Below are 230,686 nucleotides of genomic sequence, written 5' to 3' on the forward strand. Positions count from 1 at the left end.
TATATCATAAGAAACAATAAAATTGAGAATATATGTAAAGACTTCATTTCTTTCTTATCTAAGAATAAATTAGAATTGATAATTGGAAAACCAAATCGTTTAATTGAAATTCATGAAGAATATAAAAAGAAACAATTTTCAAAACACCAAATTGAATTAATTAAGAGCTTTTTCATTCAAACAGGTTATGGTAGTTTTCCAAACAAAGAATTTTTAAATCTATTAAATATTGATACCTGTGTGTATTGTAATAGAAATTATACTTTATACTTTGGGGGTAATAATGCAAGAGCAGAATTAGATCATTGGTTTCCAAAAGCAGAATTTCCAATTTTGGCATTATCATTTTATAATTTAATTCCAAGTTGCCATTCTTGTAATCATATAAAAGGAGCTTCTAAAAATTATAATTGGCTAGAAGCTTTAGATAAAATGAATCATCCTTATTTTGACAAAAATGAATTTACATTTAGCTATGATTATCATTCATTAAATGATTTTAAAATGAAAATAAATGTTGTAAATATCAAAACGAAGGAAACATTAAAATTCAACAAAACAAAACAAATTTACGATGCGCATTCTGAAAGAGAGTTGAAAGACTTAATAGATCTTCGTTATAAATATTCAAACAATTATTTAGATATTTTATTAAACAAAACATTCACAGATCTTTCTATGTCTAAAGAAGAAGCTTATAGAATGATTTTTAGCATAGAAATCAAAGAAGAAGATTATCATAAAAGACCGTTTAGTAAATTCAAACACGATATAATTGGGGAATTATTAAAAATTAAATAAGTTTTTGTCATTTTGAGGAACTGTAAACCACATTAATGACTTTGATAATGAGATTCCTCGTTCCTCGGATGACCAATGGGATGAATAATTTTAGTGGTTAAAATCGATTATCACCATCTAGTAAATTACCTAATCCGCCTAGTAAACTGCCTTCTCCACGACTCTCTCCACCAGCTTTTGGTGCTGATGCGATGATTCTATCGGCAAGGCGGCTGAATGGTAACGATTGTACATAAACGGTTCCAGGACCACGAAGCGTGGCGTAGAACAATCCTTCGCCTCCAAAAATGGAGTTCTTGATTCCGCCAATGAACTCGATATCATAATCAACATCTTTGGTAAAACCGATGATGCAACCAGTGTCTACTTTTAGTATTTCACCTGCTTTTAGTTCTTTTTTGGCCATGGTTCCTCCAGAATGTACAAACGCCATTCCGTCGCCTTCTATCTTTTGCATGATGAATCCTTCACCACCAAAAAGACCACGGCCTAATTTTTTAGAAAATTCGATTCCAACAGCAACGCCTTTTGCGGCGCATAAAAAAGAGCTTTTTTGACAGATGAATTTTCCTTGGAATTGGGTTAAGTCAATAGGAAGGATTTTTCCAGGATAAGGAGAAGCAAATGAAACTTTTCCTTTACTGTGATGCTGATTGATAAAGGCAGTCATGAACATACTTTCGCCGGTTAAAACTCTTTTTCCTGCACTTAGTAGTTTGTCAAAAATTCCAGATTGTTGTTTTGATCCATCTCCAAAGATGGTTTCCATCTGGATGTTGTTATCCATCATCATGAAACTTCCTGCCTCAGCAATTACAATTTCTTGTGGATCTAATTCGATTTCGACGTATTGCATTTCTTCGCCAAAAATTTCGTAATCTATTTCGTGTGCTTGCATGATTTTTTGTTTTTTGATTGAACTAATTAGTTGATGTTTAAGGCTAAATGTTACATTAATTTTGGGCTTTAATATTTGATTTAACAATAAACTTATGAAAAACACTAGTTGTTTATAGCCCTGATGGGAGTGGCATCCTCTTGTAAAGCGCTAGCGGTACAAGAGATATAACGTACAGCAGGACGAGTTGTTATTTTAAAAATGAGTCGTTATGCTCCAAAAAAGAATACCCGGAAATCATAAATAGTTAAAAAGCTTTCTTATTTAAAATTAGTCTTAATTATAATTGATGTTTTGGTTTTATTTTTTTAAATTTGTTGCATTATAAAATTTTAATGTAATGTCAGAGTTTAATCAATTGAAGAATAACGTATTATTTGAAACGGCAAACGGTTATAGCTATCAGTGCGACCTAACAAATAGTATTGTAATTCACTTTGTAGGGACTACTTCTAGCTACAAGGTGCGTGATTTTTTAATTTTTCAGAGAAAGGTGAATAGTGTCTTAATTTTGGAGATGCTTTATGACCTGTCTGATCAATCAGATGCGCAATTGATTGAGACTACTAAAAGAAATTTTTCTCGAAACCTGACCATTTGCGAAATAGTTCAGCTTAGAGAATTATTGAATGGAACCAAATTTACCCTTAATTTGTATTCGATGCTTAATTCGGTTTTAAGCGTAGAAGTAGCCTAATCTATTAATTTAGAATAAATACAAAGAGAATTGTAGGTTCTCTTCTTGGATAATTTTTTTGTAATTTTACTTTTAAAGAAGGAAATTATGAAAGATTTATTGAGAACAAACTCGTCTTTGCAAGAAGGTATAGAAACGATATTAAATTTACAGTCTAAGATAGAAAGTGACGCTTCTAATAAATATTTGGCCATGGCTTCCTGGTTGGATAGAAATGGATTTGCGAACACAGCGGATTATATGTACAAACAATCTGAGGAAGAAAGAGCGCATTTTCTTAAAATTTTTAAATACATCACTGAAGCTGGTGGTATTGCGATTACACCTACTGTTGCTGAAGTGCAACAAGAATTTGCTTCATTTAAATCAGTATTTGAAATTGCTCTTGACAATGAAATTGCAGTTACAAATGCAATCAATAAGGTAATTGCAAAATGTAGATTGGAGAATGATTATGCTACAGAAGAGTTTATGATGTGGTATGTTGTTGAGCAACGTGAGGAAGAAAAACATGCAAGAAGAGCGCTAGAGCTTTTTGAATTAATTGACGAAGACAGTGCCACTGGAAAGTTTGAACTTGATGTTCAAATTGCAAAAATAGGTTCGGTTGAATAAATAAATTCAAGACGATAATAAAAATGCCCTTACTGTTTAGTAAGGGCATTTTTTTTGTAACATTATTTCTCAATTAGTTTTTTACACATTTCAACATCAGCTTTTTCTAACCAAACATTTTCTGGCTGATAATAGACTATTGGAGCACTTTTGCAACGATCAGAACATTCCATTTTAAAGATTTCAATCTTTTCTGTAGTGTCATTTTCTTTGTTAATTTGCTTGATGTATTTTTTAACTTCCTTGTGTTTGCCGCATTTGCTGCCATTACACATGAAAATGGCTCTGTTGGGAAATGTTATCTTACTCATAATGATACAATTTTATATTAAGACTGCATCAGGCTTTCAATCTCGTCCACTTCAATAGGAATATTGCGCATTAAGTTAAAAGGTTCTCCAGTTTCTTGGATCACAACATCGTCTTCAAGACGGATTCCAAAACCTTCCGCAGGAATGTAAATTCCAGGCTCAACGGTAAAAACCATATTGGCTTGCATTGGCTCTATTAGTAATCCGTAATCGTGTGTGTCTAGACCCATGTGGTGTGATGTACCGTGCATGAAGTATTTTTTGTACGCTGGCCATTCTGGATTTTCGTTTTGCACATCGGCTTTATCGATTAATCCAAGACCTAACAACTCGGATGTCATAAGTTTACCTACTTCAATATGGTATTGTTTCCATAAAGTTCCTGGAACAAGCATTTTTGTTGCTTCATTTTTAACTTTCAAAACCGCGTTGTAAACTGCTTTTTGTCGGTCAGAGAATTTACCAGATACTGGAATAGTACGCGTCATATCACTAGAATAATTAGCATATTCAGCACCTACATCCATTAAAATTAAATCACCCGCTTTGCATTGTTGGTTGTTTTCAATATAATGCAACACATTAGCGCTGTTTCCTGAACCAATAATAGGAGTGTAAGCGAAACCTTTAGAACGGTTACGAATGAATTCATGAATAAATTCAGCTTCGATTTCGTATTCCATTACATTAGGTTTCACGAAAGAAAGAATTCTTCTAAACCCTTTTTCGGTAATGTTACAAGCTTGCTGAATCAAGTCAATCTCTTCACTTTCTTTAATCGAGCGAATGCGTTGTAAGATAGGGTTGCTTTTTGCGACAGCGTGTGCTGGATATTTTTCTTTCCATTTTTTTACAAAACGAGCCTCACGAGTTTCTGTTTCCACAGCTGCACGATAATGTTCGTTGGTATTAATGTACATGGTGTCAGCATAGGTCATCATCTCGTTCAGAATTTTATCAAAATCCTGTAACCAATGCACATTTTTTATTCCAGTTACTGCCAGAGCACGTTCTTTAGTTAGTTTTTCGCCTTCCCAAACAGCAATGTGATCGTTCGTTTCTTTTAAAAACAAAATCTCTCTTTGCTCTTCATAAGGAGCATCAGGAAAAAGTAAAAGGATACTTTCTTCTTGATCAACGCCTGATAGATAAAAAATATCGCGGTGTTGTTCAAACGGCATGCTGCTATCAGCACTTATAGGATAAATATCATTAGAGTTGAAAATGGCAACGCTTTTAGGCTTCATTTCAGCCATGAATTTGGCGCGATTTTTTATAAATAAGTTACGCTCAATTTGATGGTATTTCATAGTAATGTAGTTTTTACTTTTGTTTACTCAAAAATACTAAGATTAAATTGTTTCTAATGATGAATTGCATAATTTTATATAAAAAACAACAAAAAGCGCATTGGCTTAAAAGAATCTTTCAAGCCAGTGCGCAATTGAATTAGTAAAGGTTGTATTGTTTTAATGGTGGTTTTTGAGTTTTTTATTCGATTATTCTCTTTAGAATTTAAAGGTATTTGTACCCTGGTATGGTTAAGAATTCAATAAATTTTGGATTTACAACCAGTACATCTAGCAATTGTTCGGCTAATTTGTATTCGCCATCTTGATGGTTGTCTTCTCCAACTAATTTTTTTATTTTTTCATATTCTTCCATTGCCAAACGGTTGTAGTAACTATTAGTTAATTTTTTATTATTGTCCAATGTAACTCCGTTTTGCAACCACTGCCATAATTGCGATCTCGAAATTTCTGCTGTAGCGGCATCTTCCATTAAATGATGAATTGCAGCAGCTCCTTGTCCATGAAGCCATGAGGCAATATATAAAATAGAAACGTTAATATTTTTACGAACGCCTTCTTCAGTAATGGTTCCTTTGGGTACTTCAAGCAAGTCGCTTTCGGAAATGTTTAGATCGGCTCTTTTAATATGAATCTGATTCTTGGTAGGCATTTCTCTATCGAAAACTTTCATGGCAAGCGGAATCAAGTCAGGATGTGCAACCCAAGTTCCATCATGGCCATTACGGACTTCTCGTTCCTTGTCAGCAATTACTTTATTAAAGGCAACTGTGTTAGCTTCAAGATTGTTTTTTATCGGAATTTGCGCTGCCATTCCGCCTATTGCGTGAATATTTCTTTTGTGGCAACGCTGAATAACCAATTGCGAATACGCATTCATAAAAGGGGATGTCATGCTTACTTGGTCTCTATTTGGAACTATAAAAGCGGGATTATTTCTGAATTTTTTGATATATGAAAAAATATAATCCCAGCGACCACAGTTCAATCCTACGATATGTTCTTTAAGTTCAAAAATAATTTCGTCTAATTGAAAACTAGCCGTTATCGTTTCGACTAAAACGGTCACTTTTATCGTGCCTCTTTGCATACCAAGATAATCCTCGGTATAGTCAATTACTTCATTCCACCAGCGTGCTTCTAGGTAATGTTCTAATTTTGGAATATAAAAATAAGGCGCAGATCCGTTTTTAAGTAATTCTTTAAAATTATGAAAAGCATACAATCCAAAATCAACTAGTGATCCTGAAGTTTCTTGATCTTCAACTAAAATATGTTTTTCTTGTAAATGCAAACCTCTTGGACGAACCAGTAAAACAGCAGTCTTATCATTGAGTTGGTATCTTTTGTTTTTTGCTTTATCCTCAAGAATAATGGTTTTGTTAACTGCATCCATTAAGTTTTGTTGGCCTTGCATTACATTGATCCAGGTAGGCGCAGTGCTGTCTTCAAAATCAGCCATAAAAGTTCTAGCGCCACTATTCAAGGCGTTTATCACCATTTTTCTATCAACGGGCCCTGTGATTTCTACTCTACGATCAAGCAAGTCATCAGGTGTGGGAGCGGCTAACCACTCATTGTCACGAATGTTTTTAGTTTCTGGAGGGAAAGTAGGTAAACTACCAGCATCAAATAATAGTTGCTGTTTTTTACGTTCTTCAAGTAATGCAATTCTTTTTTTATTAAAACGATCGTGCAAGGAGGTAAGAAACGCTATTGCGTCTTCGGTAAGTATTTCTGGGAATGTTTGATTGCAATCTGTTTTAATTTGCAGTGTTTTTTCGATTGTAGTTGTTGTTTGTATCATGGTTAAGGTGTTTTGCACGACAATGTTACGAAAAGTTTTTAATTTAACAAGCGAACGTACGCTAAAATTATAAAAAACTTTTTATTAGTCAGTTTAATTTTTAGCGTATCTTTGAAGTATGAATATGGAAAAGGATTATATCAAGTTAATTTTTGGGCTTAAGCTCAAGCAAGCGCGTACTAATAAGGCGTTGTCTTTATTTGGCTTAGCCAAAATCACAGAATTATCAAAGTCGTATTTGAACGAAATAGAAAAGGGAAAGAAATATCCTAAGACCGATAAGATTATTCTTTTGGCTGAAAAGTTAGAGGTTTCATACGATCATATGGTGTCTTTAAAATTAGATAATAATCTTGCACCTATTGGTGAAATTTTGAAATCGGGAATTTTAAAAGAGATTCCGCTTGATATTTTCGGGATTCAAGAAAATGATTTAATTGATATTATTGCCAATGCGCCGGCAAAAGTAAATGCGTTTATAAGTACGATTATTGAAATTGCGCAGCATTATAATTTAAGTAGAGAGAGCTTTTTCTTGGCGGCATTGCGATCGTATCAAGAAGCGCAAAATAATTACTTTGATGATTTAGAGCAAAAGGTTTTGGATTTCTCCAAAGCGTTCCATATTAATATGAATGAGAAAATTTCGTTAGACGAATTAACGGCAGTTTTGAAAGAAGAATATGGGTACACTATTCAAGAACTCATTTTCTCAGAGCAGGAAGAGTTAGGGGATTTACGTTCCATATTTGTACCTCAAAGTAAAACATTGTTGTTGTCATTAGAGATTGATCAGCAGCAAAAAGCGTTTATTTTGGCTAAAGAAATCGCTTATAATTATTTGAAGATAAAGGATCGTTTGTTTACATTTAGTTGGATAAAATTTGATAATTTTGATCAGGTTTTAAATAATTTCTATGCCTCTTATTTTGCTGGAGCTTTGTTGATTCCGAGGAAAAAATTGATTGGCGAGTTGAATGTTTTTCTTTCAAAAAGCCACCCAACTGCAGACGAGATGATAGCGTTGATGAATCAATTTAATGTGTCGCCAGAATCATTTTACCAACGATTAACCAACATTCTTCCAAAGGATTTTCAGTTAAAAAATTTATTTTTCTTGCGTTTATCACACAAGATAGGAACGGATACGTACCAGATAAAAAAAGAGCTTCATATTACCAATCAACAAGAGCCGCACGCTAATGAAATGAATGAGCACTATTGTCGCAGGTGGGTTTGTATACGAACAATTGAAGCTGCAATTGCGGAGAAAAAGGAGCATTATTTTAGTGCTCAAATGTCCCGTTATGATAATAGTAATAATGAGTATTTAGTGTTTTCATCAGCGACTCAAGATCCGTTTAGAAAAAATTATTTAAGAAGTATTTCTGTAGGTATTTTGATGAGTGCTGCAATGAAAAAGAAATTTAAATTTATTGGTAACGGAACCATTAAAAAAGTATTAGTTGGGGTTACTTGTGAAACCTGTGCAGTTAAAGATTGTCTTGAACGCGCATCACCGCCAATTCATTTAGAGAAAAAAAAGCGTAACGAAAATACAGATTTAATTGTGCAACAATACATGGCGAAATTTAGTTAATTAATTTACTGCTTTAAGTTTAAAACCTCGGTTGTGATAATTTACAACCGAGGTTTTTTTTGTTACATAATCGCCTATTTTGAGTCTTTATGTCTGGCTTTCGCCAAAGTTTAAAGGGGTCACTTTTGATAGTGCTCAAATAAGTTAGTGTTATTTCTCACTTTTATTACAAGAAACAGTTTTGAAAAAGTGAGGGCACTCGGTAATGATAAAAAACTTCAAAGCGAATGTGAATATTTGTTTTTGCCGAATTTTTAGAAAATGACAATAAAAATTAATAGATTGTTAATTAGAGGTATAATATTAAGACAATTATTTAGTGATTTAAAGTTGGGTGTTTTATGTTTTCTTAAGGTTTTGTTTAACTAACTTTAAGTAGTTTAGCGTTTTAAATGTTGGTATTTAAGAGATTGTTATTTTTTTGGCTAAAACACTTTAAAATCATTATAAATAACAGCGAAAAGGTTGTAGTTCAACTCTATTTGCTTTATTTTTGTAATATTTTTTAAAACAAATTATTCAAATCTTATGGCAAAATCTGCATTATTGAAGTCGTCAATAGCTAAAAAAGTTGCTATGGCGCTTTCAGGACTTTTTCTGATGTTGTTTCTAGCACAGCACTTTTTCATTAATATGACGTCGGTGTTTAGTCCGGACACGTTCAATTCAATTTCTCATTTTATGGGAAATAATCCTTTGGTTCAATTTGTAATTCAGCCAATTTTAATCGTAGGGGTGATCTTTCACTTTATTATGGGTTTTGCTTTAGATTTTAAAAATAGAAGCGCTAGACCTATTGCTTATGCGAAAAATAATGGTGCTGCAAATTCTTCTTGGGCATCTCGTAACATGATTATTACTGGATCAGTTATTTTGGCTTTTTTAGCATTACACTTTTATGACTTCTGGTTTCCGGAAATGGTTTATAAATATGTAGCTGGTAATCCATTGGATGAAACAAGATATTTTCATGAATTAGCAGAGAAGTTTGAAAGTCCAGTTCGTACAGCATTGTATTGTATTTCATTTGTATTGTTGTCTTTACACTTGAAACACGGATTTAGTTCTTCTTTCCAATCAGTTGGTTTTAATAATAAATATTCAAAAGGGTTGAAAAATTTCGGACTAGCGTTCGCTTTCATCATTCCTTTCGGATTTATTTTTATTGCATTATTTCATCATTTCAATCATTAATATTAAATTATAATGGCATTAGACTCAAAAATTCCAAGTGGTCCAATTTCGGATAAATGGACAGATTATAAAGATCATATTAATTTAGTGAACCCTGCTAACAAACGTAATTTAGATATTATCGTTGTTGGAACAGGATTAGCTGGAGGTTCAGCTGCTGCGACATTAGCAGAATTAGGATATAACGTAAAAGCTTTTTGTTTTCAAGATTCACCTCGTCGTGCGCACTCTATTGCAGCACAAGGAGGAATCAATGCAGCAAAAAATTATCAAGGAGATGGAGATTCTGTTTTTAGATTATTTTATGATACTGTAAAAGGAGGAGATTACCGCGCTCGTGAAGCAAACGTTCACCGTCTTGCAGAGGTTTCGAATAATATTATCGACCAGTGTGTATCTCAAGGAGTTCCATTGGCACGTGAATATGGTGGACTGTTAGACAACCGTTCTTTTGGTGGAGCATTAGTTTCTAGAACGTTTTATGCTAGAGGACAAACGGGGCAACAATTATTATTGGGAGCTTACTCTGCAATGAACCGTCAAATAGGTCGTGGAAAAATAAAAATGCACAACCGTCACGAGATGCTAGATATAGTAATCGTAAACGGAAAAGCAAGAGGAATTATCGCTCGTAACTTGATTACTGGTGAAATTGAAAGACATTCGGCTCACGCAGTAGTTATTGCTTCTGGTGGATACGGAAACGTTTTTTTCTTGTCAACAAATGCAATGGGTTCTAACGCTACTGCAGCTTGGAAAATCCATAAAAAAGGAGCGTATTTCGCAAATCCTTGTTACACACAAATTCACCCAACATGTATCCCAGTTTCTGGAGATCACCAATCAAAATTAACGTTGATGTCGGAGTCTTTACGTAATGATGGACGTATCTGGGTTCCTGCAAAAATCGAAGATGCTGTAGCAATTCGTGAAGGAAAGAAAAAAGCAATTGATTTATCAGAAGCGGAAAGAGATTATTACTTAGAAAGAAGATACCCTGCATTTGGTAACTTAGTTCCTAGAGATGTAGCTTCTCGTGCTGCTAAAGAAAGATGTGATGCTGGTTTTGGAGTAAACAAAACAGGTGAAGCAGTTTACCTTGATTTTGCTGCAGCAATACAACGTTACGGAAAAGAGCAAGCCTTTTTAAAAGGAATTGATGCTACTGATAAACAGGCAATTACTAAATTAGGTACTGAGGTTGTAAAAAACAAATACGGGAATTTATTCCAAATGTATTATAAAATTGTAGATGAAGATCCTTATACTTCTCCTATGATGATTTATCCAGCGGTTCACTACACAATGGGTGGAACATGGGTTGATTATAACTTGATGACGACAATTCCAGGATGTTTCTCTATTGGAGAATCAAACTTCTCTGATCACGGAGCAAATAGATTAGGAGCTTCTGCATTAATGCAAGGTTTAGCTGATGGTTATTTTGTATTGCCATACACAATTGGTGATTACTTATCTCCAGATATCAAAATGGGACCTATCTCTACTGATACACCAGAATTTGAAGCTGCAGAGAACGGAGTAAAAAGTCAAATCGATAAATTCATGAACAACAATGGAACACATTCTGTTGACTATTTCCACAGGAAATTAGGAAAAATTATGTGGGACAAAGTAGGTATGGCTCGTAATGCGCAAGGATTGAACGAAGCAATTACTGAAATTGCTGCTTTACGTGAAGAGTTTTACAAAGACGTAAAAGTACCAGGAACAGATAAAGGATTCAACCAAGAATTAGAAAAAGCGAATCGTGTTGCTGATTTCCTTGAACTAGGAGAGTTGTTCGCTAAAGATGCTTTGCACCGTAATGAATCTTGTGGTGGTCACTTCAGAGAAGAATATCAAACTCCAGATGGAGAAGCACAACGTGATGATGTTAACTTCGCTTATGTTGCTGCTTGGGAATACAAAGGAAAACCAAGTGACGCTGTTTTACATAAAGAAGAGTTGGTATTTGATGCCGTTAAACTAGTTCAAAGAAATTACAAGTAGCAATTAGTCAAAAGGCAAAAGTCTTCAAGTCAAATGGCACTGTGTCCAGAGGCTTCCAACTTTCAACTTTATGACTTTCAAACTAAAATACAATGAAACTTACATTAAAAATATGGCGTCAAAAAAACGCCCAAGATAAAGGAGCAATGGTTGATTATCAAATCGACGGAATTGAGCCAGACATGTCTTTCCTTGAAATGCTTGACGTTTTCAATGAAGATTTAATGAGCAAAGGTGGTGAGCCAGTTGCATTTGATCACGATTGTCGCGAAGGAATTTGCGGAATGTGTTCTTTGTACATCAACGGTGAAGCGCATGGACCAGATAGAGGTGTAACGACTTGTCAATTGCACATGCGTATGTTCAAGGATGGTGACACGATTACAATCGAGCCTTTCCGTGCAGCAGCGTTCCCTGTAGTAAAAGATTTAGTAGTAAACCGTAGTGCTTTTGATAGAATCCAACATGCAGGAGGATTTATATCAGTAAATACTTCAGGAAATACAATCGATGCAAATACAATTCCTATCAACAAGAAAGATGCTGATGAAGCATTTGATGCTGCAACCTGTATTGGTTGTGGAGCTTGTGTAGCAACTTGTAAAAACTCATCGGCAATGTTATTCGTAGCGGCCAAAGTTTCTCAATATGCTTTGTTACCTCAAGGTAAAATTGAAGCAACAGATCGTGTATTAAACATGGTACACCAGATGGATGCTGAAGGTTTTGGTAACTGTACGAACACTGGAGCATGTGAAGTAGAATGTCCTAAAGGAATTTCTTTAGAGAACATCGCTCGTATGAACAGAGAGTACATGTCAGCAAGCATGAAAGGATAATATCCCAGATATTCTTTGTCAGTTCGAGCGCAGTCGAGAACACGCATGGAATCCATATTATAAAAAACGCATTCATTAATTTGGATGCGTTTTTTGTTTTTGGGGTGCCCTCCGCAAAAGCTCCGGTCGGGCTATGCGTTTCAAGTCCTCGCACCTCCTTCGTCGGGCTGTGGGCTTTCCACTGCTATCCCTCACCCGAAGAAAATAGTTTAAACTTCGTATGTCAATTCGATCGGAGTCGAGAACTAATAAACTCTTGAAATTCACATTTTTATTCTGCTGTCAATTCGAGCGGAGTCGAGAATATTTATAGCACCAATCATTTTAACATAAAAGTACATGAAATCATTTGTAGCGCATTATTTGTTATATTTGAAAGTTCAAGAAACGAAAAATGAATACAATAAAAACCGAAATTCTAGACAAGCTTTGTTACACCGATCTCGTTTATCAAAGAATAAACAAAAAATTGAAAACTAATTTTTCAAACGATCATATAGAATCAATGTTGGCTACTGTTTTAAACGAAACCGAACTCAATTTTTTTAAAAAAACAGGTAAGAATTTCTATGTTTCAAACGAAATTAACAACATTAGAATTACCATCAATTCATATACCTTTCGAGTGATAACCGTTGATCGAATTGTTAAATAGAAAAGAAATTATTATTGTTCCTTGATAGTAGATTTTTAAAGTAATCAAAATTCAACCCTACTATTTATTTCAAAACAAAGGATGGAAGACGAAAAACGAAACGCAATTATGTCATTGAGCTTTTACGGTTTGGCTATTGTACCAATCTTATATGTAAATTTATCAGGACAATACAAGTCAGGGCCTTGTACGCCTAATTTAGATGTTATATCGGTTTTTTTGATTGGTCCCGTTAGTTTTATTCTGATGGTTCTTAATGGTCTTCTTTTATCTTTTTTGCACAAAGAAACCAAATATTCGTTCAGAATACATTTGGGTGTTTTATTGATTTGGATAATGTTCTTAATTTTAAATTAGTATTTTAGATCTAATAGTAATGTCGGTCTTGTCAAATCATACAATTCATGAAAAAAGTTTTAAAATATCTGTTTGTTCTCGTAGCATTTTTAATGCTGTTTTCAATGTATGTATTTTTCCCAATTTCATCTCAAGGCAAACCGTTAGAACGTCTAGCAGATACTACTAGAATAAGTCACGATCTTCAAGTAATTACACAAACACCAACAAGCAGAACGTATAAAAACGTCGCAACATTAGATAGCGTAGCGAGCTATATTTATGCGGAGTTCCATAAAAACACAAATAGAGTTAGCGAACAAAAATTTATTGTGGAAAATCAAGAATATAAAAATGTAATTGCCTCTTTTGGTCCCGAAAATGGAGAACGGATTATTGTTGGCGCGCATTACGATGTCTGCGAAGAACAACAAGGGGCTGATGACAATGCTAGTGGAACGGCTGGATTACTAGAGTTAGCGCGATTATTAAAAGCCGCTAAGTTGAAGTATAGAGTAGACTTAGTAGCGTACACACTTGAAGAACCTCCTTTTTTTAGAACGGATTATATGGGAAGTGCTGTACATGCAAAATCATTATATGACCATAAAATTCCCGTAAAAGGAATGATTTGCTTAGAAACGATTGGGTATTTCTCTGAAAAAGAGAATTCTCAATCCTATCCTATTGCTGCGTTAAAATGGATTTATGGCGACAAAGGCGATTATATCACCTTAGTGCAAAAGTTTAATAATGGTGGCTTTCCTTCAGACTTTAAAGACAGCATGTTTGATAGTAATTCTATTTTGACCAAATCATTCAAAAGTCCGTCATTTTTAACAGGAGTCGACTTTTCGGATCACTTAAATTATTGGAAATATGGCTTTAGTGCCGTTATGATTACGAATACCGCATTTTACAGAAACCCAAACTACCACACCGATAAAGATGTTCTGGAGACAATTAATATTCCAAAAATGGCGTTAGTTATCGATAGTGTTTTTAGAGCTATTGTAGGTTTGGAGTAATTGTATACAAGTCAAGGTTGGACTTCGCCACCAATACAAAATGAGTAAGTCTTCTAAACAAACGATACTATCTCATTCCAAGATAGTATATCCGTTTAAATCTGCTCGATCCGTATCATCCGTGTTCCAATGACAACATAAATTAATTCATAAAGGGATTCTAAATAACCATAATTCTAAAAAAAAAACGATCATCCATATCTCCTTTTTAGTAATTTTATAAAATGAAAGTAGCCATAATTCAATCACCGATTATTTGGGAAAATCCAGAAGTAAACCGAGTTTATTTCAAAGAAAAAATCAACGCAATTATAGATGAAGTACATTTAATTGTACTTCCTGAAATGTTTACAACAGGTTTTACAATGCTTCCTTCAAAAGTAGCTGAATCAATGCAAGGCAAAACGGTATTGTGGATGCAAGCTTTGGCAAAAGCCAAAAACTGCGCCATAACCGGAAGCGTAGTAATTGAAGAAAACGCCAGTTTTTATAATAGGATGTTGTTTGTTTTTCCATCTGGTGAAGTTCAGCATTACGATAAAAGACATTTGTTTACTCTTGCTGGTGAAGAAAAAGTGTATTCAAGAGGAACTCAAAAATTGATTGTAGACTACCTAGGTTGGAAAATTTGTCCGTTTGTGTGTTATGATTTGCGTTTTCCAGTTTACTCTCGTAACGTCGAGAATTACGACTTGTTAATTTATGCTGCCAGCTGGCCAAAAACCCGAATAAAAGCCTGGGATACTTTACTTGCAGCGCGTGCTATAGAAAATATGAGTTACGTAATAGGTGTAAATAGAGTAGGTATTGATGCCAATGGTTATGAATACATTGGACATTCACAAGTGTTGGATTGTTTAGGCGATTACTTGATGGCGCCGGAAGAATCAGAAGGAGTTTTTATAACGACTCTTGACCAATCAGATTTAATGAAAGTTCGTGAAAAGTTAAATTTTTTGAACGATAGAGATGTATTCAAAATAAAATAATTAATTACATGAACCCTTTATAGCTACAGAGTATTGAAACTAAAAAGGGTGTGCTATTTTTAATTATTGTCTGTTTTCAGGTTTTCCACCTTGAGATTTTTGTTTATCATCTCCCCCTTTGCCTTTTTCTTTTTTCTTTGGTTCAGGAGAGTAGGGTAGGCTAACATCAAATGTTTGATCTACATCCCAGTTAGCACGAACATCAATTTCTTTAGAAAAATAAACAACCTCTTCAGAATATGTTTTCTTTATAAAGCTTCCGGAATCATAGATTTTATTTTTGTTATCGTCATAAACAATACGAAGTGTATAAACTGCGGGATTTAATAAGTTAAAATCAATAGTAGTTTTTTCATCAGTGTATTCTGAAGCTAAAACATCACCTTTTGAATCAGTCAACTCTACAATTACCGGAAAGCGTTTTACGTTTTTAAGTTGAATGCGTAAATTACCATACTCGGCTTCGGTTTTTGTAGCTAATTTGTAGCTTAAGGTATCATTAGATTTGTCATAAAAATCAGTTAATGCTCCAGGTAATAATCTGAAATTGTATTTTTTATTGGGTTCTTTTTTAAAGTCAAAATAAAGCTTTTGATTAAAAACATCATATTCTCTTTTAAAAGGAACCTCGGTGCTGTCGTTATCCGTAAGTTTTATTTTAGCATCATCAAATTTCACTAACGGTGTAGCGGTTTCTAATGAAAAGCGATCTCTAAAATTTAAAACACCATTTTGATTAGCAGTGATGTTTAAAGAATCTTTCTTTTGGTCTTTAATTTTTATAACATAATCTTTTAAATAACTATCTCTAGAAACGCTAACGGCTAGTGAGTCGGCTTTTAAAGGTTTGAACCATATTTGTAGAGAGTCTTTCTTGGGCATTTGAGTAATGATTGTCTCAAGAACTTCGGTATTGTTTTTAACAACTACTTTAGGTTGTTTTTCTTTAAGGTTTTGTTTTCCGTCATAACCTAAAAATAATCTATTACCTGAAGCCTGAATTGGTTTTGATGTTTTTAAGTCTAATGTTTCTTTAAATAACTCTAATTCGTAAACAGTGTCATTTGGGATCGTAATAAATTCTTTTCTAAAACCTATTTTGTCTTCTTTAGGATTAAATTTATTATTGCTATTTTGATCTTTCATAGCAACTAATAGGTATTTTCCAGCTTTTAAATTTTCTAATCTAAAAGTTTTTAAACTGTCTAAAGTATTCGTGATATACCGAGGCGTTTTATTGTAAACAACCGAATCGTTGTACTTTTCATCCACATCATAAAGCATTATTGATACAAATGAATCGGCTTCTTTATTGTAAGCATCTTTGATCCTGCCGCCTATAGCAAGTGAATCAATATAAGTTCCCGTCGAAAATATGTATTTAAATTGATTGTAGGGATTGCCTTCATTGTTATCAGCAATACTTTGACCAAAATTAAAACTATAGGTGGTGTTGGGTTGTAAAGTGTCTTTGATTTGTATGGTCAAATATTTACTCGCTGTAGTTGGTAAAATTATTGGCTCCTGTTTCATGGGAGGTGAGATAATCAACTGCTTGTTTAAGTTTTTTAATTTAATGTATTCATCAAAAACTAATTTGATTTCATTGCCTTTAAAATTAGTGCTATAGTTTTTAGGGAAACTGGATTTTAATGTTGGCGCAAGAGTGTCTTTTAAACCACCAGTAATTGTTCCTCTTTTGGCACAATTAGTTAGTGATAAAACTAAAAAGATATAGATTATAAATGCGATATTTTTAGACATAAAGAATGTGAATTTATTGCTACAAAATAACAATTATATTTTCTGTAATCGAAATTTTTATAGCAATATTAGGATAGTTTGTATTTTGTAATAGATTAGACTTGGTGTTCAAAAAAATAAATGCAACTCAAAGCTGTTATTAGTATTTGTAAAATCTTAGATTTGTTTGATGCTAAATGGCCTGTAATCTTGAAGAATTTTTGTTTATATATCGTATTATTTGTGGTTTTTATTTCTTGCCAACGTACAGAAACTCCTATTGTATCGTTTTATTATTGGAAAACAAATTTTAATCTCTCTCCTTTAGAACTAGAAACGATTAAAGAAAATAATGTAGAAAAAATCTATATTCGGTATTTTGACCTTGATTTACATCCTAAGACAAAACAAGTTTACCCCGTAAGTCCAATACATTTTACAAAGCTCCCCAATATTAAATCAATTGTTCCGGTTGTTTATATTCAAAATAAAGTGATGCTTGATGAAAAATTTAATAGCCAGGATTTGGCTAATAAAACCAATGACTTTATTAATTTAGTCAATACTAAAAACGGACTTTCGTGCCAAGAAATCCAAATAGATTGCGACTGGACTTTAAGTAGTAAAACCAATTATTTGAAATTTATCGAAGACTTTAAACGTATCTCTGCTAAGAAATTATCGGCTACAATTAGATTACATCAAGTCAAGTATTTTGAGAAAACAAAAATTCCAAATGTTGATTCAGGGGTTTTAATGTATTACAATATGGGTACCATTGCAGTAAAATCTTTAAATTCGATATACGATCAAGGAATTGCGAAACGTTATATTAAAAGTTTGAAAAAATATCCCTTGCCATTAAGTTATGCTTTGCCTATTTATTCGTGGGGTATCCATATTAGTCAAGGCAAGGTAATTGGTTTGCGTAGTAAATTATTAGCTAGCGATTTAGATTCAAGTGCTAATTTTACCTTTATAGAAAAGAATATTTATAAGGTAAATCAATCGCATTACCGCAAAGGAGTGTTTTATAAAAAAGAAGATGTTATAAAAATAGAAGCCATATCTGCGGATGATTTAAAAGAAATGGCATCAGATTTAAAAGAGAATGGAGCATCAAGTCCCAAAGAAATTATCTTCTACGATTTAGACGAACTTAATTTAATAAATTATGAAAAAACTATTTTCAAGCAAGTTGTTACTTGTTTTTAGCACAGGATTACTTTTTACTTATGGCTTAATTTATGCCTGCGGAGGAGATGGTTGGTATGGCGACTGGTATTATGGTGGTAATTCTAATTTTGCACCCGAGGCTTTTGTAGATAATTCCTATTCTCCTTTATTTTTATCTGGGGATGTTTTTTATGGAATTCGTTTTGACGACCAGCATGATTCGAGATTTAATACTTTGATTACAGCGGACTGGGAGACGTTCTTAAAAGGAAGTATGAATGCTGAAACAGTGAAATTCTTCTTAATAGATAAAAGTGAAAAAGACATAAATGATTTAGAAAATTACTATTCATCAAAAAAAGAAAATGCGAGTTCTAGTAAGTGGAGTGCGGTATTTAATTTAAACGATAAAAAGGTAAAAGCATTTTTGCGTTTTCTATATCTAGCAAAAAAGGTAGAGGCGACTTCTGTTTCAAATAGGTATTGGAGTTATGATGTTGTAGAGGTAAAAGTTTTTTCGGACTGGGAAACAATTGCTGGAATAGAAAAAGCATACCAAAATAATTCAGATGATTTTTTGAAAAACAGGTATTGGTTTCAATTAATGAAAGCCTATTTTTATAGTGATGATAAACAAAAGGCTATTGATTTTTTTGATAAAACATCAGAGTCTGTGGTTAAAAACACCTTGTATTATCGCGCTTTAGGGTATTGTGCAGGGGTATATTATGGTAGAGAAGAATATGCTAAATCCAATTATTTGTATAGTAAAGTATTCGATAAATGCCCAGAAATGCGTGTTGTAACAGCATATAGTTTTCATCCACAGGAAGAGAAGGATTGGAATGAGTCTTTGGCTTTAGCCAAAAACAATCAAGAAAAAGCAGCCTTATGGGCAATTCACGGCTATTATAAAGAGGAATTCAAAGCTATTGCGGCTATTTTTGAATTAGACCCGTCAAGTGAGCACCTAAACTACCTCTTAACGAGATTAATCAATAATCAAGAAAATAAGATTAGTGATAATTATAAAGATTTGTCTGTGGCGGATAATAACAAAGCTAAACTAGCACAAATGGACAAGTCGGTACTTTCCTTGGTACAAAAAATTGCTGGCTCTAAGGAAACAAATAAACCGTATTTGTGGAATATTGCATTGGGTTATTTACAAAGTTTGAATGGAGAATATGCTAAAGCAGATAAAACGTATGACGGTGTAGCATCAAAATTACCTAAAACGCCATTAGCGGAAGGTCAGCTTAGAATATTGCGATTTGTGAATAATTTGAATAAAATAACCAAGATAAACTCCAGTAACGAAAAGACTATTCTGAAAGATTTAAACTGGATATATAAAGAATTACCTAGTCATACTATAGAAAATCTACGATTCAATAATGCATTAAACGGAAGTAAAACGTATTTAGCAGCGCTATATAAAGGTCAAAAAAATGATGTGATGTCGGAGTTGTTTTTACCAACGGATGATTTTTATGACAATGATGAAAATTTGCAAGCTATGAAAGACTTTCTTTCGAAAACAAAAAAATCAGCAATTGAGACATTAGCGGCTAGTATTTACACATTGAAATTGAGTGATATTAATAACTTTCAAGCGGTTAAAGCTGCTTTCGCAGATGATATTCCAGAGGCAATTGCATTTATGGAGAAATCAGACAGTACGCAATATGAAGTGTTTTTAGGAAATCCGTTTAATGGAAACATTAAAGATTGTCATGATTGCGAACATGCTGCTTACCAAAGAAGGAAATTTACGCAAATGGAGTTTTTGAAAATTATTAAAGAGATGGAAGACAATGTGGCCAATAATATTGATGTTTATAACAATAGTTTGTTGTTAGGAAATGCCTTTTATAATATTTCTCATTTTGGAAATGCACGTAGTTTTTACGAAAGACCAATTGTAGGTTATGGTTCTGATCCTAGTTATTTTAGAGAAGCTATTAAAGAGAAAATTCTTAGTAGTGTTTTGCCAAAAAAATATTATCAAAAAGCTTTTAAAGCAGCTACTACTAAAGAGCAAAAAGCAAAATGTGTTTACCTATTGAGTAAATGTGAACGCAATGAGTATTATGATCAAATGTTTTATTCTCAAAATATGAGTTTGTGGGATTACTATGATGTAGGAGTGAGTTCATCAGCAAGAAACGGTTTTAAAACTTTGCAAAAAGAGTATTCAGATACGGATTACTATCAAGAGGTTATTGCAGAATGTGGGAGCTTTAATAAATTTGTTTACCAACGATAGTAGTATCTTTGTTTTTTAAAACCCCATTAAAATTATGAGAAAAATTGAACATATAGGTATTGCTGTGAAAGATATGGAGGTATCCAATGCTTTATTCGAAAAATTATTTGGTGCTCCTGCCTACAAGTCAGAGGAAGTAGCGAGTGAAGGAGTAATGACTTCATTTTTTAAAAACGGCCCTAATAAAATTGAGCTTCTAGCGGCTACAAATCCTGACAGTCCTATCGCGAAGTTTCTGGAGAAAAAAGGGGAGGGAATTCATCACATTGCTTTTGATGTTGAAGACATCGAAGCGGAGATTGAAAGATTAAAAGCCGAAGGTTTTGTTGTTTTAAATGAAGTCCCTAAAAAAGGAGCCGATAATAAATTAGTAGCCTTCTTGCATCCTAAAAGTACTAATGGCGTCTTGATTGAGTTGTGTCAAGAGATAAAATAATGAATAAGAGTAGTTTTTATAAATCTAGTAATCAGGGTCTTTTAATTTATTTAAATATTTATGTAAAAACTAGCGTAATATTATTTGGAGTAAAGGAAAAATAGTAGTAATATTGCACTCTCATAACCGGTCCTATAGCTCAGCTGGTTAGAGCACCTGACTCATAATCAGGTGGTCCCTGGTTCGAGCCCAGGTGGGACCACATTTTAAGTTTAAAAAGAAGCCTTGTAAATTAATACTTTACGAGGTTTTTTATTTTTGCGAAACTGTTATTTATAATTTAATTTTGTTGTATATATAAAATAGCATACAAAATATTTTTTTTAAATCAATTGATTTGTTATTTTTGACCCATATGAAAATTATTCCAAAAAAGATTTTTCTAGCAATGGTGTTGGTAATGACTGTTACTTCAGTGTTTGCAGATCCTCCTACTCCTACTCCTACTCTTCCTCCTCCTCCAGGCTTGCCTGTAGATGGAGGTCTTGTTCTACTTTTGATAGCGGGAGTGTTATTAGGTAGTTATACGATTTATAAAAAGACAAGATATAAAAAAACCTCAGTGTAAAGCGAGGGCACTGAAAAAGTCATTTACAAAAAATCAGCATAAAAAAGGAGCAGTAAAATTTTATTTACTGCTCCTTTTTGATTATATTTAACTGTAATTATAAGGCTTTTTAGATGTTAGTTCAGCAACAACAAATGGATCATAACGAAAACCTGTGGGGAAGTAAAAATTAGGCATATATATTTGTTAGCCTAAAAAGGAAGAACTCGATGTTTCTTACTCCTCTAAATTGAGACCTAAAAGCTTTTATCTTTGCGTTAAAAGATTCTGCAGACGCATTTGTACTTCTGTTATCAAAGTAGTTTAGTATTGTTTGATAATGATTCTGTATCGTTCTAGATATTGTATTAAAGGATTTAAATTCTGCTTGATTTACTTTTTCATGCCATTTAGCTAATCTGGTTAGTGCGTATATTTTATCAGTTGTGTTTTCAAAAACATTTCGTAAATCTTGAGCTAATCCGTACGCTTTTTCAATATCGGGGTATAATTCGAATAGCAATTTGGCTCTTTCCGTTTGTTTTTCTGACCATTTTGATTTGTTTTTATACAAGATGTATCGACTTCGGGCTAGTAATTGCTTAATGGTATCTCCATTTGATAAAATTGTAGGTTCGAATTTTTTCTTGTTTTTCTTAGCTTTTTCTATAGCCTCGTTTTCGTGGTCTATTGCTTGCCAACGGTATTTTATTCTTATTTCTTGTAAAGCCTCTGTAGCTAGTTTTTGTACATGAAATCTATCAGTAACTCGTGTTGCATTTGGGAAGCATTTCTTGGCGATTAGACCCATATTTCCTGCCATATCTAAAGTGATTTCAGTGACTAAATTTCGTCGCTTAATTGGGATTTTTTCAATGATTGAAATTACTGTTTCAGCTTTAGTGCCAGCAATCATAGCTACTATAGCTCCTTTTCTTCCTTTTGCAGTTTTGTTTGTCAAAATAGTATAGAGTTCACCATTGGATAGTGAAGTTTCGTCTATAGACAAACGTTTGCCAATATTTTGGGCAAATAGAAGCCATTGTTTAGCATGTGGTTTTTGATCCCAAATTTTAAAATTACTTAAAAAATCCTTGTATTGATGTTGTAGATTTTTTCCTTTAACTCCATAAAAAGAGGCTATGGCATTACAGTCATTAGCCTTGGAATCTATTGATCTCTTTTAAAAAAGACGCAAACTCTTGTGTTACTCGAGTTCCGTCTGCTACTAAATTCCAATCTCTAAATACAACTTTACTAGTGTCTTCATTAAGCCATCTTCTGCGTGTGATATGAAGATAAACCTGATGTCCTCGAATGGGAAAATCTTGAACTGTTATTTCATCAAAGAATCCCTTGGAACTTAGTTTCTCATTACGATATTCTTTAGGGGGGGAATTAATCTCTTTTAAGTATAAATGCAAAACTTCATCTGCTTTCTTGTATGAGGTTAACTCAAAATAGTCAACAATAATTTCGGGTAGTAATAATTTGAGAAGTTCGGTAAAAGAATCTTGCATTTGTATCTTATTTTTAAAAACACAAATATCCCTTTTTTAATATTTCCCCACAACTTTTAGACTTGATCCCAACAAATTCAGTTCAGCGAGCATTCCTCGTTATATGATTTAATCATTCCTAAAGATAATCTTCTTCGAAAAATCAATGAATTAATTGATTTTTCATTTATCACCGATGAACTTATACATACCTATTGTGTAAATAATGGTCGTATGGCAGAAAGTCCTATTCGCATGTTCAAATATCTACTTTTGAAAACGATTTATACGGTCTCGGATGTTGATGTTGTTGATCGCTCTCGTTTTGACATGTCCTTTAAATATTTTTTGGATATGACACCCGAAGCCGATGTTATCAACCCAAGTTCATTGACAAAATTTAGAAAACTCCGCTTAAAAGACACCGATTTATTGAATTTATTGATTAACAAAACGGTAGCCTTAGCCATTGAAAAAGGTGTTATTCGTTCTAAATCTATAATAGTTGATGCCACACATACTTTATCAAGGTCAAATCCATTTTTAGCTATAGACGTACTGAGAGAACATTCTAAACAACTTCGTAAAGTGGTTTATTCATTTGATGAACAATGGAAAGAACGTATGCCAGAGAAGAACAACGAGAATGATTTAGAAAAGGAGTTGGCTTATAGCAAAGAGTTAGAGAAAAGACTAGAAGAAGATCCTTCGGTGAGTTTGATACCGGCCGTAAAAGAAAAACTCAACTTGCTAAAAGAAACCATCGAAGATACACAAGAAAATTTAATTTTATCAAAAGATACCGATGCCAAAACTGGGCATAAATCTGCCGAGAGTTCTTTCTTTGGCTACAAGACTCATTTAGCTATGACCGAAGAGCGCATCATAACAGCAGCCGTAGTAACATCGGGAGAAAAAGGAGATGGACCGGAATTGCCAAAACTCTTAGAAATTAGTCAAGAAAATGGAATTGAGGTAGATACTATTATTGGTGATGGTGCCTATTCGGGGAAAGAAAATCTTAAAATCACAAGTGAGCAAAATATTAAAGTAGTGGCCAGACTAAACCCATCCATAACACAAGGATTTAGAAAAGACGAGGATAAATTTGATTACAATAAAGATGCCGATAGGTTTGTATGTCCTGTGGGTCATATGGCAATACGAAAAGCACGAGGTGGAACCAAAGATATCGGGAAAAATCAAGTCGACACTTACTATTTTGATGTTGAAAAATGTAAATCATGTCCTTTAAAAGAAGGCTGTTATAAAGAGGGAGCAAAAACAAAAACATATTCGGTATCCATAAAATCAGATTTACATCAAGAGCAAATATCCTTTCAAGAAACAGACTATTACAAAGAAAAAGCAAAGCACCGATACAAAATAGAAGCGAAGAATAGTGAGTTAAAAAATGCACATAGTTTTGACAGAGCGATATCTTATGGCATAAACAATATGCAAATGCAAGGAGCAATGGCTGTTTTTACAGTAAATTTAAAAAGAATCATAAAACTAATGTAGGAAATGCGTTCTACTTGCGTATTGTCTAAAACACACTCATTTTAAGCCAAAAAATAGACTCCTAAAATCTAAAATAAAAACAGTTGTAAAATTTGAAACGCTTATAACGGATGTTTGAAATCCTGTTATAAGCGTTTTTTTAATCTTTGAAAAATAACACAAATCGAAATAAGCGAGGTTTTTCAGTGCCCTCGTGTAAAGCTGAGGTTTTTTTATTTTAATAAAAGTTATAGGTTGTTTTGATGAAGTTTGGATACGTATTTTCCTATTACGTCAAACTCTAAATTGATTTTTGTGCCCACTTTAAACGCATTGAAGTTTGTATGTTCGTGTGTGTATGGGATTATGGCAACGCTAAATTGATTTTTTTTAGAATTTACCACTGTTAAGCTTACTCCGTTTACGGTAATTGAACCTTTTTCTATGGTGAGGTTGTTTAGGTTGGGGTCGTATTCAAAGGTGTATGACCAGCTTCCGTTAGTTTCCTGGGTAGCTATGCATGTTCCTGTTTGATCAACGTGTCCCTGAACAATGTGGCCGTCTAGTCTATCTCCTAATTTCATGGCTCTCTCAAGATTAACGGTATCGCCTACTTTCCAGCTTCCTAAATTAGTTTTCTGAATTGTTTCGTCAATTGCTGTCACGGTGTAAGAGTTGTCTTTTATGGCTACTACGGTGAGACATATGCCGTTATGAGCAACGCTTTGATCAATTTTTAACTCATTTGTTATTGTTGCGTCCATCGTGATGTGGATGTTGTCTTTGTCTTTTTGAATTTCTTGGATTGTACCAAGGGTTTCTATTATTCCTGTAAACATTTCTTGTTTTATTTTACTAAATTTGTAGTTCAAAATTAGTAATAAATAATTAGTCGTCATTATGAAAAGAGCAGAAAATATAATTGTTGGAATTTCAATAGGAGATTTAAACGGTATTGGAAGCGAAGTTGTGCTTAAAACATTTGAAGATAATCGAATGTTGGAGTTGTGTACGCCAGTTATTTTTGCTAATGTGAAAATCATGACCTTTATAAAAAAGAATTTAGACGCTGCTACGCCTTTGCATGGAATAGATAGTTTAGACCAAATTCTTCCTGGAAAGATCAATGTTTTGAACGTTTGGAAAGAAGGGGTTGATTTAAATCTTGGTGTAAATGATGAAAAAGTAGGCGTTTATGCTATAAAGTCATTTGTTGCAGCTACTAAAGCCTTAAAAGAAGGCTTGGTTGATGTGCTGGTTACTGCGCCAATTAATAAATATAATATTCAGTCTGAGGAATTTAAATTCCCAGGACATACTGATTATTTGGATCAAGAATTAGAAGGGGATGCCTTGATGTTTATGATTCAAGATAATTTAAGAGTTGGTTTATTGACGGATCATATTCCAGTGAGTGAGGTTGCTTCGCATTTAACAGAGGAATTAATTACTCGAAAAATAGAAACAATAAGAAAATCTTTGATTCAAGATTTTAGTATCAATAAACCTAAAATTGCGGTTTTAGGACTTAATCCACATTGTGGTGATGGTGGAGTTATTGGTAAAGAAGATGACGCTATTTTAAAGCCTACTTTGAAGAAAATTTTTGATAAAGGAACGCTTGTTTTTGGTCCATTTGCCGCTGATGGTTTTTTTGGTAGTAGTCAATATGAAAAATATGACGCTGTAGTAGCAACTTATCATGACCAAGGATTGATTCCGTTTAAAACGTTATCGTTTGGAAATGGAGTTAATTATACGGCTGGTTTGAGTAAGGTTAGAACCTCGCCAGATCATGGCACAGCCTACGATATTGCTGGAAAAGGCCTGGCAGATTATAATTCGTTTAAGGAAGCCGTTTATTTGGCTTTGGATATTTATCGTTCTAGAATGGAGTATGCAGAAATAAGTGAAAAGCCACTAAAAGTAAAAGAAAAACAGTCCTAAATAAAAAAAGGTAAATAACATTATTAGTTTTATAATAATTTTATATCTTTGCACTCCCGAAGTTTGGGGCAAAATCATGTTGAAATGAAGAATACAAAAGAATATTTAATTCCTTTTGTGGGATTAAAGCAAGGAAAACATCATTTTGAATATCAATTAAGTAATGCGTTCTTTGAAATCTTTGATTATGACGAATTTGAAAATTCTGATATCAAAGTAAATGTAGTTTTAGAGAAAAATAGCAGCATGTTAGAGTTGGTTTTTCAACATAGTGGAACTGTAAATGTTCCCTGTGACCTTACAAGTGAAGATTTTGATTTGCCAATAAATGGTGAGATGAAATTAATTGTTCGTTTTGGTGAAGAATTTAATAATGACAATGAAGAGTTGCTTATTTTGCCATTTGGTGAGTTTGAAATAGATATCGCTCAGTATATGTACGAGATGATTGTGTTATCAATACCTCTAAGACGAGTTCATCCAGGAGTTGAAGACGGAAGTTTAAAAACTGAAGCACTTGATAAACTGAATGAATTGCAGGTAAAAGAGCAGCAACAAGAAGAAAAAGAAGAAGAAAACGAAGAAAATATTGACCCTAGATGGGACAAATTAAAGCAACTATTAACGGATAAATAATATAGTAAAATGGCACATCCTAAGAGAAAAATCTCCAAAACAAGAAGAGATAAGAGAAGAACACATTATAAAGCTACTGTAGCACAAATCGCTACTTGCCCTATTACAGGTGAGGCGCATTTATACCACAGAGCCTACTGGCATGAAGGGAAAATGTATTACAGAGGGCAAGTTGTTATAGATAAGTCTGTAGCTGTTGCTTAATGCATTTTTTTTATAAATGATATCTGAACTCTCACATCGTGAGAGTTTTTTTGTTGATTGTAATTTTGTTAAATAAAAAGTCTAAAACGGAACGTTTAGATTTTTTTTTGTAATTTTCAACTCTTTTAAACGTTTTATTGAATGGCAACATTTGATAAAAAATATTCAAATACAATGAATTCAATTACAGCCGCAATTACCGCTGTTGGCGCTTATGTTCCTGACTTTGTTCTTACAAACAAAGCTTTAGAGACTATGGTCGACACAAATGACGAGTGGATTACCTCTCGTACAGGAATTAAAGAAAGAAGAATTCTTAAGGACACTGATAAAGGAACTTCATTTTTAGCAATTAAAGCCGCTCAGGACTTAATTGCCAAAGCGAATATTGATCCTTTAGAAATTGACTTATTAATAATGGCAACAGCTACGGCTGATATGCCTGTAGCTTCTACTGGAGCATATGTAGCGACTGCAATTGGTGCTACTAATGCTTTTTCTTATGATTTACAAGCCGCATGTTCCAGCTTTTTATACGGGATGTCTACAGCAGCTGCTTACATTCAATCCAGAAGATATAAAAAAGTATTACTTATAGGTGCTGATAAAATGTCGTCTATTGTAGATTATACTGATCGTTCTACTTGTATCATTTTTGGTGATGGTGCCGGAGCGGTTTTGTTTGAACCTAATTTTGAAGGTTTAGGTTTACAAGATGAATATTTAAGAAGTGACGGTGTAGGTCGTGATTTTTTAAAGATTGATGCAGGTGGTTCTTTGAACCCAACTTCTATCGAAACATTCAAAGAAAAAAGACACAATATCATTCAAGATGGTAAAACAGTATTTAAATATGCTGTAACTAATATGGCTGACGCTTGTGATTTAATTCTGAAAAGAAATAATTTGACAAATGAAGACGTAGATTGGTTAGTGCCACATCAAGCTAATAAAAGAATTATTGATGCCACTGCAAGTAGAATGAACTTAGAAGACTCTAAAGTGTTAATGAATATCGAAAGATATGGTAATACTACATCAGCGACTTTACCTTTAGTACTTAGCGATTTTGAAAATAAATTCAAAAAAGGAGATACGGTAATTTTTGCCGCTTTTGGTGGGGGATTCACTTGGGGTTCTATTTACTTAAAATGGGCATACGACAAAAAATAAATTTAAACTAAAAACAAATAATTATGGATTTAAAAGAAATTCAGAACCTAATCAAATTTGTAGCAAATTCGGGAGTTGCAGAAGTTAAATTGGAAATGGATGATGTAAAAATCACCATTAGAACAACTTTAGAAGGTAGTACTACAGAAACTACATACGTACAACAAGTACCTGCTCAAAATACGTTGCAACAAGCTTTAGCGCCACAACCTGTTGCTCCAGTAGCTCCAGTTGCAGTAGCTCCAGCTGAGGATTCAAAATATATTGTTGTTAAATCTCCTATCATTGGAACTTTTTATAGAAAACCATCTCCAGACAAAGCTGTCTTTGTTGAAGTGGGTACTAAAATAGCTGTTGGTGATGTTTTATGTGTAATTGAAGCAATGAAATTATTCAACGAAATAGAATCTGAAATTTCAGGTAAAATTGTAAAAATTCTTGTTGACGATATGTCTCCTGTTGAATTTGACCAACCATTATTTTTAGTTGATCCATCTTAATTAATTTTAAATTATATGTTTCATCTGGTGTATTATGCCTTTTGAAATAATTTAAAATTTAAAATTCATAATTTAAATTTAAAGCAAGATGTTTAAAAAAATATTAATTGCCAATAGAGGAGAAATTGCACTTCGTGTGATTAGAACTTGTAAAGAAATGGGCATTAAGACCGTAGCGGTTTACTCTACTGCTGATGCAGAAAGTTTACACGTTAGGTTTGCAGATGAAGCGGTTTGTATAGGACCTCCTCCAAGTAACTTGTCATATTTAAAGATGTCAAATATTATTGCTGCTGCAGAAATTACAAATGCAGATGCTATACATCCAGGTTATGGATTCTTATCTGAGAATTCAAAATTTTCTAAAATTTGTCAAGAACACGGAATCAAATTTATTGGAGCCTCTCCAGAAATGATTGATAGAATGGGTGATAAAGCTTCTGCTAAATCAACTATGATTGAAGCTGGTGTGCCTTGTGTACCTGGTTCTGTTGGGATTTTAGAATCTTATGAACAAGCATTACAACTTTCTAAAGAGTTCGGTTTTCCAGTAATGCTTAAAGCAACTGCTGGTGGTGGTGGAAAAGGAATGCGTGCCGTTTGGAAAGAAGAGGATTTACTTAAAGCGTGGGAGAGTGCTCGTCAAGAGTCTGCTGCTGCTTTTGGTAATGACGGAATGTATCTTGAAAAATTAATCGAAGAACCGCGCCATATTGAAATTCAAGTGATTGGAGATTCCTACGGTAGAGCTTGTCATCTTTCTGAGAGAGACTGTTCTGTTCAAAGACGTCACCAAAAATTAACCGAAGAAACACCTTCACCATTCATGACAGACGAATTGCGTTTGAAAATGGGTGAAGCAGCAGTAAAAGCAGCTGAGTATATTAAATATGAAGGTGCTGGTACAGTTGAATTCTTAGTTGATAAACACCGTAATTTCTATTTCATGGAAATGAATACGCGTATTCAAGTGGAGCACCCAATCACAGAACAAGTAATTGATTATGATTTAATTCGTGAACAAATACTGGTTGCTGCTGGAGTGCCTATTTCAGGTAAGAACTATTTACCAGAATTACACGCTATTGAATGTCGTATTAATGCAGAAGATCCATATAATGACTTCCGCCCATCTCCAGGAAAAATTACTACACTTCATATGCCTGGTGGTCACGGTGTGCGTTTAGATACACATGTGTATTCAGGATATACTATCCCGCCTAATTATGATTCTATGATTGCTAAATTAATTACTACTGCTCAAACTAGAGAAGAAGCAATTAGCAAAATGAGAAGAGCGCTAGACGAATTTGTTATAGAAGGAATTAAAACAACTATTCCGTTTCACAGACAATTAATGGATGATCCTAAATATATTGAAGGCGATTATACAACTGCCTTCATGGATACCTTTAAAATGTTACCAAAAGAATAATTGATTACAATATTTTTTAAAAAGCCGTACAGCAATGTACGGCTTTTTTTATGTGCTATTTTTTGATATAGCTATCTATTTATAATAGCCCATTTGTTAGTTCGAATGGAGTCGAAAAGCACGATTGCATTTCGGCTGCTCCCGATGGGATAAAATTAGTTTGGAATAAATTATATGGTTTTTGGGTATTAAATGAGTAAAAACTACCCGATTTAATTTTTAATGTTACACTTTTTATTGGTTATAAAAACACATGATAACTTTTAAATATCTAATAGTCAAAGTATTGATGTTAATTTTCTCTTTGTGAATTTCGCGGCATAATAATTTCATTGTCTGAAGTGTAAAACAACGATACAATAACCATTAAAACACATGTCATGAAAAAATTAATATTATCAACAGCAGTTCTTTTAGGAAGTTTATCAACTTTTGCTGCTATCACATCGGTTCCAAATTCAGTTGAAAAAGTAATCACTATTGCAGATGAGTTTACCGAGATCAAAATTGAAGAAGTTCCAACAGCAGTTACTGATGCATTAAAAACAGCTTATCCAGATGCTGTGATTAGTAAAGCTTATGTAAATGAAAACAAAGAATATCAATTAGATATTAAATTAGGTGATAAACAAGGGTCTGTTTTTGCTGACGAAAACGGAAAATGGATTCAAAAACAATAATAAAATAGATTAAGTCAATATACAATAATTAAAACATACATATTATGAAAAAGTTAGTATTATCAGCAGCAGTTCTTTTAGGAAGTTTATCAACTTTCGCTGCTATCGCACCAGTTCAAAATTCAGTTGAAAAAGTAATCACAATTGCAAATGAATATATTGAAATTAAAGTAGAAGAATTACCTGTAGCAGTTACAGATGCACTTAAAGTTGCTTATCCAGATGCTGTTATTAGCAAAGCATATAAGAATGAAAATAACGAGTATCGAATCGATATTATTACAGGTGACCAACAGGGTTCATTGTTTTCAGACGCAAATGGAAAATGGCTTCCACAATAATAAAAAACCACTATTAAACAACATATAAAAAACAAATATTATGAAAAAGTTAATTTTATCAGCAGCAGTTCTTTTAGGGAGTTTATCAACTTTTGCTGCTATCGTACCAATACAAAATTCAGTTGAAAAAATAATTACTATCGCAGATGAATATACTGAAATTAAAATTGAAGAATTACCAGCAGCAGTTACTGATGCCCTTAAAGCGGCGTATTCTGATGCAGTAATCAATAAAGCTTATGTAAACGAAAATAAGGAATACAAACTTGATGTTACGATCGGAGATAAAGAAAGTTCTTTATTTGCTGATGTAAACGGAAATTGGATACAATAATTAATTGTAGAAATACGTAAAGCAATAAAAAGCAAAACACATGTAAATAAGTTAGTAATATTTGAATTAGTTATCAATATTTGATGCAAATTCAATAATTGAAAATATAGCCAAAAGTATTACTAACTTAGGAGATGTGTGATGTGATTAGTCTCAGTAAATCTCTGTTACAGTAAGGTCTAGTTGTTTTATTTAATAAGTTTATGTAGATGAAAGTAGTTAATAAATATTAGAAAAAAAGAACATAAATCAAAGGCTTGATAATTTTCTAATATAGAAGGATTGAGGTTATATACTTAATTAGTGTTTTTAATTATTTAAGTTTTTTGTTTTAAGATTAAAACAGGATAAGTTAGTGATGTGAATAATATTTAAAAAACATAAGTATATAATTACAAATAAAAATAAATATAAAACCCAACAATACGAATAGATGAAATGTTGAATTTATATATTTTAAAAATCTAAAACTTTTCAATGACATAAAAAATATATGATTAATCATATAATGTTAAAAAATTTTAAAAAAAAAATGAAAATAAAAATACCTAAAATTAATATTTTAAAAGTAATAAATAGTACAAACGGATTTAGATTAGTCTGCTTGTATTTTTGTTTACTATCAATCATCGGTAACGCACAAACAGGTCCAAATTTATTAAATAACCTTTATTACGGTTTTGAAGCGGGTGACAAAGGATGGAATACGATACAAACTTCAAGTTGGACTTTTGATACCAAAAATCCTAGTACAGGAAGTTATAGTTTAAAGTTTGGATCTCAACCCGATACTGTTAATGATAATGATGTAAATTATACTATTTCAAAAGTACGAACTGCTGTTAAAAATGGAAAATCCTTTATTGTTGGTTCAAGTTATGAAGGAACCATAGTTGCGTTACGTTATGACGGAAAGCTAATTTGGGAAAACAAATTATCAGGGTTTATGAATCATGATTTATGGTGTGAAGATATTACAGGTGATGGCATCGATGAGATCTTTGCGGCGAATGCTAATGGAGTTTTATATTGTTTGAACAATGATGGAACAATCAAATGGCAATTTAAACAAAATGATGCTCCTATGTATGCAGTTTGTGTTGTAAGTAAAAATGATATTCCGTATATAGTATGTGGTGGTTATGACAAAAACATTTATTACCTTAATGCTGATGGGACATTGAAACAAACTTTGACTTCTTCTTCTTATTCTGTAAATACTACTTTTGGTGAAACTACCGCGCCTACTCGAGTGCATATCTCTAATTTTTTACGAAAAGTAAAAAAAGCTGATGGTACTGATATGTTAGCTGTTTTAGGAACTAATAATAGTATGCAAGTTACTGGAAATATGTATTTGTTTGACGTTTTGGGAACATCGGTAATTACACCTTCGGTTAAGATAAATTCAGGAAGGCCCGTTGGTGAGATGAAAGTAGTTTCAATTAATGGAAGTTCAAAAATATTGTTAGGAAATAGTGCGCATATCAATGATTCTGGTTTTTTAGAATTTGACCCATTAAATGATGGAACTCCACAGCATTATTATGATATTTCAAGTATTAGTAATAAAGTAGGTGGTTTTGGATATCGTGTAGCACAACCAGAAATTATTCCAAATGGAGCTGGCTATCAGTATTTTGTATTATTTGGGAATCATATTATTTTGTTGTCACCAGGTCAGAAAATTGATAATGCTGAGATTTTAGAGTGTTCATATTCATTTAATGATATGTGGAAGGACCCGTTGACAGGTAATATTATTTTAGCAAGTAGTCAAAGTGGAGGAAGTGATATTCATATTATTGACCCATCTAAACCCGATTGGAAAGCGAATTATACATCTATTACCTCTCCAGGTAAAATTCAAAAAATTTTAGACAATACATCAGCATTGAATTCAAAAATGGCAAGCTTTGTTAAGCCCAGTTGGGAACGCAATCCAATTGAAATAAATTTATTGTATGAAAACACAATCGGTTTAAATACAGCGCTGTACAATACTCCTATTTTTGTACCTCAGCCCTCAACTTTTCATGCTCAAGATGGAGATAACTGGGGTAGATCTAGTCTAACTAATTTAAAATACAGAGATAAAAGAGATGGCCGTAGAACATATGATTGGACAGAAGAGCAAGCTTTAAGTTTTATTTATCCTAACATTGCAGAAACTGGAATAGCATATTGGGGTGGTCACGGTAATGATCCTTATATGTATAGTAAACAAACTAGTCAAAAAGTAATAGATGAGACAAATTCAATTTCAGGACGTAAAACGGTCTTAATTTATCCAGAATTAGAAGATAGCAGCGCTGACTTTCAATTTGTAATGAATAATTTAATTTATCCATTGGCAACTTATGGTAAAAACAAAAATTTGAAATTATTTATTCGTTCCAAAAATATTTTTTGGCAAAGTAGTGCTTATTTACCAATGTGGTCTCGATTACTTTCAGGTGAGTTTGCTAATGTTTTTGTACCTGCTATGGAAGAAACTACAGATAAAAGTATGGATTTAAGTCTGGCCTCTAGGATGGGGGTTTGGGCAAGTGGAGCTGTTGATAGTTGGGGTTCAAGAGCCGTGCCAGATAATGCAAGTTATGATCGAATGAGGCAATTTTCAGATCAAAACTTGGACAATCACTTTTTACGCCAGTTAGTTTATGCAGCAGCAAGCGGTGCGCAGTATTATGATAATTTTACTAAACCCGAACTATTTGCAAAATTATTAGCTAATGGAGCGTTATTTGTGCCATTACGCTCAGAAATAGTAAGTTTTTCACCTGTGCATTTAAGTATGTTTAAACCTGATGAACACTTTCATGAAGAGGGGTCTGAAAATAAATGGTTGACTAATTTTGATCAATCATTCGAAGATGCTAACCCATTTGTTTTTAGCCGAATGAACGGAAGCTGGCCAGGTGCTCCATTAACAGATTGGGATTTTTCAAAATTTGCTGCGGGTATGAAGGAAAGAAGATTGAATTTTTTGCCCAATTACCCGAATGGAATGGTTTTGATTACGCCTCCTCAAAATGGTCCCAAAGCTGATTTAATCGCTCCAAGAGGATTGATGAAAAATAATCTACATCCCTTATATAAAAACATTTTAAAAGAATACTATACAGATGGACGTTACTATTATTCCTCGGATGGAGTGATAAAATATAATGCCGATACTTATTATGAAACTGTTAAATCTGAAATTGAAGCAGGTGCTGCCAAAATTCCAATTACGGTTACAGGTGATGTAGCTTGGGTAGTGGCGCAAACTAGTCCTAAACATTTGCGATTAACGTTGATTGATAATGGTTATATAAATCCTAATGCTCGTGTTGCTCATGTTAAATTCAACACAGTAAATCCGGTTAAAATTCAAGACATTTTAGATGGAAAGCAATTTTTTAAGACAGGGTCAAGTGTAAATATTGATATACCATGTGGACTATTTAGATTTATTGATGTAGAATTAACTAATGAATTGTAAAATGAAGTATTTAAAAAAAATATATAGAGTAAAAACTTTTGTTTCATCTCGAAATCAGTATACAATTTTATTGTTATTATTTAAATGTTTCTTAACGCCTGTTTTTGCTCAAAAAAATCCTATTGAAATTACATGTGGTGAATCGGTGAATGAAGCTAAGATCTCGTTAAATCAAGGCGTCTATAAAATGTATGTTAAAGTTTTTATAGATCCTGGAACTTCTATATTAGGTTTTAAAACAAGTATAAGCTCATTGCCAAGCGAACTGAATTGGGAGTTTAAGGATGTAACCAAAGGACAATGGGTGACATTATCAAATGAATTTACAACTCTAAATCCAGTAATGGAGCAGAATTTTACTATTACAGTTTTGGAAGATGACTATTTTGGTGTAGGATATGGTAATTTTTACGTAGATGATTTTTATATTGAAAATATTTCTAATGTGGATACAATTGAACTTGAACATGTTTCTGTTTTTCCAAATCCGAGTTCAGATTTGGTTAATGTAACTTGTCCTGAAGGAAGTGAAATAACAGTTTATAATGGTTTAGGAGCTTCTGTAATAAATATTCAACGGGCAAAAAAGTTAAACCCCGTGTCTATATCAAGTTTGGCTTCTGGAATTTATTTTGTAAAAATTAAAAATTCTGGTAGTCAAGCAGTTAAGAAAATAATAGTGAAATAGAATTTTAGTTTCAAATAATAAAGCATATAGATTATGAAAAAGGCAGTTCTTTTAGGAAGTTTATGAACTTTCGCTGTTATGGCATTAGTTGAAATTTAGTTGAAAAAGTAATCAATATAGGAGGTGAACATACTAAAATTAAAGAATTACCAGTAACAGTAATTGGTGTGCTTAAACTAATATATCCAGGTGCAGTAATCAATAAGCTGCAAAATCAATAAATTATAAACAAACAAAAACAAATAATATGAAAAGTTAATTTTATTAACAGCAATCTTTTTAGGGAGTTTCATCATTCTCAAATACCACAATCGCACCAGCAGTAGTTTCTTATACTCCAATAATTTTACAAGAAGGATTTATTCAAGATGCAGTTATAGATGCAGTAAAAGCATTTATTGATGAAAATAATGAGTGTAAATTTGAAGTGTAAGCTATTGATTGAAAATGTGTTATCCTTAAAAAGTAAGCATACCGTTAAACGAAATCTTACTTGTAAGAATAATTAATATTTAGCCTTTTGAGTGTTTGGGGAAACTTTTAAAAGTGAAAATTAATAATTATATCGCAAGACCAGAAGGCTACTGTTTGAACAGATGTCGATGGTAACTGCTTGAAATAGTAGTATAAGATTAGTTTAGGTTTTTAAAAGAGAAGTTACTTGATGTAACTTCTCTTTTTTTTTGCAAAATTTTATGAAAAGACAATTTTATTAATGTTATTTTAGCCTAAAATGTAGCCAAATAATGCCAAAGATTTTATTAATTGAAGATGATATTTCATTCTGCAAACTATTAGAAAAATTTCTAACTAAAAATAATTATACCGTAACTACTTCATTTTCTGCTGCAGAAGCAAGAAGTGCTGTGAAAAAGGAAAGTTTTGATTTGGTTCTAACTGATTTGCGTTTGCCTGATGATGATGGGATAGGACTTATGACGGAAATAAAAGCCACATTTCCTGACGTTCCTGTAATTCTAATGACGGGATATTCTGATGTTAATACTGCTGTAAAAGCAATAAAAAACGGTGCTTCGGATTATATTTCAAAACCATTTAACCCAGATGAAGTGCTAATTGTTATTACAAATGCACTAAAATCTTCAAGTGTTGCTACTACAATAGAAAAGAAAATACCTAAACCCAAGTCAAACTCTGATGAGGAATATGTTAAAGGGATATCTAAAGCTTCAGTTAAATTAGCAGAATATATTAAATTAGTAAGTCCTACTGATATGTCTGTGCTAATTATTGGCGAAAGCGGAACCGGAAAAGAAATCATCGCTAAGAGTATTCACAAACAAAGCCTTCGTAAGGATAATAATTTCATCGCGGTAGATTGTGGTGCAATTCCAAAAGAATTGGCTGCAAGTGAGTTTTTCGGACATTTAAAAGGTTCGTTTACTGGAGCGATTTCTGATAAGATAGGTTATTTTGAAGCAGCAAATGGCGGGACAGTTTTTCTAGATGAGATAGGTAATTTATCCTACGAAAACCAAATTCAGTTATTAAGGGCTTTACAAGAACGCAAGATTAAACCAGTAGGAAGTAACAAGGAGATAAAAGTGGATATCCGAATTCTAACAGCTACAAATGAAGATTTAAGAGAAGCGGTTAAAAACGGCGATTTTAGAGAAGATCTGTACCATAGAATCAATGAGTTTTCTATTCACTCGCCTGCACTTTCAGAGCGTGAGGAAGATTTGATGGTGTTTGCAGAATTTTTTCTTCAAAAAGCAAACGACCAATTAAACAAAGATGTACTAGGTTTTTCAACAGAAGTAGTTGCCATTTTTCAAAAATATCCATGGCCCGGAAACCTACGTGAACTTCAAAATTGTGTTAAAAGGGCAACATTATTGACACAAACTGATTTTATAGAAAGTAATGTTTTGCCTGTTGAATTTTTTCAAAAAACAGCAAGTACTAACGGAGATTTTTCTTTATCGGTAAATGAAAAGGAAGCGATTCTAAATGCATTAGATAGAACAAATAACAATAAGTCCGAAGCTGCAAAATTGCTCAAAATCACGCGTAAAACATTATATAATAAATTGAAATTGTACGATCTTAATTAATAGTACTTTTGATTGCTGCGATCAATAAATCAATATCTTTTTTCACATTTTTAAATAGCTTTTCTAAAGTTTTTTTGTCGTAATCGTTCGATTCTATATCGTTTAATACTAGGGCTATTTTTGTAGCTTCTATTTGTTTGAACATAGGCGCCATTTTATGTGCTGTAGCTTTTACGGTTACAAAATCACTTGTGTTTATCGCTTCCTTTAGAATTATAATATTACTTGCTGTTGATTCCATAAAAGAGAATAAAATACCTTTTACGGCTTCATTATCATTTCCTAAAAAGGATTCTAAAGAGGCAATAGTAAATAATTCAGTAGCGTTTTTTGCTATTTTACTTTCGTCTTGAAAGGGGATTTCTTGTTTATTAAATATTGCTTCTATCGTTGCTAAAAGCGTCTTGGTTGAAAATGGTTTTTTAATAACTGTAGTAAACCCCGCTTCTTCATAGACGCTTAGGTCTAAATCGCTGCGACCTGTAACGGCTACGATGGGTTGGTTGTTATAGATTTGAGTTTCTTGTATCGCTTTTGCGAAAGCAAAACCATCCATAATAGGCATTTGAATATCGCTAATGATTAAATCAAATGGAGTGTTTTGAACTGTTTTTAATGCTTCTTGAGCATTGTTGTAAGCCAAAACAGTATAGCCGTTTTGTTTCAAGACTTCCGTACTCAACGTTAATAAATCTTTGTCATCATCAACTACAATTATAGTTTTATCAGTACTACTGATGCTAGTTTTAATGACTTCTTCTTCTATTTCAGGAATTTCAGATCCATAATACAAAGGCAAAGTTATCTCAAATGTGCTTCCTTGGTTTGAGCTTTCTTTTAAACGTAGTTCACCGCCTAGTATGGCAATTATTCTTTTAGAAATAGCTAGGCCTAAACCAGTTCCGCCATATTCTTTTTCAATGTTTTCGTTGGCTTGAGCAAATTCTTCAAAAACCAATTCTTGACTATCAGCTTCAATACCTATTCCGGAATCCTCAATGGTTATAACAAGCTGGGCATTATTTTGTTTAACAGCAGCATTAATTTTTATATGGCCATTTTCAGTGAATTTATAAGCATTCCCTATCAAATTAATGAGGACTTGTTTTAATCGAAAAGGATCACCAATAATTGGTTTTTCTAAAGCGTGATCGGCTGTTACTGTTAGTACAATGTCTTTCTCCGTGAAAACAGATTGTATGTTTTTTGCAATCTCATCAATGGTTTGAGGAAGTAAAAAACTTATTTTTTCGATAGCAATTTTTCCAGCTTCAATTTGTGAAAACTCCAGTAAATCTTGCACTAATCGCGAAATATATTCAGAAGAATTTCTTATGTTTTGAGTATAATAATCTTGTTTTTTTGTTAAGCTAGAAGTTGACAAAAGTTCGGTATAACCCATGATGGTGCTTAGCGGTGTTTTTAAATCATGGCTAACCGTCGAGATTAAATGCTCTCTACTTTTTAATAAATTTTTAGTTTTGAAATTAGCAATTTCTAATTGCTTTTTATAAGATTGTGTTTTAGAAAAATCACTGGTAATCAAAATAGAAAAGAAAATCGTCAATAACAAGCCTACTACCGCTGCAGCAGTTACAATTTGATTAATTTTTTTAAGGGATTTCTCTTTTTCAGTATTATTTTGAACAGAATAAACAATAATTTCTCGTTCAATAATTCGGAGTACTTTACGGAGCTGTTCTGAAATTAAAATTTCATTTTTAAGCAATTTATTCTCTTGGATATTTACTGATTCTTTCTTTTTCTCCGCTTCTTTCTTTACCTTACTAAGGAGTCTTTTTGAAGCTGATAAAATGGAATCGGTAGCTTTTTTTGTTAGTGTATTGGTACTGTCATCAGGAATATTCTGATTAAGATAATCCACATATTTTTGTAAAACATTACGTTGATAACTACCTAATTGTTTGGGGTTTTTAGTGAAATCTCTCAATTCTAGTTTTCGCAATGAAAACTCTAATTTTGTAAGTTCGTCAATAGCGTTATTGACAGAGGCTTCATCACTTTCTTTACTCTTTATGGCTTTTAGTTGCCTAATATTGTTGTTTTTTTCAGAGAGTAAAATATTGACACTATCTAATAATTGAATCTGATAATCAGTAGAAACTAATTTTTTTAAAGAATCTACTCTTATCAACAATGAATCCGATTGAACGATGTAGTTCTTAAAATCTTCTTCTGAATTTGTTTGAATTGTCTTTCGAGCTAAACCTTCTGTTTTATAAACATTTGTGAAGAGCTTCGTAATCTTTAAAACTTTGCTTTTTTCAAAGGCAATCTTTTTTTCAATATTGGTATAAACAACATTTTCTGAATATAAAATCCATCCCACACTAATCACTAATGCCGCTAGGACAAGATAACTAATGAAAACTTTTACAGGAATATTACTGCTCTTATTTCCCATTTTTTTAAATTAGTGCGGGGTAGATTTAAATGTATTATTTTTTAAGTATTTAAGGCTTATTCGATTGCTACTGCTTTATCACTTAATGATTAAGGAAGTAGTGTTTCAATTAACTTAAACGCCTAATTTTTTAGAAATGTCAGAAGGAATTCCTGCTTTGTTTACCATAAAAGAAGTTGTTTTGTATTTAACAAAATTCTTAGTCACATATAAATACCCTTTGTAATCATTTGTAGCTCCCCAAGAGTTTTTAACAATATAATATTCTTTTCCAGTTTGGTCTTTGGCAAGTCCTACAATGTGCATCGCGTGATCATCTGTAGTTTGGTAGTTGTCAAAAGCCTTTTGACGCAATTCTTCAGTTACTTCTAATTCTGGTTTAGGACCATTGAACATGTTTTCTTTTTCGTCTGCTGTCATGTCTTCAAACTTTTTAGTAGGAACATAAGCAACACCGTTTTTCCAGCTAAAACTTTTTTCACTAACATCAGATGCCCACGCCACAGTAAAACCGCTTTTTAATGCGTTATCAATAATTGCAGTCATGTCATTCATTTTTACGTTGTAGACTAAATCAAATGACCAGTTGTCAGGAACCATCATCATTGTTTTAGCATAGTAAGGCTCTGTTGAATAAGATGCAAACTCAACATATTCATCAGGATTAATACCAACTACTTCTTTAGCAAAAGTTTGTGGGGTATAATTTTTCCCTTTATAATCAAAGTTTTTCGGAACTTCTCCTAAGTAAGAATCGATAACTGCTGCGTATGCTTTTTCCCAATTTGGAGTAAGTTCGCCATTTGGATTTTTTACAACCGCTGCTAATAATGCTTCGGTGATACTTGACATTTCAGCAAATTTGTTTTTTGTAGTACCGTAATTTAATCCGCTGTACACTGATTGGGGTACCGCTCCGTATTTTCTAAACATGTTTGTTACATCATGTAATTCTCCTCCGTCTCCTAACGTTACGGCTCCATGCATGCGCACATAATTTTTACCTTTTTCAACATAAGCATTACGTGCCGAAAAAACTTGTGAAAGTTCAACGGGTTGTTTTCCTTGTCGAATCATTTCCGACTCTAAATAAGAATTAGTAGAGTAGCTCCAGCAAGTTCCTGATGAACCTTGATTCTTTACTGAAGTGTTTGCAAGATTGATAACATCTGTAAAATTGAAGCTTTCAGCACTTTTTGCGCTGATGTTTACTTTTAAGGAATTTACTAATCCGTCTTGTGCTGAAACAGTGCTCATACTTAACACCAATGCTGATGCGATGAACAAGTTTTTTATTGGAAATTTATACATGTATTGTTATTTAAATTTTTATTATTGGTTTAACAAAAGCCAATATTGTTACATTATCGGTTTGACTTTAACATTTCATAGTGTACTACAATGTTTCTTTTAGCCATTTAAAGAATTCTTTTTGCCATACTTGTGCATTTTGTGGTTTTAAAACCCAGTGGTTTTCTTCTGGAAAATACAAAAACCTACTTTTTATTCCGCGCAATTGTGCTGCTTGAAATGCTTCTTGTCCTTGCCCTATTGGTACTCTAAAATCTTTACCACCTTGGATAATTAAAATAGGAGTATTCCATTTATCCACTAATGAAATTGGGTTAAAAAGAGTATAAGTTTTTTGAGCAACCGCATTGTCTTTTTCCCAATAAGCACCACCAAAATCCCAGTTGTTAAAGAAAACTTCTTCAGTAGTCCCAAACATACTTTGTGTGTTAAAAACACCATCATGAGCAATAAATGTCTTGAAACGGTTGTTGTGAATTCCGGCTAAATAAAATGCAGAATACCCACCATAACTAGCTCCTACACATCCTAAACGGCTTTTGTCAACATAGCTTTCTTTGCTTACATCATCAATCGCAGATAAGTAATCGTTCATCACCTGGCCACCCCAATCTTTACTAATTTGCTCGTTCCATTCTACACCGTGACCTGGCATACCACGACGATTAGGTGCTACAACAATATAGCCGTTTGCAGCCATTAATTGAAAATTCCAACGGAAAGAATAAAATTGAGTCAAAGCACTTTGTGGTCCACCTTGACAATATAAAAGTGTAGGGTATTTTTTTGAGGCATCAAAATTAGGAGGTAAAATCACCCAAACTAGCATTTTTTTACCATCGGTAGTTGTTACATATCTTCTTTCGGTTTTGCTTAACGCCAAAGAGCTGTAAACTTCAGTATTTACATTCGTGATTTGTTTCCAAGTATTTTTCTTTAGATCATATGAAAAAATCTCAGCAGCATGATTCATGTCGCCTCTTGTTACTAAAACATTGTTACCTGAGAAACCAATAATTTCATTTACATCAAAATCACCGTTAGTGACTTGATTTACCATGATGGCCATTTTTTTCAATCCAGGAAAATTTACTTCAAATAATTGTTTTGTTCCGTCAACTGCAGCAATAAAATAGATTTTTTTACCATCAATACTCCATTTAAAACTATCTACAGTTCCGTCCCAGTTTGCAGTGAGGTTCATTTTTACGCCTTTAAAATCAACAATTATGTCATTTTTATCCGCTTCATATCCGTCACGTTTCATTTGTAAATAACTAAGATTTCCAGTAGGAGAAAATTGTGGTGCAGTATCATAACCTAGGTTTTCTTCAGTTCTATTTACTGTTTTTCCTGTTTCAAGATTGTATTCAAAAATATTTGTATTGGTAGAAATGGCATATTGAGTTCCTGCTTTTTTCTTTGATACATAAAAAATACTTTTACTATCTGGTGACCAAATGTAGTCTTCGTCACCTCCAAAAGGTTTTTGAGGACTATCATACGCTTCTCCTTTTAAGATATCCACTCCAGTTGCACCATCTTTGTTTTCTTTGTAAAATACGTGGTTGAATTTACCTTCATTCCAAGTATCCCAATGACGGTAATCTAAGCCATCATAAATTTGTACTTCTGATTTTTCTAAGTCGGGATAAAAATCTTTTCCGTTAACGTTGTTGATTTTTACCTCTTCATTATAAACTAGGTATTTGGAGTCGGGCGAAATATTTTTGTCGGCAACCAGACCTTCATAGTCTTTTACTTCGGTTGCATTTCCACCATTTACGGGAACGGTATAGTATTTTGAAGAAGATTTATTCTCTTCAATAGAAGGAGTGGTTACCTTATAAACGATATTTTTACTGTCTTTTGAAATGCCTAAAGGAGATACCCTCCCTAATTTCCAGAGTAATTCTGGCGACATAACGTTTTGGCTAATGGCGCTTAAACTCATCATTGTTAGTGTTGTAAGAAGAATTTTTTTCATGAAAATAAAATTATTTTTGGATTTTAAAAGTACAATTTTATTCTAAAATGGAGTGGGAGATTTTGTTAACTATTTCTAAATGTTATTTTATTCATTTAAAATATTATTTTTATAAAAAATTAAAGCATGCAACTAAGCTATTGGGAGTTGAAAAATTGGTTTTCTAATGTTGATTATACAGTTGTAGGAAGCGGAATTGTAGGTTTACATGCTGCATTGCGCTTGCGCGAAAGATTTCCAGATAGTAAAATTCTAGTTCTTGAGAAAGGGATGTTACCACATGGAGCGAGTACTAAAAATGCTGGTTTTGCTTGTTTTGGAAGCCTGTCAGAAATTATAGATGATCTAAAATCACATACTGAACAAGAGGTAGTTTCTCTTATCGAAAAACGCTGGCAAGGATTACAGTTGTTAAGAAAAAGATTAGGTGATGCTGTGATAGATTTCAAACCATATGGAGGTTATGAGCTTTTTTTAAACAAAGATGAAAGCTCTTACACGGAATGTATGAGCAAGTTGCCTTTTATAAATGAGATTTTAAAGCCCTTATTTAAGACCGCTGTTTTTGCAAAAGAAGTTGATCGTTTTGATTTTAAAGGGATTCATGAATATTTAATTTTTAATCCGTTTGAAGCGCAAATTGATACTGGAAATATGATGCAAGCATTGTTGAAAAACGCTTACGCAGAAAATATTTTGATATTAAATCAACAAGCGGTTACTTCATTTCTAGAAAAAGGAAATGGTGTAGAAGTTGTTTTAGGAGATTTTAGTTTTATTTCAAAAAAAGTGTTGTTTGCTACAAATGGATTTTCGAGCCAAATTACAAACGGGGCTGTCAAACCAGCAAGAGCGCAAGTTTTAATTACGGAGCCAATAGCAAATTTAGACATAAAAGGCACTTTTCATTTAGATCGTGGCTATTATTATTTTAGAAATATAGGCGATAAAATACTATTGGGAGGCGGTAGAAACTTGGATTTTGATACTGAAACTACAACTGAATTTGCGCAAACGGAAATTATTCAAAATAAATTGGAACAGTTATTAAAAGAAGTAATTTTGCCAAACCAAGATTTTAAAGTTGCACACAGATGGAGCGGTATTATGGGAATTGGAAACAGTAAAAATCCTATTGTCTCACAATTGTCTGAAAATGTTTATTGCGGTGTGCGATTAGGAGGAATGGGAGTGGCAATAGGAAGTTTAATAGGAAAAGAATTAGCAGATTTAATATAATGGGGATAAAAACTACACCAACAAAGAATATCAAAAAGAAACCAATTAAAAAAACTACAAAGAAAAATGAGGGGAGTTTTATGAGTAAAGTAATGAAGTTTATTTTTAAAATAGTGCTTTACTTTATAGCAGTGTCATTGTTTTTTGTAGTTCTTTATAAATTTGTTCCTGTTCCTTTTACTCCATTGATGGCTATACGGGCAATTGAACATAAAAAAGCAGATAAGGAAGCAATATGCAGCCATGATTGGGAGCCTCTAGAAAATATTTCTATTAATTTACAAAAAGCGGTTATTGCGAGCGAGGACGGAATGTTTTTGTCACACAATGGTTTTGATTTTGGAGCCATGCAAAAAGCTTATAAAAGCAACTCACGTGGTCGAAAAATTAAAGGCGGGAGTACGATTTCACAACAAACAGCAAAAAACGTTTTTCTATGGCAAGGTCGTAGTTATTTACGTAAAGGGCTCGAAGCTTATTTTACAGTTTTAATTGAGCTCATTTGGGGTAAAGAGCGCATCATGGAAGTTTATTTGAATAGTATAGAAATGGGGGATGGTGTTTATGGTGCCCAAGCAGCGGCTCAACATTGGTACCGAAAAGATGCGGCTAATTTAACACCAATACAAGCTGCAGGAATAGCTGCAATTTTACCAAGTCCAAGGCGATTTACAGCCACAAGTTCTTCAAGTTATATTAATAATAGAAAAAAGAAGATAATGCGTGTCATGAGAACAGTAGGTAAAATCAATTATTAGATGGGTTTTAAAAACAGTTATATTATTTTATTTTTTCTCTTTACTGCTCAAGTTTGGAGTCAAAATAGTGGGGCTGAATTCGGAATTATAACCGATAATGATTTGTACACGTCGTCTAAGTATGATATGTATTATACAAATGGCTTAGAGCTTTTTTATAAATATGTATCTAAAAACCAAAATTCTAAAATCCATAAAAAAACAACCGAATTTAGATTAGGGCAATATATTTATACGCCAAGATTTATAAATACGCCTGAGAAAGAAATAATGGATAGGCCGTATGCAGGTTATCTTTTTGGAGAGTTTGGAAAAACCTTTTTTTATAAAAACGAGTCGGTTTTAAAAATGGATTTGCGTTTAGGCTATTTAGGTCAAAATGCTTTTGGGCAAGAAACTCAAAAATCCTTTCACGATTTAGTGGGATATAAAGAAGTGTTTGGTTGGGAATATCAAATTCAGAATGCACTTGTGATTCAAACACATTATTTGTTTTCAAAAAAGCTTTTTTCAAGTGTGAAAAGTGATTTTGTTGATTTTCATTTTCGATCAGAAGCAAGTTTAGGAACAATTTTTACTGGAGTTACTACTGGTTTTGTCAGTAGAATAGGTTTTAAAAAGTTGGCTCCCGTTTATAATTCTAATTTATACGGTGGCGCTGTAGGTAGTGCTGAAAGTGAATTTTACTTTTATATTGCACCTAGTATTAATTATCAACTGTATGACGCCACCATTCAAGGCAGTCTTTTTAATGACAATAGTCCAGTGACATTTAAGTTAGTGCCTTTACGTTTCAATGGAGAAGCGGGTTTTAAATACAGAAAAAACAAACTCAACCTTTCGTATGTTTTTATGTATCGCGGTCGCGAATTGCATCATCCTACAAATTCGGGCTATTTTTACGGCTCTATTGGAGTTTCGTATTTGCTAAAGTAATTTAAGATCCTAATTAAATAAGAATTCATGCCAATAGAAAATATTCCTGAAATCTATATAAAAGAGAAAGAAGTAAATGAAGGCTTACTCGTGTATGATTTTAAAATGACGAGTGATGTTGTAAAAAGCAAAGTAAACTTGAGCATGAACATGTTCAGCTTTTTGCAAGTAGGGAAGAAGCAGGTCCATTTTGGGGATACTTCCATCGCTGTCAATAGTCAGCAATCGTTACTTTTAAAAAAAGGAAACTGGCTGTGGACAGAGCTTTTAGATACAGAAGCAATTTACTATTGTAAACTTTTCTTTTTTTCAGAAGAAAAACTGACTGAATTTTTAAAAAAGCATACAAAAAATACGCAGCCGTACTCAAACGAAGTAGCGTATTTTGTTATAGAAAATGACGATTACATAGGGTCATTCTTGAACTCGCTTTCTATTCTTCATCTGGATAATTCAGCGTATAGTGCTAATTTATTAGAGATAAAATTTGAGGAAATCATGCTGTACCTTCTAGCGAAGTACAAAGGGGTATTTGAAGATTTCTTACATTCTTTGATCTCTAACGAAGTTTCGCCGTTTAAAAATGTGATAGAGAGTAATGTTTATTCGAATCTAAAACTGGAAGAGATTGCGTTTTTATGCAATATGAGTTTGTCTACCTTCAAGCGTCATTTTACTTTAGAATACAAAGAAGCACCTGGAAAGTGGTTGCAAGACAAGCGTCTTCAAAGAGCAAAAGATTTGTTGCAAGAAGGAGTCTTAAAACCTTCAGACATTTATTTAGATGCGGGTTATAATAACCTGTCTAACTTTAGTATAGCCTTCAAAAATAAATTTGGAATAAGTCCAGTGGATATTTTGCAATAGCGCGATTATTTTTAAAACACTGAAAAACAATTAAATACTATTTTTATTCGAATAAAAAGTAGCTGAGCTGGACTTTTTGGACTGTTTTCATAAGTTTTTGAACCGTATTGGTAATCAAATTGGTTTTGTGTATTGATACCTTTGCCTTGTAATTAAAACAAAGCGTTTTTAAAACGATTATAACAAATTAAATACAAACAGATATGGCAAATGTAACAAAACCGGACTTTAAAGAAAGATACGGAAATTTTATTGGAGGTAAATTTGTTGATCCAGTTAAAGGACAATATTTTGACAATATTTCACCAGTAGATGGTAAAGTATTTACGCAAGCAGCACGTTCAACACAAGAAGATATAGACTTAGCACTAGATGCTGCACACGAAGCTTTTCCGTCATGGAGTACTTCATCAGCAACAGAGCGTAGCAATGCCTTATTGAAAATTGCGCAAGTGATGGAAGATAACGCAGAGTACTTAGCAACATTAGAAACGATTGACAACGGAAAACCTATTCGTGAATCACGTGCAGCAGATATTCCTTACTGTGTAGATCACTTCCGTTATTTTGCAGGAGTAATTCGTGCAGACGAAGGAACAATTGCTGAGCATGATAAAAACACCGTAAGTATCGTTATACACGAGCCTATTGGAGTAGTGGGAGAAATCATTCCATGGAATTTCCCAATGTTAATGTTAGCTTGGAAAGTAGCACCGGCATTAGCTGCAGGATGTACTGCAGTAGTAAAACCAGCAGAACAAACACCTACAAGTGTAATCATGTTAATGGAATTAATTGGAGATTTATTGCCTCCAGGAGTTTTAAACATTGTAACAGGTTTTGGTGCAGAAGCAGGTCAAGCGCTAGCAACTTCAAAAAGAATCGCTAAATTATCTTTTACAGGTTCAACAGCAACAGGACAGAAAGTATACCACAATGCAGCCGAAAATATTATTCCAGTAACAATGGAATTAGGAGGTAAATCACCTAATATTTTCTTCCCATCTGTAGCAGCTCATGATGATGATTTCTTTAGTAAATCAATCGAAGGAGCGTTAATGTTTGCTTTAAATCAAGGAGAGATTTGTACAGCTCCAACAAGAATTTTAGTACATGAAGACATCGTTGATCTTTTTATCGAAAAAATGAAAGTGAGACTAAAAGCAATCAAAACTGGAAATCCTTTAGACCCAGAAACAATGATTGGTTCTCAAGTATCTAAACCACAATACGAAAAAATCCTAAACTATATCAATATTGGTAAAGAAGAAGGTGCTGAAGTAATTGCTGGTGGTGGAGCAGGAAACTATGAAGGAGAACTTTCTGAGGGGTACTATATCCAACCTACAGTTCTTAAAGGAAATAACAAAATGCGTATCTTCCAAGAAGAGATTTTTGGACCAGTGGTATCATTAACTACATTCAGTACTACTGAAGAAGCAATCGAAATCGCAAACGATACTCCTTACGGATTAGGAGCAGGAGTTTGGTCTCGTGATGCACATGAGTTATACCAGGTTCCACGTGCTATTCAAGCAGGTAGAGTATGGGTGAATCAATACCACACTTATCCAGCTCACGCACCATTTGGTGGAGTAAAAGAGTCAGGTTTTGGACGTGAGAATCACAAAATGGCGCTAGACCATTACCGTGTTGTAAAAAACATGTTGATCTCATACGATAAAAAACCAATGGGTTTCTTTTAATCTAAAAGAACTCAAATACATTTTTAAAACCCCGGATATTCCGGGGTTTTTTTGTTGCAACTATTTTTGTTTTACGGCTATAAACCGCTAAAGTTTTCTTAAAGATTGCGCCAGTGTTGCAGTCAAAAAAAGGATATTTTGTAACGTGTCGCGGCTTGCAGAAGTAGCGAACTTCGTAACCGACTATTTTCGGCTAAGATAAAATTTCTTGCGAAAGATAAACGTGAATTTACCACATATCTCGCCATTTATGCAAACCACTGTTATGTGATGGCTTTTTTTTGAGGGTAATTTCCCTTTAAAAGTTTTTTATTACCATAATTGCACTATATTTGCAGGGTAAATACCTTTTTTATGGAGTCAAATGACATTAATAAATTATTAAAATCAATTTTTTCTGAGGAAAATTATATTGATATAAGAGAAGTTTTTGAAAAAAAATTAGTTGAGTATAATCTTAGTAAAACGAAAGCTTTTAAATTACTTAACATTGATAAAGATGTATTTGAGGAGATAATTTCGGGAACAGCTAAACAGCCAAATTTTATAAATATTGTTAAAATTTCCGAGTTTTTGAATATTGATATTAATGATTTTATAAATTTGGTTTTAAAAAATCAAAGTAAGGAAAATATTTCTTCTATCGAAAATGCAAGAAAAGCTACTTTTTTAGTTAAAAATTTTGATATTAAAGCATTAACTAAACTTGGTTTTTTTTCTAATAGTGATGATACGGAAGTACTTGTTGAAAAAGTTTTATCTTTTTTCGGATTCTCTTCAATTAAAGATTATGAAGAACAATTAGACGAACCTTTATACAGTCGAGTTAAGAGAAATTTTTCAGATAAAATGAAAGATTTTTGGATAAAATCGGCTTATCAAAGTTTTAAGATTATTGACAATCCAAATGAATATAATCGTGAAAGATTAAAGGATCTAATAGTGAAAATAAAACCTTATTCACAAGATTTGCAGAATGGTTTATTTACTGTATGCAGAGCGCTATATAATCTTGGAATTACAGTTATATTTCAAAATTATCTCTCAACTACGCAAGTAAAAGGAGCAACATTTATAATAAATGGTAAACCATGTATTGTTTTGACTGATTTTAATAAAAAATACGCAACATTATGGTTTACTTTGATGCATGAATTACACCATGTTTTGTTTGATTATGATTTAATTGAGACTAATAGTTTTCATTTGACAGGAGACAATGATTTATTCTTAATAGAAGAGAAAGCAGATTCTTTTGCGAGGGATATTTTTCTAAGTGAAGAAAAATTTCATTATATAAAAAAGTATATTAATAACCCTTATTTAGTATCAAAATTCGCAAAAGAAAATGAAATACATGAGTCAATTGTTTATTCATTCTTTACTTGGTACCAAGATAAAATATGTAAGAAAAGTTATCATGGTGCTTTCAGAGAATTCTATCCTGATTATTCTGAGTCGTTAAAAAAATTGAATCCAATTACTTGGGATAATAATAATTTGAAGGATGCAAGTGAAAAAATAAAATCCATTTTAGAAATTAAATTTTAATAGTTATGAATGAAGATGAAAACAAAGAAATTAGAAAAAAAGAAGAATTAAAAATATCTGAAGCTGATTTAGAAAGATTAGAAATACTTCAAAAATCTAATGAAAAAGTTGGTAAACAATTGACTTTCAGTTCTGAATCTGGTGGTTTAGAAGAAATAGATGAATTACGTGGTTTAATAGGTAAAGAATTTGAAAATCCTGAAGAAAAATATAATATTTATTATAAAGGAATTCGTAAATTATTAATGGAGTATTTGCCTAAAGGAAAAGAATTCAAAGAAATTAGGGATATAATTTATGATGAGAAAAACATTTTTTTAAATAACGGTAAGAGAAAGTCGGATAATAATGGAATAAGATTATCTGATGGTAGAATGACTTTTCAAAATAATATGAATGAGATTTTGGAAATTATTGTAGGTTGGATTTCAGAGTCCCAAAACCCTTTTGATATTTATAGATTATTTTATGAACTAAATGAAAAATTTGGATACGGACATGAACAATATGATAAATCAACTTTAAACGTTGCAAATGCAATGTTGAAACTAAGTCAAAAGTAAAAATGATGAAACTTATTTTATAGGTTTCATCTCATTTTCTCATTTTTGGTAAGCTGTCACATAACTTAGTAATATAGGTCAATACGCTAATTTAATTTGATAATCATTAAGTTATGCTGAGGTTGATAGATAAAATTAGTAATGAAAAACTAGTAGTTATCAAATGCTGTTCTTGTTTTTAAATTATCCATAAATACATTGAAAGGAGCGATGCTAATAGTAGAAAAATAGAAAAGATGAGCAGAGGATTTGTAAAAGAAAACGACCAAGAAGAAATTCCAATGGTTCCACCTAGAGCTGATTTACCTGACGGAATGGTGAACTACGTAACGCAAAACGGAATGGACGAATTACTTCTGGAAAAAGAAACGTTGTTACACGAAATAGAAACAGTAGCAAACACAGATGAAAACGAAAGGCGCATTGCAGTAAATTATATAAATGCCAAAATACAATTGCTGAATCAAAGAATCGCCACAGCAAAAGTGGTTGACTTAAGCAAGCAACCGCATGACGAAATACGATTTGGTGCCCTCATAAACATGCAAATAGGCTCCGATAAAAAGATTCAAAAGTACCAGATAGTAGGAGTAGACGAAGCGAATATCGCCAAAGGCAAGATTTCGTTTATCTCACCCATAGCAAGAATCTTAATTAATAAAAAAGTAGGTGCTGTAGCCGTGTTGAAATTAGCTACAGAAGATAGGGAGTTTAAGATTTTGGGTATTGAGTATTGAAAGTAATACCATAGTTTATATTACATAGTGTTTCTAGGCTAGAAACATTATTTATAGAACAAAGATCATCTGTTAAAGAAAGCAATGATTTGATTAATCAAAAACTACATCTTCGGGAACCATTTCCGCTACGTTTAGAGTAGGCAAGATATATTTATTAAAGATGGTTCCTTCAGTTTTTGAATGCAATATGCCTCGTGCCGTACCTACTGTTAACATGGCCATGTGTGCGACAAAACCTTTTGGAAGAATAATTTTATCATTTGATTGTAAACTTTCCCAAGTAGCCTTTTCAATATTAAAAAAGCAAGTCACTTGCGTCGCCATAAATGGCTTTTTCTTCATTTCAAATGTAAATTTTAAACTTACTGAAAAAGCTTCCTCTTCTACATTCAAGCCAAAAGACATATTTGTACTAAGGTTTACATTGCCCTTGTCAAGATGGTTTTCTTCAAACAAAGCAAATTGATCTGTTCTTATTTTAACTAAGTTAAAAGTAAGGCTTACGTTATTATCTGCCATTATCCTACTTTTGGGTATTTGATTGCTTGAGTAAAATTATTGTAAACTACATTCATTTGGACTCCCTTTTTTTGTCTGAAATTATCTGAAAAAGTAAAATCGGCTACATCATTATTAATTAACTCATTGGTTAATGTTTTTTCAACTGATCTAACTTGAGTTGCATTTATTTTTATTTCGCTTACTGGATTATAACTTATAATCTCCATCAACGAAATTCCCAAAGCATCTTCCAATTTTCCAACGGTCTCAAAGGTTAGATTTTGTTTTCCTTTGATGATCTTATTCACTTGTTGTGCAGAAACATTCATTTTTTTTGCTAGATCTTTTTGAGACATTCCTTTGTGTTTCAATGCCTCTAGAACAGTTGTCGCAACATTGAATGAGTGATCTATCCATTTTTTATTGGCTTTGTATTGAGCCAACTTTGAAAGGAAATTAGAAGGCTTGTCGCTTACTAATTTTTCAAATTTGTCTAATCTTTCGTTTAGTTCCATATATTAAATTTCATACACTTCAAAATCATCCTGATCTAGAATTCCTTCTTCAATAAGATAATATTTAATGTCTTCTAATTTTTGTTTTTCTTTGAGTAAGTGTGTGCTTTCCTTCATTGTTTCCACTAACTTTATTGCTCCGCCAGTAACAAGAAATGTATTTGGTCCAATTTTAATTGCGTACATGCGCAACCATTTTTTCCTAATTGGTGTTTTCGCTTTGACTAGTTGCAGTTCTTTATGTGTGTATTCTAAATTGTGTAAAGGATGAAATGCTTTTGAAAGAGTGTCGCTTCCTTTTTTTGTTCCAGAGGCTGCCAAACTTTCAAGTTGGTAAAATAATGCTTCAGCTTCTTCTTTAGTATAATTAATTGCTTGTTGTATGCTGATTGCTTTTCCATAATAACCACTATTTAAATCGTCTTGATGTAAAGTGAAAAAATCATATAAATACTGAGGATCTAACAACCATTGCTCCATACACTTGGTTACTTCATCTTCAAGCTCACCATCTAAGTGAATTGAAAACAACCCCTCTCGCTTACTTTCTTGGACAAATATAGGGACTATTTTCATTAAATCAACTTATAGGTTTATTTTTTAGTAAAAATATATGATTTATCTAACATATTGAAACTTTTTTATCAACAGTTAAAAGAAGAAAGACCTAGCTTAAACTATTTTCAAAAGCATATTTCAATAGATTATAGAGACATTATGTTGATTACTTCTTTTACTTCGAACTCTAAACCCAATTGCTAAGATTATGTCTAGGGCATAAAAAATAACGTCATAATTCTTACCATCTGTAGCAGTTGTTAAGTAATCCTTAATAACTGAATTTTGATGTAACTCACCTTCTTTCAGTATGTTTTTGATGTGCATACTAATATTAGGAATTGAGGTGTCAAAAAGTTCTGCTAATTGGTTTTGGTTCATCCAAATAGTACCATCTTTAGAATATAAACTTACGGCTGATTTACCATCTTGTGTGTTGTAATACCAAACACACATATTATATAGTCCAAATTTTATCTAAAAACACATAGCTATACCCGCAGATACTCATTACCTCTTTTTTAGTTGTATTTTTCACCACATCAGTAATAAAATCTTCAACATCCTCTAATGATTTGTAAAATTTATTAGAGAACTGTCGTTTATATTTTGCCCACATTTTTTCAGCGGGATTAAGTTCTGGACTATATGGTGGTAAAAAAACAAGAACAATATTTTCAGGAATGATTAATTTTTTAGCCTTATGAAATCTTCCATTATCCAGCACGACTATTTTAAGTTCCTTGGGTTTTTCTTTTGTGAAGTTATTTAGAAAAACTTGAAAATTATCAGCATTACAATGCGGGAGTATTAGTTGAAAATGGTCTCCTGTTATGGGAGAAAATGCTCCAGAAAGCCAAGTTGATTTGAAGACTTGTTGGAAAGTGCAAATTGGTTTCACACCAATAGCAGTAACTGATTTGCCATTGCGTGTAAATAAACCATAACGCGATTCGTCTTGAAAAAATAGATTTATAGATTCAAAATTCCCCACAGCATTCAGTGCTATTTCTTGGCAGATTCTTCCGAAGTCTTTTTAAAAGAGATTCCTTGGTTTTCATCTTTTTTAACGTGACTTTTTCGGGCTACTTTTACGCTTGATTTAAAATTTCTAATGCAGTAATAAAGTAAGGTGTTGTAATTGAAAGTTTTCCCTGTTTCTTTTTCAATCCAATCTTGAAGCTCAACATAACCTTGAAGGCCATTTTGAGAATCATTGAGTTTTGTTTCCAACATATTGTGTTCAGTAACAGAGAAAACCGAAGGTTTGAAGCCTGTTTTTTGATGTTTCATCAAACCCTCAATTCCTTCGTTAATATATAATGTTCTCCATTTATGAACGCTATTTGGATCGACCACAGCTAATTTGGCAACCTCTCGTTTGGAAATCCCTGTTTTTTCGTTTTGCTTTAAAATCAGTAGAACTCTTAAACGTTGTCCAATGAATGGGATAGATTGTTTAAGTAGACTTTTAATTTCTATTTCGGTTTCCTTGATAATCAAAATTTTTGAATATGCCATAATACCACTGTTATAATATAGTCCAAATATAACATTAAAAAACCAATTATAAAAATTGGTCTATAATATATTTTCGTTTGGTATAAATAATGATATTTTGCTCGTTTTGTTTCATTTGTTTTGTTTGTTTACAATTGTCTTTAACTATTTTCTACAATGGCTATTTCCTCTGCTGTTAAACCATACAACTCATACACCATGGCATCGATCTCTCGATCTGTAGCGTCTATTTGTTGTTTAAGAGTTTGAGCTTCTGCTTTTTTAGTTTCAAACACTTCCATCCAATCCATTTCATCGAGTTTGGTTAACTCTTTTATTAGCGGTTGTTCGCTTTTAAGACGTTCTTTATTGATCACTTTAATAGCTTTATTGATTTCTTTGATAAAATCTCCAAAGTCTAATTCGTACCAATTTTCTAACTTTTTTGTTAGCTTTTCTATGGCAAATTGTGATTGCAGGTATTTTGTGAATTTCTTATTACTTGTGTTTAAAGATTTAGTTAAATTATATACTAAAGACGTTTTATCTCCAAAGTTTAAGTCTTTTATTTTTTTTATTTCTGGAATTGGAAAAGGGTTTAAAAAAGTTGTATTAAAAGCATAATATCCACCACGGTAAACAGAGCTAGTATTTTTAATAAAAAACCACATTAAATTTGAATTTAATATTGCAATTAATTCCTTTTGTTCCAACTTGATATTGTCTTTAATTTTTAAAGCATAACCACCAGCATCTGTTAGAGATTGTGTAGCATCTATTGTGAAATGTGGATAATTTTGAATAGTGGCAGTTACAATTTTAATATCCTTAAATATTTGAATTTCTCTAGCCCTATGTAAACTATACCAGTATTTTGGATTTGTTTTAAATCTAATCTTCTTTTCTATTAAATCTAATTTAAATTTATTCAAATAATCATAAGCTCTAGGGAAATTCTCCATAAACTCGATCTCTTCGTAAGGAACAGTTTTTTTACCGTTAAAATAATGGGGGTAAATAACAAAATAATCAATATTTAATTCTTGATTTCGTTTTATATCCCTACCCTTTGCAACAGGTAACATAATGTTTGATTCAATAATTACATTTGTTTCCAACTCGTCTGAATATCCATAAAACATATCATCTTTAAAATATCCTTTCATCATGAAAATTTTATCAGAAGTGTTTTTAATCCCTTGGTATATTCCGTCTAAAATGTCATTTAATTTAAATTTAGATAATGATATTTTTTTTAAGACCATAGAACTATCTAAATCATTCAGATCCCAATTGTCAGCATTTAGATTTTTATAATCAAATTTTAAAAAAGGTCTTTCTTGAAAAATTTCTAAAGGACTAATTTTTTTGAATTTTAATTCTTGATTGTTATTTGACAATTTAATAATACAAGTATATGCTGATGCATCAAGAAAAACAATCTCATGGCCAAAATGAATAATTTCCTCTATAAATTTATTTTTAATTAGAAAATCTCTAATACCGTTTCCAAAATCAGCTACTAAAAACTTGTGTGGTAAAATATAACTAACAACCCCTTCATCACTTACTAATTCTTTAGATTTTTCCATAAAAAGGACAAATAAGTCATATCTTCTAGTTGCAGATTTATATTTACGTTCAAGTTCGTGACTTTCCTTTTCAATATTATCTTTAATAGTTTGAACCCTAACATAAGGTGGATTCCCAATTATCACATCAAAACCGCCTTTTTCAAAGACGCTAGGAAATTGTTCTTTCCAGTTGAAGGCTTTGTTACCCGCAACAGCTTTACTTTCTATTAAGCTATTTCCACATTTAATGTTACTGTTTAAGTTGTTCAGTTTACGTCGTGGTTGCGCCGTACGTAACCACAGCGATAACTTGGCAATTTCTACACTTTCCTCGTTAAGGTCTACACCAAAAATATTGTTTTCTAGAATAGTATTTTCAATATCGCTAAAAACCAAACCACCTCCCAGAATTTTTGCTTTTAGTTCGTCAATATAATTGTGTTCTTTTATTAAAAAATCTAACGCTTGGTTCAAGAACGCACCACTACCACAGGCGGGATCGCAAATGGTCAATTGTAGTAACCATTCTCGATACATATCTAAAGTTTCAACTAACTTTACAATTGTATTTTGCTGGCGGTTTTTTCTGCCTTTAAAATATTCTTCTTCTTTAAAACCTAGTTCATTTTTCTTTTCGTCACACAATTTACCAATCGTATTTTCTACTATGTATTTGGTAATGTATTTTGGAGTGTAAAAAACACCATCTTTTTTACGTTTACTTGTTTGTTTGTCAAAATCACCGCCTTCAATTTCGGCATTTACACTCTCAATTTCGTTAAGTGAGTTTTCAAAAATATGCCCCAGTATATTAACATCCACTTGACTTTCAAAATCGTATGATGCTAATGTTTGCGTATGCTTAAATAATAAGTCGTTGTCAATTTCTAACTTGTCCAACAATGTGTCTTCCTTAAACAAACCACCGTTGTAGGCATAAATTTCGGCTCTGTTTGTTGTTCCTTGTCTTCCGGTGTCAAGAAATTTAAAATACTGCTTGAACATATCGTAAAGCGGTCTTTCGTCACCAAAATCAACATCCCCTTTCCATTTGTTCAGGATCTGTATCGTGCTATTGGGTGGTAATAAACCTCTGTCTTCGGCAAAAAATATAAACAAGAAACGATCTATTAATTTTTGAGATTTCTTGAATAAAGTAAGTTTCAGGTTTTTGTCTAGACGCAATTGTTCTGCCTTCGCTTCCTCATCCATTTCAGAAGCAGAAAGATCTACAGTGCTTTTTAATTTCTTAGCATTGCGCTTTACTAAATCCCTAAACAATTCTCTCTTAAAAACAGAATAATCTTTGTAGAACTGCTTGGTTATTTGTTCTTCAACTATAATCGAAGCTTCTTTTATTTGCAAAGGAATATTATTTAAAATACTGTCCTTTTGCAAACACAAATACAATACTTCAAAACGTTGTTCACTTAAGTCAAATAAATTAAACTCTTCAAACTCCGTCGCATCATTGATATAAAACCGCAGCTTTTCATAATTAGACGTAATTACATAAACACATTCTTTTTGATTGGCTTTGTAATCAAATGCTTGTTGACGTATGCTTTCTAAATCCTTTGTTTTCGTTCCCTTCAATTCTATTACCGCAACAGCAACATCATTTTTTAAAATGGCACCATCTGCTTTACGTGAATTGGTTTGATTTTTATACTCGGCTACTAAATCAAAATTGACATTGGGTTTCAAAGTATAATCTAAAACATTGACAAATAACTCTGTTAGAAAAATACCTTGGTATTCCTCTTCTTTAGAATTGCGTATGTTGTCTTGAATAATTGGGTTTAAGAAGTACTTGATATACTTTTTTTGAGGTAAGTAGATAATTTCATATCTTAGAGATCAATAAAACAAGGGAAACATGGATTTATTTACAGGGCAAAACCTTTTAGAGTTCGCTGAACGGTTTAAAACAGATGAACACTGCAAAGAATATTTAGCAAATTATAAATGGGAACGAGGATTTATTTGTTTAAAATGTAAGCATACAAAGAGTCAAATCCGCAAAGATTTTTCCAGAACTTGTAATATCTGCAGCCATACAGAAACCGCGGCGGCAAACACTTTATTTCATAAGGTTAAGTTTGGTTTACGCAAAGCCTTTTTTATATGTTTTGAGATGTCAACCACCACTAAAAGTTTATCTGCCAGTTACATGGGAGTTCGCTATGGAGTTACAGAAAAAACAGCACGTTTATTTATGCACAAAATTAGAGAAGCGATGAAATCTAGTGAGAATCATCCAATGGACGGAACTGTTCATGTTGATGAATTCGTTATTGGAGGAAAGGAAAAAGGTAAAGTAGGCAGGAGTTATGATAGCAAGAAAAAAAAGGTTGTAACAGCAGTGGAACTAACAGATGAAGGAAAAATTAAAAGAATGTATGCCTTGAAAATTGATAATTATTCAGCCAAAGAATTAGAGACAATATTTGAAAAGCACATTAATAAAAATGCAAAAATAACCACAGATAAATGGAAAGGTTATCGTCCTTTATTTGGAGATTATAATATCACACAAATAGAAAGCAACAAAGGGATGAATTTTATGGCATTGCACACAATGATTCATCAAGTAAAATCATGGATTAGAACAACATATTCATCGGTAAGTGACTTTAATATAAACAGGTATCTTGATGAATTTTGTTATCGAATTAACCGTTCTCAAAGCAAAGACACAATATTCAACAATTTGATAGTAAGAATGGTCGAGTCAGAAAAAATATATCAATCTAAAATTATATGTTCGTAACTACTGACCTCAATACTTTTTATATGCCTTACTTATTTTTGACGGCTCTAATTGTTTAAGATGCTTATTAAGAACTGATTTTTGATATAATGCCATTTATTTGAAGAATGATTTTGATAGTTAAAAATAGTAATCTTTATCTTAACTTATTTTATTTAAACGTTTATTTACAAAAAAAAAGTACCCAACTTTACATTTCAAGTGTAAAACTGGGTACTTTAATTTATAAAACACTAATTATGAGTGTTTTTTGTGGAGAATACCGGATTCGAACCGGTCACCTCTTGCCTGCCAGGCAAGCACTCTAGCCAAATGAGCTAATCCCCCAATAGTTTCGCAAATATAGTGTTATTTACTATTCAAAAAACAAATAGTCAACAACTTTCTAAAGCGGTATTCTTTGCCATCTTCTTTAAAATACTAACTTTACAATAAAAAATAAAATGACAGCAGCATCAACAGCAGGTTCGCTTACTACAACCATTCAGGATCAAATTGCAACAGTACAATTTGCGCATCCCGCCAGCAATTCTTTCCCCCGTCAATTGCTAGATGCGGTGACAAATGCCTTGAATGAATTGAGTACAAATGATGCTGTGTCTGTTATTATTTTACGCAGTGAAGGCGAAGGTGCTTTTTGTGCAGGAGCTTCTTTTGACGAACTCTTAGCAGTTTCAAATTTAGAGGAAGGAACTACTTTTTTCTCCGGTTTTGCAAATCTAATTAATGCCATGCGCAGCTGTTCTAAGATTATTGTGGGTCGCATTCATGGTAAAGCCGTAGGTGGTGGTGTAGGGATTGCCGCCGCTTGTGACTATGCATTTGCCACTACAAAAGCGGCTATAAAACTCTCTGAGCTTGCCATTGGGATCGGTCCCTTTGTGATTGAGCCTGCCGTGAGCCGCAAGATAGGCAAGACCGCCATGACCCAAATGACCCTTGCTGCACATGAATGGAAAACGCCAGAGTGGGCTTTAGAAAAAGGATTGTTTGCTAAAGTACTAGATGATCAAACCGAATTAGATATTGATTTGGCTCACTTTACCACTAAACTTGCATCTTACAATCCGGAGGCTTTAAGCCAAATGAAAAAGATTATCTGGGAAGATACTGATCATTGGGATGTGCTTTTGTTAGAGCGTGCTGCTATTTCTGGAGAGCTAGTGCTTTCAGAATTTACCAAAAATGCTTTAACTCAATTTAAAAAATAATATTGAAATGAGAATTACAACCCTTATACAACAAGTAGATGTCGTAGAAAAATTAAAAAATGCTCCTGATAGTAGTTACCAAATAGGAGTGCTTATAGGTTCCTTTGTTCCATTTGTAGTTTTGCTCATATTGGCTTACTGGATGTACTCTTCTGCAAAAAAAAGAGACAAAAATATTTAATTTTTCACTAAATTTGCACTCAAAATTATATCCAGATGAGCAATATCAGAATTACAAAACAATTTAACTTCGAAACCGGTCACGCCCTTTATGGATACGACGGAAAATGTAAAAATGTTCACGGGCACAGCTACAAATTATCAGTAACCGTTATTGGGACACCTATTACAAATAGAAACGATGTAAAATTCGGAATGGTAATCGATTTCTCGGATTTAAAGAAAATTGTAAAAGAAGAAATTGTAGATCAATTTGATCACGCCACTGTTTTTAATGAAACAACACCTCACGTAGAGCTAGCCGAAGAACTTAAAAAACGCGGACACCATGTGATTTTAGTTGATTACCAACCTACAAGTGAAAACATGGTCATTGATTTTGCAGAGAGAATTAAAGCCAGATTACCACAAGGAATCAAACTTTTTGCCTTGAAATTGCAAGAAACAGAATCGTCATTTGCTGAATGGTACGCTAGCGATAATCTATAATCCCACTTGACACTCTAGTTTCATGAAACTACCTAATAATAAAAAAGTATACTTTGCTTCTGATCAACATTTTGGAGCGCCTACGCCTGAATTAAGTGCTCCTAGAGAGAAGAAATTTGTGGCTTGGCTTGATGAGGTGAAACGAGACGCCGAAGCCATTTTTATAGTAGGAGATTTATTTGACTTTTGGTTCGAATACAAAACTGTGGTACCTAAAGGTTTTGTACGTGTGTTAGGCAAACTAGCCGAAATTCGCGATAGCGGCATCCCAATTTACTTCTTTGTAGGAAACCACGATTTGTGGATGGACGGTTATTTCGAAAAAGAATTAAATATCCCTGTGTATCATGATAATCAAGAATACACTTTTGGAGATAAAACTTTTCTAGTAGGCCACGGTGACGGAAAAGGTCCTGGAGACATGGGCTACAAACGCATGAAAAAAGTATTTACAAATCCGTTTTCTAAATGGCTTTTTCGCTGGTTGCATCCTGATATAGGTGTGGGATTAGCACAATACCTTTCGGTAAAAAATAAACTAATTTCAGGTGATGATGATGTCACTTATTTAGGGGAAGAAAACGAATGGCTAATAATCTACGCCAAGAAAAAACTCGAAACCAAACACTACAATTACCTTGTTTTTGGACACCGCCATTTGCCTATGAAACTCACTGTAGGTGAAAATGCCGAATATGTGAATCTAGGCGATTGGATTACTTATTTTACTTATGGCGTTTTTGATGGCGATACTTTCGAAATAAAAAAATACGAAAACTAGTTCATCCCTTCACCAAACAAATATTCATCCAAATCTATTTTGAATAAGGTACCTTCTACAAGATCTTTAATAGATTTTAATTCCTTCATAGATACAGCCAAGTCAATTTGAGTACAAGGGGTTTTCAATAGAAATTTATGGCAATCATTTTTTAACTCACATTCCTCGCAACATTTATTAATAGCGTAGCTTTCGTCAATGCAGCATCGAAAAAGTTTCAATTCTTGTCGGCTAAAATAAAAGCCTGTTTCTCTAAAAATCAATTGTACTTTATCACTTAATATTTCGTTCTCTTTTCTCCAGAAAAAAGAAGTTCCTGCATCGTTGTAATATATCTGTTTCATTTCGTTCATGATCGTCTCGTTTAAAACAAATATAATAATTATTTAGATTTGTTCTAAATAAAACCGACTAAAAAAAGCATAAAAAAGTCGGTAAGCAATTTTATAATGCACTACCGACGTTTTTTTATTTCGAATAAAGACTTTTACGGTTCGTTTTCGTGCTCTTCTAAATCTTTTGTAAGATCAAGCTTTCTAAAAGTAGGAGAGACAATTCCAGTAGTCAAGACTACAAATAACGTCATGCTTCCTCCAAATACTACTGCGGTAACCGTTCCCATTAATTTGGCTGTCAGTCCGCTTTCAAAAGCACCTAGTTCGTTTGACGACCCCACAAACATAGAGTTCACTGAAGAGACGCGGCCGCGCATGTGATCGGGTGTTTTTAGTTGTAAAATAGTCTGTCTAATAACAACTGAAATTCCGTCAAAAACACCGCTAAAAAATAGGGCTAGTAACGATACCCAAAATAAGGTAGACAAACCAAATACGATAATACAAACACCAAAAGCAAAGATCGCTGATAGCAGTTTTATACCCGCATTTTTACTTAACGGTACATACGCTGTGATTAGCATGGTAATAAAAGCACCTACAGCAGGGGCGGCTCTCAAGAAACCAAAACCTTCGGGACCTACTTTTAAAATATCTTGTGCAAAAATAGGTAGTAAAGCAACAGCTCCTCCAAAAAGGACTGCGACCATATCTAGTGTAATAGCTCCCAATACAGTTTTGTTGTTGAAGACAAATTTAATCCCCTCAGACAAACTCTGCATTACAGGTTCGCCAATTTTAGGATTTAAAATAGGTTTCTTTTCTATTTGAGATAAGGTGATTAAAGCAAATAGCGAACACCCAAAAACCAAACACATAGACCAATGCACTCCAATCCAGTTGATAGAAAATCCAGCAACTGCAGGTCCTACTACAGAGGCAATTTGCCATACGGAACTACTCCAAGTAGCGGCGTTAGGATAGACTTTTTTAGGCACTAATAAGGATAGTAGGGAAAAGATAGTAGGTCCTAGAAAAGCACGAACCAATCCTCCTAAAAAGACTAGAAAGTAAATAGCATATAGAATACTTTGTGTGTCATAACCACCTATCACTGCAGGCCAGGTTAATAAAAACAAACCAAAGCTAATGACCGAGAAAGCCAAGATACATTTAACCAGCAAACTCTTTTTCTCTTTTTGATCAACAATATGTCCAGCAAACAATGCCATAGAAACAGCTGGGATAACTTCCATTAAACCGATGATTCCTAATGATAAAGGATCCTTAGTGATGCTGTACACTTCCCATTCGATCACAATAAATTGCATAGACCAGGCAAAGACCATGGCAAAACGCAACAATAAAAATATATTAAACTCCTTGTAGCGCAAGGCTGCGTAAGGGTCTTTCTTTTTTACTTGATCAGCACTCATTTCGTAAACTTTTTAATCGTAATTGTGTAGTAATTTTGCCATTCCACTCATTCTCATCAATGCAATATGCGATTTCAAATGGTTGCTGGTTTTTTGTAAGTGCTATTTTATTTCCCAAGCCAAAACCTATGGCAGCGAGTCCTTCTGAATTATTTTGTTTTACAAATAAGCGCAGGTGTTCGTCGTCTTTACCCATCGTTTTACCATAACCGGTGTCGATTACGTTTTTTGTTAAAAAGGTAGGTGTCATGTTCAACGGTCCAAAGGGTTCGAACTGTTTTAAGATTCTAAAAAACTTAGGGGTAATATCATTGAAATCAATTTCAGCGTCAATGTCAATTTCTTGCGTTTGCATTTCGGGTTGGATCGTGTCTTTTACCTGCTTTTCGAATGCTGCCTTAAAAGCAGGATAATTTTCAGGTAAAATAGTCATTCCTGCAGCGTACATGTGGCCACCAAATTGCTCCAAATGTTCCGAACAAGCTTCAAGTGCGTTGTACACATCAAATCCTTTTACAGATCGCGCCGAAGCTGCATATTTGTCACCGCTTTTAGTAAAAACTAGGGTAGGGCGGTAGTAGGTTTCGATTAATCGAGAGGCTACAATACCGATCACTCCTTTATGCCAATCTTCTTGAAATACCACTGATGTGAATTTTTCTGTTTCTTGGTTCGCAATAATTTGTTCGAGCGCTTCCTTAGTAATTTGCTTGTCTAGATCTTTTCGATCAGAGTTGTATTGCTCAATTTCTGAAGCAAATTGCTGGGCTTGCTCAAAATCAAATTCGGTTAGCAATTCTACAGCATGGTTGCCGTGCTTTATTCTTCCTGCCGCATTAATACGCGGGGCAATAATAAAAACAACATCGGTAATATCTAGGGTTTTCTTTTTAACTTGATGGACTAGTGCTTTAATTCCAGGTCTTGGATCTGCATTAATAACTTGTAAACCAAAGTAAGCGAGTACGCGGTTTTCTCCTGTCATAGGGACAATATCTGCTGCAATTGCGGTAGCCACTAAGTCTAGATAGGGAACTAAATCAGCGATCGTTTCACCTTTGCGACTTCCTAGTGCTTGAATCAATTTAAACCCCACACCGCAACCACAAAGTTCGTCATAAGGGTAATCACAATCAGCACGTTTAGGGTCTAAAACTGCTACAGCCTCGGGTAATTGGTCTCCCGGTCTGTGGTGATCGCAAATGATAAAGTCAATCTGTTTTACTTTTGCGTAAGCGACATGATCAATAGATTTAATTCCGCAATCTAGCGCAATTATTAATGTGAAACCATTGTCTTCGGCAAAGTCAATCCCTTTGTATGATACACCATATCCTTCAAGATAACGATCCGGAATGTACGTGGCTATATTAGGGTAATATGATTTTAAGTACGATGACACCAGTGAAACTGCCGTGGTTCCGTCAACATCATAATCACCAAAAACAAGAATACGTTCTTGATCAGCAATCGCTTTTTCGATTCTTTCCACGGCTTTGTCCATGTCTTTCATCAAGAAAGGATCGTGCAAGTGATCTAGCGAGGGTCTAAAAAAATCTTTGGCTTCTTGAAAAGTCTCCACGCCACGTTGCACTAATAAGGTAGCTACAAAATCTTCTACATTTAAGGCTTCCGCCAAATGGGTAATTTTATCTTCAGAAGGTTTTGGCTTTATGGTCCACCTCATAGTACTAGGGATTATGCTGTTTTAATAATTTATTGTTTAAAAAACATACCACAAATTCCCAAAATAAATTAATTGCGAGTGTGCGGTAAAATGTCTTATTTCAATTGTAAAGCATCGTCTTCAAATGCGATTCCGTTCCAACCACTTACCATAAAGTTACGGATGTTCTGGTGGTCTGTTCCTTCCGGGTTTTTCAAAACGTCTTCAGTATAGTACGTACCAAAACAACTTAAAGTTTCTTCTGGAGCAAGTTGTTGCGCTTTCGCGAAAGCAAAAATCTTGCAAGAACCCGAATTTTCACCAGCAGCATTTTGTTGGTTTCCGTTTTTAAAAGCGGTAGGAGTAAAAATATAATTATCTTCAATTATAGCAATAGTGTCTGTAAATGCTAGTGTTGTTGGGTTTTCTTTTAAGGTAGAAAGGAATGTAGTTAATGTCATGATGTATTTATTCTTTATTATCTTCTTTAGAAAATTTACTTTTCTTGGCTTCTTTTACAAATGGTTTTCCGGCAACTACCACTACGATTTCGCCACGAGGAGCTGTTTTTTCGAAATGAGTTAACACTTCGCGAGTAGTTCCCCTTACATTTTCTTCATGCAGTTTAGAGAGCTCTCTTGAAACACATATTTGTCGGTCTTCGCCAAAGTAAGTCACAAATTCGACTAATGTTTTTACCAATTTATGTGGTGAAACATATAAAATCATGGTGCGAGACTCTTCCGCTAACTCTAAATAGCGTGTTTGGCGTCCTTTTTTCTCAGGTAAGAAACCTTCAAATACAAATTTGTCATTAGGCAAACCGCTATTTACTAATGCAGGTACAAATGCTGTAGCGCCGGGTAGACATTCTACAGTGATACCATTTTCGACACAAGCGCGAGTTAATAAAAAACCAGGATCAGAGATGGCAGGTGTTCCCGCATCAGAGATCAAAGCGATGTTTTCTCCGGCTTGCAAACGAGCAATTAGATTCTCCACCGTTTTATGTTCGTTATGCATGTGGTGGCTGTGCATGTGCGTGCCTATCTCAAAATGTTTCAACAGTTTTCCGCTGGTACGGGTGTCTTCTGCAAGAATCAAATCGACTTCTTTGAGGATTCTAATCGCTCTAAAAGTCATGTCTTCGAGATTACCAATAGGCGTAGGAACAATATATAATTTTGACATAATAGTATTTACAAGTAATTTAATAGGCTGCGGTGACTAAGGAACAATGCTGTATTACAAGAATTTTTTCTCGATAATATCAATAAAACGCTCTGCATAATCGTCTTTACCTTTCCAGTCGTTGTAATCTGGTTTCACCATTTCTTCGATAAAGTTACGTGTTTCATAAAAGTTATCAAAGGTAATTAGTTGATTTAGAACACGGTTGTAATCTTCTTCGCTATTTCCAAATAAGTGTTTTACAAAAGCAATTCGATCATTTAAGTCGATATCGATTCCTTTTGAGAATTTATCATTAATCGATAAGTTCTTTGGTACTGCGGCCTCTGTAGGTTTTTCAATAACAGGAGGTTTCGTTTTAACAATTTCAGGAGTGACTTCTTCAACAATTGTGGATACAACTTCAGGAGTAACACTTTCTACTTCTATTTTTTCAACAACAGCATCAAAAATAGGTTCTGGAGCAAGTGGAGCAACATTTTCTACTTTTATAAACTGTGGTTCACTATAGTTTGCGCCTAGTAAATCTTCAAATGAGATTTGAACGGCTTCTTCTTTTGCTGCTGTTTTTACTTCTTCTGATAAATCAATTACAGGTTCAAATGAAAAAACTGTTTCTGGTGTTTCTTCTTTTGTAGCTTTGATTTCTTTTTCAGCAACTTCTTCTTCAGTAGTTTCCTCTACTGGAGCAACTCCAAGAATATCTTCTTCTATTGCTTCGTTAGTAACCTCTTGTTTCTCAACATCAGGAACTATTTGTTCTTCTTTAATATCAGCTTCAAAATCTGTATTTATTGTGATTTCTTCTTCAGCTACAACAGGCTCTTCTTCAGGAGTTACTTCGTTTACAGTCTCAGCGATAATGATTTCTTCGTTATCTTCAATGGTTTCCTCGATAAGTTCATTTTTAGCTGCTTCTACTACTGGTAGAGGTTCTTCGGTCATTTCGACAACCGTTTCTATTGGTAAGCTTTCTTGTTTATTATAAAAGCTTTCCATTTCTTTCTCTATCTCATTGCGACCAATAGTAGGTTTTACATCACCATATTGCTCATCAATATATTTCAAAACAGAAAGTTTTTCATATAATTTTTGAGTTTCTAAATACAATTGATTGATATCAGATTTATTTTTAAGTTGTAATACTCTGTGAGCAATGCTAACTAAATCAGCTTCCAGTCTTTTTTTCATAACCTTTAAATTATTGTATGTATGGCGTGTTTTATTTGTTTAAAAATGTAGCTTAAATGCTTATTAATGATAACGAAGGAATTAGCAGGCAGATTTAATTTTTTAATTAACCGCTCGTGAATCCTCGAATTGATAAAAATTTTCTACTTTTGAGACAGTGTAAAAGTATAAAATCTTAAGCCGAATTATTACATTACAAAGTAATAAAAACTATTCATTTTTTAAGTTAGAAAAATACAAAATGTTTCTCGAAAATACAGTAAATCATAAAGAGCAATTTGGTTGGATCGAAGTCATCTGCGGTTCGATGTTTTCGGGTAAAACCGAAGAATTAATACGTCGTCTCAAACGAGCGCAATTTGCTAAACAGAAGGTAGAGATTTTTAAACCTGAAGTAGATACGCGTTATCATGACGAAATGGTGGTTTCTCATGATGCCAATGAAATTCGCTCTACACCAGTTCCAGCCGCGGCTAATATTGCCATTCTAGCACAAGGGTGTGATGTGGTTGGGATTGATGAAGCGCAGTTTTTTGATGACGAAATCGTGAAAATTTGTAACGATCTTGCTAATCAAGGTATTCGTGTTATTGTAGCTGGATTAGATATGGATTTTAAAGGAAACCCCTTTGGACCCATGCCTGCACTAATGGCTACAGCCGAATACGTTACTAAAGTGCACGCCGTATGCACACGAACAGGAAATCTTGCTAATTACAGTTTTAGAAAAACCGATAACGATAAATTAGTAATGCTTGGTGAAACGGAAGAGTATGAGCCGTTAAGCAGAGCTGCATATTACCATGCGATGCGTGAAGTCCTCTCCCCAGCCCTCTCCAAAGGAGAGGGAGGCAATACGAAAAAAGATTCTATATAATTCAAAACCCTTTCTGATACTCAGAAAGGGTTTTTTGATTTTTGTACTACTATTTTAAAAAACGATTGTCAGTTCGAGCGAAGTCGAGAACCACTATCGAATCTCGACTCCGCTCGATCTGACATAACTAGATTGAACTATTTATTCTTGTTGGTCTTAAATCTTCTTCCTCATTCTAGCTACCGGAATATCGAGTTGTTCTCTATATTTGGCAATGGTTCTTCTAGCAATAGGATACCCTTTTTCCTTTAACAATTCAGCTAACTGATCATCTGGATGGGGTTTTTTCTTGTCTTCTTCTTCGATTATATTTTGCAATATTTTCTTGATTTCGAGTGTAGAAACATCTTCACCTTGATCGTTCTTCATTGCTTCTGAGAAAAATTCCTTGATTAATTTGGTTCCATAAGGTGTTTCTACATATTTACTATTGGCAACTCTAGAAATTGTCGAAATATCTAATCCTACCATATCTGCAATGTCTTTTAAGATCATTGGTTTTAATTTGGTTTCGTCTCCTTCTAGAAAATACTCTTCTTGATAATGCATAATAGCATTCATGGTAACAAACAACGTCTCTTGACGCTGGCGTATCGCATCAATAAACCACTTAGCCGAATCTAGTTTTTGCTTGATAAACTGTACGGCATCTTTTTGCGCTCCAGATTTATCTGTAGATTCTTTATAGGTCTGCATCATTTCTTGATAGTCTTTAGAGACATGAAGGCTTGGTGCATTTCTTCCATTAAGGGTTAATTCCAGTTCGCCTTCAACTATTCGAATAGCAAAATCAGGAACTACATTTTCGGTAACTTTATTGTTTCCAGTAAAGGCTCCACCAGGTTTTGGATTCAAGCGCTCTATTTCGTGAACCGCTTTCTTCAATTGCTCGTTAGAGACACCATATTTCTGTAATAATTTATCGTAATGCTTTTTTGTGAAGGCATCAAATTGGTTTTCGATAATATCAGTAGCCAAGTCAATATATTCAGATGGTGTTTTGTGTTTTAACTGCAGTAACAAACATTCCTGCAAGTCACGAGCTCCTACACCTGATGGTTCGAGTTCATGAATTACATGCAGCATTCTTTCGACCATTTCCTCATCGGTATAGATTGCTTGTGTAAAAGCCATATCATCAACAATATCAGGAATACTGCGACGTATGTAACCCATATCATCAATACTTCCTACTAAGAATTCGGCAATTTCACGTTCTTGATCATCTAGAATAAATGTGTTTAACTGATTGATTAAATCTTGGTGAAAACTAATAGGAGAGGCAAGAGGCGATTCGCGTTCTTCATCATCATCACTGTAATTATTCGCTTGTGTTTTATAATCAGGCGAGTCATCATCACTCAAATACTCATCGATATTAATGTCGTCTGCTTCAATTCTTTCTGAATCGCCTTCATCATAATCTTCGAATTCGTCGTTTTCAAAATCGTCATTCTCGTAATCATCTTCCTCCTTACCCGCTTCTAGAGCTGGGTTTTCATTCATTTCTTCCAGTAAACGTTGCTCAAAAGCTTGCGTAGGCAATTGAATTAACTTCATCAGCTGGATTTGCTGTGGAGATAATTTCTGTGATAATTTTAAATTTAAGAATTGCTTTAGCATAAAAAAAGTTACTGAGTTACTAAGTTGCAAAGCTACTAAGTAACGTGTGTTGACGAATTATAATTATTTATTTTATTAACTAGAAAATTTGTTTAGAAAGTTTAAGGTTTAAAGTTGCTCACGTTTTAAACAACTTTAAACTTGAAACAACTTTATAAAACTTAAAATCTTAGCGACTTTGCAGCTTTGAAACTTTTTTCTAAAACTCCGCATTCATTGGTGTTCTTGGAAAAGGAATTACGTCACGGATGTTTGTCATACCCGTTACAAAAAGTACCAATCTCTCAAATCCTAGTCCGAAACCAGAGTGTACTGCCGATCCAAATCTACGGGTGTCTAAATACCACCACAATTCTTCTTCGTCAATTCCTAAGGCTTTCATTTTTTCGACCAAAACATCAAAACGTTCCTCTCTTTGAGAACCTCCTACAATTTCTCCAATTCCAGGGAAAAGGATATCCATTGCACGAACTGTTTTTCCGTCTTCGTTCAAACGCATGTAAAACGCTTTGATATTTGCAGGGTAATCAAACAAGATCACCGGACATTTAAAGTGTTTCTCAACTAAATAACGCTCGTGTTCCGATTGTAAGTCAGCTCCCCATTCGTTAATAATATAGTTGAATTTTTTCTTTTTATTAGGCGTGCAATCTCTCAAAATGTCGATTGCTTCAGTGTACGAAACACGTTTGAAGTTGTTTTCCAAAACAAAATTCAATTTGTCAAGCAAAGCCATTTCGCTTCTTTCCGCTTGTGGTTTAGATTTTTCTTCGTCAAGCAATCTTCCTTCTAAGAATTTTAAATCCTCAGGACATTTGTCAAGTGTATATTTAATCACATACTGAATAAAATCTTCGGCAAGATCCATATTATCATTCAAATCATTAAAAGCAACCTCTGGCTCAATCATCCAGAACTCAGCAAGGTGACGCGAAGTATTGGAGTTCTCCGCTCTAAACGTAGGTCCAAAAGTATAAATCTGTCCCAATGCCATCGCAAAAGTCTCTCCTTCTAGTTGTCCTGAAACCGTTAAGTTCGTTTCCTTACCAAAAAAATCTTCTCTATAATCAACTTTTCCGTCTTCTTTTCTAGGAGTACCGTCAAATGGCAAAGCCGTAACTTTAAACATTTCACCAGCACCTTCAGCGTCTGATCCCGTGATAATAGGTGTGTTTACATACACAAAACCTTTCTCCTGAAAATAACTGTGCACCGCGTAAGATAGCACCGAACGCACACGCATAATTGCTCCAAACATATTCGTACGCACACGTAAATGTGCATTTTCACGCAAGAAGTCAAGACTAGGCTTGTTCTTAGGTTGTATCGGGAATTTCTCCGCATCCGAGTCTCCAAGAATCTCTAATTGAGCAACTTGAATTTCAAATTTTTGTCCCGCACCTTTGCTCTCTACAAGAGTTCCAGTAACAGATATCGCAGCACCAGTCGTAATTCTCTTTAAAGTTTCATCAGGAGTATTCTCAAAATCGACTACACATTGTATATTATCAATCGTCGAACCATCGTTCAAAGCAATAAATTGATTGTTTCTAAAAGTTCTCACCCATCCTTTTGCATTTACTTCATGAAGCGTCTTGGTACTGTTTAGTAAGTCTTTAACTTTTGTATGTCTCATTATATGTGTATAGTTGATTTTAAAATTCACTTGTGTTCTAACTGCAAATATAATTCATTTGTTTTAATTGTCATTGTAGTAAGCAAGCAATCAAGACAGACAATGTTGTTTTTTTGGAGCTATTTCCAGCTATCCGCTCTATCTTTTACTTTTTTAAAGAAAAAAAGTAAAAGGATGCCGCTACTATCTGGGCTAGGTAGTAGTGGAATTATGAGTTTCTAAGAATATTTTTTTTAAAGATAACACTAGTAAGTAATATCTTTGAAAGTGCTGTAGAAATAAAAAATAGAAAAAGCCAATGAGACTTATAGATAAATTTTTTTGTATCCAAACTGAGATTTTCGGCGATGGTTCCTAAAAGAGCACTGAGGGTGTCTCCTCAATAAGGACAGAATTGACTAGACCTTCCATTAGATTGTTAAATTCAGATGGAAGTAGTATAGCTTCTCCCTATAGAATTATTCACAGAAAGAAATTGGTAGTCAATCCCTTTGTAGATTCAAATGAATATTTTAATAAAGTAGATTTTTTATTTTTATCAAAAACATTTGGATTTGAAATTGAAGAACATCCAATTCATAAAGGATATTTTTTAAGTGTATTAAAAATCAACGCACTATATACTACTCCTGGAGAAATTATTTTAATTGAAGAAGAAGGAAGATCATATATTTTGATTGAATTTACTAGATGGAGCTCCGTAAACAAACCTCGTGGAGCAGGCGAAGATAGTTTAGGCGAAGATATTACTTATGTACATGGGATATGGGAAAATCCATTACTAACAGAGGAAATAATTTCGAAAATTAAAGGCGAAAATTAATGATAAACGAGATAAAATTATTTTAAAGCTGTAGATTGTTTTTTATTTATTCTTAATTCTATGAGCATATTGTGAAGCTAAAATAGAATCTAATAGCTTAGAAAATCAGCAGTGTTAAAAATTATGGAAATAATAACCAAACAAAATTAGAGATAGATGTGAATTGATTTATAATGTAGGCACGAGCGGGACGCTCGCGCTGGAGGGGGAAATTTCCAGATAAAATCAGTTCAAAAATTAATTATTGACAATTTAATGAACTTAGTAATTCAATAATATTATGAAATATACCAGAGAAAATTTAACCGCATATATTGCTTATGAAATGAGTAAACATCTTGAGAAAAATTCATTTCTTAGAAGTATTAATGATGGTGATGTTTTTTATAAAAAAGAATATGATTGGGGTTGGGATTACTGTTCATTAAATAGAGTTTTGTTTTTAGAAACTCATTTACAATTTGGTATAAATATCTCAAGGAGATATGAATATATTGAAGCGTTTTGGCAAGAATGGGCTGAGCTTATTCAAATTAATTATAGTGATGTAAATTTAATGACTACTTTAACAGTCAATCACAGCAATGCCTCAGAAGAAATACAGAAAAAAAAATATTTTGATGGAAGTTTACGATTTGAAATTTCTGAAAAAGGTTTAGCCGAAATTCCAGAAGCGATTGAATATGTAATTAATAAAATTTTAATAAAATTAGATTTTTTTTTGAATTTAAAAAATGTGGATAATTTAATTAATAGTCAATTAGACCCTATTACTGAAAATAACGAAATATTTAGAAGAGATGGTGGGTTTATGTTTAAGAGAATGATTTTAGCAAAAATTACGGGTAATAATATGTATGATGCAATTTGCCATTTATATAAAGGTCGATTTAGTAAAATTATAGATGTTGCAAAAACTCCTGGTAAAGAATATTTTTTAAATTATCCAATAGTTTTTGATAAAGTATATGAGAAACTTAAAAATGTAGAGCAATGGGAAAATAAAATATTGTCTACTACAGACAAAATTAAAGTCCAATTTAATGAAGCCATTGTAATAGAAGTAAAAAGCAATCAACATCCAAAACGATTATTGCCTATAGAAACATTAAAAAATAATTCAGAAATTAAAAATTTTACTAAATTTAATGATGATGGTATGATTATTCCAATTAAAATTGGTTTTGGAGTTAACATGTTTGACAATGTATCGAAGCAAGAATATATTGATTATGTCAATTGTTATTCTAAACAAAGCGTGAGTTGGGAATACGATGGTCAAAAAATAATTTTGGCAGACAAAAATGTAAGTATTAAAGCATATCCATCTTTAGACTTGAAATATGTAATCGCAATTTACGAAGGGTTGGAAGGAGAATATAAACCGCCTGCAAATGCTGTTATATACAGTGCAGATGGTTCTATTCACACGATATTAAAAATGCCAGTTTTAGAATCTGAAAATATTTTAGAAAGAATAGATTTTAATAAAGATTCAAATCCACCAATAGAAGCTGCTTTATTTGAAGGTGGATTACTGTTCAGCAATTTTGACTGGTGGCAAAATGAAGAAGGGAATTTGGTAAACAGAATTCAAATAATATATGACAGAGATTGGATAGAGTGGCGTGAACTTGAAATTAGGACTGGAAATGTTGGTAGGTATTTAGCGCAAGGTAAATTATAATCCGATAGCGCCCAGCTCCGCAAAGAGTTAATTAATAGTCTGCTCGCTGCGCAAATGTCTCTAGTTCAAGGAGGTGTTGTAAAGAAATCCTCGGATTATATTTACTTTAGTGCTACCAATTATGTATATGGTAATGGTTTAGTTGAGATAGGAAAAAAGGATAATTCGATAGTGGATGTTTTGAAGTCTTGGTCATTTACAAAATACAATAGTTATTAAGATGTTGTAAAGGTTAATCCGACTGGGCGCAAAGGTGGAGACGTATGCGCAGCGTTAGAAACGAACACTTCGGGGAGCGGGGACGCTTTCAGCGAGACAAGATTGGGTTTAACAGAAGGGTAAATTAATTCTCTACAATCCTGCAAGTACAGTTTGTCACGCTGAAAGCGTCTCACGAAAGTAGCGCAACGATGCAGAGACGCTTTCAGCAAAACAATTCAAATTAATAAACTTGACAAACCAGCCAACAGTTTGTATTTTTGCGGTATGAATGATAATTTTATAACCGAGTATTTTGGGATAGGCATACAAAACGGAAAAACTCCTGAAAATTTGGGCGTGCTATGGCGCACGGCTCAAAACTTAGGTGCTAGCTATATTTTTACGATTGGGAACCGCTATGCGAAGCAGTCGAGTGATACGCACAATGCGGTAAAATCGATTCCGTATTTTCATTATGATACCTTTGAAGATTTCTACAAAAACTTGCCTAAAGGTGCTCGCTTAGTAGGGGTAGAGCTTGATGATACAGCGGTAGATTTAGAAACCTTCGAACATCCACGACGTTGTGTTTATCTTTTAGGTGCTGAGGATAACGGACTTTCGAAAAAAGCGATCGAAAAATGCCATTATTTGGTTAAATTTAAGTCAGAGAAAAGCTTGAATGTTTCTGTTGCAGGAAGTATTGTGCTCTATGATCGCGGACTTAATAAGCCCAGATCTTAAAAAGAATTATATTTATTAGTCATGAAAAAATTGTTATATAGCCTAGTTTTAATTTTGATTTTCGCATCAGGTAACGGGCAAACTAAATTTTGGAAACCCACTGTGAATCCGTCCGAAGTTCAAAAAACGTATTTGGGTTGGAACAACTATCAAAAATCGCACATCATGCTTTCGACTGATTTTGTGGCCTTAGATGCAAAATCAAACCCAATTACTAAAGCAGCTTTTCTACAAGAATTAACCAGCGGAAACTATATCCCCATTCAATTAGAATCCGACAGTGCAGCATTATATTACCAGCTATTTAAAATTGAACCAACATCAGATACGAGTATAAAGGCTTCGATTGCTGAAACGGCATTCAATGAAATTCAAAACTATAAAAAAGAAGGCGAACCATTTCCTGCGTTTTCATTCAAAGATTTAGAGGGTAATTTAATTACTAATGAAACTCTAAAAGGGAAGATTGTTGTTATAAAATGTTGGTACATTCATTGTGCAGCCTGTCTCAAAGAATTTCCAGAAGTCAATCAATTAGTAGCTAACTACAAAGATAGAACAGACATTGTTTTTGTAAGTTTAGCCGAAGATACAGCCGAACAGTTAGCGCCATTTTTAGTTAGAAAACCACTCTCATATGCTGTTGTTCCTGATATGAAAACCTATATGAATTTGACTCTACAACTCAATGCATTCCCCACTCATTATATTATTAATAAGGAAGGAATTATTGTCAAAGTACTTTCTGATTTTAAAAGTCTAGAAGCTGCTTTGGGAAAAATAAGTTCAGAAAAATAATTATAATTAAAAAGGCCTCTTGTTTTAATAAACGAGAAACCTTTTTTAAATGTGTAAAAGCAACAATACTATTTTAATAAGTATTGATTGTATTTGATAAATTACTGTTTTTGAACGTGAACATCCATTTGTGGAAAAGGAATGTTGAGGTCATAATCGGGAAATTTAGTATATACTTTTTCATTCATATCAAAAAACACACCCCAGTAATTAGCACTGTCAACCCAAACTCTTACTGCAAAATTTACCGAACTATCAGCTAGCTCTGATAAACCTATAAAACCTGCAGGGTCTTTTAAAATTCGATCATCCTCAGAGATGAATTGGTTTATAGCTTTTTTGAAATTTTCAACATCATCACCATACGCAATTCCAAAAGTCCAATCAACTCTTCGTAAAGGTTCAGCTGAATAATTAATTAATGCTCCTGTAGAAAGTGGTCCATTAGGAATGATCACTAGTTTTTTATCAGGGGTATTTAATAATGTCGAAAATATATTGATTTCTTTTACTGTTCCCAAGAAACCTTGAGCTTCTACAAAATCACCAATTTTAAAAGGTTTTAATATTAAAATAATCACGCCACCAGCAAAATTTTGTAATGTTCCTGACAATGCTAAACCTACGGCTAGACCTGCAGCACCAATAATAGCAACAAATGAGGTCATTTCAATTCCTATCATTCCCATTACAGTGATGATGAGTAAGGCTTTTAAAATGATATTGGTCAAACTCTTTAAAAAAGGAACAAGAGATTGGTCAATTGAAGATTTAGTTAATGACTTTCCAACGGCTTTAGTAACTAATTTAGTAACCCATAATCCAATAAAAAGGACAAGTAATCCTCCTAATAATTTGGGTGCGTATTCTAAACCAAAGTTGGTTATTTTTTCTAGATAATTATTTACAACGAGAACTTGTTGATCCATTTATTTTTATTTTATTGCTCTACTCATGAGGCTTTTCGATTTCGCCCTGTTTTTTAAAGTGGTGACTAGACTCCACTTTTTAGATTAAAAATGCCTAAAATCCCTTTTTCACTTAGGTTTTGGCTATTTATAAAGGTATTTCAACAAAGGTACATTTTTAAAAAATTAATCCCAAAGAGTTCAGGTTTAAGCCAAAAAAATCCCGCCTTTAAAGGGCAGGATTAGTCTATTTATTTAGATGTACTTATTAAATGAGCTTTTCATCATCAACTTCATTTGGGTTGTTTAAAATATCGATTTTTGGTTCGATAAATTCTTGCTTGTTAGCTAATGATTTATTTAGCGTTAAAACTAAACATGGTAATAACATCAAGTTTGATAACATACCAAAAGCTAGCGTTATAGCTATTAATCCTCCTAAGGCTACAGTCCCTCCAAAATCAGACAGCATAAATACAGAGAAACCAGCAAATAATACGACTGAAGTATAAAACATACTTATTCCAGATTCTTTTATTGTAGCAAAAACAGACTTTTTAATCTTCCAATTATTATGAGCTAGTTCTTGACGGTATTGTGCAAGAAAGTGAATAGTGTCATCTACAGATAATCCAAATGCAATACTAAAGACTAAGATGGTAGAAGGTTTTAACGGAATCCCGAAATAGCCCATTAATCCAGCAGTAATCACTAGCGGAAGTAAATTAGGAATCAAAGAAACTACGACCATTTTGAAAGAACGGAACATAAATACCATTAATAACGAAATCAATAATACTGCAAATAATAACGAACTTACTAAGTTATCTAATAGGTATTGTGTTCCTTTTTCAAAAACTAAAGCTTTTCCAGTCATCACTACATTGTAGCGGTCTTTTGGGAAAACCTTATTAGCTTTCGCCCAGAGTTTGTCTTCAATCTTTGCCATGTTTCCCGTACCAATATCTCTCATGAAAGTGGTGATTCTGGCTACTTGTCCAGTGCTGTCAACATAGCTTTTCATTAAGTTATTCTTACTATTTTTAGTCGCATTTTTAGCGTAACTTAAAATAAAAGTTTTCTCTTGTGATGTAGGTAATTTATAAAATTCAGGATTGCCATTGTAATAGGCTTGCTTCGAATATTTAACTAGATTTAATATCGAAATTGGTTTTGAAAGTTCTGGAATTTCTTCGATGGTTTCTTGAAATTCGTTCATTTTTCTTAAAGTAGACATTACCATGACTCCTTTTTTTCTTTTGGTGTCAACCGTAATTTCAAGAGGCATAATCCCTTCAAATTCTTTTTCGAAAAATAAAATATCCTTAAAGAAACTCGTGTTTTTAGGCATGTCTTCAATTAAACTTCCTGATGTTTTAATTTTGAAAGCGCCTATGATGCTTACTAAAAATAAAAATATAGAAACGATGTAAACATAACGTCTGTTGTATTTTACCGTTTTTTCGATCCAATTAATAAACACGCGGGTGTAATTGCGGTTTAAGTGTTCTAAATGTTTTTGTTTAGGTACGGGTTGATAGCTGTAATAAATAGGAATTACAATCAAACATAAAAAGAACAATGAAATAATACTTAAAGAGGAGATAATACCAAACTCCTTTAATAATTGACTACTCGTAATGATAAACGTAGCAAACCCAGCTGCAGTTGTTAGGTTTGTCATTAAAGTAGCGGTTCCTACTTTTGTAATTACGCGTTGTAAAGCTTTGGCTTTATTACCATGAGCACTATATTCTTGCTGGTATTTATTAGTTAAGAAAATACAGTTTGGGATACCTATAACAATTACTAATGTAGGAACAAGTGCAGTAAGTACTGTAATTTGATAATGAAATAATCCTAATAATCCAAAGGTCCACATCACACCAATTACCACAATTACAATAGCGATTAATGTTGCTCTATAGGAACGGAAGAAGAAGAAAAAGATCAATGAAGTAAGTAATAACGATGCACCAATAAACAAACTGATCTCACTTAAAATACTCATCGCATTAAGGGTACGTATGTATGGCATTCCAGAAACACGTAAATCTATTCCAGTTTCTTTTTCGAAAGCATTAATCTTTGGAATAAAAGTATTTACAATGTAATCTTTTCGATGTGCTGTGTTGACAATTTTTTTATCCAAATAAATAGCTGATCGAATGCTTCCGCTTTTTTTATTGAATAACAATCCTTCATAAAAAGGCATGTTTGTAAACAAATCTTTTTGGATTGATTTTAGATAGGCTGGACTAGAGATTTTGTTTTGATCAACAAACGTAACCAACTCAAATGATTGAATAGAATCGTTTTTTTGAAGTTTCTTTAAGTCACTAACTGATACAACTAAGTCTACTTCTTTATTCGATTTAAAATCAGCCATTAATTTATTCCAAGCAGCAAAAGCTTTTGGAGTGAAAAAAGTGTTGTCTTTTACCCCAACAACAATCAAATTTCCTTCTTCTCCAAATTTGTCTAAAAAAGCATTGTACTCTTTATTGACATTGTTGTCGTCTGGCAGTAAGTTAGCTTCTGTAAAAGAAAACTGAATGTTTTTCCATTGCAGGCCTAAGAAAATAGTTATTAAAATAATAACACCAAGTATCGCTAGTCTATTTTTAAGTACAATTCGGGCGATAAGTTCCCAGAAACCTACTTTTAATCTCTTTCTCATAAATCTTTAAAAATGGATGCAAATGTAGTGAAAACCACTGCAAAAGAATGAATTTATTGAATTCTTTTTAGTTGTTTTAAGCGCTTTATATAGCCTGTTTTTTTTATTTTAAATCACACTTAAAAATAAATTTGAGGGATGTAAAACATATTGTAGAATTTTACATCTTTGTGTGATTTTTTTAACGAATACACTACAGTAAAATGGATTTGAAAAAATATAAAAACAGTTTGTTTTATTTCGGTGTAACCGGAGGGTTTAGCGCATTGATTTACTGGATCGTTAAAAGAGGAAAAGAGTTAGAAAAGCTTGATGGCTCCATCGTTGCTTCGGCGACACATAATTCATGGAATGATTTTATGGATTCTATGAAAGAGAATTTTCAGGATCCTCTAGCAATTCTTTTGGCACAAATTGTTACTATTATTTTAGTAGCGCGATTATTTGGTTGGATATTCAAAAAAATAGGGCAACCTACTGTAATTGGTGAAATTATTGCCGGAATCGTTCTAGGACCATCCTTAGTCGGGATGTATTTTCCGGAGTTTTCAGCAGCATTATTCCCGGTAGAATCTTTAGGGAATCTAAAATTCCTAAGCCAAATAGGGCTTATCCTTTTTATGTTTGTAATAGGAATGGAGCTTGATATAAAAGTTTTAAAAAATAAAGCCAGTGAAGCCATTGTAATAAGTCATGCAAGTATTGTGTTTCCTTTTGCATTAGGAATAGGCTTGTCTTATTTTGTATATAATAAATTTGCTCCTGAAGGTGTAGAATTTTTGTCTTTTAGCCTTTTTATGGGAATTGCCATGAGTATTACTGCGTTTCCAGTTTTGGCACGTATTGTACAAGAAAGAGGTATTCATAAAACAAGGTTAGGGGCTATTGTTATTACTTGCGCTGCCGCAGATGACATCACCGCATGGTGCTTGCTTGCAGTAGTAATTGCCATTGTAAAAGCAGGAGATTTCATAGGTTCACTTTACGTGATTTCACTTGCTGTAGTCTATGTTCTTGCCATGATATTTATAGTAAAACCTTTCTTGAAAAGGATAGGGGATTTATATGGTTCTAAAGACAGTATTGGAAAACCAGTGATGGCAATTTTCTTTCTATTCTTAATTTTATCCTCTTACGCAACTGAAGTTATTGGAATTCATGCGCTTTTTGGTGCGTTTATGATGGGAGCTATCATGCCAGATGTTTCTAAATTCCGTTTGATTTTTATCGAAAAAGTCGAAGATGTAGCCGTGATTTTGCTATTGCCGTTGTTCTTTGTTTTTACAGGTTTAAAAACCGAAGTAGGGCTAATCAACGATAGTTATTTATGGAAAGTAACGGGAGCCATTATCCTTGTTGCTGTGGTAGGAAAGTTTTTAGGAAGTGCTTTAGCAGCAAAATTTGTTGGACAAAACTGGAAAGACAGCTTGACTATTGGTGCCTTGATGAATACAAGGGGATTGATGGAGTTAATTGTGTTAAATATTGGTTTAGAATTAAAAGTTCTAACGCCCGAAGTGTTTACAATGATGGTAATTATGGCTCTAGTCACTACTTTTATGACGGGACCTGCTTTAGATTTAATTGATTTTCTTTTTAAAAATAAAAATGTTTCGGAAGAGGAGGAGCAAGTAGATCAAAATAAATATAGAATTCTAGTTTCATTTGGGAATTATGAAAAAGGCAAATCACTTTTGCGTTTAGCAAATGGCTTAACAAAAAAGCAAAAGGCAAATACAAGTATCACCGCTTTGCATTTAACGGTAAGTGATGAACTGCACTCTTTTAATAGAGAAGAAAAAGAGAAGGATACTTTTGAGCCTATTTTTGAAGAATCAGAGCAGTTAAATCTTGAAATTGATACAATTTTTAAAGTAACTAATGATATCGAAACCGAAATCACTGATGTGGCCAATCAAGGAGACTATGATTTATTATTAGTTGGACTTGGAAAATCAATTTTTGAAGGAACCCTACTTGGTAAAGTAATAGGTTTTACGACTAGAATTATCAATCCGGATCGTTTAATTGATAAGTTTACAGGTAAAGAAGGTTTGTTTGAAAATTCCCCTTTTGATGAAAGAACAAGGCAAATTGTTGCAAAAACCAAAATGCCTTTGGGTATTTTAATCGATAAAGAATTTCAGCATATTGACCATGTTTTTATTCCCATTTTTAAATCAGAAGATGCTTTTTTAATTGATTATGCTCAAAAATTAATTAACAATAATAACTCTAAGATTGTAATTTTAGACATTAACAATCATGTCCAAAATAATTTTGTTTTGCAAAGTGCTGTAGACTCATTAGAGCAAAAGCATGCTGAAAATATTGAGGTAGTTGCTGGTAAAAAAGTACCATTATCCTTTTTAGACAAACAAGATTTAATGTTAATAAGTCTCGAAAGTTGGAAATCGCTACTAGATTCAGATAGTGATTGGTTGATAGGAGTACCTTCGGTCTTAATTATTAAACCTTAAAAGAGTTTTATTTCTACTTATTTAAAATAGTATGATTATCAGTTACTAGGTTTCTAATTATAAAAGGAATGCAGATTCAAAGATTTTCAAGGAATAATCATCACACGGATTAATCTATTGAAATCTTCAAAATCTGTGAGCAAATTTATTTCAGTACTCAAATCGGGCGGTCATTTAAACTAATGTTTACAGTCCTAATTTTAAAACAAAACTCAGTTTAATGGCAATGTTGTCTTCAAACTTGGGTAATTGATTGGGGCCATAACGGTAAAATGCAGTTAGGCCTAAGCCATTAAAAATTTGGTTCAATTCAATACCCGACTCAAAATAGCCTTCATTTAGGGTTTTGTAATCAATGCCTGTGTGTTGTTCAGGCTTTTGTAAATCTCCCCAACCCATTCGAGAAACTAAAACTAAAGAAGGTTTTACTTTTTTAATGATTTTTACTCGGTTAAAACTATGTTTGAATTGAAAATAAACAAATTCACTTGAGAAAAATTCGTTGAAATACATGGTTTCAAAACTGTTTTTTGAAGAGAAGGTAATGCGTTGAATAATACTTTCTTTGGTGATATTATTAGGGGAGGTATTGTATAAATGTGTTAGTGGCACATCGCCTAAAGCGTAACCACCTTCGAATAAAAAGGAAGACTTTTGTCCGTTTAAGTATTTCTTTTCATACTCTGTTTTAAATTCTATTTTGCCAAAATCAAAATCATTGTCAGCTATTTTAGGAAGTGATTTTGTAAGTTGAAAAGTGAATTTAGGGTATCTTTTTTCAGACTCTATTCGGCCATCAGGAGTTTGCATGTATTCACTAAACGGACTCCATTGCAGTGAAAGCATTGCAGTTGTCATCACATATTGTGTGTACGAAAGGCCATTAAGATTGAACGCATAATTAAATTTTGGTTCAATATCAGATCTTGAAATCTCTAAAATGCTTTCGGTCTTTGGAATTAATTTGGTTTCTAAAAATGTTTTCCAACCCACATAATTATAAAAAGTACTAATGTTTATTGGTCGGGGATCATAAATTTTGAAAGGCCTTTTCTCAATAGCATAGGAAGTACTTGCAATTTCCTTTACATCATCTGTATAAGCAATGCCTAACCAGGAACTGGATCTTCGGTCTAATTGTGTGGCTGCACCTAGATTGTATTTAAAATTAGTGTCCTTAGTCCCGTAAGCAACATAGCCACTTATTCTAAAGTCTTTTGAAAAACGCTCATTGGTAACTCCTCCTAGACCTAAACGAAACCCTTCGTAGTTGTTGTAACTAAAAATTTTACGTAAATCCAGATCAAAGAAATCTAGCGGCAAATACCCATTGATGACTTTACGTCCAAAGCGCAAGCGGCTCGCAATATTCTTTTCTATAGAAATACTGTCTAATGCTAAATAAGTTCTTTGGCTCCTAATATCTAGGCTGTCTTTTCTATATTCATTCCAAAAACTTTCGGGTTTATGTGCAGCGTCTTCGTTTAACTCTACCGTAATGAAATTCTTTTTTGTTTGAGTAGGACAGTTGTAGCTTACATCAAAATTATTACTCTCAGAAAATAAATAGGTATAATCAGAAGCGGTTCTTTTTCGGGTTTTAAAATTCTCTTCGACATCTCCATCAAACTGAATGGTTCCTCCTAGAATTTTAATATCATCATCGTTTTTTCCTTTTATAATCTTAAAGCTCTTATTTATTGGGAACCAAATATTTTCACTTGGAATATATTCAAATTCATGTGTTCCGCTAATGTCTAAAACGCCTTTAATGTGCATAACAGCTTTAGCAATAGCAAAACTATTCTCGTCAATGTATAAAACACCTTCTAACCCTGTTGCTCTACTTTTTTTCTTGTTTTTAAAGTAAATCATGTACGAATTCCGTCCTGAAATAGCTACAGTGTCTAATATTTTGAAATTGTAATTCCTTAACGCATCAGCAGCAATAGGACTATCATATTTAGTTTCAAATAATTCATAACTTGAATCATAAATAGAAAAAGATTGCAAGTTAAACGTCAGAACTTCATAAACAGGGTGCTTGAATCCAGCCATTTTTGTACCTAAAATAGTTTCTTTTAAGGTATGGTTAGCAAACTGATATTGCGATACTTTTTCGGTTTGAAATAAATGATGTTTACTCACCATCTGCTTAATCTTGTAATTAGATGAATCTATTTTTACAAGTTTTTGTGCATTGCCTTTATCAACAAAAATAGAATCAATTTTGCTAGAAATAGAATCGACTGGGGCACTAACGATTAATTTATTATAAGATTTAAACTCAAAAGTGTTTAATTTTTTTTGTGGATTGTTTTTGTCTTTGTTTGCAATGGCAGCCTTTATAATTGCTAACGCAGGATTGATGTTTAACACTAGAACTTCGTTCAAACGGTCTTTTTTTAGATGTAAAAAAATAGCGTATTGCTCTACATTTCTATTTATTTTAATGGAGGTTTTTGAATACCCAAGATAGGATACCTTTAAACTTGTAAGTTGTACTTTAGAATTAATGTTAAATCTTCCGTCAACATCAGTAACGGAGTTGAAACCTTCAGCTGAAGTAATTGTAGCGTAAGACAGTGGTTTGCTAGTAACAGCCTCTTTTACAGTACCGCTTATATGAAATTGCGCTTGTAGCGAAAGCGTTAAAAAAAAGAACAATACACACAATTGCTTCATATGAATTTTTTATTTCAAGACTGATAGCCTTTTGATAGCGCAAAAATAACAATAAAAAATCCGTTCTGTTAATAGAAACAGAACGGATTTAAATAGGATTGGTATAAAAAATTATACTTTCATGATTTCAGCTTCTTTTAATACAAGAAGTTCTTCTGTTTTTTTGATAAAACTATTGGTTAAATTTTGCACTTCTTCTTCGGCGCTTTTACAAACGTCTTCAGAAGTACCATCTTTCTCTAATTTTTTAATTTCAGTATTCGCGTCTTTACGGGCGTTTCTAATTCCTATTTTAGCATCTTCTGATTCTACTTTGGCTTGTTTTGCTAAGTCGCGTCTTCTATCTTCTGTCAAAGGCGGTACGCTAATAATGATTAAATCACCATTATTCATTGGGTTGAACCCAATGTTTGCGATCATAATTGCTTTTTCAATAGTTTGTAACATGTTTTTTTCAAACGGTTGCAAAGTAATTGTTCTAGCATCAGGTACGCTGATTTTTGCTACCTGTGATAATGGAGTTGAAGATCCGTAGTAATCTACAAAAACACTTCCTAACATTGCAGGAGATGCTTTTCCAGCGCGGATATTTAAAAATTCTTTTTCTAAGTGTGCAATAGAACCAGTCATAGATTCTTTTGTACTATCTAGTATAAATTCAATTTCTTCAGTCATTGTTGTTTTTTTTAGTTTTCTCCTTCTTAATAATGGAGATTAAATATTTACTACAGTTCCTATATTGTCTCCTGCACATATTTTTTCCAAGTTTCCTTTTTTATTCATGTCAAAAATTACAATTGGAAGTTTATTTTCCTGACTTAATGTAAAAGCAGTAGTATCCATTACATTTAGTCCTTTTTTAAGTACATCTTCAAATGAGATAGTATCAAATTTTAAAGCTTCAGCATTTTTCTCAGGATCAGAGTCATAAACACCATCTACTCTTGTTCCTTTAAGAATTACATCAGCATTTATTTCTACACCACGTAAAACCGCAGCGGTATCTGTTGTGAAATAAGGGTTTCCTGTTCCTGCACCAAAAATTACAATTCTTCCTTTTTCAAGGTGACGAACTGCTCTTCTTTTTATATAAGGTTCAGCAATAGCTTCAATTTTTAAAGCCGTTTGTAATCTAGTTAACATCCCTTTGTCCTCAAGTGCTCCTTGTAAAGCCATACCATTAATAATGGTAGCAAGCATTCCCATGTAATCTCCTTGAACTCTATCCATGCCGTTACTAGCACCAGCAACACCTCTAAAAATATTTCCTCCACCTATAACAATAGCGATTTCTACACCTTTGTCGTGAATTTGTTTGATTTCTTCGGCATATTCAGCTAATCTTACAGGATCAATTCCGTATTGTCTCTCTCCCATTAATGCTTCGCCACTTAATTTTAGAAGAATTCTTTTATATTTCATGTCTTTGTTGAGTTGTTTGGTGCAAATATAGTGATATTCTTTTTTTTTGAAATAGAGAGACTTAAATTTTATAAATTTAGTTTCTCATAGGAGCTTTTTGCTGCTTCATAACCAATGTTGAATATTATATCCATCTTTGATTTATTCATTTCAAAGGTGCTATGTAAACTCAACTCTTCGGGCTCTATAACCCAATCGCAAATATTAAATTTTTGAATATTCGAATTGGCCGAAAGAATATCAAATGCTCTTGTTGTTACTGAACGGATTGATTTTAAATCTTTGGCTTCTATTTTTTGAATTGGACTTACATAAATACCTATTATGGTATCGCATTGTCCTTGTAGTATATCAGTAGGAAAATGATTTAAAATACCTCCATCGCTATAAGGTTCTCCTTTAATTAAGTAGGGGGATATTATTCCAGGAAAAGCAGATGAAGCTAAAATAGCATCAATTATTTTTGTTTCTGGTTCAAAAATTTTCAATCTTCCTTTTACCATATCTGTGGCTGTAATCTGGATTGGGATTTTCATGTCTGCAATCGTGGCGTCTTTAAAAATGGTATGAAAATCTATTTTAAAAGATTCGGAGTCAATAAAACCTGCTTTTTTAAAAGTTAAGTGGCGCCAATGGAATAAGTAAATTGATTTGAAAAAATCTAAAATTTCTTGAGGAGTCTTGCCCCATGCGTATAATGCTCCCACGATAGAACCTGCACTTGTTCCGGCGATTCGAGTGGGTTGAATATTTTTTTCTTCTAAAAATTTAATAGCTCCTGCATGGGCTAATCCTTTTGATCCACCTCCAGAAAGAACCAGGCCAATCGAATTGGTATGTAAATTCATTTTTCTTTTTTTGTAGGATATAAAATTACACTTTTTACTTATTTAAATATGATATTTATCTTCTTTGTACTAATTAAATTTTGGTAACTTTACTTCAAAAAGCATCAATTATGAAAATTTCAATAGCGAAAGCATTATTTAATAGCCACTCTTATTTAGAATATAGAAAAATAGTTTCTGATTTATTATCGGATAAAAAATCTACTGGAGCTGTTCAATCTGAAGAACTAACTCATTATAGTAGTTTAAACGATACTCGCATGAAACGTTTAGATAAAACTATTGCGGTTCCTGAAGAAATTACCACAAGATTAAAAGCCTTAAAAGGAGATTATATATGGTTAGTTATCTCTGAAGGTTGGTGCGGTGATGCGGCGCAATTATTACCAGTATTTAATAAAATGGTGCTAGCTTCAGGGGATAAAATCGAAATGCGTGTGGTTTTACGTGACGAGAATGACGAATTAATGAATTTGTTTTTAACCAATAAATCAAAATCGATTCCGAAATTAATTGTCATACACAAAGAAACTAGCGGTGCATTAGCGCATTGGGGACCAAGACCTAAAGGAGCATCAGACTTGATTATTGATTATAAAAAGCAACATGGTGTAGTTGATGAAGAGGCTAAAACAGCGCTACAATTATGGTATTTACACGATAAAGGCATGACTACGCAATTAGAGTTAATTGATATGATGATTGATATTGATAAGGACATTGATTAAGTTTATTTGTTATAATTTTCTTAAAATCAATTAATTACGTTCTTATTCGTTAGTTTTTTAGTAAAAAATTTGTACTTTAGTAAAAGCAAACCAAATCTACTATTTGATTTACTTTTTTTTATTACTGTTCAATAACATTGTTTAACAATTAAAAAACATCATTATGAGAAAGCTATTTGAAAAATTTTACGATTATTTATCTAATTTGCTATTTGGAGGACATAGATCAATTCATTATTAATGAGCAAGATTCATGACCAATTGCAAATGATAAATTTGGAGTTTAAGCACTCTAATTTAAAAAGAAACACATGAGAAATACTATAATGTATTTGTCATGTGTTTTGTTTTTAGGCTAGTTTATTTCTAGCTTCTCTTCAAACAAAATAACATCTTGGGCATCAATAACATTATAATCGCCAATTTTTGTTCTCCTCAAAGCGGTAAGGTGTGAACCTGATTGCATGGCTTTACCAAAATCATACGCTAACGATCTAATGTATGTTCCTTTACTACAAACCACTCTAAAGTCAATTTCAGGCAATGCAATTCGTGTAATTTCAAATTCGTGAATGGTTGTTTTTCTAAAAGCAATCGCTACAGTCTCTCCGGCACGGGCATGCTCGTATAAGCGCACACCATCTTTTTTTATAGCGGAATAAATGGGTGGTTTTTGGTCTATTTCTCCAAGAAATTGTTTTACCGTTTCATGAATTAAAGCGTCATCTATATGCGCTGTTGAAAAAGTTTCATCCACCTCTGTTTCTAAGTCGTATGAAGGAGTCGTTGCTCCAATAAAAAAAGTGCCTGTATATTCTTTGGCTTGCCCTTGAAGCTCTGATATTCTTTTAGTGAATTTTCCGGTGCAAACTAATAATAAACCTGTCGCTAAAGGGTCTAGCGTTCCCGCGTGACCAATTTTGAACTTTTTAGGAAGACCTAGTTTATTGATTAGTGCGTATTTTAACTTATTAACCGCTTGAAAGGAACTCCATTTCAAGGGTTTGTCAATTAATAATATTTGTCCGTTTAAGTAGTCTTCTGGAGTTAGTTTTTCCATTATTTTGAGGTGTAAAAGTAAATCAATAATCCTACTCCTATTATAATTCGGTACCAACCCCAAAATTTGAATCCGTATTTTGTAAGTACGTTGATGAATGTTTTAACAGCAATTAGTGCAACAACAAAAGCGATAACATTACCAAGAATAAATAGTTGAATATGGTTGTCATCTTGTAAGATCATTTCGTAACCTTTCATTTCAGTACTGGTGCCTTTTCCCCAAGTCTTAACAAAAACCGAGTATACAGTAACAGCTAACATTGTAGGAACGGCTAAAAAGAATGAAAATTCAGCTGATGCTCTTCTACTCAATCCTTGCGTCATACCGCCTATGATTGAAGCTGCAGAGCGAGAAGTTCCAGGCATCATAGCAAGACATTGCCAAAAACCAATAATTACTGCTTTTTTCACCGTAATGTCCTTTTCATCGAGAATTACAGGGTTTTTAAACCAGTTATCTACAAATAAAAGCACAATTCCCCCTAAAACGAGAACCGAAGAAATTGCAATTTGATTTCCTAAAACGGCCTCAATTTTATCATCAAAAAGATACCCTAAAACTAAAGCTGGGATTACAGCGCAAACTAATTTTATATAAATATTCAAATTAGTGAAATCAAAGAATTTTTTCCAATACAATACTACTATGGATAAAATGGCTCCAAACTGTATGGAAACTTGAAACATTTTCAAAAACTCACTTTCTTCCATTCCTAAAAGAGAAGCTGTAAAACCCATATGGGCAGTAGAAGAAATGGGCAAATATTCAGTCAGTCCTTCAATTATCGCTATAATAATAGCTTGTAATGTATTCATTTATGTTTTATTTTAGATTGTAGGTTTTAGTTTCAGATGGCTGAATGCTACAAACTATTTCTTTGGATTTTTTAATATAGCGTAAATAGTGATTCCAAAACCAATTAAAACGGTTGTAGGTGCTAAGCGAATCCTTCTAAAGTTGAAAATGTCGTCGTTAAAAACATTTGGATCATCGCTTCCTCCACCAGACATTAATATAAAGCCTAGAATAATCACCCCAATTCCTATAAGTAGAATTTTATAATTAATATTTTCAAAAAGAAATTGCTGTGTTTTTTCTTTATTTTCCATTTATTCTGTGTTTTTAAAATCTAATGTCAAAAATTGCTATGCTGTACTCTAATAATTAATAAAGGTCGTCTGTTCTTAAATTCAAGAAACGTTGGGTAGCAAAGTGTGTACTCAACCAAGTAATCAAAATTCCTGCCCCAAAAACGCCTGATAATATAATGGCAATAAATACTTTGTTGTCTAATATTCCTAAATCAGGGAATTTAGTTTCTACATAAAATAATACCCCTATAAGAGCGATAATCGCTAATACAGCACCTAGCATTCCTAGTCTTATGCTGCGCATTACAAATGGTTTTCTAATAAAAGATTTTGTAGCACCTACCATTTGCATGGTTTTTATAATAAATCTATTAGAGTGAATGGATAGCCTTAAAGAACTATTGATTAATAAAACAGCAATAAAAGTCAAGAAACCGCTTATTACTAAAATCCACATACTTACTTTTTTGATGTTATCATTAACAAGGTTTACTAGTTGTTTGTCATAAACAATGTCTGAAATCATAGGGTTTTCGCGCAAGCGCATTTCAATTTTAGAAATACTATCTTTCTCTACATAATCAGCTTTTAAGTGAATGTCAAAAGAATTTTGAAGTGGATTTTCTCCTAAAAAGGTCATGAAATCTTCGCCAATAATATCAGTATGTTGTTTAGCAGCTTGCTCTTTAGTTACGTAAACAGTTTTTCTTGCATACGGAGCTGTTTTTAATTCGGTGCCAAAAGATTTCAGGATACTATCGTTAGCCTCATTTTTGAAAAATACCGTCATGGCAATTTTTTCTTTAAAATCGTCAGCTAGTTTTTTAGAATTGATAATAAAAAGTCCTAGTATTCCCAATAGAAATAAAACTAAGAATACACTTAGTACTACTGAAAAATAAGAAGAGATTAGTCGGCGTTTTTGAAATTTATCAAATGAAGAACTCATAGTTTACTTTAATTATGGGGTAAAAATAATAAAGAATTTCTTTATTTAAAGTTAATAACGCCCAAAGTTTTAACTTTCGTACAATAAACGTAAATTTGGCGCTTGAATACGTTAAGAAAAAAACTTTAGAAACTTTGCAGCTTTGCAACTTTGAACCTTTATAATGAAATACAATCCGAACGAAATAGAAGCCAAATGGCAAAAATATTGGGCAGAAAATCAAACATTTGCTGCGTCAAATAATTCAGATAAACCCAAACATTATGTGTTAGATATGTTTCCTTATCCATCAGGAGCAGGACTTCACGTAGGGCATCCGCTAGGGTACATCGCTTCAGATGTATATTCGAGATATAAAAGACATCAGGGTTTTAATGTTTTACACCCAATGGGTTATGATAGTTTTGGTTTGCCAGCTGAGCAATACGCTATTCAAACAGGGCAACGTCCTGAAGACACTACTCGTGTAAATATCGATGGAGGATTTGATAAAGAAGGAAATAAAATTGCTGGTTACCGCAAGCAATTAGATAAAATAGGGTTTTCATTTGATTGGAGTAGAGAAGTACGAACTTCCAACCCGGATTATTACAAACACACACAATGGATTTTTATCCAATTGTTTAACTCTTGGTACAATAAAAACAGCGACAAAGCCGAGGATATTGTGACTTTAACTACTGTTTTCGAAAAAGAGGGAAATGCAAATGTCAATGCGGTTTGTGATGACGAAATTGCAATCTTTTCTTCAGACCAATGGAATGCTTACGCAAAAGAGCAAAAGGAGAGAATTTTGTTACAATATAGATTGACGTATTTAGCAGAGACTGAAGTGAACTGGTGCCCAGGTTTAGGAACTGTGTTAGCAAATGACGAAATTGTAAATGGAGTTTCAGAACGCGGTGGCTTTACAGTAGTGCGTAAAAAAATGACACAATGGAGCATGCGTATTTCTGCTTATGCTGAACGTTTGTTGCAAGGTTTAAATGATATTGATTGGAGCGAAAGCATCAAAGAAAGTCAAAGAAACTGGATTGGAAAATCAATTGGTGCGATGGTTACGTTCCCCATCCTATCCTTCCCCGAAGGGGAAGAGAACTTGGAGTCAACGCAGACTCCTGGTTATATGACTGGCGGTAATAATGCTCATTTACTACTTGAAAAAGCTAAAGAAATGAGAAACAACCCAACTGAAGCAGAAAAAATGTTGTGGTTGCATTTGAAGTCTAAAGCATTAGATTATAAATTTAGACAGCAACATTTAATTGATGATTTTATAGTTGATTTTGTATGTCTTTCTAGTAAATTGATAATTGAAGTTGATGGAGGTATTCACTACTCTCAACAAGAAGAAGACGCTAATAGAACTGAAATACTTAATGAAAAAGGATTTAAAGTTATTCGTTTTAATAATAAGGAAGTCTTAAATAATATTGATAGTGTTCTAGCTATAATTACGCATGAATTGCGCAATGCGATAGTTCCCCCTTCGGGGGCTAGGGGGATATCAGTTTTTACTACGCGCCCTGACACAATTTTTGGGGTGACATTTATGACGCTTGCTCCAGAACATCCTTTGGTTCAAGAAATCACAACTCCTGAATATGCAGAAAAAGTAAATGAATATATTTTAGCATCTTCGAAACGTTCTGAGAGAGAGCGTATGGCTGATGTAAAAACCATCTCTGGAGTTTTTACAGGTGCGTATGCAGAGCATCCTTTTACTAAGGAAGCCATTCCGGTTTGGATTGGGGATTATGTTCTTGCAGGATATGGAACAGGTGCTGTAATGGCGGTTCCTTGTGGTGATGAACGTGATTATGCTTTTGCTAATTTCTTCAAAGGACAAGACGGGATGTTGCCTATCAAAAACATTTTCGATAAAGATATTTCTGAAGCTGCTTATGGAGCAAAAGAAGGTTTTCAATTAGTAGATTCTGATTTCTTAACGGGATTAGGGTATAAAGAAGGGACTAAAAAAGCAATTGAAGCTTTAGAAAAACTAAATCAAGGCTACGGAAAAATCAATTACCGTTTGCGTGATGCTGTATTTTCTCGTCAAAGATATTGGGGAGAACCATTCCCAGTGTATTATGTAAATGGCTTGCCACATATGATCGATGCGCAGCATTTACCAATTGTGTTGCCAGAAGTAGAAAAGTATTTACCAACAGAAGATGGTTTGCCACCTTTAGGGAATGCAACAGTTTGGGCTTGGGATACTACAGCAAATAAAGTAGTCAATACTGATCTTGTAGATAATGCGACTATTTTTCCTTTAGAATTGAATACCATGCCAGGTTGGGCGGGTAGTTCATTTTACTGGATGCGATACATGGATGCGCACAATGAAAACGAATTTGCAAGTAAAGAAGCACTGGCTTATTGGGAAAGTGTGGATTTATATATTGGTGGAAACGAACACGCAACAGGTCACTTGTTGTACGCTCGTTTTTGGAATAAATTCTTAAAGGATAAAGGCTTTGCGCCAACAGAAGAGCCATTCAAGAAATTGATTAATCAAGGGATGATCTTGGGAACAAGTGCATTTGTTTTAAGAGCAGAAGTAAGTTCTTACTTAGTTGTAGGGACTTCGGATGAAGAATTTATGACATTAAAACTTCCTGCAACTATTATTGAATATGATTTTTTAAAAAAATATAATAAACTAAAGGATAAGTTAAATTCTTTAAATATAAAAAAGGTGGTTGATGGTGAGATAGATACTTTAGGTAACTATTGGGTTTATCAAATAACGGAGGTTTTAGATAGTAATCTAATTGGTATAGCAGATCATGATAAAATTAAAGAATCTTTCACTGAGTCGGATATTGCTGATCTAAAAGAGATTATAATTATTTTATCAAGTTTATTGTCAGCATTAAATGAGCAACACTCTGATAAAACATTTCAAATAAGTTTTAATTCTTATGATCCTTTCTCAGTAGCTTTCAGTTTCAGTCCAATTAGAATTGATTTGAAATTTATTAACGAAAGCACGAATGAATTGTTTATTGATAAATTTATTAAAGACTCAAAATATTCCTCAGAATTTGCAAACGCAAAATTTATTTCCTTCGCTGGAAATACAAAATTTACTGCTGGTCGTGAAGTTGAAAAAATGTCTAAATCGTATTACAATGTCGTAACACCAGATGCTATTTGTGACGAGTACGGAGCGGATACATTGCGTTTGTACGAAATGTTCTTAGGGCCATTAGAACAAGCTAAACCTTGGAATACAGCAGGTATTTCGGGTGTATTTGGTTTCTTGAAAAAACTATGTCGTTTGTATTTTGATGAGCACAACATGATTGTGACTGACGAAGCGCCTACAAAAGACAATTTGAAAACATTGCATAAAACCATTAAGAAAGTAGCTGATGATATTGAGAATTTCTCTTTCAATACTTCGGTTTCTCAGTTTATGATTTGTGTGAATGAACTATCAACTCAAAACTGTCATTCTCGTGCTATTTTAGAGCCATTGGCTATTGTGATTTCGCCTTATGCGCCGCACATCGCTGAAGAATTGTGGTCATTATTAGGAAACGAGGGTTCGATAGCTTTAGTTCCTTTTCCAGCATTCGAACCAAAACATTTAATCGAATCTGAAAAAGAATATCCTGTTTCTTTCAACGGAAAAATGCGTTTTACAATTACTTTGCCTCTAGATTTAACTAAGGAGCAAATTGAAGAAATCGTAATGAAAGACGAGCGAACAATCAAACAATTAGAAGGACGTACACCTAATAAAGTGATCATCGTTCCTGGAAAAATAATCAACCTAGTTGGCTAAAAGTAGTTAATTATCAAGTTGGTACTTAATAATAAAAAATCCAAATGCTACTTTTGTTAGCGTTTGGATTTTTTATTTTACGTATATTTAGAGAATGTCATAGTGGCATTTTAATATTTTGGTTCAGATTTTGCTATTATGATAGTATTACAATAAAACACTTAAAATAAAGATATGGGATCAGGCTATTTAATTCTAGCAGGTGCTATCATGCTTTTTAGCTGGTTAGTAAGTTCTAGGCTCAAAAGTAAATTTGAGCAGTATTCTAAACTGCATTTGCAAAACGGAATGTCTGGTGCTGAAATCGCTGAGAAAATGTTAGCCGATAATGGTATTACGGATGTACGTGTTATCTCGACACCAGGACAATTGACAGATCATTATAACCCAGTAAATAAAACGGTGAATTTAAGTGAGTCGGTTTATAATCAACGTAACGCAGCTGCAGCAGCAGTAGCGGCTCATGAATGTGGTCATGCTGTGCAACATGCTGTAGGATATCAATGGTTGACCATGCGTTCTAAGTTGGTACCTTTTGTAAATGTGTCTTCTAAGTATATGCAATGGGTTTTAATAGGAGGGATTTTATTGATCAATAGTTTTCCTTATTTGCTTCTAGGTGGAATTGTGCTTTTTGCAGCAACAACCCTATTTTCGATTGTAACATTACCGGTTGAATATGATGCGAGTAACCGCGCTTTGGCTTGGTTAGAAAACAAACGCATGCTTACGCAACAAGAACAAGCAGGGGCAAAAGATGCTTTAAAATGGGCTGCTAGAACTTATGTGGTTGCTGCGATAGGGTCGATAGGAACTTTGTTGTACTATGTTTCTATTTATATGGGAGCGGGAAGTAGAAGAGATTAAGTTGTGAATTTGTTATGGGTAATTATAAAAAACGACACGTGTGAATAAACTTTTAATATTTTTAACGACAATTTGGACGATTTCAGTTTTTGGACAAATTAAGGAAAAGAAAGCTTATTTAGACTTTATCCCAAAAGGATATGTAAAGTACAAGTATGAAGGTGGGGTTTCATCTGGTGCCTTTGATGTGATAAAAGGAGATTTAAATGGTGATGGATTAGAAGATATTGTACTCATCATTAAGGGAACAGACAAAAGCAAAATTATACAAGACGAATATCGTGGCGAATTAGATCGAAACCGTAGAGGTGTTATTGTATTGCTGAAAAAAGGAAAAATATACGAATTAGCTTCAAAAAATTATGATTGTTTTTCTTCTGAAAACGAAGATGGTGGTGTGTATTTTGCACCAGAATTAGATTTTGAAATTAAAAATAGAAAACTATATATAAGTTATAGACACGGAAGATACGGTAGTTGGAGCTACACATTTAGGTATCAAAATGGAGATATGGAACTTATTGGCTATGATTCCTATTCAAGTAGAGGTCCAGTCCCGCAATATGAAGTAAGTATAAATTTTTTGACAAAAAAGAAACTCACAAGTGATAATCTAAATAAAGATGTGGACGGAGATAACTATACGACAGATAATTTTAAAGAAACTTGGGAGCGAATAAATATTAAACAATTGACAAGGCTGTCTAATATAAAAGATTTTGATAAACTTGATTTGTAAATAATTATCAAAAAATAACTGCCCATAACATCGGTTTGGTAATATGGCGGGTTTAGCACTAAATTCAACAGTTGTTCTTCGATTTACGCCACATCGCTAAGCCGAAAACGTTTTAAATATAGTGTCAAAACCAGTGCAATAAGTTTCAGTCTGATTTTGTCACATTGAGTGCAGTCGAGATGCAGTAATAATTCATTACTTTGAACTTTTAATGGGGTAGTTTTATAAATGGGATAAATAAAAAATTACAAATTTCAATTTTTATAAATTGGCATTTGCGATTTTTTTAGCGTTATCTAAAGCTGAATTTGTCTATTAATTTGCTGGTCTAAGGAGATAAAAGTTTCTGTTCTTGAAACGCCTTCGATGGCTTGTATTTTAGTATTCAACATGTGCATTAAATGCTCGTTGTCTCTACAAATTATTTTTATTAATATAGACCAGTTTCCTGTAGTGTAGTGACATTCTAAAACTTCGGGAATTTTTTTTAGTTCCTTTACTGCTTCTGGGTTTCGTAATGCTTTGTCAAGATATACACCTACAAATGCCATCGTGTTGTAACCAAGTATTTTATGATTCACCGTAAATTTAGATCCTGAGATTACGCCAGATTGTTCTAATTTGCGCAAGCGTTGGTGAATTGCAGCTCCTGAAATTCCAATTTTATTTGCAATTTGCAAAATGGGTTTTCGAGCATCTTGCATTAGATCGCGTAAAATTTCTTTGTCGATACCGTCTATTTCTACTACAAGGGAATTGATTTTCATTAGTTAGCTTTTGAAACTAAAAATTGTTTTTTAGTTAAAATTATAAATCAAAATTAAGTAAAAAATCACAAAATAACACCGTAAATCAATATATTATAGCTGAGTCTGGTTTTTTACTTCGAGCTAGATTGAGATGCAATAGTGGTTGTCAACTGCGTTTGAGTTAACAATTGAAATTTTTTATAAAAAGTATTGGCTTATTTTAAAAATCATAAATAAAAAAAAGCCGCTGATTAGCGGCTTTTAATATATATAATAACAAATGTTATTTTGATTTGTTTGCTTCAACAATGTATTTTTCAAGTGCCATAGTCATAGAAGGAGTGTCAGGTGTAGGAGCAAGAATATCAATTCTTAATCCGTGATCTAAAGCTTCTTTTTGAGTAGTACTTCCAAAAACGGCAATACGAGTATCGTTTTGCTCAAAATTCGGAAAGTTCTTGTACAATGATTTTATTCCGGTTGGGCTAAAGAAAGCCAAAACATCATAATAAACATCAGCAAGATCAGATAAATCACTCATTACTGTTTTGTAAAAAACGGCTGCAGTCCAGTCAACTTTTAAACTATCTAATACAATTGGCGCGTCAGCATTTAATTGATCAGAAGCAGGAAGTAAGAACTTCTCGTCTTTGTATTTTTTAATTAGCGGAGATAAATCAGCAAAATCCTTAGGACCTACATAAATTTTACGTTTTCTATAAACTACGTATTTTTGTAGGTAAAAAGCAACTGCTTCTGATTGACAGAAATATTTTAAAGTTTCAGGAACTTTAAAGCGCATTTCATCAGCTACTCTAAAAAAATGATCTACTGCATTTCTACTAGTTAAAATAATTGCAGTATAATGATTAAGATCGATTTTTTGAAGTCGAATCTCTTTAGCATTAACTCCTTCTATGTGAATAAAAGGTCTGAAATCAATTTTCACTTTATGCTTTTGTTGAAGCTCAAAGTAAGGAGAGTTCTCTACTTTAGGCTCGGGTTGTGACACCAAAATTGTTTTCACTTTCATATTTTATTTTTTCTAGGCGCTACCTTTTGTAAACCAATAATACATAAAAAAATAGGGGGCTATTTCCAAAGTGCAAAGATATAAAATAAAATAAAACAACTTACCTATTATTAGATTTTGATAATTTTTTATTGTAATCAAATAGGTTAATATGTTTAATAACAATAATATAGCTATGATTATCAGTAAAATATTTCTTGAAAAATCACTGTAATAGAATAGGATTACATTGATTGGTAGTAATAATAGTCCAATGTAGGTTCTATAAGTTACTTTTTGCAGGTTGTATTGCTCCATAAATTCCTCAATATTAAACGCTGTTGCGATAATTTTTTCGATCAAAAATTTAGAAAGAATGAAGAATCCTAGTAATGTTGTTATTTGAATGTAAAGCAACCAGTCTGTTTTTGATGCATAACCAAAGAAGCTTAATGACAATTGGATAAAAAAGGCAAACGAAATCACTTGAGCAATAAATAAAGAAATTGTAAAAGTGCTCTTTATATTGCTGCTATCGCGGTATACTTTAGAATATTTATCAGAAAATAGTAAATTCATGAAATCTCCAAATCGATTTTCATGGAATGATTTGGTAAAAGCAATAAGCGCAAATGTCAAAACAAATAAAAAGGTTGCCCAATCTTTGTTTTCAATAATTCTCGGTTGAAGTAAGTGTTCCATCATATCGCTGCAAAATTACTAATTTTTTATATGAATCTTTTTATTATAATTTTATTATGAATGAAATGGCATAAAAACGTTACTTTTGCCGTGAAATTACAAGATTTATGAACGATTGTATTGTTATAATCCCTACCTATAACGAGATTGAAAACATTGAGAGCATTATAAGATCAGTGCTTTCGCAACACAAACCTTTTCACGTGCTTATCGTTGATGATAATTCTCCTGATCGTACAGCTGATAAAGTGATGCTGTTGCAAGAAGAGTTTCCAGGTCGTTTATTTCTAGAAGTTAGAAAAAAGAAATCCGGATTAGGTACTGCTTACGTACATGGTTTTAAATGGTCGCTAGCAAATAAGTATGATTTTATATTTGAAATGGATGCTGATTTCTCACATAATCCAAATGATTTAGAAAAATTGTATGATGCTTGTCATTTTGGGAATGCTGATTTAGCAATAGGCTCTCGTTACGTAACAGGAGTAAATGTAGTAAACTGGCCTTTAAGCAGAGTATTGATGTCGTATTTTGCATCAGTATATGTACGCATGATTACGGGAATGAAAATTCACGATGCCACTGCAGGTTTTGTATGTTATAAAAGAGAGGTTTTAGAGAGAATAGATATTAATAAAATAAAATTTGTGGGTTATGCTTTTCAAATTGAAATGAAATACCGAACTTTCTCTAAAAATTTTAAAATTACTGAAGTGCCAATAATTTTTACAGACAGAACAAAAGGAGTTTCTAAAATGAGTAATTCAATTATTGTTGAAGCCGTTTTTGGAGTTATTTCGCTAAGAATAAAAAAATTATTAAATACTTTATAATAAAGGAAACCATGAATAGTGTTTTAATTAAGAATGCCAAAATAGTAAATGAAGGGGTGATTTTTGAGGGTGATGTGTTAATTGAGGACGACTTAATTGTAGAAGTTGCTGAAAGTATTAGTGCAAAATCATCTAATTGTCTAATCATTGATGCCGAAGGTAATTATTTAATGCCGGGCGCTATTGATGATCAAGTGCACTTTAGAGAGCCAGGACTTACTTATAAAGGAGATATCGAATCAGAATCTAGAGCTGCCGTTGCAGGAGGGATCACTTCTTTCATTGAGCAACCTAACACGATTCCTAATGCCGTTACTCAAGAAATTCTAGAAGAAAAATACCAACTTGCAGCCGATAGATCGTATGCAAACTACTCCTTTATGATGGGAGCAACTAATGATAACTTAGCCGAAGTTTTAAAAACTAATCCTAAGAATGTTGCTGGAGTAAAGATATTTCTAGGATCATCTACAGGGAATATGCTTGTAGATAATGAGGCTACATTAGAGAAGATATTCTCTAGTACTTCTATGTTAATTGCTGTTCATTGTGAAGATGAAGCAACTATTAAAAGTAATACTGAGAAATTTATAGCTGAGTATGGTGATGATGTTCCTGTAACAGCGCATCATTTAATTCGTTCAGAGGAGGCTTGTTATATTTCTTCTTCTAAAGCGGTTGCTTTGGCTAAAAAAACCGGTGCACGTTTGCATATCTTTCATCTTTCTACGGCAAAAGAAATGGACTTGTTTACCAATAAAATTCCGTTAGAAAAAAAGCAAATTACTGCTGAGGTTTGTATTCACCATTTATGGTTTACTAATGATGATTATGCTACTAAAGGAAATTTGATAAAATGGAATCCTGCAGTGAAAACAGCAAATGATAGAAAAGTACTTTGGGAAGCATTGCTTGACGATCGTATTGATGTTATTGCTACTGATCACGCGCCGCATACTCTTGAAGAAAAAAAACAACCGTATTTAAAAGCACCTTCGGGTGGGCCGTTAGTACAACACGCTGTTGTAGCTATGTTTGAAGCACACCATCAAGGGAAAATTAGTGTGGAGAAAATTGTGGAGAAAATGTGCCACAATCCAGCTAAAATTTTCAAAATTGAAAAACGAGGTTTTATTAAAGAAGGTTATTTTGCCGACTTAGTAATCGTGAATGCAGGTTTGCCTTGGAGTGTAAAAAAAGAGAATATCTTTGCTAAATGCGGATGGTCTCCTTTTGAAGGCTTTACTTTTAAGTCTAGAATCACCCATACTTTTGTAAACGGAAAATTAGTCTATAACGCTTTTAAAGTTAAAGATATTCGCGCAGGGAAAAGACTTTTGTTTGATCGTTAAAAATAGAAAATGAAAAAAAGTATAGTATTGATTGCGGTGTTGTTTTTATTTTTTAGTTGTAAGAAGGAAGTGGTCGAAAAACCCAAAGGTCTTATTGAAAAAGAAAAAATGATGAATATTATGTATGATTTGTCACTTTTGGATGGTATCAAGTACCAAAACAATACAGTGAGAGATAGTATAGAATTGAACCCGTCAGAATATATTTTTAAAAAATATAAGATTGATAGCCTTCAATTTGCTAAAAGCAATATTTATTACGCTTCTAATTATGTTGAATATAAAGACATGTTTGATAAAATTATCAAGCGTTTAGATGATAAAAAAACAGTACTTGATTCAATGCTTAAAAAAGAGAATAAAGCTAAAAGTAAGAAAAATTCTTTACTGCTTTTAAAAGAAAAACCAGCTTTAAAAAATGATTCTTTATTAAAACCTTACAGTGAAGATAGAGCGATTGAGTTGAAACGCAAACGCAAATTTAAAGCAGCTAAAGTTCTCTTAAATAAAAATGCTGCTGCAGTCAAATAATAATTATCGAAAGCAATACAGATTTACAAGAATTTATTTTCTTGGATATAATGAGTAATAGGAGTAAAGTTGGTTTTTAAAGCCGCTTTGATTTTATCATTAGAATATAAGGTAGTAGAATAAGAAGCTCTTGCTGTAGCTTTAGTAAGGCTTCTTTTTTTTCTAAAAATAAAAGAGGTGATCCAATCAGCTCTCCATAATACCTCCATTGCGAGCGGACTAACTGCTATAGAAGGTCTTTTTGCTTTTAAAGAATCAGCTATTGCATTAAGGATATTTTTAAAAGAACTGTTTTCAGTAATAAGGATGTATTTTTGGTTTTTAATATCGCTTTCCATTAGTTGTACGCAGCTAGTTACAACATCATTTACGGCTACAAAACCCGTAGTTCCTGAGGTATAAAAAGACAATCCTTTACTCACTTTTTTAAATAACTCCCCACTTCCTTGATCAGTAAAACCTGGTCCTATAATCACTCCTGGATTTACAATAATTACCGCTAAACCTTCTTGCTGGCCGCGCCATATTTCCATTTCGGCACCATATTTAGAGATGGCATAATCGCTATGTGGCTTTTCAGGATTCCACTCAGATTCTTCTGTGACTACCGTTTCATTAGGAGCTAAGTCGCCTAGTGCAGCAATAGAGCTAATGTGACATAGTTTTTTGATATTTCTAGCGAGGCAAAAGTTGACGATATTAGCAGTGCCTTCAATATTGATTTTGCGTAGTTTGTTTTCGTCTTTAGAGGCAAACGAAATAAGGGCGGCACAATGATAAACATATTCAATCCCAATGAAGACTTTTTCTAGCGAAGGAACATCAAGGATATCTGCTTGAACCCATTCTATGGTGTCAAATAGTGTGCTTTTTTGATAATGAGTAAATAATGCTTTAGTTTTTAGGATGCTGCTTTGGTCTCTATAAATAGCGCGAATTTGATTGGAACCTAAATTTCCAGATTCAATTAATTGCAGTAATAAATGTGCGCCCACTAAACCTGTTCCTCCTGTTACTAGTATCATATAGCAAATTTACGAATTATGATTTACGAATTGCGATTTTTTAAGATTATGCACACAAACAAATAAGTGATTCGACTTTAAACTTTATATTTGCATAAAAATTATACTAAGTAGAATGAAAAATATTATTTCCGAATTACAGTGGCGCGGATTGGTTCACGACATCATGCCTGGAACCGAAGAACAACTTTTAAAAGAAATGACCACTACTTATATAGGATTTGATCCTACATCTGATTCTTTGCATATTGGAAGTTTAGTTCCTATTATCCTTTTGGTACATTTAAAAAACTTTGGGCATAGACCCATTGCTTTAATAGGTGGTGCAACAGGAATGATTGGAGATCCTTCAGGAAAATCAGATGAAAGAAACCTTCTTGATGAAGTCACTCTTAACCATAATGTAGCAGGAATAAAAGGTGTTTTATCTCGTTTTTTAGATTTTAATTCAAATGCTGCAAATGCGCCGGTTTTAGTAAACAACTACGACTGGATGAAAGGGTTGTCATTTATAAATTTTGCTCGTGATGTAGGGAAGCGTATTACGGTAAATTACATGATGGCTAAGGATTCTGTAAAGAAAAGATTTGCGGGAGAGGGTGAAGGAATGTCTTTTACAGAGTTTACATACCAATTAATTCAAGGATACGATTTTTACCATTTACATAAAGAATACAACTGTTTGTTGCAAATGGGAGGTTCTGACCAATGGGGAAATATCACTACGGGAACAGAATTAGTACGAAGAATGAATGTAGGCGAAGAGGCTAAAGCGTATGCAATGACTTGCCCATTGATTACAAAAGCGGATGGATCTAAATTTGGTAAATCCGAAGGTGGAAATGTTTGGTTAACTGCAGATAAAACGTCGGTTTATAAATTTTACCAATTCTGGTTAAACACGACAGATGTCGATGCCGAAAAATATATTAAAATCTTTACTTTCTTAGATAAAGAAACAATCGATAACTTGATTGAAGAGCATAAAACAGCGCCGCATTTAAGGGTGTTACAACGCAGATTAACCGAAGAGTTAACAACCTTTGTTCATTCAAAAGAAGAATTAGAGAAAGCTATCAAAGCATCAAATATTCTTTTTGGAAATGCAACTGCCGCTGATTTAAAAGAATTGGACGAAGCGACCTTTTTAGAAGTTTTTGATGGTGTTCCGCAAGCTGAAATTGCAAGAAATGAGATGGAAGCGGGAATCGAAATCATCACTGTTTTGAATGATAAGACAGGATTTTTTAAATCGAATGGAGAAGCGAGAAGAGCTTTGACTGCAAATTCGATTTCGATAAACAAAGAGAAAATAAAAGAAGATTTTATACTTTCGTCAAAAGATTTAATCAACAATCAATTTGTATTGTTACAAAGCGGAAAGAAAAATTACTTTGTGGTAAGAGTAGTTTAGAACAAGTATTCAATAGTTAATTGGATTTTGTTGTTAATCGAAGAAAGTCCACTTGAATAATAGTTTTACAATCAAATTATTAAAAAACCCCAATAACTCAAAAGAGTTGTTGGGATTTTTATATTTTAATGCATTGCATATTTAAAGTTAGCTTCGGTCTGTTTGTAAAATTCTAAAAAGGTAAATGTTTGTAAGACAATTATTTGTTTGTGTTAGTCGTTTTTTTTTAAAATATAAAAAGAAATATTTTAAAATAATATACTTCTGATTTTTCTATTTAAAAATGAGTAATAATTATCCATAGTGTGTAATTAGTACACACAAAAACGTTTAATTGAGTTTTTTTTAATTTTAAAGTACCATTAAATTACAACCACGAATATCGGAGTTATCAAAACGTCCCAAAACCTCAAAAGAGTTGTTTAGGTATTTCTTTCCTAAATCCTGGGTGGCAATAAAGGAACAAGAATTGATGTTAGCCAAATCAATCACGTTGATTCCGCCAGTTTTTCCGGTACCTACATAGCTTAAGGCATCTTCAGTATCTCTCAATAGGATTTGGGTCCAAGAGGGGCATTCGAATATTCCATCCCCTAGTGAATAAGCTTGAGATAGTAATTCGGTCATGCCATATTCTGAATGAATCGCTGTAACGCCAAAACCATTGCACAATTGCTCGTGTAGCTCTTCCCGAATCATTTCCTTACGCTTACCTTTCATTCCGCCAGTTTCCATGATTATGGTGTGCTTTAGTCTGAATTGGTGTCTTTCAATTAAATCGAGTAAAGCATAGGTAACCCCTATTAAAATTACGTTTTGTCCAGATTCATCTAAGGTGATGAGGTTTTTAATTAAGTCCTCATGATTGTGCAAATAAAACCCACTTTCCTCGCGATTAGAAAGTTTGATTAAATCTTCAACCATATAAATTAGAGACGAACCATCACGCTCTAGATAGGAAGGTAATAACGCTAGAACCACATAATCTTCGATATTGCCATAAAAATCAGAAAATCCTTTGCGGTAGCTCTCTTCATAAATAGCGACATCAGTAACAAGATGCTTACTGGTAATCATTCCGGTAGTTCCGCTGCTAGTGAAAGTAGCTTCAGCAGGATTAGTATTGGAAACTACAGCATGACTTTTAAAAAATTGTATGGGTAAAAAAGGTATTTGCTGCAGCGACTTTACTTTCGATACATCTGTTTTTAAAAGATCACAAAAGTCTTTATATACTAAGTTATTCTCGTATTGAAAACGAAAAACTTTTAATGCAATTTTTTCAAATTGTTTTTGTCCTGTAATGGTGAAAATATCTGTGGGAGTAATCAAAACTTTTTTTTACAAAGATATTAATTTTATGCTTTTTTATTGGTTTCAAATAGAGTTTAAAATGTTTTGCTTTTAGTACATCTCGCTTTAGCTTCTAAAAGCTTTATTGAAACAAATTAATATGGTTAAAATGGTTTTGATTTGTGTGAAGAACCATTTCGATCATTGTGATTTTTTTTATTGAGTATTGCAGGTTTTAAGCATGTTTAATCAAATATTTTGGCTTTTAGTCTATAGCGTTTAATTTCAATATGGGGGCAAAGGGTATAAAAAAAGCCCCACGGTTAAGAGGAGCTTTAAATTTTTGGTTTTAACTGTGAATTTCATCTTACAATTAACTTGCGAGTCGCTGTTGCGTTTTGTTCATCAATTTTAATGATGTAAACACCAGGGCTTAATGATGAGATATTTAATTCTTTAGAAATAAGTGTTGTTTGAAGTACTTTTTTTCCGAGCAAATCAAAAATAATGATTTGTTTTTCGGCATCGTTTTTTGTCGAGATGTATACTTTACCGTTGCTCACGGGATTAGGATACAAATTCAATCCTTCGATTGTAGTCGATTGTTGTGCTTTAGGTAATTGCTTAGTATCTTGAGCATTGCTGCTAAGAGAGAATAAAAAAACCAATAAAAGAACACTATAAAAGTAATTTTTTGCCATCAATGTGATTTTTGTTAAGTAAATATACAAAAAACAAAGACTATACCAAAAAAAAATGTCTTTCAGTTAAGAAAGACATTTTTGTATGAATATTATGTTTTTTTTAGAATCCAACAGACCAGCTAGCAGCCCATGCTGGCATACCTGCTCCATTTCCTGCACCAGTAGAAGTACCAGTAGAAGTAACGAATGCAGAAACATCTGAAGAAACTCCGCTAGTTGCAGGTGCAACCGCATTCAATTTTCCTTTAGTTTGTGTTGTTACATCAGCAATGAAGTTTACGTTTACAGCTTTTAAAGCAGTAGGTATAAAAGCGATAGTTTCGTCATTTTCAATGTTGAAACCTACAGCCCATCCGCTTAATGCTACGTTTGTAAAAATCCCTTTAGTTCCTCTTCTTAATTTCATTGCGTCATTTTCTAACCATGTTCCTGTTGTTGGAGCACTTCCAGGTCCTACTAATGTCAAGTTTGTGATTGAAGGGTTAGCGATAGGCGTGTTAGCGTATCCTAATTCAAAGTTATCAGCTTCAATACCTCTATTTCCTTTTCCGAAATCTAATTTTCCGTACCAGTTTGTGTTTGTTCCAGACCATCCTTCAGTCCAATCAAATTGATCATCTTCGTTACCAATAGAGATTAGGTTAGACGTGTTCACAGTTCCACCAAAGAACTCCACTCCGTCATCTGCACCTTGGTAAAATTCTACATAATCAACAGTAGTTCCTGAACCAACACCAAATAATGAAAGTCCGTTAAATTCTTTTTCACTATTAAAAGCAGCTCCAGCATACTCGATTCTTAAATATTTTAAAACTCCTGAATTGTCATTAGAGATTGTTCCACCGTAGCTTAGATCAGCTACTTCAGATTGTGCAGTAGCAGTCCCACCAGATACACGGTTAATAGGTGCTTTTCCGCAAATTACTAATCCACCCCAGTCTCCTGCTTTTTTAGTAGTCAAACCAGATGTCATTACAACTGGTTTAGCAGCTGTACCATTTACGTTTATTTTTCCGCCTTGTGCAATTGCAATATAAGAAGCTGTTCCTCCAATACCTTCAATTACTGTTCCTGCTGGAATTGTTAAAGTTGCGCCATTATTTACTTGAATTTTCCCTGTTAATTTGTACGTTTTTGATGCGTCAAGTGTTACTTCACCATCAGTAATTGTTCCTTGAAAATTACTTGCATCAGCAGTAAAAGTTGAAGAAGGAACTGAAGGTGTTGGTGTGTCATTAGATGAACAGCTAGTCATTAAACCTGCAGTTAATGCTAGAAAGCCGAATAATTTTACAGTTGTTTTTTTCATGATTCTTTAATAATAATTTTAGTTATTTTGTTGGTACAAAGATGCGCTAAGAACTTTTTTTGGATGTTATGTAAATGTGATTGTTAGTTTAATAAAAAGGCAATTGAATATTAAGCGAATGTTACTGAGTTTACGTAAGTGATTTAAAACTTAGAGCAGCAAACAGGTATAAAAAAAGAGCAACGATGAGTTGCTCTTTAAAGTATTTGTTGAAAGGTTGATTTCTTAAAACTGGTAGTTTAAACTCAGGCTTAAGTTCATTCCTTTTTTATAAGAAAGTACATTTACATCACCAGTAGCATTTTCTTGAACTCTGTTGATTGAAGGGTCTAAGATATTTTTTACTACTAATCCTAATCCTAGTTTTTCAGTAAGTTTAGATTTGGCTATGAAGTCTAGTGATCCAAAAGCTTTGTCAACTAAGTCTCCTTTTCCGTTAGTACCAATTGCATTTACTCTATCAGAAAAATAAGAGTAAGCTAATGTTGTTGTTAAGTTGCTGTTTGCTTTATTCCATTCATTAAAGAATGTTAAGTCGGCATTTAATAACAAGTCAGACGCTCCAGTAAATTTACTTGTTTTATTAGTGAAATCAACTTGGTAATTTGTTTCGCTGTTTACTTTTTCAGTGTTTAATTCTTGATTACTGTATAAATAAGAAGCGTTGATACCTGCGGATAATTTCTTAGCATTTTCAGAGTCGATATTGAACAATTGTTTTCTGTACTCAATTTCTCCTCCAGCTACATAACCGTAATCTCCTGTGTTGATAAACGAAATATCATTAGAAGATGATGAAATTGTAACTTCATTCATAGGATTCAAAATGTATTTTCCAAAAGCGGTAACCGAGATTAACTCATCGCTTTTTGGGAACATTTCCCATTTAATATCTAAGTTATAATCATCAGATTCGTATAAAAACGGGTTTCCTACTTTAACTTGCAGTACTTCTTCGTAAACAAATAATGCTCTTTCTTTAAACTGTGGTAAGGTGTAGGTTTTACTTGCTCCTAAACGTAAGTTTTGTTTATCGTTTAATTCATATTTCATGATTACACTAGGTAAGAAAGCCGTTTTTTCTAATTTATCATTTCCTATTCCACCAAGTTGAGTGTACCAATTAACTTTTTGCGAAATTTGTTCTCCTCTTAAACCTAAAATTGCAGTTAATTTGTCAAATTTATATTCTGTGTTAAAGAAAGCGCCATGTACAATTTGGTCTCCACTATAAGTTTGAGGATCTAAAGCATTAAATACTTGTGAGTTTCCACGAAATGTGGCAATATTGAAGTATTCATTGTTGAAATTATCTTGGTTGTAAAATAAATCTAAATTGTTTGGGTCTACAATGGTATTTGTGTAACCATTATTCGCTTTAAGATTGAATTGTGTAGCTTGAAAACCTCTAGATTTAATTCTTCCATTGTATCCAAAAGTGAATTTTCCTTTGAAATCTCCTGCAGCATCTTCATTAAACTTATAGTCATAAGATGCATTTGCTGCAAGCTCATCTTCTTTTAATTTTTGAAAATACCTGTGATTGTCAGGAGCAGATATACTTGATAATTGGTATCCAGTTGCTTCGTTTCTAAAAATATTTTGTACTCTATCTGGCATGCTTCCATCAATGATGTTGTATGAGATACCCCAGTTTAATTTAGAGCGATCGCCTATTTTGTGATCACCTAAAATTTGATTGATCCATAAGCTGTTTTTTTCGTAATTAAAACGACGTATTAATCCGTTACCATCATTTGCAATATCAACAATGTATCCGTAATATTCTTCTTTTGATTGTGTAGAAGTGTTGATGTAAAGCGTGTTAAAGCTTACTTTGTTATTGTTGTTTATTTTGTAACCAATATTAGCCATTCCGGTAGTATTAGTTTCATATTTGAGCTCACTATATTTCTCGAAATTTTTATTAGCAATTCCGTTTCCGTTTACACTTGCTTTTGCTGTTCCGTCACTTTTAGAGGAGAAGTCATTACCGAATGAAGCAGTTGCGAAAAAACTTAATTTTCCTTCTGAGCCAACATTAAATGATTTACCTCCAGAGATGCCAAAAGAACTTGCAATAGGAGTGTAGTCTTTCATTTTAAGTGAACTGTAGTTATATTGCGTTAAAGCATTGGTTGGAATATCCTTTTTTGTGAAACCAAAGTTATTAATTCCACTTTGAAGTTTAAAATCACTTTCAGCAATAGCATTTGTGTTTACTTTAGTACCTACATCTATTTTTAGAAAACCATCTCCTTTGTAATCTTTAGAAACAATATCTACGTTTCCACCAGCAAAATCGCCATAGATTTTTCCGTTGTATACTTTATCAATTGAAATGTATTCTACAATATCTGTAGAGAATATTTCAAGGTTTAAGTTTTTCTTTTCTGGATCGTTGGAGGGAATAGGTAATCCATTCATTGTAGTTGAGTTGTAACGATCACCTAAACCTCTAACAAAAATATTTCCAGAACCTTCTTGCTTAGTGATTCCAGTCGTTTTTGTAACTGCTGTAGCAACATCACTAACACCCTTTCTTGCTAATTCTTGAGTTCCTATGCTTTGCTTAATTTCAACTGCATTTTTTTGGTCTAACAATAAAGCAGTTTCCTTTTGTCTATTTGTAGGAGCAGCTTTAATAACCACGTCATCTAGTTTATAGCTTGATGAACCTAATGCTTTACTCATTGTAATTGTCTCGTCACTTTTTAAAGTTACAGCAACTTCAATTGTTTCGTAACCTATAAAGCTAAATTGTATTACATAATTACCTGCAGGTGCTTTTAAGCTATATTTTCCATCGATATCTGTGGTTGTATTTATTGGTGTGCCTTTTAATAATACGTTAGCAAAAGGTAGTGTTTCGTTGTTTGAATCTTTATCAGTTAGTACTCCAGCAATAGTACCTTTATTTTGTGCGAAAGTAAGGGTACTGATAAAAAGCGTTAAAATGAATAATTTCAGTTTCATAGTTGTGTTTAATTTTTTGCAAAGTAATGGGGTACTTGTAAAGTTTGCGTTATTGGGAGGTTACCATTTTGTTTCTTGAATATTAACAAAAGGTTACCATATTAAATTACCATGAAGACGGTTTTTTAACAATCGAAATAGTATTATATTTACATTCGAAATTAACTCCGTCGAATACCATTTAAGGTAGAATTGAATGCGATAAATATTATTTGTTACCAATGAAAAAAAAACACACAAAAATCTTACTTGTTGATGATGAGCCGGATATCTTAGAAATAGTAGGGTATAATTTAACCCAAGAAGGATATCAAATTTTTACTGCTGCAAATGGTAAAGAAGCTATAGCTAAAGCCAAAAAAGAAGTGCCTGACTTAATCATTATGGATGTAATGATGCCAGAAATGGATGGAATGGAAGCTTGTGAGAACATTAGAAAAATCCCTGAATTAAGTAATGTTATCATAACTTTTTTAACTGCTCGCAGCGAAGATTACTCTCAAGTTGCCGGTTTTGATGCTGGTGCAGATGATTATATCACTAAACCAATAAAACCAAAATTGTTAGTTAGCAAAGTAAAAGCATTGTTAAGACGATTAAAGGAAAAAGAGCAAAATAGCGAAACCTTAAACGTAGGCGGAATCGAAATCAATAGAGAAGAATATAAAATTGTTCAAGACGGTGTAGAAATATCATTGCCTAGAAAAGAATTTGAATTGTTCTATTTATTAGCTTCAAAACCAGGAAAAGTTTTTAAACGTGATGAAATTCTAGATAAAGTTTGGGGTAACGAGGTTGTTGTAGGTGGTAGAACAATAGACGTACATATTAGAAAACTACGTGAAAAAATAGGTGAGGATTTTTTTAAAACAATAAAAGGAGTAGGTTATAAGTTTGAAGTGTAGGCAAGTAGTTGTTTATCAAGCTCTTTTATTAAATAATCTACCTACTATAAATGAAAATAAGTTTTAAAAAAACCTATAAATTCGCTGTAAAATCCGCATTGTTCATTAGCGTTTTTGCAACAGCATTTGCTGTGTTGCTCGCTAGTATTATTTTTGAGAATGATCTTCAAAAGCTGTTCTTATTTGGGATGGTTTTTATATTTATAATTTATGTTTTCTCATTTTTAGTTTTACAATACCGTGTGGAGCATTTTATATATAGACGCGTAAAAAAAATCTACGATGATGTCTCGCTTTTAGAATCCAGTACTTTTATCAATCAACCCATCACTACAGATATGGAAACATTGACTAGAGAAGTAAAGAAGTTTGCTACTGATAAAAAACTGGAAATAGAAATGTTGCAAGTAAGGGAACAATACAGGAGGGAATTTTTAGGAAATGTTTCACATGAATTAAAAACACCTTTATTTACTGTTCAAGGATATATTTCGACATTGTTAGACGGTGCAATGGAAGACAAAGCCATTAGAAAAAAATACTTAAAACGTGCCGAAAAAGGAGTAGAACGTTTAATCTATATTGTTGAAGATTTGGATATGATTACCAAGCTTGAAGTTGGCGATTTGAATTTGGATTACTCCGAGTTTGATATTGTGGAGCTAATTCAAAATGTTTTTGACTTGCTGGAGATGAAAGCTGAGAAAAAGAAAATAACATTAGCATTCGAGAATTATCACATCCAGCCTAATTTTGTTAGAGCTGATAAAGATAGAGTACAACAAGTAATAGAGAACTTAATTGTAAACTCAATTAAATACGGAAAAAAAGAAGGGACTACTGAGATTGCTGTGGTGAATCTAACTAAGAAAAAAGTTTTAGTTAGAATAAGTGATAATGGCGAAGGAATAGAAAAGCAGAATATCCCCAGACTTTTTGAGCGTTTTTATCGTGTTAATAAAAGTGGTTCACGATCAGAAGGTGGTTCTGGATTGGGGTTAGCTATTGTGAAACATATTATCGAAGCACACAAAGAAAAAATATATGTCGAAAGTGAATTTGGTATTGGTTCTGAGTTTTCTTTTACCATCGAAAAAGTGGTAAATAAATAAAATATAAAGGGCTGTTTCTAGATCAAGAAACAGCCTTTTTCTTTTAAATGAATTCTATTATTAGCTACACAATACTACAGAAAGATAAATAGGCATCCCAAAAGTGATGTTAAAAGGGAAGGTTATTGCCAATGCCATAGGTAAAAAAATACCTGGATTTGCCTTTGGTACCGCAATCTTCATCGCGGCAGGAACGGCAATATAAGAAGCGCTAGAAGCTAGAACTGCAAATATAAATCGGTTACCAATATCGTCTGTTATTAAATGAGTGACATAAGCAACTATGATTCCGTTGATCAATGGAATAATAATGGCAAAGAAAAAACTGAACCAACCACTTTTAAAAAAGTCATTCAATTTACGACCACTTACAATTCCCATGTCAAGTAAAAATATCGCTAGAAATCCTTTGAACATATCTGTTGTAAAAGGTTTGATTCCCAAGGCTTGTTGATCGCTTGCCAAAAGACCTATGATCAAACTTCCTGTAATTAAAAGCACACTACCATTAGTAAAAGAATGTTTTACCAGCGAACTCATTTTGGTACTGTGAATTTCGTTTTTATTATACAATCGAATTAAAATTACACCCACAATTATTGCTGGCGCTTCCATAAGTGCCATAACGGCAACCATATGTCCACTAAAAGTGTAGTTTTGCATTTCTAAAAAAGTAATGGCTGTCACAAATGTTACTGCACTTACAGAGCCATACGCAGCAGCGATAGCGCCAGAGTTTTCGATACTAAAATACCTTTTTAGAATAAAGAAACTATAGAACGGAATAATCACTGCAATTAAGATTCCAAATGCAACGGACCAAATAATATCCAGCGTGAAATAACTATGCGCCAATTCCTGACCTCCTTTAAAACCGATGGAGAAAAGCAGGTAAAGCGAGATGAATTTTGAAGAGTTTTTTGGAATTTCTAAATCACTTTTTAAACGAACAGCGATGATACCAAGTAAGAAAAAGAGTAGCGCTGGATTAGTAATGTTTTCAAGGAGTAAGTCAAAGTTCATTGTAGCTTGATGTTTTAATGTGATTTATTTTTTTGTTGCGCGTTCTAGTCGATCATTAATGGAGCGTCCCAAACCATGTTTTGGAAATTTTTCGGCAATAATAACATCTAGTTGCAATTGATCTAGTTGGTGTAATGCGTCATACAAGTGGGTTGCGGCTTCCGCCAAATTTCCATTGGTAGATAATACTTTTTGGGTCACGATGTTTTGATCGTCATGCCGATCTCGAAAAGTCAATAAGCCAATTCTTTTTGTTTTAAATAGAGACAGCGTTTCGCTGATATTTGTAGTTAAGATGGTTTGTGTTTTTGGCGCATAATGTCTAGACAACATTCCTGGTGCAGTTGGTGCTTCTTCTGAATGCGTGTTGATTTTTAATGGGCCAATTACAGCTTCAATTTCTTCAATTGTCACAGATCCTAGTCGATATAAAACAGCCGATTCATTTTCAAATCCTATTATTGTCGATTCTATCCCGCTGCGGCATTCGCCTCCTTCTAAAACCGTCAATGATGATGTACTAAAATAGTTGGCAACATGAGATGCTTTGGTTGGACTTATGGAACCAAACGGATTTGCACTTGGCGCCGCCAGCGGAAAGTTCAATTGTTTCAAAAGAGATAATGCGACGGGGTGATTGGGAACTCGAATCGCAACCGTGTCTTTTCCTGCAGTTACGAGATCCGGAATGTTTGCTTGCTTTTTTAGAACCAAAGTCAAGGGTCCAGGCCAAAAAGTATCGGCTAGTACTTGTGCTTTTTTAGGAATTTCGGCAGCAATCAACTTTAAATCATCAACCGATTTGATATGTACAATGAGCGGATTGTAAAATGGTCGTTGTTTCAATTCGAAAATTTTTTTGAGAGCGATTGCGCTAAAAGCATTGCCTGCCAGACCGTAAACTGTTTCAGTAGGAATAGCTACAATTTCGTTTTGATTTAAAAGTGAAGCGGCGTCTGGTATTGAAGAGCTAATTAAGGCCATTTTTAAATTTTAAAATCGTTTAGAGTGGGTTTATTGCGTTAGTTTTATGCTTTTAATGCTGTTTTTTCAAGAGGAACTAAGGTAATTTGTATTTTACCTTCTATTTTAAATTGCATGTTATTTGCTGTAGAATAAGCGACTAAATCCGAAATATTGTCTGCGGCATCGGTAAGCAATTCAACTCTAAGTTTTGAGTGCGAATTTTTTTCGTTAAATCTAATTTCGTTACTAAAATGCTCCAATTGATGAAAGTTGATTTTGCTGTTTATTAATCCTAGTAAGATTTTCTTAGCTTCAAGCGGCGCATATTCCCCTTCAACTAATTGGAACTGTAATTCTTTTTCTGTTTTCATTGCTTTGATTGTTTAATTTGCTGCAAATGTAAAACGGTTAATCCATTTGTTTTTATTTATATTTGTAATGAAATCCATAAAATATTTTTATGAACTATACTTTGCATCAGTTATATGTTTTTTTAAAGGTGGCACAAAACAAGAGCATTACTAAGGCCGCTGTAGAACTACATCTTACACAACCAGCTGTTTCGATACAGTTAAAAAATTTTCAAGATCAATTTGAATTCCCATTGACGGAGGTAATTGGCAGGAAACTGTATGTTACTGATTTTGGACAAGAGATCGCTGTCGCTGCTGAGAAGGTACTTAATGAAGTAGAAGCGATTAATTACAAAACCTTGTCTTACAAAGGGGAATTGAGCGGACGCTTAAAAATTTCTATTGTTTCTACTGGTAAATATGTTATGCCTTATTTTCTTTCTGATTTTTTGAAAAACAATCCGGGAGTAGATTTGATTTTGGATGTAACCAATAAAAAGCAGGTCCTAGAAAGTTTAGAGCACAATGAAGTCGACTTTTCGTTGGTTTCGGTTTTGCCAGATTCAATACAAATTGAAAAAGTAGAACTGTTACCTAATGAACTTTATATGATGGTAAACGCAAGTCAAACTTTAGATAAAAAAAAATATGAAGTTTCTGTTTTAGAGGAACTGGCTGTTATTTACCGTGAGGAGGGTTCAGGAACGCGCTATGTGATGGAGAAATTTATTGATAACAATAATCTCAATGTTCCTAAAAAAGTAGAACTCACAGGAAATGAAGCGGTAAAGCAAGCTGTTTTGGCGGGATTGGGTTGCTCTATTATGCCGTTAATAGGGGTGAAAAACGAACTCAATAATGGGAGTTTGCAAATTGTACCGGTAAAAGGATTACCTATAAAGTCAAATTGGAATTTGATTTGGTTAAAAGGAAAGAAGTTTTCTCCGGTCGCAAGTGCTTATTTGGAGTTTATACAAAACCATAAAGAGCGCATTATAGATGATTCTTTTAAGTGGATTAAAGATAAAAAGTAAAAAACAGTTCATAGTAGATTGGAAGTGTTTCTTTTTTTTAAGTGTAGTTACTCTTTTAAAAGCACTGTAAATTAAAGGATTTTTAGATTTTTTGTAGGTTATATTTTGGTTTTTATAGGGTTAAAAAATTGTAAAAATTAAGTTAATTTTTTAATAATTCGGTAACATTAACTTTACAATGCAATAGCATCTTTGCCAAAAAAAAAATAAGAATCTATTCCATCATGAAAAAACTTTTAATTGCACTTTGTATAATTAGTACAGGAATGCTTCAGGCGCAAGAACTGAGTAAGGACATTATCACAAAAGAGGTGGTTCGTGTTTTGGACTCTATCAACAAAGTAAAGGCAGCTGAAGAAAAAGCAAAACCCAAAAAGGATGTCCAATGGTATGATAAAATTAGTATTAGGGGTTATGCGCAAGTGAGGTACAACGGTTTGTTATCTACAAATGACAAAGTATCCTGCGAGCAATGTGATAAATCCTGGGGTACGACTGCGACTGGTGACGACGTGAAATCAAACAATGGGTTCTTTATTAGACGAGCACGTATTGTATTTTCAGGACAAATACACCCTAATGTATATTTCTACATTCAGCCAGATCTAGCCAGTTCACCGTCTAGTGGAGTTAATAATTTTTTGCAATTACGAGATGCTTATTTTGACTTATCATTTGATAAAAAGAAGGAGTATAGAGTAAGGATAGGACAGAGTAAAGTTCCTTTTGGATTTGAAAACATGCAATCAAGTCAAAATCGATTGACTCTAGACCGTAACGATGCCTTGAACAGTGCTGTTGCAAATGAGCGTGATTTAGGAGCATTTTTCTATTGGGCGCCAAGCGAAATAAGAGAGCGTTTTGCTATGCTTGTCAAAGATGGATATAAAGGATCAGGAGATTATGGTGTTTTTGCATTTGGAGCTTACAATGGGCAAACCTCAAATAAATCAGAGGGGAATAGAAATCTACATGTTGTGACGAGAGTGAGTTATCCATTTGTAATAGGAAATCAAATTATTGAACCAGGAATTCAAGCATATACGGGTAAGTGGGCTTTTGGAAGCGAAATTTCATCAGGGGTGACAGTAAATAACAAGCAAAACACTTTAGATCAAAGAATAGCAGCCTCTTTTATATTGTATCCAAAACCATTTGGTATTCAAACAGAATATAATATTGGTAAAGGACCTCGTTACAATAAGCTGACCAATTCAGTTGATGTATCGCATTTAGAAGGAGGATATATTACACTAAATTACAAGTGGGATTTGCCAAAAAATCAATTGCTATATCCATTTGCTAAATTTCAATATTACGATGGCGGAAAGAAATTTGAGAAAGATGCTAGAAGTTATACAGTGAGAGATTATGAGTTGGGATTAGAGTGGCAGCCTTTTAAAGCGTTTGAGTTAACGGCTACTTATGTGATTGCTGACAGGACATTTGAAGATAGCGCACTTAAAGACAATAGGCAAAAAGGAAATTTATTGCGATTACAAGCGCAGTTTAATTTTTAGATCAAAATAATATAATATAAACTTCAAATGCTTTTAAAAAAGTGTTTGAAGTTTTTTTTATGTCCATAATTTAGGCATTTAATTCGAATTGTAACCATTCTGTTATTTAGTTATTATTCATTAACTGCCTATTTATTAAATACTTAGTTGCTTTTATTGACCTTAGCTTATCGTTATGTTAACCTTGTCTTAATGCTTAAGGTCTTTATTAACATTAATTTTGCACCGCAATAACACAACAATAACAAATAATTAAAATGAAGAAATTTTTATTAAGTATAGTACTTCTGTTTACGCTATTAACATCGGCTCAGGAAAATAAAATTGAAGTAAAAGAGGTTGCTAAAAAAACAGAATTATCACAATATCTTAATTCAAGTAAAAAACTTGGATTTACCCAAAAAGACAGTTTATTTCAAGTAAATATTGGGTTTAGAGTTCAAAGCAGAATAGGTTACGGTAAAGAAGAAGGTAATTCTGGAATTGTAGAAGGCGAAATTAGAAGGATGCGTTTAAAACTAGACGGTTTTGTTTATAATCCAAGGTTTGGTTATAAAGTAGAATTGGGTTTTTCGGCAAGAGATATAGGTACAGTAGTGGTAGGGAATAGTGGCAATGTAATTCTAGACGGAGTACTTTTTTATAAAGCGACTCCAAGTTTTACAATTGGTTTTGGTCAAACAAAATTACCAGGAAATAACCAACGTGTAATTTCGTCCAATTCATTAGAACTTACAGATCGCTCCATCAATAATTCAAAGTTTAATATTGACCGTGATTTTGGAGTCTTTTTAGATTATTCAAAAGGGAATGCTACTCATTTTGCCTACGCATTAAAAGGGGCAATTACTAAAGGAGAAGGTAGGAACTGGGTGAAGACAAAAGATGACGGAATTGCATTGACAGGAAAGGTTGAGTTGTTCCCTTTGGGATCTTTTACTAAAAACGGTTCTAATTTTGAAGCCGATTTAATGAGAGAGAAATCAGTAAAGTGGATGATTTCTGGGGCTTTTAGCCAAAACAATAATGCATTACGATCTCAAGGACAGTTAGGAAGTAGTTTATATGAGTCAAGAACTTTACAGTCGTTGTTTTTTGATACGATGTTAAAATACAAAGGATGGGCAGCTTCTGCAGCTTATATGTCAAGAATGACTGATAACCCAATTACAGTAAGTGCGACAGATGTTACTAAAAGTCAGGCCGTTTTTGTAGGTCACGGAGTAGACACACAATTGAGTTATTTGTTTCCTTCAAATTATCAAATTATAGGTAGGTTCTCAACTCAAAAAGTGGATAAAGATATTGAAACCATTAGTCCTAATGTGGATGAATACACCATTGGATTATCTAAGTATATTTTTGGACATAAAATTAAACTTCAAGGGGAGTTCTCTTACGATAATATAAAAAATTATGGAGGAAGCGTTGATAATAATTGGTATGCACGTTTTCAAGTTGAAATAGGGATCTAATTAACGTTTTTTAATGTTAAGTAATTAATGCGAATAAGCTAAATAGTAAAAATTGTATAATGGTAGCTTAACGCAAAGTTAACATTGCCGTAGTACTTTTGTAAAAAATAAGAATAATAAATAACAAAAAAATAAAATGAACAAAACTAAATTGTTTTTAATCTTACCATTAATTGGTATGTTAAGTTGTGGTAAAGCTAAAACTGAAGATAAAGGAACTGAAAGCACATCAGCGGCTGTATCAGTAACTATTAAAGGAAGTGATACAGTATTGCCATTAGCTCAAAAAGAAGCAGAAGAGTTAATGAAAGCAGATGCTAATGTAAGTGTAACTGTTGTAGGTGGTGGTTCTGGTGTAGGTTTAACCGCTTTGATTGACGGAACTACTGATATTGCTATGGCTTCAAGAGATATGAAAACAGAAGAGAAATTGAAATTCTCTGAAATGAAAAAAGAAATCGAAGAAGTAATTATTGCTTATGATGCATTAACAGTAATTGTTAATCCAGCTAATAAAGTGTCTAAATTAACACGTGAGCAATTAGAAAAAATCTTTACAGGTCAAATTACTAACTGGAAAGAAGTAGGTGGAGAAGATGCTAAAATTGTAGCGTATTCAAGAGAATCTTCTTCTGGAACGTATGAGTTTTTTAAGGATGAGGTTTTAGACAAGAAAAACTATGCTTCAAATATATTGAGTTTACCTGCAACTGGAGCAATCGTTCAAGCAGTAGGACAAACTAAAGGAGCTATTGGATACATTGGATTGGCTTATGAAACTAAAGAAGTGAAACAACTGGCAGTTTCTTATGACCAAGGGAAAACTTTTATCGAGCCTTCTGTAGCAAGTGCAAAAGATAAAACATACCCAATTTCAAGACCTTTGTTTTATATGTTTGATAAAACAAATGCAGCTAAAGTAAAAACAATTGTTGATTTTGCTTTATCTGATGCAGGGCAAAAAATTGTTGGAGAAGTAGGTTACGTACCATTGAAATAATAAAAATAGTTAATTGTTATAGTTATAAAAAGGTTGTCTTTCGAGGCAGCCTTTTTTTGTTTGCGAGGGCTTGATTCTACTGTGATTTTATCATCTTGCTTAACATTAAGTTAACATAAGGATAACAATGTAAGAACATTGAAAGCGAATACCTGACGTAATTTTGTTGAAAATAAAATAAACTGATTTGAAAACAAATTTTAAAAAGATTAAAGAGAAAATTATTGAAACTATTTTAATGCTAAGTAGTGCTGCTACTAGTATTACAGTTGTTTTAATTGTCTTTTTTCTATTCATTGAAGGAGCAGGTGTTTTTAGTAAAAAACCTATTGACGACGGTTTTTTATTGGCAGTTTCAGTTGATAATCCAGTAAGAAAATTAAAACCTTCGGAGATAAAGGATATTTATGATCAAAAAATCACGAATTGGAAAGAACTTGGTGGCAAAGATGTACCGATCGTTTTGTTTAGAGCCGGTGATATCACAGATTATTACACAGAAGAAGAGTTAGGTAAAAACTTTGAATTTTTTCCAGATAAAATCAATGAGCTTGTCGCCAAAACGCCTGGGATTATTGCCTTTTTTTCGGATAAATACAAAGCCAAGGATTTTAAAGGAAGGGAACTTGATATTGATAAAATAAAAGTATCTGAATTTTTATCTGGCGAAGAATGGTTTCCTACAGCGCAGCCTATTGCGCAAATGGGAGTGAAGCCATTGATATACGGAACGCTATGGGTGAGTTTTGGTGCTATTTTATTGGCTTTGCCAATAGGATTAGCCGCTGCAATTTATTTAAGTGAAATAGCTAAAAAAAGAACAAGAAGTATCTTGAAGCCTATAATTGAATTACTAGCAGGAATTCCATCAGTAGTTTATGGTTTCTTTGGATTGGTGATTATTGTACCGCTTATACAAAGCACTTTTAATTTACCGGTAGGAGAAACAGGGTTAGCGGGAAGTGTTGTGCTAGCGATTATGGCTTTACCTACAATCATCACAATTTCTGAAGATGCCATGCGCAATACGCCACGCGCTATGAAAGAAGCCAGTTTAGCATTAGGGGCAAGTCAATGGCAAACAATTTATAAAGTCGTTATGCCTTATTCAGCTTCTGGTATTACCGCTGGAGCGATATTAGGAATAGGTAGAGCAATTGGAGAAACAATGGCCGTATTAATGGTTACCGGTAATGCAGCAGTGATACCTACAACTTTGTTAGAGCCGGTAAGAACAATTCCAGCAACTATTGCAGCAGAACTTGGTGAAGCGCCAAACGGTGGTTTGCATTACGAAGCATTATTTGCATTGGGATGTATCTTATTTATCATAACGTTTGTAATCAACATGTTGGTAGAAGTGGTTACCAATAGAAAATCGCATAAAAAACATTAATATGAGCGCAGAAAATAAATTAGCAAAGAAAAAAAGAAGGAGCCAGAACATTGCTTTTGGTGTTTTTACCTTTACAAGTTACGCTATTGTAGCACTGCTATTCGTGATTTTAGCCTTCATTGTCATCAAAGGAATAGGGGTTATTAGTTGGGAATTTATATCAGAAATGCCTAAAAACGGAATGACCGAGGGTGGGATTTTTCCAGCCATTGTAGGAACGCTTTGTTTGGTTTTAGTAAGTATGGTATTTGCTTTTCCAGTAGGAGTATTAGCGGCAATATACATGAATGAATACGTAAAAGACGGTATTGTAAAAAAAATCATCAAACAAATGACAAACAACTTAGCTGGTGTTCCGTCTATTGTTTTTGGACTTTTTGGAATGTCACTTTTTGTTAATAAAATGGGTTTTGGAGATTCAATTTTAGCAGGGGGATTAACATTAGGTTTACTAGTTTTACCTATTGTAATTAGAACCACTGAAGAGTCTTTAAAAGCGGTTGATAATACTTTTAGACAAGCCAGTTATGGTTTAGGAGCCAGTAAATGGGAAACAACAAGTAAAATTGTATTTCCAATTGCTTTCCCTAACGTGATAACAGGACTAATTTTATCAATAGGAAGAGTTTCTGGTGAAACGGCACCAATTTTATTTACAGTAGCTGCTTATTTTTTACCTAAATTGCCTACATCAATATTTGATCAAGCAATGGCTTTGCCTTATCACCTTTATGTAATCTCAACAAGTGGTACAAATATTGAGGCTTCTAGAGCGATGGCTTATGGAACAGCACTGGTATTAATTATAATTGTATTAATTTCTAATTTATTAGCGAATGCACTTCGTAAATATTACGGAAAAAAAGTAAAAATGAATTAACATGCATAAAATAGAATCAAAAAACGTAAATTTTAATTACGGCGACTTTCAAGCATTACACGATATTTCGATATCAATGAAAGAAAACACAGTAACGGCTTTAATTGGGCCATCTGGTTGCGGTAAGTCCACCTATTTGCGTTTGTTAAATAGAATGAATGACCTGATTGATGATACGCACATGACTGGGAGTATTTTAATTGATGGTCAGGATATCTATGATAAACATACTAATGTAGATGATTTACGTAAAAATGTTGGAATGGTTTTTCAAAAACCAAATCCTTTTCCTAAAACTATTTTCGAAAATGTAGCCTACGGATTAAGAGTAAATGGAATTACAGATAAAAAAGAAATTGAAGAGCGCGTAATCACTTCTATTGAGCAAGTTGCACTTTGGGATGAGGTTAAAGACAAGCTTAAAAAATCGGCTTTTGAATTGTCAGGAGGACAACAACAGCGTCTTTGTATTGCTAGAGCATTAGCCATTCAGCCTTCTGTTTTATTGATGGATGAACCTACATCAGCTTTAGATCCTATATCTACTTCAAAAGTAGAAGAATTAATTTATGAGTTAAAAAACAAATATACAATCGTGATTGTAACGCACAATATGCAGCAAGCAGGACGTGTAAGCGATAATACAGCTTTCTTTTATATGGGTAAGTTGATTGAGTATGATAAAACAAAGACAATCTTCACAAAACCAGCAATTAAGCAAACAGAAGATTATATAACAGGAAGGTTTGGATAAGAATGATTTTGATTTGAACTCAAAATCGTTTAACTTTAATCTTTAAATCGTTAATAAAATGGCATCACACTTAGAAACTGAGCTTGGAAAGCTTAAAAATATTATTATAAAAATTGGAACTTTAGCCGAATCTCAAGTGAGTGAAGCGATAAAGTCCTTGCTTTCAGAACCTACTTCTGAAACAAAAGAATTGAAAAAGACCGAAAGTAAAATTGATAAATTAGATATAAAAATTGACGATATCTGTCAAAGTGTTTTTGCGCTACAACAACCTGTTGCTTCTGATCTTCGTTTTATCATGTCGGCAATGCAAATCAGTAATGAAATTGAAAGAATAGGTGATTTGTCAATCAGTATTGTAAAGTTAACAAAGAGCATCAAAGACAAACATGAGTTAATTATTAAATTTGATGTTGAACTTATAGCAAGAGAGGTTGAAGAAGTTATCGCAATAACTAATGCTTGTTTTGAAAACTTGGATGAAGGATTAATCGAAAGAATATTTATTTTAAACAATACGATCAAAAGCAAAAGTGAAGATGCAATAGATAATATTATTGCTGAAATGAAAAATAATTCAAAAACAGTTGTATCAGGAACTCACCTGATACTGGCATTAAAACATCTAGAAAGAATCTCTGATCACTGCACAAACGTAGCAGAATCAGTTTATTTTATGATTAATGCTAAAACTATCAAGCACGAAAAATTCACTGATAAGAAGTAAGTATTTCTTATATAATTAGAGCACTCCCTTTGGTTCATTTAGGAACTAAAGGGAGTTTTTTATTAATATTAAGTCTGAAACACGCTAAATAATTCCTGCCAATCTAACTTAGATTTCAAACTTTTTAAACCTTGATAACGACCAACCTTTTGCAAGTCAGATATTTTAAAATCTTCTTGTTTGGCATAAGGAACTAGATTTTCTTTGTCTAATTTTTCAGCAAGGTAGATTTGTTCATACTGTCCAGGTGTAGGAATGAAAAATGCTTTTTTTTCTAGTTTTACCAAGTCCATTATTGTAGTGTATCCAGATCTACATAAAACCAGTTCACTTTCATTAAAAGTTTGTTCCAGTTGGCGACTACTCATGTAATTATAATAGGTAGTCGTATCCATTACTTGTTTACTTTGTTCTTTCTCAACAATACCACTTATAAATACCACTTTGCCTTTATACTCTTGTAGTTCTATTTTTAGTTTTTCTTCTAAAAGCCCTCTTTGCGGTTCAGGGCCTGATAGGATAACCATCAAATCATATTTTATGGCGGTCGTTTTTTTATGCATTCGGCTTATGGGCCCCAAATACTTTATTTTAAAATTAGGATTTTCTAAGTGACTGAGTTCTCCAGCTAAATTAGGTTTTTGTTCAAAATCAGGAACCCAACATTCCACATATTTTTTAATAATACGTTGGTGTAATTTGCTGCTTAACCAAGTGCTATTTCCAGTCATTACGTTGAGTTGATGTGTAATGAAAACAGACGGAATTTCATTACTCAAAACTCCTAATCTATTATCAGATAGTATGCCGTCAATAGCGTATTTTTCGATCCATTTTTTAACTAGCTTTTTCTCTTTCCAAACGGCATCAATTATTTTAGGACTACTTTTAAGTAGTTTCCATTTAAAGTTTTTAGCTTTTTTAGCATATTCAATATGATATGAAGGCAGTTCTAGTGCTTTTATATAAGGGAATTCTTTCTTTAGTAAATCTAATGAAGCCCCATCAGAAGCTATTATCGGAATATAATTATGATCTTGCAATGCCTTAATAATAGGAATGCATCTTGTTGCGTGTCCCAAGCCCCAATTTAAAGGAGCTACTAATATCGTTCTACATTTATTGTCTACAATCATATTTAGAGCTATTTATATATTGTAAGTTACGGATACATTCGCTTTGCGGTATTTTCCTTGTATTACTAAACTATTAATTTATCAGGTTTTGTTAAAAGGCTATTTTCATAGTTAAAAATAAGCCCTCAGCTGGATGTTACCAGTGTGAATGGTTTGGTTTGTTTCACTTTTCCTACCTTGATAATTTAGATTAATATCTAAAAATTGGGTTAGGTTTTTTTGTACTAACAAACGCCATGTTAAGTTTTGACCATTTTGTAACCCTTCCAACATCTGAAAGCCTACAGCCGAGAATTCATCTCCAGAGAATTTGTTTTGATAAAAAGAAACCTCTCCATTGATCACAACTTTTTTAGAGCCACTGTAGGAGAATGAAGTTCCAAATCGGTTTTGTTGTAAAGACTCTAAAGCGCCAATTTGATTTTCTTTATTTTGCAACTCATAAAAAATATCCCAACTGGTATTTTTCGAAAATAAATAACTAATCTTCGGTGCCAGTTGATAACCTGAAATGGTATAGTTTTTCTCGCTAAAGTTTTCTGAAATTGCTGTGGTTTTTATTGTTTTTGCAAAAGCATTAAATAACCAGCTTTTTTCATATAAATGGGTGTATTGTAACTGGTGCGAACCGTTTTTAGACTCTTGCGATCCTATCGAAAGTGAATTTTTTACTTGATTGTTTATGTAAGAATAAGTTACTGAATGTTTTTGTTTTCCTCTATTGTAAAACAAACTGTTTCTAAAACCAGCACTCAGTCCTAAGACGTTTTCCTGTGAGTTATTAAAAGGATTTAATTCGAAATCGCCTCCAGTATTTTTGGTTTTTCTATCAATTATAAAAGAAGTTTGATTATAAAAAAGTGAAATCAATTTTTTTAAACCGCTATCATTTTGCCATTGGTTGGGATTAAAAGTTAGCGCTTGAGAAAATTTTGTTTGATGGGTTTTTATATAAACTTGATTGGGTAAATAAATCCGAATGTATTTTGCTTGATCCACAAAAGGGGCTACTTCAAATTCTTGTAATTCTTGAATACCATTGCCATTATAGTCATTCCAGGTGTACACTCCTTGTCCGTCAGCGACTTCTAAATAAGTGAATTCTTGTTGCGGTAAGGTTCCGGAATTTGTTTCGTAAGCTGATGTGCTTTGAATAAGTTGGTTGAAAAACCGATCGTTATAAACAATTCTAGAATTTAAAGAACGCTCTTTTTTCTTGCTTTCATCCATAAAACTAAGTGTTCTATAATTAGCATAAAACAATAAATCGCTCTTTTCAGTTTGAATTAATTTTGATTTTAGGGTAAAAGTATGGGAGTTGCTAACCCTTTGTAAAATACCGTTTTGAATGCTATCATTCGTTCTTTGTAAATAGGCTGCTTCTATAAAAACTTTTGTGCTATCACCGCGTCCTAAGAAAATCCCATATTCAGAAAAGCGTTGGCTTATTAATGATAGCGCTTTAGTGGTTTTGTCTTTTTCTTGATTGTCTTCTAGTTTAAGGCGAGCTCCAACCCAGTTTTTGTAAAAGTGATACTTTATTTTTGAACTGCTTCTAATAAAGTTTGAAGTGTACAACTGGCCGTCGCTTTTTAAGTAACTCGAGTAGTTTTGAACGGTCCAGTTATGGAGTTTATAATTGGTGTTAAACAAATGTCGGTTTCCCGAAAAAAGTGAAGCAAAGTCTAATTTTTCGAATTGGTACTGAACAAAACCATTGCTTTTTTCATTTTCTGATGCTATTACATTATAATTTAAACCCGTAGTCAGCAAACTTTGGTTGCTTAAAAAAGTAGTGTTTAAATTCCAATCTCTATCAAATTCTATGGTGTAAAGGCGTTCAACGGTTTTAAAATCTTGCTGTGTAAATTGATAATTTGCAAAAGCGTCTAAATTTCCTTTTTTAGAATACAACCGTTGCTTAATATTTACCTTTGTACTCAATCCTTTATTGTTATTATCGTCAATATTCGAAAATAAATTTTGATCGTTGTTGCTTACACCAAGTTCTAAATCCACGATAGTTTTTTCAGATGGATTGTAGCGTCCTGTAAAAGTGGCTACTTGCAACTTATTGGGTGCAACTAATTGCGTGATGGGTTCATATTCTCCTTGCAGTATGCCATTTATTGGAGCAATGTATTCGTAAATTTTAGTGATACTCGAAGCATTGGTAAGTTGATAGTTTCCGTTGTTTATTCCTACTGATGTAAACCTGACATTATATAGTTCTTCTTTTGAGTCATTAGAATATTCGAAAATAGTAACTGCGTTGAAAAGCTTTTTTACGTACAAGGTTTTATTGTCAGAGTAACTGTCAATATACGCCGAAGGAGCTGTCATTAAGTTAAGATCATCACCAGCGTTTCCTAATATTTGCACTTGCTCAGTAGAAAGATTTTGTTGTAAAGGTTGGTTTTTAAGGTCATTTTCTGAATATAAATAACCACCAAATTGCCAGTTTTTGTTTTTATGTGTGATGCCGTTATAGGTTACAAAACGGCTGTAATTACGGTCCGAATATTGGTATTCAATTATGATTCGCATTTCGGATGTAATTGGGAATAAAGGTGTAAAAATAATTTCTCCCGCATTATAATCAATCGTGTAGTCTTTGTTCTCTCCTCTTTGTAGCAACAGTCCATTGACATAAACACGTTCTGATCCTGAAATTACCAAGACGTACAATTCACCGTTTTGTCCTTTTAATTTATAAGGACCTTGATTACCTTCACTTGCAGTAAAACTACTTTTGGCATATTGCCCTCTTACTAATGCTGCCGATGTGAATACACTTGTTTTATTGGCCTCCGAGCCAAAGTCAAAACTAGCATATAGTCCTTGTACTTTTTTATTAAAATTTAAAAATTGGGTATCATGATTTTCTAGAAATAAATCACCACCTCTAATTTTCCAGCGATCACTGGCTAGTTCCATGAATATGTTGTCAAATTGATCTAATTTTTGAGAGTATCCCCCATCTTGCAGCGGAATATTACTGTCTTGTAAAGAAGCAGTTAAACTTACTTTTTCAGATAATTTACCTGTAATTTGTAATTCTAGATTGGAGTTTAAAACGGTATTTTGATTGTTACCCACAGTAAGCCCTCTGGTAATACTTCCAGAAGTATTTAATCCGTCAAACGGAACTTTTTTTTCAGTTTGTTCTTCTTGAATTCTATAAAGTTTTTCGGTACCAATGTCTGTACTAACTACTTGAGCATCCTCGTAAATACTGTATTCTTTAGTAAGGTAATCAGGGAATTTTAAGTAATTTACCGTCAAAGAATCAGTAGTTAATAATAGTGGTTCTTTTAAAAGTAAAATCCCTTTCATAAAATCAACTTGGTAATAACTACGGTCAATTATTTTACCTTGATTGTCGATTATGTTGAAGTAATTAGAGTTGATGCTTACCTTTTCTAAAGCGATGGAATCCTTGCTTGGTGCTATTTTTTTTGTGGTGTATAACGAATTATCCTTCTGAGCATACAGTCCAGAAAAAAAAACCAGTGCTATAAAAAGTAGTCCTTTTTTTAACATAAAGAGAATAACGTCTATAAGCCAAAAGTAGTGTATTCTTTAGCTAATTTTCGCGTAAGCTGCAAAAGAAAAAAAGATATCGAGACTAGCTTTTAGTAAAAAAGGCTTGATCATCTCGATATACTTTAGAAAATAAATAGAAATAAAAAGGCTGTTACATAACAAGAACTGGCTAGTTCTCGCTCGTTATAATTTGCATGGTTTCTTTACTCACTTGTTTCAGAATCACTTTTTTCCCTGTTTCAACTGTTTCAGCTGCTAGGTCATTAAAATGCCTGATGGTATACAGGGTAACGTTTTCAGTAAAGTCAACTTTGAATTTTTTAGATAAAATAGCATTCATTTCTTTAAAATTGTCAAATTTATCTTCGACACAAACAGAGAAACTAATCGCCGAGTTTTGAATTAAATTTACCTTAAGCTTGAATTGGTGAAACAAAGAGAAAATTTCACTGATGTTCTCTTCCATAATAAAGGAGAAATCAATAGAGGAAAGTGAAATCAACAGTTGGTTTCTTTTTACAATAAAGCAAGGTAAATAAGGTTCAAGTGCAGTTCCTTTAGAAACACTTGTACCTTTCAACAACGGATTGATAAATGATTTTACATACAAAGGGATTTCCTTTTTTTGTAAAGGTTGCAATGTTTTTGGGTGAATTACGGTGGCACCATAAAAAGCTAATTCAATGGCTTCACGATACGAAATTTGGTTTAGTAAACTAGCATTTTCAAAATACCTTGGATCAGCATTCATCACTCCAGGAACATCTTTCCAGATCGTTACACTTTCGGCATTTAAACAGTAGGCAAAAATGGCTGCAGTATAATCAGACCCTTCACGGCCTAATGTAGTGGTGAAATTATTCTCGTCAGATCCTAAGAAACCTTGTGTAATGTTTAAGTTTTTTCGTTTAATATTTTTCGAAATGTTCTTTTGAGTCGCTTCCCAATCAACCTCTGCATCTCTATAATTTGCATTGGTTTTAATGAAATTTCGAACATCAATCCATTCTGTTTTTATTTTCATAAAATTCATGAAATGGGCTAATATGGTTGTCGAAATCAACTCTCCATAGCTCACTACTTGGTCATAAACAAAGTTATAATTAGGAGATTTGTTGTTTTCTAGGAAATACTCTAAGTCGGCAAACTGTTTGTTTACAGCGGCAAAAACCTCCTGCTTTTCATCTTCAAATAAATCCAGCAAAATTTGATTGTGGTATTTTTTTACCTCTTGTACTGATGATTTTAAAGCAGATGATTTCTCAAAATAGTCTTTGATAACTACTTCAAGTGCATTTGTAGTTTTTCCCATTGCAGATACTACAAGCAAAACATCTTCATAACCTACCTTTTGTAAAACGTCATAGACATTTTTTATTCCTTCGGCATCTTTTACTGATGCTCCTCCAAATTTGAATACTCTCATAATTATCTAAACAAAAATTGTGATTCTAATTTCTTTATTGTCTTAGTTTATTGGCAACAAAATCATTGATTCCGGCCTCATCCATTTGAACACTGTGCCATTCTTGAAGCACCTTAGCGCCTGTTTTTTCGTAGAAATCAATAGCGGGAGTATTCCAGTCAAGAACATTCCAGTCAATACGGCGAACCTGATCTTTTTTGGCTTGTTTAATGATTTCGGAGTACAATGCGTACCCTGCTCCAGTACCGCGCATTTCACTTTTTACTACTAGATCTTCTAAATGAAGTGTTTTTCCTTTCCAGGTAGAATAGCGGTAATAGTATAGCGCAATTCCTATAATTTCCTTTGTTTGTTTACCGTCTTTTGTATCAGTATCTATTTCGGCCACAAAAACAGAAAATAGTGGGTTGTCACCAAAGCCATCCCTAATTAAATCAGTTTCATTAATTAGAACTGCATCTGGCTCTTTTTCAAAATCAGCTAATTCTTGGATTAATCCTAAGACAGCTTTCATATCGTTTATTTCCCCTTTTCTAATAATCATGTTTTTGTTTTTTAAAATTTAGACGCTAATATTTACATTTTCCAGTTGTAATTTACTTCTTTTATTAGCAAATATACAATACTGACAAACTAAGTAAAGTTTATTGAATTCATTTTCACAAAAAAACCGATATTTGTGACTTCATATTAACTACAACGATTTCTTAATGGAAGAACGCAACAAGACCTTAGGGGAATTTATTATCGAAAATCAAAATGCCTTTCAGTATTCGTCTGGCGAATTGTCTCGAATCATTAACTCAATCCGTTTAGCAGCCAAAGTAGTAAACTACAAGGTGAATAAAGCGGGATTAGTTGATATAGTAGGAGCTGCAGGAGAGCAGAATATTCAAGGTGAAGACCAGCAAAAACTAGATGTTTATGCTAACGAGGTTTTTATTCAAACGTTAATTAATCGTGAGATTGTATGCGGAATAGCATCTGAAGAAAATGATGAATTCATCACCGTAGAAGGTAGTGATCACAGTCATAATAACAAATATGTAGTTTTGATGGATCCGCTTGACGGCTCTTCAAATATTGATGTAAATGTTTCTGTAGGGACTATTTTTTCAGTGTATAGAAGAATTACACCTATAGGTACTCCAGTTACTTTAGATGATTTTTTACAACCTGGAGTAAATCAAGTTGCCGCGGGTTATGTGATTTATGGTACTTCGACTATGATTGTGTATACAACTGGTCATGGAGTAAATGGATTTACTTTAAATCCTGCGATTGGAACTTTTTACTTGTCACATCCTAATATGCAATTCTCTCAAGATGGAAATATTTATTCTATCAACGAAGGGAATTATGTTCATTTTCCACAAGGAGTTAAAAATTACATCAAATATTGCCAGTCAGAAGAAGGTGATAGACCGTATACTTCACGTTATATAGGAAGTTTAGTTTCGGATATTCATAGAAACATGATTAAAGGCGGGATTTATATCTACCCAACGAGTTCAAAAGCACCTAAAGGGAAATTGAGATTGTTGTATGAGTGTAATCCAATGGCTTTTATTGTGGAGCAAGCAGGAGGGAAAGCTTCTGATGGTTCAGGAAGAATAATGGAAATAGAGCCAAAAGAGTTGCATGAAAGAGTGCCTTTTTTCTGCGGAAGCTATAATATGGTTGAAAAAGCAGAAGAGTTTATGCTTCAGGCTAAATTAAGTAAGTACTAGAAAATAAAGTACAATTGAAAAAGATATAAAAAAAGCTTCCGATAAATAATTTCGGAAGCTTTTTTATTTATTTAGTTTTTCTCAGCTTTTTCAATTTCAGTAACAAAAATATCTAAATCTGCTTTATCATCTGCTAATTCTAATGCTTTTGCAACAATAGTATCTACCTTTTCAGGAGTGAAACCAATACCTAAGCATAATTTTTTTAACATAACCTCTTGGTTGTCTCCTAAATGGTGATCTACATTTACAATACGAGCCAAATCATATAAACGCTCAATTCTTTGAGAATTTAAATAAGGAGGGTTGATTGGGTATTTTGTAGGATTCTCTAAAATCTCTTCGTATTCTGCTGCAGAAATTTCAAGTCTAATAGCTAGTTTGTCTAAAAAAGCTCTTTCTTCTGGTGCAAAAACTCCGTCAGCTAGCGCTAGTCTAACGATGGATGAAAAGTGACCTTTATTTCTTTGTTTGAATTCGCTATCAAATAAATCTGAAAATGACATAGTTAAATTTTTATTTATATCGTGCAAATATAAATCAATTTTTAAAGTTTTAATTTTCTTTTTAATTTTTCTTTACGAAAGATTGTATTTAACTAAAATTTTATACTAGGATTTGGTTCATGTAATCTCTCTTAACCAAAATAAATCGTAAGTTTACAACCCCTTTACCAATTAAATATTATATAACCTATGTCACAGTTTTGGATTTATTTTCAAATAGGATTAAAGCATGTTTTAGATATTCATTCCTATGATCATGTATTGTTTTTAATAGCTCTGGCTATACCATTTTCTTTTAAGGACTGGAAAAGAATTGTTCTTTTAGTGTCTCTTTTTACCCTTGGACACACCATGGCTTTGTTGCTTTCTGTATTTGGAATAATTGCAATAAAAGGAAGTGTAGTAGAGTTGCTAATTCCTATAACGATATTAATTACCGCATTATTTAACTTGTTTACCGCAGGAAAATCCAATAAAAGCGAAAGCATAAACTTGGTTTTCTTTATAACTTTGTTTTTCGGAATCATTCATGGTTTGGGTTTTTCGACCTATTTTAAATCGATTCTTGGTGGTTCAGCAACTTCAAAATTATTACCGCTAGGCGAATTTGCTCTGGGAATAGAAGCCGCGCAAATTGTGGTGGTTTTTATTGTTTTAATTTTGTCGTATATTGTTCAAACAGTTTTTAGATTTTCTAAAAGAGACTGGACATTAGTCATGTCGGCATTTATTATTGGTGTAGTATTACCAATGATTATTGAAAATGAAATTTGGATACGATAACAATGGAAGAGACAAAAAAACTAAATAAATACGATAAAGCTTATCTCAGGATTGCAACGGAGTGGGGTTTGTTGTCTTATTGCAAACGCAAACAAGTGGGGGCAATTATTGTTCGTGACCGCATGATAATATCGGATGGGTACAATGGTACACCATCAGGATTTGATAATTGTTGCGAAGACGATGCCGGATTAACACGCTGGGATGTTTTACATGCTGAAGCAAATGCGATATTAAAAGTAGCGAGATCTACGCAGTCTTGCGAGGGAGCTACCTTATATATTACGTTGTCTCCTTGTAAAGAATGTAGTAAATTAATACATCAATCAGGCATAAAAAGAGTGGTATACCACAATGGATATCGCGATGATTCAGGAATTCAGTTTTTAATAAAAGCGGGAGTTGAAGTAGAGCATATCCCTGTATTAGAAGAATAAAATGAAAACGAATACTATTTATTTTCCTGTAATTTTAAGTGCTACTTTAGCGCTGGGGATTGTTATTGGCGGTTTTTTAAATACAGCAGCCGAAGATCAGTTTTTAGTAAAAAACAATTCTAAAAATAAACTGAACAAACTCATTGATTTTATAGATAATGAATATGTAGATGATGTTAATACAGACTCAATTGTAAACCTCACCGTAAATAATATTATGGGGCAGTTAGATCCTCATTCCGTTTACGTGCCACCAAGTGAACAAGTGCAGGTAGCCGAGACTATGAAAGGTGATTTTATAGGTATTGGAGTTAATTTTTATATGTTTAATGATTCACTGGCTATAATAAAGCCTGTTGAAAATGGCCCTTCGGCAAAAGCTGGAATAAAAGCAGGTGACCGCATTTTGTATGCTGATAAAACAAAGCTCTTTGGTCGAAAGCTTCCTAGTGATAGTTTGTTTTCTTCATTAAAAGGTGCTGAAGGTTCTGAAGTTGAACTTACTATATATAGAAAGTCAGAACGCAAACAAATGAAAGTGAAGATTAAACGTGATGTGATACCACTTAAAAGTGTGGATGCTGCCGTCATGATTAATCCTGAAATGGGATATATCAAAATTAACCGCTTTGCTGAGACTACTTTTCAAGAATTTAAAACCGCATTAGTTAGACTTAAGAAATCAGGTGTTAAAACATTAGTGATTGATCTTCGTGATAACGGTGGTGGGTATATGGATGAAGCAATTGCTATTGCAGATGAATTGCTTAAAGACAAACAATTAATCGTTTTTACAAAAAATAAAAAAGGTAAAATTCAAAAAACGTACGCTACCAGCAAAGGTGATTTTGAACAAGGCAACGTGAGTATCTTGATTAATGAAAATAGTGCTTCGGCAAGTGAAATTCTAGCGGGTGCAATTCAAGATAATGACCGTGGGTTGATTGTAGGACGCCGTTCTTTTGGGAAAGGATTAGTGCAACGCGAAATGGATTTCAATGATGGTTCAGCCGTGCGTTTAACCGTGGCTAGATATTATACACCTACAGGTCGTTCGATACAAAAACCGTATGCAAAAGGTGATGAGGCTTCTTATTTTAAAGAGTCAGAATCCCGATTCATAAATGGGGAATTGTATGAGAAAGACAGCATCAAAGTTGCTGATAGCTTGAAATTTAAAACTCCAAAAGGAAAAATAGTGTATGGCGGTGGTGGTATCGTTCCGGATTTATTTGTGGGTCTAGAAGTAGAGCACGGAAATGAAAATACAGTCTATTTAATGCAGTCTGGAATTGTAGGGAACTTTGTTTTTGAACAATTAGATAATGACCGTAAGGTATTTTCGGGAGTTCCTTTTAATCAATTTGTGGTTAAGATGAATGAAACTGACAAGTATTTTACTGTTTTTCAAAAGTTCTTAATTAAGAATGGTTTAGACTTGAAATTGGTAAAAAATAAAGACATTGTTAAGCGCTATCTTACAGCAGAATTTGCAAGACAGCTCTATGGTGAAAATTACTATTATGATGTGGTGTTAAAAGAAGACGCCATGATAAAAGCATTACTTAAAAATAGTAAACGCTAATTACTGTTCTCGTTATCCCAGTCTTTTCTAAACCGAATAAGTTCAGTATCAATTATTTCTTGCGAAGTTTTTAATAAATAATCGGCATCATCAGATAGGATTGGTGGGAAATAAGTGATTTTTATCTCAGTAGTAGGTTTTCCAAAGCATTTCATGAAATGGGGGATAAAACTATCATTACCCACAAAAGCATCCGACTTTACTTTGTAATCAATTGCAACAGGAATAATTGCCGCATTAATTTGAGTAGCAGTTCTAAAAGAGCCATAATTAAATTTTACAGTAGTAGGCAGGATGTCTGTAGTTCCTTCAGGAAAATTAATCACAGAGTAACCGTCGTTTATTACTTTCTTAATAGTGTCACAAGTTTTTTGCCTACTATCTTGACATTCTCTTTCTACAAATATCACTCCTGATATTTTGCATAAATACCCTATTAAAGGCCAGGAAGCAACTTCTTTTTTTCCTACAGGAAAAGCGTTAAGATGACTAACAATAAGTATGGGGTCAAAATAAGAGCGGTGATTAGCAACAATTAATCCTTGTGTAGTAGGAATATCTCCATAAACAATAGCATGGATTCCTAAAATTTTATTGATGGTTTTAATTATAAAGTCACGCATTATAAGTGCATTTCGGTTTGTGGTTTTTTCATTCCAAAACAAACTCGCAATGTAAAAGGATAGTGATAAAATAGAAATAAAAATCACAAATACAATTAATCGTATTGTGCTTAATAGTAGTGATAGCATGTGTTGGTTTTATATTGGGAGCCAATATACTGCTATTTTAGTTACTATATTTTTATATGTGGGGATTAACATTTTTATTTAGGCATTTAAATTAAAATGCCATTTAATAAATAGCTAATAAGAAGATTTCTTATAATTTCTCGTTCGTCTTTTCTTCAATTGCTTTAGACATTCTGAAGATTAATAATATTAGTACTGCGCAAAATGAGGCTGCAATACCAATAAATGCAACAATACTGTCTCCTTGAAAAGGATTTTTAAAATCTAGTAAAGTAATGTTGAATACGATAAGTGCCAATGCTAGGAACACTAAAATGTTAGTAAAAATTTTCATAATATGGTATTTTTTATTCTACTTCAATGTGGTGGTTTTTAATTTTAAACGATTGTTATACAACTGTTTTTAAATATCAAACTATAAGCACATTGGACATTAGGGAGTAAATTTATAAAAAAAAATGTTAGACAAACAAACCTTTAACATTAGCTGCAAATAATTTAACAGCAATCGCTAATAAGACTACGCCAAAAGTCTTTCTAATCACACCTAATCCATTCTCGCCTAACATACGTTCTATCTTAGAAGAAGATTTGAGAACTATGTAAACAACAATAATATTAAGGATAATAGCAATGATAATATTTATGGTGTGAAATTGTGATTTTAAGGATAATAAGGTAGTCATTGTTCCTGCTCCAGCAATCAAAGGAAACGCTAATGGGACAATCGAAGCAGAACTTGCTTCTTCGTCTTTGTAGATCCGTATTCCTAAAATCATTTCTAACGCTAGAAAAAACAATACAAATGCACCTGCTACTGCAAATGAGTGAACGTCAATTCCGATTAAATTTAGAATTTCTTCTCCTACAAATAAAAAGACAATCATTATCAATGCTGACGTAATAGACGCTTTACCAGATTCTAAGTGTCCAAATTTTGTACGTAAGTCAATAATAATTGGAATAGAACCAATAATATCGATAACTGCAAATAGCACCATACCTACTGTAACTATTTCTCTAAGGTCAATAAACATAAGATTTTTTTAGTTTGCTAAGGTAAACATTTTAGTGAAAAATTGAATAAAATGAGGTTCAAATACAAAATAACAATTGGATTCGCTTTTTGCCTTTAAATTTTTTGAATTTCCTGTTTTAGTTTTATGATTTCACGCTCTTTTTACAAATTCTAAGAGTTTGTTTTTAAGATTTAATTCATTTAAAAAGCCCTTTTTAACAATTCCTTTTATCTTAGTTTGTCTATCTTTGCACTTTATAATCACAAGTACACTACCATGTTTCAATTAGGAAAAACCATCGTCTCAGAAGATATATTAGAAAAAGATTTTGTTTGCAATTTGTCTGCCTGTAAAGGTGCTTGTTGCGTAGATGGAGATGCTGGAGCGCCTTTGAGTCTTGAAGAAACAAAAATCCTTGAGGAAATTTATCCTAAAGTAAAACCTTTTTTGAGAAAAGAAGGAATTGCTGCGATAGAGGCACAAGGGACTTGGGTCAATGGAACTGATGGCGATCTTGAAACACCGCTAATTGATAATAAAGATTGTTCATACGTTATTTTTGACGGTAAGACTGCATTATGTGGTATTGAGCAAGCGTACAATCAAGGAATTATTGACTGGAAAAAGCCTGTGTCTTGCCATTTGTATCCTATTAGAGTAAAAGACTTCACTGAATTTGCTGCAGTTAATTATGATAAATGGGACATATGTGATGCAGCTTGTTCTTTAGGTCAAGAATTAGAAGTTCCGGTCTATAAGTTTGTCAAGGAGGCTTTGATTAGGAAATTTGGCCCAGACTGGTATGCTGAACTGGATAAAGTAGCGCAGGATATGAAGCGCTCTTAAATTATAGCAAATAGATTAGAAAACGATTTTTGTTAGAATTTATTTATTTGAAACTATAAATAGTATCGCCTTTTAAATTTTTATTTTTAAAAAGCGACTTATTTTATATTTGTCAGAATTCTAAAATCCTATATTTTACGGTATTTAACACGTTTTTGGTATTTTTAAATAACTGAAAATCAGTCAATTGTAATTTAAAAGTATTTTCGTATAAATTTTCTATTTGTTAAAAACTCAAGCCGATTGTGGATAAGTTTGGCTTTCTTTTTTGCTTACAAATGACAACCTTTGTAAAGCCCCCAATCATCAAAATATTTGTTGAAATCTCAAAAAAATAAACACAGCAATGTCGCAAATTGAACCAATTTTACAAGAGAATAAAAACCGTTTTGTTATTTTTCCAATCAAGCACCATGATATATGGGAGTTTTATAAATCAATGGAGGCAAGTTTTTGGACTGCAGAAGAAATTGATTTATCGCAAGATTTGAATGATTGGAATAATAAACTGAATGATGATGAAAGGTATTTTATAAAACACATTCTAGCTTTTTTTGCAGCTTCTGACGGGATCGTAAATGAAAACTTGGCAGAGAACTTTGTAAATGAAGTGCAATATGCTGAGGCAAAATTCTTTTATGGTTTCCAAATCATGATGGAAAATATTCATAGTGAGACGTACTCTTTATTAATAGATACCTATGTGAAGGATGAGGCTGAAAAAGATGATTTGTTTAATGCTTTAGAAGTTTTTCCTGCGATCAAGAAAAAAGCGGATTGGGCTTTACAATGGATAGAATCTGATTCTTTTGCCGAAAGGTTAATTGCTTTTGCAGCGGTAGAAGGGATTTTCTTCTCAGGTGCATTTTGTTCGATCTATTGGTTGAAAAAAAGAGGGTTAATGCCAGGTTTGACTTTTTCTAACGAGTTAATTTCTCGTGATGAAGGTGTTCACTGTGACTTTGCAGTACACTTACACAACCACCACCTAATAAATAAAGTACCAAAAGAAAGAATTAGAAGTATAATTGTGGATGCTTTAAACATCGAAAGAGAGTTTATTACTGAATCACTTCCTGTGAGTTTAATAGGAATGAATGCGGTTTTAATGACACAATACCTAGAATTTGTTGCTGATAGATTATTAGTAGAACTAGGTTGTGAAAGAGAATACAATACCACAAATCCATTTGACTTTATGGATATGATTTCGCTTCAAGGAAAAACAAATTTCTTTGAGAAAAAAGTAGCCGAATACCAAAAATCTGGTGTAATGAATACCGATGGTGACGCGCAAAAGATTTCATTTGACGCTGATTTTTAAATCGGTAACTGAGTTAGAAAATTAATAAATACCACATTTAATGGGTGTTTTTGAAAGTAAATTTTTCAAAAATAACCGTTAGTCAATTTGCTTGCTTCTTTTAGCAACAGCTATTTTTATGCTTTTTTTGTAAGGAAATTAGAGTTGTTATAAGAACAGGGTTGAGCAGCGCCATGTGGTGCACTGTTCTAAAAAATAATACAAATAACAAAAAAATAGGAAAGGGATTTTCTGTTTTAAAAAAAAACAAAAGAGTATGTACGTAGTAAAAAGAGATGGTCGTAAAGAGCCTGTAATGTTTGACAAAATCACAGATAGAATTAAAAAACTATGTTATGGTTTGAATGATTTAGTAGATGCTGTGAAAGTGGCAATGCGTGTAATTGAAGGACTTTATGATGGGGTTTCTACGTCTGAATTAGATAATTTAGCAGCCGAGACTGCTGCTTCGATGACGATTGCGCATCCTGATTATGCACAATTAGCAGCGAGAATTGCAATTTCGAATTTGCATTCCAATACAACCAAATCATTTTCGGAAACAATGACCGAAATGTTTGAATATGTAAACCCAAGAAATGGGCAATATGCGCCATTAATTGCTGATGATGTTTACAAAGTAATTCAAGAAAATGCTGAGTTTTTAGACTCACATATTATTTACAATAGAGATTTTAACTACGATTATTTCGGTTTTAAAACATTAGAACGTTCTTACTTGCTTAAGATAAACGGGAAAATTGTTGAAAGACCTCAACATATGTTAATGCGTGTTTCAGTAGGTATTCACCTAGATGATTTGGAGTCGGTTTTAGAAACTTACGACTTAATGTCTAAAAAATTCTTTACGCATGCAACACCTACATTATTTAATTCTGGTACACCAAAACCTCAAATGTCTTCTTGCTTTCTTTTGGCAATGCAGGATGATAGTATTGATGGAATTTACGATACGTTGAAACAAACGGCAAAAATTTCGCAATCAGCAGGTGGAGTAGGACTTTCTATTCACAATGTTCGTGCTACAGGTTCGTACATTCGTGGTACAAATGGAACTTCAAACGGAATTGTTCCTATGTTGCGTGTTTTTAATGATACAGCGCGTTACGTAGATCAAGGTGGTGGAAAACGTAAAGGTAGTTTTGCTATTTATATCGAAACTTGGCATGCGGATATCTTTGATTTCTTAGACTTGAAAAAGAATACAGGAAAAGAAGAAATGCGTGCAAGAGATTTATTCTTTGCCATGTGGACTTCTGATTTATTCATGAAACGTGTGCAAGAAGACGGGAATTGGACTTTAATGTGCCCTAACGAATGTCCAGGATTGTATGATGTATATGGAGAGGAATTCGAAAAAATGTACACTGATTACGAAAAAGCGGGTAAAGGTAGAAAAACAATTAAAGCACATGAGTTGTGGGAGAAAATTCTAGAGTCTCAAATCGAGACTGGAACACCATACATGTTATATAAAGATGCAGCTAACCGTAAATCAAACCAAAAGAATTTAGGAACCATTCGTTCTTCAAATTTATGTACAGAGATCATGGAGTATACTTCTCCTGATGAAGTTGCGGTTTGTAACTTGGCTTCGCTGTCATTACCTATGTTTGTTGAAAACGGTAAATTCGATCACGAAGCATTCTATAATGTAACAAAAAGAGTAACGAAAAACTTGAATAAAGTTATCGATAGAAATTACTATCCAGTTGAAGAAGCTAAAAATTCTAACATGCGCCACAGACCAATTGGTCTTGGAGTACAAGGATTAGCAGATGCTTTCATTATGTTGCGTTTGCCTTTTACATCTGACGAAGCTAAGAAACTGAATCAAGAAATTTTTGAAACATTGTACTTTGCTGCTGTTACCGCTTCTATGGAAATGGCTAAAGTAGAAGGGCCTTACTCAACATTCAAAGGTTCACCAATCTCTCAAGGAGAATTCCAGTACAATTTATGGGGAATGAAAGATGAGGAATTGTCAGGCCGTTGGGACTGGGCTTCTTTGCGTAAAGAGGTAATGGAACATGGTGTGCGTAACTCATTATTAGTGGCGCCAATGCCAACAGCATCAACATCTCAAATTTTGGGTAACAACGAAGCATTCGAGCCGTATACTTCTAATGTTTACACCCGTCGTGTATTGTCTGGAGAGTTCATCGTGGTAAACAAGCATTTACTACATGATTTAGTAGACCGTGGTTTGTGGAACGAAACTTTAAAACAAGAATTGATGCGTAACAACGGATCGGTACAAGATTTAGATATTCCGCAAGACTTGAAAGAATTGTACAAAACAGTATGGGAAATGTCTATGAAAGACATTATTGATATGTCACGTCAGCGTGGGTATTTTGTAGATCAATCGCAATCGTTGAACTTGTTCATGCAAAATGCAAACTATTCTAAACTAACGTCAATGCATTTCTATGCATGGCAATCAGGATTAAAAACAGGAATGTACTACTTGAGAACAAAAGCTGCGGTTGATGCGATCAAGTTTACCTTAAACAACGATAAAAAAGCAGAGCCTGTTATTGTAGAATCTAAACCAGCTCCTGCGCCTGTAGCAGCTGCAGTAGAGATGACAGCAGACGAATACAAAGCAATGATCGAACTAGCTAAAAATGCAGGTCCAGAGGATTGTGAAATGTGTGGAGCTTAATTAATATTTAGAATGATAAAGGCCTCTTAATTGAGGCCTTTTATAAATAATATAAAAAAAATAAACATGTAAGAGATGATTATGAAACTCGTAAGTGAGTTTTATATCAATACTTTGTTGTGTCTTTATTTAAAGTAAAAATGGTGATTACACAGCCTTTTTGTAGTGTTAGCCATGGGAGTGTTCAATAATTTTCTTAACTAAAAAAAACAAATCAATGACAGAAGCATTTATGGTTATTGTTTTTATGATTTTACTAATTGTATTGTTGGTTGTCGCCAAACAAGTTACTAAATAGTAAAATTAATTGAGATAGTTTGTCTATCAAGGTCGTAGAGTCCAAAAATTAGTTCTTAACTTAAGAAGTCGTTTAGTTTGGAGACGGCGGCTTCTATTAATTTGTAACCTTAAAAAAAAATTCTTCTATGAAAAACATTAACATTAAAACTCGCCTCGGTTACTGGGCAAACAAGATTTATAAACTTTTAACACCGAAACAAAAATGGCTAAAAATCATAAACCTTCGTGGAAAGAAACTTTATTTAGAAAACTAAGCTTGGAGGCAGGGATTCAATTAATAAAGTACTTCTTTATGCATATTTTATAAAACTTTTAAAAAGCCCAACTTCGGTTGGGTTATTCTTTAGTTTTAACGAGTTACAAAGATAGATAAATATTGTAGTAAATATGCAACATTCTGTTAATAATTTTTCAAAGTTTTCAACATTCAAAGTTCATAAAAGTTAGTTGCCTATAGCAAATTTCTTATGCTAATATTTATATATAATATTATGCCGTTGCTCGCATATATAGTGGATACTTCCCAACAATCTCATAACACTATTAAAAAATACTGTAAAAGTCAACACCTTACTGCAGAGTATATTTGTTATATCAAATAACATAATTATGAAAGTAATTCAATATACAAAGCAAATAATCAAGAAAAGCATACATTTAATATATTCTACTTGTATGAATGATTTAATCATCTACTCTAAACAAGCTAGTAATATTGAGCTATTTGTTCTGGCTTTTTTTATCGAATGCAACAGGCTTTTTATTGCTGATAGTATCCTTATGAATGTACTTCAAAAACAGGTTTTGGTAAAATTATCGAACTACTGGAATATCAATAGCAATTTGATAAAAGTAAATTGGACAGCACTAAAAAACCACTCCAACGAATTATTAAATAACAATACCGTCTTTAATAGTCTGTACCATAAAGACAATATTATTAATTAATGACTGTTGTTGTAAAGCATTTAACTTATTCTTGAAATGGTTAATTCAAATAACTCAGGTTAATTATCTGACTAACCCAAGTTATTTAATTATCAGCATGTGATCGCCAGTGTTTATTTTATATTCTTTAAGGTACCATCAATCTTTAAGGTTTTCATGATTGCCTCTGCTTGTTTTGGATAGGCATTAAAATAGGTAGCCGTTGAACAGTAGGTAAGCAAGTAAATATCATTTTTCACTTTGTAGACATATCTAATTGATTTAAGAACCTCATCAATTTCCTCTTCATATTCTATCTTGTAAGTGGTAGCATTTACTAGTTCTTTTTTGGTTATTAAAACTCTTTTGGATACAATGTTATACAAATTACGTTCCATATAATCTTGAAGTTGTTCGCCAGGATTAGGTTTTGAATATTCTTCTTCTAAAGGTCCCGATAAACAAAAAGGTTCATTAAAAGGCCCTGGAGATCGCATGGTCCAATCTTTAGGATATTGCACAGCGTAATTGTCTCTTTTTAATAATTTAAAGTTAACCTCTTTGCCTTTCAATCCTGTTGAATCAATCCAAACCTTAATCCCCTTCTTATTAAAAATAGCTGTTATAGCACGGTTTTCTGAATCTGTAATATTAATGTTTGTTATTTTACCATTGGGAGGGCAGTAGTGTTGTTAACCGTTACAGTTCTTGACACTATTGGTTTAAGTGTTCGAGGCGCAGCTATTCTAGCTCTATATGTGGTAACTGGAGTTTCAAGCTCTTTGGTATTTAAATTGTTGCTTGCTAATTTTTTACTATCAAAATTAGTTGTTAGATAGTTCTCATGAATAGGACCTTCTTCGGATCTAATTTTAAAAATATCATAAGTTTTGCATCGGGTAAAAAAAATGAAATTTAAAAGGCTCTGATTACTAATACGTAAATATTTTATTGAGCCATCATGTAAGAGTTGTCCACTCGGTGTTCTGGATCTAAATTTATTCCTTTAAAAAATAGTTCTTCATTTTTTAACTGTTCATCAATCCGATACAAATTACCATCCATAGCCAAATAGTAATGTAACCCATTGCATGGGTATAATAGTCCTATTGGTTGTGCTTTTGGTTTTATTCTCGCAATAATTCCTCCTTCATCATCCAATTTTAAGAGTTCCTTTTTTGTTAAAACAATTACCCCATTATTGACTATGGCAACGGATAAAATCTCGCTTCCATTTTCATCTTCATTCAATGTGGTTTTCCAACTTAATTCACCATTTTTTTTATCAATGGCATACAATATATTGCCACCAAAATAAACATTGTCCTCGTCAAATACCATATTGAAGGTGCTGCTTTGGTGCAAATTTTCATCGGCTTTGTAGTGAAATTTTTCCTCGAAATTTATAGCTCTAGCCGATAGTAAGTTATTTTGGCTCAATGTATAAATAACACCATCTTCTACTTTAATTTCATTAAGCACGTGCTCATTATCTGCATATTTTACATTGCCTACTTTCTTACCCGTTTTTAAATCCAGCATGATTAAGGAATGATTGACATTTACATACAATATGTTTTTAATGATTTTTGGGCTAGAATAAATTATTTGAGGTTGGATATAAACCCAGTTTGTTTTTTTACTTTCGATATTTATAGACTTAATTTCACCATGACTATTACCAAAAATAATATTGCCTTCGTGAACCAATGGATACTGATAAAACTGTAAAAATCGCACGTCATCAAAATCATAACCATAATAAGATTGGGATTCGTCTGGTTTGTCTTGTATTTGCCACAGTATTTTTCCAGTATTTTTATCAAACCTATTAATAATACCATCTTGATAAATCTTGGTCATTATGTTGTTATCTAAAGTAAAATAATTTACTTCGTCATTTACCTCTAAATTAAAACCAGGATGATGCCATTTAAGTTTTTTCTGGTCAATGTCAAATGCATAAACATCGTTGGCATTGGTGGTTAAAAACAATGTTTTTTTAATAGGTTCTTGCTCCTTGTTCTTACAAGAAAGTAAGCATATGCTTGCTAAAATAAATATATATTTTACCATGGATCTTTATTTAATTTTAAATCGTAGGGAATACTTTGGCTAAAGTCGGCAAGGTACCAAGTAAATGGGTCCGATTCGTATTTTACAAAATCATATATTACATCCAATGGCCTTTGAATATTTCCCATATTTCCTCGTTTTGCATTAAATGCCGAAACCATTGCCGTAACTCTTGCTATTTCTGGATCGCCATCTTGAGTAGCTCGTAATGGTGCATCATAAGCAACACCTATTTCTATATGTGCCTGGTATTCTTGCAGTAATTTTACTACATCAGCCTTGTAGAATTGCACAATTGCCTGTTGCGCTTCTTTATCGGTAGGAAAGTCAGAAGCCTTAATAAGTTTCGAAAAATCTCGGTTTTTATAACTCTCTCTATCCTCTAGTACGCCTTCTGGCACCTCATCGCCTTTTTTTATCTGGTGTTCCCATATTCTCAGATCAATAGGACTTTGAACAGGATTTGTTTCAGCTACTTCAACTATCATATCGCTGTCTACATCTTGCACTATGTCTTCTACAACTTCATCATCGTCATTACTAAAAGAAAAAGAGCCAATGGTTTGTTTTAAGGTAGTCAAATGATACGGAATATGCACGAAGCCAACCACATTTTTAAGAAATAAAAACGCACCCAATACTACAAAAGCAAGTATTGCCAAACGAATTTTTAGTTTATTACGCGATTTAGGCTCTATTATTATTGTACTCTTTCGGGTACTATTTTCTTTTTCTGGATTTAAATCTTGCCCATCATAAGCATCAATCTTCCCATCTATAATAAGATCCACAATAGTTTTGGAACTTGCCAAACCTATATTCGCTTTTTCGCAAATGTATTTTACAGCTTCTACTTTTCTATTTTGAATAATAAATTGACGGATGACGTCTTTTTCAATTTCTACTTTGTTTACTAGTATTTTGTTGTTCATTTTTGTGTTTTAAGTACTAACTTATGTATAATGTCGTATTTTTAAAATTATAAAAAATAACTTAATCACTTGATTTTATGTAATTATGCGTGCAATTGATTCTTTTGACTTTACGACTTTTAAACTTTCGATTTACTTATATGAAAATTTTCTATGTTTTGACCCCAATTTGTGTAAAGTTATAGCTTACGTTGCTCTATAGGGTTTATTGTATTTTTAAGCAGCTAAATTTAATGAAAAAATTAACCGCATAACTAATAATCGAAATTTAAAATATTACTCCTGTTTTACAGGGGTCAAAACAAGTGTCTTCTGATTTTCAAATTTGTTTTTATAGCAAGATCCCATTAATTTTTTTTTAAATGTAACTTAGTTAATATATTAGTTACTTAATTTTCTTCTTTCATTAAATAACAAACAACTTATAGAAAGAATGAAGCTAACAGAAAAAACAATACTGAAAAATAACTTTATAATTGATTGATCAAGATAATTCAATTCATATGACAATTTTTCAAGCACTTTTAGTTTTTCTATCAGTGCTACTCTGTCTATATCGTTATTTGACAATTCAATTCGATCGTGATTGTTCTTTTTATAATAAAGAATACCCTTAGTGATATTTTCTGGATCTACCTGATTATGTATATTGTATTTTTTAAGTACTACTACAAGCTTATTAAAATTTGAAATGAGAGAATCTTTTGGGTATTTATAGATTAAATTATAGCGTTTTTTTGCAGCTTCAAATCTCTGTTCCTCGTTTGGCTTATTGTGTACTGGCAATAATAAAGACTTATTCTTTAAAAAGATACAAATTTGATCATCATATTCAGGACGTACTGTACTACCTCTATATAGAATTTCAATACTATCTCCAATAATTTTCTTATCAATTATTCTATTATAAAGTTCTCTTGTATCAAAATTGAATTTCTTTAAGATTGAAGCTATTTTACCTGTTGTGTTTTTAAAATCTACCGTTAGAACTTTAAGTGTATCAATACTATAATAAGTTGTTTCGGAGATATAATTTTGATCATAATTTAAAACAATTTCATTTTTTTTAATAACGGGATACGGTTTTGGATACAAAATGTTTGTTACATTGAACAATCCAGTGTTACTATCATCAGCATAATCATCGTCTTCGATATACTCGCTATCTTCGTATAAAAATGGATTTAGAACATTTAATATTTCTTTGTCTTTATTGAAGTCATCTTCTGATAATTCTGTTTTCAATTTTGTAGTAAGCCCATAATTATAGCTTATAAAATAAGAAAAATTAAAAAAAGATATAAATAACAATAAAAGACATATTTTGAAAACATGCTTTCTTGATTGGTGCTTTTTAAAATGATTTTTAATTAAAGTAAAAAAAAATAATACTAGAAATAACAAACTTATAATGAGGTGCGAAATCGAAACATCATCGTAGAATTTAAATCTGTAATATTCACTGTACTCGTTAATTTCACTAATTCCCACAAACGTATTGTAACCATATAAAAAGTAACATAAATGTATTACGAACAATATGAGGAATGACTTAATAAAAAAACACACTGTTTTTTTAGACATATACACTATTTATTTTATATTCTTTAAGATACCATCAATTTTCAAGGTTTTCATGATTGCCTCTGCTTGTTTAGAATACGCATTAAAATAGGTAGCCGTTGAACAGTATGTAAGCAGGTAAATATCATCCTTTACTTTGTAGATATATCTAATTGATTTAAGAACCTCATCAATTTCCTCTTCATATTCTATCTTGTAAGTAGTAGCATTTACTAGTTCTTTTTTGGTTATTAAAACTCTTTTGGATACAATGTTATACAAATTACGTTCCATATAGGCTTGAAGTAGTTCGCCTGACTTAGGTTTTGAATTTTCCTCTTTTATTAAATTGATATATACATATTCTTCTTCTTTAGGTCCAAATAAACAAAAGGGTTCATTAAAAGGCCCTGGAGATTGCATGGTCCAATCTTTAGGATATTGTACAGCGTAATTACTTTTTTCAAACATATGAATAGCATTTGCCATTTGAGTCACTTTCCCTTCTGCTTCCTCGTTGACAATGTCTTCGGTTGGTGATTTTTCAACTTTGTTTGCTTCATCATTAATATACTCTTTTAAATCCTTTTCTATTTTTCCATTTGATGTAATCTGGTCTTTTTTCAATACTTTATTTTTCGAAAGAGCTTGAGCGAGAGTAATTGAAACTTTTGTTTCATTAATACTTATTTTTTCTAATACAAGATTCCAATTTGATGTAATTAATACTGGCGTAATCAATTTTGATTTGAGATAATTATCACTTGTATCAGAATTATATTCTTCCTCCTTAACTGTAATTTCTGTTTCAAAGATTTTTTCACTAGATGATGAAATCATTACATCATTTGTAATTGCACTCTGAAAACTTGAAACTTTGGAAATGACATCTTCTATATTCTCTTTTACGATAAATTCCTTTTCCTGCGCAAAAACGCAAATCATATTTAGTAATAAGATGCTTAGTGTTATTTTGTTTTTCATTATTTTAATATTTTGTCCTAATTTTTATAATACATATCCAAAAATCGATATGAAACCCAATCTTTATATTTTTTATTGTCTTTGTCTATTGCGATTATTTGTAAACTACCCTCTACTGGTTCCTTATCATAATTAACCTTATAAATGAGGAAAAAAGTAGCTTTTACTTTTAAATCTTCCCAAACTAAAATGCGTTCCTCCAGTTTATCTTTTTTAAATTCTCCATTTTCATCCAAAAAAAGTGGACGTTCTTTTGTGGATACTGAGATTTTTGAAAATGCAGGTTTTACACCATATTTATTTTCAAAACTTTTAATTATTTTAAGTGCATCATCATTATCTGAAATATTTATTTCATAACACCAAACAAGTTTATCTTTTTTGGTATAAAAGAAGGAAGTTTCATTTTTTTCGGAATCAATATTATTTTCAAATAGATCTATTTGAAAATGAGTAAATTTAAATTCTTCATAATCTCCTGAAATATTATATTCATTTAAAGCATTATTATTTAATGTCAAGCCAATTCGACTTAGCACTTCGTTTATATTTGTCTTAAATTTCAAATTTGTGAGATCAAGGAGTTTCTTAGAATTATTTTTTTTTGCTTCAATTTGATGTTTTGTAGACTCTATGATTTTTTTTTCTTGTTGTCCATTGCATGAAATCGTGCTTAATGCTACTAAAATTGGTATTATTTTCATTGGTTTATCTTAATCCTTTAGTTCCTTTTAAATAATAGTCATTTCCATTATTGTTTTCTTCTTTTGCAAAGATCAGATAGTTATAATTTTTTATTTTGTCTTTTTCTTTCTTTCAAATAAGATTCATAAAATGTTGTACTATTTACATACATTATTAAATTTCTAATTGATTAACTAACACAATTAAATTAGCTTCATCAGTTTTTTTATTTTGTATTATAGAATTATATCCAATATTAAAAACATAGATTTCATCTTCATTTTCCCAAACAATGTGACGATCAATTTTGTCGTTATCGTCGTAATTAGGTAAACCTAATTTTTTTTTAAGAGAATTAAATAATTTTTCACTTTCTTCTGTTGTATAGGTATGCAATTGATATCCTTCTATTTTTTTTGCCTTTTCATTAACTAATAAATTAAGATAGTTTTTTCCACAATAGGTTGCTGAAATATCGGTGTCTATTGAGTTAGATAAATCATTATGATTATAAGTTAACATTTTAGAATCTGTATATTCATAAGCAATAAGATTAGGCTCATAAATAAATGGATGCTTATTTAGTTCTATTTCATCCTTGATTAAAATACTTTTATTTATTGGTAGTTTAATTAAAGCTAAATCAATCTTTTCTGAATTACAGCTTTGCAACAAAATTCCAAGCAGTAATATGTAGATTATTTTTTTCATTATTATTTTATGGTTTTCTATAGTTGTCTATATAATAATCACTTCCTTCTTTAGTCATCTCATCAACATAGTTTTTATATGAAAAATCATTTTTTATAAGATTTTCTTCATCTAAATAATCTAAGTAGTCACCATAATACTGAAAAGATCCTGAAATCATTTTATTCCTAATCATGTTGTTTTTTTTATTAAAAACCTCAAAATCAACTTGATTTTGGGTTGCCCCAGTTATAGAATAAAAACTTGTTTTATCTTCCCATAATAATGCATCTGGTAGCCTATCTGTATCTTCAAAATAATCAATATAAACAGGTTTTCCTAACGTCTTGTTTAATGTTTCTATCAATTTGCTCACTTTATCGGTTGTAAAAAGTGTTACATAATAATAATTGAGTGTGTTGTCCTCTTTAGAAAATTCAAACCTAATATTATTTGTTCCAAATTCTCCTTTTTTATCACGATATCCACTTAAATCTATTCCATCAAAATTCAGTATTTTATCAGATTCAGATTTATACGAATTAAATGATCGCGGATCTATCATAGAGTAATCTTTATCTACTTTGTTAGGAATATCTCCAAAAAAAATCTCGTACTTCTCTGTAAAAGTTATTTTAGCTAAATCTTTTTCTTGGGAGCTGCAACTTTGTAGCAAAATTCCAATCAGTAATATGTAGATTATTTTTTTCATTTTAAGATAGATATGACTTTTTTAATATTTAATAGAAGAATCCTGAGTTTTTTGTATGTTGTATCGGCACTTTCAGATAAATATTTTTTTATTTTTCTAAACATTTTTCAGTATTTTGATATCCTAATCCGCCAATAAAACCAATCCATTCGGTACTGTTTTTATTAAAAACAAACAAGTTCAGAGAATCATTTATCCCATTTAATTGATGTACGTAGCAGTAATAAATTAAATTACGATTTTTCCAAATAATTATTGTCTCTTTAAATTTATTTGAAGTTTCAATCAAAGAATTATCTTTTATATCGGATAAGTTTCCCGCTATTTCCTTCTCAAAAAATTCTTTTCCAAGTTTTGATTTTAAGTTTTGTTGAAACTTCTGTATTCCATTTTCAGAATAAAGATTTATTTGATACATTCCAAGAATATTTTCTTTTTCATTGTTCATAGCTCCTATTTCTGGATCAACTTTCCCGTAATGAAATAGTATATTATTTTTTTGTTTATCAGTATTACTGGATAGTTTAGTTTTATCAAAAACCAATAGTTTTTCTGAATCAAATACAAGTTTTTCATTACCGAGCAGCGTTACTTCATCATTTTTTATAGTATCTTTTTTTGAAAGATTTACTGATGATAAAATAGTACTGATATCTTCAGTCAATGTTAAAGTTGCTAAATCAAAAGGCAATTCATTGCTATTTTTTTCTTGTGACACAATATTGTTGTCTGATTTATTTTTTGTTTGCGAGTTGCAAGCACTTAACATTGTTAAAGCAATAAAAACTAATGCCAAATTTATTTTTTTCATTTTATTTTCCTCAGTATTAAAAAAGAATCATTTTAAATTAATTGGTAATTTTGATCAATAGTAACTTAATACAAGGTAATTATTACCTTTCGCACTCTATTATATCACTATACTTAAACTACAGTGGTTTTAACTATTGTTTATGTGCCTTAATAAAATTTTCTAAAACTGTTTCTCTAGTTTCCATTTTACCAATTTTTAAATCTTGTTTTACAAAATAAACTTCAGTAGTGTATCCTGAGATATTTTCACCCTCAATATTTAATTTCTCCATACTTTGTGCTAATAATATATCAAAACCATCCTTAGTTCCCTTCCAATAATAACCAGAATAGGGCCAATCAGCATTTGCAACATTAATAACATTGGGTTTTCCATATTTTTTAGTTAGGATATTAAATAGCTCTTCACTTTCTTTGAAGCTATAAGTAGAAAGAAATACTCCCTCTAAAATAGAATTAGAAATCAAAAAACCAATTGAACTTTTTAAATATTTTTTCTTTTTTGGATACTCTAGTATAAAACTCAAATCATCATATTTATATTATTCAACTTCATTAGTTGAATAATATGGTAAACCTGTAATTTGATCTAAATCCGTTTGTTGTACAAGATTTAATTTTTCTACATTCAACTCATTATCTAATGCAATATCAGATAAATCTATTTTTGATTGTGATTGACACGCTGTCAATACAAAGACTAAAACCGCGGTAATAATTGTTATTTTTTTCATTTTTTAATTCTAATCATTCTATTTATTACACCTACGTACTGCTAAATAAATACTACCTATAATAAATGTAATAATGCTTAACACTGTCCATATAGAAACCGTAATTAGCTTAATATAAATAAAATACAAACAAAACAATAAAAACAATTGCAGTAAAACAAAATGGGTTTTTAGCATTATAAAAAATATTGCCTTTTTATTTTTTAATGGATATCCCAATGAATATCTAGTATACATTAATGAAGTAAAGCACAAAAATGTGGAAAATACAAATACAAAAAAGAAAATAAAATAATCAGAAAATTTATGTTCTTGTGATCTTAACCCTCCTTTTGTGTATGAAATTTTCGAAACACTCCCAATAATTGGAACTGATGATGAAGCGTGGGCTGATGACTCTACTCTAATTTTTTCATTATCAACTAATAATTCAAATACAGGAACATTATAAGTAACATCAAACCGTCTTTTCATTCGGGAATCTGATTCTTGTTTAGTATAACTGCGATAAGAAACTACAGTTGCATTATAAACATCTCCGTTATAATAATTTTTCACTATCGAAAAAATACCAAATGTCATTCCTAATGTGAAAAGATACAGTATGAAAGGACTAATAATCATAAATAAAAATGCAATTAGTTTAGCCAGAAAATTACTTTCTTCTCTCAGGCTCTTAAATTGCGGAATTGCCACGATAAAACTAAACAACAAAATTGCTAGAAGACAATAATTATCATCGTAAATCATCTATCTAATTATTTCCAGTTCATCACTACCCTCGGGAATGTGATAAAAATTATCCAAACATTGTTCAGTATAAGATTTATCATCTTTCCATTTTCCTTTGAATGCAGGTCCGTAAAAATTGAACACATCCCCTCTTCTTCTCAAGCTCACTACTCTGCCATTTCCGTAAAACACCAGTTCATAATTGGTATAGGGTACCCATTCTATTGATTCTACGTCATTCATGTCAGCATTAAAATGTGATACAATGTCATTACAATCTTCTGCCATTTCTTTTGAATTTGAATAGGAACATGTATATTTTTCCTGAAGACTATTTTTAGACAGATTTAAATATGCTATGCCATTTTGATCTTTGTTAATCTCTTCTAAATCTTTCATTTTTTCAATGACCATTTTTTCTAAATCTTTAATTTCAGTTAAATCTTTAGATTTTTCCCACCCAACATTTTTATAGGGTACTACTGCCTCAAACTCTTTTTTAATGACTAGAAATGGTAAATCTTTTATATCCTTATCTGGCAATTCCCAATTTAATAATCTTTGATAGTTTGTCTTGTCTTTGGCTTTGTCTGGATAAAAATCGAGCCCTATAAGCCTGAAAGTAGCAAACTCACCCAATGTTTTTTGTCCTTCAACAGGATATATTCTGATCGTTATAATTTGCTTTCCGGAATGAAGTATGTTGTAATTTAACCAAAAGGAATTGTTGCTTATACTACCATTTTTAGTATGCGACATTTCACCTAATAAAAGAGGCATATCATTGAGTAGTATTTCCCAACGGCAGTTGCTGCTGTATTGCTCTAGCCTGTATTGAGGATGGGTATTGTAAAGGGATGGATTGGGTGTGTTTTTTGTAAATTCTGCGATCATTTCTTCTTTGCTAAGTTCTTGTTTTTGCGAACAAGAATGTAGACAACATACTAGACTTAGTATTAAAAACAGGTCTCTCATTTAAATAATAAATCTAAAGTTAAAGTAAAGCAACTCATAAGTAAATCCAAAATTAACACTATTAATCAAATAATATCAAGTTATTTCTTTCTTTTTGGGATTTAAATCATTTGATATGTTATGAACCCCCTTTATCTCTAAAACAAGAGGTGTTTTGAAATGCTGCAATATCTTGGTTATGGCTCGGAGCTATGGTTCCATAAATAATAGTTCAGGCATCATTTGATGAATTTTACCTGCTAATTTAAAGTATCGATTTATATTCTTCTAGAAATTCACTAAAAAAGGTTAGTTTGGGTAAATCCTTATAATTACTAACTGATATTTTAGTGATTTTATTGGAGTTACTCCATTGTAATTCTTCTCCAAAATCATTTTTGAATGTTGTTCTATACTTCCCTAATGATTTTGAAAGTTGCTCTATATTTTGTTTAAAAAAATCATCCCCTTCTATTTGCATCCTGTAGCCTACAATTTTAGCGTTTTTATAAAATACAAATACTTCTTTACCGCTGTAATTTTCAAGGATAAAATTATCTTTGTCAATTTGATAATAGCCGAAATTTTCATTTCCTTCTTTGCTCATAATTTTTACTGCAGATAATAAAGCACTTGATTCTCCTAATATGGTATTTAGGTTTAAGGCGTTCTTATTTGAGCAACTTGTGAGAGTAGGAGCAAAGTATAAACTTAATGCCCCTAAACCTGTGTTTATTATAAATTTTCTTCTTTTCATAAATAATCTATATGATGCTTAGTCCCTTTTCTAAAGTTCTCGAATGGAGTTTAATTTCAAGTTCAATATTTCTTCGCCTTCATTTGTATTTCTTTTAAATTGAAGAGCAGCACTTCCGTCCAATCTTGTTAACGAAACTAATTTACCATAGCCGTAAAATTATAATTTTAACTCATCGTCATTTAAAGGAAGTACTTCTAAATTTTTTTTAAATAAGTTTATAATACTATCTCTAATTTCTTGTTTTGTAATTGAATTAAAATAGAAAGCTTTTGTTTGTAAATCCTCTTTTTCTTTAGATAATTCTAGAAACTTAGCTGCATTATGCTCTTTTAAAATAGCATGAATTTGAATATAAAATTCCATTACTCTTTGTTTAATTTCTGATTGCTTTATTTCTGATAAATTAATAGAATTCTGCCATCCATCTAATACAAATGGTAGTTCTATTTCAATTTCTGTAGCAATTTCGAAATATGGCAATCCTTTAATGGGACTAGTGATTTTATTATCTTTATCAAAATATGCTTCAGGGCTACTCAATTCCGGAAGAAAACTGTGTTTAGTTTCTTTCCAATTATCAATGTCGGATAAATTAAAATTAATATTCATTCCGTCATTTTCTGTTAAAGTTTTTTGTCCAAATCTTGGAAGCAACTTTATATTTATCGCTTTGTATTTACCGCTTTGTAAAACAATGTGATTAATAGGTACAGAACCGTCAAGAATCCCATCTTTAGAATCCTTTCCTAAAAAACTAAAGACAGGTACATCGTTCACTAAAACTATTCCTGCACAATTTAAGTTAGGATATAGTTCGTAATATGAGTTTATTATTTTTTTATTTTCCAGCTGACAAATATTATATTACTTTAAATATTCATAGAAAGGTATTCTATCTTTTTCTTCATTTAAAGGAGCTGGATAAAGGACTCTATCTTTACAAGCTTTCTTTGTCATTGGTCTATAGTTAACGCTAACATTCCCTCTATTATCTAAGATGATGTTTACGATGTACAAAACTTTGTCTTTATCCCAAAGCATATCTCTAGGATATTTCAGTTGATAATCGACATATTCAGGGAGTTTACTGCGTTTTGTGTCTTTTGGAAAATATTTTTTTAATTTTAAATATATATCTTTTTCAATCTGACTGTCTAAAATTGTAGTATCAAAGCTAATTTTTGATGGATGCCCCAGTTTTTTTAATATTTTTTCGATAAATATAAATGCATTTTCTTGTGCAAATCGAGCATTAATTTCTGTAATTTCTCCTTTATAAACTACAATTTTTACATCCCACGTTGAGTCTGTTGGTATTCCTGAATAATTAAATTGATTTTTTACTTTGTTTATTTCATGATAATTGGTGACTTCTTCACCTTTATCCACAGTTATAAGTGTCCTTTTTTCATTAATATTTTTCCATTCATAATGCCCTTTTAAAATCTCGCTTTCTAAATTTTTATTACTCTCTAGTTCATGTTTTTTTGCATTACTGCCTAATTCTAATGTCGATAAATCTAATGTTTTATTGCAACTACAGAGTAAGATAAACGAAAGTAAAACAATTATTTTTTTCATAATGTCTATTTTAAATAATACTAAAACCTTTTTCTGTTGAACGAACATGGAGTTTAATTTCTAGTTCAACATTACTTTGTTCTTGTGGGTTAGGGCTTTTAAATTGTAATGGATATGATCCATCTATTTTCATTAATCTTACCAATTTTCCGTAACCCATGAATTCTAATTTTAATTCGTTTTCATTCAAGGGTTCTAAATCAAGATTTTGATTGAATAAAGAAATCAAGCTTTTTTGAAAACTTTGTTTTCTTTCTTCACTAAAATAAAATGCTTGTTCCTGTAGCTTTTGTTTCTCTTTGGAAAGTTCAAGAAATTTACTTGCATTATGCTCTTTTAAAATAGCGTGAATTTGTCTATAATATTCAAGTACTTTTTCTTTTAAAACAGTTTTATCCAATTTAGATAAATCTACAGAGTTTTGCCATCCGTCCAAAACGAAAGGCAACTCTACTTCAATTTCTGTTGAAATTTCAAAATAAGGATAATTGATATTTTTACTTAGTCCACCCCAAGGAGACTCGATTTTAGGATGAAATTTATACATGGAGGCTTTCCATTTATCCATATTTGCCTCTGCACAATAAAAATCAATAAATAGTGTGTCTGTCTCAATTAATGTTTTATTATTTTTTCTAGGAAACATTTTTCCTACTATGGTATATTTGCCACTTTGCAACAAAACATTGTTAATATCAATACCTCCTATAGAGCCTGACCTACCTATTGTCTGATCTCCATAACGCTCTATGACAGCAACATCATTTACAAGTATAGTTGCCGAGCAATATATATGAGGATCAATAGTATATAATGGTTTATCTAATTTATTCATAATTTTAGTTTAAATATTTTTTATCTAGTTTCTTAGTTTCATCTGGAATTAACCTTTCTTCTATCTTAAAACTACTTTTCCACCAACCTATTTCTCCTTCAATTTGAGCGGTGAACATAATTCCGGAAAATTTTAATACTGGTTCCATAAACCAGCCTTTTTCATCACTATCAATTGTAAGTTCACCCCCAAAATATCCTTCTGCGGTCGCTTCAGCTTTAAAATTTATATCTATTGGCACAACATCTTTATTTTTGGTTTTTCCAATTTCCAATTTCATTACAAAAGCGATTGTAATGCCCATTTTTCCTCCAATGGTTACTTTTCCTTGTTCGCCAGTACCATTAAGAGCACTTATCTTTAATGCATCAATCATAACACTAAGTTCACCGTAGAAGGTGGCAGTAAATGTTAATTTACCTCCTAATTTTTCTAATTTACCTCTAAAATTTTCAGCCATTTTTGCTACGGCAGGATTTGCAGTTGCTCCATAAGCTACTGCTGTAATAGCTGAACCTATAATATCGATTATAACTTCAGCCCCAATTAAAGGATCAAAACCAAGGCTAACTTCTCCAACAATATCTATATTATTGTTGTTTTCGGGTTTTTCTAAATACCATTTACCTAATACTTTGAGTTTTGGGTATCGGATATCAAAAGCTACAGGTAACGATGTTTCCTTTGCCGCACTTTGTGCAAAATTAATAGCATTCTGAAGAAGGTCAGTTGATTTCGCAATCACTTTAGCAATACTTTCTATCTTTTTTTCAAATAATTGAGTGTAACTTCTCTTATGCCGTCCGTCAGCCCATTCAGCAGATAAACTCACGCCAACTTCAATGGGGACCTTCCCTTGCTTATTCATCAACCATTTTTTATACCCAGCTTCTCTTGCTTTTTCTTGATGGGCTTTATATATATTACCTTTTGGCATATTTACAGCTCTATAGTTAGAAAGACCTACCAAAAACTCAAGTGCTAATTCCCACTTAATATCTGGATAAACCTTTATAAGAATAGTATTATTCAATTCATTAGAAAAATAACGACAAGAATGCACATTGATTGCATACTCATTGGCAAAAACTTTTGGCCAAATGTATTTTAATGGATACAAATTGAACTGACTTATGTTTGATGCTATGGGGAAATCTAAACTATCTGTAACACGGTCAATTGGTTTTTTATACTCTGTGCTATTGATTCGAATATTCTTGTTATGAACCCCTTTGTCTCTAAAGCAGCCTTTATTTTGATATTCTGTAACATCAATAGTGATATTCTTATCGTCCCATCTAATATCGTGGCATGGTGCAATAGTTTCATAAATAATAGTTTGGGCATCATGCCCATAACTATCAAAACTAATATCTACACGGCGATTTTCTCTATTATTTTTTTCGTCTTTGTATTTAATATTATCCGCTCCACTTTTGTCGTCGGTTGGATTCACTTCTCCACGACCAATAGCTATTATCCTATTAGGATCTAAACCACCATCTGTAAAAACTTTTTTAACGGCATCAGAGCGTTGCTGCGACAATTTTTGATTATATTCTTCCTTTCCTATTACACAGGCATGACCATCAATTCTTATTGTCGTGTACTGATGTTCTCCCAAAAACTGTATCGTATTATTAAGAGTCTCTCTAGCATCTGCAGTTATAGCATAAGCTTCAAAGTCAAAAAGTATTGTCTTGCTAATTGGCTCTTTAGTATTAAGTATATTGGTTAATTTTTTGCCATTATTAAAAACAAGCGTTTTAATTGTTGAGGTTTTTTTATCTTCTTTTTTTATTATGTAATCCTAAGTATTTTAATAAAATTGGCTTTTACGTCATTATTTAAAGACCAGAATAATTTATCATAATAAACAAAACACTAACGTATTACAATAAAATCATTCTTTTTATGTACAAAAAGAGGCAGACTAAATTCTTCATTTGTTGTTTTATTAACATAATAAAGAATAGGATTGTTGTCATTCCTAATTAAATTTACTATTCGGTTTCCACCGTACATTTCAATTTTAGTTAATTCAGGAAAATCTTTTAGTATAAAACCTCCATCATTAATACTTGAAAACATATTACTTAAACCTTCTATATTATCCTCATTATCTGTGTACATTGAAATATCAATTTCGTTAAATCTTGTTTTTAACACACTATATAAATCTGATACATTTTGAGATTTAGCTATTTCATAAATCCTTTTGTAAAAAGAAATTAAGTCAATTTTTACTGCATCAATTCCATCTATAATTTCTGAATTCTTCCACCCCATAATTTTATATGGAATTTGTGCTGTAAATTCTGCTTCTACTTCTATAAGCGGTAATTGAGGATTAGATAAATCGGGAGTCTCAAAATTAAAAACTTCAATCAAATTTTCATAATTGTCTGTGTATGCATCATACGCATGCACTTTAAGTTTCAAGAAAGTATCATTTTTTAATGTAGTTTCTCCTTTTAAAGGAAATATTTTAAATTTGATTTTTTGCTCACCGCTTTCTAGTATAAAATGATTGATAGGGTAATGTGATGCGATTATTCCTCCAACACTATGTACATAAGCAGGTAAATCATTAATATAAATTTCGAAATTACAAATAGATGCGTTGAAATCTACAAGATAATAAGGGTTGGTAAAATTTTTCATTTTATTTTAAATATTTTGAGGTCAGTAGTTACGAACATATAATTTTAGATTGATATATTTTTTCTGACTCGACCATTCTTACTATCAAATTGTTGAATATTGTGTCTTTGCTTTGAGAACGGTTAATTCGATAACAAAATTCATCAAGATACCTGTTTATATTAAAGTCACTTACCGATGAATATGTTGTTCTAATCCATGATTTTACTTGATGAATCATTGTGTGCAATGCCATAAAATTCATCCCTTTGTTGCTTTCTATTTGTGTGATATTATAATCTCCAAATAAAGGACGATAACCTTTCCATTTATCTGTGGTTATTTTTGCATTTTTATTAATGTGCTTTTCAAATATTGTCTCTAATTCTTTGGCTGAATAATTATCAATTTTCAAGGCATACATTCTTTTAATTTTTCCTTCATCTGTTAGTTCCACTGCTGTTACAACCTTTTTTTTCTTGCTATCATAACTCCTGCCTACTTTACCTTTTTCCTTTCCTCCAATAACGAATTCATCAACATGAACAGTTCCGTCCATTGGATGATTCTCACTAGATTTCATCGCTTCTCTAATTTTGTGCATAAATAAACGTGCTGTTTTTTCTGTAACTCCATAGCGAACTCCCATGTAACTGGCAGATAAACTTTTAGTGGTGGTTGACATCTCAAAACATATAAAAAAGGCTTTGCGTAAACCAAACTTAACCTTATGAAATAAAGTGTTTGCCGCCGCGGTTTCTGTATGGCTGCAGATATTACAAGTTCTGGAAAAATCTTTGCGGATTTGACTCTTTGTATGCTTACATTTTAAACAAATAAATCCTCGTTCCCATTTATAATTTGCTAAATATTCTTTGCAGTGTTCATCTGTTTTAAACCGTTCAGCGAACTCTAAAAGGTTTTGCCCTGTAAATAAATCCATGTTTCCCTTGTTTTATTGATCTCTAAGATATGAAATTATCTACTTACCTCAATAAATATTTATTTACAAAAGGATCATTTTCCGGATGTTGATAACCCCTGATGATTTTGTCTTTGAGCGCTTTTTTTGTGATGACTAATAGGTCACTGCCTACTGAATTTCCAGAAGGGTTAAGTGCTAAAGTATAAAAAGTATCACCTTTTACCCACCTTAATTTTTCTGGAAATATGAAATAACCATTCTCCTTGTCAATTTTTGTAACACTTGGTAATTTTTCAAGAAATAACTTTTGCATTTCTAAATCAATATTCTCCAAATTAGTCGATCCTTTTACTATTTCCATCGGCATTCCTAACTTACTCTTAAGAAAATCAAATAATTTTAATCTACTTTTAAAATCAACAGCTAAATGCATAAAAGCAAATTTATTTTCATATATACTAAATACGGCACCAAAATTTGGATCTATAGCTATCCCATTAAAATTTAACTGCTTTGTAGTTGTTACATTCATAAAAACATAATTTGTAACTCTTTCTCCATCATCTTTTAGATGAAAAGACAGTCCGTCATTTTCATATTTTATTACGTAATGACCTTTTTGTTCATCTTTTCTGTACGTTTCTAGCTTTTGCAAAGGATATGAATCTGCAGGTTTATCAAAATCTATTATCGATAAATCAAAGGTTTGGCTATTGCAACTCATAAGCATAGAGGATAATATAAAAAATATTATTATTTTTTTATTTGATTTTTTCATAATCATTTTTAACACCATCAAGTTCAATTATTAATTTATCGTTTTCAAAATAAAAATCTGTTTGATCTTCGTTAACAAAGTCGAGCCTAATTAAATAAAGCTTATTTCCATCTAACCGATATGGTCTTTGATATAACATATGAGAAGATTCTTCATCTACTTTTTGGATAAATTTTCCGTCAGCTGTGAATTCTAAAGTTACTTTTCCTGTTTTTTTGTTTGTTACTTCATCTTTTAAATCGCATTGCCAAACTCCAATTAGTTTTTTTCCGTTATTACTGTTTGATGTACAAGATACTATCACTATTGTTAATAATAGAACTATATTATTTTTCATTAATCTAAATGTTTACTTAAAATAGGGTTTTCGTTAAAATTATGATATCCCAAAATTATCTTGCCCTTTACTGTTTTTTTGAAATGATTAAAAATTTGTTTGAACATGATGCTTCACCACTTCTTACCAAAGTATTCCGATCGCTCGGATATGCACTAAAGTCCTCGCTAACGATAGCGCGGAATTGCATTCCGTGCCCATTACAATTGGCGATTAAAATAAATCTAGCAAAATTACTTCTAATTCATATTCTAATCCTGCATAATTTCTTGCCGAACTAAAATAATAATCTTCAGGCAAAGTTACATTTTTGTCTTTTACAGGATTATTATGAATGTAATCTACTTTTTGATTGATAAACCAATTGCTTTCAACAATTTCTGCGTGATAACCCCCTTGGCAAACTTTGTGTTTTTGTTCTTTTTTGAGGTGTTCACAAGATTTTTGAAAATAATCAAGTGTCCATTCATTTCGACTTTCGGGCTCTTCTTGTATGGTCTTTATAATTTGTTTGGAAGTAAATTTCTTGATCCCGATAGCTATCGGGACGCATAATGTTAGAAAGAGCAAAACCATCCGTTCCTTTACACAACAAATGCAAATGGCTAGACATTAAACAATAGACATAAATCTCCAAACCTTTCTTTTAAGGACAATGTTTCAATGCGATGGTAATAACATATTTTTGATTCAATCTTGTAAAAACGTCTATCCAACCCACAGCTGTTATTGTTATGAAATAGGCTTCGTATTTTGTTGTGGCTTTGTATTTTGTTGACATATTTATTGTTTTAAAAACACTAAAAAAAGCTACATATTTTTACATAATGTAGCTTTTGATATGTTTTGTTTGCTCAACTTTATGGGCACAGAATGCAATTCTGCGCTATCCAACCGAGGTCATTTATTCCATATCTGAGCGATCGGATTGAAGAATTGAACACAGAAAAACAACCATAAATATCCTTGTTTTAATTTTTTTAATACACATTAAATTCTGTTTTACCCTGAGGAATATAAAAATAATGCTTTATCTCAAATGTTGATTCTCCTTTATCTTTAACAATTTTACCACATAAAGCATTTCTACCTCTCCTTTTTTTATCATTAGAATTGGTCATCAATGCAACTAATTTACCATCAGCAAAAAATTCTAGTTTGTAATTTTCTATAGGTAACATTTCTATTTTAGAATCACCATATAATTTTATTAGTTTTTGCCAAGAATTTTTTATTTCTTCTTTAGACTCATAAGATGAAATAAATGTATTTTTTAGATTATCAAAGGCTAGTTTTGCAATATTATCATATTCTTTATTTTGATAAATGTCTTTAATTTCTCTGTATTTCTTTACTAATTTTGCTTCCAATTCTTTCTTATCTAGCTTTTTTAAATCTTGAGCATTTTCAAATGGTTGATCTAATTTATAAGGTACTTCAACATTTATTGTAAAACTACCTTCATAATATGTTTTTCCAGTAGCAATAAATTTGTGTTCACTGTATTGTTCAGATATTTTTAGTTCAGTAGTCGGAGTCTTATATTTCATATATACTTCATCATCTTCACCTTCTTTTTTTAAATCATAAGAGTTTAATTCAAATTCAAGATAAGAGTCATCTGTTAAGGTATTATAAATTTCATCATATTCCTCTGTTTTTCCTGCTGGATACATTTTATAAGAAATTTTTTGAGATCCGTTTTTAAAAACTACATTATTAATTTCTGCGGCTGAATTACCTCTTGGTCCATTAAAATTCCTATGTACTTTTATATCATTAAGATATAAATCAAAATAACATTTATTATTAGTAAAACTAATTGCGTAAATTTTTTCAGAAGAATAATTTTTAACTTGTTTCGCTATTTCTTCAGAAATATTATCAGCTGTTATTGTAGGGTTTTGTGTAATCATAGTTTTTTTATCTTGAGAACAAGCTGTAAGACTTACTCCTAAAATAAGAAAAAAAAATTTTTGAATAAAAAACTTCATTTTAGTACACTTTAAATTCTGTTTCTCCCTGAGGTATGTAAAAATAACTATTCAAGAACATAGGTCTTAAACCACCATCGTGATTTACTTTTGCCCACAATGCGGTATTACCTCTTAACCTGTTGTCTTGAGTTGTTTGCATTAAAGCAACTAATTTACCTTCAGCAAAAAATACTAGCTTATAATTTTCTATAGGTTGCATTTCAAAACTTGGTTCTTTAAAAGCTCCTATAAGTTCTTCCCAAATGGATTGAATATTTTCTTTTGTTTGGTATTCAGCAATAAACTGATCTCTTAAACTATTGTAAGAAGTTTTAGCTATATTATCATATTCTTTGTTTTGATATATGTCTCTTAAAGCTGCATATTGTTTTACCAATTTTCTTTCTAATATTTTTGCGTCTAGTTTTCGTAAATCTTGAGCATTTTCAAAACCTTCTAATTCATAAGGTATTTTTGCTTCAAAAGTTAAACTCCCCTCATAATAGTCTTTACCGGTTGCAATAAATTTTTCTGTTTCATTTCCATATTCATCTTTTGTAATTGACATTGGAGAAGTAAACTCTTTAACTATTTTGCCTTCAGGATTTCTAGATTTTGAAACATCAAATTCTTCTATTTCAATTTTTAGCAATGTATTATCAATTAAACTATTATATATATCAGTTTCACTTTTTAATTTACCTATTGGATATAGTTTGTAAGATATTTTTTGTGTTCCACTTTTAAAAATATAATTACTTATCTCGAAAGAAGTAGAAGACATGGATTCATCAAATTCCTTGTATACAAGCATATCATTCACAAAAATTTCCATAAAACACCAAGATCTCTCGTAATTAATTAAAAAGGTTGGTTCTTTAGGATAATGTTTTACTTGTTTTGCTAATTCATCTACAATATTATTTGCAGTAATTGCAGGGTTTTGTGTAATCATAGTTTTGTTTTTTTGAGTGCAACCTTGAAGGATAATAAATAAGGCTGTTAGTGTTAATATTTTTTTCATTATTTAACTATTTTTTTGATTGAAAAACTGAATTGTTCCTAAATCTATTTCGTGAGGATCTATTAATGTAAACTCAATTGGTTTTTTCTCTTCAGTACCAATGTCAAATATGGTTCCAAATGTTTTGTTTTTTACTGAAACATTTCCAGTAAAGGTTCCTTTTATACCTGAAAAAATTAAAGTTTTTTTCATAGATAATCCTTGCTCTTTATTGAAATCGAATTTTGTTTTCAAAGCAGCTGCCCCCTTCATTTTTATTTGCATTTTACCTTCTATACTTGTTTCAAGCGGAGAAAACTTAAATAGAGTCTTATCATATTTTCCACTTATCATTACATTTATAGTTATTTGTTCCTTAGTAGTAACCTGAGCTTTACTATTATCAATAAAATTTCCTGCATTATCCTTAATATCGTAAGATTTGGTCAAAAAGTTATATTTAACTTTAATTTCCATTGCCCATTCTCCTTTCACTGTAAATGATCCTTTTAGGACTTGTATACCACTTTCTTTTAACGCTTCTAAAACAACACTTTTGTTTTCTTCTAGTTTTTTATTTTTGGGTTTTTCTCCTCTGACAGGTTCTAATTTGCTTTTTAGCATTTCTAACAAGTCAAACTCTTTTTCAAAATTTAAAGCTACTATTGGGTTTGCATTAAGGTTAGCCTCATAAATTAAAGCCATTCTGCCATCAGCTTGTTTCCAGTAATACATTCCTGCATTTATAGCTATAGATGGTGGCACAATTTCAACACCTGAGTCGTCTATTATCTTTTTAAATGCTTTTACTTTTTTAGCAATTTTGGCAACTCTTCCTTGTAAATTTTTCCCTCTAGTAAGGTATATCATAACTAAATCAATAACAATGCCTAATAGTACAAAATAGAGGACTACGGCTGCTGCTGCATATTTGGTGTATTTTGTTTGTGTAATAAGGTTTACTTCTGATCCAGTTAAAGATAATTCCAGTCCTTTTTGTTCCTGGTCTCTTTCATAAATTACATGTGCACCATAAGTATAATCATTAGCTTGGGTTTTTATGTATTCTAATATAACATATTCATAAATCCATGTAGATGGTAAAACTTTAAGCACTTTAAATACAGTACTGTTTGTTAATTCATCTATAATGTCAGAAATCCCTGTTTTTAGTTCTAAGTTTTTTTTATTATGAAAAAAATAATCGCCTCTTGTTGCATAATTATACTGAAAATGTCCTATCCACACAATATCTGGGTAAACCTTTATAGTAAATGCTGGTTTTGTTTTATCAGCATAGTACGCACATGTATTTACGTAAACATCATATTTATTATAAAGTATAGAGAAAGGGTTTAAGTAACGCATTAAATAATAAAAATAGTTGGGTACAAAATCACTTTCTACCGTGGATACTACTTTTTGTTTAATAATTTCGCCTGTTTTCCTTACCGTATTTTCTTTGTGAATAATTACTACTTCGCTTTTATGTTTGTCTTCATTTTCTCTAAAACAAGAAGTTGTTTTTCTATCTTTAATAATTAAACTTATCTCTTTTCCTTTTTCGACGCTTGATGCAATGGTCTCATATATTAATGCTTCCGCATTGTATTCTAAATAAGAGAATTGTATTTGTGTTCTTCTGTTTTGCTGATAGATTAATTCTGTATTCCCTTGCTTTTTGGGCCTTAATTCTCCAAATCCTCTCGTGGTAATTTTACTTTTCTGCAAACCCTTATTAAAAAAGTATTCTTTTACTGCTATTGCTCGTCTTTCTGAGAGATTCTGGTTATACTCTATAGTTCCTCTATCGTCTGCATGACCTGTTAGTATCATGCTTATATTATAATTAGATACTAGAAAGTTAAAGATGTTATCTAACGAATGTTTTGCATCATCCCTTAGAGTGTCTTTATCAAAATCAAAAAACACCTCACTTATTTTTTTCTTCGAAAATGAGCTAGGCTTTTTTAGAAATGTTGTTCCTTCTTCAAAAATGTTAAAATAATCAATATCATCAATATTTAAAGCCCTATATTTACAACTGTGATAATTCTTATAATTTTTATCTGCTTCTCCGGTTTTTAGAGGAGACAAGTTTGTTGAAGGCTTTATTTCCTTTGAAGTTATCTTTTTCTCAATTCGTAAAAAACGGGCATGTATTGTATCCTTATTATTATCTGGGATATAGGTTTTTTTGGCCGGATCAAAAACTTTTACAAAAAACTCTTCAGTTTCTTTCATATTAGTAATTTTAGAATACCATGCAAAAGTATTGTCCATCTTTACATTTATCTCGCCGTCTATAACGTCAACACTTGTATATCGAAATACCACCGGGTCATTAGTACCTGCGATGTTTCGGAAGATGTCTACACTAAGATTTAAATGTCCATTTAAGCCCTGGGTTGTTAAGTTTAGATATATGGTTTCTCCATATTTAAATACATGTTCTTTTCTAATATCTTTTCCGTCATTAGTCGTGCACCACTTACTACCTATAATTTTAGATGTGCAACTACCTCTTACTATTAATCCAGTTTGATTAATCCTATCTATTGCCCCTGATAAACTTGCTTCTAGATAATACTCAAACGGGCCACATAAATTTCTTGGAATCTTAACAGCATATCGATTACTTGCAGGTAATCTTTTAAGTAAAACAATTTCAATAATCTTATTTGATCTTCGATGCTGTAACATCCAAGTGATATCTTTCTTTTTATCACTAGCGGTTGTGCCATCATACCATTTCTCAACCTCAAAATAAACAAATTGATCAGGTTGAATCACTAATTTTTTTTCAGGAATTGACAAGCTGGAAACTACCTTTCCTACTTGTGACCATTTTATTTTTTTTACACCTTTTGCCATTTTTAATCAATTAATTATCACTAATCCCCTCATGCTTTGCTTCTTTCTTATACATTTCCCGCACATCCACCATAGGATTGACAAGATTGTGTACCATTGGCTCAGCATTTTTAAAATTTTGTTCTCCAGGTTCTGCGGTTTGCCCGTGATCGGTTATTTCAATGCAATCTGGTGCGCCCATAGGGCAGGTGCCTTTGCTATCCTCAAGGAGTATTTGCCCTTGATTGCTCAGGGTTACTTTATCATAAAAACCACTCCATTTAGTTATTTGTGCTTGGCAAACCATAAAACTGTTTCCTACGGGTTGCTTTTTACATTTTCCAAAAGTGTTTTTTTCTAAAGTTTGCCCAATTTCTTTGGTGGTAGCTATTAGTTTTTCAGCTCCGTCTTTGTCATTACCATAATGTTTAGAATGGGATTTAACTTTAATCTTGTCTGTTTTTGAAGGATCTTCGCTAAATTGGCATTTGCAAACGGCTCCTTGTACCACAAAATGTTTTTCGCTCATAATTTGGGTTGTTTAAAATTGCCACCATTTTTTTTGGGGTTTACTCTCGTCAATGAATATTTTTTGTCTTGTTGCAATGACCTGCTCTTTTGTATCGTTAAGATTAGAAATGCTTATCGTGTATTTTTGAGTGACGTCTAATGCTAAGTCGCAGCTTACAAACACACTTTCAGGAAAATAATTGTTAGGATTTAAAAAGTATTTAGCCCGATAGGTACCCATGGGGCGTTCTTCAGTATATTCATTTACCTTGATGTTTAATGCGTTATCAAAGTCTGTTTTTGAACGTTCATCATTAAGATTTCCTTTAATAGCAACAATAATAAAATTATCGACATCCAGATAGTCATCTAACGTTTGATCCACTTGATAGCTTATGTTTTCGTCTTTAGTAATAAACGGAAAACCAGTTTCTTTTTGAATTATTAAAGTAGGAGGGTATTGCACATGGATACCATTAAATAACGCATATAGAAACCAATCCTTAGAAAGCGATAGGTACAAGTTGTCACTGTTTTCTAAGGTTTTATCGTATATAGAAAAATATTTCTCAATAAATGCTCCTTTGTAATATTTTTGTATTTCTTTTTTGGTTGTAGTCCAGCGTTTTTTTACCTGTTCAAAATTGTTGATATCCACCCATTTTCCAGTGGCATCAACAACAACGATTAAGGGATATAAAGCAGCCGAAGCTTTTTCGGCAATATCCTCAGCCATGGTATCAGCTTCGGTGTCGTTAATATAGATTTTGCCAATTCGTGTAATTTCAAAAAAATAAAAATCATTGTCACTTTTTGCTTTCCACTTTACGTTAATTTTTTGTTTTATGGTATGTATTTTATCGCCGTTCTCAATAGTATAAAGCACACCGTAGGTAGTGTCTACTCGCGCATAATTTAACGAAAGACATAAGGGGGGATCATTAAAAACTACTTTAGCCCGCTTTTTTTCTCTTTCTTCATCGGTTAGTGCTGCTTTTTCTGGTGCCAGAATTAGATAGTCTAATTGGTACGGAAAATCGGCTTCAATTAAATCAGGAAGATTACAATGGATATTGTGATACGCCCGTAGTAGTCGAGGTTCAATATTAAGCTCTCGCGCTACATTTTGTAGTGTATCACCATTCTTAATTTTATAAGTAATGTGCTTTTCGCTATAAGAAAGTTTAGAGTCGTCTTTTAAATACATCTAATAAAAAATTTCAATCAAATGTATTGATATTTTTCCTATTAAAGAACTGTTATTAACAAGAATGATTGTCAGTTGTGTTTTTATAGTTTTTTTTATCTGTACGAAATAAGTTAAAAATTTACTGGTTTTTTATAAAATTCCCAGTACCATTGGACTTAGGTGTTATGCATACCTATTTAAAACTGAAATTTAAGTATTTCAAAAAACATGCAAAATAATTTACAGCTGCTTACTATTCATTCTAAAGTATAAATAGTAGTGTTGTTTATAGCTCTTTTTAAAAGTATTCGCTCCTAATTTAATCAGGAGCGAATGGTTGTAGTTAACTTAAGTAGTTGGCTTTCAGGATCAGTTAAGCAGTCGTTGCACTCACGGCAACTCTCATTTGTTTGGCGGCGTTCACCATTTCGATTAAAGCCTTTTTGGTTTCGTCCCAGTGACGTGTTTTTAAACCACAATCAGGATTTACCCACAGTTGATCTACAGGAATTACTGCTGCAGCTTTCTCTAATAAATCAACCATTTCTTGACGTGATGGAACACGAGGAGAGTGTATATCATATACTCCGGGACCTATTTCGTTAGGGTATTTAAAATCAGCAAAAGCGTCTAATAATTCCATTTGTGAGCGCGAACATTCAATCGTGATTACATCGGCGTCCATAGCAGCAATATTTTCAATGATATCATTAAATTCACTATAACACATGTGCGTGTGAATTTGGGTATCATCACTCACACCACTAGCCGAAATTCTAAAAGCCTTAATCGCCCAATCTAGATACGTCGCCCATTCTTCTTTTCGCAAAGGCAGTCCTTCTCTAATGGCAGGTTCGTCGATTTGGATTATTTTAATTCCTGCTTTCTCTAGATCGACTACTTCATCACGAATAGCCAATGCAATTTGTGTGCAGGTTACCGATCTTGCTTGGTCATTACGTACAAACGACCACTGCAAGATGGTTACTGGTCCAGTAAGCATTCCTTTGACCCATTTTGGCGTAAGCGATTGTGCGAATTCAGCCCATTTTACAGTCATGGGTTGTGGTCTCGATACATCACCGTAAATTACGGGAGGCTTCACACAACGGCTACCATAACTTTGAACCCAACCGTTTTTTGTAAAAGCAAATCCGTCCAGTTGCTCCCCAAAATACTCTACCATATCATTACGCTCAAACTCGCCATGTACAAGAACATCAATTCCTGATTCTTCTTGAAAACGAATCGTTTCTTCTGTTTCTTTTCGAATAAGAGCATCATACGCTTTTTGTGATAGTTCTCCTTTTTTAAATTTGGCTCTCCAGCTACGTACTTCAGGAGTTTGTGGAAACGAACCTATAGTTGTCGTAGGAAATAAAGGAAGTTGCAAGGCGTCAATTTGAAGTTGTCTTCGCACAGAGAACGGATTGTTTCTTTGTGAATCTTCAGTGGTAATCGCAGCAACTCTTTCTTTTACGGCTGCGTTATGAATGATGGTGGCTTTCTTTTTATTCTCGTTTGCAAGCGTATTTTCTTCAAATAAGGCTTGGTCATAATCAGTGATTTCTCCCGATACCAGATTGCTAAGTACCACCACTTCGTTTATTTTTTGTTTGGCAAAAGCCAACCATTGTTTCACTTCGGCTGTTAGAGTTGCTTCGTTAGTTTCTAGATCCAAGTCACAAGGGGAATGAATCAGGGAACAAGATGGCGCAATTAAAACACGATCAGCACCAAGAGCATCTACCGCCTTTTGAATTAGCGTTACTGATTTTTTGAAATCGTTTTTCCAAATGTTTCTTCCATCTACAACTCCTAGAGAAAGCGAGGTTGTTTCGGCTAATAGATTAGATTCTAAAATATCATCTAGTTGCAAAGGACAACGTACCAAATCTAAATGGAAAGTATGCACGGGTAGGGATAAGGCTGTGGCCAAATTTTCTCCAAAGCAATCAAAGTAGTTGGCTAAAATGATTTTTATTTGAGGGAATTTCTCGTTTATTTTTGTGTAGGTATACACTAAAGCAGCTCGCTCAACATCAGTAAGATTTAAGGCTAGGAAGGGTTCGTCAAACTGTACGTAGGCTACTTTTTCGTCCTGTAGTTTTTGTAAAATTTCGAAATAAACCGGCAGTAATTTTTCGATAAGGTCAATGCTGTGAAAACCTTCTTGCTTTTCTTTTCCCAGCAGCAAGTAAGAAACGGGTCCTATAATTACCGGCTTAGTTTCAAAACCAGCTGCTTTTGCTTCTTTGTATTCGTCTATAATTTTATTAGAAAACAATTTGAACTCTTGATCTTTTGTGAATTCAGGGACGATATAATGGTAATTGGTATCAAACCACTTCGTCATTTCCATGGCTACAACATCTTGTCCTTTTTTTTGTGCTCCTCTTGCCATAGCAAAATACAAATCGAGAACCGAATTCTCTTTCGCGAAAGCGGCATACTGCTCCGGAATCACTCCTAATGTTAATGATAAATCCAGCACCTGATCGTAAAAAGAAAAATCATTTGACGGAATTAAATCAATGCCTGCTTGAGATTGTAGTTTCCAGTTAGCTAACCTAATCTCTTTACCAACAGTTAAAAGGGCATCGGCAGTAATTTGACCAGACCAGTATAATTCACTTGCTTTTTTTAATTCTCTGTTGCTACCTATTCTTGGAAATCCTAAGTTGTTTGTTTTCATGTTTTTTAGTATTTATTTCTTTACAAAGGTATGCGCTTAGTGTTTATTACTTAATTTTGCATTATAACTAAGTAATAAGAACTGAATAATGTATTTTAAACAGTATTTTTTATTGTTTAGGACTTAAAAAGAGAACACCAACAGTAAAAAACGCTATGGAAAATTTAGACACAACCGATTTACAGATATTAAAACACCTGCAAGAAGATGCTCATATCAACATAAAAGACTTGGCAGCCAAGTTATTTTTAACGGCTACTCCGGTTTACGAACGCATTAAGAGGTTAGAGAAAGATGGCTACATTATGAAGTACGTTGCTTTATTAGACAAGCAAAAAATGAATCTAGGAATGATCGTTTTTTGCAATGTGCGTTTAAAAGAGCACGCACGCAATGTAGGAAGTAATTTTGTTAGAGATATTGTAGCGCTTCCTGAAATAATCGAATCATACAATATTGCAGGTGATTATGATTTCATGCTGAAAATATTAGTCAAAGACATGGTGAGCTACCAAGATTTTGTAATGAATAAACTCTCTACAATTGAAAACATAGGGAATACGCAAACCATATTTGTAATGGGCGAGATCAAGCACAGTACTGCTTTAAATTTTTAAGCAAAAAAAAGCTGTTAGAAAATTACTTTTCTAACAGCTTTTAAATTTTATAAACGCAGCATATTACAAAGCCGTAAACGGGTTGTTGCCATCATTAATTTGCTGAACAGATTGTCCTACTTTAACATTTTCTAATTTTAAATCAAACAATCCTCTATGCATGGTTGCAATTCTAAGTCCGCTAGGGAAGGTCGTCCAGTCCTCCCAACTTGCCTCTATACCACCTATAGGAATAATTCCTACCCACATTTGCCATGCTCTAGGTAAATCATCTGCATCCAGTAGCCACAAGTAAGAGTCTCCCGGTGTGCTGCCTCCAGAGGCATAAGTGACTAATAGTGCTTCTTGATTGCCTATTTTTACAATGCTTCTAGTAGTGCCTAAATCACGTAATTTAAACGGAGCTACTAACCAGAATGAATCGTTGTTAAAGTAATCATTTGCTTTTTTTATAGCGGCTGTTTTATCGTCGCCTGTTAGCAATTGGTCATTATCATAAGCAATCCCTTTTAAGGTTTGGTTGTTATAAATAACCGTTTTGCCATCCCATTTCACTTGTACATTATTATTGGCTTTGTCCCATAAGTAATGATGTTCTCCTCTAAAGGTAAACGAAATTGCCGCTGTAGTCTCCCATGCTTTTTGATTAATCTCAAGCTGAATTTTATTAGTGAGCGCTTCGGCTTTTGAACCACGCTCTCCCTGAGGAATAGGCTTGCTAGCGAAATAGGAGAAACCAAGTAATAAAAGGATAATAACCAGCAGAATGACTGCGATTATTTTAAATATTTTTTTCATTATTTTTAATTGTGCTACTTTATTAATGCGCTTCAAAAGTACTAAAATAAGCGCATTAGTAGAAAAATCTTTTTTAATATTTTGCGCAAACAAAAAGAGCTCAACGCTATAGCGTCAAGCTCTTTTAGGACAATTTGTAGTGGTGGTAATTAACTATTTGTATTGTAATTATTTAATTGCAGCCCACTTGCTGTCAATTGCTGAAAGGTATTTAGATTCATCTTTGTTCCAAATATCTAATGTGTTTACTTTAGCTCCGTTTATGTCGCCATTAAAAAACAAGTATAATTTATTGTCAACCACTTTAAAAGTTTCAGGATTGATAGAGAATTTTGAATCTTTTTCAGCGACACCCCAAGCGCAGTAACCGTTTACTTGTGGTAAGTATTTTTTAGGGTTTGCTTTAAAAGCTTTTGCATTTTTTTTTGACGTAAAGTAGTAAGTAACCTTTTCGTTTTGTTCTGCAAAATTAACAGTTCCTTTCATTGCTTTATGGTCTTTTTGGTATGAAACTACATCATATCCACCTATAGCTAAACCTGATTTGTCAATAGCATCTACTTGTGCAAACACTCCGTTTGAAAATAAAGCAATAAATGCTACTACTAATGTTGATTTTAAATTTTTCATGTTTTTGATTTTAATTATTTCTATTTGTAAGGTTGTAATTCTGTTGTGTGTTAAGCTGTAACCGCTTCTGTAATTAGCTCCTGGGCACTTTCAATATTCCACTCGCCTTCAATCATGCGGTGTACATAGCAGGCATCGGCTTGTTTTAATAATTCTGCTTTTTGTTCAGCAGTTAGGTCGCCTTCAATTTTGATTTTTGCAGTAACGGTAGAAGTTAGTTTACCACCTTCGCCACGTTTCACATTAAGTTCAAACTCGCCATCTACTTCGCCTATCGTCCAGTTGTTTTTTCTAGCAATGTATCGCACCGTTGCCACTTTGCACATCGCAATACTGGATAAGATTAAATCCTCTGGTGAGAACCCTAGATCAGTTCCTTTGCTATTTGCAGGCTCGTCACCCACAATCGCATGTCTACCGTTTGTAATCAATGATTGGTAACCCGTTGGAAGGTTTTTGATGTTTATTTTCTTTCCCATGATCTTATCCTTTTATAATGTTTTTCAAATGGCTACCCATCACTGATGCACTTTGTACTCCGTTTTGACTACCTACAATTTCTCCGTTTTTAAAGTAGAATAATGCAGGGATGCTTTTTACTTTAAATTGTGCTGCAAGCTCTGGGCTTTTGTCTACATTGATTTTCGAAATCACTGCTTTACCGTCAAAGTTATTTGCTAATTCTTCAAGGGCAGGATGCAAAGCTTTACATGGTCCACACCAGTCAGCAAAAAAGTCTACTAGTACGACATCGTTATTATTAATAGTAGCTTCAAAATTGGTTTTATCTAAATGTTGTATCATCTTAATGGTTTTTATGTTGTATACCAATACGATTTATAAAAAATCCCAATTGTCAGTTCGAGCGGAGTCGAGAACTACGAGTACATCTCGACTGCGCTCGATGGGACAAAATGGTATTGGTTTTAATGAATGAATTAAAAATTATAGTGCTGGAGCAAGTGGAAAGTCAATTGCAAAATCAGCTAGGTTGTGAATGTAATTGCTAATGATTTTGTCACCTACAACTACCACTACATCAATCATATTTACTTCAGTGTAGCCAGCTTCAAAAAAAGCAGTTTTAGATTCAGGAGTTGCTTTTCCTCTGTTTTCAACCACTGATGCTGTAAATTTTACTAATGCGTCTAGTTTACTATCAAAAGCAGCAGATCCTCTACGTAATTCTAGTACTTGCTCATCCGTAAAGCCATTCATTTTTCCTAAAACAGTATGTGCTGATTGGCAATAATTACAACCATTTATTTGGCTAGTGATCAAGTTTACTACTTCTCTCTCTTTGGCTTTTAAGCTACTTTTTCTATTTTGTAGCGCTAAATAATCTCCTAAAGCCGTTTCGCTTTTTGCGAAATAAGCATATAAATTAGGAACAAATCCTAATCCTTTTTCTAGGTTATCAAAAATTGCTTGATTATTTGCTGATACTTCTTCTCTTGTTGGTACGTTGAAATTTGACATGATTTTTTATTTTTTGTGAATTAATAATTATATAAATAAGTTACTTTCGTTACAGTAGTAATCGGTAATTGCCATATTCTGACAAAAATCTGCTTGAGTTACTGCAATTAATTGTGGTGATTTTTTTGTTTGGTTCAGGTTAAAAGCGTTTTTAAATCCTGTAATAAGTGTTTGTATTGTTCTCATAATTCCTATTGTTTCAGTTTGATGGTACAAAGGTGCGACGAAAGAAGGCCTTCAAGTTAGGTCGCTTTTCCCGTAGAGTTGTTCATTCTTCCCTTTTGGTGTTTTATTGAGTAAAAAAGGCATTTTTTACTAGTTTTAGGAGCAGAAAGGGAAGTGCTTTCAAGAAGACCCGTCCCGCTTTCCGTTGCAATCTTTTTATTTTTAATTAAAAAATAAAAAGGATTTCCACTGCAATCGGGGCTAAGTGATGGCGTTTTGTTTTCAATAAGAGTCATTGCGAGGAACGAAGCAATCACGCAAAGTAATGATGCTTTAAGTTTTTAGAGCTACTTTGCAGAGACGCTTTCAGCGTGACAAACGGTGAGAGTGGTCGTTTGTTGGAGGCAATTTTAAAAATCCCGCGGTTGTAACAAACTATTTCTTTTAAAGACTAACTCACAAAAAGAAAACATGGAAACAAACAGAAGACTTTGGTTGAAAAAACTCGGAATTGGAGTTGCTGGAATCGGACTTTCCAATTTCAATTCATTTGCGTCTCCATTAGTATCAGAAAATTTAATTAATAGTTTTGATAATACTAACTTAATTTTTTTACGTTCAAATGAAAATCCATATGGTCCATCTCCATTAGCAAGGAAATCATTTGTAGACAATGCGACTATTAGTAATAGATATAATTGGGATATTGCGGAACAATTAATTTCTGATCTTGCAAAAAAAAATAGTGTAAAAGACGAAAACATACTATTAGGAGCGGGTTCAACCGAAATTTTAGATTTGGTTGCTAAATTCGTAACAAAAGAAAAAGGAAATTATGTAATCGCAGATCCAAGTTATGATTATTGGACTGTTACATTAGATAATTTAGGTTTAACGAAAAATACAGTACCACTAACAGCAGACAAGAAAATCAATTTGCAAGCTATGTTGGAAGCTGTAAACCAAGATACAAAACTTGTATATATCTGTAATCCAAATAACCCAACAGGAACAATTTGTGAAAGAGAAGCGTTGTTAGAAATTGTAACCAAGATTTCACAAAAAACACTTGTGCTAATTGATGAGGCATATTTGGAATTTACTAAACAGCAATCCATTAGCAGTATCGTAAATGAGAATAAAAATATTATTATTACGAAAACATTTTCCAAAATATATGGTTTAGCTGGAGCACGTATTGGTTATGCAATTGCGCACAAAACAATAATTGACAATTTAGGAAATTTGCAATCCAACACAAATAATAGCGTTAGTGTATTATCAAAACTTGCTGCTATAGCTTCTTTGAAAGATGATAAATTTGTTTCAAATTGCTATTCACTAAATGAAAATGTAAGACAATATACTATAAGCGAACTCAAAAAATTAAATTGTGAATGCATTTCTTCAAATACAAATTTCATTTATTTTTCACTCTCCAACTACAAAAAGGATTATTTCAAGCAATTAGAAAATAATAATATTGAAGGAGGAAAGATATATGAAGAACAAGGAAAATGGACAAGAATTACAGTTGGTAAAATGGACGAAATGAAAAAATTTATTAAAGCAATAGAATAAAAAAACGGCCACCAATACACCTTTGGCGCAATTGCGAATTTCGAGGTGTATTCACGTTTACGTTTCGCAGGAAATATTATCTTACTGGAAAATAATCAATTCCGAAGTTCGTGACTGACGCCAAGCGTGGGGATGTTAATAACAGATCACAATAAGAGTCATTGCGAGGAACGAAACAATCACGCAAAGTAATGACGACAATAGTTTGTCGAGTTCCTTTGCTGAGACGCTTTCAGCGTGACAAATTGTGTGCGTAAATAAAAGCGATAATGAGATCTCGACTCCGCTCGATCTGACAAATTAGGGAATGAAAAGCTGATGTAATGGAAACAACAAAACACCCTAGCCCGGATAGTAGCGGCATCCTTTTATGCTGGGGTTCAGCATAAAAGATAGAGCGGATAGCCGGATTAGCTCCTGAAAAAATAATTTATAAAGCCTTTTTAAAATCGGATGGGGAAACGCCTTCTGCTTTCTTGAAAAACCGGCTGAAGGACTGAATGTCTTCGTAGCCTATTTCGTAAGCGATCTCTTTGATGCTTTTGTCAGAATAGCGCAATAATCGGCGTGCTTCAAGGATGGTGCGGTCTTGGATGATCTGTAAAGGCGATTTTTCGTTGTATTTTTTGAATAAATTCGATAAGGTTTTCGGACTTTTATTCAGCATTTCGGCGTAATCAGCGACTTGGTGTTTGGTCTTAAAATTGCTTTCGACTAAGTAGTTGTATTCGCGAACAATATCCAATTGTTTTTTGTCAAATGTCGTTAACTCTGTTTGCTCTTTGTACACGCGAGTGCATAATATGAGCAGGCGTTTGAGCATCATTTGCAACATATCGTTTTGCAAATCGTCTTTAGAAACCATTTCGATGGCAAACATTTTCCAAAGAATATCGAATTTTTCTAATTCGGTATCGGGAATGGCGATTTTTGGAAATTGTGACGCTCCAAAAAACAAAATCCCCTTGCAACCTACTTCGCTATCGTGATCTGCAATGCAGTAAAACGCTCTGTTGAACCGAATTAATCGCGCACTGTTTACACTTAAGACTTCCACTTTATGATACTCGGTTAAGAATAAAACCGAATTTGTCGGGAAAGTATGCTCGCTACCGTCTACTTTAATTTTTAATTCGGCTAAAGCCCAAATAACAGTCAAGCCATCCGTGATTTTTTCTTTGAGTAAATCACAATTGGTATTGTCAATTTCGGCTAAACGTATGAATTCATTGAGTTGACCTGTGTAGAGCATAACTTTTTTTATAATTTTAAAATGGCATTGGCGGTGTTTTGGGCAGCAATTACAGCGCCTTCCATATAACCAGGATATTGTTTGGCGGTTTCTGTGCCAGCAAAAAACAAGCGATTATCACAATACGATTCCCTAAATAAAGGATGTCCGTTGTTTTGATGCGGATATATAAACCCTAGTTGCTTCGGGCTTTTGGTGGCTGTTTCCTTTGCCCAAACCGTTTCGTGATAAGACGTAAAGTGTAGCGATTCCTGACCAAATATTTTCTCTAATTGTGTTTTTAGTTTTGCCAAGCGCTCTTCGGGAGTGTACATTTCCATTCCGGAACTGATAAAACCACAAAGCGCAAATTTGTTCAAGGCCGCATTAGACTGATCGTAAAACTCCGTTATCGGGCCCACATTACTAAATAATGTGCCTGAAAAATTCTTGTTGCGCCAAAAAGGTTCGGCGTAAACAAAAGCGACTTTAATAGAATCTTGCATCCAAGTATGGGTGTTTTCGGTAATAGCTGTGAGTTTTTGTGGCAACTCAGGAGTAATTTTAATATCATGCGTAAACAAGGCTTGTGGCAGCGTCGAAATCACATAATCAGTCTCGAAAGTTTTGTTCGAAGTGGTGATTTTTATTTTTTCGTTTTCAAAATCGATATTCGTAACTGCTTCGTTCAAATGTATAGGGACAGCAGTCAATTTAGATTGAATAGTGTCAATAAGTTGGCTTGTTCCACCAACTACGCGGTAACTAGGACTGTTTTGCGGAATCTGGATTTCCTGCGCTGGAGCAGCAGAAAAAGGTTCGAAATACGATGTGCCTTGCATGAATTGCTCAAAATAATCCAAGTTTAATTCGGCTAATAGGTCTCTAAAATGAACATGAGTTTCTTGAAACCAAGTAGCGCCCATTTCTACTTGAGCAGTAGCCGAATTTATAGTGTGAATCCTACCGCCAATACGCTCTCTTGCTTCGATTATTTCAATTTCGAAGCCTTTATTTTGTAATCGATAAGCAGTTAATAATCCGCTGAGTCCTGCGCCTAGTATGGTGATTTTTTTAGTCATTTTATAAAATGTAATTGCCTGTAAAAATACACGCTATTTCAATAAAATACGGTTTTTGATTATCAATTTTTTGAATGGGACTATTAGAAACCAGAATAAGTAACAGCTGTTTTTTTATAGGCTTTGATAAAACCGCCGAAAGCTATTTTATGTTATGGCTATTTCTTTATCTTTGAAAAATAATCCAAATTATTCAAATTCGAAACACACAGTATGAACTGGGAACAACTTTTATCACTAAAAAGACAAGGCGACACAAGCAAACGATTACGTATTGAACAAGATGATACCCGTTTAGGTTTTGAAGTAGATTATGACCGTATTGTTTTTTCGGCAGCTTTTAGAAGTTTGCAAGATAAAACACAGGTGATTCCGCTTTCAAAAACCGACTTTGTACATACTCGTTTGACGCACAGTTTAGAGGTTTCGGTAGTGGGTCGTTCTTTAGGACGATTGGTGGGGAAGAAAATAATTGAGAAATACCCGCATCTAAAAGAAGTTCACGGCTATCACATGAACGATTTTGGAGCTATTGTTGCTGCAGCATCTTTGGCGCATGATATAGGGAATCCTCCTTTTGGACATTCTGGTGAGAAAGCCATTGGCGAATATTTTTCTATTGGAAACGGAAAACAATACAAAGACCAATTGGCACCTAAAGAATGGCAAGATTTAATTGATTTTGAAGGAAATGCCAACGGATTTGCAGTTTTGTGTAGTTCTCGCCCCGGTGTTTTAGGAGGGATTCGACTTACGTATGCTACACTTGGCGCTTTTATGAAATACCCAAAAGAAAGCTTGCCTAAAAAACCAACAAAAGATATTGCAGATAAAAAATACGGTTTCTTTCAAACAGACAAGAAGTTTTTTGAAGATGTAGCTGCAGAACTGGGAATGATTCCCAATAAATCTGGAAATGATATTGGTTATGAAAGACATCCACTGGCTTATTTAGTCGAGGCTGCAGATGATATTTGTTATACCATTATCGACTTTGAGGATGGAATAAATCTAGGATTAGTCTCAGAGGATTTTGCTTTAGAATATTTGATTAAATTAGTAAAAGACAGTATTGATACTTCTAAATACAAAACATTAGAAACTAAAGAAGACCGCATCAGTTATTTGCGCGCATTAGCCATTGGTAGTTTGATTAACGATGCCGTAAAAGTGTTTGTTGAAAATGAAGAAGCAATTTTGAACGGGAAATTTCCTTTTGCTTTAACGGATAAAAGTAAGTACAAAGCACAAATGGATGATATTATCAAGATCAGTGTGAATAATATTTATCAAAGTCGTGAAGTAATCGAAAAAGAGATTGTAGGCTATCAGATTATTCAAACTTTATTGGATAAATTTATTACTGCTTATGATAATAAATTTAATGGTAAAGCATCTAATTATGATGAATTAATCTTAAAAATGCTTCCTGAAAAACACCATATAGAAAAAGAAAATCTCTACGAAAGATTATTACATATTTGTCATTACATCTCTTTGTTAACAGATGGAAATGCATTGGAATTATTCAATACTATTAATGGAAAAAAAGGGGTTTAGTTATTAAAAAGCATAAACAATACCTACGCCCAGAACTTGCTTAAGTTGTAGTTTTGGGCCAACAGTAACTTGAACGCCTTCCACTTCTTCTTTAGCTTTAATGTCGTCATCATAAATAATGTGTGCGCCAATGTTTGTTTTTACATGGTTGTTAACTACTAATTCTACTAACAAATCGTTGTCGATGTCAATATTTCCGAAATGGTTGATATAGTCAGAATATAAACTTATCCTATTTTCAAGGGTTATGTTTTTTGCGATTTCTTGTTTGTATAAAGCTGTGACTAAAAAACCAAGTTCAATTTTGGATTTTTGTCCAGGAGTCAATAGGTTTCCGTCTGTATCATAAGTAGCTTTTACAACACCAAAAGTACCTAAGTCAGCCAGGCGTTGGTCTAATACAAAAGTCATTTTTGAAGTAAAAGGAGAGATATAGAGCATTCTGCTTTTTTCTTTGTTAGCATATTCAGCTCCAACACCTGCAAATAAATAGGCTGGTGCAAATGGCTTAGAAACGGCTGTATTTGTATTTGGGTATGAATATCCGTTGGTAAACTGCGTATTGAAATTCAATTTGGCTGTATGGTACCAGTTAGACAAGGTGTCTTTACGATATCCAAAAGCAGTGTTGTATTGAAAAACATCTTCCGTTTTTCGAACTTCTATTCCGTCTTGTTTGTTTAAACCGTAGCGCATTACCAATTCATTTGTCCAGTTGTAGTTTTCTTGAGTGTAAACACGGGTAAATTTTGACTTTAACAAACCTGAAATTGAGCTTGTTCCCCCAGCACTCCAATTTAAAAAGGCAATTTCTGAAATGTCAAATCCCACTTGGTTTTTCTTAACCCAATGACTAAGAGTATCACGCTGTGCTGTTACTCTAGGCACTTGCTTAGTAGTAATTATTTTTTGAGAAAATACAGTTGACGAAAATAGAAATAATAAACAGAGAGAAGAAAGTACTTTAGACATAGGTTAGTTAGTTAGAAGACGCAAAATAATTATTTTGATTTTCTTGAAAAAATTATTTCCAAATTTTTAACGTCGATTTTGCAATACTGTTGCAACTCAAAAACCGTTCCATGTTCAATAAATTCATCTGGAATCCCCATTGTAGTTATACTTGTATGGTATTTGTTTCTCGATGCAAATTCTAATATTCCACTTCCAAAACCGCCAGTAACCGCCCCATCTTCTATCGTGATTATTTCTTTAAAATCACTAAATATTTTGTGTAGTTCTATTTCGTCTAAAGGTTTAATAAAAGGAAAATCATAATGAGCAATTTTTTCAGAATTTGAACTATTTGCTAAAGCTTGAATTACGTTATTTCCAATTGTTCCTGTTGATAAAACGGCGATATCAGTTCCTGTTTTTAAGCAAGCAGATTTTTCAATTTCGATTTTTTCGTATTTCCCAAAATTATTTTGTTTCCAATTAGAAAATTGACCGCGCCCTCTTGGGTAGCGAATTGCAATAGGATTTTGTAAACCCAGTTGTGCGGTGTATAAAATATTTTGAAGGGCTATTTCATTTAACGGTGCGTAGATAATTAAATTGGGAACGCAACGTAAATAAGCAATATCATAAACGCCGTGGTGTGTAGCACCATCTTCACCCACTAAACCAGCACGATCTAAGCAAAATATAACGGGTAAGTTTTGTAAAGCAACATCATGTATCACTTGATCGTAGGCACGTTGTAAAAAAGTCGAGTAAATGTTACAATACACAATCATGCCTTGCGTGGCCATACCAGCCGCTAATGTAACAGCATGTTGCTCTGCGATTCCCACATCAAAAGCACGCTCTGGTAAAGCTTCCATCATGAACTTTAGGGAACTTCCAGACGGCATTGCAGGAGTTATTCCGATGATTTTTTTATTCTTTTGAGCCAAATCTAATACGGTCAAGCCAAAAACATCTTGGTATTTTGGAGGGAGATGCTCTTCTGACTTCAAAATTATTTCTCCAGATTTCGCATCAAATTTTCCAGGAGCATGGTATTTTACCTGATCTTCTTCTGCTTGTTTTAAACCTTTTCCTTTAGTGGTAATCACGTGAAGAAATTTAGGTCCTTTTATTTTTTGTAATCGTTTTAATTCTTTAATCACCGCATGAATATCATGCCCATCTACAGGTCCTGAATAATCAAAATTCAAGGATTTAATCATGTTATTCTGCCTCGGGTTTTTACCGGTTTTTACAGCAGTTAGATAATCTTTTAAAGCACCAACACTCGGGTCAATTCCGATGGCGTTATCGTTAAGAATAACTAATAAATTGGCATCGGTAACACCAGCGTGATTCAAGCCTTCAAACGCCATTCCAGAAGCTATGGAGGCATCACCAATTACTGCAATGTGTTGTTTGTCAAGATCCCCTTTTAAATTAGATGCAATAGCCATTCCCAGCGCAGCCGAAATTGAAGTAGAGGAGTGGCCTACGCCAAAAGAGTCGTAAATACTCTCGCTTCTTTTGGGAAAACCAGAAATTCCGCCTAACCGTCTATTGGTATCAAAATTTTCTCTTCTACCAGTCAATATTTTATGTCCATAAGCCTGATGGCCTACATCCCAAATCAACAAATCCTCGGGAGTATTGAAAACATAGTGTAAAGCTATGGTTAGTTCTATAACGCCTAAACTAGCGCCAAGATGGCCTTCTTTTACAGAAACAATATCAATGATGAAATTGCGTAATTCTTGCGCCAATTGAGGAAGTTGCGCTTCGTCTAGTTGTCGTAAGTCGGCGGGGTAATTAATGCTTGAAAGTAAATTATCTGACATAAAGCAAATGTACGATTTGAAATTGTATTTTTGCAATCGATAAAAAAGTTGTTTCAAAGACAATCACAAAAAAAGCAAAGAGTTACGAAGTGCCATTTTTTGCAAATTCGCAACCTACTATTATGATAAACCCTTTCACAGACGAATACTTCATGAAAAAAGCTTTGCAGGAAGCTGAAATGGCCTTTGATAAAGGTGAAATTCCTGTAGGGGCAATTATTGTGGTGAATAATACTGTTATTGCCAGAAGCCATAATCTTACTGAAATGCTTAATGACGTTACTGCACATGCTGAAATGCAATCTATAACCGCTGCAGCAAATTATCTTGGAGGGAAATATCTAAAAGATTGCACACTTTATGTTACGCTGGAACCTTGCCAGATGTGTGCGGGTGCTTTGTATTGGAGTCAAATTACTACCATTGTTTTTGGTGCTTCAGACGCGCATCGCGGATACGAAAAAATGGGCACGCAACTACATCCTAAAACTATTGTAAGAAGAGGTATTCTCGCTGATGAGGCTGCTGACTTAATGAAACGCTTTTTTGCAACGAGAAGAAAATAGTAATTTACCGAATTTTCTTCTTAAATATTTCAGAAAATATACTACATTTACTTTAATTGTATTTATACTAAATTGATTAGGATTTTTTTTTCAATCATAAGTGTGAATTTTTAACTCTTTAAAGTTTTAAGAAATGAAAATTAAAGGATTTGTTCTCGTGTTTTGTATGTTTTTTTTATTCCAAGGATGTTCTAAAAAGTCAGCTTCTGATTTTAATTCTGATTTTTCCTTATTCAAAGAATTTATTAGCAATTTTACGGGAGGTATTGTCTCTGCTCAGTCTGACATTCGTGTTGTTTTAGCTTTTAATAAAAAAGAATGGAAAGCGAATCAGGTTTTAGATAATGATTTATTTGATATTTCGCCTAGCGTAGACGGAAAAGTAGTAGCGCTCTCAGCAAATACAATTGCTTTTATTCCCAAGGAAAAATTAAAGCAAGATACTGAATATCAGGTTACCTTACATTTAGAAAAACTGATAGAGACAAAAAAAGAATTGTCTGAGTTTAATTTTACAGTAAAAACAATCAAGCAAAACTATATAGTTGTAACTAATGATATTCAATCGTACAGTAAGGATTCTCAGTATTTAAATTGTATTTTAAAAACTGCCGATGTCACTGATTTAGAGTCGGCTATAAAACTCGTTTCAGCTCAACAAAACGGTAGCAGTCTTCCAATTAAGTTTGACAAAGCCGTTCGTTCAGGAACAGAGTTTAGATTTGTTGTGGATAAAATCCAACGTTTAAGCGATGAAAGTAAGATAACGATCAATTTTGATGAAAGTGCCATTGATGCCGAAGAGAAAGACGCGGTTGAATACATAATAGCTGCAAAAGGTGATTTTAAAATTATGAAAGTTGATGTTCCAGAAGGAAATAATCAAACGATGACAATCAATTTTTCAGAACCGCTTCGCAAAGATCAAGATTTTAGTGGTTTAGTATCAATTGAAAATGCACGAAACTTAAAATTCAGTACGGATGGTAACCTACTCAGAGTGTTTTTTAATAATCAAACAACAGTAAGTTCTAAAAAAGTAGTTGAAGAAGTTGCCGAGGTTGTTGAAGAAGAAGTAACTGATGTAGTCGTAGATAGTGTTGGTGTTGAAAATGTAGTAAAAGATACTGCTGTTGTAGCTGTTGTTGCTCCTCCAGTGGTAGAGTATGTGGAGCCAGAAGTAGTGGTACAGCAATTATTGACAGGAGAATTGTTAGTAGAAGTTTTTCAAGGAATTGAAAGTAGCTACGGTCAAAAGATGAAAGAAACATATACTACTAAGATCTCTTTTGATCAGGTAAAACCAGGTGTTAAATTCATTAAAAACGGAACAATTTTACCAAGTTCTAATAATCTAAAACTGAATTTTGAAGCAGCAAACTTGCGAGCGGTTGATGTAAAGGTTTATAAAATTTACTCAAATAATATTCTTCAATTTCTTCAGGATAACCAAATTAACGGGAGTCAGAATCTAAAAAGAGTCAGTCAGCCGATAGCCAAAACAACCATTAATTTAAAAGAAAATTCCTTAGTAAATACCAGTAAATGGAATACCTATGCTTTAGATCTTTCTCAAATTATAGCGCCGGAACCAGGAGCCATCTACAGAGTTGAATTTTCATTTAAAAAAGCATACTCTTTGTATAAATGTACCAATTTAGATCCAGAGGATAGTCAAGAGGAGGATCAAGAGGAAGTAGATGAAGATGATGTGAATTATAGTGGTTCTTATTATGACGATGACTATTATTATGAAAACTACAATTGGGAGGAGAGAGAAGACCCGTGTACAGATTCTTATTATTATGGTACAAAGGTTGGGACTAATATTCTAGCTTCTGACTTGGGTGTTATCGCTAAACGTGGGGCTGATAAATCATATTTTTTCGCTGTAAATAATATTGTAACAACAGAACCAGTTAGTGGTGCTAAGATTGAATTGTACAGCTACCAACAACAAAAATTAGCTACAGAAAATACAGATAGTGATGGTATAGCTAATTTTAAGCTGAATAAATTCGCCTATTTTGCTATTATTACTGAAGGGAAAAGTGCTACCTATATTAAGTTAGATGATGGTACGTCATTGTCAGTTAGTAATTTTGATGTTGCTGGTGAAACTTTGCAAAAAGGATTAAAAGGATATATCTATGGAGAAAGAGGTGTTTGGCGCCCAGGAGACGATTTGTATTTATCTTTCATATTAAATGACGCGGCGAATAAATTACCGGAATCTCATCCAATAAAATTAAGACTTTCGGATCCCAATGGAAAAGTAGTATACCAAAAAGTACAAAAATCGAATGATCTAAATCATTACGTTTTTATTGTTAAAACGGATGCTGATGCGCCCACCGGAAACTGGGAAGCCATGGTAAGTGTGGGTGGTGCTAAGTTCTATAAAAGTGTAAAAATTGAAACGATTAAACCCAACCGTTTGCGCATTAAAAATAGTTTTAAAAGAGCGGTTCTTTCGGCCTCTTATCCTAATAGTAGCAATCTAGAGGTAACTTGGCTTCACGGTGCAATTGCTAGAAATTTGAAGGTAGAAATGCAAGCTAAGTTTTCGCAACAAACAACTACTTTTAAAAATTATCCAAAATATAGTTTTGATGATTTAGTTCGCAAATTTGATACTGAAGAGATCAATATTTTCTCTGGGAAAATTGATGGAAACGGAAGAGCTTCGGTAACTATCCAACCCAAATTAAACAAACAAGCTCCAGGAATGTTAAGAGCTTCTTTTATTACTAAAGTATATGAAGAGGGAGGTGATTTTAGTTCGGATGTGATTTCAACTACGTATTCTCCATACAAAGTTTATGTAGGTTTAAAATCTCCAGAGCCTAATAAATACGGTACATTAGAAACAGGAAAAAGCAATAGATTTGATGTAGTAACTGTAGATGAAAACGGAAGACCGAGATCAGTAAGAGATCTTGAAGTGAAGATTTTCAGGGTACAGTGGCGATGGTGGTGGGATGCATCAGAAGATAATTTGTCTAATTACAATTCGTCTAATGCAACTACTTCATATAAAACCATGTACGTAAATACAGATTCTAATGGAAAAGGGAGTTTTCAGTTTGCAGTAGATGAGGATGAGTGGGGACGATATTTAGTGCGTGTTGCTGATGAAGATGGTGGGCATGCCACTGCTCAAACCGTTTTGATTGATTGGCCAATGTGGTCAGGTAAAACCAGAAATACAGATGCTTCAACAGCGAGTATGTTGGTTTTTTCTACCAATAAAAAAAATTATGCTGTAGGTGAAAAAGCCGAAATATCTTTTCCATCAAGTGAAGGTGGAAGGGCTTTAATTTCGATCGAAAATGGAACAAAAGTCGTTCAAACACTTTGGGCAGTAACTGAAAAAGGAGAAACTAAAGTGGAAGTGCCTATTACGTCAGCAATGGCTCCCAATGTGTTTTTTAATATTACTTTATTGCAACCACATGCAACGACTAAAAATGATTCGCCTATCAGGATGTACGGAATTGTACCCATCGAGGTAGTCGATAAAAACACCATTTTAGTGCCCAAAATTTCGATGCCCGCAGTGCTTAAACCAGAACAATCCTTTAACGTTCAAGTAAGTGAGCAGTCAGGGAAAGCAATGACATACTCGATTGCAGTTGTAGATGAGGGATTATTAGATTTAACCCGATTTAAAACACCGAATGCTTGGGATAGTTTTTACAGTCGTGAAGCCTTAGGTGTGAAAACTTGGGATGTTTACGATGATATTATTGGTGCGTATGGTGGTAAAGTGAATCAAATTTTTAGTATTGGTGGAGATCAGGATTTAGGAGGCGGAAAAGCCAAAAAAGCCAATCGTTTTAAAGCGGTTGTGATCTATCTTGGGCCTTTTCAATTACCAAAGGGAGGAACTAAAACGCATCAAATAAAATTACCAAAATACATAGGGTCAGTAAGAACTATGGTGGTTGCAGGTGATGCAAGTACAAGTGCGTACGGAAATGTCGAAAAATCAACTCCAGTTCGTAGTCCGTTAATGGTATTGGCTTCATTGCCAAGAAAAATTTCGCCTTCTGAAAAAGTGACCATTCCAGTTACGGTTTTTGCGATGGAAAAAAACATAAAAAACGTACGAGTTGAAATAAAAACAAATAATGGATTGAGAGTTATTGGAACCAAAGTTCAGACATTAAATTTTTCAAATCCGGACGAAAAAATGACGTATTTCAATTTAGAAGTAGGCCAAAGCACCGGTATTGGTAAAGTAACAATTACCGCAATTTCTGGAAGTGAAAGAGCTTCTTATGATGTTGAAATTGACATGACCAATCCAAATCCAATAACAAATACCTATAAAGATATAGTTTTAGAACTAAATAGTTCAAAGACAATTTCATGGGAAACCTTTGGTGTTGCCGGAAGTAATAAGGCCAAACTAGAAGTTTCGTCAATGCCAACTATCGATTTTAATCGAAGGTTACAATATTTAATAGGATATCCTCATGGTTGTGTAGAGCAAACTACATCATCTGTTTTTCCTCAATTGTATTTAAATGATGTGGTTGATATTGATGCAGGTCGTCAACAAGCAATTCAAAAAAATGTAACAGCAGGGATTACTAGATTAGGTGGTTTTCAATTAGCAAATGGAGGACTGTCGTACTGGCAAGGGAATGCGGTTGCAGATGATTGGGGTACTTCGTACGCGGGACATTTCTTGGTTGAGGCGGAGAAAAAAGGATATGTATTGCCTATTAACTTTAAATCTAAATGGATTTCGTACCAACAGAGAGAAGCCAAACAATGGCGATTTTTACCACAATATGGCAATGATTTGGCGCAAGCCTACCGTTTATACACTTTGGCTTTGGCGGGTGCTCCTGATTTGTCTTCGATGAATCGATTAAGAGAAACCGCTGCTATTTCTAATGAAAGTAAATTGCGATTGGCTTCGGCTTACGCTTTGGCTGGCCAAAAAGCAGCGGGTGTGTCTTTATTATTAAAAACTACTATTGATGACGAGAATACTAACTATGGTCGTTATTATTACTACGGATCAAGCGAGAGAAATAAAGCCATGACTTTAGAAACTTTAATTTCATTGGGTTTAAAAGCAAAAGCATTTGCAGTAGCGACTCAGTTAGCTAAGAAAATGGCGAGTGATCAGTGGATGAGTACGCAAACTACAGCCTACTGTTTGCTTGCAATGTCTAAGTTTGCTCAAAATAATGGTAGTAAAGGTATTGCAGTACAATTTAGGAAAGATGGAAAAGTCCAGACTATAAAAACGATGAAATCTATTGCAAACCGATCTTTAGACGTTAGGACAGGAAATAATACAGTGACTCTAACAAATACTAAAGACAATACGATTTATGTTAGGGTCTTAAATAGCGGTATTTTGCCTATTGGCCAAGAACAGGTTTTACAAAATAATTTAGCAGCTTCAATACGTTTTAAAAATAGAAAAGGTGTTGTAATTGATGTGAGTAGAATTGATCAAGGAACGGAGTTTATAGCAGAAATAAACATTAGAAATTTAAAAAATGAGCGTGTTGAAAATGTTGCCTTGTCTCAAATTCTACCTTCTGGGTTTGAAATTGTAAACACAAGATTTACAGATTACGGGGACGCTACTAACAATGTTGCTGATTATATTGACATACGTGATGATCGAACGAATTTCTACTTTGGACTTAAAGCAAATGAAACTAAAACATTTAGAGTATTGTTGAATGCTTCTTATTTAGGAACCTATTATTTACCGGGATTACAGTGCGAAGCGATGTATGACAATACATTTTTAGCCAGAACAAAAGGGCAATGGGTTGAGGTTGTGAAATAATTATAAATTAACTCAGCGGTTTTTATAAACTGCTGAGTATATTAAAGAGATTACTTGAAGAATAAACTATTAGCGTTTTTGCAACGCATCATTAACTGGATAAAACTGCATAAAATTAAATCATCAATAGTTTTGATACTGTTGGTGGTTTATTTTTTTTCTTTACCAAGCACTTTGTTTCAAGAACCGTATGCAACGGTTATTGAAAGTAAAGAAGGTATTTTGCTTGGCGCCAAAATTGCTCGTGACGGACAATGGCGTTTTCCAGAACAAGACAGCGTTCCAGATAAATTCAAAAAATGTATTGTTTATTTTGAAGACGAGCATTTTTATCACCATCCAGGGTTTAATCCCGTTGCTATGTTTAATGCAGTGAAACAAAATAGAGCTGCGGGGAAAGTGGTTCGCGGTGGGAGTACACTTACGCAACAAGTTATTCGCTTGTCTAGAAAAGGCAAAAGCCGAACCTATTTTGAAAAAGTAATTGAAGTAATCCTAGCCACCCGATTAGAATTAGGTTATTCAAAAGAATCAATTCTTGGTTTGTATGCGGCTCATGCTCCTTTTGGAGGAAATGTTGTTGGGCTCGAGATGGCATCTTGGCGCTACTTTGGTGTTCAATCGCATCAATTATCATGGGCGCAAAGTGCTACACTAGCAGTTTTGCCTAATGCACCTAGTTTAATTTATCCGGGTAAAAATCAGCAGCGATTGCGAGCAAAAAGAGACCGTCTTTTATTGAAATTACAAAAGGAAGGAGTTATAGATAGCCAAATGTATACTCTTTCAATAGCTGAGCCATTGCCTCAAAAACCATACGATCTGCCGCAAATTGCACCGCACCTTTTGCAAAAAGTTGTTAAAGATCAAGAAGGGGAACGCGTAAAAACTACCGTTGAGGTAGAATTGCAAAATAGGGTCAACCAAATAGCTAAATACTATTATAATCAATACAAACAAAATGAAGTCAATAATTTAGCGATTATTGTAATTGATATCTCTAATAGGAATGTGATAAGTTATGTAGGTAATGCACCTACGGATAGAAACCATCAAAAAGATGTAGATATTATAGATGCACCAAGGAGCACAGGAAGTATTTTAAAACCGTTGTTGTACGCTGCAATGCTTGATGATGGAGAATTGCTACCCAATACTTTAGTACCTGATATTCCTACACAAATATCAGGTTATGCACCCCAGAATTACAACCTTACTTTTGATGGTGCTGTTCCTGCCCATCGAGCTTTGTCTCGTTCATTAAATATCCCTGCGGTTTTGATGCTACAAGATTTTGGGGTAAGTAAGTTTTATGAAGAATTGCAAAAATTTAAATTGAGGGATATTTCCCAGCCGCCTGATCATTATGGTTTGTCATTAATTTTAGGTGGAGCCGAAAGTAATTTGTGGGATCTATGCCGAACGTATGCGGGATTATCCTCGACAGTAGATTATTTTAATAGAAATAACGGGAAATACAGAACCAAAGAATTTGCAGAATTAAATATTCATAACAACTACAAAGTAGATTTTGGTGATCAAAGTGATCAAAAAACAATATTGGGAGCGGGATCTATTTGGCTTACGTACAATGCGATGGAACAAGTGGGACGTCCGGAAGGTGATGAAGCTTGGAAGTTTTATGATAGTGCTTTAAAAATTGCTTGGAAAACCGGAACCAGTTTTGGTAATCGAGACGCTTGGGCCATAGGAACCAACTCTAAATATGTTGTGGGTGTTTGGGTAGGGAATGCTACAGGGGAAGGACGTCCAACTTTGACTGGTGTGACTAGTGCTGCGCCTATTTTATTTGATGTGTTTAATTTGTTACCAAGAAAAAAGTGGTTTGCAACCCCTTACAAAGATTTGAAACAAGTAGCAGTTTGTTCGCTGAGTGGGCATCTGGCACAAGAAAATTGCCCAAAAATCAATCAATTGGTTTCCTTGAAAGGAAGTACTACTACAATTTGTCCGTATCACAAAACGATTCATGTAGACAAAAGCGGTCAGTTTAGGGTGAATAGTAGCTGTGAGGATATTGACAACATAGTGGTAAAGAATTGGTTTGTTTTACCACCAGTAATGGAGTGGTATTACAAAAGTCATCATATAGCCTACCAAACATTACCGCCTTTTAGAGCTGATTGTGGTGGGAGCCAAATTGCTTCAATGGATTTTATTTATCCTAAAGCCAATAGTAAAATATATTTGACAAAAGATTTTAATAGCAAAGTACAACCTGTGATTTTAAAGGTTGCACACTCGCAAAGGGAAGCACGACTGTTTTGGTATGTTGATAATGTATATAAGGGTGTTACAAAAACCTTTCATGAAATGCCTATAGAACCGGTTTCAGGTTTTCATTATATCACCGTTGAGGATGAGGATGGTAACGAAATTAGAAGAAAAATAGAGATTGTTCGGGAATAATTTTGATAAAAGTTGTTTTGATTTTAAGAAAAATTTGTGCTGATTTTGGGTTTGTTTATTTCTAAATTTGCAAAATATAATAAAGACCTAACTTAAGTTTTTTAAATAGGTTTTAAATCCAAATGATTAAAATATTTAAATGAAGAAAAGTTTACTGTCGCTCATGTTGGGCGGTTTGACAATAGGAACAACGGAGTTTGTAGTGATGGGGCTTTTACCGGATATAGCATCAGATTTAAAAGTTTCGATTCCGGTGGCTGGGTATTTAATATCAGCCTATGCATTAGGTGTTGTAATTGGAGCTCCACTGATTGTTATGATGGCTCGAAATGCACCTCCCAAAAAGATTTTGATGATTCTAGCAGTGATGTTAACCGTTTTTAATTCCCTGGCTATTATTGCGCCTTCTTATAATTTTCTATTTCTTTCCCGTTTGCTTGCAGGATTGCCGCACGGTGCTTTTTTTGGAGTAGGTGCTGTGGTGGCAACTAGACTAGCAGAAAAAGGAAAAGAAGGACAAGCTATATCCATTATGTTTTCAGGTTTAACAGTGGCAAATCTCGCTGGAGTTCCTTTTGGAACCTACATAGGGCATCACTTTGCTTGGCGGTATACGTTTATTATTATTGCCTTTATAGGACTATTAACTATAGCGGCACTTTATTTTTGGATGCCAAATTTAGAAGCCAGAGCAAAAGTAACAGTAAAAAGTCAATTGCAAGTATTTAAAAAACTAGACGCTTGGTTGGTGATTTTGATTACTGCTGTGGGTACAGGAGGATTGTTTTGCTGGATAAGTTACATCGCTCCTTTATTGACAAATGTCTCTAAATTCTCAGCTGAAAATGTATCCTATATTTTGGTTCTGGCCGGATTAGGAATGGTAATAGGAAATTTAATAGGAGGGAAGTTGACAGATCGGTTTTCTCCTGAGATTTCGATTATAGCTATTTTACTGTCGCTTTCGGTTGATTTGGTGCTGGTTTATCTCTTTTCTTCAAATCAGTATGCAAGTTTAATTTTAGTGTTTACAACAGGTTGTATTTCTTTTTCGATTGGTTCAGCGATACAAATCTTAATGATTAGAACAGCGGTGGGCTCCGAGTTGATTGCGTCGGCTTCTATACAAGCTGCTTTTAATGTGGGGAATGCGCTAGGTGCTTTTTTAGGAGGATTGCCATTAGTGGCAGGATTGAACTATGCAACACCTAATTTAGTAGGAGTTGTAATGTCGTTAAGTGGTGCGTTAATTACTGTCTTCTTTTTACAAAGAAAAAGAAGGCTTTTAGATTTATAAAATTGTTAATTTTAACTATTAGAAAAGTAGTTCTTAGGAATGATACTTTATAGTAATGAGGTATATGAAACGATATAATAGAGGATATAAATTTTTAATTTGCAAAAATGGGGAATGAAATTTGTAATCTTTGTAAAGTAAAAAATGCGGACAAAGAAAATTCGCATATAATACCGAAATTCATGTCTAAACGTCTATTTGAAGGCGCAAAACCTAGATTTACAGTTCTTATTACAAAAGAAGGTAAGCGAAAAAAACTCCAAGATACTCCAAAGGAGAGTAATATTCTTTGCAAAGATTGTGAAAAAAGGATTGAAATAGTTGAGACATATTTCTCCAGAGTTCTTATTGATTTAAATAGTTTACAAAACGCTAAAAGAAAATACACAATAGACTTTTTTGAAAATCAAGAAATAATTGTTTGTAATGATCTACATCCTACGTTGTACAAAATTTTTATTTTCTCACTTGTATGGAGGTGCTCCATTTCTAGTTTGTTAGAATTTGAAACCTTCCAATTAGAAGATTATGTTGAGGAAGAACTTAGAGTTTTCCTGAATAAGAATCTACTTAAAAGGCATGATGAGCTTTTAGCTTCATTGGATAATATTACTGAAATCCCACAATACCATACTTGCTTAATCAAACCTAAAAATAATACAAGAGGACTATTTACATCATATAATTTTGGGCAAAATGCATATGCAATTTATACAGTTGATTATGCAATTTTCTTTTATACAAATGATGAGATATTAGTTCAAAAACACTTATCATTTAGTAATATTAACAATGGATTAGTTCGTGTCGTAATTGGTGATGATAAGGAATGGAGTGAACTAAATAATCAAGTTTTACAAAATATGTTAAATTACAAAAGCTTGAGTTAATTGGCGTATGTTCATAATAGGGATTTGGTCGATTTATTTACAGTTAAATAATGCTATTGCACTAGTTGTTAATAATAATATCTGTATTTATGAGGAGTATGAAATGATATAATAGAGTTTTGATATAATTTCATAACTCTTTTTTTAGCCCGGATAGTAGTGAAAATCCTTTGATCCCGACCTTTAGGGATTAAAGATTGTAGCGAATAGCCGGAAATAGCTCCTGATAATTGTATTTAATGAAGCTCTTGCAATAGCTTGATTTATAATTTTATAGTGAGAACAAGACACAAAAAAACCGCCAATCTTGCGAAAAGCGGTTTCTTGTTTAGTCTTTTATAACATTTCCTTTTTTGTCAAAGAAATGATATTCTAAATACGTGTAAGCGTCACGTGGTATAATTTTCACCCATTTTTTATGTTCAAAAAACCATTTTGAACGTAATGATGGAAAACCTTTGGTAAGGTATGCGGCCACAAAAGGGTGTACGTTAAGCACAACATCTTTGTGAGTTTTTAATATTCTTTCTAGATCAGAGTTGATTCTATCAATGATTAAGATAGGCGCTTCAATTTCGCCTTTCACATCGTTAGGATCTTCTTCTCTAGTTTTAATGTTTACTTCTGGTCTTACTCTTTGTCTAGTAATTTGAACTAGTCCAAATTTACTAGGAGGTAAGATCTTGTGTTTCGCTTTATCATCACTCATTTCTTCCCTCAGGAATTCGAACAGGACTTTACGATTTTCAGGATTAGACATGTCGATAAAATCAATTACGATAATTCCGCCCATATCACGTAGACGCAATTGTCTAGCGATTTCTGCGGCAGCAATCATATTTACTTCTAGTGCTGTGTCTTCTTGGTTAGAGGCTTTATTAGAACGGTTTCCGCTGTTTACGTCTATAACGTGTAAAGCTTCAGTGTGTTCGATAATAAGGTAGGCCCCTTTACTCATGGAGACTGTTTTACCAAAAGAGGTCTTGATTTGTCTCTCTATGTTGTATTTCTCAAAAATGGGTGTGTCATTTGATTGATAAAACTTAACAATAGATTGTTTGGATGGTGCAATTTCTTGCAAATAATCCTTTGTTTGGTTGTACAACTCTTCATCATCAATTTGAATACCACTAAAGGTATCATTAAAAACGTCTCTTAAGATAGAGGAAGCTCTGTTGAGTTCTCCTAAAATTTTTGACGGATGATGAGCGGTCGGTAATTTTTTACACATTGCAGTCCATCTGCCTAGCAGGTTCTGCAAATCTTTTTCTAATTCGGTTGTATTTTTGCCTTCGGCTACTGTACGAACAATAACACCAAATCCTTTTGGTTTGATGGATTGCACAAGTTTTTTTAGTCTGTCTTTTTCTTTTTTGTCTTCTATTTTTTGAGAAATAGAAACACGATCAGAAAAAGGAACCAAAACAATAAAACGTCCGGCAAGAGATAGCTCAGCGCTAATCCTTGGTCCTTTAGTAGATATTGGTTCTTTTACAACTTGTACAAGAATAGATTGATTGGCATTTATTACGTCAATAATAATTCCATCTTTATCAATCTCTTTTTCAAACTGAAAGTTTTTTAGGGAGAAATCTTTTAATTTACCTGCGCTTACAAGTTTTATGAATTTCAGTTGAGAAGATAAATTAGGGCCTAAGTCATGATAATGTAAAAAGGCATCTTTTTCATAGCCAACATTTACAAAAGCAGCGTTAAGTCCGGCAACTGGTTTCCTGATTTTAGCAATAAAAATATCACCAACCTGAAAGTTGCTTTTTTCTTCTTCTTTATGTAATTCAATTAGTTTTCCATCTTTTAATAAGGCAAAATCTACGAAATCAGAACTAGATCTAATGATTAATTCTTTATTCATTTGTAAATTTTTATCCAAACTTTTAGTTTCAGGTTTAAAGTTTTAGTGTTTGAGTTTTAAAAAGCTCATAGCAGATAACTTACCACTTATAACTGAATTGTTAGGATGGATTAAACAATAATTTTAACAGGTATTGAACCCGGGGAAAAGAAGATTATTGGAGAACTGAATAAAGAGCATAGACTTTTTGTCGTCTATGCTCTATTCTTTTTTCTCTTTGATCTTTTTTCAATTTCAATGAACGGTTAAAAAGAAAAAAGTAGTTATAAACTACTTTTTCTTTTTGTGACGGTTAGCTCTCGCTCTTTTTTTACGTTTGTGAGTTGCTACCTTATGTCTCTTTCTTTTTTTACCACTTGGCATATCGAGTTGATTTTATGATTAATATTATTTTGCTTCGTTATTTATTTTTACTCCTTCTACAAAAACTTTTGCAGGTTTGAAAGCAGGAATGTTGTGTGCAGGAATTTTTATTGTGGTATTCTTAGAAATATTTCTTCCAGTTTTCTCAGCTCTTGTTTTCACGATGAAACTACCAAAACCTCTTAAATATACATTGTCTCCAGTTTCAAGTGAGTTTTTAACTTCATTCATAAAAGTTTCAACTGTTGCTTGAACATCTCCTTTTTCAAGACCTAGTTTTTCTGAAATTTTTGCTACGATATCTGCTTTCGTCATTTTCTTTCCTTATTTATTATATTGTAATAATTTTTTTGAGTGTGCAAATATATGAATTTAAAAAACAAATATTCAAGCTAATTCATTAAATTTTAATCACATAAACTTTTACTTTTGTAAACAAATATTTAACAATGAATTTTTATAACTCGCTAGTTAAGTGGTATTTAGTAAATAAACGTGATTTACCATGGCGAAATACCACTAATCCTTACTTCATTTGGCTCTCAGAAATCATGTTGCAACAGACAAGAGTAGCGCAAGGAACGCCTTATTTTGTGTCTTTTACAACTGCTTTTCCAACCGTTTTTGATTTGGCGAAAGCCGATGAAGAACAAGTCTTGAAACTTTGGCAAGGACTAGGTTATTATTCTAGAGCTCGTAACTTACATAAAACAGCGCAATATATAGCTTTTGATTTAAATGGCGTCTTTCCTGACAATTATAATGACTTATTAAATTTAAAAGGGGTGGGCGAATATACCGCTGCGGCAATTGCTTCTTTTTCCTATAATGAAATTGTGCCTGTTGTTGATGGAAATGTTTTTAGAGTGCTGTCTCGTTATTTTGATATTGAAACTGATATTGCTTTGGCTTCTGCCAAAAAAGAATTTGCTGCATTGGCTTTTGAATTAATGCCAAAAGATGATCCTGCTACTTTTAATCAAGCTATAATGGAGTTTGGTGCATTGCAATGTGTGCCTAGAAATCCTGATTGTACTGTATGCGTCTTTAATGATAGCTGTCTTGCTTTAAAAAAGAATAAAGTTGCTTTATTGCCTGTGAAGTTGAAAAAGTTAAAAGTGACTAAACGCTACTTTAATTATATAGTTGCTACAGATGAAAATGAAAATACCATTATTAATAAGAGGACTGCTAAAGGAATATGGCACAATTTATATGAGTTCCCTTTGATTGAGACAGAGAAAGAAGTTGATTTTGATTTTATAGCTCCGCAAATTCAGGATGCTTTTTTTGATAATAATAAGGTAGTTAGTATTATGGAGGATAATGAAATAAGTATTGTTCATAAGTTATCGCACCAACACCTATATATTAAGTTCTGGAAAGTTGCTGTTTATGGCAGTCTTGAAGGCGGAATAAATCAAGAAACCTTGAAGAGTTTTCCCTTTCCTATTGTTATTCATAATTTTATTGAAAAGGCGTAATTAGAAGATTTTAAAATAATGTATCTTTGATATTTATACCTATATATTATGAACGGAACGTTAAATAAAGTAATGCTGATTGGTCATTTAGGTGACGATATAAAAATGCATTATTTTGATGGAGGAAATTGCATTGGGAGATTCCAACTTGCAACTAATGAGGTTTACATTAATAAAACTACTAACGAGAAGATCACTTCTACTGAGTGGCATAATTTAGTAGTGCGCAATAAGGCGGCAGAAATTTGTGAAAAATATTTGACAAAAGGAGATAAGATCTATGTAGAAGGGCGTATTAAGTCCCGACAATGGCAAGCCGAAGATGGGTCTACAAAATATGCATCAGAAATTCAAGTAACCGAGTTTACTTTTTTATCTACAAAAAAGGATGCTGAAAACAACAAGCAAATTGACAGTTCAGAATCCGCAAAAAACACTAACTTTGACCCAAAAAATAATGGTTTGCCTATCAATGATTTACCATTTTAATGTTTAACTAATCTTTTTTAATTTGGACCCAGATCCCAGTTTGAATTTCGCATATACAATAGATATGAATCTCGTGTTTGGTTTCTTCGGAATATTTGTTTTGCTATTGTGCTCAGCATTAGTATCAGGTGCCGAAGTGGCTTTGTTTTCTTTATCTCAAAAAGATATTGACGAAGCTATTCAAGGGAATGACTCCAAAGGTAAAATTTTAGCTGATTTACTCGAAAGACCTAAAAGGCTACTAGCAACATTACTAGTTGCAAACAACTTTATTAATATAGGTGTAGTAATTCTTTTCTCTTTTATTGGAGATGGTTTATTTGAAAGTGTTACATCTCCTGTTTTAAAATTTATTCTTGAAGTAATTGTGGTTACTTTTTTATTGTTGCTTTTTGGTGAGGTTTTACCAAAGGTGTATGCGAGTAGAAACAACGTAAAATTTGCAAAGTTTGTTTTGTATCCAATAGTTGTTTTGGATAAATTGCTTTCGCCAATAAGTATTCCAATGCGCCAATTGACGGTTTTCCTGCATAATAAGCTCGGTAAACAGAAGACCAATTTTTCTGTAGACCAACTTTCTCAAGCATTAGAACTCACTTCATCTGACGACACCTCCTCTGAAGAGCAAAAAATTTTAGAAGGGATTGTTTCTTTTGGAAATACTGACACGAAACAAGTTATGAGTCCAAGGATTGATATTTTTGCGCTAGAAGTCTCTGAAAGTTTTGATGAGATTTATCCAAAAATTATTGAAAAAGGTTATTCTAGGATTCCGGTTTATAGAGATAATGTAGATCAAATAGAAGGGGTTTTGTTTGTTAAAGATTTATTGCCTCATATAAATACAGATGATTTTGAATGGACAACTTTAATAAGGCAGCCTTTCTTTGTTCCTGAAAATAAAAAACTAGACAATTTACTGAAGGATTTTCAGAATATGAAAAGTCATTTAGCAATAGTTGTTGATGAATACGGTGGGACATCAGGATTAGTATCTCTAGAAGATGTTATAGAGGAGATCGTAGGAGATATTAGTGATGAGTTTGATGACGAGGATATCAACTTTTCTCAGTTAGATGATAAGAATTATATTTTTGAAGGGAAAATAAATTTAAAAGATTTCTACAGAATTATTGATGTAGATGAAGATCTTTTTGACGTTAAAAAAGGAGAGGCAGAGACATTAGCAGGATTTATTCTAGAGATATCAGGTAACTTTCCAGGTAAAGGACAAAAAATTTCATTTGAAAACTGTTTGTTTACCATAGAAGCAGTAGATAAAAAACGTATAAAACAGATAAAAGTAACGATTGATGGTTAATTTTAAAAAGGAGAATAAGGGTAGTTTATTGGCTGTTGTAATACTGTTTTTCAGTGTATTGTTTTTTTCTAGTTGTAAAAATGATGTACTCCCGAAGCCATCAAGTTATTTGCGATTGGATTATGCTGAAGCAAAATATGCAAATTTTGAAAATGACTGTCCGTTTACTTTCGAAATGAATGCTGATGCAGTGATAACAGGGGAGAAAGATTGTGGTTTTACAATTACCTATCCTAAAATGAAAGCGACTATTTATTTGACTTATAAGCCAGTAAATAATAATATTAATGTTTTGCTAAAGGATGCTCAAAAGCTAACTTATGAACATGTTATTAAAGCAGATGATATCTTAGAGCAACCGTTTTTAGATGCTACTAAAAAAGTGTACGGTATGTTCTATCAAGTGGATGGGAATGCAGCAACTAATTCACAGTTTTACGCCACGGATAGTATAAAACACTTCATTACAGGTTCAGTTTATTTTTATGCAAAACCTAATTATGATTCTATTATGCCAGCTGCTAGTTATGTAAAAAACGATATGCAAAGGTTGATGGAAACCTTAAAATGGAAGTAATACCAAAAAACAATACAATATAGTCTAGTATTGTTAGGTCGAGCGTATTCTAGATGCAATAATGTTTATCGATTCTACTTTAATTTTAGAGACTGAACTATATAAAAAAAAGCATTCACGACAGTGAATGCTTTTTTTGTGAAAAAACTATTTTGATTACGATTTCATGTTTGAAACGGTGTAGGTTTTTCCGTCTCCAGTTGCTTGAACTACTTTAGTAAGCGCTTCTGGATTTTGAACTGTTTTATCAAAAGTTACCGTCGCTAGTTTTTTGTCAAAATCTACTGTGGCAGTTTGTACACCTTCTAGATCAGTTAATTCTTGTTGAATTGTTTTAGCACAGCCAACTTCGCAGGTCATTCCTTCGATAGAAAAACTTGCTGTTTGAACGTTTTCGGCAGCGATTTCTTTTTTAACTTTTGGAGTAGTTGATTCCGTTTTTGCAGTTTCAGTTGGTACTTCGTCAGCGTTTTTCTTGCAACTTACAAATACGAGACTAGCTAAAGCTACTGCGGCAATTAATTTTGAGATTTTCATTATATTTTGATTTAAAGTATTGATCGAAAAATGATATTTACACACAAAATTAGTCAAAAAACTACGGCTAATCCATAAAATTATTACAATTTTGGGGCAAAATTAAAATCATGGAATCGAAACAATTAAAATGGGGTTATTTATTAGTGCTTTCTTTAGTATGGGGAAGTTCCTTTATATTAATTAAGAAAGGATTAATTGGTTTGACTGCGATTCAAGTGGGGTCTTTACGAATAATCTTTGCAGCTATTTTTTTATTATTAATTGGTTTTAAAAGTTTGTCAAAAATCCCAAAAGAGAAATGGAAATTTATTGCCTTAACATCTGTGTTTGGTACTTTTGTTCCTGCTTTTCTTTTTGCTATTGCTGAAACCGAATTAGATAGTGCTGTTACCGCAATTCTTAATTCTTTAACGCCTTTGAGTACGTTAATATTAGGTGCGTTGTTATTTGGGATTAGTTTTCAAAAACGACAAGTTTGGGGTGTTCTTATTGGTTTAGTTGGGAGTTTGCTTTTAGTATTTAATGGTGCGATGAATCACCCTGATCAAAATTATTTTTATGCTATTCTAGTGGTAATTGCTTCAATTTGTTATGCTGTAAATGTGAATTTAATTAAGCGATACTTGTCTGATTTAAGTCCGTTGAGTATTACAACTGGAAATTTCTTGATTTTGATAGTTCCTGCTTTGGCTATTTTGTTTACTACAGGGTTTTATGATGTTATGGCTGTAGCCAAAGTGCAGCATTCTGTATTGTTTATCATGGTTTTAGGTGTGTTAGGAACCGGTGTCGCTAATATATTGTTCTTTAAATTAATTCAAATTTCCTCTCCTGTTTTTGCTACGTCAGTAACTTATTTAATTCCCGTAGTAGCTTTCTTCTGGGGGTTATTAGATAATGAAGTATTGACCGCAGTACAATTTGGAGGTGCTTTTATAATATTGATAGGGGTATATTTATCTGCTAAAAAATAAAAAAAGGGCAGTTAGAAATTTTTCTAACTGCCCTTTTAAATCTTTAATAGTATTTGTAACTAATCGTATTTTGGTTTCTCAATTGGGTTACTGTATTTATCAAAGTAAAACATCGGGATATTTAGTTTTTCTAAGCCAGAAATGACTTCGGATCCTTTTCCAGTAACAATTATTCGCGTATTGTCTATTAAGAAATATTTGTTTGCAGCTTTCATCACGTCATCTGCAGTTACTGCATTGATGATTTTGATGTAGTTTTCATAAAAATCTCTAGGCAAGTCTTCGGTTTCTATATTGAGTGCGTAACGAGCAACCGATTCTGGTTTTTCGACCTTCATAACAAAGCGGCCAATGTATCCTGCTTTTACCTCTTGTAATAGTTCTTCAGAAACTTTTTCGGTTCTAATGCGTTTGATTTCTTTTATAAATTCTACTACAGCGCTATCTGTGGCTACTGTTCTCACAGATGAAGCCGACTTGAGTTTAGAAGTGTATTTCCCTGCTCCAATCAAAGCATTTGCTCCGTAAGTCCAGCCGTGTTCTTCTCTTAAGTTCATATTCAAGTAACTATTGAAACCGCCACCTAAAATATAGGTTGCAATAACAGCTGGAAAGAAATCTTTGTCGCTCATTTTTAAATCAATCGTATTCACAAGTGCAATTTCTGATTGTGATGCGCTTGGAACGTCAATGAAATTAATTTGAGTAAAAGGAACATTTTTAGCAGCAATGTAATTTGTATATTTCGTGTTTTTCTTTTTCCAAGTGCTAAAATAGTTTTCAATAATAGGCTTTATTTCCTTGAATTTTACATCACCAATCACAACAAGATAGGCGTGATCAGGAGCAAAGTAACTGTTGTAATTTGCTTTTACATCTTCAAGAGTAATGTTGTTAATTGTTTGCTCAGTAGTATATTCTCCGGAAGGATGACTTGTTCCGTAAGCTAAAGCATCAGTAACCCTGTCTGCAATTGCGGAAACACTTTTTTCTTGGGATTTGATGCCTTCAAGTAATTTTGCTTTTTCTTTATCGAATTCCTCTTGAGTGAAACTAGGATACAGTGCGCCGTAAGTCATTAGTTCTAAAATACGTGCTGCATATTTAGAGAGTGAGCTTGCATAAGCGCCATGAGAACTAAATCCCATGTTTGCGCCTAGGAAATCTACTTCGTCATTAAAAGCATCTTTTTTAATCCTAATGTTGCCGTTTCCTATTAAATTACTGCACAGTAGGTCAACTCCTTTTTTGTTTCCTTCTGCAAAGAGTGGGTTGTCAATCGTTAAATTAAAAGTTACTTTAGGAAGTTTGTGGTTTTCTACAATCATTACTTTTAGTCCGTTGTCTAAAGTGAAAGATTGTGGTTTGTTTATGTTTACAACGGGAGCTTTTCCGGCTTTTGGTTGTGGGCGATCTTGTGCTTGCATGATTCCTGTTACTGATAATAGGATGAATAGAATAGTTGTTTTTTTCATGATAAGGGAAGCTTATTTCTGAGTCTTATCGGTAGCGGGAATATAATCTAGGATTAAACGCTGGTTGGGGTTCAGGTATTTTTTAGCGACAGCTCTAATCTCCTCTCTTGTGATGGATTGATAGGTTTCTATTTCGCTATTAATAAGGTTGATATCGCCATATAATAAGTAATATTTCGCTAAGTTTTCGGCAACACCTTCTACGTTTGAATTGTTGTTGATGTACTGATTTTCAAACTGATTTTGTAATTTTTGATAATCACGCTCCGAAATTAAATCGGTTTGTATTTTTACAATCTCTTCGTCTATTTCTTGTAGTAATTCAGTAGCCGTATGTGTTCCCATAGGTAAGCCGTAAAGAATGTACATTCCGTAGTCTTCTTGGCTAAAGCCCACAGCACCTATTTGTAATGCTATTTTTTTCTCATCTACAATTTTCTTGTATAATTTAGAGCTTTTTCCATCACTTAAATAAGAAGAAATCAAATTTAGAACGCGAGCGTCTCTCGTTTTCATAGACGGAGTTCTATAGGAGGCAATTACCATTGGTATTTGGATGTTTGGATCTTGGTAGGTCGCTCTTATGGTTTTGGTAATTGGTTCTTCAATAAATAGTTCTTTTTTTATTTTTTCTCCTTTTTGGATGCTTCCAAAGTATTTTTGGATCCATTCCTTAGCGTTTTTCTTATCAAAATCACCAGCGATTACAAGAACTGCATTGTTAGGGGAGTAGAATTTTTTATTAAAAGCCTGAAAATCTTCTAAAGTTGCTGTGTCTAATTGTTCCATTGATCCTATCGTAGACCATCGATAAGGATGATTGATAAATAGGTTTTTTTTAACTTCATTTATTATTTTACCGTAAGGACGGTTGTCGTAACGGGAAGCTTTTTCTTCTTTAATCACTCCGTTTTGAGTATCAACACCAATCTGGTTAATTACGGGATGCATTAGTCTTTCGGATTCCATCCAAAGGGCTAATTCTAAGTTGTTTGAAGGGAATATTTCGTAGTAATAAGTTCGGTCATCAGAGGTGTTAGCGTTGTTAGTCCCCCCATTTGATGATACTATTTTAAACCATTCTCCACGTTTTATATTTGCTGTTCCTTCAAATAAAAGATGTTCAAAAAAATGTGCAAAACCAGTTTTATTAGGGTTTTCATCTTTTGAACCTACGTGGTACATTACAGAGGTAAGTACAACAGGTGCAGATGGGTCGTGGTGTAAGATAACGTGCAATCCGTTGTCTAAATCGTATTCTTCAAAAGCTATTTTTTGAGCATTTGCTACTCCACCAAGCATAAGGGCAGTACTTAATACCATTATCGTTTTTTTCATAAAGATTAATAAAATGTTGTATTTTGCAAAAGCATTACAAGAGAAATAATTGTCACTTCAAAAATACCGCTTTTTAATCAGCTATCTCGTTTTGTTTCTTTTTTTAGCAAAAGGATGTTGTTTTAATTTTTGTAAAGTATTGAAAATAGGCGAATAAGTAAATGAAATATTTTTTTTGATAAAGGGATTGCACAATAAAAATTAAAACGTATATTTGCAACCTTAAAAATCAATAAATCAATTTGATATGTATGCAATCGTAGAGATAGCAGGGCAACAATTTAAAGTAAGCAAAGACTTAAAGGTTTATGTTCACCGTTTAGCTAGTGAAGAAGGTTCAAAAATTTCTTTTGACAAAGTTCTTTTATTAGATGACAATGGAACAATCACTTTAGGCGCCCCAGCTATAGAAGGTGCTTCAGTAGAAGCTAAAGTGTTACAACACTTAAAAGGAGATAAAGTTATCGTTTTCAAGAAGAAAAGAAGAAAAGGATACAAAAAGAGAAACGGTCACAGACAGTATCTTACTCAAATTGTAATTGAAGGTATTACTGCAGCAGGTGCTCCTAAAAAAGCAGCTCCTAAAAAAGCAGCAGCTGAAGCAACTACAGAAGAAGCAGAAGCTCCTAAAGTAAAAAAAGCTCCAAAAGCAAAAGTTGCTAAAAAGGACGATACTAAAGAATAATAACAATATTAAAACTAATACGTCATGGCTCACAAGAAAGGTGTCGGTAGTTCGAAGAATGGTAGAGAATCAGAATCAAAACGTTTAGGTGTTAAGATTTTTGGTGGACAAGCTGCTATTGCAGGGAACATCATCGTAAGACAAAGAGGTTCAAAACACAATCCAGGTGCAAATGTTTACATCAGTAAAGATCACACACTACACGCAAGAGTAGATGGAGTTGTACACTTCCAAAAGAAAAGAGATAACAAATCTTACGTTTCAATCCTTCCATTTGAAGTTGAAGCATAATTGATTTACTCAATTTATTTAAAAACCCAATCTGAAAAGATTGGGTTTTTTTATGCATTAAAGCTTTCTAAAGCTTGAATTATTATAAGTGGTAACTTTTACAAGTAATAAACTAAAAAAACCTTGCTATTTGAAAAAAGTGTGTTCGCATAGCAAGGTTTTATTATAAATTAAAGGCTAGTTATTTGGCCTTCATTTTTTCAAGAGAATTGTTATACCCTTTTTTAGCATCTTCTTTTGCTTTTGCTGCAGCCACTTCGGCATCTGCTTTAGCTTTTGTGGCTGCTTCTACAGTATTGTCTTTTGCTGTGTTTATTGCTGCTTTAGCTTCTGTAACAGATTCTTTTGCATCTTCATTAACTTTGTTAGCAGCGCCTTCTATTTTGGCTCCTGTTTTATCAAGATCTTCCTTCATGTCAGTGCCCATTTCAGTAGCTTTGCTTTTAGCAGTTTCCCAAGAAGATTTTGCATTGTCAACTGCTTCTTGTGCTATCTTTTCAGCCTCAGCATCTCCGCTTTTTTTTGCTTCCTCTAGTTTTAAAACAGCGTCATCATAAGCTGTTTGCAATATTGTAACATCAGTAGATATTGTTGTTGTTTCAGTAGTGGATGTTGGCGTAATTTCTGTTGTTGTTTCTTTTTTACATGAGGTAGCGAAAATTAGCGCTACGGCAGCCATACTTAAAATAATTTTTTTCATTTGTTTGTTTTATTAAATTATTAATTGTGTTCCTACTAGTTTGAACTAATGTGAAAAGAAGGCTCTTTTTTAGTTTTTAGCGTCTTTTTTCTCTTTCCTTAGTCTTTTCTTTTCTTCTCTTTCAGCTTTTTGTATTTTAATTTTTTCCTCAGATTCGGCTATAGTTTTCTTGAAATTATCTATGTTAGAATTACTTGTTTCAATTTTTGTTTGTATTTTATTCACATCTTCTGTTGCTTTACTAACTTTTGCTTCTGCTTTAGCCACGTATTTTTCTTGTGAGTTGCTGTTTTTTAGGTTCGCTAGTTTGGCTTTTTCTGAGTTTAAGTCAGTTTCTTTTTTATTTAATTTTTTAGTAAGTTTTTCTTTTTTCCTTACTTCACTTAATAGTTTGTTTTCGGTTGAAGCGCGCATAGAAGAAAGAATGACTAAATCGCGTTGCTGCCTTTGTATTTGTAAATACATTTGGTTTTGCTGTCTAACTATATTATTAGTCATGTTCATTTGTCTTTGTGCACTTGAAAATTGTGCTGTAGCTAAAAATGGCGCTAGTGTGAGAAGTAGTAGGAGTAAACGTGTTTTCATAATTGAGAATGCGGACTAATTTGTATTAAAAGTAATAAAAACAAATGGAGTGAGAGCGTTGTGTTGTAACTTTTTGCGTGAGGGGTTGTAGCGGCATCCTTTTATGTAGTCTCGATGATAATGGAGACTATTAAAAGATACAGCGAATAACCCGACCCCGACCCCGATAGCTATCGGGGTTACGAAGGGGCACGCCCAAAAACAAAAAACCCTTGCTCCCGATAGTTATCGGTAATGCAAGGGGTTTTTTTATTATCAATTTTAGCTAATTACTATTGACTAGTAACTAATTACTAAAAATTTAGTATCTGTAGTATTCAGGTTTGAATGGACCATCAACAGGAACGCCAATGTATGCTGCTTGATCATCACGTAAAGTCTCTAATTCAACTCCTAATTTAGCAAGGTGTAACATAGCTACTTTCTCATCTAAATGTTTTGGTAACATATAAACGTCATTGTCGTAATTTGCACTGTTTTTCCACAATTCGATTTGCGCTAAAGTTTGGTTTGTAAATGAATTACTCATTACAAAACTTGGGTGACCTGTAGCACAACCAAGGTTTACCAAACGACCTTCAGCCAAAAGGATGATGTCTTTACCGTTGATAGTATATTTATCAACTTGTGGTTTGATCTCTACTTTAGAAGCTCCGTGGTTAGTGTTCAACCAAGCAACTGCAATTTCGTTATCAAAATGTCCGATGTTACAAACGATCGTTTTATCTTTCATTTGCTCAAAGTGAGAACCAAGAACGATATCTTTATTTCCAGTTGTTGTGATGATGATATCAGCATTTCCAACAACAGTGTTTAATTTTTTAACTTCAAAACCGTCCATTGCAGCTTGTAAAGCACAAATAGGATCGATTTCAGTAACTGTAACAATAGATCCAGCACCTCTAAAAGAAGCAGCAGTACCTTTTCCTACGTCACCGTATCCACATACAACAACTCTTTTACCAGCAAGCATAATATCAGTTGCACGACGAACCGCATCAACTGCAGATTCTTTACAGCCGTATTTATTGTCAAATTTCGATTTAGTAACCGAGTCATTAACGTTGATTGCAGGCATTGGTAAAGTTCCCGCTTTTACTCTTTCGTACAATCTGTGAACTCCAGTTGTAGTCTCTTCAGACAATCCTTTGATTCCAGCAACTAAGTGTGGGTAACGGTCAATAACCATGTTGGTTAAATCTCCACCATCATCAAGAATCATGTTCAATGGTTTTCTATCTTCACCAAAGAATAATGTTTGTTCGATACACCAGTCAAAATCCTCTTCATTCAATCCTTTCCAAGCATAAACTTGAATTCCAGCAGCAGCCATAGCAGCAGCAGCTTGATCTTGAGTAGAGAAAATGTTACAAGATGACCAAGTTACTTCAGCACCAAGAGCAATTAAAGTCTCGATTAAAACTGCAGTTTGGATCGTCATGTGTAAACATCCAGCAATACGAGAACCTTTTAAAGGTTGTTCGTCTTTATATTCAGAGCGAAGTGCCATTAAACCTGGCATTTCAGCTTCTGCTAATTCAATTTCTTTTCTTCCCCAGGCAGCTAGAGAGATATCTTTTACTTTGAAAGCCACAAAAGGCATAGTTGTAGTACTCATTTATAGTATATTTGTAATTGTAATTTTTGCAAATTTACGCATTAACTTACTATTTTAAAAGGATTCAGCAATATTTATGAATTGTTTAGTATTGTAATCTTTTAAAAATCAGTAAAATAATAATTATAAAGATCGTTTAGCTTCATTTTCAGGAGCTAATCCCGCTGTTCACTATATCTTTTTATCTTGCAGTTATTTTCAGATGCCTGAAACAACAGCAAGATAAAAAGGATGCCGTTTCCATCGGGGCTAAAAAAAAACAAGATACAACCAGATGCCTTTATACAAAATCATCCAACATAATGCAAACACCCAAATCCTTATTTGGGAAATAACCGAATCTTACGACCAGCTTTTTAGTGAGGTAGTGCTTAACATGAAAAACAGAATTCGGCTAAGCGGAATGAAGTCTGAAATGCACCAACGTGGTTTTTTGAGTGTGCGTAAGTTATTGCAAGAAGCAGGGTTTAATGATCTTGATTTGTATTATGACGAAAACGGTAAGCCACATCTAAAAGACGAAAACCATATTTCGATTACGCATTCTCATAATTTCTCGGCCATTATTATAAGTAATGAAACGGTAGGAATCGATATCGAATTGCAACGCGAGAAAATCATAAGAATTGCAGATAAATTTGTAGATAAAGAATTTAAATACCTTAATAAAAAAGAATCAAAAAGCTATATCAAAAAACTCACCGTGATTTGGGGAGCTAAAGAAGCTATCTTTAAAATTAGAAACGAAAAAGGAATTAGTTTTAAAGACAATATCATTGTTAAACCCTTTGATCTAGAAAATCAAGAAACCATTGCCGACCTACATTTTGAAGGATTGTCTCAAAAATACATTGTTAAATACGAAGAATTTGCAGGCTTTAGTTTGGTTTACGCCTTTGAAGAAAAAAGTGAACTTAGAGAATAAAAGAATAAAAAAAAGATACAGAAGGTTGATTTTAGAACAAGGAGTTTGTAATTATTGAAATTTACCTCCATTTGATCAATTCCTTAGGAATAACATACTTCACTTTTACAAACTACTCTTTAGCTCTACTATTAAACATTCCCATATAAATAAAAGTCCCCATTTTTCGGGCTCTACGTTTTAATATATCCACGTTTTCGCCTTCAAAAAGTTCGTCTAGCGTTTGTGACCAGTAATTCAACCAAATTCCAAATTCATTAGGTCCTATCTTACCTCCAAAATGACTATCAACTTTTACATGAGCTTTTAAAGGATCACCTTTGTACATCTTACCACCAAAGAGATTCATTTCCCAAAAATCAGTCAGTTTCTCGAGATGCTCATCCCAATCAGTAATCATTTCGTTAAAATAAAAAGCAATTTCTTTGTCGGCTCTTATTTTACCGTAAAAAGTGTGCACTAATAGGGATAAGTCTTCTCTGGTAGTAATGTCTTTAAGCATTCTGTAAAATGTTTAATATTATGAAGAGCATACTAGTAATGGCGCTCATAATAAGGGTGTTAAAAATTAATTTGTGGTTCATTTGTGCTAATATAAAAGTGTTAGCAAGCATGCTTACTAATACAATTAATGCTAGTTGAGCCATTTGTAGTAATGAAGTTCCATTAGACAATACCGTCATTGCCGCTACTCCTCCTAGACAACTTTGTCCTAAGATTCCCATTGTTGCATATCCAAAAAAACCGTGGTCAAAATTTACGAATGTTTTGTTGTAAAGTGTCATAATAATTTGATTTAATACAGCAAATTTACAATTACTCTAAGCTACTCTTTTATGATTGAAATCATAAAGTGGCAGTTTTTCGATATACCTTTCTATTGATGATTTGTAATTCCTTCTTTTTCTCTAATGCTTTAATTGCTCTAATCACAGTCTCTACGCGGAGTCCCGTTAAGTCGCCTATTTGTTGTCGGGTAAAATGAATGAGATAGCCGTTGCTGTCATGCTCTAAATTAAAATGTGTTATAGCGTAATCTAGTAATCGTAATACGCGATGCTCAGGTTCATGGGAGGAAATTTCAGCAGCCATAACTGATTTGTAGTACAGGCGTTGTGCTAAATTTTCAATGATTTGAATGCTAATCAACGGCTGTTTTTTAAGTAATTCAAAAAACTGCTCTTTCTTTACACAAATAATAGTAGCGTTTTCTACCACAATAGCATTTGCAGGATAATTTTGCTGAATAAAAAGAGGTGGTTCTCCAAAGCATTGTTCTTTGTAAAATAAGCCTTGAATAAACTCACGCCCGTCATCATTGTAATTATTCATTTTGACTTCTCCCGAAACAATTTGGTAGTAATGGGTAGGAAGTGTTCCTTCTTCAAAAATGATTTCAGATTTGCCAAATTCCTTCAAAACCCCACCATATTTTTCTAGTAAATCAATTGCAATCATAGTTTGGAAATTATAGAATCATAGTTATTTGGAATAAAATACTGCTTGGACTTTTAAAAAAAGCGGTTACTTTTACAGCCTGATGCAAAATAACAACAAGATATACCAAGAAATACTAAATTGTAAAGCTAATAAAAAGAAATTATTAGCCATTCTACTAGATCCAGATAAAATTGTTTGGGAAAGTTTAGACAATTTAATACATAAAATAATAAATTCACCAGCAACTCATGTTTTCATTGGTGGAAGCCTAGTAACTTCTAACAGAATAAATGAATTGATTATTCGTTTAAAACAAAAAGTAAATTTACCTATTGTTCTTTTTCCAGGAAATCCGTCCCAAATTTCGAATGAAGCTGATGGGATTTTGTTTCTTTCGCTTCTTTCAGGTCGCAATCCAGATTATTTGATAGGGCATCAGGTAAAAGCGGCACCCATTTTATACAAATCAAAACTAGAAATTGTTCCTACAGGATATCTTTTAATTTCTGGCGGAAGCACTACTGCTGTTGAGTATGTTAGTAAAACAAATCCTATAGATAGAGCTGATGCAGAACTAGCTTTGGCTACAGCCTTAGCAGGTGAAATGATGGGGAATAAATTAATTTACCTTGAAGCGGGGAGTGGTGCGCAACAAGCTGTTCCTGAAAATATTATTGAGTTAGTGTCTCGAAATTTAACAATTCCTTTAATTGTTGGTGGTGGAATTGTAGATTTGCAAGGAATAAAAAAAGCGTATGATTCTGGAGCCGACTTGGTTGTGATAGGAACAGCTTTTGAAAAGGATATTCATTTTTTCGATACAAATAAAAACCTAGAATAGCATGTTTGATTATTTTTTCGCACAATATAGTGCGTACCCAGTTCATGAAGTATATTTAGAGCTTATTGCTGTTTTTTTTGGGCTATGCAGTGTTTGGTACGCTAAGAAAGATAATATTTTAGTATTCCCTACGGGTTTGATTAGTACCTCTATTTACGCATACCTACTGTGGCAATGGAGCCTTTTAGGAGACTCGATGATTAATGTCTATTATTTTATCATGAGCATCTATGGATGGTACCACTGGACACGTAAAAATGGGGATATTGAGGAGTACCCAATAGCAGTAATGACAAGCAAAGACAAAGTGCAGGCAGTGATTATTTTTGTTTTGACTTTGGTATTTGTAGTTTTTGTGTATCTTTATTTTAAAAAGTTCACAAGCTGGTATTCTTATTTAGATACCCTTCTTACAGCAATATTTTTTGTAGGGATGTGGCTAATGGCTAAAAGAAAAATCGAAAACTGGATTTTTTGGATATTAGGTGATTTACTTTCCGTACCGCTTTATTTTGCAAAAGGATATACCTTTACTAGTATTCAATATGTAGTATTCACAATTATTGCCGTATATGGCTATTTAGAATGGAAGAAAATCTTAAACAACAGAAAACTGACGTCTTAAAAATTGCCATGTTTGGTCCTGAAAGTACCGGTAAAACAACATTGGCGATACAGTTATCGGATCATTATAAAACAGCTTGGGTTCCTGAGTTTGCAAGAGATTATTTGCAAGAAAAATGGAATAAAAAGCAAGAGATTTGTACTGTTGAGGATATGTTGCCAATAGCTTATGGACAAGCAAAACTAGAAAATGAAAAATTAGCTCAGGCTACTAAATTTTTGTTTTGTGATACGAACTTAATGGTTACAAAAGTTTTCTCAGAAGTATATTATAATTATTGTGATCCCTTACTAGATAAGGCGGCACAAGAGCATGAATATGATTTGTTTTTTTTAACGGATATTGATGTGCCTTGGGAAAAAGACGATTTGAGAGACAGACCAAGCGGAAGAGAATCTGTTTTTTCAGTATTTAAAAAGTCTTTGATTGATAATCATAAACCTTTTATAACGCTATCAGGAGATAAAGCGCTCCGATTAAATAAAGCAATCAAAATTATTGATGATTTGGCTGTAGCCAAAGAATTAGGTTTGTCATCAGTAGATTTTGTGCAAATCTATGAACACGGAATCCCATTTGAAAATATTGTAGCGCAATTGAATTTTTTTCAAAATGGTATTCCTAAAGCAAAATTAGTGGAACCAGCAGCTGTTTCAAACGGAATTTTAAAATTATCAAAAGATGAATTTCGCCAGAAAGCGACTTATTTTGATGATAATAAATCAAATTTATTACTTGAGAAATTTGTTCCAGCATCTGGAGCCGCCTCGAGAATGTTTAAATTTTTAAATGTTTTTTTGAATAGATTTGATATAGAGAGAGAGACTATAAATTCCTATATAAACAGACGTAAAGATAACGAACTTGCTGTTTTTATTGTAGGTACTGATCGTTTTCCGTTTTTTAATGAAGTATATGAAAAGCTAGTTAGCGAAATAGAAAATTTTGAAGATTTAGAACGAGATTATAAAAATTACTATTTTATAAAATTCTTGTTAGCCAATGAGTATTTCAATTATGCAGAAAAGCCTAAAGGAATACTGCCATTTCACAAATATGCTGATAATATAGCGACTCCTATTGAGGAACATTTGTACGAGTGTGGGTATTATGCAAGTGTGAATGATAAGTCATTGTTGCATTTTACAGTATCACAAGACCATCAGGTATTGTTTGAGGATATTATAACTTCAGTTAAAGATCTTGTGAAAAAGGAAACCAATACTACGGTTACAGTTAATTATTCTTTTCAAAATAAAAGTACTGATACCATTGCGGTAACGCTTTCAAATACTCCTTTTCATGATGAGAATGGGGCACTAGTTTTTAGACCAGGAGGACACGGTGCATTAATTGAAAACTTAAACAAGTTAGAGGCAGATGTTATTTTTATTAAAAATATTGATAATGTAATTCAAAATAATAATGAGGTAATAGCACTTTATAAAAAAGCGCTAGGCGGAATATTATTAGAAACGCAAAAGCAAATTTTCTCTTATTTGGAACAAATTGATGCTAATTCTTTGAAGGAAGAAAATATAGAACAAGTTCTTGATTTTTTGAAAGAGAACCTTTGTATTAAAATAGATGAGAATTTTCATAGCTGGACCCTTAAGGCTAAGTTTGACTACATAAAAAATAAATTAAACCGACCTATACGTGTATGTGGTGTGGTTAAAAATGAGGGAGAACCTGGTGGAGGACCATTCTGGGTTCAAGATGACAAAAAAGCGGTTTCATTACAAATTGTAGAATCCTCACAAGTAGATCTGGATAACGAAGATCAAGCCGCTATTATGGCGGATGCTTCCCATTTTAATCCAGTGGATTTAGTTTGTGCCATTAGAAATTATAAAGGAGAAAAATTTAATTTAAACAACTATATCGACAAGGAAAGTGGTTTTATTGTAGAGAAAAACACCTCTGGAAATACTATAAAAGCTTATGAATTACCTGGTTTATGGAATGGAGCAATGGCAAACTGGATTACATTATTTGTTGAGGTTCCTTTAATTACATTTAACCCGGTGAAGACTGTAAATGACTTACTAAAAGATCCGCATCAGCGTAGCAAAATATGGAAAATATAGCGTTAATTACAGAGCTTCAATACAAAGCGGTTAGAAGCAGTGGAGCCGGAGGTCAAAATGTGAATAAAGTATCTTCAAAGGTGGTGCTGAGTTTTGATTTGCAAAATTCAAAATCTTTAACAGATGAAGAGAAAACTTTGCTCGAAATTAATCTTTCCACTAGATTAACGAATGAGTCTGTTTTAATTTTAAATTGTGATGAAGATAGAAGCCAACTTAAAAACAAAGAAATTGTTACTAAGCGATTTTTTCAAATTATAAAAAAAGGTTTAGAAGTTCCTAAAAAACGAAAACCAACAAGAATTCCTAAATCAGTCATTAGAAAAAGACTAAATAATAAAAAAAACACATCAAAACTCAAAGCAACACGCAAGCGTCCAGATGTGGAATGATGTGTTAAATAATTTTAGAATTTCTTTTTTGATTTTTGAGATTTTTAGAATTACATTTGCGATGTCTCAAAGGGGTGCCAAAATCTAGGAATAGAATGAAAGCTGAGATTATACCCAACGAACCTGGACGAGTAATGTTGTCAAGGGAAAAAATGACTTAAAAGTGTTTTGCTCTTTTGTCATACGAACAATCAATTACAAATTTAACAACAAGAATAATTCCCCCTTTTATTCGTGATTTTTTACGAATGAAAACTATTATTGATCACAATCCTACAGTTTTGGGAGCAAAGTTGCAAAGTTGCAAAGTTGCAAAAAAACAAAAATTGGCAATCTCTACGTCAATTCTTTTTGCTCTAATTTCTTTCCACTCTTTTTCACAAGTTAAAGATACTACTGCAGTTAATAAACTGGATGAGGTATTGGTTTCGGCTGTTCGTGTGACTACTAAAACACCTGTGAGTTTCAGTAATTTGAGTAAGAAAGAAATTGCTCCACGTAATTTGGGACAAGACATTCCTATTTTAATGAATTATTTGCCATCTGTAGTAACTACTTCTGATGCTGGAAATGGTGTAGGATATACCGGAATAAGAGTTCGTGGTAGTGATGCAACTCGCGTCAATGTAACCATCAACGGAATTCCGTACAACGACTCTGAGAGTCATGGGACGTATTGGGTAAATATGCCTGATTTTGCTTCTTCTTTAGAGAGTTTGCAATTGCAACGTGGAGTAGGAACTTCAACAAATGGTTCAGGTGCTTTTGGCGCAAGCCTAAACATGCTTACGGATAGTTACGCTAAAAAAAGCAATGGCGAAGTTTCTAATTCTTTTGGAAGTTTTAACACTAGAAAGCATACTGTAAAATTTAGTACGGGATTATTAAACGATCATTTTGAACTTGCAGGACGAGTTTCAGCATTAAAAAGTGATGGGTATATTGATAGAGCTTCCTCTGATTTAAAATCGTATTTCTTGCAAGGGACGTATGTGGGTAAGACGACTTTGATTAAAGCATTGGCTTTTGGAGGGACTGAGAAAACGTACCAGTCTTGGAATGGTTTGGAGGACTTGGATGTTTTGAAAAATGACCGAACCTTTAATACTGCTGGAATGTATACAGATGAGTTTGGAAAAACTCGTTTTTATGATAATGAAACTGATAATTACCAACAAGATCATTATCAATTACATTGGAATGAAAAGCTGTCGTACAATTGGAATACAAATTTAGCTTTTCATTATACAAAAGGTAGCGGTTATTATGAAAATTACAAAGAGGATGCTGATTTTGGAGATTATAAATTAACGCCTTTAGTAATAGCAACTGAGACAATTAATTCAACTGATTTAGTACGTCAAAAATGGTTGGATAATGATTTTTACGGAACGACTTTTTCGGCTAATTATAAAAAGGATAAGCTAGACGTAATTCTTGGTGGAGGTTATAATAAATACGAAGGGACTCATTTTGGGAAGGTAATTTGGGCACGATTTGCATCTCAAAGTGAATTAGGAGATCGTTATTATAGTGATGGCGCTACTAAAACAGACGGGAATGTTTTTGCGAAAGCAAACTATCAAGTAACTGAAAAGTTGAGTTTATATGGGGATCTGCAGTTGCGTAATGTACATTATAAAGCTAATAGTGACGAAACGGGAATAGTAAACGATAATTTCAATTTTTTTAATCCTAAAGCAGGATTGAGCTTTGAGATAAATACTAAGAATCAACTCTATGCTTCTTACGCAAAAGCAAATCGCGAACCTAATAGAACAGATTACGAAAATGGGAGTCCGAAACCTGAAAAATTAGACGATATCGAATTGGGATTCCGTCATAATTCGGCTAAGGTAAAGCTTAACGCAAACGCCTATTTAATGTACTACAAAGACCAATTGATATTAACTGGAGCGCTAGACGACGTAGGAGCACCAATACGTAAAAACAGTGGTGATAGTTACCGTATAGGAATAGAACTTGATGCTACTGTAGTAATTTTAGATAACCTAATTATCAGGCCTAATATTACCATTAGCAATAATAAAAACAAAGATTTCTTTTTTAGTCGTGATGGCGTTTTAACTAATTTAGGAAATACTAATATTGCTTATTCTCCTAATTTTATTGCTGGAAATATCATTACATTTTTACCAGTTACTAATTTCCAAGTGTCTTTACTTTCTAAGTTTGTAGGGGAACAATACATGGGGAATATAGATTCAGATAATTCTAAATTGAAATCTTACTTTGTAAGCGATATTAATGTTTCTTATGAGTTTAAACCAAAGTCGGTTTTTAAATCTATACTAATTACTGGATTAGTGAACAACGTTTTTGATTATAAATACATTTCTAATGGATATTTTTATACCTATGATGATGATTATTCTAATCCTCCGGCAGTAACTACGATCGAAGGAGCGGGTTATTATCCTCAAGCTAGAATTAATTTTTTACTAGGATTGACATTGAAGTTTTAGTTTGGATTTTAACAAATATAAAAAAGCCTGAAAGTATTTGCTTTCAGGCTTTTTTTTGTTAATTATAAACACGAAGCACACTTCCGTTAACTTCTACACGGTATTGTTTTAAAGGGTATTCTAATTTTCCTTGACCGGTAAACAAACTGTATTCATTTTCGTCGCAGGGACAAACAATATTGATTCCGTTTAAAGTCATCGCGGTACAACTTGTAAAGGCTTGATTAGGACAAGCTGCATCAAAAGCATTGTAGCCACTACCCGTATTAAAAACATAAATTCCTTTTGCACCTACACCCGCATAATAAATAGCATTGCTTGGGAATTTTAAATTAGAATATGCTGGCAAATTTAAATTGAGATCTACAGTGAAAGAGTAATTAGGAATATTAGGATTCTTATTGTTAAAATCGCTGTTGCTGCAACCTATAAAAGCAGTCATTATAAAGAGTAAAAGGATACATTTTTTCATTAAATAAGAATATTATAAAAGTATTAGTTAAACAAATTTAATTTATTTAACTTTGATTTAGATATGATTAACATATAATTATATACAAGAAAAAAATTATACTATCTTTGTGGAAACAAATCCCGTCCTGATGGGATTTTTTCTATTTATATAAGCGATGAAAAGCAAGTTTGACTTGAAGCGAGAAAGATGTAGCAGTGTTTTCAGACTATAAAAATCAGAGCTTTGTAGAATATCAAAATAATACATTTAAAAATTATGAGCGCAATATCTTATTACACAGCAGACGGATTAAAAAAATTAAGAGAAGAGTTAGATCATTTAAAAAGTGTCATGCGTCCCAAAGCATCTGCAGATATTGCTGAGGCTAGAGATAAAGGAGATTTATCTGAGAATGCAGAGTACGATGCAGCAAAAGAGGCACAAGGAATGCTAGAAATGAGAATTTCAAAGCTGGAAGAAGTACATTCAAATGCGAGATTGATAGATGAAACAAATCTTGATCTTTCTAAAGTGTTGGTTTTATCAATTGTAAAGATTAAAAACCAAACGAACGGTATGGAAATGAAATACACGCTAGTAGCAGAAAGTGAAGCCGACTTAAAAACAGGAAAAATATCTGTAACTTCTCCAATTGGAAAAGGATTACTAGGGAAAACAGTAGGTGAAGTAGCTGAAATTACTGTTCCAAACGGCGTTCTTAAATTTGAGATTTTAGAAATTTCACGTGGCTAATTTTTTTTTACTAAATAAAATAAAACATCATGAGTTCTATATTCACTAAAATAGTAAATGGCGAAATTCCGTGTTATAAAATCACAGAAGACGAGAATTATTTGGCTTTTCTAGATGTAAATCCTAATGCAAAAGGACATACGTTATGCATACCAAAATTTGAAGTCGATAAGATTTTTGATATGGAGGAAACGCACTACCTAGGGTTAATGCATTTTTCTAGGAAAGTAGCTATAGCTTTAGAAAAAGCAGTGCCTTGTAAACGTGTAGGTATGGCTGTTGTAGGTCTAGAAGTTCCTCATGCGCATGTACACTTGATTCCGTTAAACGAAATGGATGAAATGCGTTTTCAAAATAAAGTAAGCTTATCTAAAGAAGAGTTTGAAGCTGTTGCAAAAAGCATTCAGGCTAAGCTATAAAAATACAGTACACACGAATTATTGATTACCAATATTCGTGTGTTTTTTTATTGCCACTTGTATTGTAGTTCCTTTCCCTATATCTGAATGCAATACTTTTATTTTTCCAGTATGATACTCTTCTACAATTCTTTTAGTAAGAGACAGTCCCAATCCCCAACCTCTTTTTTTAGTGGTGTATCCGGGTTCAAAAATAGTTTTGTATTGACTTTTAGGGATGCCACTTCCGGTATCTGTTATATTAATTTTCACGACATCTTTATCTTGTTCAATTTTTAAGGATAATTTTCCTTTTCCCTTCATTGCGTCAATAGCGTTTTTTACTAGATTTTCTATGGTCCAGCTGTGTAAACTTGAATTTAATAAGGTGTAAATAGGTGTTTCTGGCGCAGAAAAACTGAACTCAATTTGCTTTGAAAAACGCAGCTGAAGATAATTATAAGCCGTTAATGTAGCATCAATGATATCTGTTTTTTCTAGTATGGGTTTTGAACCTATTTTTGAAAACCGGTCTGTAATGGTTTGCAGTCTCTCTATGTCTTTTTCAATTTCGATAATAATATATTCTTCAACATCATCGCTCTTCAATATTTCGACCCAACCTATTAAAGAAGATAATGGCGTTCCTATTTGGTGTGCTGTTTCCTTGGCCATTCCTGCCCAAAGTTTGTTTTGCGTAGCAGTTTTAGTACTGATATAAAAATAGTAAATTAAAGCAATAAAAAGCACTAATATTAAGACTAGCGCAATAGGGTAGTATTTAAGTTTATTTAGTAATTCAGAATTCCCATAATATAATTTTTGAAATTTCCCAGGGATGTATTCAACTACAATTGGAGGGTTTTCATTCTTTAATTTTTCTAGAAATTTTCTTGATGCGTTTTCATCTTTAACAATGGCATTATCTATATTTATGGTATTTATAATGCGATCGTTTTTAATTAACATAATGGGTATAGAAGTGTTATTACTAAAAATTTGTAATGGTAACTCTACATCGGCATCAACTTCAGCATTTATAAGGGTTTTTTGGGCTTGAGCCCAAAGATTCATTTTTAAACGTTCTTCATTTTTAAAAATTTGAAAAAAAGTATAGGTATTCCATAATATCAATGTGATGATTAAAAAGGAAGTAGCAATAATAACCCACCGGCTTGTGTTTCTTCTTTCAGAAAACTGCATAATTTAATTGTTTGAGCGATAAATATAACAAAATATATGCTGCATTGTTTTAGTTTATTGGCGAAAGCATTGATTTCAAAAAGAAAATAATTTTAAAGGATTAAAAGAGCAATCCTGTTTTTATAGTAATTTCATTTGTTTACTTTTGTATGACACCATTTTTTTAACTAGAAAAAAAATAATATAACATGATTAGTATTGATCCTAAAAGTATAGAAACAGCAAAGTTGCAAGGGTATTTACAAGGTTCAGTAGGACCAAGACCAATAGCGTTTGCGAGTACCGTTGATGTAGATGGTAATCCTAATTTGTCGCCTTTTAGTTTCTTTAATGTATTTAGTGCTAATCCGCCTATTCTTGTTTTTTCACCTGCCAGACGGGTACGTGATAATTCAATTAAACATACGCTAATCAACTGTGAGGCTAATAAGGAAGTGGTGATTAACGTAGTGAATTTTGATCTTGTTCAACAAACATCATTAGCAAGCACTGAGTATGCTGATGGCGTGAATGAATTTATAAAATCGGGACTAACAGCAGTTCCTTCTGATTTAGTAAAACCGTTTAGAGTAAAAGAATCTCCTGTACAGTTTGAATGTAAAGTGACTCAAATTATCGCTTTAGGTGATGAGGGAGGAGCAGGGAATTTAATTTTGTGTGAAGTGATTAAAATCCACATTGATGAAGCAATTCTAGACGAAAACGGAAGTATAGATCAATATAAAATTGACTTAGTTTCCAGACTAGGAGGAAATTGGTATTCGAGATCAAATCAAGGATTATTTGAAGTGCCAAAACCTTTAGCAACTCTGGGAATAGGCGTAGATGCTATCCCTAAGGAAGTTATAGTGAGTACTGTTTTTGACGGAAATGATTTAGGGAAATTAGGAAACATAGAAGCCTTGCCTACGCCAGAAGAAGTTAGTATCTTTGTCTCAAATAACTTTTCGGTTAAGGCCGTTTTAAGTGCTGATGATCTAGAAAAAGTGCATTTAGAGGCAAAAAAATACTTAAATGACAATGATGTTGTTTCGGCGTGGAAAGTGCTTTTAGCAAAAAAATAATCTTATATAACAATTAAAATAACGAAGATGGAAGTTACAGGGAAAATTAAAGTTGTTAATCCAGAGCAACAAGTTAGTGCATCATTTAAAAAAAGAGAACTAGTTGTTACTACCGAAGAGCAGTATCCGCAACACATCATGATTGAGTTTACTCAAGATAAATGTGATTTGTTAAACAATTATAGCATTGGTGATCCAGTAAAAGTATCAATCAACTTGAGAGGTAGAGAATGGGTTAATCCACAAGGAGAAACAAGATATTTCAATAGTATTCAAGGATGGAGAATTGAAAAAGTACCTGTTGGTGAACCACAAGGGCCATCTGCACCTATGCCTTCAGCTCAAGCTTTTGCACCAGCGACAAACTTAAATGAAGAAGAAGCAGACGATTTGCCTTTTTAATCAAAGCGTAAAATACAGTATATAAAAGCCTTGAGAAATCAAGGTTTTTTTTATACCTAAAAATTTGGGCTTATGATAGCGCCTATCCCTAGATGATTGCCTATTTGTGGGTAAATAAAAGCAGTAGTTTTTGATTTTTTAGAAACTCTAAATGATTTTAACGGACTAATATGCGAGAAGACAATTCCAGAGGCTAAACCTATTCCAGCACCTACAAGCACATCAGATGCAAAGTGTTTGTCATTAGCAATTCTAAATGCTGCGGTGGCTCCTGCAAATAGAAAACCGCTGCTCGCATACCAAAAATTAGCATCTTTATATTCATAATATAAAAGAGTAGCATTTGTAAATGCCACAGCCGAATGTCCCGAGGGGAAACTCAAATTATTTGACAAATCAGGGCGGTCTCTCTTCGCTAAACGTTTCGTCATTTCATAAACAATTATAGTTGCCGCATTAGCTACTAAAATAGTTACAGTTTGATTCCTATAATTTGTTTTTGGTTGAAACCCCAGAGATTTACCTAAATAGATTTGTCCAATAGGAACAAACGGAAAAACATCATCTATTCTAGATTTAAAATCAGAACCAAAAACATTATTTGTCTTTGTTTGAATATCCTGGTTAAGTTCAGAATTTAATAAAATTGCACCTGCAGTAATAAATGCTGCAGGAACTATAAATTGCTTATAACTTAGTTTTTTTGATACCGCTAAACTATCCACATTTTGTCCATACATTTGCGGAATCATTAAGATAAAGAGGAGGGTTACAGTTATTTTTTTCATTTTATAATAAGTTGAAAAAGTAATTTCATCAAAAATAAGCCTTTATACTATAATTTCAGTACCAAACTTATGTATTATTTATCGCAAGATTTATTTTTTCCTGACGTATCATTAACGCATTCTTCTGGAATTATTGCGCTGGGTGGTGATTTATCGCCACAAAGATTACTATTAGCGTATAAAAGCGGCATTTTTCCTTGGTTTGAAGATGGCGAACCCATCACTTGGTGGTCTCCCAATCCGCGTATGGTTTTATTTCTAGACGAATTAGTGGTGACAAAAAGCATGCGAAACATCCTCAACCGAGATACATTTACAGTTACTTTTAATCAAAATTTCAGAGAAGTAATTGCTAATTGCCAACAAATAAAGCGAGACGGTCAAAACGGAACCTGGATTACTAATGACATGATCGAAGCCTATTGCAAGTTGCATGAACTAGGAATTGCAAAGTCTGTTGAGGTGTGGCAAGATGGCCAGATAGTAGGCGGATTATACGGCATTGATTTAGGTCATATTTTCTGTGGCGAAAGCATGTTTTCAAAAGTCTCTAACGCAAGCAAAGTCGCATTTATCACCTTAGTCCGCCATTTAAAACAAGAAAATTACAAACTCCTAGACTGCCAAGTCTACAACGAACATCTAGAAAGCTTGGGCTGCCGCGAAATACCACGTCAAGACTTCATTTCGATTCTTAAAGACAATAATTAGAGCCTAATCCAGCTGTACGCTACAAGTCCTCGCTCAAAACCTTTTTTTCTAAAGTCATAAAAGGAGCTTGCTGCGCTCGCTCTTTTACTCCTAGAAAAAATAGTTTTTTCCCTCTGGGCTTTCCCCTCCCATCTGGGGCAAAACACTTCCCTCTCACAAAGAAAATAGCAAAGCATGAGAAGTTCACTACCTCATAAAGCAAAAAAAGTACAGTTAATAAATCCATTAAGATTTATTGAGGTCAGTAGTTACGAACATATAATTTTAGATTGATATATTTTTTCTGACTCGACCATTCTTACTATCAAATTGTTGAATATTGTGTCTTTGCTTTGAGAACGGTTAATTCGATAACAAAATTCATCAAGATACCTGTTTATATTAAAGTCACTTACCGATGAATATGTTGTTCTAATCCATGATTTTACTTGATGAATCATTGTGTGCAATGCCATAAAATTCATCCCTTTGTTGCTTTCTATTTGTGTGATATTATAATCTCCAAATAAAGGACGATAACCTTTCCATTTATCTGTGGTTATTTTTGCATTTTTATTAATGTGCTTTTCAAATATTGTCTCTAATTCTTTGGCTGAATAATTATCAATTTTCAAGGCATACATTCTTTTAATTTTTCCTTCATCTGTTAGTTCCACTGCTGTTACAACCTTTTTTTTCTTGCTATCATAACTCCTGCCTACTTTACCTTTTTCCTTTCCTCCAATAACGAATTCATCAACATGAACAGTTCCGTCCATTGGATGATTCTCACTAGATTTCATCGCTTCTCTAATTTTGTGCATAAATAAACGTGCTGTTTTTTCTGTAACTCCATAGCGAACTCCCATGTAACTGGCAGATAAACTTTTAGTGGTGGTTGACATCTCAAAACATATAAAAAAGGCTTTGCGTAAACCAAACTTAACCTTATGAAATAAAGTGTTTGCCGCCGCGGTTTCTGTATGGCTGCAGATATTACAAGTTCTGGAAAAATCTTTGCGGATTTGACTCTTTGTATGCTTACATTTTAAACAAATAAATCCTCGTTCCCATTTATAATTTGCTAAATATTCTTTGCAGTGTTCATCTGTTTTAAACCGTTCAGCGAACTCTAAAAGGTTTTGCCCTGTAAATAAATCCATGTTTCCCTTGTTTTATTGATCTCTAAGATATGAAATTATCTACTTACCTCAAAAGATTTATTTAAATTTGCGTGCAAAATCATACAATCAAAGTAAACAGCACACAGCATAAAATCCGTTTTTATCCGTGTTCCATTCCGCAATCCAACTCTGCAACACAACTCCATAATACAACTTTCAATGAGCTAAAATCCGTTTTTATCCGTATTTTTGCTTTAGCAAATCCGCGTCATCCGTGTTCCATTTCGCAATCCAACTCTGCAACACAACTCCACAAGAAACTCCAAAATACAACTTTCAATAAGCTAAAATCCGTTTTCATCCGTGTTTTAATTTCCCACAATCGAGCTTCCGTTCTAACTTTCAAACTTTAAGACTATCGACTTTGCAACTCAGCCACTTTGTAACTCAGTAACTCAAAAAAAACTAAAACTTCAACTTAGTAAACTGCCAGTTCAACGTACTAAACAAAACCAACTCATTCCTTAAACAAGGCAATTCCAATATCACCTTCAATGTCTCATGCGCCATCATAGTCCCAATCATCCCAGGTAAAGTACCTAGCACACCATTCATATTACAATTAGGCACATCCTTTGGGTCAGGCGAATCTGGAAACAAGTCTCTCAGGTTTTTACTTTTTCGATGGTTAAAAACAGCAACTTGTCCTTCAAAACCTAAGATACTTCCATAAATTAAAGTTTTATCCAGACTCACACAAGTATCGTTAACTAAATAACGGGTAGCAAAATTATCAGAACCATCGACGATAATATCAAAGTCATTCAAGATAGAAGCCGCATTAGCTGCTGTAAGCTTTTTGGGCATAGCTGTCACATTGATTAACGGATTTAATTTTTGCAAAGTCGCTTTGGCAGTTGCAGCTTTTGATAATCCCACTTGATCTTCAGTATATAATATCTGACGGTGCAGGTTGTGAATTTCGATAGTATCAAAATCAACGATGCCAATAGTGCCAACACCAGCCGTAGCCAAATATTGTAATATAGGACAACCCAAGCCTCCCGCGCCAATTACTAGAACTTTGGCTTTTTTAATTTTTGCTTGGCCGGCGTCACCCACTTCTGGCAACATCACTTGGCGGTTGTAACGTAAAAAATCTTGTATAATGCTCATTTTTTTAAGTAATTAGTGATTAGTAACTAGTGAAGAGTAACTAGTGAAAAGTTATTGGTTAATAGTAATTAGCAAATCGGCTGTCAGTTCGAGCGGAGTCGAGAACCTTTTTTAAGCGGTAATTTATTTTAGATTAAGTGAATAGTAATAAGTGATTAGTAACTAGTAACTAGTGAAAAGCTATTAGTTAATAGTAATTAGCAAATCAGTTGTCAGTTCGAGCGGAGTCGAGAACCTTTTTTAAGCGGTAATTAATTTCATCATAAGCGAATATTAATAAGTGACTAGTAACTAGTGAAGAGTGATTAGTCAAAAGTAACTAGTGAAAAAAGTAAATTGAACGTCAGCTAATGTGCAGTCTTTAGATTTACTTAAACGGTATCAAAAACAGCTACCGCAATCAAGGAATTCCCCCTTCGGGGGTTAGGGGGAAAAACTTTTATCCCAATCTTTCCAGACGGGCTCGTAGCCTTTCTTAGTAATAATATCAGCCATCTCTGCTACAGAGCGCTCGTCACTAATTTCGAATTGCTCTAACGATTGGGGATCGACCACATAACCACCAGGATTCGTTTTTGAACCCGCACTCATGCTTGTCGTTCCAATAGGAATAATGTTGTTTCTAAAGTTTTCATTCTCTCGAGTCGAAATCGAAATCTCCAAGTCTTCATTCCACAAACGATAAGCGCAAATCAGCTGAGTCAAATCACGGTCGTCCATGATGAAATTAGGTGGAGTGGTACCTTCTGCAGGTCGTAATCTTGGAAACGAAACGGAGTACTTCGTCTGCCAATAGGTTTTCTGTAAGTAATCTAGATGCAAGGCATTAAAAAAACTATCGGTTCGCCAATCTTCTAAACCCAATAACACACCCAATCCTATTTTGTGTATGCCCGCTTTCCCAATGCGGTCTGGAGTATCTAGTCTAAAATCAAAGTTGGATTTCTTCCCTTTAGTATGATACTTTTTATATACCTCTTGATGATAAGTCTCTTGATACACTAACACGGAGTACACACCGGCATCATGCAGGCGTTCGTATTCTTCTTGCGAAAGCGGTTGTACCTCAATCGAAATAATCGAAAAGTCATTCTTGATTACATCAACAGCGTTTAGAAAGTAGTTGATATTCACCGTATAATTTGCCTCTCCAGCTACTAACAATACATGGTCAAAACCTAAGGATTTCAATGCTGCTACCTCTTGCCTAATCTCCGAATCAAGCAAGGTCTTTCGCTTAATTTTATTGTCAAGACTAAAGCCACAGTAGGTACAAATGTTTTGGCATTCGTTACTCACATACAAAGGAGCATACATTTGGATGGTTTTACCAAAACGTTTTTTAGTTAGTTCATGGCATTCTTGCGCCATTTCCTCTAAGTATGGTTGCGCAGCTGGGGAGATCAAAACCAAAAAATCATCCAAGTCTCTCTTAGATTTGGCTAATGCTTGCTCCACTTGCTTTGCAGTACTAGTGTAAATTTTGGATTGGATTTCATCCCAATTGTATTGTTCGAAAGTAGATTTGAATGTTGTCATAAGCTTAAACGCAAAGTGCGCTATGTTTTTTTTCGCAAGGTTCGCTAAGCTAGACTTACCTAGCATTTTTACCTTGTAACATTTATGCTTGAATTGATCACCTTAAACGCAACGCGTATGAGGTTATCGAGCAGTTAATATAATTTTAATTGATGAAGTCTCCCCTCCTTCGGAGGGGTTGGGGGAGGATTATTGGGTTAGAAACGACGTCAACGGACTTGATGCCATGGCATGTTTATACTGTTGTCCTAATCTCGCTTCATATGCTTTTCTACCAGCAATTACCGCCTCTTTAAAAGCCTCTGCCATTAGTTTAGGATTTCCTGCAACGGCAATAGCGGTATTTACTAAAACAGCATCAGCACCTAATTCCATTGCTTTTGCTGCATCCGATGGTGCACCAATTCCCGCGTCTATAATCACGGGAATTTTAGATTGTTCGATAATAATTTCGAGAAAATCGATTGTCTTAAGTCCTTTATTGCTCCCTATAGGCGAACCTAATGGCATCACGGCAGCCGTTCCAGCATCTTCTAATCGCTTGCACAAAACAGGATCAGCATGAATGTACGGCAATACAATAAAACCTAGCTTGGCTAATTCTTCTGTGGCCCTCAAAGTCTCGATAGCGTCTGGCATTAAGTATTTTGGATCGGGATGGATTTCTAACTTTAGCCAATTGGTTTCTAGCGCTTCTCTAGCAAGTTGAGCAGCAAAAACAGCTTCTTTAGCATTTCTTGCTCCAGAGGTGTTGGGTAATAAATTAATGTGTGAATGCTGTAGGTGTTTCAAAATAGCATTTGTTTCTGTTTCGAGATCAATGCGTTTTAAAGCTACGGTGACCAACTCACTTTCTGAAGCTAAAATGGCTTCTTCCATTTGGGCATTCGAACCAAATTTTCCCGTTCCTAAGAACAAACGAGACTGCAATATTTTATCCCCTATTTTAAACAATGATGGTTCCATAAAGGTCGTTTTTAAGTAGTTTGATTGTCTTTTTTTTATGTTCTGATTTTGTTATTAATCCTGAAACGGCAATGCCATAAATTCCGGTTTCCATTAATGCAGGAAGATCGTCTGTTGTAATGCCGCCTATAGCATACACGGGCGTAGTAAGTCCGTTGTTTTTCATCTCTGTCAGGATGTTTTGATAGCCGTCAAGACCTAAAATCGGACTCAATTTTTCCTTTGTAGTTGTGAATCGAAATGGACCCAGTCCTATATAATCACAGCCGTTTTTTATGTGGTTTTGAATATCTTCAAAAGTATTTGCAGTCGCTCCAATGATTTTTGTGTCTCCTAGAATGCTGCGTGCTTCTGTTATCGACATATCGGTTAGGCCAAGATGTACGCCGTCTGCAGCGATTTGCTGAGCGAGATACACATTGTCATTGATGATAAAATTAGCTAAGTACTCTTCGCATAAAATTTTTACGGCTTCCGCCAAAGCAAAAGTTTCTTCAGGGGAATGATTCTTAAAACGAAGCTGAATCCATTTGCAACCGCCGTCTAGTGCTTCATGAATATTTCTAGTTTGCTCGTCAACCGAGTTTCCTTGCGATATGTATTGTAATTTGTTAAACATTATGATATCCTAGTTTTGTGTGGTTAGACAATAGGTAATTTTCGATATAAATTTTGGCGTTTTTGCACGCATTTAATTCCGTTTCACCTTTGGCAAGATTAGCTGTAATCGCAGAGGATAATACACAACCCGAACCGTGCTTTTCATCTACATCAGTAAGACGTGGTTCTAATCTATAAAACCGATCCGTAGTATATAAATAATCTACTCCAAGTTCGTTAGGATTGTGACCACCTTTAAGTAAAACAGTGCAATATTCTGATAGCATTTCGGCTATAGATTCAGGATCTATTTCTTCTTGAGATAGCTTTATAATCTCATTATAATTGGGAGTGATTAAATCTATTTCGCTTAAAATGAGTTTTAGAGATTCATAGTTTTTGATCTCTAAAAAATCAAATGTAGTCGAGGATTTTACCACAGTATCCCATACAATTTTAGTTGCTGGAGCAATTTGCCTAATCAATGTGACAATGGTTCCCAGATAAAATAATGAAGGAACAATCCCAATTTTAACAGCCTTAATTTTATAAGTTTCGAAAAGTCTTTCCACGGAACGAATGGTGAATTCTAAGGAAGTCCACTCAATTTCATGAAAATTGTTTTCTGTCTGGATCGTGTTTGCCGTATTGATAGCAAGACCATATACTTGATGTTGTTCGAATGTTTTACAGTCTGCTAAGATTCCGGCACCTCCCGAAGGGTCAAAACCAGCAATACTTAATACAAATGGACGATTTTCTGGCATAATTTAAAATTTTGAATGGGTTGATTACTGTTCCAAATACTTCCTAATAGGGCTACATCATTAAATCCAAGTTGGTAGGTTTTCGCTATATTCTCAATTGAGATTCCTCCCAAAGCGACTAGTTTTGAATTATAATTGGTTCGCTGTGCGATAGCTTTAACTGCATCTAAATCAGATTTATAGTCGGGTTTGGAAATACTTTGATAAATCGGACTCAAAAAAGCGTATTCAAAACAACCGTCAAGTTGGTTAAAATCAGCCATTGTATGAATCGAAGTCGATTTGATAAAACCATCGTTATTATTTGTTGATTCCAAATCCAAAGCTGCTCTGGCACTTTCAGTAAAATGAATGCGATGAATTCCAAATTCATTTGCTACTTGATGCTGCTGATGTAAAACCAATCGCGATCGAAATTCAGGATTTACTTTCGATAAAAACAGCCTTAGTTCTCCAACTGAGTAATTAGGTTTACGCACATGAAGCAACTCCAATCCACACTCAAAAAGAGCGTGAATGGTGTTGATTTCATTTTCTATAGCAATTGGATTTGTGATGACGATCATTTTTTAAGTAAATTAGAGTTCCCCCTTCGGGGGCTAGGGGGCTTTAAATATAAATCTCTTTTCCTTGCTCAATAAACTCTTCTGATTTTGCTGCCATTCCTTTTTCTGCTTCGGCAACGTCACGGATTTCCTGTGATATTTTCATAGAGCAGAATTTAGGTCCGCACATCGAGCAAAAGTGTGCGATCTTAGCACCTTCAGCAGGTAAAGTTTCGTCGTGAAATTCTCTTGCGGTATCAGGATCAAGCGATAAATTAAACTGATCTTCCCAACGGAATTCAAATCTAGCTTTACTTAAAGCATTGTCACGGTATTGAGACCCTGGATGTCCTTTGGCTAAATCAGCAGCGTGGGCAGCAATTTTATAGGTGATTACACCATCTTTCACATCTTTTTTATTGGGTAAACCAAGGTGTTCTTTTGGCGTTACATAACACAGCATCGCACAACCGTACCAACCAATCATAGCAGCACCAATGGCTGATGTAATGTGATCGTAACCAGGAGCAATATCAGTCGTTAGTGGGCCAAGAGTGTAAAAAGGCGCTTCGTTGCAATGTTCCAATTGTTTCTCCATGTTTTCCTTAATCATGTGCATGGGAACGTGACCTGGACCTTCTATAAATACTTGCACATCGTGTTTGAAAGCAATTTTAGATAGCTCACCTAAAGTTTCTAATTCGGCGAATTGTGCAGCATCGTTAGCGTCAGCAATTGAGCCTGGACGCAAACCATCACCGAGAGAGAAAGCGACA

Annotated in this window: 215 protein-coding genes, 2 tRNA genes and 1 pseudogene (2 of these 218 running past the window's edge); 101 read left to right on the forward strand and 117 right to left on the reverse strand. The window is 33.1% G+C overall.

What is annotated here, in order from left to right; all coding sequences use genetic code 11:
• Positions 1–801: the 3' portion of an HNH endonuclease gene (locus ACVEGE_RS08415; protein ID WP_192501818.1), read on the forward strand. 87 nt of this gene lie to the left of the window's left edge; the window shows 801 of its 888 coding nt (coding positions 88–888); the start codon falls outside the window, past its left edge; its stop codon occupies positions 799–801.
• A 97-nt stretch (positions 802–898) separates the two neighbouring features.
• Here the strand turns inward: ACVEGE_RS08415 and ACVEGE_RS08420 are convergent, their stop codons facing one another.
• Positions 899–1,699 (reverse strand): TIGR00266 family protein, encoded by an 801-nt coding sequence (locus tag ACVEGE_RS08420; RefSeq protein WP_192501819.1) that lies wholly within the window; start codon positions 1,697–1,699, stop codon positions 899–901.
• A 340-nt stretch (positions 1,700–2,039) separates the two neighbouring features.
• On the opposite strand from ACVEGE_RS08420, the gene ACVEGE_RS08425 reads away from it, so the two are divergent.
• Both ACVEGE_RS08425 and ACVEGE_RS08430 read left to right on the forward strand, forming a co-directional pair.
• Positions 2,040–2,396 carry a hypothetical protein gene (locus ACVEGE_RS08425; protein WP_173851068.1) on the forward strand — a complete coding sequence of 119 codons (357 nt, stop codon included), beginning with the start codon at positions 2,040–2,042 and terminating at the stop codon, positions 2,394–2,396.
• 87 nt (positions 2,397–2,483) lie between these two features.
• Complete coding sequence (locus tag ACVEGE_RS08430) at positions 2,484–3,011, forward strand: ferritin (RefSeq protein WP_173851066.1); 528 nt, start codon at positions 2,484–2,486, stop codon at positions 3,009–3,011.
• Positions 3,012–3,073: 62 nt separating this feature from the next.
• On the opposite strand, the gene ACVEGE_RS08435 is transcribed toward ACVEGE_RS08430, so the two are convergent.
• From ACVEGE_RS08435 to aceB, 3 genes are all read right to left on the reverse strand, one after another.
• Positions 3,074–3,322 (reverse strand): (2Fe-2S) ferredoxin domain-containing protein, encoded by a 249-nt coding sequence (locus ACVEGE_RS08435; RefSeq protein ID WP_192501820.1) that lies wholly within the window; start codon positions 3,320–3,322, stop codon positions 3,074–3,076.
• A gap of 17 nt (positions 3,323–3,339) precedes the next feature.
• Positions 3,340–4,632, reverse strand: coding sequence for an aminopeptidase P family protein (locus tag ACVEGE_RS08440; protein WP_192501821.1), 1,293 nt, complete (start codon positions 4,630–4,632; stop codon positions 3,340–3,342).
• Positions 4,633–4,837: 205 nt separating this feature from the next.
• Positions 4,838–6,439: a malate synthase A gene (gene aceB / locus ACVEGE_RS08445; protein WP_192501822.1), complete on the reverse strand. Its 1,602-nt coding sequence runs from the start codon at positions 6,437–6,439 to the stop codon at positions 4,838–4,840.
• Positions 6,440–6,557: 118 nt separating this feature from the next.
• On the opposite strand from aceB, the gene ACVEGE_RS08450 reads away from it, so the two are divergent.
• From ACVEGE_RS08450 to ACVEGE_RS08485, 8 genes are all read left to right on the forward strand, one after another.
• Positions 6,558–8,039, forward strand: a complete 1,482-nt coding sequence (locus ACVEGE_RS08450) for a helix-turn-helix domain-containing protein (protein ID WP_192501823.1) — start codon at positions 6,558–6,560, stop codon at positions 8,037–8,039.
• Between the two features lie 528 nt (positions 8,040–8,567).
• Positions 8,568–9,233, forward strand: coding sequence for a succinate dehydrogenase cytochrome b subunit (locus tag ACVEGE_RS08455; RefSeq protein ID WP_192501824.1), 666 nt, complete (start codon positions 8,568–8,570; stop codon positions 9,231–9,233).
• A gap of 12 nt (positions 9,234–9,245) precedes the next feature.
• Positions 9,246–11,246, forward strand: coding sequence for a fumarate reductase/succinate dehydrogenase flavoprotein subunit (locus ACVEGE_RS08460; protein WP_192501825.1), 2,001 nt, complete (start codon positions 9,246–9,248; stop codon positions 11,244–11,246).
• 92 nt (positions 11,247–11,338) lie between these two features.
• Positions 11,339–12,085: a succinate dehydrogenase/fumarate reductase iron-sulfur subunit gene (locus ACVEGE_RS08465; RefSeq protein ID WP_192501826.1), complete on the forward strand. Its 747-nt coding sequence runs from the start codon at positions 11,339–11,341 to the stop codon at positions 12,083–12,085.
• A gap of 394 nt (positions 12,086–12,479) precedes the next feature.
• Positions 12,480–12,740, forward strand: a complete 261-nt coding sequence (locus ACVEGE_RS08470; RefSeq protein WP_192501827.1) for a DUF3781 domain-containing protein — start codon at positions 12,480–12,482, stop codon at positions 12,738–12,740.
• Between the two features lie 81 nt (positions 12,741–12,821).
• Positions 12,822–13,097 (forward strand): hypothetical protein, encoded by a 276-nt coding sequence (locus tag ACVEGE_RS08475; RefSeq protein ID WP_192501828.1) that lies wholly within the window; start codon positions 12,822–12,824, stop codon positions 13,095–13,097.
• Between the two features lie 47 nt (positions 13,098–13,144).
• Complete coding sequence (locus tag ACVEGE_RS08480) at positions 13,145–14,104, forward strand: M28 family peptidase (protein ID WP_192501829.1); 960 nt, start codon at positions 13,145–13,147, stop codon at positions 14,102–14,104.
• Positions 14,105–14,328: 224 nt separating this feature from the next.
• Entirely contained in the window at positions 14,329–15,093 is a 765-nt protein-coding gene (locus tag ACVEGE_RS08485; protein ID WP_192501830.1) for an amidohydrolase, read from the forward strand.
• A 63-nt stretch (positions 15,094–15,156) separates the two neighbouring features.
• Here ACVEGE_RS08485 and ACVEGE_RS08490 read toward each other — a convergent pair whose 3' ends face one another.
• Entirely contained in the window at positions 15,157–16,857 is a 1,701-nt protein-coding gene (locus tag ACVEGE_RS08490) for an Ig-like domain-containing domain (RefSeq protein ID WP_192501831.1), read from the reverse strand.
• A 120-nt stretch (positions 16,858–16,977) separates the two neighbouring features.
• Between ACVEGE_RS08490 and ACVEGE_RS08495 the strand changes: the two genes are divergently transcribed.
• From ACVEGE_RS08495 to ACVEGE_RS08515, 5 genes are all read left to right on the forward strand, one after another.
• Complete coding sequence (locus ACVEGE_RS08495; RefSeq protein WP_225738181.1) at positions 16,978–18,051, forward strand: hypothetical protein; 1,074 nt, start codon at positions 16,978–16,980, stop codon at positions 18,049–18,051.
• A complete protein-coding gene (locus ACVEGE_RS08500; RefSeq protein WP_192501832.1) occupies positions 18,011–20,281 on the forward strand; it encodes a hypothetical protein in 2,271 nt (756 codons plus the stop codon). The genes ACVEGE_RS08495 and ACVEGE_RS08500 overlap by 41 nt, the downstream gene beginning before the upstream one ends.
• 34 nt (positions 20,282–20,315) lie before the next feature.
• Positions 20,316–20,717, forward strand: a complete 402-nt coding sequence (gene mce / locus ACVEGE_RS08505) for a methylmalonyl-CoA epimerase (RefSeq protein WP_173850984.1) — start codon at positions 20,316–20,318, stop codon at positions 20,715–20,717.
• 128 nt (positions 20,718–20,845) lie between these two features.
• Positions 20,846–20,919: transfer RNA gene (locus tag ACVEGE_RS08510), tRNA-Ile, on the forward strand.
• A 153-nt stretch (positions 20,920–21,072) separates the two neighbouring features.
• Positions 21,073–21,285 carry a PID-CTERM protein-sorting domain-containing protein gene (locus ACVEGE_RS08515; protein WP_225738182.1) on the forward strand — a complete coding sequence of 71 codons (213 nt, stop codon included), beginning with the start codon at positions 21,073–21,075 and terminating at the stop codon, positions 21,283–21,285.
• 169 nt (positions 21,286–21,454) lie between these two features.
• Here the strand turns inward: ACVEGE_RS08515 and ACVEGE_RS08520 are convergent, their stop codons facing one another.
• Together ACVEGE_RS08520 and ACVEGE_RS08525 are read right to left on the reverse strand one after the other, a co-directional pair.
• Positions 21,455–22,438 (reverse strand): ISAon1 family transposase, encoded by a 984-nt coding sequence (locus tag ACVEGE_RS08520; protein ID WP_192501650.1) that lies wholly within the window; start codon positions 22,436–22,438, stop codon positions 21,455–21,457.
• A complete protein-coding gene (locus ACVEGE_RS08525; RefSeq protein ID WP_458008540.1) occupies positions 22,422–22,784 on the reverse strand; it encodes an ISAon1 family transposase N-terminal region protein in 363 nt (120 codons plus the stop codon). Before ACVEGE_RS08525 ends, ACVEGE_RS08520 begins: the two co-directional genes overlap by 17 nt.
• A gap of 75 nt (positions 22,785–22,859) precedes the next feature.
• On the opposite strand from ACVEGE_RS08525, the gene ACVEGE_RS08530 reads away from it, so the two are divergent.
• A complete protein-coding gene (locus ACVEGE_RS08530) occupies positions 22,860–24,287 on the forward strand; it encodes an IS1182 family transposase (protein ID WP_192500138.1) in 1,428 nt (475 codons plus the stop codon).
• 227 nt (positions 24,288–24,514) lie between these two features.
• Here ACVEGE_RS08530 and ACVEGE_RS08535 read toward each other — a convergent pair whose 3' ends face one another.
• Complete coding sequence (locus ACVEGE_RS08535; protein ID WP_173850980.1) at positions 24,515–25,105, reverse strand: riboflavin synthase; 591 nt, start codon at positions 25,103–25,105, stop codon at positions 24,515–24,517.
• Positions 25,106–25,163: 58 nt separating this feature from the next.
• Between ACVEGE_RS08535 and pdxA the strand changes: the two genes are divergently transcribed.
• The 12 genes from pdxA to ACVEGE_RS08595 all read left to right on the forward strand — a co-directional run bounded on the left by pdxA (position 25,164) and on the right by ACVEGE_RS08595 (position 37,769).
• Positions 25,164–26,213, forward strand: a complete 1,050-nt coding sequence (gene pdxA / locus ACVEGE_RS08540) for a 4-hydroxythreonine-4-phosphate dehydrogenase PdxA (RefSeq protein ID WP_192500137.1) — start codon at positions 25,164–25,166, stop codon at positions 26,211–26,213.
• Positions 26,214–26,297: 84 nt separating this feature from the next.
• On the forward strand, positions 26,298–26,849 hold the full coding sequence (locus tag ACVEGE_RS08545) for a YceD family protein (RefSeq protein WP_173857169.1): 552 nt from the start codon (positions 26,298–26,300) through the stop codon (positions 26,847–26,849).
• A 9-nt stretch (positions 26,850–26,858) separates the two neighbouring features.
• Entirely contained in the window at positions 26,859–27,053 is a 195-nt protein-coding gene (rpmF, locus tag ACVEGE_RS08550) for a 50S ribosomal protein L32 (RefSeq protein WP_007137315.1), read from the forward strand.
• 174 nt (positions 27,054–27,227) lie between these two features.
• Positions 27,228–28,226 (forward strand): beta-ketoacyl-ACP synthase III, encoded by a 999-nt coding sequence (locus tag ACVEGE_RS08555; protein WP_192500136.1) that lies wholly within the window; start codon positions 27,228–27,230, stop codon positions 28,224–28,226.
• A 23-nt stretch (positions 28,227–28,249) separates the two neighbouring features.
• A complete protein-coding gene (gene accB / locus ACVEGE_RS08560; protein WP_173850976.1) occupies positions 28,250–28,726 on the forward strand; it encodes an acetyl-CoA carboxylase biotin carboxyl carrier protein in 477 nt (158 codons plus the stop codon).
• Between the two features lie 88 nt (positions 28,727–28,814).
• Entirely contained in the window at positions 28,815–30,161 is a 1,347-nt protein-coding gene (gene accC / locus ACVEGE_RS08565; protein ID WP_173850974.1) for an acetyl-CoA carboxylase biotin carboxylase subunit, read from the forward strand.
• Between the two features lie 380 nt (positions 30,162–30,541).
• Positions 30,542–30,841: a hypothetical protein gene (locus ACVEGE_RS08570; protein WP_192500135.1), complete on the forward strand. Its 300-nt coding sequence runs from the start codon at positions 30,542–30,544 to the stop codon at positions 30,839–30,841.
• 44 nt (positions 30,842–30,885) lie between these two features.
• Complete coding sequence (locus ACVEGE_RS08575) at positions 30,886–31,182, forward strand: hypothetical protein (protein ID WP_173857150.1); 297 nt, start codon at positions 30,886–30,888, stop codon at positions 31,180–31,182.
• 40 nt (positions 31,183–31,222) lie between these two features.
• Complete coding sequence (locus tag ACVEGE_RS08580) at positions 31,223–31,516, forward strand: hypothetical protein (protein WP_192500134.1); 294 nt, start codon at positions 31,223–31,225, stop codon at positions 31,514–31,516.
• Positions 31,517–32,048: 532 nt separating this feature from the next.
• The gene (locus tag ACVEGE_RS08585; protein ID WP_192501522.1) at positions 32,049–35,003 is read left to right on the forward strand and encodes an outer membrane protein assembly factor BamB family protein; all 2,955 of its coding nucleotides are present in this window, start codon (positions 32,049–32,051) and stop codon (positions 35,001–35,003) included.
• A 1-nt stretch (position 35,004) separates the two neighbouring features.
• Positions 35,005–35,691, forward strand: a complete 687-nt coding sequence (locus ACVEGE_RS08590) for a T9SS type A sorting domain-containing protein (RefSeq protein ID WP_192501521.1) — start codon at positions 35,005–35,007, stop codon at positions 35,689–35,691.
• Positions 35,692–36,437: 746 nt separating this feature from the next.
• Positions 36,438–37,769 (forward strand): sigma-54-dependent transcriptional regulator, encoded by a 1,332-nt coding sequence (locus tag ACVEGE_RS08595; protein WP_192501520.1) that lies wholly within the window; start codon positions 36,438–36,440, stop codon positions 37,767–37,769.
• Here the strand turns inward: ACVEGE_RS08595 and ACVEGE_RS08600 are convergent.
• The 3 genes from ACVEGE_RS08600 to ACVEGE_RS08610 form a co-directional block, all read right to left on the reverse strand.
• Positions 37,762–40,194, reverse strand: coding sequence for a hybrid sensor histidine kinase/response regulator (locus tag ACVEGE_RS08600; RefSeq protein WP_192501519.1), 2,433 nt, complete (start codon positions 40,192–40,194; stop codon positions 37,762–37,764). The two genes, ACVEGE_RS08595 and ACVEGE_RS08600, sit on opposite strands and share 8 nt — an antisense overlap.
• 114 nt (positions 40,195–40,308) lie before the next feature.
• Entirely contained in the window at positions 40,309–41,505 is a 1,197-nt protein-coding gene (locus ACVEGE_RS08605) for a C1 family peptidase (protein WP_192501518.1), read from the reverse strand.
• A gap of 85 nt (positions 41,506–41,590) precedes the next feature.
• Positions 41,591–43,492, reverse strand: a complete 1,902-nt coding sequence (locus tag ACVEGE_RS08610) for a S9 family peptidase (protein WP_192501517.1) — start codon at positions 43,490–43,492, stop codon at positions 41,591–41,593.
• A 126-nt stretch (positions 43,493–43,618) separates the two neighbouring features.
• Between ACVEGE_RS08610 and ACVEGE_RS08615 the strand changes: the two genes are divergently transcribed.
• From ACVEGE_RS08615 to ACVEGE_RS08650, 8 genes are all read left to right on the forward strand, one after another.
• Positions 43,619–44,731, forward strand: a complete 1,113-nt coding sequence (locus tag ACVEGE_RS08615) for an NAD(P)/FAD-dependent oxidoreductase (protein WP_192501516.1) — start codon at positions 43,619–43,621, stop codon at positions 44,729–44,731.
• Positions 44,731–45,489 (forward strand): monofunctional biosynthetic peptidoglycan transglycosylase, encoded by a 759-nt coding sequence (gene mtgA, locus ACVEGE_RS08620; protein WP_173850956.1) that lies wholly within the window; start codon positions 44,731–44,733, stop codon positions 45,487–45,489. Before ACVEGE_RS08615 ends, mtgA begins: the two co-directional genes overlap by 1 nt.
• A complete protein-coding gene (locus tag ACVEGE_RS08625; protein ID WP_192501515.1) occupies positions 45,490–46,425 on the forward strand; it encodes a lipid A deacylase LpxR family protein in 936 nt (311 codons plus the stop codon).
• A 27-nt stretch (positions 46,426–46,452) separates the two neighbouring features.
• Positions 46,453–47,292, forward strand: coding sequence for a helix-turn-helix domain-containing protein (locus ACVEGE_RS08630; RefSeq protein ID WP_192501514.1), 840 nt, complete (start codon positions 46,453–46,455; stop codon positions 47,290–47,292).
• 203 nt (positions 47,293–47,495) lie between these two features.
• The gene (locus ACVEGE_RS08635) at positions 47,496–48,998 is read left to right on the forward strand and encodes an aldehyde dehydrogenase family protein (protein WP_192501513.1); all 1,503 of its coding nucleotides are present in this window, start codon (positions 47,496–47,498) and stop codon (positions 48,996–48,998) included.
• 354 nt (positions 48,999–49,352) lie between these two features.
• Entirely contained in the window at positions 49,353–50,549 is a 1,197-nt protein-coding gene (locus ACVEGE_RS08640) for an ImmA/IrrE family metallo-endopeptidase (protein WP_192501512.1), read from the forward strand.
• A 5-nt stretch (positions 50,550–50,554) separates the two neighbouring features.
• Entirely contained in the window at positions 50,555–51,112 is a 558-nt protein-coding gene (locus ACVEGE_RS08645) for a hypothetical protein (RefSeq protein ID WP_192501511.1), read from the forward strand.
• A 236-nt stretch (positions 51,113–51,348) separates the two neighbouring features.
• A complete protein-coding gene (locus ACVEGE_RS08650; RefSeq protein ID WP_173850948.1) occupies positions 51,349–51,849 on the forward strand; it encodes a GreA/GreB family elongation factor in 501 nt (166 codons plus the stop codon).
• A gap of 93 nt (positions 51,850–51,942) precedes the next feature.
• Here the strand turns inward: ACVEGE_RS08650 and ACVEGE_RS08655 are convergent, their stop codons facing one another.
• The 7 genes from ACVEGE_RS08655 to ACVEGE_RS08685 form a co-directional block, all read right to left on the reverse strand.
• Positions 51,943–52,371, reverse strand: coding sequence for a hypothetical protein (locus ACVEGE_RS08655; protein WP_173850946.1), 429 nt, complete (start codon positions 52,369–52,371; stop codon positions 51,943–51,945).
• Positions 52,371–52,868: a helix-turn-helix domain-containing protein gene (locus ACVEGE_RS08660; RefSeq protein ID WP_173850943.1), complete on the reverse strand. Its 498-nt coding sequence runs from the start codon at positions 52,866–52,868 to the stop codon at positions 52,371–52,373. Before ACVEGE_RS08660 ends, ACVEGE_RS08655 begins: the two co-directional genes overlap by 1 nt.
• Before the next feature lie 3 nt (positions 52,869–52,871).
• On the reverse strand, positions 52,872–53,444 hold the full coding sequence (locus ACVEGE_RS08665; protein WP_173850941.1) for a hypothetical protein: 573 nt from the start codon (positions 53,442–53,444) through the stop codon (positions 52,872–52,874).
• A gap of 120 nt (positions 53,445–53,564) precedes the next feature.
• Positions 53,565–53,882, reverse strand: a complete 318-nt coding sequence (locus ACVEGE_RS08670; protein WP_192501510.1) for a virulence RhuM family protein — start codon at positions 53,880–53,882, stop codon at positions 53,565–53,567.
• Position 53,883: 1 nt separating this feature from the next.
• Positions 53,884–54,420 carry an IS630 family transposase gene (locus tag ACVEGE_RS08675; RefSeq protein WP_458008636.1) on the reverse strand — a complete coding sequence of 179 codons (537 nt, stop codon included), beginning with the start codon at positions 54,418–54,420 and terminating at the stop codon, positions 53,884–53,886.
• Between the two features lie 11 nt (positions 54,421–54,431).
• Positions 54,432–54,947, reverse strand: a complete 516-nt coding sequence (locus ACVEGE_RS08680) for a helix-turn-helix domain-containing protein (protein ID WP_458008637.1) — start codon at positions 54,945–54,947, stop codon at positions 54,432–54,434.
• 140 nt (positions 54,948–55,087) lie between these two features.
• Positions 55,088–58,207 (reverse strand): Eco57I restriction-modification methylase domain-containing protein, encoded by a 3,120-nt coding sequence (locus ACVEGE_RS08685; RefSeq protein ID WP_458008638.1) that lies wholly within the window; start codon positions 58,205–58,207, stop codon positions 55,088–55,090.
• A gap of 172 nt (positions 58,208–58,379) precedes the next feature.
• Here ACVEGE_RS08685 and ACVEGE_RS08690 point away from each other — a divergent pair, with 172 nt between their 5' ends.
• A complete protein-coding gene (locus ACVEGE_RS08690) occupies positions 58,380–59,273 on the forward strand; it encodes an IS1595 family transposase (protein ID WP_192501064.1) in 894 nt (297 codons plus the stop codon).
• A 253-nt stretch (positions 59,274–59,526) separates the two neighbouring features.
• Here the strand turns inward: ACVEGE_RS08690 and ACVEGE_RS08695 are convergent.
• Positions 59,527–59,600 (reverse strand) — tRNA-Ala (locus ACVEGE_RS08695).
• Between the two features lie 116 nt (positions 59,601–59,716).
• On the opposite strand from ACVEGE_RS08695, the gene ACVEGE_RS08700 reads away from it, so the two are divergent.
• Genes ACVEGE_RS08700 through ACVEGE_RS08715 form a run of 4 tightly spaced genes read left to right on the forward strand, consistent with a single transcriptional unit; the run spans position 59,717 to position 61,934 of the window.
• Positions 59,717–60,484 (forward strand): enoyl-CoA hydratase/isomerase family protein, encoded by a 768-nt coding sequence (locus ACVEGE_RS08700; protein ID WP_192500607.1) that lies wholly within the window; start codon positions 59,717–59,719, stop codon positions 60,482–60,484.
• A 7-nt stretch (positions 60,485–60,491) separates the two neighbouring features.
• Positions 60,492–60,665, forward strand: coding sequence for a hypothetical protein (locus ACVEGE_RS08705; protein ID WP_173850933.1), 174 nt, complete (start codon positions 60,492–60,494; stop codon positions 60,663–60,665).
• Positions 60,666–60,700: 35 nt separating this feature from the next.
• The gene (locus ACVEGE_RS08710) at positions 60,701–61,153 is read left to right on the forward strand and encodes a 6-pyruvoyl trahydropterin synthase family protein (RefSeq protein WP_173839078.1); all 453 of its coding nucleotides are present in this window, start codon (positions 60,701–60,703) and stop codon (positions 61,151–61,153) included.
• A 22-nt stretch (positions 61,154–61,175) separates the two neighbouring features.
• Positions 61,176–61,934 carry a UDP-2,3-diacylglucosamine diphosphatase gene (locus ACVEGE_RS08715; protein ID WP_192500608.1) on the forward strand — a complete coding sequence of 253 codons (759 nt, stop codon included), beginning with the start codon at positions 61,176–61,178 and terminating at the stop codon, positions 61,932–61,934.
• On the opposite strand, the gene ACVEGE_RS08720 is transcribed toward ACVEGE_RS08715, so the two are convergent.
• The 6 genes from ACVEGE_RS08720 to ACVEGE_RS08745 all read right to left on the reverse strand — a co-directional run bounded on the left by ACVEGE_RS08720 (position 61,931) and on the right by ACVEGE_RS08745 (position 67,753).
• Complete coding sequence (locus tag ACVEGE_RS08720) at positions 61,931–62,287, reverse strand: hypothetical protein (protein ID WP_192500609.1); 357 nt, start codon at positions 62,285–62,287, stop codon at positions 61,931–61,933. The two genes, ACVEGE_RS08715 and ACVEGE_RS08720, sit on opposite strands and share 4 nt — an antisense overlap.
• 134 nt (positions 62,288–62,421) lie before the next feature.
• Positions 62,422–63,705: an MFS transporter gene (locus tag ACVEGE_RS08725; RefSeq protein WP_192500610.1), complete on the reverse strand. Its 1,284-nt coding sequence runs from the start codon at positions 63,703–63,705 to the stop codon at positions 62,422–62,424.
• Positions 63,695–65,392, reverse strand: coding sequence for a single-stranded-DNA-specific exonuclease RecJ (gene recJ / locus ACVEGE_RS08730; RefSeq protein WP_192500611.1), 1,698 nt, complete (start codon positions 65,390–65,392; stop codon positions 63,695–63,697). Before recJ ends, ACVEGE_RS08725 begins: the two co-directional genes overlap by 11 nt.
• 95 nt (positions 65,393–65,487) lie before the next feature.
• Entirely contained in the window at positions 65,488–65,832 is a 345-nt protein-coding gene (locus ACVEGE_RS08735; RefSeq protein ID WP_192500612.1) for a HopJ type III effector protein, read from the reverse strand.
• 7 nt (positions 65,833–65,839) lie between these two features.
• The gene (gene rsmI, locus ACVEGE_RS08740) at positions 65,840–66,562 is read right to left on the reverse strand and encodes a 16S rRNA (cytidine(1402)-2'-O)-methyltransferase (RefSeq protein ID WP_173839084.1); all 723 of its coding nucleotides are present in this window, start codon (positions 66,560–66,562) and stop codon (positions 65,840–65,842) included.
• 54 nt (positions 66,563–66,616) lie between these two features.
• Positions 66,617–67,753, reverse strand: coding sequence for a hypothetical protein (locus ACVEGE_RS08745; protein ID WP_192500613.1), 1,137 nt, complete (start codon positions 67,751–67,753; stop codon positions 66,617–66,619).
• Between the two features lie 241 nt (positions 67,754–67,994).
• Between ACVEGE_RS08745 and ACVEGE_RS08750 the strand changes: the two genes are divergently transcribed.
• Positions 67,995–68,630 (forward strand): thymidine kinase, encoded by a 636-nt coding sequence (locus ACVEGE_RS08750; RefSeq protein ID WP_192500614.1) that lies wholly within the window; start codon positions 67,995–67,997, stop codon positions 68,628–68,630.
• 156 nt (positions 68,631–68,786) lie between these two features.
• Here ACVEGE_RS08750 and rpoN read toward each other — a convergent pair whose 3' ends face one another.
• Positions 68,787–70,253: an RNA polymerase factor sigma-54 gene (gene rpoN, locus ACVEGE_RS08755; RefSeq protein ID WP_192500615.1), complete on the reverse strand. Its 1,467-nt coding sequence runs from the start codon at positions 70,251–70,253 to the stop codon at positions 68,787–68,789.
• A 199-nt stretch (positions 70,254–70,452) separates the two neighbouring features.
• Positions 70,453–71,889, reverse strand: coding sequence for an asparagine--tRNA ligase (gene asnS / locus ACVEGE_RS08760; protein WP_192500616.1), 1,437 nt, complete (start codon positions 71,887–71,889; stop codon positions 70,453–70,455).
• 394 nt (positions 71,890–72,283) lie between these two features.
• Here asnS and ACVEGE_RS08765 point away from each other — a divergent pair, with 394 nt between their 5' ends.
• From ACVEGE_RS08765 to ACVEGE_RS08785, 5 genes are all read left to right on the forward strand, one after another.
• Positions 72,284–72,712 (forward strand): hypothetical protein, encoded by a 429-nt coding sequence (locus tag ACVEGE_RS08765; protein WP_192500617.1) that lies wholly within the window; start codon positions 72,284–72,286, stop codon positions 72,710–72,712.
• Between the two features lie 280 nt (positions 72,713–72,992).
• The gene (locus ACVEGE_RS08770; RefSeq protein WP_192500618.1) at positions 72,993–74,399 is read left to right on the forward strand and encodes a hypothetical protein; all 1,407 of its coding nucleotides are present in this window, start codon (positions 72,993–72,995) and stop codon (positions 74,397–74,399) included.
• A gap of 54 nt (positions 74,400–74,453) precedes the next feature.
• The gene (locus ACVEGE_RS08775) at positions 74,454–74,618 is read left to right on the forward strand and encodes a hypothetical protein (protein WP_192500619.1); all 165 of its coding nucleotides are present in this window, start codon (positions 74,454–74,456) and stop codon (positions 74,616–74,618) included.
• 267 nt (positions 74,619–74,885) lie between these two features.
• Positions 74,886–75,344: an RNA methyltransferase gene (locus tag ACVEGE_RS08780; protein WP_173850902.1), complete on the forward strand. Its 459-nt coding sequence runs from the start codon at positions 74,886–74,888 to the stop codon at positions 75,342–75,344.
• A 21-nt stretch (positions 75,345–75,365) separates the two neighbouring features.
• Positions 75,366–76,142 (forward strand): TlpA family protein disulfide reductase, encoded by a 777-nt coding sequence (locus tag ACVEGE_RS08785; protein WP_192500620.1) that lies wholly within the window; start codon positions 75,366–75,368, stop codon positions 76,140–76,142.
• A gap of 101 nt (positions 76,143–76,243) precedes the next feature.
• Here ACVEGE_RS08785 and ACVEGE_RS08790 read toward each other — a convergent pair whose 3' ends face one another.
• Together ACVEGE_RS08790 and ACVEGE_RS08795 are read right to left on the reverse strand one after the other, a co-directional pair.
• Positions 76,244–77,071 carry a mechanosensitive ion channel family protein gene (locus tag ACVEGE_RS08790; protein WP_173850898.1) on the reverse strand — a complete coding sequence of 276 codons (828 nt, stop codon included), beginning with the start codon at positions 77,069–77,071 and terminating at the stop codon, positions 76,244–76,246.
• A gap of 247 nt (positions 77,072–77,318) precedes the next feature.
• Positions 77,319–79,730, reverse strand: a complete 2,412-nt coding sequence (locus ACVEGE_RS08795; RefSeq protein WP_192500621.1) for an efflux RND transporter permease subunit — start codon at positions 79,728–79,730, stop codon at positions 77,319–77,321.
• A gap of 209 nt (positions 79,731–79,939) precedes the next feature.
• Here ACVEGE_RS08795 and ACVEGE_RS08800 point away from each other — a divergent pair, with 209 nt between their 5' ends.
• Positions 79,940–82,210 (forward strand): cation:proton antiporter domain-containing protein, encoded by a 2,271-nt coding sequence (locus ACVEGE_RS08800; RefSeq protein ID WP_192500649.1) that lies wholly within the window; start codon positions 79,940–79,942, stop codon positions 82,208–82,210.
• Positions 82,211–82,396: 186 nt separating this feature from the next.
• Here ACVEGE_RS08800 and ACVEGE_RS08805 read toward each other — a convergent pair whose 3' ends face one another.
• From ACVEGE_RS08805 to ACVEGE_RS08820, 4 genes are all read right to left on the reverse strand, one after another.
• Entirely contained in the window at positions 82,397–84,895 is a 2,499-nt protein-coding gene (locus ACVEGE_RS08805; protein ID WP_192500622.1) for a DUF5686 family protein, read from the reverse strand.
• Between the two features lie 111 nt (positions 84,896–85,006).
• On the reverse strand, positions 85,007–85,570 hold the full coding sequence (frr, locus tag ACVEGE_RS08810; RefSeq protein WP_173850892.1) for a ribosome recycling factor: 564 nt from the start codon (positions 85,568–85,570) through the stop codon (positions 85,007–85,009).
• A gap of 39 nt (positions 85,571–85,609) precedes the next feature.
• The gene (gene pyrH / locus ACVEGE_RS08815) at positions 85,610–86,317 is read right to left on the reverse strand and encodes a UMP kinase (protein WP_173850890.1); all 708 of its coding nucleotides are present in this window, start codon (positions 86,315–86,317) and stop codon (positions 85,610–85,612) included.
• Between the two features lie 68 nt (positions 86,318–86,385).
• Positions 86,386–87,165 carry a patatin-like phospholipase family protein gene (locus tag ACVEGE_RS08820; protein ID WP_173854775.1) on the reverse strand — a complete coding sequence of 260 codons (780 nt, stop codon included), beginning with the start codon at positions 87,163–87,165 and terminating at the stop codon, positions 86,386–86,388.
• Positions 87,166–87,275: 110 nt separating this feature from the next.
• On the opposite strand from ACVEGE_RS08820, the gene ACVEGE_RS08825 reads away from it, so the two are divergent.
• On the forward strand, positions 87,276–87,893 hold the full coding sequence (locus ACVEGE_RS08825) for a thioredoxin family protein (protein WP_192500623.1): 618 nt from the start codon (positions 87,276–87,278) through the stop codon (positions 87,891–87,893).
• Positions 87,894–88,248: 355 nt separating this feature from the next.
• Here ACVEGE_RS08825 and truB read toward each other — a convergent pair whose 3' ends face one another.
• Genes truB through ACVEGE_RS08845 form a run of 4 tightly spaced genes read right to left on the reverse strand, consistent with a single transcriptional unit; the run spans position 88,249 to position 90,996 of the window.
• On the reverse strand, positions 88,249–88,953 hold the full coding sequence (gene truB, locus ACVEGE_RS08830; RefSeq protein WP_173850884.1) for a tRNA pseudouridine(55) synthase TruB: 705 nt from the start codon (positions 88,951–88,953) through the stop codon (positions 88,249–88,251).
• Positions 88,953–89,771: an undecaprenyl-diphosphate phosphatase gene (locus tag ACVEGE_RS08835; protein ID WP_173850882.1), complete on the reverse strand. Its 819-nt coding sequence runs from the start codon at positions 89,769–89,771 to the stop codon at positions 88,953–88,955. Before ACVEGE_RS08835 ends, truB begins: the two co-directional genes overlap by 1 nt.
• A gap of 54 nt (positions 89,772–89,825) precedes the next feature.
• Positions 89,826–90,065 (reverse strand): DUF3098 domain-containing protein, encoded by a 240-nt coding sequence (locus ACVEGE_RS08840; RefSeq protein WP_173850880.1) that lies wholly within the window; start codon positions 90,063–90,065, stop codon positions 89,826–89,828.
• Between the two features lie 55 nt (positions 90,066–90,120).
• Entirely contained in the window at positions 90,121–90,996 is an 876-nt protein-coding gene (locus tag ACVEGE_RS08845; protein ID WP_192500624.1) for a cell division protein FtsX, read from the reverse strand.
• A gap of 163 nt (positions 90,997–91,159) precedes the next feature.
• Here ACVEGE_RS08845 and ACVEGE_RS08850 point away from each other — a divergent pair, with 163 nt between their 5' ends.
• The 3 genes from ACVEGE_RS08850 (at position 91,160) to ACVEGE_RS08860 (ending at position 96,401) form a co-directional block, all read left to right on the forward strand.
• Positions 91,160–94,795 (forward strand): leucine--tRNA ligase, encoded by a 3,636-nt coding sequence (locus ACVEGE_RS08850; protein ID WP_192500625.1) that lies wholly within the window; start codon positions 91,160–91,162, stop codon positions 94,793–94,795.
• A gap of 174 nt (positions 94,796–94,969) precedes the next feature.
• Complete coding sequence (locus tag ACVEGE_RS08855) at positions 94,970–95,662, forward strand: zinc metallopeptidase (protein WP_173850874.1); 693 nt, start codon at positions 94,970–94,972, stop codon at positions 95,660–95,662.
• Between the two features lie 40 nt (positions 95,663–95,702).
• Complete coding sequence (locus ACVEGE_RS08860) at positions 95,703–96,401, forward strand: hypothetical protein (protein ID WP_173854779.1); 699 nt, start codon at positions 95,703–95,705, stop codon at positions 96,399–96,401.
• A gap of 296 nt (positions 96,402–96,697) precedes the next feature.
• Here the strand turns inward: ACVEGE_RS08860 and ACVEGE_RS08865 are convergent, their stop codons facing one another.
• From ACVEGE_RS08865 to ACVEGE_RS08875, 3 genes are all read right to left on the reverse strand, one after another.
• Positions 96,698–97,168: an Lrp/AsnC ligand binding domain-containing protein gene (locus tag ACVEGE_RS08865; RefSeq protein WP_026708857.1), complete on the reverse strand. Its 471-nt coding sequence runs from the start codon at positions 97,166–97,168 to the stop codon at positions 96,698–96,700.
• A 265-nt stretch (positions 97,169–97,433) separates the two neighbouring features.
• Positions 97,434–98,183 (reverse strand): uroporphyrinogen-III synthase, encoded by a 750-nt coding sequence (locus ACVEGE_RS08870; protein WP_173850869.1) that lies wholly within the window; start codon positions 98,181–98,183, stop codon positions 97,434–97,436.
• 12 nt (positions 98,184–98,195) lie between these two features.
• Complete coding sequence (locus ACVEGE_RS08875; protein WP_173850867.1) at positions 98,196–98,867, reverse strand: DUF4271 domain-containing protein; 672 nt, start codon at positions 98,865–98,867, stop codon at positions 98,196–98,198.
• Positions 98,868–98,971: 104 nt separating this feature from the next.
• Between ACVEGE_RS08875 and ACVEGE_RS08880 the strand changes: the two genes are divergently transcribed.
• From ACVEGE_RS08880 to ACVEGE_RS08890, 3 genes are read left to right on the forward strand one after another with little or no spacing between them, the layout of a single operon-like run.
• Positions 98,972–99,697 (forward strand): polyprenol monophosphomannose synthase, encoded by a 726-nt coding sequence (locus ACVEGE_RS08880; RefSeq protein WP_173850865.1) that lies wholly within the window; start codon positions 98,972–98,974, stop codon positions 99,695–99,697.
• A gap of 11 nt (positions 99,698–99,708) precedes the next feature.
• Positions 99,709–101,049, forward strand: coding sequence for a dihydroorotase (locus ACVEGE_RS08885; RefSeq protein ID WP_173854780.1), 1,341 nt, complete (start codon positions 99,709–99,711; stop codon positions 101,047–101,049).
• A gap of 9 nt (positions 101,050–101,058) precedes the next feature.
• A complete protein-coding gene (locus tag ACVEGE_RS08890; protein WP_192500626.1) occupies positions 101,059–101,580 on the forward strand; it encodes a DUF4296 domain-containing protein in 522 nt (173 codons plus the stop codon).
• A 23-nt stretch (positions 101,581–101,603) separates the two neighbouring features.
• Here ACVEGE_RS08890 and ACVEGE_RS08895 read toward each other — a convergent pair whose 3' ends face one another.
• Positions 101,604–102,605 (reverse strand): NAD-dependent epimerase/dehydratase family protein, encoded by a 1,002-nt coding sequence (locus ACVEGE_RS08895; protein ID WP_192500627.1) that lies wholly within the window; start codon positions 102,603–102,605, stop codon positions 101,604–101,606.
• A gap of 115 nt (positions 102,606–102,720) precedes the next feature.
• Between ACVEGE_RS08895 and tyrS the strand changes: the two genes are divergently transcribed.
• Positions 102,721–104,019 carry a tyrosine--tRNA ligase gene (gene tyrS, locus ACVEGE_RS08900; protein WP_173850857.1) on the forward strand — a complete coding sequence of 433 codons (1,299 nt, stop codon included), beginning with the start codon at positions 102,721–102,723 and terminating at the stop codon, positions 104,017–104,019.
• 351 nt (positions 104,020–104,370) lie between these two features.
• On the opposite strand, the gene ACVEGE_RS08905 is transcribed toward tyrS, so the two are convergent.
• From ACVEGE_RS08905 to ACVEGE_RS08920, 4 genes are all read right to left on the reverse strand, one after another.
• Positions 104,371–105,351, reverse strand: coding sequence for a LuxE/PaaK family acyltransferase (locus tag ACVEGE_RS08905; protein ID WP_192500628.1), 981 nt, complete (start codon positions 105,349–105,351; stop codon positions 104,371–104,373).
• A 323-nt stretch (positions 105,352–105,674) separates the two neighbouring features.
• On the reverse strand, positions 105,675–106,013 hold the full coding sequence (locus tag ACVEGE_RS08910; RefSeq protein WP_192500629.1) for a T9SS type A sorting domain-containing protein: 339 nt from the start codon (positions 106,011–106,013) through the stop codon (positions 105,675–105,677).
• Between the two features lie 103 nt (positions 106,014–106,116).
• On the reverse strand, positions 106,117–107,325 hold the full coding sequence (locus ACVEGE_RS08915) for a hypothetical protein (protein ID WP_192500630.1): 1,209 nt from the start codon (positions 107,323–107,325) through the stop codon (positions 106,117–106,119).
• Between the two features lie 225 nt (positions 107,326–107,550).
• On the reverse strand, positions 107,551–110,301 hold the full coding sequence (locus tag ACVEGE_RS08920) for a TonB-dependent receptor (protein WP_192500631.1): 2,751 nt from the start codon (positions 110,299–110,301) through the stop codon (positions 107,551–107,553).
• A gap of 221 nt (positions 110,302–110,522) precedes the next feature.
• On the opposite strand from ACVEGE_RS08920, the gene ACVEGE_RS08925 reads away from it, so the two are divergent.
• On the forward strand, positions 110,523–111,206 hold the full coding sequence (locus ACVEGE_RS08925; protein ID WP_173850845.1) for a response regulator transcription factor: 684 nt from the start codon (positions 110,523–110,525) through the stop codon (positions 111,204–111,206).
• A gap of 50 nt (positions 111,207–111,256) precedes the next feature.
• Positions 111,257–112,318 (forward strand): sensor histidine kinase, encoded by a 1,062-nt coding sequence (locus tag ACVEGE_RS08930; RefSeq protein WP_192500632.1) that lies wholly within the window; start codon positions 111,257–111,259, stop codon positions 112,316–112,318.
• A gap of 60 nt (positions 112,319–112,378) precedes the next feature.
• On the opposite strand, the gene ACVEGE_RS08935 is transcribed toward ACVEGE_RS08930, so the two are convergent.
• From ACVEGE_RS08935 to ACVEGE_RS08945, 3 genes are read right to left on the reverse strand one after another with little or no spacing between them, the layout of a single operon-like run.
• Positions 112,379–113,341, reverse strand: coding sequence for a sodium-dependent bicarbonate transport family permease (locus ACVEGE_RS08935; protein WP_192500633.1), 963 nt, complete (start codon positions 113,339–113,341; stop codon positions 112,379–112,381).
• 24 nt (positions 113,342–113,365) lie between these two features.
• The gene (locus tag ACVEGE_RS08940) at positions 113,366–114,325 is read right to left on the reverse strand and encodes an L-threonylcarbamoyladenylate synthase (RefSeq protein ID WP_192500634.1); all 960 of its coding nucleotides are present in this window, start codon (positions 114,323–114,325) and stop codon (positions 113,366–113,368) included.
• A gap of 44 nt (positions 114,326–114,369) precedes the next feature.
• Positions 114,370–114,678, reverse strand: a complete 309-nt coding sequence (locus ACVEGE_RS08945; protein ID WP_192500635.1) for a hypothetical protein — start codon at positions 114,676–114,678, stop codon at positions 114,370–114,372.
• Between the two features lie 89 nt (positions 114,679–114,767).
• On the opposite strand from ACVEGE_RS08945, the gene ACVEGE_RS08950 reads away from it, so the two are divergent.
• The 8 genes from ACVEGE_RS08950 to phoU all read left to right on the forward strand — a co-directional run bounded on the left by ACVEGE_RS08950 (position 114,768) and on the right by phoU (position 123,446).
• A complete protein-coding gene (locus tag ACVEGE_RS08950) occupies positions 114,768–115,694 on the forward strand; it encodes a LysR family transcriptional regulator (protein WP_173850835.1) in 927 nt (308 codons plus the stop codon).
• A 224-nt stretch (positions 115,695–115,918) separates the two neighbouring features.
• Positions 115,919–117,214, forward strand: a complete 1,296-nt coding sequence (locus tag ACVEGE_RS08955; protein WP_192500636.1) for a porin — start codon at positions 115,919–115,921, stop codon at positions 117,212–117,214.
• A 257-nt stretch (positions 117,215–117,471) separates the two neighbouring features.
• Complete coding sequence (locus ACVEGE_RS08960) at positions 117,472–118,689, forward strand: porin family protein (RefSeq protein WP_192500637.1); 1,218 nt, start codon at positions 117,472–117,474, stop codon at positions 118,687–118,689.
• Between the two features lie 136 nt (positions 118,690–118,825).
• Positions 118,826–119,689 carry a PstS family phosphate ABC transporter substrate-binding protein gene (locus ACVEGE_RS08965; protein ID WP_173850829.1) on the forward strand — a complete coding sequence of 288 codons (864 nt, stop codon included), beginning with the start codon at positions 118,826–118,828 and terminating at the stop codon, positions 119,687–119,689.
• A 187-nt stretch (positions 119,690–119,876) separates the two neighbouring features.
• Positions 119,877–121,085, forward strand: coding sequence for a phosphate ABC transporter permease subunit PstC (gene pstC / locus ACVEGE_RS08970; protein WP_225738097.1), 1,209 nt, complete (start codon positions 119,877–119,879; stop codon positions 121,083–121,085).
• A gap of 1 nt (position 121,086) precedes the next feature.
• Positions 121,087–121,965, forward strand: a complete 879-nt coding sequence (gene pstA, locus ACVEGE_RS08975; protein ID WP_173850827.1) for a phosphate ABC transporter permease PstA — start codon at positions 121,087–121,089, stop codon at positions 121,963–121,965.
• 1 nt (position 121,966) lies between these two features.
• Positions 121,967–122,719, forward strand: a complete 753-nt coding sequence (gene pstB, locus ACVEGE_RS08980; protein ID WP_173850825.1) for a phosphate ABC transporter ATP-binding protein PstB — start codon at positions 121,967–121,969, stop codon at positions 122,717–122,719.
• A gap of 58 nt (positions 122,720–122,777) precedes the next feature.
• A complete protein-coding gene (phoU, locus tag ACVEGE_RS08985) occupies positions 122,778–123,446 on the forward strand; it encodes a phosphate signaling complex protein PhoU (protein ID WP_173850823.1) in 669 nt (222 codons plus the stop codon).
• 68 nt (positions 123,447–123,514) lie between these two features.
• Here phoU and ACVEGE_RS08990 read toward each other — a convergent pair whose 3' ends face one another.
• The 4 genes from ACVEGE_RS08990 to ACVEGE_RS09005 all read right to left on the reverse strand — a co-directional run bounded on the left by ACVEGE_RS08990 (position 123,515) and on the right by ACVEGE_RS09005 (position 130,098).
• A complete protein-coding gene (locus ACVEGE_RS08990; RefSeq protein WP_192500638.1) occupies positions 123,515–124,582 on the reverse strand; it encodes a glycosyltransferase in 1,068 nt (355 codons plus the stop codon).
• A 111-nt stretch (positions 124,583–124,693) separates the two neighbouring features.
• Entirely contained in the window at positions 124,694–128,125 is a 3,432-nt protein-coding gene (locus tag ACVEGE_RS08995; protein WP_192500639.1) for a hypothetical protein, read from the reverse strand.
• 172 nt (positions 128,126–128,297) lie between these two features.
• The gene (locus ACVEGE_RS09000; protein ID WP_192500640.1) at positions 128,298–129,554 is read right to left on the reverse strand and encodes an aspartate kinase; all 1,257 of its coding nucleotides are present in this window, start codon (positions 129,552–129,554) and stop codon (positions 128,298–128,300) included.
• Between the two features lie 34 nt (positions 129,555–129,588).
• Entirely contained in the window at positions 129,589–130,098 is a 510-nt protein-coding gene (locus tag ACVEGE_RS09005; protein WP_173850815.1) for a GNAT family N-acetyltransferase, read from the reverse strand.
• A 166-nt stretch (positions 130,099–130,264) separates the two neighbouring features.
• Between ACVEGE_RS09005 and fbp the strand changes: the two genes are divergently transcribed.
• Positions 130,265–131,284, forward strand: a complete 1,020-nt coding sequence (gene fbp / locus ACVEGE_RS09010; RefSeq protein ID WP_173850813.1) for a class 1 fructose-bisphosphatase — start codon at positions 130,265–130,267, stop codon at positions 131,282–131,284.
• Between the two features lie 71 nt (positions 131,285–131,355).
• Here fbp and ACVEGE_RS09015 read toward each other — a convergent pair whose 3' ends face one another.
• The gene (locus ACVEGE_RS09015; RefSeq protein WP_173850811.1) at positions 131,356–131,790 is read right to left on the reverse strand and encodes a tellurite resistance TerB family protein; all 435 of its coding nucleotides are present in this window, start codon (positions 131,788–131,790) and stop codon (positions 131,356–131,358) included.
• A 189-nt stretch (positions 131,791–131,979) separates the two neighbouring features.
• Between ACVEGE_RS09015 and ACVEGE_RS09020 the strand changes: the two genes are divergently transcribed.
• The 3 genes from ACVEGE_RS09020 to ACVEGE_RS09030 are packed head-to-tail and all read left to right on the forward strand — an operon-like array spanning position 131,980 to position 134,595.
• A complete protein-coding gene (locus ACVEGE_RS09020; RefSeq protein WP_173850809.1) occupies positions 131,980–132,573 on the forward strand; it encodes a HupE/UreJ family protein in 594 nt (197 codons plus the stop codon).
• A 2-nt stretch (positions 132,574–132,575) separates the two neighbouring features.
• On the forward strand, positions 132,576–133,010 hold the full coding sequence (locus tag ACVEGE_RS09025; protein ID WP_173850807.1) for a deoxycytidylate deaminase: 435 nt from the start codon (positions 132,576–132,578) through the stop codon (positions 133,008–133,010).
• 1 nt (position 133,011) lies between these two features.
• Positions 133,012–134,595, forward strand: a complete 1,584-nt coding sequence (locus ACVEGE_RS09030; protein ID WP_192500641.1) for a S41 family peptidase — start codon at positions 133,012–133,014, stop codon at positions 134,593–134,595.
• Here ACVEGE_RS09030 and ACVEGE_RS09035 read toward each other — a convergent pair.
• The 3 genes from ACVEGE_RS09035 to ACVEGE_RS09045 form a co-directional block, all read right to left on the reverse strand.
• Positions 134,592–135,347 (reverse strand): lysophospholipid acyltransferase family protein, encoded by a 756-nt coding sequence (locus ACVEGE_RS09035; RefSeq protein ID WP_192500642.1) that lies wholly within the window; start codon positions 135,345–135,347, stop codon positions 134,592–134,594. The two genes, ACVEGE_RS09030 and ACVEGE_RS09035, sit on opposite strands and share 4 nt — an antisense overlap.
• Before the next feature lie 130 nt (positions 135,348–135,477).
• The gene (locus ACVEGE_RS09040; protein WP_173850800.1) at positions 135,478–135,681 is read right to left on the reverse strand and encodes a hypothetical protein; all 204 of its coding nucleotides are present in this window, start codon (positions 135,679–135,681) and stop codon (positions 135,478–135,480) included.
• Positions 135,682–135,808: 127 nt separating this feature from the next.
• Positions 135,809–136,384, reverse strand: a complete 576-nt coding sequence (locus ACVEGE_RS09045; protein WP_173850799.1) for a MarC family protein — start codon at positions 136,382–136,384, stop codon at positions 135,809–135,811.
• Between the two features lie 258 nt (positions 136,385–136,642).
• Here ACVEGE_RS09045 and ACVEGE_RS09050 point away from each other — a divergent pair, with 258 nt between their 5' ends.
• The 4 genes from ACVEGE_RS09050 (at position 136,643) to ACVEGE_RS09065 (ending at position 142,452) form a co-directional block, all read left to right on the forward strand.
• Positions 136,643–137,212, forward strand: a complete 570-nt coding sequence (locus tag ACVEGE_RS09050; protein ID WP_173850797.1) for a DUF3109 family protein — start codon at positions 136,643–136,645, stop codon at positions 137,210–137,212.
• Positions 137,213–137,558: 346 nt separating this feature from the next.
• Complete coding sequence (locus tag ACVEGE_RS09055) at positions 137,559–138,536, forward strand: ribonucleotide-diphosphate reductase subunit beta (protein ID WP_173850794.1); 978 nt, start codon at positions 137,559–137,561, stop codon at positions 138,534–138,536.
• A gap of 256 nt (positions 138,537–138,792) precedes the next feature.
• A complete protein-coding gene (locus ACVEGE_RS09060) occupies positions 138,793–141,204 on the forward strand; it encodes a ribonucleoside-diphosphate reductase subunit alpha (protein WP_173850792.1) in 2,412 nt (803 codons plus the stop codon).
• 909 nt (positions 141,205–142,113) lie between these two features.
• The gene (locus tag ACVEGE_RS09065) at positions 142,114–142,452 is read left to right on the forward strand and encodes a hypothetical protein (RefSeq protein ID WP_192500643.1); all 339 of its coding nucleotides are present in this window, start codon (positions 142,114–142,116) and stop codon (positions 142,450–142,452) included.
• A gap of 113 nt (positions 142,453–142,565) precedes the next feature.
• On the opposite strand, the gene ACVEGE_RS09070 is transcribed toward ACVEGE_RS09065, so the two are convergent.
• The 29 genes and pseudogenes from ACVEGE_RS09070 to metE form a co-directional block, all read right to left on the reverse strand.
• Positions 142,566–143,003 (reverse strand): hypothetical protein, encoded by a 438-nt coding sequence (locus tag ACVEGE_RS09070; RefSeq protein WP_192500644.1) that lies wholly within the window; start codon positions 143,001–143,003, stop codon positions 142,566–142,568.
• Between the two features lie 376 nt (positions 143,004–143,379).
• Positions 143,380–144,507: an outer membrane protein assembly factor BamB family protein gene (locus ACVEGE_RS09075; RefSeq protein ID WP_192500645.1), complete on the reverse strand. Its 1,128-nt coding sequence runs from the start codon at positions 144,505–144,507 to the stop codon at positions 143,380–143,382.
• A complete protein-coding gene (locus ACVEGE_RS09080) occupies positions 144,501–145,439 on the reverse strand; it encodes a hypothetical protein (RefSeq protein ID WP_192500646.1) in 939 nt (312 codons plus the stop codon). The genes ACVEGE_RS09075 and ACVEGE_RS09080 overlap by 7 nt, the downstream gene beginning before the upstream one ends.
• A gap of 381 nt (positions 145,440–145,820) precedes the next feature.
• Positions 145,821–146,684: a hypothetical protein gene (locus ACVEGE_RS09085; RefSeq protein ID WP_173854805.1), complete on the reverse strand. Its 864-nt coding sequence runs from the start codon at positions 146,682–146,684 to the stop codon at positions 145,821–145,823.
• Positions 146,685–147,032: 348 nt separating this feature from the next.
• Positions 147,033–147,986: a hypothetical protein gene (locus tag ACVEGE_RS09090; RefSeq protein WP_192500647.1), complete on the reverse strand. Its 954-nt coding sequence runs from the start codon at positions 147,984–147,986 to the stop codon at positions 147,033–147,035.
• 17 nt (positions 147,987–148,003) lie between these two features.
• Entirely contained in the window at positions 148,004–148,690 is a 687-nt protein-coding gene (locus ACVEGE_RS09095) for a hypothetical protein (RefSeq protein ID WP_192500648.1), read from the reverse strand.
• A gap of 154 nt (positions 148,691–148,844) precedes the next feature.
• On the reverse strand, positions 148,845–149,381 hold the full coding sequence (locus ACVEGE_RS09100; RefSeq protein ID WP_458008639.1) for a hypothetical protein: 537 nt from the start codon (positions 149,379–149,381) through the stop codon (positions 148,845–148,847).
• Between the two features lie 7 nt (positions 149,382–149,388).
• Positions 149,389–150,072: a hypothetical protein gene (locus ACVEGE_RS09105; RefSeq protein WP_458008640.1), complete on the reverse strand. Its 684-nt coding sequence runs from the start codon at positions 150,070–150,072 to the stop codon at positions 149,389–149,391.
• Positions 150,073–150,160: 88 nt separating this feature from the next.
• Positions 150,161–150,883 (reverse strand): hypothetical protein, encoded by a 723-nt coding sequence (locus ACVEGE_RS09110; RefSeq protein WP_192502022.1) that lies wholly within the window; start codon positions 150,881–150,883, stop codon positions 150,161–150,163.
• A gap of 133 nt (positions 150,884–151,016) precedes the next feature.
• Entirely contained in the window at positions 151,017–151,412 is a 396-nt protein-coding gene (locus tag ACVEGE_RS09115) for a hypothetical protein (protein WP_192502023.1), read from the reverse strand.
• Between the two features lie 15 nt (positions 151,413–151,427).
• Positions 151,428–151,619 carry a lipoprotein gene (locus tag ACVEGE_RS09120; protein ID WP_192502024.1) on the reverse strand — a complete coding sequence of 64 codons (192 nt, stop codon included), beginning with the start codon at positions 151,617–151,619 and terminating at the stop codon, positions 151,428–151,430.
• 18 nt (positions 151,620–151,637) lie between these two features.
• A complete protein-coding gene (locus ACVEGE_RS09125; RefSeq protein ID WP_192502025.1) occupies positions 151,638–152,243 on the reverse strand; it encodes a hypothetical protein in 606 nt (201 codons plus the stop codon).
• A 126-nt stretch (positions 152,244–152,369) separates the two neighbouring features.
• Positions 152,370–153,326, reverse strand: a complete 957-nt coding sequence (locus ACVEGE_RS09130; RefSeq protein WP_225738204.1) for a hypothetical protein — start codon at positions 153,324–153,326, stop codon at positions 152,370–152,372.
• Positions 153,327–153,570: 244 nt separating this feature from the next.
• On the reverse strand, positions 153,571–154,062 hold the full coding sequence (locus ACVEGE_RS09135) for a hypothetical protein (RefSeq protein WP_192502027.1): 492 nt from the start codon (positions 154,060–154,062) through the stop codon (positions 153,571–153,573).
• Between the two features lie 159 nt (positions 154,063–154,221).
• A complete protein-coding gene (locus ACVEGE_RS09140) occupies positions 154,222–154,842 on the reverse strand; it encodes a hypothetical protein (protein ID WP_192502028.1) in 621 nt (206 codons plus the stop codon).
• Between the two features lie 87 nt (positions 154,843–154,929).
• Positions 154,930–155,646: a hypothetical protein gene (locus ACVEGE_RS09145; protein WP_192502029.1), complete on the reverse strand. Its 717-nt coding sequence runs from the start codon at positions 155,644–155,646 to the stop codon at positions 154,930–154,932.
• A gap of 10 nt (positions 155,647–155,656) precedes the next feature.
• Positions 155,657–156,481: a hypothetical protein gene (locus ACVEGE_RS09150; protein ID WP_192502030.1), complete on the reverse strand. Its 825-nt coding sequence runs from the start codon at positions 156,479–156,481 to the stop codon at positions 155,657–155,659.
• Between the two features lie 4 nt (positions 156,482–156,485).
• Positions 156,486–158,285, reverse strand: coding sequence for an OmpA family protein (locus ACVEGE_RS09155; protein WP_192502032.1), 1,800 nt, complete (start codon positions 158,283–158,285; stop codon positions 156,486–156,488).
• A gap of 80 nt (positions 158,286–158,365) precedes the next feature.
• Complete coding sequence (locus tag ACVEGE_RS09160) at positions 158,366–159,145, reverse strand: hypothetical protein (protein ID WP_192502031.1); 780 nt, start codon at positions 159,143–159,145, stop codon at positions 158,366–158,368.
• A 28-nt stretch (positions 159,146–159,173) separates the two neighbouring features.
• The gene (locus tag ACVEGE_RS09165) at positions 159,174–160,067 is read right to left on the reverse strand and encodes an IS1595 family transposase (protein ID WP_192501064.1); all 894 of its coding nucleotides are present in this window, start codon (positions 160,065–160,067) and stop codon (positions 159,174–159,176) included.
• Positions 160,068–160,110: 43 nt separating this feature from the next.
• Complete coding sequence (locus ACVEGE_RS09170; RefSeq protein ID WP_192500004.1) at positions 160,111–160,827, reverse strand: hypothetical protein; 717 nt, start codon at positions 160,825–160,827, stop codon at positions 160,111–160,113.
• On the reverse strand, positions 160,811–161,164 hold the full coding sequence (locus ACVEGE_RS09175; RefSeq protein ID WP_192500003.1) for a hypothetical protein: 354 nt from the start codon (positions 161,162–161,164) through the stop codon (positions 160,811–160,813). The genes ACVEGE_RS09170 and ACVEGE_RS09175 overlap by 17 nt, the downstream gene beginning before the upstream one ends.
• Before the next feature lie 213 nt (positions 161,165–161,377).
• Positions 161,378–161,945 (reverse strand): annotated as a pseudogene (locus ACVEGE_RS09180) (transposase).
• 199 nt (positions 161,946–162,144) lie between these two features.
• Complete coding sequence (locus tag ACVEGE_RS09185; protein WP_192500002.1) at positions 162,145–163,080, reverse strand: hypothetical protein; 936 nt, start codon at positions 163,078–163,080, stop codon at positions 162,145–162,147.
• 79 nt (positions 163,081–163,159) lie between these two features.
• On the reverse strand, positions 163,160–164,164 hold the full coding sequence (locus tag ACVEGE_RS09190; protein ID WP_192500001.1) for a hypothetical protein: 1,005 nt from the start codon (positions 164,162–164,164) through the stop codon (positions 163,160–163,162).
• 3 nt (positions 164,165–164,167) lie between these two features.
• Complete coding sequence (locus ACVEGE_RS09195; RefSeq protein WP_192500000.1) at positions 164,168–167,017, reverse strand: OmpA family protein; 2,850 nt, start codon at positions 167,015–167,017, stop codon at positions 164,168–164,170.
• Positions 167,018–167,027: 10 nt separating this feature from the next.
• Positions 167,028–167,525 (reverse strand): DUF4280 domain-containing protein, encoded by a 498-nt coding sequence (locus ACVEGE_RS09200; protein ID WP_192499999.1) that lies wholly within the window; start codon positions 167,523–167,525, stop codon positions 167,028–167,030.
• A gap of 12 nt (positions 167,526–167,537) precedes the next feature.
• Entirely contained in the window at positions 167,538–168,713 is a 1,176-nt protein-coding gene (locus tag ACVEGE_RS09205; protein ID WP_192499998.1) for a hypothetical protein, read from the reverse strand.
• Between the two features lie 355 nt (positions 168,714–169,068).
• Complete coding sequence (metE, locus tag ACVEGE_RS09210) at positions 169,069–171,390, reverse strand: 5-methyltetrahydropteroyltriglutamate--homocysteine S-methyltransferase (protein WP_192499997.1); 2,322 nt, start codon at positions 171,388–171,390, stop codon at positions 169,069–169,071.
• A gap of 155 nt (positions 171,391–171,545) precedes the next feature.
• Between metE and ACVEGE_RS09215 the strand changes: the two genes are divergently transcribed.
• Complete coding sequence (locus tag ACVEGE_RS09215) at positions 171,546–172,007, forward strand: Lrp/AsnC family transcriptional regulator (RefSeq protein ID WP_173837431.1); 462 nt, start codon at positions 171,546–171,548, stop codon at positions 172,005–172,007.
• A gap of 63 nt (positions 172,008–172,070) precedes the next feature.
• Here ACVEGE_RS09215 and ACVEGE_RS09220 read toward each other — a convergent pair whose 3' ends face one another.
• From ACVEGE_RS09220 to ACVEGE_RS09245, 6 genes are all read right to left on the reverse strand, one after another.
• On the reverse strand, positions 172,071–172,805 hold the full coding sequence (locus ACVEGE_RS09220; protein WP_192499996.1) for a hypothetical protein: 735 nt from the start codon (positions 172,803–172,805) through the stop codon (positions 172,071–172,073).
• 168 nt (positions 172,806–172,973) lie between these two features.
• Positions 172,974–173,435, reverse strand: coding sequence for a YHS domain-containing (seleno)protein (locus tag ACVEGE_RS09225; protein ID WP_225738059.1), 462 nt, complete (start codon positions 173,433–173,435; stop codon positions 172,974–172,976).
• Positions 173,436–173,485: 50 nt separating this feature from the next.
• Positions 173,486–173,914 (reverse strand): OsmC family protein, encoded by a 429-nt coding sequence (locus ACVEGE_RS09230; RefSeq protein ID WP_192499995.1) that lies wholly within the window; start codon positions 173,912–173,914, stop codon positions 173,486–173,488.
• A gap of 4 nt (positions 173,915–173,918) precedes the next feature.
• A complete protein-coding gene (trxA, locus tag ACVEGE_RS09235; RefSeq protein ID WP_192499994.1) occupies positions 173,919–174,239 on the reverse strand; it encodes a thioredoxin in 321 nt (106 codons plus the stop codon).
• 141 nt (positions 174,240–174,380) lie between these two features.
• Positions 174,381–174,914: a carboxymuconolactone decarboxylase family protein gene (locus ACVEGE_RS09240; RefSeq protein ID WP_192499993.1), complete on the reverse strand. Its 534-nt coding sequence runs from the start codon at positions 174,912–174,914 to the stop codon at positions 174,381–174,383.
• 27 nt (positions 174,915–174,941) lie between these two features.
• Positions 174,942–175,100 carry a hypothetical protein gene (locus ACVEGE_RS09245; RefSeq protein ID WP_173854821.1) on the reverse strand — a complete coding sequence of 53 codons (159 nt, stop codon included), beginning with the start codon at positions 175,098–175,100 and terminating at the stop codon, positions 174,942–174,944.
• A gap of 450 nt (positions 175,101–175,550) precedes the next feature.
• Between ACVEGE_RS09245 and ACVEGE_RS09250 the strand changes: the two genes are divergently transcribed.
• On the forward strand, positions 175,551–176,660 hold the full coding sequence (locus ACVEGE_RS09250; protein ID WP_173854822.1) for a pyridoxal phosphate-dependent aminotransferase: 1,110 nt from the start codon (positions 175,551–175,553) through the stop codon (positions 176,658–176,660).
• Positions 176,661–177,090: 430 nt separating this feature from the next.
• Here the strand turns inward: ACVEGE_RS09250 and ACVEGE_RS09255 are convergent, their stop codons facing one another.
• Together ACVEGE_RS09255 and ACVEGE_RS09260 are read right to left on the reverse strand one after the other, a co-directional pair.
• Entirely contained in the window at positions 177,091–177,912 is an 822-nt protein-coding gene (locus ACVEGE_RS09255) for a helix-turn-helix domain-containing protein (RefSeq protein WP_173854823.1), read from the reverse strand.
• Positions 177,913–177,920: 8 nt separating this feature from the next.
• Entirely contained in the window at positions 177,921–178,973 is a 1,053-nt protein-coding gene (locus tag ACVEGE_RS09260; RefSeq protein ID WP_173854824.1) for a flavin monoamine oxidase family protein, read from the reverse strand.
• A gap of 213 nt (positions 178,974–179,186) precedes the next feature.
• Here ACVEGE_RS09260 and ACVEGE_RS09265 point away from each other — a divergent pair, with 213 nt between their 5' ends.
• Positions 179,187–180,533 carry a deoxyguanosinetriphosphate triphosphohydrolase gene (locus ACVEGE_RS09265; protein WP_173854825.1) on the forward strand — a complete coding sequence of 449 codons (1,347 nt, stop codon included), beginning with the start codon at positions 179,187–179,189 and terminating at the stop codon, positions 180,531–180,533.
• A 3-nt stretch (positions 180,534–180,536) separates the two neighbouring features.
• On the opposite strand, the gene ACVEGE_RS09270 is transcribed toward ACVEGE_RS09265, so the two are convergent.
• Positions 180,537–181,505, reverse strand: coding sequence for a DUF3078 domain-containing protein (locus ACVEGE_RS09270; RefSeq protein ID WP_192499992.1), 969 nt, complete (start codon positions 181,503–181,505; stop codon positions 180,537–180,539).
• Between the two features lie 29 nt (positions 181,506–181,534).
• Positions 181,535–183,322 carry a 1-deoxy-D-xylulose-5-phosphate synthase gene (locus ACVEGE_RS09275; protein WP_192499991.1) on the reverse strand — a complete coding sequence of 596 codons (1,788 nt, stop codon included), beginning with the start codon at positions 183,320–183,322 and terminating at the stop codon, positions 181,535–181,537.
• 122 nt (positions 183,323–183,444) lie between these two features.
• Between ACVEGE_RS09275 and ACVEGE_RS09280 the strand changes: the two genes are divergently transcribed.
• The 5 genes from ACVEGE_RS09280 (at position 183,445) to ACVEGE_RS09300 (ending at position 194,329) form a co-directional block, all read left to right on the forward strand.
• Positions 183,445–183,888 (forward strand): nucleoside deaminase, encoded by a 444-nt coding sequence (locus ACVEGE_RS09280; protein ID WP_192499990.1) that lies wholly within the window; start codon positions 183,445–183,447, stop codon positions 183,886–183,888.
• A 133-nt stretch (positions 183,889–184,021) separates the two neighbouring features.
• On the forward strand, positions 184,022–189,712 hold the full coding sequence (locus ACVEGE_RS09285) for an alpha-2-macroglobulin family protein (protein ID WP_192499989.1): 5,691 nt from the start codon (positions 184,022–184,024) through the stop codon (positions 189,710–189,712).
• Positions 189,713–189,766: 54 nt separating this feature from the next.
• The gene (gene pbpC / locus ACVEGE_RS09290) at positions 189,767–192,142 is read left to right on the forward strand and encodes a penicillin-binding protein 1C (RefSeq protein ID WP_192499988.1); all 2,376 of its coding nucleotides are present in this window, start codon (positions 189,767–189,769) and stop codon (positions 192,140–192,142) included.
• Between the two features lie 139 nt (positions 192,143–192,281).
• Positions 192,282–193,439, forward strand: a complete 1,158-nt coding sequence (locus tag ACVEGE_RS09295; protein ID WP_192499987.1) for an MFS transporter — start codon at positions 192,282–192,284, stop codon at positions 193,437–193,439.
• 107 nt (positions 193,440–193,546) lie between these two features.
• Complete coding sequence (locus ACVEGE_RS09300; protein WP_192499986.1) at positions 193,547–194,329, forward strand: hypothetical protein; 783 nt, start codon at positions 193,547–193,549, stop codon at positions 194,327–194,329.
• Positions 194,330–194,657: 328 nt separating this feature from the next.
• On the opposite strand, the gene ACVEGE_RS09305 is transcribed toward ACVEGE_RS09300, so the two are convergent.
• Positions 194,658–196,202, reverse strand: a complete 1,545-nt coding sequence (locus tag ACVEGE_RS09305) for an Rne/Rng family ribonuclease (protein ID WP_173850749.1) — start codon at positions 196,200–196,202, stop codon at positions 194,658–194,660.
• A 387-nt stretch (positions 196,203–196,589) separates the two neighbouring features.
• Positions 196,590–196,880, reverse strand: a complete 291-nt coding sequence (locus ACVEGE_RS09310) for an HU family DNA-binding protein (RefSeq protein WP_016989051.1) — start codon at positions 196,878–196,880, stop codon at positions 196,590–196,592.
• A gap of 134 nt (positions 196,881–197,014) precedes the next feature.
• On the opposite strand from ACVEGE_RS09310, the gene mutY reads away from it, so the two are divergent.
• From mutY to gldD, 4 genes are read left to right on the forward strand one after another with little or no spacing between them, the layout of a single operon-like run.
• Positions 197,015–198,049 (forward strand): A/G-specific adenine glycosylase, encoded by a 1,035-nt coding sequence (gene mutY / locus ACVEGE_RS09315; RefSeq protein WP_192499985.1) that lies wholly within the window; start codon positions 197,015–197,017, stop codon positions 198,047–198,049.
• Positions 198,050–198,097: 48 nt separating this feature from the next.
• Complete coding sequence (locus ACVEGE_RS09320; RefSeq protein ID WP_173854833.1) at positions 198,098–198,538, forward strand: single-stranded DNA-binding protein; 441 nt, start codon at positions 198,098–198,100, stop codon at positions 198,536–198,538.
• Positions 198,539–198,560: 22 nt separating this feature from the next.
• Positions 198,561–199,859 carry a gliding motility-associated protein GldE gene (locus ACVEGE_RS09325; protein ID WP_173850744.1) on the forward strand — a complete coding sequence of 433 codons (1,299 nt, stop codon included), beginning with the start codon at positions 198,561–198,563 and terminating at the stop codon, positions 199,857–199,859.
• Complete coding sequence (gldD, locus tag ACVEGE_RS09330; RefSeq protein ID WP_192499984.1) at positions 199,852–200,436, forward strand: gliding motility lipoprotein GldD; 585 nt, start codon at positions 199,852–199,854, stop codon at positions 200,434–200,436. The genes ACVEGE_RS09325 and gldD overlap by 8 nt, the downstream gene beginning before the upstream one ends.
• 156 nt (positions 200,437–200,592) lie before the next feature.
• Here gldD and ACVEGE_RS09335 read toward each other — a convergent pair whose 3' ends face one another.
• Positions 200,593–200,973 carry a heavy-metal-associated domain-containing protein gene (locus ACVEGE_RS09335; protein ID WP_173854836.1) on the reverse strand — a complete coding sequence of 127 codons (381 nt, stop codon included), beginning with the start codon at positions 200,971–200,973 and terminating at the stop codon, positions 200,593–200,595.
• Positions 200,974–201,083: 110 nt separating this feature from the next.
• On the opposite strand from ACVEGE_RS09335, the gene ACVEGE_RS09340 reads away from it, so the two are divergent.
• Positions 201,084–201,950 (forward strand): DMT family transporter, encoded by an 867-nt coding sequence (locus ACVEGE_RS09340; RefSeq protein WP_173854837.1) that lies wholly within the window; start codon positions 201,084–201,086, stop codon positions 201,948–201,950.
• Positions 201,951–202,009: 59 nt separating this feature from the next.
• On the opposite strand, the gene ACVEGE_RS09345 is transcribed toward ACVEGE_RS09340, so the two are convergent.
• Together ACVEGE_RS09345 and ACVEGE_RS09350 are read right to left on the reverse strand one after the other, a co-directional pair.
• Positions 202,010–203,425: a M16 family metallopeptidase gene (locus tag ACVEGE_RS09345; RefSeq protein ID WP_225738058.1), complete on the reverse strand. Its 1,416-nt coding sequence runs from the start codon at positions 203,423–203,425 to the stop codon at positions 202,010–202,012.
• 12 nt (positions 203,426–203,437) lie between these two features.
• The gene (locus ACVEGE_RS09350; RefSeq protein WP_192499983.1) at positions 203,438–204,763 is read right to left on the reverse strand and encodes a M16 family metallopeptidase; all 1,326 of its coding nucleotides are present in this window, start codon (positions 204,761–204,763) and stop codon (positions 203,438–203,440) included.
• A 247-nt stretch (positions 204,764–205,010) separates the two neighbouring features.
• Here ACVEGE_RS09350 and rplU point away from each other — a divergent pair, with 247 nt between their 5' ends.
• A complete protein-coding gene (gene rplU, locus ACVEGE_RS09355; protein WP_173850734.1) occupies positions 205,011–205,448 on the forward strand; it encodes a 50S ribosomal protein L21 in 438 nt (145 codons plus the stop codon).
• A gap of 24 nt (positions 205,449–205,472) precedes the next feature.
• Entirely contained in the window at positions 205,473–205,739 is a 267-nt protein-coding gene (gene rpmA, locus ACVEGE_RS09360; RefSeq protein WP_091082981.1) for a 50S ribosomal protein L27, read from the forward strand.
• Positions 205,740–205,920: 181 nt separating this feature from the next.
• On the opposite strand, the gene ACVEGE_RS09365 is transcribed toward rpmA, so the two are convergent.
• The 3 genes from ACVEGE_RS09365 to ahcY form a co-directional block, all read right to left on the reverse strand.
• A complete protein-coding gene (locus tag ACVEGE_RS09365; protein ID WP_173854839.1) occupies positions 205,921–206,439 on the reverse strand; it encodes a hypothetical protein in 519 nt (172 codons plus the stop codon).
• A 69-nt stretch (positions 206,440–206,508) separates the two neighbouring features.
• The gene (locus ACVEGE_RS09370; protein WP_192499982.1) at positions 206,509–207,024 is read right to left on the reverse strand and encodes a hypothetical protein; all 516 of its coding nucleotides are present in this window, start codon (positions 207,022–207,024) and stop codon (positions 206,509–206,511) included.
• Between the two features lie 301 nt (positions 207,025–207,325).
• Positions 207,326–208,642, reverse strand: a complete 1,317-nt coding sequence (gene ahcY, locus ACVEGE_RS09375) for an adenosylhomocysteinase (RefSeq protein ID WP_173854841.1) — start codon at positions 208,640–208,642, stop codon at positions 207,326–207,328.
• Between the two features lie 274 nt (positions 208,643–208,916).
• Between ahcY and ACVEGE_RS09380 the strand changes: the two genes are divergently transcribed.
• Entirely contained in the window at positions 208,917–209,567 is a 651-nt protein-coding gene (locus ACVEGE_RS09380) for a 4'-phosphopantetheinyl transferase family protein (protein WP_173850722.1), read from the forward strand.
• A gap of 112 nt (positions 209,568–209,679) precedes the next feature.
• Here ACVEGE_RS09380 and ACVEGE_RS09385 read toward each other — a convergent pair whose 3' ends face one another.
• From ACVEGE_RS09385 to ACVEGE_RS09395, 3 genes are all read right to left on the reverse strand, one after another.
• Positions 209,680–210,069 carry a group III truncated hemoglobin gene (locus tag ACVEGE_RS09385; protein ID WP_173854842.1) on the reverse strand — a complete coding sequence of 130 codons (390 nt, stop codon included), beginning with the start codon at positions 210,067–210,069 and terminating at the stop codon, positions 209,680–209,682.
• Positions 210,062–210,352 carry a hypothetical protein gene (locus tag ACVEGE_RS09390; RefSeq protein ID WP_173854843.1) on the reverse strand — a complete coding sequence of 97 codons (291 nt, stop codon included), beginning with the start codon at positions 210,350–210,352 and terminating at the stop codon, positions 210,062–210,064. Before ACVEGE_RS09390 ends, ACVEGE_RS09385 begins: the two co-directional genes overlap by 8 nt.
• A 61-nt stretch (positions 210,353–210,413) precedes the next feature.
• Positions 210,414–211,025 carry a Crp/Fnr family transcriptional regulator gene (locus tag ACVEGE_RS09395; RefSeq protein ID WP_173850716.1) on the reverse strand — a complete coding sequence of 204 codons (612 nt, stop codon included), beginning with the start codon at positions 211,023–211,025 and terminating at the stop codon, positions 210,414–210,416.
• Positions 211,026–211,107: 82 nt separating this feature from the next.
• Here ACVEGE_RS09395 and ACVEGE_RS09400 point away from each other — a divergent pair, with 82 nt between their 5' ends.
• The 5 genes from ACVEGE_RS09400 to ACVEGE_RS09420 all read left to right on the forward strand — a co-directional run bounded on the left by ACVEGE_RS09400 (position 211,108) and on the right by ACVEGE_RS09420 (position 217,441).
• Positions 211,108–211,848, forward strand: a complete 741-nt coding sequence (locus tag ACVEGE_RS09400) for a phosphoglycerol geranylgeranyltransferase (RefSeq protein WP_173854844.1) — start codon at positions 211,108–211,110, stop codon at positions 211,846–211,848.
• Position 211,849: 1 nt separating this feature from the next.
• Entirely contained in the window at positions 211,850–212,473 is a 624-nt protein-coding gene (pnuC, locus tag ACVEGE_RS09405) for a nicotinamide riboside transporter PnuC (RefSeq protein WP_173850711.1), read from the forward strand.
• The gene (locus tag ACVEGE_RS09410; protein WP_173854845.1) at positions 212,434–214,563 is read left to right on the forward strand and encodes a DUF4301 family protein; all 2,130 of its coding nucleotides are present in this window, start codon (positions 212,434–212,436) and stop codon (positions 214,561–214,563) included. Before pnuC ends, ACVEGE_RS09410 begins: the two co-directional genes overlap by 40 nt.
• Entirely contained in the window at positions 214,551–214,955 is a 405-nt protein-coding gene (gene arfB, locus ACVEGE_RS09415) for an alternative ribosome rescue aminoacyl-tRNA hydrolase ArfB (protein WP_173854846.1), read from the forward strand. Before ACVEGE_RS09410 ends, arfB begins: the two co-directional genes overlap by 13 nt.
• Before the next feature lie 248 nt (positions 214,956–215,203).
• Positions 215,204–217,441, forward strand: coding sequence for a TonB-dependent receptor (locus tag ACVEGE_RS09420; RefSeq protein ID WP_173855003.1), 2,238 nt, complete (start codon positions 215,204–215,206; stop codon positions 217,439–217,441).
• A 58-nt stretch (positions 217,442–217,499) separates the two neighbouring features.
• Here ACVEGE_RS09420 and ACVEGE_RS09425 read toward each other — a convergent pair whose 3' ends face one another.
• Positions 217,500–217,913: a Rieske (2Fe-2S) protein gene (locus tag ACVEGE_RS09425; protein WP_173854847.1), complete on the reverse strand. Its 414-nt coding sequence runs from the start codon at positions 217,911–217,913 to the stop codon at positions 217,500–217,502.
• Between the two features lie 258 nt (positions 217,914–218,171).
• Here ACVEGE_RS09425 and greA point away from each other — a divergent pair, with 258 nt between their 5' ends.
• Together greA and ACVEGE_RS09435 are read left to right on the forward strand one after the other, a co-directional pair.
• A complete protein-coding gene (greA, locus tag ACVEGE_RS09430; protein ID WP_173850701.1) occupies positions 218,172–218,648 on the forward strand; it encodes a transcription elongation factor GreA in 477 nt (158 codons plus the stop codon).
• Positions 218,649–218,677: 29 nt separating this feature from the next.
• Positions 218,678–219,067: an HIT family protein gene (locus ACVEGE_RS09435; protein ID WP_173854848.1), complete on the forward strand. Its 390-nt coding sequence runs from the start codon at positions 218,678–218,680 to the stop codon at positions 219,065–219,067.
• A gap of 18 nt (positions 219,068–219,085) precedes the next feature.
• On the opposite strand, the gene ACVEGE_RS09440 is transcribed toward ACVEGE_RS09435, so the two are convergent.
• Positions 219,086–220,249, reverse strand: a complete 1,164-nt coding sequence (locus tag ACVEGE_RS09440) for a sensor histidine kinase (RefSeq protein ID WP_192499981.1) — start codon at positions 220,247–220,249, stop codon at positions 219,086–219,088.
• A gap of 188 nt (positions 220,250–220,437) precedes the next feature.
• Here ACVEGE_RS09440 and ACVEGE_RS09445 point away from each other — a divergent pair, with 188 nt between their 5' ends.
• Both ACVEGE_RS09445 and ACVEGE_RS09450 read left to right on the forward strand, forming a co-directional pair.
• A complete protein-coding gene (locus ACVEGE_RS09445) occupies positions 220,438–221,313 on the forward strand; it encodes a flavin reductase family protein (RefSeq protein WP_192499980.1) in 876 nt (291 codons plus the stop codon).
• Between the two features lie 27 nt (positions 221,314–221,340).
• Positions 221,341–221,715 (forward strand): DUF3127 domain-containing protein, encoded by a 375-nt coding sequence (locus tag ACVEGE_RS09450; RefSeq protein WP_173850693.1) that lies wholly within the window; start codon positions 221,341–221,343, stop codon positions 221,713–221,715.
• A 56-nt stretch (positions 221,716–221,771) separates the two neighbouring features.
• On the opposite strand, the gene ACVEGE_RS09455 is transcribed toward ACVEGE_RS09450, so the two are convergent.
• Positions 221,772–222,503 (reverse strand): phosphatase PAP2 family protein, encoded by a 732-nt coding sequence (locus ACVEGE_RS09455; protein WP_173854851.1) that lies wholly within the window; start codon positions 222,501–222,503, stop codon positions 221,772–221,774.
• A gap of 69 nt (positions 222,504–222,572) precedes the next feature.
• Between ACVEGE_RS09455 and aat the strand changes: the two genes are divergently transcribed.
• Positions 222,573–223,214 carry a leucyl/phenylalanyl-tRNA--protein transferase gene (aat, locus tag ACVEGE_RS09460; RefSeq protein WP_192499979.1) on the forward strand — a complete coding sequence of 214 codons (642 nt, stop codon included), beginning with the start codon at positions 222,573–222,575 and terminating at the stop codon, positions 223,212–223,214.
• A 248-nt stretch (positions 223,215–223,462) separates the two neighbouring features.
• On the opposite strand, the gene ACVEGE_RS09465 is transcribed toward aat, so the two are convergent.
• From ACVEGE_RS09465 to thiC, 8 genes are all read right to left on the reverse strand, one after another.
• Positions 223,463–224,356, reverse strand: coding sequence for an IS1595 family transposase (locus tag ACVEGE_RS09465; RefSeq protein ID WP_192501064.1), 894 nt, complete (start codon positions 224,354–224,356; stop codon positions 223,463–223,465).
• Between the two features lie 426 nt (positions 224,357–224,782).
• Entirely contained in the window at positions 224,783–225,493 is a 711-nt protein-coding gene (locus tag ACVEGE_RS09470) for a HesA/MoeB/ThiF family protein (protein WP_192501359.1), read from the reverse strand.
• A 423-nt stretch (positions 225,494–225,916) separates the two neighbouring features.
• On the reverse strand, positions 225,917–227,032 hold the full coding sequence (gene thiH / locus ACVEGE_RS09475) for a 2-iminoacetate synthase ThiH (protein ID WP_192501358.1): 1,116 nt from the start codon (positions 227,030–227,032) through the stop codon (positions 225,917–225,919).
• 189 nt (positions 227,033–227,221) lie between these two features.
• Complete coding sequence (locus tag ACVEGE_RS09480; RefSeq protein WP_305038492.1) at positions 227,222–227,998, reverse strand: thiazole synthase; 777 nt, start codon at positions 227,996–227,998, stop codon at positions 227,222–227,224.
• Complete coding sequence (locus ACVEGE_RS09485; protein ID WP_192501357.1) at positions 227,979–228,617, reverse strand: thiamine phosphate synthase; 639 nt, start codon at positions 228,615–228,617, stop codon at positions 227,979–227,981. Before ACVEGE_RS09485 ends, ACVEGE_RS09480 begins: the two co-directional genes overlap by 20 nt.
• The gene (locus tag ACVEGE_RS09490) at positions 228,610–229,365 is read right to left on the reverse strand and encodes a hydroxymethylpyrimidine/phosphomethylpyrimidine kinase (protein WP_192501356.1); all 756 of its coding nucleotides are present in this window, start codon (positions 229,363–229,365) and stop codon (positions 228,610–228,612) included. The genes ACVEGE_RS09485 and ACVEGE_RS09490 overlap by 8 nt, the downstream gene beginning before the upstream one ends.
• Positions 229,338–229,931 (reverse strand): thiamine phosphate synthase, encoded by a 594-nt coding sequence (locus ACVEGE_RS09495; RefSeq protein ID WP_192501355.1) that lies wholly within the window; start codon positions 229,929–229,931, stop codon positions 229,338–229,340. Before ACVEGE_RS09495 ends, ACVEGE_RS09490 begins: the two co-directional genes overlap by 28 nt.
• A 43-nt stretch (positions 229,932–229,974) precedes the next feature.
• Positions 229,975–230,686: the 3' end of a phosphomethylpyrimidine synthase ThiC gene (thiC, locus tag ACVEGE_RS09500; RefSeq protein ID WP_192501361.1), read on the reverse strand. Its footprint extends 1,112 nt past the window's final position; the window shows 712 of its 1,824 coding nt (coding positions 1,113–1,824); its start codon lies off the right edge, out of view; it ends in the stop codon at positions 229,975–229,977.

Source organism: Flavobacterium sp. PL002, assembly GCF_054165825.1.

Excerpts from the sequence above, each read along its gene's own strand:
- ACVEGE_RS09185 (WP_192500002.1), bottom strand. The coding sequence starts at position 163,080 with ATGATTACACAAAACCCTACAATAACAGCTGATAATATTTCTGAAGAA.
- metE (WP_192499997.1), bottom strand. The coding sequence starts at position 171,390 with ATGAAAACAAACAACTTAGGATTTCCAAGAATAGGTAGCAACAGAGAA.
- ACVEGE_RS09165 (WP_192501064.1), bottom strand. The coding sequence starts at position 160,067 with ATGGATTTATTTACAGGGCAAAACCTTTTAGAGTTCGCTGAACGGTTT.
- ACVEGE_RS08725 (WP_192500610.1), bottom strand. The coding sequence starts at position 63,705 with ATGAGTGCTGATCAAGTAAAAAAGAAAGACCCTTACGCAGCCTTGCGC.
- ACVEGE_RS09495 (WP_192501355.1), bottom strand. The coding sequence starts at position 229,931 with ATGATCGTCATCACAAATCCAATTGCTATAGAAAATGAAATCAACACC.
- ACVEGE_RS09225 (WP_225738059.1), bottom strand. The coding sequence starts at position 173,435 with ATGAAAAATTTAAAATCAACATTAGTAGTAGCATTTATTGCTTTATTT.
- ACVEGE_RS09125 (WP_192502025.1), bottom strand. The coding sequence starts at position 152,243 with ATGATTATTAGTCCTTTCATACTGTATCTTTTCACATTAGGAATGACA.
- ACVEGE_RS08805 (WP_192500622.1), bottom strand. The coding sequence starts at position 84,895 with ATGAAGCAATTGTGTGTATTGTTCTTTTTTTTAACGCTTTCGCTACAA.
- ACVEGE_RS09045 (WP_173850799.1), bottom strand. The coding sequence starts at position 136,384 with ATGTTTATTGACCTTAGAGAAATAGTTACAGTAGGTATGGTGCTATTT.
- ACVEGE_RS08965 (WP_173850829.1), top strand. The coding sequence starts at position 118,826 with ATGAACAAAACTAAATTGTTTTTAATCTTACCATTAATTGGTATGTTA.
- ACVEGE_RS08650 (WP_173850948.1), top strand. The coding sequence starts at position 51,349 with ATGAGCAGAGGATTTGTAAAAGAAAACGACCAAGAAGAAATTCCAATG.
- ACVEGE_RS09465 (WP_192501064.1), bottom strand. The coding sequence starts at position 224,356 with ATGGATTTATTTACAGGGCAAAACCTTTTAGAGTTCGCTGAACGGTTT.
- aat (WP_192499979.1), top strand. The coding sequence starts at position 222,573 with ATGTATTATTTATCGCAAGATTTATTTTTTCCTGACGTATCATTAACG.
- ACVEGE_RS09400 (WP_173854844.1), top strand. The coding sequence starts at position 211,108 with ATGCAAAATAACAACAAGATATACCAAGAAATACTAAATTGTAAAGCT.
- ACVEGE_RS08635 (WP_192501513.1), top strand. The coding sequence starts at position 47,496 with ATGGCAAATGTAACAAAACCGGACTTTAAAGAAAGATACGGAAATTTT.
- ACVEGE_RS09280 (WP_192499990.1), top strand. The coding sequence starts at position 183,445 with ATGATAAACCCTTTCACAGACGAATACTTCATGAAAAAAGCTTTGCAG.
- ACVEGE_RS09030 (WP_192500641.1), top strand. The coding sequence starts at position 133,012 with ATGAAAACGAATACTATTTATTTTCCTGTAATTTTAAGTGCTACTTTA.
- ahcY (WP_173854841.1), bottom strand. The coding sequence starts at position 208,642 with ATGAGTACTACAACTATGCCTTTTGTGGCTTTCAAAGTAAAAGATATC.
- ACVEGE_RS08840 (WP_173850880.1), bottom strand. The coding sequence starts at position 90,065 with ATGGAAAATAAAGAAAAAACACAGCAATTTCTTTTTGAAAATATTAAT.
- ACVEGE_RS09455 (WP_173854851.1), bottom strand. The coding sequence starts at position 222,503 with ATGAAAAAAATAACTGTAACCCTCCTCTTTATCTTAATGATTCCGCAA.
- ACVEGE_RS09345 (WP_225738058.1), bottom strand. The coding sequence starts at position 203,425 with ATGAAAAAAACAACTATTCTATTCATCCTATTATCAGTAACAGGAATC.
- ACVEGE_RS09470 (WP_192501359.1), bottom strand. The coding sequence starts at position 225,493 with ATGAGCATTATACAAGATTTTTTACGTTACAACCGCCAAGTGATGTTG.
- pstB (WP_173850825.1), top strand. The coding sequence starts at position 121,967 with ATGCATAAAATAGAATCAAAAAACGTAAATTTTAATTACGGCGACTTT.
- ACVEGE_RS08610 (WP_192501517.1), bottom strand. The coding sequence starts at position 43,492 with ATGAAAAAAATTCTTCTTACAACACTAACAATGATGAGTTTAAGCGCC.
- ACVEGE_RS09490 (WP_192501356.1), bottom strand. The coding sequence starts at position 229,365 with ATGCCAGAAAATCGTCCATTTGTATTAAGTATTGCTGGTTTTGACCCT.
- mce (WP_173850984.1), top strand. The coding sequence starts at position 20,316 with ATGAGAAAAATTGAACATATAGGTATTGCTGTGAAAGATATGGAGGTA.
- ACVEGE_RS09055 (WP_173850794.1), top strand. The coding sequence starts at position 137,559 with ATGTCGCAAATTGAACCAATTTTACAAGAGAATAAAAACCGTTTTGTT.
- ACVEGE_RS09190 (WP_192500001.1), bottom strand. The coding sequence starts at position 164,164 with ATGAAAAAAATATTAACACTAACAGCCTTATTTATTATCCTTCAAGGT.
- ACVEGE_RS08720 (WP_192500609.1), bottom strand. The coding sequence starts at position 62,287 with ATGAACGAAATGAAACAGATATATTACAACGATGCAGGAACTTCTTTT.
- gldD (WP_192499984.1), top strand. The coding sequence starts at position 199,852 with ATGGTTAATTTTAAAAAGGAGAATAAGGGTAGTTTATTGGCTGTTGTA.
- ACVEGE_RS09365 (WP_173854839.1), bottom strand. The coding sequence starts at position 206,439 with ATGAAAAAAATTATTTTAAGTATGGCTGCCGTAGCGCTAATTTTCGCT.
- ACVEGE_RS09035 (WP_192500642.1), bottom strand. The coding sequence starts at position 135,347 with ATGCTATCACTACTATTAAGCACAATACGATTAATTGTATTTGTGATT.
- ACVEGE_RS09060 (WP_173850792.1), top strand. The coding sequence starts at position 138,793 with ATGTACGTAGTAAAAAGAGATGGTCGTAAAGAGCCTGTAATGTTTGAC.
- ACVEGE_RS08605 (WP_192501518.1), bottom strand. The coding sequence starts at position 41,505 with ATGTATAAATTTCCAATAAAAAACTTGTTCATCGCATCAGCATTGGTG.
- ACVEGE_RS08470 (WP_192501827.1), top strand. The coding sequence starts at position 12,480 with ATGAATACAATAAAAACCGAAATTCTAGACAAGCTTTGTTACACCGAT.
- ACVEGE_RS09075 (WP_192500645.1), bottom strand. The coding sequence starts at position 144,507 with ATGGTAAAATATATATTTATTTTAGCAAGCATATGCTTACTTTCTTGT.
- ACVEGE_RS08590 (WP_192501521.1), top strand. The coding sequence starts at position 35,005 with ATGAAGTATTTAAAAAAAATATATAGAGTAAAAACTTTTGTTTCATCT.
- ACVEGE_RS09005 (WP_173850815.1), bottom strand. The coding sequence starts at position 130,098 with ATGATTATTAGAAAAGGGGAAATAAACGATATGAAAGCTGTCTTAGGA.
- ACVEGE_RS08500 (WP_192501832.1), top strand. The coding sequence starts at position 18,011 with ATGAAAAAACTATTTTCAAGCAAGTTGTTACTTGTTTTTAGCACAGGA.
- ACVEGE_RS09145 (WP_192502029.1), bottom strand. The coding sequence starts at position 155,646 with ATGAAAAAAATAATTGTTTTACTTTCGTTTATCTTACTCTGTAGTTGC.
- ACVEGE_RS08795 (WP_192500621.1), bottom strand. The coding sequence starts at position 79,730 with ATGAGAAAGAGATTAAAAGTAGGTTTCTGGGAACTTATCGCCCGAATT.
- ACVEGE_RS09100 (WP_458008639.1), bottom strand. The coding sequence starts at position 149,381 with ATGAAAAAAATAATCTACATATTACTGCTTGGAATTTTGTTGCAAAGC.
- ACVEGE_RS09170 (WP_192500004.1), bottom strand. The coding sequence starts at position 160,827 with ATGAAAAAATCAAATAAAAAAATAATAATATTTTTTATATTATCCTCT.
- ACVEGE_RS08750 (WP_192500614.1), top strand. The coding sequence starts at position 67,995 with ATGTTTCTCGAAAATACAGTAAATCATAAAGAGCAATTTGGTTGGATC.
- ACVEGE_RS08425 (WP_173851068.1), top strand. The coding sequence starts at position 2,040 with ATGTCAGAGTTTAATCAATTGAAGAATAACGTATTATTTGAAACGGCA.
- ACVEGE_RS09300 (WP_192499986.1), top strand. The coding sequence starts at position 193,547 with ATGGGGAATGAAATTTGTAATCTTTGTAAAGTAAAAAATGCGGACAAA.
- ACVEGE_RS09015 (WP_173850811.1), bottom strand. The coding sequence starts at position 131,790 with ATGTCATTTTCAGATTTATTTGATAGCGAATTCAAACAAAGAAATAAA.
- ACVEGE_RS08890 (WP_192500626.1), top strand. The coding sequence starts at position 101,059 with ATGAAAAAAAGTATAGTATTGATTGCGGTGTTGTTTTTATTTTTTAGT.
- ACVEGE_RS08475 (WP_192501828.1), top strand. The coding sequence starts at position 12,822 with ATGGAAGACGAAAAACGAAACGCAATTATGTCATTGAGCTTTTACGGT.
- ACVEGE_RS09320 (WP_173854833.1), top strand. The coding sequence starts at position 198,098 with ATGAACGGAACGTTAAATAAAGTAATGCTGATTGGTCATTTAGGTGAC.
- ACVEGE_RS08555 (WP_192500136.1), top strand. The coding sequence starts at position 27,228 with ATGAATTCAATTACAGCCGCAATTACCGCTGTTGGCGCTTATGTTCCT.
- ACVEGE_RS08920 (WP_192500631.1), bottom strand. The coding sequence starts at position 110,301 with ATGAAACTGAAATTATTCATTTTAACGCTTTTTATCAGTACCCTTACT.
- ACVEGE_RS08950 (WP_173850835.1), top strand. The coding sequence starts at position 114,768 with ATGAACTATACTTTGCATCAGTTATATGTTTTTTTAAAGGTGGCACAA.
- ACVEGE_RS08575 (WP_173857150.1), top strand. The coding sequence starts at position 30,886 with ATGAAAAAGTTAGTATTATCAGCAGCAGTTCTTTTAGGAAGTTTATCA.
- ACVEGE_RS09245 (WP_173854821.1), bottom strand. The coding sequence starts at position 175,100 with ATGAGAACAATACAAACACTTATTACAGGATTTAAAAACGCTTTTAAC.
- asnS (WP_192500616.1), bottom strand. The coding sequence starts at position 71,889 with ATGAGACATACAAAAGTTAAAGACTTACTAAACAGTACCAAGACGCTT.
- ACVEGE_RS09305 (WP_173850749.1), bottom strand. The coding sequence starts at position 196,202 with ATGAATAAAGAATTAATCATTAGATCTAGTTCTGATTTCGTAGATTTT.
- aceB (WP_192501822.1), bottom strand. The coding sequence starts at position 6,439 with ATGATACAAACAACAACTACAATCGAAAAAACACTGCAAATTAAAACA.
- ACVEGE_RS09270 (WP_192499992.1), bottom strand. The coding sequence starts at position 181,505 with ATGTCTAAAGTACTTTCTTCTCTCTGTTTATTATTTCTATTTTCGTCA.
- ACVEGE_RS08745 (WP_192500613.1), bottom strand. The coding sequence starts at position 67,753 with ATGAAAAAAAGACTGGAAGCTGATTTAGTTAGCATTGCTCACAGAGTA.
- ACVEGE_RS09435 (WP_173854848.1), top strand. The coding sequence starts at position 218,678 with ATGAGTTCTATATTCACTAAAATAGTAAATGGCGAAATTCCGTGTTAT.
- mtgA (WP_173850956.1), top strand. The coding sequence starts at position 44,731 with ATGGGGATAAAAACTACACCAACAAAGAATATCAAAAAGAAACCAATT.
- ACVEGE_RS08790 (WP_173850898.1), bottom strand. The coding sequence starts at position 77,071 with ATGGATCAACAAGTTCTCGTTGTAAATAATTATCTAGAAAAAATAACC.
- ACVEGE_RS08835 (WP_173850882.1), bottom strand. The coding sequence starts at position 89,771 with ATGAATACATTACAAGCTATTATTATAGCGATAATTGAAGGACTGACT.
- truB (WP_173850884.1), bottom strand. The coding sequence starts at position 88,953 with ATGGAAAAACTAACTCCAGAAGACTACTTAAACGGACAAATATTATTA.
- ACVEGE_RS08735 (WP_192500612.1), bottom strand. The coding sequence starts at position 65,832 with ATGACATTAACTACATTCCTTTCTACCTTAAAAGAAAACCCAACAACA.
- ACVEGE_RS08615 (WP_192501516.1), top strand. The coding sequence starts at position 43,619 with ATGCAACTAAGCTATTGGGAGTTGAAAAATTGGTTTTCTAATGTTGAT.
- ACVEGE_RS08600 (WP_192501519.1), bottom strand. The coding sequence starts at position 40,194 with ATGGGAAATAAGAGCAGTAATATTCCTGTAAAAGTTTTCATTAGTTAT.
- ACVEGE_RS09395 (WP_173850716.1), bottom strand. The coding sequence starts at position 211,025 with ATGATTGCAATTGATTTACTAGAAAAATATGGTGGGGTTTTGAAGGAA.
- ACVEGE_RS09250 (WP_173854822.1), top strand. The coding sequence starts at position 175,551 with ATGGAAACAAACAGAAGACTTTGGTTGAAAAAACTCGGAATTGGAGTT.
- ACVEGE_RS08570 (WP_192500135.1), top strand. The coding sequence starts at position 30,542 with ATGAAAAAATTAATATTATCAACAGCAGTTCTTTTAGGAAGTTTATCA.
- ACVEGE_RS08855 (WP_173850874.1), top strand. The coding sequence starts at position 94,970 with ATGGGATCAGGCTATTTAATTCTAGCAGGTGCTATCATGCTTTTTAGC.
- ACVEGE_RS08660 (WP_173850943.1), bottom strand. The coding sequence starts at position 52,868 with ATGGAACTAAACGAAAGATTAGACAAATTTGAAAAATTAGTAAGCGAC.
- tyrS (WP_173850857.1), top strand. The coding sequence starts at position 102,721 with ATGAAAAATATTATTTCCGAATTACAGTGGCGCGGATTGGTTCACGAC.
- rpoN (WP_192500615.1), bottom strand. The coding sequence starts at position 70,253 with ATGCTAAAGCAATTCTTAAATTTAAAATTATCACAGAAATTATCTCCA.
- ACVEGE_RS08480 (WP_192501829.1), top strand. The coding sequence starts at position 13,145 with ATGAAAAAAGTTTTAAAATATCTGTTTGTTCTCGTAGCATTTTTAATG.
- ACVEGE_RS09420 (WP_173855003.1), top strand. The coding sequence starts at position 215,204 with ATGAAAACTATTATTGATCACAATCCTACAGTTTTGGGAGCAAAGTTG.
- greA (WP_173850701.1), top strand. The coding sequence starts at position 218,172 with ATGAGCGCAATATCTTATTACACAGCAGACGGATTAAAAAAATTAAGA.
- ACVEGE_RS09020 (WP_173850809.1), top strand. The coding sequence starts at position 131,980 with ATGTCACAGTTTTGGATTTATTTTCAAATAGGATTAAAGCATGTTTTA.
- ACVEGE_RS08785 (WP_192500620.1), top strand. The coding sequence starts at position 75,366 with ATGAAAAAATTGTTATATAGCCTAGTTTTAATTTTGATTTTCGCATCA.
- recJ (WP_192500611.1), bottom strand. The coding sequence starts at position 65,392 with ATGAGGTGGACCATAAAGCCAAAACCTTCTGAAGATAAAATTACCCAT.
- ACVEGE_RS08910 (WP_192500629.1), bottom strand. The coding sequence starts at position 106,013 with ATGGCAAAAAATTACTTTTATAGTGTTCTTTTATTGGTTTTTTTATTC.
- ACVEGE_RS08640 (WP_192501512.1), top strand. The coding sequence starts at position 49,353 with ATGGAGTCAAATGACATTAATAAATTATTAAAATCAATTTTTTCTGAG.
- ACVEGE_RS09120 (WP_192502024.1), bottom strand. The coding sequence starts at position 151,619 with ATGAAAAAAATAACAATTATTACCGCGGTTTTAGTCTTTGTATTGACA.
- ACVEGE_RS08585 (WP_192501522.1), top strand. The coding sequence starts at position 32,049 with ATGAAAATAAAAATACCTAAAATTAATATTTTAAAAGTAATAAATAGT.
- ACVEGE_RS08715 (WP_192500608.1), top strand. The coding sequence starts at position 61,176 with ATGAAACTACCTAATAATAAAAAAGTATACTTTGCTTCTGATCAACAT.
- ACVEGE_RS09285 (WP_192499989.1), top strand. The coding sequence starts at position 184,022 with ATGAAAATTAAAGGATTTGTTCTCGTGTTTTGTATGTTTTTTTTATTC.
- ACVEGE_RS08435 (WP_192501820.1), bottom strand. The coding sequence starts at position 3,322 with ATGAGTAAGATAACATTTCCCAACAGAGCCATTTTCATGTGTAATGGC.
- pnuC (WP_173850711.1), top strand. The coding sequence starts at position 211,850 with ATGTTTGATTATTTTTTCGCACAATATAGTGCGTACCCAGTTCATGAA.
- ACVEGE_RS09025 (WP_173850807.1), top strand. The coding sequence starts at position 132,576 with ATGGAAGAGACAAAAAAACTAAATAAATACGATAAAGCTTATCTCAGG.
- ACVEGE_RS09265 (WP_173854825.1), top strand. The coding sequence starts at position 179,187 with ATGAACTGGGAACAACTTTTATCACTAAAAAGACAAGGCGACACAAGC.
- ACVEGE_RS09275 (WP_192499991.1), bottom strand. The coding sequence starts at position 183,322 with ATGTCAGATAATTTACTTTCAAGCATTAATTACCCCGCCGACTTACGA.
- ACVEGE_RS08525 (WP_458008540.1), bottom strand. The coding sequence starts at position 22,784 with ATGCAAGATTCTTTTACCGAACTTCTCAAATTATTACTACCCGAAATT.
- rpmF (WP_007137315.1), top strand. The coding sequence starts at position 26,859 with ATGGCACATCCTAAGAGAAAAATCTCCAAAACAAGAAGAGATAAGAGA.
- ACVEGE_RS09135 (WP_192502027.1), bottom strand. The coding sequence starts at position 154,062 with ATGAAAAGAAGAAAATTTATAATAAACACAGGTTTAGGGGCATTAAGT.
- ACVEGE_RS08945 (WP_192500635.1), bottom strand. The coding sequence starts at position 114,678 with ATGAAAACAGAAAAAGAATTACAGTTCCAATTAGTTGAAGGGGAATAT.
- ACVEGE_RS09040 (WP_173850800.1), bottom strand. The coding sequence starts at position 135,681 with ATGAAAATTTTTACTAACATTTTAGTGTTCCTAGCATTGGCACTTATC.
- ACVEGE_RS09110 (WP_192502022.1), bottom strand. The coding sequence starts at position 150,883 with ATGAAAAAAATAAATTTGGCATTAGTTTTTATTGCTTTAACAATGTTA.
- ACVEGE_RS08995 (WP_192500639.1), bottom strand. The coding sequence starts at position 128,125 with ATGTTAAAAAAAGGACTACTTTTTATAGCACTGGTTTTTTTTTCTGGA.
- ACVEGE_RS08625 (WP_192501515.1), top strand. The coding sequence starts at position 45,490 with ATGGGTTTTAAAAACAGTTATATTATTTTATTTTTTCTCTTTACTGCT.
- ACVEGE_RS08460 (WP_192501825.1), top strand. The coding sequence starts at position 9,246 with ATGGCATTAGACTCAAAAATTCCAAGTGGTCCAATTTCGGATAAATGG.
- ACVEGE_RS08955 (WP_192500636.1), top strand. The coding sequence starts at position 115,919 with ATGAAAAAACTTTTAATTGCACTTTGTATAATTAGTACAGGAATGCTT.
- ACVEGE_RS08895 (WP_192500627.1), bottom strand. The coding sequence starts at position 102,605 with ATGATACTAGTAACAGGAGGAACAGGTTTAGTGGGCGCACATTTATTA.
- ACVEGE_RS08420 (WP_192501819.1), bottom strand. The coding sequence starts at position 1,699 with ATGCAAGCACACGAAATAGATTACGAAATTTTTGGCGAAGAAATGCAA.
- ACVEGE_RS09385 (WP_173854842.1), bottom strand. The coding sequence starts at position 210,069 with ATGCTTAAAGACATTACTACCAGAGAAGACTTATCCCTATTAGTGCAC.
- ACVEGE_RS08850 (WP_192500625.1), top strand. The coding sequence starts at position 91,160 with ATGAAATACAATCCGAACGAAATAGAAGCCAAATGGCAAAAATATTGG.
- phoU (WP_173850823.1), top strand. The coding sequence starts at position 122,778 with ATGGCATCACACTTAGAAACTGAGCTTGGAAAGCTTAAAAATATTATT.
- ACVEGE_RS09310 (WP_016989051.1), bottom strand. The coding sequence starts at position 196,880 with ATGACGAAAGCAGATATCGTAGCAAAAATTTCAGAAAAACTAGGTCTT.
- ACVEGE_RS09485 (WP_192501357.1), bottom strand. The coding sequence starts at position 228,617 with ATGTTTAACAAATTACAATACATATCGCAAGGAAACTCGGTTGACGAG.
- ACVEGE_RS08450 (WP_192501823.1), top strand. The coding sequence starts at position 6,558 with ATGAATATGGAAAAGGATTATATCAAGTTAATTTTTGGGCTTAAGCTC.
- ACVEGE_RS09095 (WP_192500648.1), bottom strand. The coding sequence starts at position 148,690 with ATGAAAATAATACCAATTTTAGTAGCATTAAGCACGATTTCATGCAAT.
- ACVEGE_RS08960 (WP_192500637.1), top strand. The coding sequence starts at position 117,472 with ATGAAGAAATTTTTATTAAGTATAGTACTTCTGTTTACGCTATTAACA.
- pstA (WP_173850827.1), top strand. The coding sequence starts at position 121,087 with ATGAGCGCAGAAAATAAATTAGCAAAGAAAAAAAGAAGGAGCCAGAAC.
- ACVEGE_RS09090 (WP_192500647.1), bottom strand. The coding sequence starts at position 147,986 with ATGAAAAACAAAATAACACTAAGCATCTTATTACTAAATATGATTTGC.
- ACVEGE_RS09230 (WP_192499995.1), bottom strand. The coding sequence starts at position 173,914 with ATGGGAAAGAAAATAAACATCAAAAACCTTCCAACGGGTTACCAATCA.
- ACVEGE_RS08915 (WP_192500630.1), bottom strand. The coding sequence starts at position 107,325 with ATGAAAAAAACAACTGTAAAATTATTCGGCTTTCTAGCATTAACTGCA.
- ACVEGE_RS08535 (WP_173850980.1), bottom strand. The coding sequence starts at position 25,105 with ATGTTTACAGGAATAATAGAAACCCTTGGTACAATCCAAGAAATTCAA.
- ACVEGE_RS09240 (WP_192499993.1), bottom strand. The coding sequence starts at position 174,914 with ATGTCAAATTTCAACGTACCAACAAGAGAAGAAGTATCAGCAAATAAT.
- ACVEGE_RS08710 (WP_173839078.1), top strand. The coding sequence starts at position 60,701 with ATGAGCAATATCAGAATTACAAAACAATTTAACTTCGAAACCGGTCAC.
- ACVEGE_RS09255 (WP_173854823.1), bottom strand. The coding sequence starts at position 177,912 with ATGCTCTACACAGGTCAACTCAATGAATTCATACGTTTAGCCGAAATT.
- ACVEGE_RS08880 (WP_173850865.1), top strand. The coding sequence starts at position 98,972 with ATGAACGATTGTATTGTTATAATCCCTACCTATAACGAGATTGAAAAC.
- ACVEGE_RS09295 (WP_192499987.1), top strand. The coding sequence starts at position 192,282 with ATGAAGAAAAGTTTACTGTCGCTCATGTTGGGCGGTTTGACAATAGGA.
- ACVEGE_RS09220 (WP_192499996.1), bottom strand. The coding sequence starts at position 172,805 with ATGAAAAAAATATTTAAAATAATCGCAGTCATTCTGCTGGTTATTATC.
- accB (WP_173850976.1), top strand. The coding sequence starts at position 28,250 with ATGGATTTAAAAGAAATTCAGAACCTAATCAAATTTGTAGCAAATTCG.
- ACVEGE_RS09425 (WP_173854847.1), bottom strand. The coding sequence starts at position 217,913 with ATGAAAAAATGTATCCTTTTACTCTTTATAATGACTGCTTTTATAGGT.
- accC (WP_173850974.1), top strand. The coding sequence starts at position 28,815 with ATGTTTAAAAAAATATTAATTGCCAATAGAGGAGAAATTGCACTTCGT.
- ACVEGE_RS08440 (WP_192501821.1), bottom strand. The coding sequence starts at position 4,632 with ATGAAATACCATCAAATTGAGCGTAACTTATTTATAAAAAATCGCGCC.
- ACVEGE_RS08940 (WP_192500634.1), bottom strand. The coding sequence starts at position 114,325 with ATGGCCTTAATTAGCTCTTCAATACCAGACGCCGCTTCACTTTTAAAT.
- ACVEGE_RS08630 (WP_192501514.1), top strand. The coding sequence starts at position 46,453 with ATGCCAATAGAAAATATTCCTGAAATCTATATAAAAGAGAAAGAAGTA.
- fbp (WP_173850813.1), top strand. The coding sequence starts at position 130,265 with ATGGAAGAACGCAACAAGACCTTAGGGGAATTTATTATCGAAAATCAA.
- arfB (WP_173854846.1), top strand. The coding sequence starts at position 214,551 with ATGGAAAATATAGCGTTAATTACAGAGCTTCAATACAAAGCGGTTAGA.
- ACVEGE_RS08545 (WP_173857169.1), top strand. The coding sequence starts at position 26,298 with ATGAAGAATACAAAAGAATATTTAATTCCTTTTGTGGGATTAAAGCAA.
- ACVEGE_RS08430 (WP_173851066.1), top strand. The coding sequence starts at position 2,484 with ATGAAAGATTTATTGAGAACAAACTCGTCTTTGCAAGAAGGTATAGAA.
- ACVEGE_RS08870 (WP_173850869.1), bottom strand. The coding sequence starts at position 98,183 with ATGAAAGTGAAAACAATTTTGGTGTCACAACCCGAGCCTAAAGTAGAG.
- ACVEGE_RS09335 (WP_173854836.1), bottom strand. The coding sequence starts at position 200,973 with ATGAAAATCTCAAAATTAATTGCCGCAGTAGCTTTAGCTAGTCTCGTA.
- ACVEGE_RS09105 (WP_458008640.1), bottom strand. The coding sequence starts at position 150,072 with ATGAAAAAAATAATCTACATATTACTGATTGGAATTTTGCTACAAAGT.
- ACVEGE_RS09350 (WP_192499983.1), bottom strand. The coding sequence starts at position 204,763 with ATGAAAAAAACGATAATGGTATTAAGTACTGCCCTTATGCTTGGTGGA.
- ACVEGE_RS08455 (WP_192501824.1), top strand. The coding sequence starts at position 8,568 with ATGGCAAAATCTGCATTATTGAAGTCGTCAATAGCTAAAAAAGTTGCT.
- ACVEGE_RS08495 (WP_225738181.1), top strand. The coding sequence starts at position 16,978 with ATGCAACTCAAAGCTGTTATTAGTATTTGTAAAATCTTAGATTTGTTT.
- rplU (WP_173850734.1), top strand. The coding sequence starts at position 205,011 with ATGTATGCAATCGTAGAGATAGCAGGGCAACAATTTAAAGTAAGCAAA.
- ACVEGE_RS09260 (WP_173854824.1), bottom strand. The coding sequence starts at position 178,973 with ATGACTAAAAAAATCACCATACTAGGCGCAGGACTCAGCGGATTATTA.
- ACVEGE_RS08875 (WP_173850867.1), bottom strand. The coding sequence starts at position 98,867 with ATGATGGAACACTTACTTCAACCGAGAATTATTGAAAACAAAGATTGG.
- ACVEGE_RS08580 (WP_192500134.1), top strand. The coding sequence starts at position 31,223 with ATGAAAAAGTTAATTTTATCAGCAGCAGTTCTTTTAGGGAGTTTATCA.
- ACVEGE_RS09410 (WP_173854845.1), top strand. The coding sequence starts at position 212,434 with ATGGAAGAAAATCTTAAACAACAGAAAACTGACGTCTTAAAAATTGCC.
- ACVEGE_RS08595 (WP_192501520.1), top strand. The coding sequence starts at position 36,438 with ATGCCAAAGATTTTATTAATTGAAGATGATATTTCATTCTGCAAACTA.
- ACVEGE_RS09445 (WP_192499980.1), top strand. The coding sequence starts at position 220,438 with ATGATTAGTATTGATCCTAAAAGTATAGAAACAGCAAAGTTGCAAGGG.
- pyrH (WP_173850890.1), bottom strand. The coding sequence starts at position 86,317 with ATGAAATATAAAAGAATTCTTCTAAAATTAAGTGGCGAAGCATTAATG.
- ACVEGE_RS08930 (WP_192500632.1), top strand. The coding sequence starts at position 111,257 with ATGAAAATAAGTTTTAAAAAAACCTATAAATTCGCTGTAAAATCCGCA.
- ACVEGE_RS08490 (WP_192501831.1), bottom strand. The coding sequence starts at position 16,857 with ATGTCTAAAAATATCGCATTTATAATCTATATCTTTTTAGTTTTATCA.
- ACVEGE_RS08665 (WP_173850941.1), bottom strand. The coding sequence starts at position 53,444 with ATGAAAATAGTCCCTATATTTGTCCAAGAAAGTAAGCGAGAGGGGTTG.
- ACVEGE_RS09440 (WP_192499981.1), bottom strand. The coding sequence starts at position 220,249 with ATGCAGTTTTCTGAAAGAAGAAACACAAGCCGGTGGGTTATTATTGCT.
- ACVEGE_RS09175 (WP_192500003.1), bottom strand. The coding sequence starts at position 161,164 with ATGAAAAATAATATAGTTCTATTATTAACAATAGTGATAGTATCTTGT.
- ACVEGE_RS08515 (WP_225738182.1), top strand. The coding sequence starts at position 21,073 with ATGAAAATTATTCCAAAAAAGATTTTTCTAGCAATGGTGTTGGTAATG.
- ACVEGE_RS09150 (WP_192502030.1), bottom strand. The coding sequence starts at position 156,481 with ATGAATAAATTAGATAAACCATTATATACTATTGATCCTCATATATAT.
- ACVEGE_RS09480 (WP_305038492.1), bottom strand. The coding sequence starts at position 227,998 with ATGGAACCATCATTGTTTAAAATAGGGGATAAAATATTGCAGTCTCGT.
- ACVEGE_RS08680 (WP_458008637.1), bottom strand. The coding sequence starts at position 54,947 with ATGGCATATTCAAAAATTTTGATTATCAAGGAAACCGAAATAGAAATT.
- ACVEGE_RS08770 (WP_192500618.1), top strand. The coding sequence starts at position 72,993 with ATGAAATATACCAGAGAAAATTTAACCGCATATATTGCTTATGAAATG.
- ACVEGE_RS08705 (WP_173850933.1), top strand. The coding sequence starts at position 60,492 with ATGAGAATTACAACCCTTATACAACAAGTAGATGTCGTAGAAAAATTA.
- ACVEGE_RS09130 (WP_225738204.1), bottom strand. The coding sequence starts at position 153,326 with ATGAGAGACCTGTTTTTAATACTAAGTCTAGTATGTTGTCTACATTCT.
- ACVEGE_RS08655 (WP_173850946.1), bottom strand. The coding sequence starts at position 52,371 with ATGGCAGATAATAACGTAAGCCTTACTTTTAACTTAGTTAAAATAAGA.
- ACVEGE_RS08485 (WP_192501830.1), top strand. The coding sequence starts at position 14,329 with ATGAAAGTAGCCATAATTCAATCACCGATTATTTGGGAAAATCCAGAA.
- ACVEGE_RS09370 (WP_192499982.1), bottom strand. The coding sequence starts at position 207,024 with ATGAAAACACGTTTACTCCTACTACTTCTCACACTAGCGCCATTTTTA.
- rpmA (WP_091082981.1), top strand. The coding sequence starts at position 205,473 with ATGGCTCACAAGAAAGGTGTCGGTAGTTCGAAGAATGGTAGAGAATCA.
- ACVEGE_RS09000 (WP_192500640.1), bottom strand. The coding sequence starts at position 129,554 with ATGAGAGTATTCAAATTTGGAGGAGCATCAGTAAAAGATGCCGAAGGA.
- ACVEGE_RS08925 (WP_173850845.1), top strand. The coding sequence starts at position 110,523 with ATGAAAAAAAAACACACAAAAATCTTACTTGTTGATGATGAGCCGGAT.
- mutY (WP_192499985.1), top strand. The coding sequence starts at position 197,015 with ATGAATTTTTATAACTCGCTAGTTAAGTGGTATTTAGTAAATAAACGT.
- ACVEGE_RS08825 (WP_192500623.1), top strand. The coding sequence starts at position 87,276 with ATGAAAATTTCAATAGCGAAAGCATTATTTAATAGCCACTCTTATTTA.
- ACVEGE_RS09390 (WP_173854843.1), bottom strand. The coding sequence starts at position 210,352 with ATGACACTTTACAACAAAACATTCGTAAATTTTGACCACGGTTTTTTT.
- ACVEGE_RS09065 (WP_192500643.1), top strand. The coding sequence starts at position 142,114 with ATGAAAGTAATTCAATATACAAAGCAAATAATCAAGAAAAGCATACAT.
- thiH (WP_192501358.1), bottom strand. The coding sequence starts at position 227,032 with ATGACAACATTCAAATCTACTTTCGAACAATACAATTGGGATGAAATC.
- ACVEGE_RS08885 (WP_173854780.1), top strand. The coding sequence starts at position 99,709 with ATGAATAGTGTTTTAATTAAGAATGCCAAAATAGTAAATGAAGGGGTG.
- ACVEGE_RS09160 (WP_192502031.1), bottom strand. The coding sequence starts at position 159,145 with ATGAAAAATTTTACCAACCCTTATTATCTTGTAGATTTCAACGCATCT.
- ACVEGE_RS08845 (WP_192500624.1), bottom strand. The coding sequence starts at position 90,996 with ATGAGTTCTTCATTTGATAAATTTCAAAAACGCCGACTAATCTCTTCT.
- ACVEGE_RS08775 (WP_192500619.1), top strand. The coding sequence starts at position 74,454 with ATGTCTCTAGTTCAAGGAGGTGTTGTAAAGAAATCCTCGGATTATATT.
- ACVEGE_RS09080 (WP_192500646.1), bottom strand. The coding sequence starts at position 145,439 with ATGAACAACAAAATACTAGTAAACAAAGTAGAAATTGAAAAAGACGTC.
- ACVEGE_RS08690 (WP_192501064.1), top strand. The coding sequence starts at position 58,380 with ATGGATTTATTTACAGGGCAAAACCTTTTAGAGTTCGCTGAACGGTTT.
- ACVEGE_RS08645 (WP_192501511.1), top strand. The coding sequence starts at position 50,555 with ATGAATGAAGATGAAAACAAAGAAATTAGAAAAAAAGAAGAATTAAAA.
- ACVEGE_RS08820 (WP_173854775.1), bottom strand. The coding sequence starts at position 87,165 with ATGAATTTACATACCAATTCGATTGGCCTGGTTCTTTCTGGAGGTGGA.
- ACVEGE_RS09205 (WP_192499998.1), bottom strand. The coding sequence starts at position 168,713 with ATGTATTTAAAAGACGACTCTAAACTTTCTTATAGCGAAAAGCACATT.
- ACVEGE_RS08700 (WP_192500607.1), top strand. The coding sequence starts at position 59,717 with ATGACAGCAGCATCAACAGCAGGTTCGCTTACTACAACCATTCAGGAT.
- ACVEGE_RS09195 (WP_192500000.1), bottom strand. The coding sequence starts at position 167,017 with ATGGCAAAAGGTGTAAAAAAAATAAAATGGTCACAAGTAGGAAAGGTA.
- ACVEGE_RS08990 (WP_192500638.1), bottom strand. The coding sequence starts at position 124,582 with ATGATTGTAGACAATAAATGTAGAACGATATTAGTAGCTCCTTTAAAT.
- ACVEGE_RS08465 (WP_192501826.1), top strand. The coding sequence starts at position 11,339 with ATGAAACTTACATTAAAAATATGGCGTCAAAAAAACGCCCAAGATAAA.
- ACVEGE_RS08865 (WP_026708857.1), bottom strand. The coding sequence starts at position 97,168 with ATGAAAATCAATTCCCTTGTAGTAGAAATAGACGGTATCGACAAAGAA.
- ACVEGE_RS09340 (WP_173854837.1), top strand. The coding sequence starts at position 201,084 with ATGGAATCGAAACAATTAAAATGGGGTTATTTATTAGTGCTTTCTTTA.
- rsmI (WP_173839084.1), bottom strand. The coding sequence starts at position 66,562 with ATGTCAAAATTATATATTGTTCCTACGCCTATTGGTAATCTCGAAGAC.
- ACVEGE_RS09380 (WP_173850722.1), top strand. The coding sequence starts at position 208,917 with ATGCCTTTATACAAAATCATCCAACATAATGCAAACACCCAAATCCTT.
- ACVEGE_RS09200 (WP_192499999.1), bottom strand. The coding sequence starts at position 167,525 with ATGAGCGAAAAACATTTTGTGGTACAAGGAGCCGTTTGCAAATGCCAA.
- frr (WP_173850892.1), bottom strand. The coding sequence starts at position 85,570 with ATGACTGAAGAAATTGAATTTATACTAGATAGTACAAAAGAATCTATG.
- trxA (WP_192499994.1), bottom strand. The coding sequence starts at position 174,239 with ATGATACAACATTTAGATAAAACCAATTTTGAAGCTACTATTAATAAT.
- ACVEGE_RS09050 (WP_173850797.1), top strand. The coding sequence starts at position 136,643 with ATGTTTCAATTAGGAAAAACCATCGTCTCAGAAGATATATTAGAAAAA.
- ACVEGE_RS08670 (WP_192501510.1), bottom strand. The coding sequence starts at position 53,882 with ATGTGTGTTTGGTATTACAACACACAAGATGGTAAATCAGCCGTAAGT.
- ACVEGE_RS08780 (WP_173850902.1), top strand. The coding sequence starts at position 74,886 with ATGAATGATAATTTTATAACCGAGTATTTTGGGATAGGCATACAAAAC.
- ACVEGE_RS08935 (WP_192500633.1), bottom strand. The coding sequence starts at position 113,341 with ATGAACTTTGACTTACTCCTTGAAAACATTACTAATCCAGCGCTACTC.
- ACVEGE_RS09450 (WP_173850693.1), top strand. The coding sequence starts at position 221,341 with ATGGAAGTTACAGGGAAAATTAAAGTTGTTAATCCAGAGCAACAAGTT.
- ACVEGE_RS09215 (WP_173837431.1), top strand. The coding sequence starts at position 171,546 with ATGGAAAATTTAGACACAACCGATTTACAGATATTAAAACACCTGCAA.